At 59.5% G+C, this 230,686-nt stretch carries 193 protein-coding genes, 1 pseudogene and 1 riboswitch (2 of these 195 running past the window's edge); of the genes and pseudogenes, 87 read left to right on the top strand and 107 right to left on the bottom strand.

The window, feature by feature from the left end:
* The 5 genes in view from N2601_RS34165 to N2601_RS26275 are tightly spaced (at most 39 nt apart) and all read right to left on the bottom strand, a layout consistent with a single transcriptional unit that may run on beyond the window.
* On the bottom strand, nucleotides 1–206 hold the 5' portion of the coding sequence (locus N2601_RS34165) for an amino acid ABC transporter permease/ATP-binding protein (protein ID WP_283051874.1). Its footprint begins 1,573 nt before the window's first position; only the first 206 of its 1,779 coding nucleotides appear in the window; the start codon lies at nucleotides 204–206; its stop codon lies off the left edge, out of view.
* A 39-nt stretch (nucleotides 207–245) separates the two neighbouring features.
* The gene (locus tag N2601_RS26260; RefSeq protein ID WP_104827317.1) at nucleotides 246–770 is read right to left on the bottom strand and encodes a GNAT family N-acetyltransferase; all 525 of its coding nucleotides are present in this window, start codon (nucleotides 768–770) and stop codon (nucleotides 246–248) included.
* 25 nt (nucleotides 771–795) lie between these two features.
* Nucleotides 796–1,983: a M20 aminoacylase family protein gene (locus tag N2601_RS26265; protein ID WP_260304277.1), complete on the bottom strand. Its 1,188-nt coding sequence runs from the start codon at nucleotides 1,981–1,983 to the stop codon at nucleotides 796–798.
* An 18-nt stretch (nucleotides 1,984–2,001) separates the two neighbouring features.
* Nucleotides 2,002–3,351 carry an LLM class flavin-dependent oxidoreductase gene (locus N2601_RS26270; protein WP_260304278.1) on the bottom strand — a complete coding sequence of 450 codons (1,350 nt, stop codon included), beginning with the start codon at nucleotides 3,349–3,351 and terminating at the stop codon, nucleotides 2,002–2,004.
* 23 nt (nucleotides 3,352–3,374) lie between these two features.
* Nucleotides 3,375–4,367, bottom strand: a complete 993-nt coding sequence (locus N2601_RS26275) for an MsnO8 family LLM class oxidoreductase (RefSeq protein ID WP_260304279.1) — start codon at nucleotides 4,365–4,367, stop codon at nucleotides 3,375–3,377.
* A gap of 312 nt (nucleotides 4,368–4,679) precedes the next feature.
* Between N2601_RS26275 and N2601_RS26280 the strand changes: the two genes are divergently transcribed.
* A complete protein-coding gene (locus tag N2601_RS26280) occupies nucleotides 4,680–4,826 on the top strand; it encodes a hypothetical protein (RefSeq protein ID WP_260304280.1) in 147 nt (48 codons plus the stop codon).
* Between the two features lie 90 nt (nucleotides 4,827–4,916).
* Here N2601_RS26280 and N2601_RS26285 read toward each other — a convergent pair whose 3' ends face one another.
* The gene (locus N2601_RS26285) at nucleotides 4,917–5,063 is read right to left on the bottom strand and encodes a DUF1127 domain-containing protein (protein ID WP_260304281.1); all 147 of its coding nucleotides are present in this window, start codon (nucleotides 5,061–5,063) and stop codon (nucleotides 4,917–4,919) included.
* 403 nt (nucleotides 5,064–5,466) lie between these two features.
* Here N2601_RS26285 and N2601_RS26290 point away from each other — a divergent pair, with 403 nt between their 5' ends.
* Nucleotides 5,467–5,793, top strand: coding sequence for a DUF6665 family protein (locus N2601_RS26290; protein WP_260304282.1), 327 nt, complete (start codon nucleotides 5,467–5,469; stop codon nucleotides 5,791–5,793).
* An 88-nt stretch (nucleotides 5,794–5,881) separates the two neighbouring features.
* Here N2601_RS26290 and N2601_RS26295 read toward each other — a convergent pair whose 3' ends face one another.
* From N2601_RS26295 to N2601_RS26320, 6 genes are all read right to left on the bottom strand, one after another.
* Complete coding sequence (locus N2601_RS26295) at nucleotides 5,882–6,937, bottom strand: ABC transporter ATP-binding protein (RefSeq protein ID WP_260304283.1); 1,056 nt, start codon at nucleotides 6,935–6,937, stop codon at nucleotides 5,882–5,884.
* Between the two features lie 28 nt (nucleotides 6,938–6,965).
* Nucleotides 6,966–7,820, bottom strand: coding sequence for a sugar phosphate isomerase/epimerase family protein (locus N2601_RS26300; protein WP_260304284.1), 855 nt, complete (start codon nucleotides 7,818–7,820; stop codon nucleotides 6,966–6,968).
* 41 nt (nucleotides 7,821–7,861) lie between these two features.
* On the bottom strand, nucleotides 7,862–9,103 hold the full coding sequence (locus N2601_RS26305) for an ROK family transcriptional regulator (RefSeq protein ID WP_260305254.1): 1,242 nt from the start codon (nucleotides 9,101–9,103) through the stop codon (nucleotides 7,862–7,864).
* 64 nt (nucleotides 9,104–9,167) lie between these two features.
* Nucleotides 9,168–10,010, bottom strand: coding sequence for a carbohydrate ABC transporter permease (locus N2601_RS26310; protein ID WP_260304285.1), 843 nt, complete (start codon nucleotides 10,008–10,010; stop codon nucleotides 9,168–9,170).
* Nucleotides 10,007–10,936, bottom strand: coding sequence for a carbohydrate ABC transporter permease (locus N2601_RS26315; RefSeq protein ID WP_260304286.1), 930 nt, complete (start codon nucleotides 10,934–10,936; stop codon nucleotides 10,007–10,009). Before N2601_RS26315 ends, N2601_RS26310 begins: the two co-directional genes overlap by 4 nt.
* A gap of 182 nt (nucleotides 10,937–11,118) precedes the next feature.
* Complete coding sequence (locus tag N2601_RS26320; protein WP_260304287.1) at nucleotides 11,119–12,417, bottom strand: extracellular solute-binding protein; 1,299 nt, start codon at nucleotides 12,415–12,417, stop codon at nucleotides 11,119–11,121.
* 286 nt (nucleotides 12,418–12,703) lie between these two features.
* Between N2601_RS26320 and N2601_RS26325 the strand changes: the two genes are divergently transcribed.
* Nucleotides 12,704–13,750 (top strand): Gfo/Idh/MocA family protein, encoded by a 1,047-nt coding sequence (locus N2601_RS26325; protein ID WP_260304288.1) that lies wholly within the window; start codon nucleotides 12,704–12,706, stop codon nucleotides 13,748–13,750.
* A 40-nt stretch (nucleotides 13,751–13,790) separates the two neighbouring features.
* Here the strand turns inward: N2601_RS26325 and N2601_RS26330 are convergent, their stop codons facing one another.
* The 5 genes from N2601_RS26330 to N2601_RS26350 all read right to left on the bottom strand — a co-directional run bounded on the left by N2601_RS26330 (nucleotide 13,791) and on the right by N2601_RS26350 (nucleotide 19,087).
* Nucleotides 13,791–14,936, bottom strand: coding sequence for a winged helix-turn-helix transcriptional regulator (locus N2601_RS26330; RefSeq protein WP_445945016.1), 1,146 nt, complete (start codon nucleotides 14,934–14,936; stop codon nucleotides 13,791–13,793).
* A gap of 161 nt (nucleotides 14,937–15,097) precedes the next feature.
* Complete coding sequence (gene yghU / locus N2601_RS26335) at nucleotides 15,098–15,973, bottom strand: glutathione-dependent disulfide-bond oxidoreductase (protein ID WP_260304290.1); 876 nt, start codon at nucleotides 15,971–15,973, stop codon at nucleotides 15,098–15,100.
* Between the two features lie 331 nt (nucleotides 15,974–16,304).
* Nucleotides 16,305–17,366 (bottom strand): porin, encoded by a 1,062-nt coding sequence (locus N2601_RS26340; RefSeq protein ID WP_260304292.1) that lies wholly within the window; start codon nucleotides 17,364–17,366, stop codon nucleotides 16,305–16,307.
* A gap of 685 nt (nucleotides 17,367–18,051) precedes the next feature.
* Nucleotides 18,052–18,450: a DUF1236 domain-containing protein gene (locus N2601_RS26345; RefSeq protein WP_260304293.1), complete on the bottom strand. Its 399-nt coding sequence runs from the start codon at nucleotides 18,448–18,450 to the stop codon at nucleotides 18,052–18,054.
* A 151-nt stretch (nucleotides 18,451–18,601) separates the two neighbouring features.
* Nucleotides 18,602–19,087: an Lrp/AsnC family transcriptional regulator gene (locus N2601_RS26350; RefSeq protein ID WP_260304294.1), complete on the bottom strand. Its 486-nt coding sequence runs from the start codon at nucleotides 19,085–19,087 to the stop codon at nucleotides 18,602–18,604.
* A 170-nt stretch (nucleotides 19,088–19,257) separates the two neighbouring features.
* Between N2601_RS26350 and N2601_RS26355 the strand changes: the two genes are divergently transcribed.
* From N2601_RS26355 to N2601_RS26375, 5 genes are read left to right on the top strand one after another with little or no spacing between them, the layout of a single operon-like run.
* Nucleotides 19,258–20,037: an ABC transporter ATP-binding protein gene (locus tag N2601_RS26355; protein WP_260304295.1), complete on the top strand. Its 780-nt coding sequence runs from the start codon at nucleotides 19,258–19,260 to the stop codon at nucleotides 20,035–20,037.
* A 45-nt stretch (nucleotides 20,038–20,082) separates the two neighbouring features.
* Complete coding sequence (locus N2601_RS26360) at nucleotides 20,083–20,853, top strand: transporter substrate-binding domain-containing protein (protein ID WP_260304296.1); 771 nt, start codon at nucleotides 20,083–20,085, stop codon at nucleotides 20,851–20,853.
* 12 nt (nucleotides 20,854–20,865) lie between these two features.
* On the top strand, nucleotides 20,866–21,591 hold the full coding sequence (locus N2601_RS26365; RefSeq protein ID WP_260304297.1) for an ABC transporter permease: 726 nt from the start codon (nucleotides 20,866–20,868) through the stop codon (nucleotides 21,589–21,591).
* Between the two features lie 12 nt (nucleotides 21,592–21,603).
* Nucleotides 21,604–22,293 (top strand): ABC transporter permease, encoded by a 690-nt coding sequence (locus tag N2601_RS26370; RefSeq protein WP_260304298.1) that lies wholly within the window; start codon nucleotides 21,604–21,606, stop codon nucleotides 22,291–22,293.
* Between the two features lie 57 nt (nucleotides 22,294–22,350).
* Nucleotides 22,351–23,259, top strand: coding sequence for a homocysteine S-methyltransferase family protein (locus N2601_RS26375; RefSeq protein ID WP_260304299.1), 909 nt, complete (start codon nucleotides 22,351–22,353; stop codon nucleotides 23,257–23,259).
* 624 nt (nucleotides 23,260–23,883) lie between these two features.
* On the opposite strand, the gene N2601_RS26380 is transcribed toward N2601_RS26375, so the two are convergent.
* Nucleotides 23,884–26,502, bottom strand: coding sequence for a beta strand repeat-containing protein (locus N2601_RS26380; protein ID WP_260304300.1), 2,619 nt, complete (start codon nucleotides 26,500–26,502; stop codon nucleotides 23,884–23,886).
* 364 nt (nucleotides 26,503–26,866) lie between these two features.
* Entirely contained in the window at nucleotides 26,867–27,559 is a 693-nt protein-coding gene (locus tag N2601_RS26385) for a hypothetical protein (protein ID WP_104827345.1), read from the bottom strand.
* A gap of 443 nt (nucleotides 27,560–28,002) precedes the next feature.
* On the opposite strand from N2601_RS26385, the gene N2601_RS26390 reads away from it, so the two are divergent.
* The 10 genes from N2601_RS26390 (at nucleotide 28,003) to N2601_RS26435 (ending at nucleotide 38,845) form a co-directional block, all read left to right on the top strand.
* Complete coding sequence (locus N2601_RS26390; RefSeq protein WP_260304301.1) at nucleotides 28,003–28,827, top strand: bifunctional allantoicase/(S)-ureidoglycine aminohydrolase; 825 nt, start codon at nucleotides 28,003–28,005, stop codon at nucleotides 28,825–28,827.
* 50 nt (nucleotides 28,828–28,877) lie between these two features.
* A complete protein-coding gene (gabD, locus tag N2601_RS26395) occupies nucleotides 28,878–30,329 on the top strand; it encodes an NADP-dependent succinate-semialdehyde dehydrogenase (protein WP_260304302.1) in 1,452 nt (483 codons plus the stop codon).
* 161 nt (nucleotides 30,330–30,490) lie between these two features.
* The gene (gene gcvA, locus N2601_RS26400) at nucleotides 30,491–31,414 is read left to right on the top strand and encodes a transcriptional regulator GcvA (RefSeq protein ID WP_260304303.1); all 924 of its coding nucleotides are present in this window, start codon (nucleotides 30,491–30,493) and stop codon (nucleotides 31,412–31,414) included.
* 210 nt (nucleotides 31,415–31,624) lie between these two features.
* Nucleotides 31,625–32,764 carry a flavin monoamine oxidase family protein gene (locus N2601_RS26405; RefSeq protein ID WP_260304304.1) on the top strand — a complete coding sequence of 380 codons (1,140 nt, stop codon included), beginning with the start codon at nucleotides 31,625–31,627 and terminating at the stop codon, nucleotides 32,762–32,764.
* A gap of 13 nt (nucleotides 32,765–32,777) precedes the next feature.
* Nucleotides 32,778–33,818, top strand: coding sequence for an alcohol dehydrogenase (locus tag N2601_RS26410; RefSeq protein ID WP_260304305.1), 1,041 nt, complete (start codon nucleotides 32,778–32,780; stop codon nucleotides 33,816–33,818).
* The gene (locus N2601_RS26415; RefSeq protein WP_260304306.1) at nucleotides 33,805–34,485 is read left to right on the top strand and encodes a cupin domain-containing protein; all 681 of its coding nucleotides are present in this window, start codon (nucleotides 33,805–33,807) and stop codon (nucleotides 34,483–34,485) included. The genes N2601_RS26410 and N2601_RS26415 overlap by 14 nt, the downstream gene beginning before the upstream one ends.
* 272 nt (nucleotides 34,486–34,757) lie before the next feature.
* Complete coding sequence (locus N2601_RS26420) at nucleotides 34,758–35,864, top strand: flavin monoamine oxidase family protein (RefSeq protein WP_260304307.1); 1,107 nt, start codon at nucleotides 34,758–34,760, stop codon at nucleotides 35,862–35,864.
* A 14-nt stretch (nucleotides 35,865–35,878) separates the two neighbouring features.
* The gene (locus N2601_RS26425) at nucleotides 35,879–37,111 is read left to right on the top strand and encodes an MFS transporter (RefSeq protein ID WP_260304308.1); all 1,233 of its coding nucleotides are present in this window, start codon (nucleotides 35,879–35,881) and stop codon (nucleotides 37,109–37,111) included.
* 13 nt (nucleotides 37,112–37,124) lie between these two features.
* On the top strand, nucleotides 37,125–37,967 hold the full coding sequence (locus N2601_RS26430; RefSeq protein ID WP_260304309.1) for a VOC family protein: 843 nt from the start codon (nucleotides 37,125–37,127) through the stop codon (nucleotides 37,965–37,967).
* Between the two features lie 122 nt (nucleotides 37,968–38,089).
* Entirely contained in the window at nucleotides 38,090–38,845 is a 756-nt protein-coding gene (locus N2601_RS26435; RefSeq protein ID WP_260304310.1) for an alpha/beta hydrolase, read from the top strand.
* On the opposite strand, the gene N2601_RS26440 is transcribed toward N2601_RS26435, so the two are convergent.
* Nucleotides 38,846–39,745, bottom strand: a complete 900-nt coding sequence (locus N2601_RS26440; RefSeq protein WP_260304311.1) for a LysR family transcriptional regulator — start codon at nucleotides 39,743–39,745, stop codon at nucleotides 38,846–38,848.
* Nucleotides 39,746–39,859: 114 nt separating this feature from the next.
* Between N2601_RS26440 and N2601_RS26445 the strand changes: the two genes are divergently transcribed.
* From N2601_RS26445 to N2601_RS26465, 5 genes are all read left to right on the top strand, one after another.
* Nucleotides 39,860–41,098 (top strand): MalY/PatB family protein, encoded by a 1,239-nt coding sequence (locus tag N2601_RS26445; RefSeq protein ID WP_260304312.1) that lies wholly within the window; start codon nucleotides 39,860–39,862, stop codon nucleotides 41,096–41,098.
* A gap of 147 nt (nucleotides 41,099–41,245) precedes the next feature.
* Nucleotides 41,246–42,262, top strand: coding sequence for an amino acid ABC transporter substrate-binding protein (locus N2601_RS26450; RefSeq protein ID WP_260304313.1), 1,017 nt, complete (start codon nucleotides 41,246–41,248; stop codon nucleotides 42,260–42,262).
* Nucleotides 42,263–42,377: 115 nt separating this feature from the next.
* Entirely contained in the window at nucleotides 42,378–43,631 is a 1,254-nt protein-coding gene (locus N2601_RS26455) for an amino acid ABC transporter permease (RefSeq protein WP_260304314.1), read from the top strand.
* Nucleotide 43,632: 1 nt separating this feature from the next.
* Nucleotides 43,633–44,922, top strand: coding sequence for an amino acid ABC transporter permease (locus N2601_RS26460; RefSeq protein ID WP_260304315.1), 1,290 nt, complete (start codon nucleotides 43,633–43,635; stop codon nucleotides 44,920–44,922).
* An 11-nt stretch (nucleotides 44,923–44,933) separates the two neighbouring features.
* Complete coding sequence (locus tag N2601_RS26465; RefSeq protein WP_285170237.1) at nucleotides 44,934–45,725, top strand: amino acid ABC transporter ATP-binding protein; 792 nt, start codon at nucleotides 44,934–44,936, stop codon at nucleotides 45,723–45,725.
* Nucleotides 45,726–45,842: 117 nt separating this feature from the next.
* Here N2601_RS26465 and N2601_RS26470 read toward each other — a convergent pair whose 3' ends face one another.
* The 4 genes from N2601_RS26470 to N2601_RS26485 all read right to left on the bottom strand — a co-directional run bounded on the left by N2601_RS26470 (nucleotide 45,843) and on the right by N2601_RS26485 (nucleotide 48,611).
* Nucleotides 45,843–46,181: a carboxymuconolactone decarboxylase family protein gene (locus N2601_RS26470; RefSeq protein WP_260304316.1), complete on the bottom strand. Its 339-nt coding sequence runs from the start codon at nucleotides 46,179–46,181 to the stop codon at nucleotides 45,843–45,845.
* A 217-nt stretch (nucleotides 46,182–46,398) separates the two neighbouring features.
* A complete protein-coding gene (locus tag N2601_RS26475) occupies nucleotides 46,399–47,877 on the bottom strand; it encodes a multicopper oxidase family protein (protein ID WP_260304317.1) in 1,479 nt (492 codons plus the stop codon).
* Between the two features lie 113 nt (nucleotides 47,878–47,990).
* Nucleotides 47,991–48,401 carry a CopM family metallochaperone gene (gene copM / locus N2601_RS26480; RefSeq protein WP_260304318.1) on the bottom strand — a complete coding sequence of 137 codons (411 nt, stop codon included), beginning with the start codon at nucleotides 48,399–48,401 and terminating at the stop codon, nucleotides 47,991–47,993.
* A 15-nt stretch (nucleotides 48,402–48,416) separates the two neighbouring features.
* Nucleotides 48,417–48,611 (bottom strand): heavy-metal-associated domain-containing protein, encoded by a 195-nt coding sequence (locus N2601_RS26485; RefSeq protein WP_260304319.1) that lies wholly within the window; start codon nucleotides 48,609–48,611, stop codon nucleotides 48,417–48,419.
* A 161-nt stretch (nucleotides 48,612–48,772) separates the two neighbouring features.
* On the opposite strand from N2601_RS26485, the gene N2601_RS26490 reads away from it, so the two are divergent.
* Together N2601_RS26490 and cueR are read left to right on the top strand one after the other, a co-directional pair.
* Entirely contained in the window at nucleotides 48,773–51,265 is a 2,493-nt protein-coding gene (locus tag N2601_RS26490) for a heavy metal translocating P-type ATPase (RefSeq protein WP_260304320.1), read from the top strand.
* 57 nt (nucleotides 51,266–51,322) lie between these two features.
* Nucleotides 51,323–51,790, top strand: coding sequence for a Cu(I)-responsive transcriptional regulator (gene cueR, locus N2601_RS26495; RefSeq protein WP_104827365.1), 468 nt, complete (start codon nucleotides 51,323–51,325; stop codon nucleotides 51,788–51,790).
* Nucleotides 51,791–51,842: 52 nt separating this feature from the next.
* Here the strand turns inward: cueR and N2601_RS26500 are convergent, their stop codons facing one another.
* The 6 genes from N2601_RS26500 to N2601_RS26525 all read right to left on the bottom strand — a co-directional run bounded on the left by N2601_RS26500 (nucleotide 51,843) and on the right by N2601_RS26525 (nucleotide 58,156).
* Nucleotides 51,843–52,910, bottom strand: a complete 1,068-nt coding sequence (locus tag N2601_RS26500) for an ABC transporter ATP-binding protein (protein WP_260304321.1) — start codon at nucleotides 52,908–52,910, stop codon at nucleotides 51,843–51,845.
* 30 nt (nucleotides 52,911–52,940) lie between these two features.
* Nucleotides 52,941–53,795: a carbohydrate ABC transporter permease gene (locus N2601_RS26505; RefSeq protein ID WP_260304322.1), complete on the bottom strand. Its 855-nt coding sequence runs from the start codon at nucleotides 53,793–53,795 to the stop codon at nucleotides 52,941–52,943.
* Nucleotides 53,785–54,690 (bottom strand): carbohydrate ABC transporter permease, encoded by a 906-nt coding sequence (locus N2601_RS26510; protein ID WP_445945045.1) that lies wholly within the window; start codon nucleotides 54,688–54,690, stop codon nucleotides 53,785–53,787. The genes N2601_RS26505 and N2601_RS26510 overlap by 11 nt, the downstream gene beginning before the upstream one ends.
* Nucleotides 54,691–54,790: 100 nt before the next feature.
* The gene (locus tag N2601_RS26515; RefSeq protein WP_260304323.1) at nucleotides 54,791–56,005 is read right to left on the bottom strand and encodes an ABC transporter substrate-binding protein; all 1,215 of its coding nucleotides are present in this window, start codon (nucleotides 56,003–56,005) and stop codon (nucleotides 54,791–54,793) included.
* 86 nt (nucleotides 56,006–56,091) lie between these two features.
* The gene (locus tag N2601_RS26520; RefSeq protein ID WP_104827371.1) at nucleotides 56,092–56,877 is read right to left on the bottom strand and encodes a DUF4037 domain-containing protein; all 786 of its coding nucleotides are present in this window, start codon (nucleotides 56,875–56,877) and stop codon (nucleotides 56,092–56,094) included.
* Nucleotides 56,878–56,911: 34 nt separating this feature from the next.
* Nucleotides 56,912–58,156 carry an alpha-L-fucosidase gene (locus N2601_RS26525; protein ID WP_260305257.1) on the bottom strand — a complete coding sequence of 415 codons (1,245 nt, stop codon included), beginning with the start codon at nucleotides 58,154–58,156 and terminating at the stop codon, nucleotides 56,912–56,914.
* Nucleotides 58,157–58,434: 278 nt separating this feature from the next.
* Between N2601_RS26525 and N2601_RS26530 the strand changes: the two genes are divergently transcribed.
* Nucleotides 58,435–59,442: a LacI family DNA-binding transcriptional regulator gene (locus tag N2601_RS26530; protein ID WP_260304324.1), complete on the top strand. Its 1,008-nt coding sequence runs from the start codon at nucleotides 58,435–58,437 to the stop codon at nucleotides 59,440–59,442.
* A gap of 141 nt (nucleotides 59,443–59,583) precedes the next feature.
* Here the strand turns inward: N2601_RS26530 and N2601_RS26535 are convergent, their stop codons facing one another.
* From N2601_RS26535 to N2601_RS26545, 3 genes are all read right to left on the bottom strand, one after another.
* A complete protein-coding gene (locus tag N2601_RS26535; protein WP_260304325.1) occupies nucleotides 59,584–60,741 on the bottom strand; it encodes an HlyD family secretion protein in 1,158 nt (385 codons plus the stop codon).
* Entirely contained in the window at nucleotides 60,741–61,085 is a 345-nt protein-coding gene (locus N2601_RS26540) for a DUF3302 domain-containing protein (RefSeq protein WP_260304326.1), read from the bottom strand. The genes N2601_RS26535 and N2601_RS26540 overlap by 1 nt, the downstream gene beginning before the upstream one ends.
* Before the next feature lie 139 nt (nucleotides 61,086–61,224).
* On the bottom strand, nucleotides 61,225–63,018 hold the full coding sequence (locus N2601_RS26545; protein WP_260304327.1) for a hypothetical protein: 1,794 nt from the start codon (nucleotides 63,016–63,018) through the stop codon (nucleotides 61,225–61,227).
* A 129-nt stretch (nucleotides 63,019–63,147) separates the two neighbouring features.
* Here N2601_RS26545 and N2601_RS26550 point away from each other — a divergent pair, with 129 nt between their 5' ends.
* A complete protein-coding gene (locus N2601_RS26550) occupies nucleotides 63,148–63,456 on the top strand; it encodes a hypothetical protein (RefSeq protein ID WP_260305258.1) in 309 nt (102 codons plus the stop codon).
* Nucleotides 63,457–63,554: 98 nt separating this feature from the next.
* On the opposite strand, the gene N2601_RS26555 is transcribed toward N2601_RS26550, so the two are convergent.
* The 4 genes from N2601_RS26555 to N2601_RS26570 form a co-directional block, all read right to left on the bottom strand.
* Nucleotides 63,555–64,769 carry an alpha/beta hydrolase gene (locus tag N2601_RS26555; protein ID WP_260304328.1) on the bottom strand — a complete coding sequence of 405 codons (1,215 nt, stop codon included), beginning with the start codon at nucleotides 64,767–64,769 and terminating at the stop codon, nucleotides 63,555–63,557.
* A gap of 185 nt (nucleotides 64,770–64,954) precedes the next feature.
* Entirely contained in the window at nucleotides 64,955–65,947 is a 993-nt protein-coding gene (locus N2601_RS26560) for an AI-2E family transporter (RefSeq protein ID WP_260304329.1), read from the bottom strand.
* A 190-nt stretch (nucleotides 65,948–66,137) separates the two neighbouring features.
* Entirely contained in the window at nucleotides 66,138–66,971 is an 834-nt protein-coding gene (ppk2, locus tag N2601_RS26565; RefSeq protein ID WP_260304330.1) for a polyphosphate kinase 2, read from the bottom strand.
* A gap of 55 nt (nucleotides 66,972–67,026) precedes the next feature.
* Complete coding sequence (locus N2601_RS26570; RefSeq protein ID WP_260304331.1) at nucleotides 67,027–68,715, bottom strand: SulP family inorganic anion transporter; 1,689 nt, start codon at nucleotides 68,713–68,715, stop codon at nucleotides 67,027–67,029.
* A gap of 827 nt (nucleotides 68,716–69,542) precedes the next feature.
* Between N2601_RS26570 and N2601_RS26575 the strand changes: the two genes are divergently transcribed.
* Both N2601_RS26575 and N2601_RS26580 read left to right on the top strand, forming a co-directional pair.
* Entirely contained in the window at nucleotides 69,543–70,925 is a 1,383-nt protein-coding gene (locus tag N2601_RS26575) for a DUF3300 domain-containing protein (protein ID WP_260305259.1), read from the top strand.
* Between the two features lie 27 nt (nucleotides 70,926–70,952).
* Nucleotides 70,953–71,900, top strand: a complete 948-nt coding sequence (locus N2601_RS26580; RefSeq protein ID WP_260304332.1) for a DUF2950 domain-containing protein — start codon at nucleotides 70,953–70,955, stop codon at nucleotides 71,898–71,900.
* Here N2601_RS26580 and N2601_RS26585 read toward each other — a convergent pair.
* From N2601_RS26585 to N2601_RS26595, 3 genes are all read right to left on the bottom strand, one after another.
* The gene (locus N2601_RS26585; protein WP_260304333.1) at nucleotides 71,863–72,426 is read right to left on the bottom strand and encodes a CYTH domain-containing protein; all 564 of its coding nucleotides are present in this window, start codon (nucleotides 72,424–72,426) and stop codon (nucleotides 71,863–71,865) included. The genes N2601_RS26580 and N2601_RS26585 overlap by 38 nt on opposite strands.
* A 124-nt stretch (nucleotides 72,427–72,550) precedes the next feature.
* Nucleotides 72,551–73,021, bottom strand: a complete 471-nt coding sequence (locus tag N2601_RS26590) for a hypothetical protein (protein ID WP_260304334.1) — start codon at nucleotides 73,019–73,021, stop codon at nucleotides 72,551–72,553.
* Between the two features lie 184 nt (nucleotides 73,022–73,205).
* On the bottom strand, nucleotides 73,206–73,712 hold the full coding sequence (locus tag N2601_RS26595) for an Lrp/AsnC family transcriptional regulator (protein ID WP_260304335.1): 507 nt from the start codon (nucleotides 73,710–73,712) through the stop codon (nucleotides 73,206–73,208).
* Between the two features lie 164 nt (nucleotides 73,713–73,876).
* Here N2601_RS26595 and N2601_RS26600 point away from each other — a divergent pair, with 164 nt between their 5' ends.
* From N2601_RS26600 to N2601_RS26610, 3 genes are read left to right on the top strand one after another with little or no spacing between them, the layout of a single operon-like run.
* Nucleotides 73,877–75,103: a diaminopropionate ammonia-lyase gene (locus N2601_RS26600; RefSeq protein WP_260304336.1), complete on the top strand. Its 1,227-nt coding sequence runs from the start codon at nucleotides 73,877–73,879 to the stop codon at nucleotides 75,101–75,103.
* A complete protein-coding gene (locus tag N2601_RS26605; protein WP_260304337.1) occupies nucleotides 75,103–76,344 on the top strand; it encodes a Zn-dependent hydrolase in 1,242 nt (413 codons plus the stop codon). Before N2601_RS26600 ends, N2601_RS26605 begins: the two co-directional genes overlap by 1 nt.
* Before the next feature lies 1 nt (nucleotide 76,345).
* The gene (locus tag N2601_RS26610; protein ID WP_260304338.1) at nucleotides 76,346–77,503 is read left to right on the top strand and encodes a M20 aminoacylase family protein; all 1,158 of its coding nucleotides are present in this window, start codon (nucleotides 76,346–76,348) and stop codon (nucleotides 77,501–77,503) included.
* 89 nt (nucleotides 77,504–77,592) lie between these two features.
* Here the strand turns inward: N2601_RS26610 and N2601_RS26615 are convergent, their stop codons facing one another.
* The 3 genes from N2601_RS26615 to N2601_RS26625 all read right to left on the bottom strand — a co-directional run bounded on the left by N2601_RS26615 (nucleotide 77,593) and on the right by N2601_RS26625 (nucleotide 84,048).
* Nucleotides 77,593–79,629 (bottom strand): methyl-accepting chemotaxis protein, encoded by a 2,037-nt coding sequence (locus tag N2601_RS26615; RefSeq protein ID WP_260304339.1) that lies wholly within the window; start codon nucleotides 79,627–79,629, stop codon nucleotides 77,593–77,595.
* A 425-nt stretch (nucleotides 79,630–80,054) separates the two neighbouring features.
* Nucleotides 80,055–82,673, bottom strand: a complete 2,619-nt coding sequence (acnA, locus tag N2601_RS26620; protein WP_260305260.1) for an aconitate hydratase AcnA — start codon at nucleotides 82,671–82,673, stop codon at nucleotides 80,055–80,057.
* A 22-nt stretch (nucleotides 82,674–82,695) separates the two neighbouring features.
* Nucleotides 82,696–84,048: an MFS transporter gene (locus N2601_RS26625; RefSeq protein ID WP_260304340.1), complete on the bottom strand. Its 1,353-nt coding sequence runs from the start codon at nucleotides 84,046–84,048 to the stop codon at nucleotides 82,696–82,698.
* Between the two features lie 151 nt (nucleotides 84,049–84,199).
* Here N2601_RS26625 and N2601_RS26630 point away from each other — a divergent pair, with 151 nt between their 5' ends.
* Nucleotides 84,200–85,273 (top strand): lactonase family protein, encoded by a 1,074-nt coding sequence (locus tag N2601_RS26630; RefSeq protein ID WP_260304341.1) that lies wholly within the window; start codon nucleotides 84,200–84,202, stop codon nucleotides 85,271–85,273.
* Here N2601_RS26630 and N2601_RS26635 read toward each other — a convergent pair.
* The 7 genes from N2601_RS26635 to N2601_RS26665 form a co-directional block, all read right to left on the bottom strand.
* On the bottom strand, nucleotides 85,264–86,148 hold the full coding sequence (locus N2601_RS26635) for a GntR family transcriptional regulator (protein ID WP_260304342.1): 885 nt from the start codon (nucleotides 86,146–86,148) through the stop codon (nucleotides 85,264–85,266). The two genes, N2601_RS26630 and N2601_RS26635, sit on opposite strands and share 10 nt — an antisense overlap.
* Nucleotides 86,149–86,234: 86 nt before the next feature.
* A complete protein-coding gene (locus tag N2601_RS26640) occupies nucleotides 86,235–87,245 on the bottom strand; it encodes an ABC transporter substrate-binding protein (protein ID WP_260304343.1) in 1,011 nt (336 codons plus the stop codon).
* Between the two features lie 301 nt (nucleotides 87,246–87,546).
* Nucleotides 87,547–88,779 (bottom strand): ABC transporter substrate-binding protein, encoded by a 1,233-nt coding sequence (locus N2601_RS26645; protein WP_260304344.1) that lies wholly within the window; start codon nucleotides 88,777–88,779, stop codon nucleotides 87,547–87,549.
* Between the two features lie 34 nt (nucleotides 88,780–88,813).
* A complete protein-coding gene (locus N2601_RS26650; RefSeq protein ID WP_260304345.1) occupies nucleotides 88,814–89,773 on the bottom strand; it encodes a branched-chain amino acid ABC transporter permease in 960 nt (319 codons plus the stop codon).
* Complete coding sequence (locus N2601_RS26655) at nucleotides 89,770–90,651, bottom strand: branched-chain amino acid ABC transporter permease (RefSeq protein WP_260304346.1); 882 nt, start codon at nucleotides 90,649–90,651, stop codon at nucleotides 89,770–89,772. Before N2601_RS26655 ends, N2601_RS26650 begins: the two co-directional genes overlap by 4 nt.
* Nucleotides 90,651–91,364 (bottom strand): ABC transporter ATP-binding protein, encoded by a 714-nt coding sequence (locus N2601_RS26660; protein WP_260304347.1) that lies wholly within the window; start codon nucleotides 91,362–91,364, stop codon nucleotides 90,651–90,653. Before N2601_RS26660 ends, N2601_RS26655 begins: the two co-directional genes overlap by 1 nt.
* A complete protein-coding gene (locus tag N2601_RS26665; RefSeq protein ID WP_260304348.1) occupies nucleotides 91,361–92,146 on the bottom strand; it encodes an ABC transporter ATP-binding protein in 786 nt (261 codons plus the stop codon). Before N2601_RS26665 ends, N2601_RS26660 begins: the two co-directional genes overlap by 4 nt.
* A gap of 239 nt (nucleotides 92,147–92,385) precedes the next feature.
* Between N2601_RS26665 and N2601_RS26670 the strand changes: the two genes are divergently transcribed.
* From N2601_RS26670 to N2601_RS26700, 7 genes are all read left to right on the top strand, one after another.
* Nucleotides 92,386–93,576, top strand: coding sequence for a cytochrome P450 (locus tag N2601_RS26670; protein ID WP_260304349.1), 1,191 nt, complete (start codon nucleotides 92,386–92,388; stop codon nucleotides 93,574–93,576).
* Nucleotides 93,576–94,601: an amidohydrolase family protein gene (locus N2601_RS26675; protein ID WP_260304350.1), complete on the top strand. Its 1,026-nt coding sequence runs from the start codon at nucleotides 93,576–93,578 to the stop codon at nucleotides 94,599–94,601. The genes N2601_RS26670 and N2601_RS26675 overlap by 1 nt, the downstream gene beginning before the upstream one ends.
* 29 nt (nucleotides 94,602–94,630) lie before the next feature.
* Nucleotides 94,631–95,545 (top strand): ABC transporter substrate-binding protein, encoded by a 915-nt coding sequence (locus N2601_RS26680; RefSeq protein WP_260304351.1) that lies wholly within the window; start codon nucleotides 94,631–94,633, stop codon nucleotides 95,543–95,545.
* A gap of 89 nt (nucleotides 95,546–95,634) precedes the next feature.
* Entirely contained in the window at nucleotides 95,635–96,342 is a 708-nt protein-coding gene (locus N2601_RS26685; RefSeq protein WP_260304352.1) for a 4-carboxy-4-hydroxy-2-oxoadipate aldolase/oxaloacetate decarboxylase, read from the top strand.
* A complete protein-coding gene (locus N2601_RS26690; RefSeq protein WP_260304353.1) occupies nucleotides 96,335–96,886 on the top strand; it encodes a cupin domain-containing protein in 552 nt (183 codons plus the stop codon). Before N2601_RS26685 ends, N2601_RS26690 begins: the two co-directional genes overlap by 8 nt.
* Nucleotides 96,887–96,890: 4 nt before the next feature.
* The gene (locus N2601_RS26695) at nucleotides 96,891–98,132 is read left to right on the top strand and encodes an NAD(P)/FAD-dependent oxidoreductase (protein ID WP_260304354.1); all 1,242 of its coding nucleotides are present in this window, start codon (nucleotides 96,891–96,893) and stop codon (nucleotides 98,130–98,132) included.
* Nucleotides 98,133–98,169: 37 nt separating this feature from the next.
* Nucleotides 98,170–98,490, top strand: coding sequence for a 2Fe-2S iron-sulfur cluster-binding protein (locus tag N2601_RS26700; RefSeq protein WP_260304355.1), 321 nt, complete (start codon nucleotides 98,170–98,172; stop codon nucleotides 98,488–98,490).
* A gap of 492 nt (nucleotides 98,491–98,982) precedes the next feature.
* Here the strand turns inward: N2601_RS26700 and N2601_RS26705 are convergent.
* From N2601_RS26705 to N2601_RS26735, 7 genes and pseudogenes are all read right to left on the bottom strand, one after another.
* Nucleotides 98,983–100,427, bottom strand: a pseudogene (locus tag N2601_RS26705) (NAD(P)(+) transhydrogenase (Re/Si-specific) subunit beta).
* Between the two features lie 18 nt (nucleotides 100,428–100,445).
* Nucleotides 100,446–102,020, bottom strand: a complete 1,575-nt coding sequence (locus tag N2601_RS26710; protein WP_260305261.1) for a Re/Si-specific NAD(P)(+) transhydrogenase subunit alpha — start codon at nucleotides 102,018–102,020, stop codon at nucleotides 100,446–100,448.
* A gap of 180 nt (nucleotides 102,021–102,200) precedes the next feature.
* A complete protein-coding gene (locus tag N2601_RS26715) occupies nucleotides 102,201–103,328 on the bottom strand; it encodes an S-(hydroxymethyl)glutathione dehydrogenase/class III alcohol dehydrogenase (protein WP_260304356.1) in 1,128 nt (375 codons plus the stop codon).
* A 237-nt stretch (nucleotides 103,329–103,565) separates the two neighbouring features.
* Nucleotides 103,566–104,150 (bottom strand): YceI family protein, encoded by a 585-nt coding sequence (locus tag N2601_RS26720; protein WP_260304357.1) that lies wholly within the window; start codon nucleotides 104,148–104,150, stop codon nucleotides 103,566–103,568.
* 18 nt (nucleotides 104,151–104,168) lie between these two features.
* Nucleotides 104,169–104,996 carry a hypothetical protein gene (locus N2601_RS26725; protein ID WP_260304358.1) on the bottom strand — a complete coding sequence of 276 codons (828 nt, stop codon included), beginning with the start codon at nucleotides 104,994–104,996 and terminating at the stop codon, nucleotides 104,169–104,171.
* Between the two features lie 389 nt (nucleotides 104,997–105,385).
* Nucleotides 105,386–106,000: a TetR/AcrR family transcriptional regulator gene (locus N2601_RS26730; RefSeq protein WP_260304359.1), complete on the bottom strand. Its 615-nt coding sequence runs from the start codon at nucleotides 105,998–106,000 to the stop codon at nucleotides 105,386–105,388.
* A gap of 56 nt (nucleotides 106,001–106,056) precedes the next feature.
* Nucleotides 106,057–106,407 (bottom strand): DoxX family protein, encoded by a 351-nt coding sequence (locus N2601_RS26735; protein ID WP_260304360.1) that lies wholly within the window; start codon nucleotides 106,405–106,407, stop codon nucleotides 106,057–106,059.
* 149 nt (nucleotides 106,408–106,556) lie between these two features.
* Between N2601_RS26735 and N2601_RS26740 the strand changes: the two genes are divergently transcribed.
* Both N2601_RS26740 and gfa read left to right on the top strand, forming a co-directional pair.
* Nucleotides 106,557–107,663, top strand: coding sequence for an alcohol dehydrogenase catalytic domain-containing protein (locus N2601_RS26740; RefSeq protein WP_260304361.1), 1,107 nt, complete (start codon nucleotides 106,557–106,559; stop codon nucleotides 107,661–107,663).
* A 261-nt stretch (nucleotides 107,664–107,924) separates the two neighbouring features.
* A complete protein-coding gene (gene gfa / locus N2601_RS26745; RefSeq protein ID WP_260304362.1) occupies nucleotides 107,925–108,497 on the top strand; it encodes an S-(hydroxymethyl)glutathione synthase in 573 nt (190 codons plus the stop codon).
* A 110-nt stretch (nucleotides 108,498–108,607) separates the two neighbouring features.
* On the opposite strand, the gene N2601_RS26750 is transcribed toward gfa, so the two are convergent.
* Entirely contained in the window at nucleotides 108,608–109,552 is a 945-nt protein-coding gene (locus N2601_RS26750; protein WP_104827410.1) for a LysR substrate-binding domain-containing protein, read from the bottom strand.
* A gap of 88 nt (nucleotides 109,553–109,640) precedes the next feature.
* On the opposite strand from N2601_RS26750, the gene N2601_RS26755 reads away from it, so the two are divergent.
* Together N2601_RS26755 and N2601_RS26760 are read left to right on the top strand one after the other, a co-directional pair.
* Nucleotides 109,641–111,191 carry a trimethylamine methyltransferase family protein gene (locus tag N2601_RS26755; protein WP_260304363.1) on the top strand — a complete coding sequence of 517 codons (1,551 nt, stop codon included), beginning with the start codon at nucleotides 109,641–109,643 and terminating at the stop codon, nucleotides 111,189–111,191.
* A 149-nt stretch (nucleotides 111,192–111,340) separates the two neighbouring features.
* The gene (locus N2601_RS26760) at nucleotides 111,341–112,999 is read left to right on the top strand and encodes a choline dehydrogenase (protein ID WP_260304364.1); all 1,659 of its coding nucleotides are present in this window, start codon (nucleotides 111,341–111,343) and stop codon (nucleotides 112,997–112,999) included.
* 58 nt (nucleotides 113,000–113,057) lie between these two features.
* On the opposite strand, the gene N2601_RS26765 is transcribed toward N2601_RS26760, so the two are convergent.
* Together N2601_RS26765 and N2601_RS26770 are read right to left on the bottom strand one after the other, a co-directional pair.
* A complete protein-coding gene (locus tag N2601_RS26765; protein WP_260304365.1) occupies nucleotides 113,058–113,552 on the bottom strand; it encodes a hypothetical protein in 495 nt (164 codons plus the stop codon).
* A 214-nt stretch (nucleotides 113,553–113,766) separates the two neighbouring features.
* Nucleotides 113,767–114,819, bottom strand: a complete 1,053-nt coding sequence (locus N2601_RS26770; protein WP_445945046.1) for an AraC family transcriptional regulator — start codon at nucleotides 114,817–114,819, stop codon at nucleotides 113,767–113,769.
* A 238-nt stretch (nucleotides 114,820–115,057) separates the two neighbouring features.
* Between N2601_RS26770 and N2601_RS26775 the strand changes: the two genes are divergently transcribed.
* On the top strand, nucleotides 115,058–116,209 hold the full coding sequence (locus N2601_RS26775; RefSeq protein WP_260304367.1) for an ROK family transcriptional regulator: 1,152 nt from the start codon (nucleotides 115,058–115,060) through the stop codon (nucleotides 116,207–116,209).
* Between the two features lie 36 nt (nucleotides 116,210–116,245).
* Here the strand turns inward: N2601_RS26775 and N2601_RS26780 are convergent, their stop codons facing one another.
* The 4 genes from N2601_RS26780 to ssuD form a co-directional block, all read right to left on the bottom strand.
* Nucleotides 116,246–117,493 (bottom strand): ABC transporter substrate-binding protein, encoded by a 1,248-nt coding sequence (locus N2601_RS26780; RefSeq protein WP_445945017.1) that lies wholly within the window; start codon nucleotides 117,491–117,493, stop codon nucleotides 116,246–116,248.
* Between the two features lie 61 nt (nucleotides 117,494–117,554).
* The gene (locus tag N2601_RS26785) at nucleotides 117,555–119,648 is read right to left on the bottom strand and encodes a putative bifunctional diguanylate cyclase/phosphodiesterase (protein WP_260305263.1); all 2,094 of its coding nucleotides are present in this window, start codon (nucleotides 119,646–119,648) and stop codon (nucleotides 117,555–117,557) included.
* Nucleotides 119,649–120,138: 490 nt separating this feature from the next.
* A complete protein-coding gene (locus N2601_RS26790; protein ID WP_260304368.1) occupies nucleotides 120,139–121,194 on the bottom strand; it encodes a hypothetical protein in 1,056 nt (351 codons plus the stop codon).
* Nucleotides 121,195–121,514: 320 nt separating this feature from the next.
* Nucleotides 121,515–122,678, bottom strand: a complete 1,164-nt coding sequence (ssuD, locus tag N2601_RS26795; RefSeq protein WP_260304369.1) for an FMNH2-dependent alkanesulfonate monooxygenase — start codon at nucleotides 122,676–122,678, stop codon at nucleotides 121,515–121,517.
* Between the two features lie 448 nt (nucleotides 122,679–123,126).
* On the opposite strand from ssuD, the gene N2601_RS26800 reads away from it, so the two are divergent.
* The gene (locus N2601_RS26800) at nucleotides 123,127–124,344 is read left to right on the top strand and encodes an SfnB family sulfur acquisition oxidoreductase (RefSeq protein WP_260304370.1); all 1,218 of its coding nucleotides are present in this window, start codon (nucleotides 123,127–123,129) and stop codon (nucleotides 124,342–124,344) included.
* A gap of 73 nt (nucleotides 124,345–124,417) precedes the next feature.
* Here the strand turns inward: N2601_RS26800 and N2601_RS26805 are convergent, their stop codons facing one another.
* The gene (locus N2601_RS26805) at nucleotides 124,418–125,626 is read right to left on the bottom strand and encodes an acyl-CoA dehydrogenase family protein (RefSeq protein WP_260304371.1); all 1,209 of its coding nucleotides are present in this window, start codon (nucleotides 125,624–125,626) and stop codon (nucleotides 124,418–124,420) included.
* 78 nt (nucleotides 125,627–125,704) lie between these two features.
* Nucleotides 125,705–126,751, bottom strand: a complete 1,047-nt coding sequence (locus N2601_RS26810) for a substrate-binding domain-containing protein (protein ID WP_260304372.1) — start codon at nucleotides 126,749–126,751, stop codon at nucleotides 125,705–125,707.
* A 232-nt stretch (nucleotides 126,752–126,983) separates the two neighbouring features.
* Between N2601_RS26810 and N2601_RS26815 the strand changes: the two genes are divergently transcribed.
* The 6 genes from N2601_RS26815 (at nucleotide 126,984) to galE (ending at nucleotide 134,015) form a co-directional block, all read left to right on the top strand.
* Nucleotides 126,984–128,468, top strand: a complete 1,485-nt coding sequence (locus N2601_RS26815) for a sugar ABC transporter ATP-binding protein (protein WP_260304373.1) — start codon at nucleotides 126,984–126,986, stop codon at nucleotides 128,466–128,468.
* Nucleotides 128,465–129,517: an ABC transporter permease gene (locus N2601_RS26820; RefSeq protein ID WP_260304374.1), complete on the top strand. Its 1,053-nt coding sequence runs from the start codon at nucleotides 128,465–128,467 to the stop codon at nucleotides 129,515–129,517. Before N2601_RS26815 ends, N2601_RS26820 begins: the two co-directional genes overlap by 4 nt.
* 17 nt (nucleotides 129,518–129,534) lie before the next feature.
* The gene (locus N2601_RS26825) at nucleotides 129,535–130,926 is read left to right on the top strand and encodes an LLM class flavin-dependent oxidoreductase (RefSeq protein ID WP_260304375.1); all 1,392 of its coding nucleotides are present in this window, start codon (nucleotides 129,535–129,537) and stop codon (nucleotides 130,924–130,926) included.
* Between the two features lie 223 nt (nucleotides 130,927–131,149).
* Nucleotides 131,150–131,770, top strand: a complete 621-nt coding sequence (locus N2601_RS26830) for a DUF2799 domain-containing protein (RefSeq protein WP_260304376.1) — start codon at nucleotides 131,150–131,152, stop codon at nucleotides 131,768–131,770.
* A gap of 302 nt (nucleotides 131,771–132,072) precedes the next feature.
* Complete coding sequence (locus tag N2601_RS26835; protein ID WP_104827424.1) at nucleotides 132,073–133,044, top strand: UDP-glucuronic acid decarboxylase family protein; 972 nt, start codon at nucleotides 132,073–132,075, stop codon at nucleotides 133,042–133,044.
* Nucleotides 133,041–134,015 carry a UDP-glucose 4-epimerase GalE gene (gene galE, locus N2601_RS26840; protein WP_260304377.1) on the top strand — a complete coding sequence of 325 codons (975 nt, stop codon included), beginning with the start codon at nucleotides 133,041–133,043 and terminating at the stop codon, nucleotides 134,013–134,015. The genes N2601_RS26835 and galE overlap by 4 nt, the downstream gene beginning before the upstream one ends.
* A 3-nt stretch (nucleotides 134,016–134,018) precedes the next feature.
* Here the strand turns inward: galE and N2601_RS26845 are convergent, their stop codons facing one another.
* The 10 genes from N2601_RS26845 to N2601_RS26890 all read right to left on the bottom strand — a co-directional run bounded on the left by N2601_RS26845 (nucleotide 134,019) and on the right by N2601_RS26890 (nucleotide 144,473).
* Nucleotides 134,019–135,248 (bottom strand): glycosyltransferase family 4 protein, encoded by a 1,230-nt coding sequence (locus N2601_RS26845; RefSeq protein ID WP_260304378.1) that lies wholly within the window; start codon nucleotides 135,246–135,248, stop codon nucleotides 134,019–134,021.
* Complete coding sequence (locus N2601_RS26850; protein ID WP_260304379.1) at nucleotides 135,245–135,985, bottom strand: class I SAM-dependent methyltransferase; 741 nt, start codon at nucleotides 135,983–135,985, stop codon at nucleotides 135,245–135,247. The genes N2601_RS26845 and N2601_RS26850 overlap by 4 nt, the downstream gene beginning before the upstream one ends.
* Nucleotides 135,982–137,292 (bottom strand): glycosyltransferase family 2 protein, encoded by a 1,311-nt coding sequence (locus N2601_RS26855; RefSeq protein ID WP_260304380.1) that lies wholly within the window; start codon nucleotides 137,290–137,292, stop codon nucleotides 135,982–135,984. Before N2601_RS26855 ends, N2601_RS26850 begins: the two co-directional genes overlap by 4 nt.
* The gene (locus N2601_RS26860) at nucleotides 137,289–138,512 is read right to left on the bottom strand and encodes a glycosyltransferase family 2 protein (protein ID WP_104827429.1); all 1,224 of its coding nucleotides are present in this window, start codon (nucleotides 138,510–138,512) and stop codon (nucleotides 137,289–137,291) included. Before N2601_RS26860 ends, N2601_RS26855 begins: the two co-directional genes overlap by 4 nt.
* Entirely contained in the window at nucleotides 138,509–140,317 is a 1,809-nt protein-coding gene (locus N2601_RS26865; protein WP_104827430.1) for an ABC transporter ATP-binding protein, read from the bottom strand. The genes N2601_RS26860 and N2601_RS26865 overlap by 4 nt, the downstream gene beginning before the upstream one ends.
* Nucleotides 140,314–141,270: a glycosyltransferase family 2 protein gene (locus N2601_RS26870; RefSeq protein WP_260304381.1), complete on the bottom strand. Its 957-nt coding sequence runs from the start codon at nucleotides 141,268–141,270 to the stop codon at nucleotides 140,314–140,316. The genes N2601_RS26865 and N2601_RS26870 overlap by 4 nt, the downstream gene beginning before the upstream one ends.
* Nucleotides 141,271–141,301: 31 nt before the next feature.
* Nucleotides 141,302–141,424: a hypothetical protein gene (locus N2601_RS26875; protein ID WP_260304382.1), complete on the bottom strand. Its 123-nt coding sequence runs from the start codon at nucleotides 141,422–141,424 to the stop codon at nucleotides 141,302–141,304.
* Between the two features lie 128 nt (nucleotides 141,425–141,552).
* On the bottom strand, nucleotides 141,553–142,563 hold the full coding sequence (locus N2601_RS26880) for a GlxA family transcriptional regulator (protein WP_260304383.1): 1,011 nt from the start codon (nucleotides 142,561–142,563) through the stop codon (nucleotides 141,553–141,555).
* 39 nt (nucleotides 142,564–142,602) lie between these two features.
* A complete protein-coding gene (locus tag N2601_RS26885) occupies nucleotides 142,603–143,565 on the bottom strand; it encodes an alpha/beta fold hydrolase (protein WP_260304384.1) in 963 nt (320 codons plus the stop codon).
* 83 nt (nucleotides 143,566–143,648) lie between these two features.
* On the bottom strand, nucleotides 143,649–144,473 hold the full coding sequence (locus N2601_RS26890; RefSeq protein ID WP_260304385.1) for an amidohydrolase family protein: 825 nt from the start codon (nucleotides 144,471–144,473) through the stop codon (nucleotides 143,649–143,651).
* A 324-nt stretch (nucleotides 144,474–144,797) separates the two neighbouring features.
* Between N2601_RS26890 and N2601_RS26895 the strand changes: the two genes are divergently transcribed.
* Together N2601_RS26895 and N2601_RS26900 are read left to right on the top strand one after the other, a co-directional pair.
* Nucleotides 144,798–146,915, top strand: coding sequence for a carboxy terminal-processing peptidase (locus N2601_RS26895; protein ID WP_260304386.1), 2,118 nt, complete (start codon nucleotides 144,798–144,800; stop codon nucleotides 146,913–146,915).
* Between the two features lie 10 nt (nucleotides 146,916–146,925).
* Nucleotides 146,926–147,105 carry a hypothetical protein gene (locus N2601_RS26900; protein ID WP_260305288.1) on the top strand — a complete coding sequence of 60 codons (180 nt, stop codon included), beginning with the start codon at nucleotides 146,926–146,928 and terminating at the stop codon, nucleotides 147,103–147,105.
* A 544-nt stretch (nucleotides 147,106–147,649) separates the two neighbouring features.
* Here the strand turns inward: N2601_RS26900 and N2601_RS26905 are convergent.
* Nucleotides 147,650–147,898 (bottom strand): hypothetical protein, encoded by a 249-nt coding sequence (locus N2601_RS26905; RefSeq protein WP_104827436.1) that lies wholly within the window; start codon nucleotides 147,896–147,898, stop codon nucleotides 147,650–147,652.
* Between the two features lie 650 nt (nucleotides 147,899–148,548).
* On the opposite strand from N2601_RS26905, the gene N2601_RS26915 reads away from it, so the two are divergent.
* Nucleotides 148,549–148,761, top strand: coding sequence for a hypothetical protein (locus tag N2601_RS26915; protein ID WP_104827438.1), 213 nt, complete (start codon nucleotides 148,549–148,551; stop codon nucleotides 148,759–148,761).
* A 35-nt stretch (nucleotides 148,762–148,796) separates the two neighbouring features.
* Here the strand turns inward: N2601_RS26915 and N2601_RS26920 are convergent, their stop codons facing one another.
* The gene (locus N2601_RS26920) at nucleotides 148,797–149,681 is read right to left on the bottom strand and encodes a hypothetical protein (protein WP_104827439.1); all 885 of its coding nucleotides are present in this window, start codon (nucleotides 149,679–149,681) and stop codon (nucleotides 148,797–148,799) included.
* A 142-nt stretch (nucleotides 149,682–149,823) separates the two neighbouring features.
* On the opposite strand from N2601_RS26920, the gene N2601_RS26925 reads away from it, so the two are divergent.
* Together N2601_RS26925 and N2601_RS26930 are read left to right on the top strand one after the other, a co-directional pair.
* On the top strand, nucleotides 149,824–150,327 hold the full coding sequence (locus N2601_RS26925) for a metallophosphoesterase family protein (protein WP_104827440.1): 504 nt from the start codon (nucleotides 149,824–149,826) through the stop codon (nucleotides 150,325–150,327).
* A gap of 84 nt (nucleotides 150,328–150,411) precedes the next feature.
* Nucleotides 150,412–150,561, top strand: a complete 150-nt coding sequence (locus N2601_RS26930; RefSeq protein WP_016553206.1) for a hypothetical protein — start codon at nucleotides 150,412–150,414, stop codon at nucleotides 150,559–150,561.
* A 94-nt stretch (nucleotides 150,562–150,655) separates the two neighbouring features.
* On the opposite strand, the gene N2601_RS26935 is transcribed toward N2601_RS26930, so the two are convergent.
* Nucleotides 150,656–150,889: a DUF2171 domain-containing protein gene (locus N2601_RS26935; protein WP_104827441.1), complete on the bottom strand. Its 234-nt coding sequence runs from the start codon at nucleotides 150,887–150,889 to the stop codon at nucleotides 150,656–150,658.
* Nucleotides 150,890–151,124: 235 nt separating this feature from the next.
* Here N2601_RS26935 and N2601_RS26940 point away from each other — a divergent pair, with 235 nt between their 5' ends.
* Entirely contained in the window at nucleotides 151,125–151,934 is an 810-nt protein-coding gene (locus tag N2601_RS26940; protein WP_311319449.1) for an alpha/beta hydrolase, read from the top strand.
* Nucleotides 151,935–151,968: 34 nt separating this feature from the next.
* Here the strand turns inward: N2601_RS26940 and N2601_RS26945 are convergent, their stop codons facing one another.
* The 3 genes from N2601_RS26945 to N2601_RS26955 all read right to left on the bottom strand — a co-directional run bounded on the left by N2601_RS26945 (nucleotide 151,969) and on the right by N2601_RS26955 (nucleotide 155,643).
* A complete protein-coding gene (locus N2601_RS26945) occupies nucleotides 151,969–152,991 on the bottom strand; it encodes an ABC transporter permease (protein WP_104827443.1) in 1,023 nt (340 codons plus the stop codon).
* Nucleotides 152,975–154,495, bottom strand: coding sequence for a sugar ABC transporter ATP-binding protein (locus N2601_RS26950; RefSeq protein WP_104827962.1), 1,521 nt, complete (start codon nucleotides 154,493–154,495; stop codon nucleotides 152,975–152,977). Before N2601_RS26950 ends, N2601_RS26945 begins: the two co-directional genes overlap by 17 nt.
* 161 nt (nucleotides 154,496–154,656) lie before the next feature.
* Complete coding sequence (locus N2601_RS26955) at nucleotides 154,657–155,643, bottom strand: sugar ABC transporter substrate-binding protein (protein ID WP_104827444.1); 987 nt, start codon at nucleotides 155,641–155,643, stop codon at nucleotides 154,657–154,659.
* Nucleotides 155,644–155,979: 336 nt separating this feature from the next.
* Here N2601_RS26955 and N2601_RS26960 point away from each other — a divergent pair, with 336 nt between their 5' ends.
* Complete coding sequence (locus N2601_RS26960) at nucleotides 155,980–156,990, top strand: LacI family DNA-binding transcriptional regulator (protein WP_104827445.1); 1,011 nt, start codon at nucleotides 155,980–155,982, stop codon at nucleotides 156,988–156,990.
* Between the two features lie 129 nt (nucleotides 156,991–157,119).
* Here N2601_RS26960 and N2601_RS26965 read toward each other — a convergent pair whose 3' ends face one another.
* The 7 genes from N2601_RS26965 to N2601_RS26995 all read right to left on the bottom strand — a co-directional run bounded on the left by N2601_RS26965 (nucleotide 157,120) and on the right by N2601_RS26995 (nucleotide 164,215).
* Nucleotides 157,120–158,019 carry a carbohydrate ABC transporter permease gene (locus N2601_RS26965; RefSeq protein WP_104827446.1) on the bottom strand — a complete coding sequence of 300 codons (900 nt, stop codon included), beginning with the start codon at nucleotides 158,017–158,019 and terminating at the stop codon, nucleotides 157,120–157,122.
* 15 nt (nucleotides 158,020–158,034) lie between these two features.
* A complete protein-coding gene (locus N2601_RS26970) occupies nucleotides 158,035–158,970 on the bottom strand; it encodes a carbohydrate ABC transporter permease (RefSeq protein ID WP_104827447.1) in 936 nt (311 codons plus the stop codon).
* Nucleotides 158,971–159,036: 66 nt separating this feature from the next.
* Nucleotides 159,037–160,350 carry an ABC transporter substrate-binding protein gene (locus N2601_RS26975; RefSeq protein WP_104827448.1) on the bottom strand — a complete coding sequence of 438 codons (1,314 nt, stop codon included), beginning with the start codon at nucleotides 160,348–160,350 and terminating at the stop codon, nucleotides 159,037–159,039.
* A gap of 153 nt (nucleotides 160,351–160,503) precedes the next feature.
* Nucleotides 160,504–161,571, bottom strand: coding sequence for an ABC transporter ATP-binding protein (locus tag N2601_RS26980; protein ID WP_104827449.1), 1,068 nt, complete (start codon nucleotides 161,569–161,571; stop codon nucleotides 160,504–160,506).
* 100 nt (nucleotides 161,572–161,671) lie between these two features.
* The gene (locus tag N2601_RS26985) at nucleotides 161,672–162,448 is read right to left on the bottom strand and encodes an SDR family oxidoreductase (protein WP_104827450.1); all 777 of its coding nucleotides are present in this window, start codon (nucleotides 162,446–162,448) and stop codon (nucleotides 161,672–161,674) included.
* Between the two features lies 1 nt (nucleotide 162,449).
* Nucleotides 162,450–163,433: a D-erythronate dehydrogenase gene (gene denD / locus N2601_RS26990; RefSeq protein WP_104827451.1), complete on the bottom strand. Its 984-nt coding sequence runs from the start codon at nucleotides 163,431–163,433 to the stop codon at nucleotides 162,450–162,452.
* 29 nt (nucleotides 163,434–163,462) lie between these two features.
* Complete coding sequence (locus tag N2601_RS26995; RefSeq protein ID WP_104827452.1) at nucleotides 163,463–164,215, bottom strand: FadR/GntR family transcriptional regulator; 753 nt, start codon at nucleotides 164,213–164,215, stop codon at nucleotides 163,463–163,465.
* Between the two features lie 199 nt (nucleotides 164,216–164,414).
* Nucleotides 164,415–164,547, top strand: a riboswitch (TPP riboswitch).
* 92 nt (nucleotides 164,548–164,639) lie between these two features.
* Here N2601_RS26995 and thiC point away from each other — a divergent pair.
* Genes thiC through N2601_RS27020 form a run of 5 tightly spaced genes read left to right on the top strand, consistent with a single transcriptional unit; the run spans nucleotide 164,640 to nucleotide 169,038 of the window.
* Nucleotides 164,640–166,466, top strand: coding sequence for a phosphomethylpyrimidine synthase ThiC (gene thiC / locus N2601_RS27000; protein ID WP_104827963.1), 1,827 nt, complete (start codon nucleotides 164,640–164,642; stop codon nucleotides 166,464–166,466).
* A gap of 1 nt (nucleotide 166,467) precedes the next feature.
* The gene (gene thiO, locus N2601_RS27005; protein ID WP_104827453.1) at nucleotides 166,468–167,448 is read left to right on the top strand and encodes a glycine oxidase ThiO; all 981 of its coding nucleotides are present in this window, start codon (nucleotides 166,468–166,470) and stop codon (nucleotides 167,446–167,448) included.
* Nucleotides 167,439–167,636, top strand: coding sequence for a sulfur carrier protein ThiS (gene thiS / locus N2601_RS27010; RefSeq protein ID WP_104827454.1), 198 nt, complete (start codon nucleotides 167,439–167,441; stop codon nucleotides 167,634–167,636). Before thiO ends, thiS begins: the two co-directional genes overlap by 10 nt.
* Before the next feature lie 2 nt (nucleotides 167,637–167,638).
* Entirely contained in the window at nucleotides 167,639–168,412 is a 774-nt protein-coding gene (locus N2601_RS27015; protein ID WP_104827455.1) for a thiazole synthase, read from the top strand.
* Nucleotides 168,409–169,038: a thiamine phosphate synthase gene (locus N2601_RS27020; RefSeq protein ID WP_104827456.1), complete on the top strand. Its 630-nt coding sequence runs from the start codon at nucleotides 168,409–168,411 to the stop codon at nucleotides 169,036–169,038. Before N2601_RS27015 ends, N2601_RS27020 begins: the two co-directional genes overlap by 4 nt.
* Before the next feature lie 95 nt (nucleotides 169,039–169,133).
* On the opposite strand, the gene N2601_RS27025 is transcribed toward N2601_RS27020, so the two are convergent.
* Both N2601_RS27025 and N2601_RS27030 read right to left on the bottom strand, forming a co-directional pair.
* A complete protein-coding gene (locus tag N2601_RS27025; protein WP_104827457.1) occupies nucleotides 169,134–170,126 on the bottom strand; it encodes an alpha/beta hydrolase family protein in 993 nt (330 codons plus the stop codon).
* Nucleotides 170,127–170,268: 142 nt separating this feature from the next.
* Nucleotides 170,269–170,940: an ATP-dependent Clp protease proteolytic subunit gene (locus tag N2601_RS27030; protein ID WP_104827458.1), complete on the bottom strand. Its 672-nt coding sequence runs from the start codon at nucleotides 170,938–170,940 to the stop codon at nucleotides 170,269–170,271.
* A 237-nt stretch (nucleotides 170,941–171,177) separates the two neighbouring features.
* Between N2601_RS27030 and N2601_RS27035 the strand changes: the two genes are divergently transcribed.
* The 3 genes from N2601_RS27035 to N2601_RS27045 all read left to right on the top strand — a co-directional run bounded on the left by N2601_RS27035 (nucleotide 171,178) and on the right by N2601_RS27045 (nucleotide 175,697).
* Entirely contained in the window at nucleotides 171,178–173,439 is a 2,262-nt protein-coding gene (locus N2601_RS27035; RefSeq protein ID WP_104827459.1) for a bifunctional diguanylate cyclase/phosphodiesterase, read from the top strand.
* A gap of 224 nt (nucleotides 173,440–173,663) precedes the next feature.
* A complete protein-coding gene (locus tag N2601_RS27040) occupies nucleotides 173,664–174,566 on the top strand; it encodes an alpha/beta hydrolase (RefSeq protein WP_104827460.1) in 903 nt (300 codons plus the stop codon).
* 195 nt (nucleotides 174,567–174,761) lie between these two features.
* On the top strand, nucleotides 174,762–175,697 hold the full coding sequence (locus N2601_RS27045) for a sensor domain-containing diguanylate cyclase (RefSeq protein ID WP_260304389.1): 936 nt from the start codon (nucleotides 174,762–174,764) through the stop codon (nucleotides 175,695–175,697).
* Between the two features lie 29 nt (nucleotides 175,698–175,726).
* Here N2601_RS27045 and N2601_RS27050 read toward each other — a convergent pair whose 3' ends face one another.
* Both N2601_RS27050 and N2601_RS27055 read right to left on the bottom strand, forming a co-directional pair.
* Nucleotides 175,727–176,722: an aldo/keto reductase gene (locus N2601_RS27050; RefSeq protein ID WP_104827462.1), complete on the bottom strand. Its 996-nt coding sequence runs from the start codon at nucleotides 176,720–176,722 to the stop codon at nucleotides 175,727–175,729.
* Between the two features lie 156 nt (nucleotides 176,723–176,878).
* Nucleotides 176,879–177,877 (bottom strand): LysR family transcriptional regulator, encoded by a 999-nt coding sequence (locus N2601_RS27055; RefSeq protein ID WP_260304390.1) that lies wholly within the window; start codon nucleotides 177,875–177,877, stop codon nucleotides 176,879–176,881.
* 78 nt (nucleotides 177,878–177,955) lie between these two features.
* On the opposite strand from N2601_RS27055, the gene N2601_RS27060 reads away from it, so the two are divergent.
* From N2601_RS27060 to N2601_RS27100, 9 genes are all read left to right on the top strand, one after another.
* On the top strand, nucleotides 177,956–178,702 hold the full coding sequence (locus tag N2601_RS27060) for an RraA family protein (protein ID WP_104827464.1): 747 nt from the start codon (nucleotides 177,956–177,958) through the stop codon (nucleotides 178,700–178,702).
* Between the two features lie 5 nt (nucleotides 178,703–178,707).
* Nucleotides 178,708–179,712 carry a D-2-hydroxyacid dehydrogenase family protein gene (locus N2601_RS27065; RefSeq protein ID WP_245464116.1) on the top strand — a complete coding sequence of 335 codons (1,005 nt, stop codon included), beginning with the start codon at nucleotides 178,708–178,710 and terminating at the stop codon, nucleotides 179,710–179,712.
* Complete coding sequence (locus tag N2601_RS27070) at nucleotides 179,709–180,497, top strand: SDR family oxidoreductase (protein WP_104827465.1); 789 nt, start codon at nucleotides 179,709–179,711, stop codon at nucleotides 180,495–180,497. Before N2601_RS27065 ends, N2601_RS27070 begins: the two co-directional genes overlap by 4 nt.
* 39 nt (nucleotides 180,498–180,536) lie before the next feature.
* Nucleotides 180,537–181,844 (top strand): MFS transporter, encoded by a 1,308-nt coding sequence (locus N2601_RS27075; protein WP_104827466.1) that lies wholly within the window; start codon nucleotides 180,537–180,539, stop codon nucleotides 181,842–181,844.
* A 198-nt stretch (nucleotides 181,845–182,042) separates the two neighbouring features.
* Complete coding sequence (locus N2601_RS27080; protein WP_104827467.1) at nucleotides 182,043–182,537, top strand: cupin domain-containing protein; 495 nt, start codon at nucleotides 182,043–182,045, stop codon at nucleotides 182,535–182,537.
* A 76-nt stretch (nucleotides 182,538–182,613) separates the two neighbouring features.
* Nucleotides 182,614–183,060, top strand: coding sequence for a RidA family protein (locus N2601_RS27085; protein ID WP_245464117.1), 447 nt, complete (start codon nucleotides 182,614–182,616; stop codon nucleotides 183,058–183,060).
* Between the two features lie 36 nt (nucleotides 183,061–183,096).
* Nucleotides 183,097–184,671, top strand: coding sequence for a Re/Si-specific NAD(P)(+) transhydrogenase subunit alpha (locus N2601_RS27090; RefSeq protein ID WP_104827469.1), 1,575 nt, complete (start codon nucleotides 183,097–183,099; stop codon nucleotides 184,669–184,671).
* Between the two features lie 18 nt (nucleotides 184,672–184,689).
* Nucleotides 184,690–186,135, top strand: a complete 1,446-nt coding sequence (locus N2601_RS27095; protein ID WP_104827470.1) for an NAD(P)(+) transhydrogenase (Re/Si-specific) subunit beta — start codon at nucleotides 184,690–184,692, stop codon at nucleotides 186,133–186,135.
* A gap of 248 nt (nucleotides 186,136–186,383) precedes the next feature.
* Nucleotides 186,384–187,349, top strand: a complete 966-nt coding sequence (locus tag N2601_RS27100; protein WP_104827471.1) for an MBL fold metallo-hydrolase — start codon at nucleotides 186,384–186,386, stop codon at nucleotides 187,347–187,349.
* 67 nt (nucleotides 187,350–187,416) lie between these two features.
* Here the strand turns inward: N2601_RS27100 and otnC are convergent, their stop codons facing one another.
* The 5 genes from otnC to N2601_RS27125 form a co-directional block, all read right to left on the bottom strand.
* Complete coding sequence (gene otnC / locus N2601_RS27105) at nucleotides 187,417–188,055, bottom strand: 3-oxo-tetronate 4-phosphate decarboxylase (protein WP_104827472.1); 639 nt, start codon at nucleotides 188,053–188,055, stop codon at nucleotides 187,417–187,419.
* Nucleotides 188,052–189,314, bottom strand: coding sequence for a 3-oxo-tetronate kinase (gene otnK, locus N2601_RS27110; RefSeq protein ID WP_260304391.1), 1,263 nt, complete (start codon nucleotides 189,312–189,314; stop codon nucleotides 188,052–188,054). The genes otnC and otnK overlap by 4 nt, the downstream gene beginning before the upstream one ends.
* Nucleotides 189,315–189,317: 3 nt before the next feature.
* Nucleotides 189,318–190,094: a 2-oxo-tetronate isomerase gene (otnI, locus tag N2601_RS27115; protein ID WP_260304392.1), complete on the bottom strand. Its 777-nt coding sequence runs from the start codon at nucleotides 190,092–190,094 to the stop codon at nucleotides 189,318–189,320.
* A gap of 3 nt (nucleotides 190,095–190,097) precedes the next feature.
* Nucleotides 190,098–191,027: an L-threonate dehydrogenase gene (gene ltnD, locus N2601_RS27120; protein ID WP_260304393.1), complete on the bottom strand. Its 930-nt coding sequence runs from the start codon at nucleotides 191,025–191,027 to the stop codon at nucleotides 190,098–190,100.
* Nucleotides 191,028–191,091: 64 nt separating this feature from the next.
* The gene (locus N2601_RS27125; protein ID WP_104827476.1) at nucleotides 191,092–192,408 is read right to left on the bottom strand and encodes an MFS transporter; all 1,317 of its coding nucleotides are present in this window, start codon (nucleotides 192,406–192,408) and stop codon (nucleotides 191,092–191,094) included.
* Between the two features lie 264 nt (nucleotides 192,409–192,672).
* On the opposite strand from N2601_RS27125, the gene N2601_RS27130 reads away from it, so the two are divergent.
* Nucleotides 192,673–193,668, top strand: coding sequence for a LacI family DNA-binding transcriptional regulator (locus N2601_RS27130; RefSeq protein WP_260304394.1), 996 nt, complete (start codon nucleotides 192,673–192,675; stop codon nucleotides 193,666–193,668).
* A gap of 162 nt (nucleotides 193,669–193,830) precedes the next feature.
* On the opposite strand, the gene N2601_RS27135 is transcribed toward N2601_RS27130, so the two are convergent.
* Entirely contained in the window at nucleotides 193,831–194,628 is a 798-nt protein-coding gene (locus N2601_RS27135; protein ID WP_260304395.1) for an SDR family NAD(P)-dependent oxidoreductase, read from the bottom strand.
* A gap of 190 nt (nucleotides 194,629–194,818) precedes the next feature.
* Between N2601_RS27135 and N2601_RS27140 the strand changes: the two genes are divergently transcribed.
* Nucleotides 194,819–195,817, top strand: coding sequence for a 4-hydroxyproline epimerase (locus tag N2601_RS27140; RefSeq protein ID WP_104827479.1), 999 nt, complete (start codon nucleotides 194,819–194,821; stop codon nucleotides 195,815–195,817).
* Between the two features lie 82 nt (nucleotides 195,818–195,899).
* On the opposite strand, the gene N2601_RS27145 is transcribed toward N2601_RS27140, so the two are convergent.
* Nucleotides 195,900–196,817 carry a DMT family transporter gene (locus N2601_RS27145; protein ID WP_260304396.1) on the bottom strand — a complete coding sequence of 306 codons (918 nt, stop codon included), beginning with the start codon at nucleotides 196,815–196,817 and terminating at the stop codon, nucleotides 195,900–195,902.
* A 383-nt stretch (nucleotides 196,818–197,200) separates the two neighbouring features.
* On the opposite strand from N2601_RS27145, the gene N2601_RS27150 reads away from it, so the two are divergent.
* The 4 genes from N2601_RS27150 (at nucleotide 197,201) to N2601_RS27165 (ending at nucleotide 201,416) form a co-directional block, all read left to right on the top strand.
* Nucleotides 197,201–198,955 carry an alkaline phosphatase gene (locus tag N2601_RS27150; RefSeq protein ID WP_260304397.1) on the top strand — a complete coding sequence of 585 codons (1,755 nt, stop codon included), beginning with the start codon at nucleotides 197,201–197,203 and terminating at the stop codon, nucleotides 198,953–198,955.
* Nucleotides 198,956–199,090: 135 nt separating this feature from the next.
* Entirely contained in the window at nucleotides 199,091–199,486 is a 396-nt protein-coding gene (locus N2601_RS27155; protein WP_445945047.1) for a hypothetical protein, read from the top strand.
* A gap of 5 nt (nucleotides 199,487–199,491) precedes the next feature.
* The gene (locus tag N2601_RS27160; protein ID WP_104827965.1) at nucleotides 199,492–200,181 is read left to right on the top strand and encodes an ABC transporter ATP-binding protein; all 690 of its coding nucleotides are present in this window, start codon (nucleotides 199,492–199,494) and stop codon (nucleotides 200,179–200,181) included.
* Nucleotides 200,178–201,416, top strand: a complete 1,239-nt coding sequence (locus N2601_RS27165) for an ABC transporter permease (RefSeq protein WP_260304398.1) — start codon at nucleotides 200,178–200,180, stop codon at nucleotides 201,414–201,416. Before N2601_RS27160 ends, N2601_RS27165 begins: the two co-directional genes overlap by 4 nt.
* A gap of 78 nt (nucleotides 201,417–201,494) precedes the next feature.
* Here the strand turns inward: N2601_RS27165 and N2601_RS27170 are convergent, their stop codons facing one another.
* Together N2601_RS27170 and N2601_RS27175 are read right to left on the bottom strand one after the other, a co-directional pair.
* Nucleotides 201,495–202,154: a DUF3313 domain-containing protein gene (locus tag N2601_RS27170; RefSeq protein ID WP_104827483.1), complete on the bottom strand. Its 660-nt coding sequence runs from the start codon at nucleotides 202,152–202,154 to the stop codon at nucleotides 201,495–201,497.
* Between the two features lie 390 nt (nucleotides 202,155–202,544).
* Nucleotides 202,545–205,106, bottom strand: a complete 2,562-nt coding sequence (locus tag N2601_RS27175; RefSeq protein WP_104827484.1) for a GcvT family protein — start codon at nucleotides 205,104–205,106, stop codon at nucleotides 202,545–202,547.
* Between the two features lie 689 nt (nucleotides 205,107–205,795).
* On the opposite strand from N2601_RS27175, the gene N2601_RS27180 reads away from it, so the two are divergent.
* Nucleotides 205,796–207,841: an SPFH domain-containing protein gene (locus N2601_RS27180; RefSeq protein ID WP_104827485.1), complete on the top strand. Its 2,046-nt coding sequence runs from the start codon at nucleotides 205,796–205,798 to the stop codon at nucleotides 207,839–207,841.
* Between the two features lie 49 nt (nucleotides 207,842–207,890).
* Here the strand turns inward: N2601_RS27180 and N2601_RS27185 are convergent, their stop codons facing one another.
* Entirely contained in the window at nucleotides 207,891–208,268 is a 378-nt protein-coding gene (locus N2601_RS27185; RefSeq protein WP_104827486.1) for a YybH family protein, read from the bottom strand.
* Between the two features lie 122 nt (nucleotides 208,269–208,390).
* On the opposite strand from N2601_RS27185, the gene N2601_RS27190 reads away from it, so the two are divergent.
* Nucleotides 208,391–208,768 (top strand): winged helix-turn-helix transcriptional regulator, encoded by a 378-nt coding sequence (locus tag N2601_RS27190; RefSeq protein ID WP_104827487.1) that lies wholly within the window; start codon nucleotides 208,391–208,393, stop codon nucleotides 208,766–208,768.
* Between the two features lie 83 nt (nucleotides 208,769–208,851).
* Nucleotides 208,852–209,157, top strand: coding sequence for a hypothetical protein (locus N2601_RS27195; protein ID WP_104827488.1), 306 nt, complete (start codon nucleotides 208,852–208,854; stop codon nucleotides 209,155–209,157).
* Between the two features lie 210 nt (nucleotides 209,158–209,367).
* Here N2601_RS27195 and N2601_RS27200 read toward each other — a convergent pair whose 3' ends face one another.
* Nucleotides 209,368–224,892 (bottom strand): T1SS-143 repeat domain-containing protein, encoded by a 15,525-nt coding sequence (locus N2601_RS27200; RefSeq protein ID WP_260304399.1) that lies wholly within the window; start codon nucleotides 224,890–224,892, stop codon nucleotides 209,368–209,370.
* 362 nt (nucleotides 224,893–225,254) lie between these two features.
* Here N2601_RS27200 and N2601_RS27205 point away from each other — a divergent pair, with 362 nt between their 5' ends.
* Both N2601_RS27205 and N2601_RS27210 read left to right on the top strand, forming a co-directional pair.
* A complete protein-coding gene (locus N2601_RS27205) occupies nucleotides 225,255–226,346 on the top strand; it encodes a hypothetical protein (RefSeq protein WP_158704608.1) in 1,092 nt (363 codons plus the stop codon).
* Between the two features lie 249 nt (nucleotides 226,347–226,595).
* The gene (locus N2601_RS27210) at nucleotides 226,596–227,546 is read left to right on the top strand and encodes a transglutaminase-like cysteine peptidase (RefSeq protein WP_104827491.1); all 951 of its coding nucleotides are present in this window, start codon (nucleotides 226,596–226,598) and stop codon (nucleotides 227,544–227,546) included.
* A 60-nt stretch (nucleotides 227,547–227,606) separates the two neighbouring features.
* Here N2601_RS27210 and N2601_RS27215 read toward each other — a convergent pair whose 3' ends face one another.
* The 3 genes in view from N2601_RS27215 to N2601_RS27225 are tightly spaced (at most 8 nt apart) and all read right to left on the bottom strand, a layout consistent with a single transcriptional unit that may run on beyond the window.
* A complete protein-coding gene (locus N2601_RS27215) occupies nucleotides 227,607–228,260 on the bottom strand; it encodes a ribbon-helix-helix domain-containing protein (RefSeq protein ID WP_104827492.1) in 654 nt (217 codons plus the stop codon).
* Nucleotides 228,261–228,268: 8 nt separating this feature from the next.
* The gene (locus N2601_RS27220; RefSeq protein WP_104827493.1) at nucleotides 228,269–229,570 is read right to left on the bottom strand and encodes an HlyD family type I secretion periplasmic adaptor subunit; all 1,302 of its coding nucleotides are present in this window, start codon (nucleotides 229,568–229,570) and stop codon (nucleotides 228,269–228,271) included.
* A protein-coding gene (locus N2601_RS27225) for a type I secretion system permease/ATPase (RefSeq protein WP_104827494.1) crosses the window boundary here: on the bottom strand, nucleotides 229,570–230,686 show its 3' portion. 1,037 nt of this gene lie beyond the right edge of the window; the window shows 1,117 of its 2,154 coding nt (coding positions 1,038–2,154); its start codon lies off the right edge, out of view — the gene reads right to left on this strand; the stop codon is at nucleotides 229,570–229,572. Before N2601_RS27225 ends, N2601_RS27220 begins: the two co-directional genes overlap by 1 nt.

Consider the following 230,686-nt stretch of genomic DNA (forward strand, 5'->3'; position numbering starts at 1 on the left):
AACCATTGCGCGAAGACGCTCCAACCCCAGCGCGGATTGGTGAAGGTGGAATAGAGCACGGCGGCGATGACAAGGGCGGCGAAGATGGTTCCCGCCACACGGCCGGGATGGCGGGCCGGAACGATGCGATAGCGGGAATAATCCTGCTTTTGATCGGCGACCCTGTTGCCGGGAGCAATGCCCGCGAAATCTGTCGTCAGTGCCATGATGTTTCCCTTTTATGGACTATCGGTCCGTGACCGTTTTCACCTGTTGCCGCCGGCCACGCGCAGCTCCGGTTCGGCCAGATGGCTGACATCTTTTTCGAAGGGGAGGGTCCGGTGGATTTCCGGATCGACAGCCTGGTCGAACAGGGCGGTGTAGCCGTAGTTGAGATAGAGGCCGACCGCCTCCGGCTGGCGGAAACCCGTGGTCAGGTAGATGCGGGAATAGCCCTGGCGGGCTGCCTGCGCTTCCAGCTCGATCAGGACCTTGCGCGCCAGCCCTTGCCGGCGCAGATCATGGCGGGTCCAGATGCGCTTGAATTCGGCAGTGCGCTCGTCATAGCGCTTGAAGGCGCCGCCGCCGATGGTCTCGCCATCGCGGATCAAAAGCACGAAATTGCCATCGGGCGGCGCAAAGGCTTCCGGCGGATAGCGGTTGAGCTCCGCCGCCGCACCCTCGGCGCTGAAATAGGTGCCGTAGCGGCTGTCATATTCATGGATCAGCTCATCGATCAGCGGCTTTGCGCGTGGGTCGAGAGGGGTCGTGTAGAGAAAGCTGTCACTCATCTCATCAGCCGTCCTGTTGTCGTCATCATGAAAGGAAGGTCTCGACCAGCCGCACCCAGTAGCGGGCGGCGGGCGCGATGATCGCGTCGTTGAAATCGTAGTGGGCGCTGTGGAGAGGGGCGCTGTCGCCGTTGCCCACGAAGAGATAGCTGCCCGGCTGCGCCTGCAGCATGAAGGCAAAATCCTCGCTTGCCGTGCGCGGCCGGAAATTCTGCACGATCCGCCCCTCACCGAAGGTCTCCAGCGCCACTGCGCGGGCGAAGGCCGTCTCTTCGCGATGATTGATCAGCGCCGGAAAGCCGAGGCGATAGTTCACATGCGCCTGCGCACCGAAACTTTCCGCCTGGGCGCGGGCAAGTGCGGGGATACGCTCTTGCAATTGCTGGCGCACCGCCTCGCTGAAAGCACGCATGGTCAGCTTCAGCTCTACGCTTTCCGGGATCACGTTCGAGGCCGAGCCACCATGAATCGAGCCGACGGTGACGACCGCCATATCCTGAGGGTCGACATTGCGCGCCACGACACTCTGCAAAGCCGTGATGAAGGCGGCAGATGCCAATACCGGATCGACCGCCTTTTGCGGTTCAGCCCCATGACCACCTTTGCCGACGATACGGATCACGGCCTGATCGACCGAGGCCATGGCCGCATCGGCGACGAAACCGAACTGACCCGATGGTACGCCCGGCCAATTGTGCAGGCCGAAAACGGCGTCCACTGGAAATCGTTCGAAAAGCCCGTCGGAAATCATCTTGCGGGCGCCGGCACCGATCTCTTCGGCCGGCTGGAAGATCAGCGTCAGCACACCGGAAAAATCTTTGGATTCAGCGAGGTAACGCGCCGCGGCGAGCAGGATCGACATGTGCCCGTCATGGCCACAGGCATGCATGACGCCGGGATTGTCGCTGGCATAGGGAAGATCAGTGGCCTCTTCGATCGGCAGGGCGTCCATATCGGCTCGAATGCCGATGCGCCTGCCGCCGTCGCCGCCCCGAAGGGTTGCGACGACGCCAGTGCCCCCAACACCGGTCGCCACCTCGTAGCCCCAGGAAGAAAGCAGGGAGGCGACGATCTTGCTGGTCCGCCGCTCCTGGAAGGCAAGCTCCGGATAGCGATGCAGATCATGACGGAGAGCAATGATCTCGTCGATAAAGGAGGCTATCCCCTTCTCGATATCATCAGTCGGTCGATGATGCTGGGTGATGACGTTCATGGCAGCGTCGACCATGCCTCAGGCACGGATCGCCCTTCCTTGTTCGACTTCGTCCTTGGCCTGCGCATAGCGGCTCTCGCGATAGGGCAGCCCCAGATGATCACGCAGCGTCGAGCCCTTCAGCACGGGGTCGAAATAGCCGCGCGCGGTCAGGATCGGCAGGACGTATCGGGCGAAGTCGTCGAAGCCTTCGGCGATCACCGGGAAGCCGAGAATGAAGCCATCGGCCGCCCCCTGGTCCACCCAGCGGATGATCTCGCCGGCGATATGGTCCGCCGTGCCGATGAAAGCGGTGCGAGGCGTTGCGGAATCGAGCGCGACTTCGCGCAGCGTCAGCCCCTTCTCGCGCGCCGTCTTCTTGATGCGGTCCGTGGTCGCGCGGAAATTGTTGCGCCCGATATCGCCGAGATCGGGGAAAGGCTCGTCCAGGGGATAGACGCTGAAATCATGATGATCGAAGAAGCGACCGAGATAGAGCAGCGCCTCTTCGATGGTAACGAGATTGCGGATTGCCTGATATTTCGCTTCCGCCTCTTCCTTCGTCGCGCCGACGATCGGGCCGATGCCGGGATAGATGCCGACCGCCGCAGCCGACCGCCCGTGTGCGATCACGCTGTCCTTGAGCTGGCGATAGAAGGCCTGCGCCTCCTCGATCGGCCCGCCATTGGTGAAGACGGCGTCGGCATGCCTACCGGCGAGCCGGATGCCCGAGTCCGAGGCGCCCGCCTGGAAGACGACCGGCTGGCCCTGCTTGGAACGGCCGATATTCAAAGGTCCTTCGACGCGGAAGAAGCGACCCTTATGGTTCAGCCGCCGCAGCTTGGTCTTGTCCGCAAAGACGCCGTTTTCGCGATTGCGGATGAAGGCGTCGTCATCCCAGGAATCCCACAGGCCCTTGATGACGTCCAGATATTCGTCGGCGATCTCGTAGCGCAGCTCGTGTTCGGGATGCTCGCGACTGTAGTTGCGACCGGAGCCTTCTAGCGGCGAGGTCACCGCATTCCACCCTGCCCTACCGCCGCTGATCAGATCAAGCGAGCCGAATTGCCGCGCGATGGTAAAGGGATCGCTATAGGAGGTCGAAACCGTGCCGACGAGGCCGATCTTCGAGGTGGAGGCGGCAAGCGCCGAGAGGATCGAGATTGGCTCGAAGCGGTTGAGGAAATGCGGGATCGACTGCTCGTTGATGTAGAGACCGTCGGCGACGAAAGCGAAGGCGATGCCGGCCTCTTCCGCTTTGCGTGCTGTATCGACAAAGAAGCCGAAATTGACGCTGGCATCGGCCGGACCGCTCGGATGTTTCCAGGCGTTCATGTGGCCGCCGGGACCCTGTAGCATGATGCCGAACGTGACGTGTTTCTGAGCCATGGGTGCAATCCTCTTCTGTATTATCAAGCGACGAGGGAGAGCCGCTCCTTGGCGAGCAGCTCGATGGAGGAAAGGCGCTCGGCAGCCGTCAGCGCCGGTGTGTCGAGAATGAATTCCTTGACGCCGTAGCGGCGATGCAGTTCGTCCAGCTCATTGCGGATCTGCGCTGCCGTGCCGTGCAGCACGCTCGGCACCTTCTCCTCGGTCCGGTAATCAGTGACGCCAGCCTGGCGGGCGAATTCGGCCGCTTGTTCCTCACTGCCGACATTGATCGTCTGACCATTGGGAAGGAAGATCTTGACGATGCGGAGATCGCCGACACGTGCGCGCGCCTGCTCCTCGCTCTCGGCGGCAAAGGCCGCCAGGGCCAAGATCGGGCTCTTGCCGCCGCTCGCCGCCTCATAGGCTTCGAAGGTCTTGCGAAGATTTTCGGGATCGCCATTCAGATGGCCGGCAAAGACCAGCTCCCAGCCCTTCTCGGCTGCCAGCTTGGCGCTGTCGACGGAGGCACCGAGCAAATAGCGTTCGGGAGCGACCGCAGGAAGCGGCGTGGCAACGGCGGTATCCGCCGAGGATTCGCCTGAGAGATAAGCGTTGATGTCGGCAAGTTGATCGGCAAAGCTCGGCTTGCGCTCTGGATCGACCGCTGCCTGCAGCGCCCGCGTCGATAGCGGAAAGCCGCCCGGCGCTTTTCCGACGCCGAGGTCGACCCGGCCAGGCCCTAGCGAGGAAAGCAGATTAAAGGTCTCCGCCACCTTGTAGGCGCTATAATGCTGCAGCATCACGCCGCCGGAGCCGATGCGGATCTTCGATGTCTTGGCGAGCAAATAGCCAATCAGCGCCTCCGGCGCGGAGCTCGCCAAGTTCGCCATATTATGGTGCTCGGCCACCCAGAAACGATGATAGCCAAGCTCCTCGGCTCGAACCGCCAGTCTGGCGGTCGACCGTAACGCATCCGTGGCATTTTTACCGGCGTCGATAGGGCTTTTGTCGAGAAGACTCAGAAGATAGGACATATGGATCATCCGATTATCGTGCCGGCGTTTTGGCGCGGCTCTATAATCTATAAAATACGTAGATTAAATGTATTATAAGAAACGACTTTCTCTTCGCGCGGCAAAGTGGGGAAATAAGTTGCAAAGCATGCGCACCTGTCCTGTGAGGCGCGACTTTACGCGGAAAGATACGTGCCATCTGACAGGGGGCTGCTACTGCCATCGCGTTCGGTTTCGCAATGGGTTGCTCTTAGGTGCCTTACAGTTCTATCTATGGACCCATGGATTTGGAGCGAAAGAGAAGCTTGGATAATGCCCGATAGCCGAGGTCAAATGAACGACAATGTCATCAAATTTCGAAGACCTAAGCCGCCCAAGACACCGCGCCCCGGTCTACGCAAGTTGCTTGTCATCCTCGTCGTGATTGCGATTTTCGTTGCCGCCTGGGGATATTTCCAACTTTTCGGCCAGCCGGTCTAATGAGAATACGGCCATCCTTATAAAGCAAAACGCCCGCTGTATGAGAGCGGGCGTTCAAACATCGCACTGTCACCGTGCGAGAATTCAATATTACCGTGCGAGTGCTTCGCGAGCGATGCGCTGGATGTCCGAGCGCTCGATACCGAGATCGTTGAGCCTGCGGTTCGACATGCGACCGAGTTCCGATACGGTCCGGCGATACTTGCGCCAGTTGTTGAAGGAATGCGCTACGTTCATGTTCATCCCCTTTCTGCGGGTTTGGAAAAGCGGCTGCCATCCGGGCGCCGCCGTGTTTTCGATGATTGAAATATAAGACTCGCCCTCGCCGGTTAACAGAGCCGTTCGGTCAATGCACCATTGCAATGAGCGCATATCTTTAAGACGACCGCATATTTTTTAGACGATAAAGATGGGGAATCGCGCTTGGCGCGATGGCCGGATCGCGATTATTGATCGAAACGCTTCGCAAATTTGAAACTGCGGGCCAAATTTTGCCTGCACACTTACGACATTTGAATAGTCGATATGCGATTGCGGCATACCTGCCACGACATAGCACCGGTGAACCATACAAGCCTGGCCTATCGATCTCCCGGACATGATCGGTTAACATCATCGCAGAGCAAAAGGATACCCATCCATGAGCCTTCGTCCGCCACAATCTCTGAGGCAGTTCAATTCGAGTGGCGGCTTCAATGTTCTCGAATACGAACTCATGTCCGAACGCGCTGCTTCTCTTGGTCGCAACGGCCTGAAGGTAGAGTCCGCGCTTGCGGAGTTGCGGGCATGGGACGCAACCAGCCACAGCGACGCGGACCGCGAGAACCTTATCAACAAGGCTTCCGACGCCGTGTGGGCCTTCTTCATCCAGCGCGAAATCTGCGGCCTGCGAAACGGTCGCGACATCATACAACGTTACGCGATCCCCAACGAGGTGCTCGCAAAGGTCGGCGTTATCCGCCGATAAAACCGGGCATAATCTTCGACATCAGCGCCATAGGCGCAGCCTCTCGTGCAGGCAGCATTGCTTCAAACTTCCGCCTGCGCAGGTCGGATCATCGGACGCGACTGTAGCCAATGTTGACGCCGGCATCGTCGAAGAGATGGATTGCCGACATGTCGGGCGAAACCCGCAATGTCTCTCCCGGCTTGGCGCGAATGCGTTCGCGGAAGACGCAGGTGATGGTCTGTTCGCCCAGTTTGGCAATGATCAGCGTTTCCGATCCAGTCGGCTCCAGCACGACGATGCTGATGTCGATGCCCTGGGGATCGAGATGGATGTTTTCCGGGCGGATGCCGTAGGTGACGGCATTTTCGGGTTTTTTGAGCGTCGGCAGCAGGATTCCGTCGGCCGTCCGAAAACCCTCCTGCGTCATCGTGCCCTTGATAAAGTTCATCGCCGGGGAGCCGATGAAGCCGGCGACAAAGAGATTGCTCGGCTGATCGTAGAGATCGAGCGGTGAGCCCATCTGCTCGATCTTGCCGTCCTTCATGACGACGATCTTGTCGGCCATGGTCATCGCCTCGATCTGATCGTGCGTCACGTAGATCGTCGTCGTCTTCAGGCGTTGATGCAGTTCCTTGATTTCCGAACGCATCTGGACGCGCAGCTTCGCGTCGAGGTTCGACAATGGCTCGTCGAAGAGGAACACCGCCGGATCGCGCACGATGGCGCGACCCATGGCGACACGCTGGCGCTGGCCGCCGGAGAGCTGTTTCGGATAGCGTTCAAGCAGGCTTTCCAGGCCAAGGATGCGCGCTGCGCGATCGACCCTCGTCTTGATGTCCGGCCGCGGCATGCGCTTCAGCCGCAGGGAAAAGCCCATGTTCTGCGCTACCGTCATGTGCGGATAGAGCGCGTAATTCTGGAAGACCATCGCGATGTCGCGATCCTTTGGCGGTAAGTCGTTGACGACATGCGTCCCGATCTGGATCGCTCCCGACGTGATGCCTTCGAGGCCGGCAATCATTCGAAGCAGCGTGGACTTGCCGCAACCGGATGGGCCGACCAGAACGACGAATTCGCCGTTCTCAATCTCCATCGACACGCCCTTGATGGCTTTGAAGGCGCCGTAATCCTTGCGCGCATTGTTGACCGATACATTCGCCATTGCTTCCTCCCCTTCCCTGGGCGCAGCTTCAGATCGATTTCAGCGCATTGCGCAGGAAGCTCAAGCCAAGCCGCTCGCCTTCCTTGCGAGCGGAAAGATCCTTTCCCGGCCAACCATAAGCAGCATCCTCATGCTCGATCGAGAGCGTGCCGTCGAAGCCATAGGACATAGCCTGGCGCAGGAACTTGTCCCAATCGAGCATGCCCTTGCCGGGCAGCTTATATTGCCACCAGCCCTTGCCATGATAGCCGACGGCCTGCTGCCGCTCGGGGTCGATGGCGGTATCTTTTGCGTGCAGGATGGCAATCCGATCCCTGACGCCGGCAAGGGCTGCGAAAGGATCAACACCGATGCGTAACAGATGCGATGGATCGAATTCCAGGCCGAAGCGCGGGCTCCTGATCCTTTCGAAAAGCTGCTGCCATCCGTAGGGCGTGGTGCCGACGAAATTATCCTTCGGGCCGGGCCAATTCTCGATCGCAAATGTCAGACCGCTCGCCTCCGTCGCCTCAATCAGCGCGTTCGCATGGTCTGCGAAATTGTCGTAGTTCTCCTCCTCGCTCGCATCGTCGTTGCGGCCAGGAAAAATGACGAAGATCGGCACTTTCGCCTCGCCGACCGCATGGGCGAATTCCAGAGTGCTGCGGCGCAATTCGGCCCGGTGGCCTATGTCGGCGTCTAGCTGATTGCCAGTCAAGGTGATCGAGGCGACGAACAGGCCGCGATCCCTGGCGACGGTTACGACGTCGGCGACACGATCAGGCGTCTTGATATGACCGCGGACGTCGATCTCGATCGCGTCGAATCCTGCCTCCTTCGCGAAATCGGCAACCTCCTCAAAAGGGCGATCGTTGAATGTCGATGTGTAAAAGCCGATCTTCACTGAATTCCTCCTCATACAAATCGAATGACATCAGGATCTCTTCATGTGGCGTGCAGGCGGTCCATGATCTGCAGGGGCGAGCGCGTGCGCTGTTGCGGATTGGCCGAACCGAGCATCAAGGCCGCCGCGGTCGGCATCGCCGCGCCGCCGAGGGCAGCGGCATCCTCCGTCAGCGAGGCGCGATGAATGGACGGCAGGTTCGGGTCCGAAGACTGCAGGTGTTCGTTCACATAGCGCAGAAGCTCGTCGGTCATGCGCACCGGCAGGCGGCCGCCGACGATGACCGCATCGGGATCGACGATCAGGCCGATATGGATCACCGCTTCGGCAAGGTGAACGCTCATCTGCTTCAGCCAAGACGAAACCAGCTTGCGTCCGCGTGCATCGAGCGCCAACAAATCCTGCGGCCTGCTCACCTCTATGCCGTGCTTGGCAAGGTGGTCATAAAGGAAGAACAGCGAGAAGATCTCGCCGAGAGGCTGCACTTTCGCCCCCTTCGGATCATTCGGATCGGCGATCGGCAGCCAGCCGATTTCGCCGCTCAATCCCATGGCGCCGCGATGGCCGATCCCGTCGAGCACAAGCCCGCCACCGGGGCAGGCGTTGATGGCGATATAGAAGAAACTGCGGCTTTCGGCGCCAAGTCCGTAGTCCAGCTCCGCCATTGCCGCGGCATTGGCTTCGTTGTCGATGAAGATCGGGTGATCGGTGATGGCTTCGATCGCTTTGCGGACATCGAAAGTCGTCCATTGCGCATAATCGTCCGGTCGGCCCAGCACAGGAATTTCGCCGAGCCAATCGGGAACAGCAAGGCCGATGCCGGCGATGCGGGCGTCATCGACGAGCTTGCTGCGCTGGAAATGCGAGATGGCATCCGCCGTCAGCTCGACAAACTCGGCCGGAAGAATGAAGCGTTTTTCGTGATGCACTCTCCCCCTGACGTTTCCGACCGCATCGACCGCCAATATCGTCAAATGATCGCGGTCGATATTCACGCCGATCGAGAAACAGGCGTCGGGATTGATCTCGAGCTCGATTGCCGGCTGCCCGCGCAGCCCATGGCGGCGGCGTGCCTCTATCACCAGACCTTCATCCAGCAGCCGGTCGACAATGCGCGCGATCGCCGGCTTCGTGAATCCGGTCTGCCGGGCAATCTCAGCCCGGGAGATCGGCGCCTGCCGATGAATGCAGCGCAGGATGACGGCGCGGTTGTGTTCGCCGGCATCCTCGACATTGGCGCCGGTCAGGTCAAAGAAATTATGGGCATCGTCGAATTGTCGCATCGTCAAAGCAGCCTCGCGCTATCTCTCGCCTGCCTCGTACACGCAATTCTCCTTGCCCGTAACATCATCCTTTCACGGCTCCGCTGGTCATCGCGCCGAGGATCAGCCGCTGCAGGGAGAGGAAAGCGACGATGGCGGGAACCACCGAGATCAGGCAGGCGGCCGCCAGCAATTGCACGGAGGAGTCCGTCTGCATGCCTTTGAAGTTGAAGATGCCGACGCCGATCGGCATCAAGTTGTTCTGGGTCAGCAGGAGGAACGGCACCAGGAATTGCGACCAACCGGCAATCACCGTGATGATGAACACCGAAGCGATGCCCGGCCCTGAGAGCGGAAGGATGATGCGCCAGAACACCGAAAAGCGATTGCAGCCGTCGATCATCGCGGCCTCGTCAAGGCTCCTCGGAATGCCATCCACGGCGCTCTTCAGCAGCCACGTCGCCAGCGGCACGCCGAGCGCGATATAGACCATGACCACGGCGAAATGAGTATCGAGCAGCCCAAGCTTGTTCATGTACCGGTAGAGCGGCACCATGATCACCAGCGGTGAAATCATCTGGAACAGCAGAAGCCCCATCATCGAGAGGCCCTTGCCGCGAAAATGAAAGCGCGAAAACGCGTAGGCCGCCGGCAAAGCGACGATCAGGACGCCGAGGCCGCTCAGCGACGCGAGCTTCAGGCCATTCCAAAGATAGATCGGGAAGTAGCTGTTGGTGAGCACCGAGACGAAATTGTCGATGGTCGGGTTCTTCGGGATATAGCGGGCAACGCCGAGATAGATCTCCCGCCGACCGCGCAGGGCAAGCGATAGCAGATAGGATAACGGCCCCGCGAAAAACACGAACATGATCAGCATGAAGATATAGCTGACGACATCGCCCCAGCGGCTGCCTGTTCTCATACTCATGTTTCTTCCTCCTTCGGCAGGAACGAGGCGTAAACGAAGGCGAGCCCGAGGCTGATGAACAGCATCAGCACCGACAGCACACTGCCGCCTGAAAGATCGTAATTGCGGAAGACGATGTTGAAGACGTAGAGCGATATGACCTCGGTCGCCCGGCCAGGCCCGCCACCCGTCAACGTGATGATCGCGTCGAAGGTATTAAGCGTCATGATGGTGATCAGGATCATGTTGACGAGGATCGCGGCACGCAGTTGCGGCAGGGTTATGAAGATCAATTGCTGTGTTGAGGTTGCGCCATCTACTTCTGCCGCCTCGTACAGCGACGGATCGACTGCCTTCAGCGCCGCATACATCACCACCATCGAGAAGGCCGTGCCGCGCCAGACATTGGAGAGCAGCGCCGACCAGGGCGCGATCGCCGGATCGGAGAGCCAGGCCACCGGCGGAATGTGCATCATGCGCAGGATACTGTTGAGGGCGCCATAGGGCGCTTCGCTGAACAGCATCTGCCAGATGATGCCGCCGGCAATACCGGGCACGACCCAGGCGACAAGCGCGGTCGTGCGCAGGATGGTCGTGCCGAACAGCCCGCGTTTTTCGCCGCGAATGACGACAACCGCAACCGCCAGGCCGAGGATCTGCTGACCGACCACGCTGCCGCCGACGAAGATCAACGTCGCCCACAGAATGTCCGGCAGTTGCGGCGAGTTGATTGCGTTCTTGATTGAATCTAGCGTGTAGCTCGAATTCTCGCCGATCAGCGTCGCGTTGGTCAGCGACAGCCGGAAAACGTCGAGCACCGGGTAAAGGTAGAATACGCCGATGACCAGGATGACAGGCATGATCCATGGAAGCGGCGCGCCGGCAAAATCACGCGGAAAGAACCCGCGTTTTCGGCCTGTTGGGGCCTCCATTGCAATTGGGCTCATCTGCTCTCTCTGTCCAAATGTTTCAAATGGACGTTGGCGGCGCTGCCGATGTTGGAGCGCCGCCCCCGATCATCTTTCGGCTGGAGCATCCGGCTTTGTGGTGGTTCACCCGCAGGCTGACTAGGTGCTCCGGAATCAAAAGAGTATGCGATCGTTGCGCACTCAATTGAACATGCGGTGCGCTAGAGGCGCTTGTAAGCCTCCATCGTCGCATTGAACGCAGCGTTCAAGGCATCCTCCGGCGATTTTGTGCCGGACAGGACGTCGCCCATCATGATCTGAATCTGATTGGAGATTTCAGGATAGATCGGTGCGCCCGGTCGGGCCTGGCCGTTGGCGAGCGCAGCCGCGAACGTCTTGTTCGCATTAGTTGCAAAGACCGGATATTTGTCGAACAGAGATTTGCGCGTCGGCAATTGCTGCTGCAAAGCGTTGCCCGGCCCCATATAGACCTCGCGCGCCAGATTGGCGCACATCTCGACCTTTTCCTTGTCCTTGCTGAAGGAGGCGATCGTCCAGCCTCCGGTGCCGGTCGAGCGCTTGTCCGCCGTCGGACCCGGGATCGGCGAGAAGGTCCATTTGTTGAACTCGTCTTCATCGAGCGTCGCCTTCAACTGGGCATATTGCCAGTTGCCACCAATGAACAGGGCAGTGGTGCCGGCTGCAGCGGCGGCGTTCAGGTCGTCATAATTGCCGATCGTCGTAACACGCTTCGGCGCCGCGCCGGTATCGACGAGGTCCTTATAATAGGTCAGCGCTTTCAGGAACTTTTCCTTGTTGTCGCCTTCGCCGAAGACCGGCTTGCCGCTGTCGTCCACCAGCTTGCCGCCAAGCGCCCAGTAGTTCGCCAGCCAGTCGAAAGTAGAACCTTCATAGCGGGAGGCATTGAAGAGAACGCCTTCCATGCCCTGATCCTTGGAGGCAAGGGCGGCTTTCTTCAGATCGTCCCAGGTCTGCGGCGCGTCGGGAACGATCGACTTGTTGCGATAGAGAACGCGCAAGTCCGTATCCCACCACCAGGCACGGATGGTTCCGTCCTTGTCGGTGATGCCATTGCGAATGAAAGGGAAGAGATCGGCAATTTCGTCCTTGCTGAAATAGGGTGAGAAGTCGGCAAGCACATGGTTGATCATGAATTGCGATAGCACGAAGGAGTCGACCGCCGCACAATCCGGCGCATTGCCGGCCTTTGCCTGTTCGAGCATTTTCGCCTGTTCGGTGCCGATATCGGCAGACATGAACTGCATCTGCAGCTTCCAGTCCGGATGTTTCTTGATGAAGTCCACGAACAATTGCTTGTAGCCATCGGCAATCTTCGGATCGGCATTGTTCGGACTGTCATTCGTCAGGCGGACAACCAAAGACTTCGGAGCATTCTCCAACCCGATCCTGTCTTTTGTCGCCAACTCCTGGGCATAGCCGGACTGCACTGCAAATAGCATCGTGCTCAGCGCCAGGGCGCTGACAATTGACTTCATCATGATGGGTCTCCTCCCCCATTTTGGCGAATACAGCAGGTTTGATCTGTTGACCTATCCTCATTTCCGTGCTGCATTGATTAGATTAAGTTACTTTGTTTTGATGTCAAGCCGGAACTAGGAGGAGCGGAAAATGGCGATCTTTGCGAAGACATAGCGCCCGGCGACATTGTTCAAGCGTCACGTCATCAACTTCTGAACGGCGAAGTAGAAATTGTTTTGCCGCAATCCACTGTGGGTTCGAGCTTGAATGCTCGGCCACAGAGAGATGATCTTATGGGAGGGTAATATGCGCTTACTTATTCTCGGCACCGGCGGAATGGCCGATAAACATGCTTCGAGTTTCAAGGCGATCGAGGGCGTGAGCGTTGTCGGCGGCGTCGACATCATGCCCGAGCGGCTGGCGGCCTTCTGCAGCCTGCATGGCATACCCAATCATTTCGGCTCTCTCGAGGAAGCGCTTGCCTGGGGCGACTTTGATGCAGTCGCCAATGTCACTCCGGACCGCGTCCATCATCCCACCACCATGCAGGCGATTGCGGCCGGCAAGCATGTCTTCTGCGAAAAGCCGCTCGCGACCGATGCCATCAAGGCAATGGAGATGGCGGAAGCGATGGAGAAATCAGGCAAGGTCGGCATGGTGAATTTCACCTATCGCAACTCGCCTGCCCTGCAGAAAGGCCGCCAGATGGTGCTTGCCGGCGAGATCGGCGCCGTGCGCCATGTCGAGGCGTCGCATCTGCAGAGTTGGCTGGTCGGCAAGGCCTGGGGCGATTGGAAGACGGAAAGCAAGTGGCTGTGGCGCCTGAGCAAGAAACACGGCTCCAACGGCGCGCTGGGCGACATCGGCATCCACATCGTCGATTTCACCTCTTACGGCTCTGGGCTCGACGTCGCGCATGTCTTCGGCCGGCTGAAGACCTTCACCAAGGCGCCGGGCGACAAGATCGACGAATATGATCTCGATGCCAATGACAGCTTCACCATGAATGTCGACTTCACGTCAGGCGCAATCGGGACGATTCAGGCAACCCGCACGGCGGCGGGCCAGCTCGATCAGTTGAGATTGCGTGTCTATGGCGAGACAGGCTCGATCGAAATGATCTATGACACGGGCAAATCGACCCTCCGCGCCTGCCTCGGCGACGACGTCCATACCGCCACATGGCGCGATATCCCGTTCGACCCGGTGGAAACTAATTATCAGCGCTTTGTCCAGGCCGTGAGGGCTGGCAAGACGCAGGAGCCCTCCTTCCGCCGCGCCGCCAATATCCAAAAGGTGCTCGATAAGGCGCTCGCCTCCGATCTCAGCCATAGGGACGAACAGGTCGCATAACCAGCGACGTGCCCAGTCAAAAACCGGCCGGGCACCCCGTTTATCCCGCCGATGGCGATGGCAACAGAGCGTCGAAGAAGGGCAGCAGCGCAGCGCCGATGGCAATCCCGCCGCCGTCAAAGCTTGCCGGCCTGATGGGCGAGATCCATGGCGTAATGAATGGGCGAATGGTCGTATTGCGGCGCTCGATCGACATCTGATGGATCAGTGCCTCGATAATGCCGCGCGGCAGATCACCGCCGATAAGAATTGCGCCCGGGGCGAGGAACCCTGCCGTCGCGACAATGGCGTCGAGCAGATGACCGGCAGCATTTTTCACCCAATCCAAAACGGAAGTCGACATCGGCAATTCCTTTCCGGCCAGAAGCGCCGCGAACTCCTCCGCCGACAGGCAGGCCTGTAGTGCATGCAGACCAACGATGCTGTCGAGCCGCACATGGTCCGGACCTGTCCGCATCGCACCGATGCTGCCCGCCCGGCCATGCACGCCGGCAAAGGGCACGCCGCGCACGAGAAGCGCCGCCTCCACCGTATGGTCGATGATGATCATCACCAGGCCGCCCTCGGGCATCGGTGCGCCGATGGTGCGCTCGGCAAGCACCGCCGCCACGCAATCGCGCTCGACCAGGACGCGGAGCGGCCGCGAATCAAGCGCTATCTGCTCAAGGCTGACCTCCTCCGCCGATGGGGCGGCAATGCCCATGCCAAGCACGCGAGGCGCCGCCGTTTTGCCGGCAAGAAGATCGCGTGCCGCCTTTTCAAGGCTGGCCGGCAGCTCGATCGTCTGGTCGAGCTGCGTCCGCTCTCGGATCTGGCCGCTGAGGTCGATCAGCACGGCTTCCGGGCAGGCCCCGCCCAGCCGGACGCCGATCGAGAAGGCGCCATCCGGATTGAGTGCAAATTCCGTGGACGAAGCCCCCTTAGCCGCATCCCTGCGCCGCCTGGATGTGATGAGGCCGTCATCGCTCAGCCGGCGCAATATATTGGTGATGCCCGGCCCGCTCAGTCCGGTCCGCTGTCCCAGCTCGAGCCTCGTCAACGGACCGTAGCGGCGAATGGCTTCGAGGATGACGCGGAAATTCCGGTCGGCGATCTCAGTCGAGCGAAGGCCCACCTTCTTAGATGCCGCCGGCACGTTAGGTCCGACGCGCGCGCGCCCTTGCACATCTGACCGGGAGTGCCGCATGAACCCTCTTCTTCGTCACACTTCGACGCATGATATCACCGATGCCTTTTATCATCGGAACATCTCTTGTCGAGGCGGCAGCAAAAGGCTCACCGAAGGCTGATAACCTTAGCGGCTAAGCCGGGCGCAATAGCGCCCAGCTTTGATAGCAAAGGAATTGTTCAGCTCGCGATTGCGAGCTTGTCCTGCGTCTTGGTTTCAAAATCGCTGGCGTCATGGCGCTCATGCAGTTGGCTTGAGGGCTCACCGGATACCCGGTTGACCATCCGCCCGCGTTTGACTGCCGGCCGTTCGAAGATTGCATCGGCCCAACGCTGGACATTCTTGTAGTCCTCGACCTGAAGGAACTCGGCCGCACCGTATTGCCAGCCCTTGACCAGACCGCCATACCAGGGCCAAACGGCCATGTCGGCGATCGTGTATTCCTTACCGCTGAGATATTCGCTTTCGGCAAGGCGGCGATCCAGCACGTCGAGCTGGCGCTTCACCTCCATGGCAAAGCGGTCGATCGCATATTCGATCTTCGTCGGCGCGTAGGCGTAGAAGTGGCCGAAGCCGCCGCCGAGATAGGGTGCGCTTCCCATCTGCCAGAACAGCCATGAAAAACATTCGGCGCGCACGGCGGGGTCGGTCGGCAGGAAGGCGCCGAATTTTTCGGCGAGATAGGTCAGGATGGAACCGGACTCGAAGACGCGAATCGGCGTCGGGCCGCTGCGATCCACCAGGGCCGGAATTTTTGAATTGGGATTGACCCCCACGAAGCCGCTTCCGAATTGATCACCCTCGCCGATCTTGATCAGCCAGGCGTCATATTCCGCGCCGCTGTGGCCGAGCGCCAGCAGCTCTTCCAGCATGATCGTGACTTTCACACCGTTCGGCGTTGCGAGCGAATAAAGCTGAAGAGGATGGCGGCCGACCGGCAGATCCTTGTCGTGGGTCGGTCCAGCGATCGGACGGTTGATATTCGCGAACTGGCCTCCATTCGCCTTGTTCCAAGTCCAGATTTTCGGCGGCGTGTAGTCGGAAGAACCGGTCATGCTCAAACTCCTGATATTTGACAGGGACGTACAATCGATATGGCGTCGATAGGCTGTAGCACCTAGCAGAGGTAACGATGTTTTGTCAGGGGCGAGAATGCCACTTCACGCAACAGTGAGACAATTATCTAACTGAGCGTTGAGATTTTTGGTGGCTGGATTGTCAAGGATGACAATGGGCGCCTGCGCCCTTGAGGACAGCAGACACCATTAAAGCGCATGATCTAGCGCAGTTGCGCGCTGCGGAAGTACTTACGTGCAGAACAGAAAAAGGCCCGGAGGGAAACCGGGCCTTCTCCCTTTTCTGATCGGAGGTCAAATTCAGATCAGATTAGAAGCTACGCTCGAAGCGGAGGATACCAGCCCACTGATCTTCGTTGATCGAATCCCAGTTGGTGTAGGTGACTTCCGGCTCGATGAGCAGGTTCTTAACCGGGTTGAACTTCAGGTTCGTCGTAGCGGAGAAGATCTTCGAGTCGGTATAAGCGACCTGGAAGTTCCACTTCAGCTTTTCGTTGATCGGAACGCTTGCGCCGCCCCAAACTGCCCAGTCGCCCCAGCCGATACCGGAAGCGTCGCCGCCACCGTTCGCGCCAGCGTACTTGTTCAGCTTGTCGCCGTCGGTGTTCCAGCCGCCCATGACGAAGGCAGAGAAGACGCCGAAGTCGGCATCGACACGAGCCTTGATAGCGCCTTCTTCGACGATGGAGTCATAACCACCGACGACCTTGAAGGACCATGCGCCAGCCTTGTAGCCAGCACCGGCAACGACGTCCGGAGCGTAGTGATCCGAGCTGTCTTCGCCGTTGGAGCCGGTTGCGCCAACGCCGGAATTGGTGTCTTCCACCGAGATCACAGCCGTGAAGCCGTTGCCGGCGTCGTAGTTGTAGGTGATCTGGTTGAGTTCGTACGGACCGTCATAGACCACGTCGTCGTTGATGACGTCGCCGGCGTAACCGGTGAATACGTTGAACTGCGAGTCTTCCTTACCGATGGTGAAACCACCGAGGCTGATGCTGCCGTGGAGGAAGTTGGTGCTCGTGGAGCCGCCTTCCTGCCAATCCCAACGCAGTTCCGTGTTGGTCTTCAGCGGACCGTATTCGGTGTCGGTAGCCGTCTGAAGCTGCAGCTCGGCGCGGGTGTGCCAGAGCGTGCCACGAACGTTGTTCGGGTTGTAAGCGTCGTACCATTCACCTTCGGTACGAACCTTGCCGCCGATCTTGAGGCAGGTTTCGGTGCCCGGAATGAAGAAGTAGCCAGCGCCGTATGCGTCGCAGATGCGAACGTATTCGAGCGGCTCCGGTTCAGCAGCGACGACAGCGTCAGCCGCGTGAGCGCCGGAAACTGCTGCAAGCGCAGCAGCGGAGCCGAGAAGAAGGCTCTTGATGTTCATTTTGTCTCCAATCTGTGTGCCTGATCGGAACGACCCGGAGATTATCCGTTACGTTCATTCATCCGGCTGTTCCCTTTGAATCGAAAGTTCGTGAACTTCCGGGCGCACGATAGCCAGAGAAGCTCCGTAGCCAACACAATATTTTGATAAATCCGTGGGAATACGCTGACATAAACCTGTCATAGATGCAGAAATGCACCAGTAAATTAAGAATAACTGAATATATAATGCCAAATATGCCGGTAGAAATATTCAGAAACATACGCACTGTACGTATAATTATAGATATTGTACTTACAATACTTATCAATAGCGCCCATATTGTAAGGCGATATTATCATTTTTCCGTCAAGTTATTGCACAAAATGATTTCTCTGGGCTGCAAAAGCGTCGCCGATACTGCCTCCATGGGTTGTCAGGAATGAATGCTGCCACGACCGGCGCAGGCGCCAAGCGCTGAACTTTTCGGAAAACAAGCGGTAACCAATAAGGGGCGTCACAGCCCTCAGGCATAAGCGCAAGCTTACAAATAGCAGGAGGCACCAACTTTCGCCTGCCCTAGCCGCCGGGACATGGCGGACTAAGCGCCGAGAATCTGGTCGATGAGGGAATTGGGTAAAAGCGTCCGGCATCTATGCGCGAGCCGGCAGAGGAAGGACCTCCGGCAGAGGCCCTTCCGGTAGGATTAATCGAGAATTTTGACAACCTTGCGCGTCTTCGGCTGGATGATGACACGCTGATGGTTGACGACGGCATAGGCGTAAGTCGGGTTATCCGGAACCGGCGTTACGACAACGGTCTCGGGGAGCGGCTGACCGACGACGACTCTTTCTTGTACGACGGCTTCAGCCGGAGGCATCGGCTGCTCTTGCACATAGGTGACAACCTTCTGTGGCGGCGGATCGATGGCGGTACCGACAATAGCGCCCGCAACACCACCGACTGCGGCACCCACCGGGCCACCGACAACTGCTCCGGTAACCGCGCCACCCGCGGCCCCAGTGACCGTCGAGGACTGCGCAAAGGCTGAACCAGCGAGAAGGCCGAAGGCGGCCGCTGCTGAAACGATGAGTTTCGTATTCATAGCATTCTCCTTTCCTTTTCGGCTCATGTGAGCTGGTAGGGGAATGACTACTGCATCCGAAAGTTCCTTTGCGGAATTACCTGCAATTATCACAAGTTGCGCCACGGCGATAGAATTCGTGAGAAGTCCGTCGGTGACGGCATCTGCGACTCTATTTGTTGTCATCATCCCCGGTCGCCAACGGGACGACCAGACCGAGCTTGACGTCTCGCAGAACAACATTGGTATGCATGCGTCGGATCTGCGGGTTTTCCGCCATGATCAGCGCAGCGATGTCGTCATAGTGTTCGACATCCCGAGCCGTGATGATGGCAATGAGATCAACTGCGCCCGTGACATAATAGACCTGTTGGATGTGATCCTGCTTCTCCGCCCAAAGGCGGAACTTCGCAAGCGCATCGTAATTATCCCGCTCGATTTCCATCCCGGTGATGAATACCATGGGGGTGCCGGTCGCCTTGCGGTCAACCACGGCGACTTCCGCTTTGATGATCCCCTCCTCGCGCAGGCGTTTCAGGCGCCGTTGCACGGCCGAGGTCGAAAGCCCCACCCTTTCGGCGATGGTTTCTGCCGTTAGCTGGCAATTGCGCTGGATGATATCGAGAATATCGCGATCAAAGCGATCCAGTTTTTCCATCCTACCCCCAGACCGTGGTCGTGAATTGCCCGGCAATACCGGCATTCTGTCACATTTGATGCATATGAAACAAATTTCTGCATATATTATGCAAATCAATCAGAATTTGCGCGCAAAAACGGCACATATACGCGATATTCTCCGCAAATTATTTTTACTCGGAACCGCGTATGACAGAACCGCCTCTCCAAGCTCTTCATGTGGATGATCTTCACAAGAGCTTTGGTCCCCATGAAGTCCTCAAAGGCGTTTCGACGAAAGCCAAAAAAGGCGATGTGATTTCGATCATCGGTTCGTCAGGCTCCGGAAAAAGCACCTTTCTGCGCTGCATCAATTTGCTGGAAATACCGGATCGCGGGCGTATCGTCGTGAACGGCGAGGAAATCGCCTTAAAGCGCAACCGCGGCGGCCAGATGCAGCCGACGAACTGGCGGCAAGTCGAACGGCTGCGCACCGGTCTCGGCATGGTCTTCCAAAGCTTCAATCTCTGGGCACACCGAACCGTACTCGAAAACATTATCGAAGCGCCGGTTCATGTCATGGGCGTTGCCCGCCGGGAGGCCGTCGAAAAGGCGGAAGCCTTGCTCGAAAAAGTCGGACTTTACGAAAAGCGACATGCTTACCCCGCCTTCCTTTCCGGCGGCCAGCAGCAGCGAGCCGCCATTGCCCGGGCGCTTTGTGTCGATCCCGCTGTCATGCTGTTCGACGAGCCGACGTCGGCACTCGATCCCGAGCTGGTCGGCGAGGTGCTGAAGGTCATCCGCGACCTCGCGGAAGAGGGCCGAACCATGCTGCTCGTTACCCATGAGATGCGCTTTGCCCGTGACGTCTCCAGTCATGTTCTCTTTCTGCATCAAGGACGGGTCGAAGAAGAGGGTCCGCCGCGGCAGATCTTCGATGCCCCCTTGAGTGCCCGCTGCCGGGAATTCACCGGCGCACTCAGCCACTGATCCCTCCCCGCTTTCACAAACAACAACATCAGGAGAATCCAAAGAATGAAACTGCCCCTGCTTCTTGCCGGCGCCATGCTTGCCGTTTCTGCCTTTACGGCTCAGGCCGACGTTCGTTTCGGCATTATGAACGAATCCTATCCGCCCTTCTTCGCCAAGGATGCCTCCGGCCAGTGGCAGGGCTGGGAAATCGACCTGATGAATGCCGTCTGCGATCAGATGAAGGAGAAATGCTCGATCGTCGAACTCTCCTGGGATGGCCTCATTCCAGCTCTGCAGAGCAAGAAGTTCGACGTGATCTGGTCATCGATGTCGAACACCGTGGAACGCTCGAAAATCATCGACTTCACCGACAAATATTACAACACGCCAAGCACGCTGATCGGCCCGAAAGACCAGAAGCCTGGCGCCGCCGCCGATGATGTCAAGGGCAAGACCATCGGCATTCAGGTTTCGACCATTCAGTCCGACTACTTCAATAAGTACTTTGCCAAAGTCGCGGATCAAAAAACCTATCAGACCCTAGACGAGGCATTCCAGGATCTCGCCGCCGGCCGCATCGACTATGTTTTCGGCGATTCGCTGGCTCTTGACGCCTTCCTGAAGAGTGATGCGGGCAAGGATTGCTGCGCCAAGATGGGCGATGTTGCCGACGACAAGGAAATTCTCGGAGCGGGCGTTTCCGGTGGCCTTCGCAAGGAAGATACCGAGCTGAAAGCCAAGCTCAATGCCGCGATCGCCGCGATCCGCACCAGTGGCAAGTATGACGAAATCACCAAGAAGTATTTCGACTTCGACATCTACGGCGCAAAGTAAGCGATCTCGACGATGGCGGCCGCTCCACAAGGTATCTTCGACCTGCTCTCTCCCTATCCGCCCGGGTGGGGTGGTGTGCTGCTCGTGGGTGCGGCCTCCACGATCGCCATCTCCGCCGGCGCGTTTATAATCGGCCTCCTGCTCGGGGTCGGAGGCGCGCTTGGCAAGCTTTCCGGCAACAGGCCGCTCGGCCTGTTGCTCAATCTTTATACGACAGCGGTCCGCGCCATTCCGGAATTGATTCTGATCGTCGGGCTCTATTATGCCGGAATGGATGGCCTGAACCGGCTCTTGGCTGCGCTCAATCTGCCTGCGATCGAAGTGAACGGCTTCGTCGTCGCCGTCGTCGTACTCGGCATCGTGCAGGGCGCCTACATGACGGAAGTGCTGCGCGGCGCGATCCTCGCAATCCCCGCCGGTCAGATCGACGCAGCGAAGGCCTTCGGCATGGGGCCGATGCTGCGTTTCCGCCGCGTCATCCTGCCGGCACTCTTGCCGAATGCCCTCCCAGGCCTTGCCAATCTGTGGATGTCGATCACCAAGGACAGCGCACTGGTCGCCGTCGTCGGCTATCAGGAACTGGCGCTCGCCACGCGCCTCGCCGGCGCGAGCACCAAGCATTATTTCATCTTCTTCCTGGCCTCCGCCTTTCTCTATCTCGCCCTCACGCTCGCCTCCAATGTCGTCTTCAACCTGATCGAGCGCCATGTGCGGCGCGGTCAGCCGAAGCCTGCCTGAGGAGCGAACGGCATGACCTTCTCATGGATCGCCTCCTATTGGCCGCTTCTCTTGACGGGCGCTGCGCAGACGGTGGCGCTGCTGGTGATCTCGGTCGTCTTCGGCTTCATTATCGCTATCGGCCTTGCCTTTGCGCAGGTAAGCGGCGGTCCCCTGACGCAACTTCTCGCCCGAGGCTATTGCACCTTCTTCCGCGGCACGCCTCTGCTCATCCAGCTATGGCTTCTCTATTACGGCGTCGGTTCGCTACTGCCGATGATCCCCGGTATCCGTCAGAGCCTGTTCTGGCCGATCCTACGCGAGGGCTTCTTCTTTGCCGCCCTGAGCTTTACGCTGAACTATGCCGCCTACGAGGCGGAGGTGTTGCGAGGTGCACTGCTCGCAGTGCCGAAGGGGGAGTTGGAAGCAGGCCGTGCATTTGGGATGCGACCCTTCACGCTGACCCGGCGCATCTGGCTGCCGCGCGCCATTCGCATCGCCTTGCCGACGATCGGCGGCGAAATCGTCATGCAGCTCAAGGCGACACCCCTCGCCTTCACCGTCACGGTGATGGATCTCTACGCTGTCGCCAGCAAGGTGCGTCAGGACACGCTGCTGGTCTACGAGCCGCTGATCGTCGTTACCGTCTTCTATCTCATTCTCACCGCCATTATCGCACGAGCCTTCCGCCACTTGGAGGCGCAGGTACCGGTGCGGCGCTAGCACGCAGGACGGGTCATGCCTTTGCGCAGACCCGATGCATTTACGGAGACCCTACCCATGAGCAAACTTCATATTCTCGACGGCGGCATGAGCCGCGAACTCCTGCGCCTCGGGGCTGAACTGAAGCAGCCGGAATGGTCGGCACTGGCGCTGATCAATTCCCCGGATATCGTTCGAAAGGTCCATGAGGAATTCATCGCTGCCGGCTCTGATGTCGTCACCACCAACAGCTATGCCTTGGTACCCTTTCACATCGGCGAGGAACGGTTTCAGAAGGACGGTGCGTCGCTGATCAGGCTCGCGGGCCAATTGGCGCGCGAAGCCGCCGATGCCGTCAGCGACCGGAAAATTCTGGTCGCCGGTTCACTGCCGCCGATCTTTGGCTCCTATGAGCCGCAGAACTTCGATCCTTCGCGGGTGCAGGACTATCTCAAGGTGCTGGTTGAAAAACTAGCGCCCTATGTGGACGTATGGCTTGGCGAGACCCTCAGCCTGATCGCCGAGGGAGAAGCCGTACGCACCGCGGTTGCCCCAACGGGGAAGCCATTCTGGATCTCGTTCACGCTGGCCGATGACGAGGCACAGGTCAAAGGCGGCGAACCGAAGCTGCGCTCCGGCGAACGGGTGGAAGATGCGGCGATCTGGGCGGTCTCGTCCGGCGCGAAGGCTCTCTTGTTCAACTGCAGCAAGCCGGAAGTGATGCAGGCGGCGGTCGAAACAGCGGCTCGCGTGTTCAAAGATAAAGGCTCTGCGCTCGAGATCGGCGTCTATGCCAATGCTTTTGAAGGCGAACAAGGTGATTCGGCCGCCAATGAGGGCCTTCACGATACCCGCGAGGATATGACCAGCGACACCTATTCGCGCTTCGCCTGCTCATGGGCAGAAGCTGGTGCGACCATGATCGGCGGCTGCTGCGGCATCGGAGCAGAGCATATCCACCGGCTGACAAGGGCGCTCCTGCGCTGAAACTCGCTGCGCAATGACCAGAATCAGCTCGTCATGCTCTATGATCCGACCGCAAGCGGCGACAAATTCACGCGTTGATGGAACAATTCACGCCTGCGGATGTTGAACTGTTAGTTGGCAGGCGCGCGCACTGACCAACTGTCTCCAAGCCGAGCCCGTCGTTGGTAGCGCCCCTGCCAGCGGCGGGTTTTCTCCGGGCACCACAGACATTACCCGGAGCTGGAACCTGCGGTGGCCGGACAAAAGCCGTCATTCAAACATCCTAACCGGACGACGTGGATCAGCGTCCTTGAGATATCGGGAACAGTTGCTGTTAAAACCGGTCGGCGCGCTTAGGTTTAGCTGGATATTCAGCCTTGAGTAGTATAAAATTAGCAAGCGGACAAGTTTCCCCGACGCTTGGGCGCGCTCAGTGAGCCGTTATGCGGTCTCCCGGCTCTACCTTGCCCCACAAGGTAGAGCCGCTTCTCTATTCCACGAGCAGGAATGCTGATGGCAATGGGACGCTCAGGTGGCTTTCAGCCGAAATAGCCTTCCAAATTGAAAACTATTCGAGGAAGTGCCGCCGTCCGTCGTCATCATTTCGCGGAAACCGCAACGTTTCAGCAATCACAGACGTCATAGTCAGCTATAAGCAGCATAGGCCGCAATGATCGCCGCAATTTGCTCGGAGTCCAATGCCTGTGCCTGGGTTGTCGTGATAGCGTATAGCTGCTCGCTGGAGAGCACGGAAATATCAGAGGTTGATAGTCCTTTTATGCCTCGGGTGCTGATGGCTTCGATTTGCTCGGTCGACAACGCCTCGATATCCGTCGACGTCAGAGCGCCAATCTCCGCCGAGGTCAGGGCGGCGATCTGCGTGCTCGACAATGCACCGATCTGCGCCGTCGATAGCACCGCGACCTGACTGGTGGTCAGAGCCGCGATCGAGGCTGACGCCAGCGCGGCAATCTGCGTTGTGGAGAGTGCGGCCACGGCGACAGTGCTCAGAGCCGCAACCTGCTTCAGACTTAAGGCGCCCATCTGCGTCGAGCTCAAGACGTCGATCTGCTTGGTCGTGAGTGCAGCGATCTGGCTGGATGTCAGTGCCGCGATCTGCGCCGTCTTCAAGGCGGCGATCGTGCTGGTGGTGAGCAACGCGACATTATCGGTGGAGAGCTTCGACAGAGCGACCGAGCTGAGGGCTCCGATTTGGCTGCTCGACAGCGCCGCGATATCCTCGGTCGAAAGGGCACCAACCTCAGCGGCAGAGAGAGCTGCAATCTGCGTCGTCGTCAACGCACCGATCTGTGTCGTCGATAGCGCGGCAATCTCATCGGTGGTCAGCCCCGCGATCGAGGCGGTCTTCAGCGCGGCAATTTGCGTGGTCGATAGCGCGGCCACAGCCTCGGTGCTCAGAGATGCAACCTGCTTAAGGCTCAAGGCGCCGATCTGTGTCGAACTCAAAACCTCGACCTGACCGGTCGTAAGCGCCGCGATCTGGCTCGATGTCAGCGCAGCGATCTGGGCCGTCTTCAAACCAGCGATCGTGCTGGTGGTGAGCAATGCGACATTACTGGTAGAGAGTTTCGACAGAGCGACGGAGCTGAGGGCTCCGATTTGGCTGCTCGACAGCGCTGCAATATCCGCAGACGAAAGAGCGCTGGCCTCTGTGGCAGAGAGAGCCGCGATCTGCGTCGTCGTCAACGCACCGATCTGTGTTGTCGACAGCGCCGCGATCTGACTGGTGGTCAGGGCCGCGATGGAGGCTGACTTCAGTGAAGCGATTTGCGTGGTCGACAGTGCAGCCACGGCGACAGTGCTCAGAGACGCGACCTGCCTCAGACTCAAGGCCCCCATCTGTGTGGAACTCAAAACGTCGATCTGACTGGTGGTGAGCGCAGCGATCTGGCTGGAGGTCAACGCCGCGATCTGTGCCGTCTTCAAGGCGGCGATCGCGCTGGTGGTGAGCAACGCGACGTTACTCGTCGTGAGCTTCGACAGCGCGGACGAGCTGATTGCCCCGATCTGGCTGCTCGACAGCGCCGCAATATCCGCCGAGGAAAGGGCGCCGACCTCTGTCGCAGAGAGAGCTGCGATCTGCGTGGTGGAGAGTGCAGCGATCTGCGTTGTCGACAGCGCCGCGATCTCACTGGTGGTCAGACCCACGATCGCAGCAGTCTTCAGCGCGGCAATTTGCGTGGTGGAGAGTGCAGCAACGGCGGCGGTGCTCAGAGATGCAACCTGCTTCAAGCTCAAAGCGCCGATCTGCGTCGAACTCAAAACGTCGACCTGATTGGTCGTAAGCGCAGCGATCTGGCTGGACGTCAGGGCGGCGATCTGCGCCGTCTTCAACGCGGCGATCGTGCTGGTGGTGAGCAATGCGACATTATCGGTGGAAAGCTTCGAGAGGGCGACGGAGCTGATGGCGCCGATCTGGCTGCTCGACAGTGTCGCGATATCCTCGGTCGAAAGGGCACTGACCTCAGTGGCAGAGAGAGCCGCGATCTGCGTCGTCGTCAACGCAGCGATCTGCGTCGTCGACAGCGCCGCAATCTCACTGGTGGTCAGACCCGCAATCGAGGCAGACTTCAGTGAAGCGATTTGTTCGGTCGAGAGTGCGGCCACAGCCTCGGTGCTTAAAGCCGCAACCTGCTTCAGACTCAAGGCGCCGATCTGTGTGGAACTCAAAACGTCGATCTGCTTGGTCGTGAGCGCAGCGATCTGGCTGGATGTCAGTGCCGCGATCTGCGCCGTCTTCAAGGCGGCGATCGTGCCGGTGCTGAGCAACGCGACATTATCGGTGGAGAGCTTTGACAAAGAGGACGAGCTGATGGCCCCGATTTGGCTGCTCGACAGCGCTGCGATATCCTCCGTCGAAAGGGCGCCGACCTCTGTCGCAGAGAGAGCGGCGATCTGCGTCGTCGTCAATGAACTGATCTGCGTCGTCGACAGCCCTGCGACCTGAGTGGTGGTCAGCGCCCTCACTTCGACCGTGGAGAGGCCTCCAATTTGGACCGATGAAAGAACCGCCAGTTGATCCAGCCCCAAGCCCACAATGGCGCTCGGCGAGATGGCCTTCATTTGTTTCGTCGAGAGAACAGCAATGTCTTCCGTACTCAACACGGCGATCTGCGTTGAGGTAAGCGCGTTGATTTGGCTAGTACCCATCGCCGCGACGTCGTCTGTGGTCAGAGCAGCGATCGTGGCGGTGGAGAGAGACCGGATTGCACTGGCGGACAGAGAGGAAATGATTGAAGTCATAAACGAGCGTTCCAAATGTTAGCTTGATCACGCCTTGCTTGTCCGCCCATCAAGCCGCCACAGCGGCTTTCGAATAGTAGGCTGCGACACTGGCAGAGGCGCAGGAATAAACGCAACTGCGAACTAGCTGACTGCTTTTAATTTCATAGTGCCCGCGCGACTCGCTAGGATGTTTCTTATAAGTATCCGTAGCAGTGGCACCTGATCCGAAGCTTGCGCGAGGCGCGGTCCATCGATTGCGTGGTTCTCATGGAAAAACGCGGCACCGGGATCGCCAGCCCCGATCGGGGCTAACGCTTAATTTCGCGACGGAGACAGCAGCCCGCGGGGTACGTGGCCAGCCCGTGGGCGCTTTAGCTGCCTGTTACGGCTGCTTGCGAACTGACCCAACGACCAGTCGACCGGCGCTTCCGTCGGACAGTTTCACCTTCCCCCATCCGGACATGAGGTCCGGCGCTCTCGTGACCTCGGCCTGGCCTGTGCGACCGTCCGAGCATTTGACCGGAAGAGTGACTGTCGGGCGCCGATCCTTGGGATCGTAGGTGCCGGAACATTTCACAGAATGGCGCGACGATTGAACCGAGAAACGTCCGCCTTCGCGCGAGGCTATCGTGGAGCCTTTGAACGTCTCGCCAGAGTCCATTTTCGCTGAAACCGGAAGAACTATGTCGCCTTGTCCATGGCTCTGCGGCTTCAGCGGGGCCGAACCGGCGATCCTCAAGGCCTTCATGATGCTTGGAGCCATGAGGTGACCCTGGACAAATTGAACGTAATCCTCGTAGGGGATGGCTCCCTTCGCGTAAGCGGTGAGGACGCGGCGACAGAACTCAAGACGGACATTGGCCTCTGAAACGCCCATCAGTTTCGCAAGTTTCTGTTGCGCGTCCGGGTTGATGCCACCGTGGCTGCATGCCTGGATGTTCCAGTTGAGAACAGTGGCATCGCTCAGTTGATTTCGATCATATTCATACCCGCCCTTGGTGGTGACCGGTCCGGCGCTGGCGGACGCAGAAAGAGTCGCCACAGTGATAGCCACCAGAATCATAAGCTTTTTCATTCCGACCCTTTTTCTCAAAGTATGCCTAGCGCGCGCATCGCTCTCGGATGAGATTTCAACGACGGGCAAAAACAGATATTTTAGAATTCGACGTTCCGGCCCCGACTTTGACCGTGGCCGCCACTATTCCTTTAAGTTGTTTCCATTTCAACTTGTTCCACCCATTTTATCCCCTTATGCGGGCATTAATTTTCGAAGTTAGATCGAGATTTTCGGCTCATCGGAGACCATCCCCCTTCCGGTCCAGTCGCTGCGTCTGAGACGCTTTGAGCATCCAGGAGAGATCGACGCGCCATCATGATAAACGGGTAGGAAAGTTTGCTGCAGAACCATCGGCGACTGGACAAGCCCGCCGGATATAGGCAAACCGATATCATGTTCGCCACATCCTGACGCCCTCGATCAGGCGAAGATCATAGGCGCCACATTTCGCGGAGTGCAAAATGACAAAACCGACCTATTTCGCGCCGAAGGGCGGCTCTCCGGCGCAGACTGACCTTCTGACCGGCCGTGCGGTCTTTACCGAAGCCTATGCCGTGATCCCTAAGGGCGTGATGATGGACATCGTCACCAGCTATCTGCCTTTCTGGAACGGAACACGCCTTTGGGTGCTCTCGCGCCCGCTCTCCGGCTTCGCGGAAACCTTCTCGCAGTACATCATGGAGGTCGCCCCAGGCGGCGGTAGCGAGCAGCCGGAATCGGATCCGCACGCCGAAGGAGTGATCTTCGTTTTGGAAGGAGAGGTGACGATCGAGTTGGGGGGAGACGTTCATGTTCTCCATGCCGGCGGCTACGCCTTCTTGCCACCCTCGAGCGGTTGGCAACTTCGCAATCACGGATCGGTCGCCACGCGATTCCACTGGATTCGCAAGGCCTATGAGACCGTCCCGGGACTGGACGCACCAGAGCCAATTTTCACCAATGAGCAGGAAATTGCACCAACGCCAATGCCTGGGACGGAAGGGAAATGGGCAACCACCCGCTTCGTCGATCCATTAGACCTGCGCCATGACATGCACGTCACGATCGTGACTTTCGAACCCGGTGCCGTCATCCCGTTTGCGGAAACCCATGTGATGGAGCATGGTCTCTATGTACTCGAGGGCAAAGCCGTTTATCGGCTGAATCAGGATTGGGTCGAAGTCGAGGCTGGCGATTTCATGTGGCTACGCGCCTTCTGCCCTCAGGCCTGCTATGCTGGAGGGCCGGGGAAATTCCGCTACCTCCTTTACAAGGACGTCAATCGCCATATGAAGCTGTCCCGATAACAAGGCTGGCATGTGATATCAGGACCTTAAGGATCCGCGAGGAGGCCGTCATGCATTTGAAAGACGCAACATTATTCCGGCAGGCCGCATTGGTCGGTGGCGACTGGATCGAGGCAGGTGACAACGCAATCAAGGTCGACAATCCGGCGACCGGTGAGATCATCGGCAGCGTTCCCAATCTGGGTGCTGCGGAGACCAGGAAGGCGATTGCCGCGGCCGAAGCCGCCCAGAAGGAATGGGCCGCCCGCACCGCCAAGGAACGCTCCGGCATCCTCAAGCGCTGGTTCGAGCTGATGATGGAAAACCAGGATGATCTCGGCCGCATCCTGACGGCCGAACAGGGCAAGCCGCTGCCCGAGGCCAAGGGCGAGATCGCCTATGGCGCCAGCTTCATCGAATGGTTTGCCGAAGAGGCGCGCCGCGTCTATGGCGACATCATCCCCGGCCACCAGAAAGACAAGCGCATTCTGGTGATGAAGCAGCCGATCGGCGTGGTTGCGGCGATCACTCCCTGGAACTTCCCGAATGCGATGATCACCCGCAAGGCCGGTCCTGCCTTTGCCGCCGGCTGCGCCATGGTGCTGAAGCCAGCCTCGCAGACGCCGTTTTCGGCGATTGCGATAGCTGTGCTTGCCGAACGCGCCGGCCTGCCCAAGGGCTTGTTCAGCGTATTGACCGGCTCGGCCCGCGCCATCGGCGGCGAGATGACGGCAAGCCCGGTCGTACGCAAGCTCACCTTCACCGGCTCGACCGAAGTCGGCGCCGAGCTCTACAAGCAGAGCGCGCCGACCATCAAGAAACTCGGACTGGAACTCGGCGGCAATGCGCCCTTCATCGTCTTTGACGATGCCGATCTCGATGCGGCCGTCGAAGGCGCGTTGATCGCCAAGTTCCGCAACAATGGCCAGACCTGCGTCTGCGCCAACCGTCTCTATGTGCAGGACGGTGTCTATGATGCCTTTGCCGAAAAACTCTCTAAGGCGGTCGGCGCACTGAAGACCGGCAATGGTTTCGACGAAGGCATCAATCTCGGCCCGCTGATCGACGAGGCAGCCCTTGCCAAGGTCGAGGAGCATGTCGCCGATGCGCTTTCCAAGGGCGGCCGCGTCGTTGCCGGCGGTCATCGCCATCCGCTCGGCGGACGCTTTTATGAGGCGACGGTGCTTGCCAATGTTACCCCCGCCATGGCTGTCGCCAAGGAAGAGACCTTCGGACCGGTGGCTCCGCTCTTCCGCTTCAAGGACGAGGCCGATGTCATTGCCCAGGCCAACGACACCGAATTCGGTCTTGCCTCCTATTTCTATGCCAAGGATCTCGCCCGCGTCTTCCGCGTCGCAGAAGCGCTCGAATACGGCATGGTCGGCGTCAATACCGGCTTGATCTCGACGGCCGAAGCGCCTTTCGGCGGCGTCAAACTCTCCGGTCTCGGCCGCGAGGGATCGCGCTACGGCATCGAGGAGTTCACCGAAATCAAATATGTCTGCCTCGGCGGCGTCGTCTGAGGCCGACGCTACGCGAGGGTGATCGAGGCTTGTCGCCTCGTTCCCCTCGCCGCGACCGCAACCCGGCGTACAAGGACGGCGAGGCGGATAGCGCAAAACGGAGACGTTGCTTAATATCTTTAGGCGATCGGTCGTCCGCAATCCGCGCAAGAGAAAGTCCCTTGAACAAGAAATCACCGGTTTATCTGAATGCGCTGCGGGCTTTCGAAGCCAGTGCACGTCACGGCAGCTTTTCCGGCGCCGCGGAAGAACTCAACGTGACCGCGGCGGCCGTCGGGCAAATGGTGCGCGGGCTCGAGGACTGGCTGGGAGCTCCGCTGTTTCATCGTAGCGCCACCGGCAAGACCAGATTGACCTTGACCGAAAGCGCCGAGCGCGCGCTTCCGGATATCCGCGCCGGACTCGATCGCCTCGGGATTGGACTGGAACGGCTTCGGGACTCCGCGACCAGCGGCATCCTCAACGTCACAGTCAGTCCGGCCTTCGCCGCCAAGTGGCTGCTTCCGCGCATTGACCGCTTCCAGGCCAGATCGCCGGACACCGATATCCGCCTTGAGACGAGCCTGAAACTCGTCGACTACAAAGCGCATGGCATAGACGTGGGTGTCCGATATGGCGACGGGAACTGGCCAGGATTGGTTGCGGAGAAATTGATGGATGAGGAGGTCTTTCCGGTCTGCTCACCCAGTTTCGGCGACATCGGAAATTTGACCACGCCGCCCGATCTCATGCGAACCACGCTCATCCACGACCTCTCGGTCGATCCGGCGATCGGCTTCGTCACCTGGGACATCTGGCTGCGGGCGGCCGGTGTGCCCGAGAGCCAACCGCAGAGAGGCATGAGGATCGATAATTCCGCCGCCGTCCTTCAGGCCGCGATCGAGGGACATGGTGTCGCGCTGGCGCGCAGTATTCTGGCGTATGACGATCTGGCAGCCGGGCGGCTCCAGCGCCTGTTTCCCGGGGTAAGCGTGCCTTCAAAGCTAGCCTACTACGTGGTCTACCGTTCGGAATACGCTTCGCTGCCGAAGTTGCAGGCGTTTCGTAGTTGGCTGATCGAGGAAGCATCCACGATCCGATCCTGACGGGGATAAGTCTTCTCCCGATCGGTTCCCGCAAGCACGGCAAAGATTTCCTTTGTCGGGCGCAAGAAACTCTCATTTGTCAGGGCGACTTTTCAGGGGCATCAAATGGCTCAAACCGCTTCTGGCCGCCGCGTAGGAGATCCGCTTCTACGCCGTGGCTTGAGCCACCCGTAACAGGAGGGCCGGAACGCCGACCCTTAGGCCGCTCCAATGACATCTTCCCTTTCGCAGAGCATTCTGATCATCGGCGGCGGGCTCGCCGGCCTGACGGCCGCCTACCGCCTCCATCGCGCGGGCATCGGTTTCGGCTTGATCGAGGCGCGGGATCGTATGGGCGGGCGTATTCTGACGACAGATCCCGACAACAAAACTTCGGGCGATGGATTTGATCTTGGCCCATCCTGGTTCTGGCCGGATGTGCATCCCGCCATCAGCCGGTTCGCACACGAATTGGGCCTTGAGTTCTTTGCCCAGCACAGCCATGGCGCGACGGTGTTTCAGCGTTCGCGGGAGACGGCGACCGAGCACTATCGCACGCTCCGGCAAGACCCACAGTCCATGCGGTTGGTGGGCGGCAGTGGTTCGATCATTTCTGCGCTGGCAGCGCGTTTGCCGCCGGACAGCATACGTCTCGGAACCAAAGTGACCCGAGTCCAGCGAACAGACAGGGGCATCACTATGTACTTTGTTGGTGCGAACGATGCGGTCGAGGAGATCACCGCCGGCCATGTCATCTTCGCGCTACCGCCGCGTTTGCTGGCCGAGACGGTCGAATTCGATCCGGCGCCGGGTGCATTGCTTCAGAAGCTTTGGCGCGAGACGCCGACTTGGATGGCGCCACACGCGAAGTTCTTCGCTCTCTATGAGGCCCCCTTCTGGCGAGCGGCCGGACTTTCCGGCGCGGCGCGGAGCATGGCCGGTCCACTCGTCGAGATCCATGACGCCACCACCGCGTCGGGGAAAGCAGCCCTCTTCGGCTTCGTCGGCGTTGCGGCACACTACAGAAGAGAAGTCGGTCGCGACGCCATCATCGAGGCTTCGATCGCCCAGCTCGGGCAATTGTTTGGACCGGATGCATTGAGGCCGACGGCAACGCTCTACAAGGACTGGGCCGAAGATCCTCTGACAGCCACCTCCCTGGACCAGATGGCGACCGGCCATCCCGACGGCCGCCGTCGAGAATGGACCGACAATAATTGGAGCGATCGGATCACCTTGGCGGGCAGCGAAACCGCAGTTCACGACCCCGGCTATCTGGCTGGCGCCGTCGAAGCCGGGGAACGTGCCGCTATCAGCCTGATCAACAGATCGGGTCCGCAAACAGCGATCCCGACAATGTCCAACGCATAAAGGAGCGGAAGTCATGAAGGCAACTTATCGGGCGATGCAGATTACCGCGCAACACGGTCTTGAACTGGTGGAGCGGCAAACCCCTGTACCCAAGGCGGGCGAAGTCCTGATCGCCATCGAAGCCTGCGGCATCTGCGGTGCCGATGCCAGCGACATCGACAATGCTGATCCCACATTGCAGCCGCCCCGTGTTCCCGGCCATGAGGTGATCGGCCGTATTGCCGCTGTTGGTCCGAATACGCCCTCGATCTGGAAGGTGGGACAGCGCGTCGGCGTCGGCCGTCTCGGCGGCCATTGCAACGAGTGCCGCGAGTGCCGTCGTGGCCGCTTCAATCTCTGCCGCAACCAGACCGTGGTCGGCGCTTCCAGCGATGGCGGCTATGCCGAAATGATGATCGTGCGGGCGACCGGGCTTGTCTCCATTCCGGACGAACTGTCGCCCGAGGAGGCCGCTCCCATCCTGTGCGCGGGGCTCGCAACATTCAACGCGCTGAAGAAATCGGGCGCCGAGGCTGGCGATACCGTCGCCATTCTCGGAATTGGCGGCCTCGGGCATATGGCGCTGCAATATGCCCGCAGGATGGGATTTCGGACCGTAGCGGTCGGACGCGGCGACGATATTGCCACAGATGCGATGAACCTTGGTGCCCATCGCTACATTGATACGAATAGGGAAAACGCCGCCGACGCTCTCAACGAGATGGGCGGCGCGAAAGCGATCCTGACGACGACCGGCAATCCGGCGGCGGTCACGGCGCTGATGCCCGCACTTGCACCGGAAGGTCGCCTTGTCGTGCTCGGCGTTGGCAAGGATCCGCTCCCTGTGTCGACGCGATACCTGGTCGGCGGCGAGCGAGGCCTCATCGGCTCGATGACGGGTACGCCGTTCGAGAATGAGAAGACGCTGGATTTCAGCGTCCTGGCGGGAGTGCGCCCGATGATCGAAACCATGCCGCTGGAACAAGCTGCGGAAGCCGTTCAAAGAATGAGATCCGGCGACGTGAAGTTCCGGATCGTCCTGACGATGGGAGACCAGTCCAATGCGCATCAATGAAGACCTGACGAAACCGGTCATCGTCCACGCGGCCGGGCTCGATTGGAAGCCGAGTCCTGCCGCCGGCGTGGATCGGCGGATGCTTTATCGCGTCGGCGGCGAAGTCGCCCGGGCAACCTCGATCGTGCGATACGCGCCGGGTAGCGCCTTTCCGCGCCACGTCCATGCCGGCGGCGAGGAAATACTCGTGCTCGAGGGAACCTTCCAGGACGAACATGGCGACTACCCGGCGGGAAGTTATTTCCGCAATCCGCCCGGCACCTCGCATGTGCCCGCATCGGAAGAGGGCTGCACGATCTTCGTGCGCCTTTGGCAGTTCCGGAAGGGCGACGACGTGCAAATCGTCCGCCAGCCTGGCGAGGGCGAAGCGGCATCGTTGCGCGACGGGGCCGAAGCAGTGCGTGTTCTCTTCGAAGACGAAAAAGAACGGGTTTCGCTTGAGAACTGTCAGCCAGATTTCGCCATAAAGGTTGAAAATCGCCGCGGCCTCGAATTCTTCGTGCTTTCGGGCAGCCTTACAGTTCGGGGCGAGCTACTGGAGCCACAGAGCTGGGGTCGCTTGCCTGCAGGCGAGCCACTTGAAGCAATGACGGGGCCGGAGGGTGCGCAGATTTGGATCAAGGATGCCCCTCTCCAGCACCCCGACGTGTTGCCGATGCCCGACTGAAACCAGCGGGAAGGACTCTTATCCGCGCGTGAGCCAGCGCCATCTGCTTGAGGCACGTCGAATCTCAGCATTATGAGCGCAGTTCATCGATACATGACGCAACGTCATTTCTGATTTGATAGGCCCCATGGTATGGCCGCGCGGATCAACGAATTCGTCCCGCCGGCCGCCTGCCCTTGACCTAGCGGACCACTTGCCACTCCCTTATTGGCATATTCGCCGCCTTGAACGACGCAAGCGCCGCTGGGACCAACTTCCCGGAAAAGAGACAGATGAACACAGAGGTTGCGATTATCGGCGGAGGTTTGGCGGGGCTGAATGCGGCGCGCCTGTTGCATGCGGCAGGGATCGAATTCCTGCTCCTTGAGGCAAGAACAACACTCGGCGGCCGGATCCAGACCGTCAACGAGTCAGGCCAGCCTGACGCAGACGGCTTCGACCTTGGGCCCTCCTGGTTCTGGCCCCGGATGCAGCCTGCGATCGCCACACTCGTCGCGGAGCTCGATCTGCCAACTTTCGTGCAGAATAGTGATGGCGACATCGTCTTCGAACGGATGTCGCGGGAATCGGCAAAGCGCTATCCCGGACTGGATCAAGAACCCGAAACGATGCGGCTTGTCGGAGGGTCTGCCGCGCTGGTCCGGGCACTGGCGCGGGACTTGCCGGAAGAGCGGCTGCGGTGCGGAGCGCAGGTCACCAAGATGCGCCTGACAGATGCCGGGGTGAAGCTGTCGATCCGCTTCGCAGACGGACAGAAGGAGAAATTGCGGGCGTCACAGGTCATAGCGGCCCTGCCGCCGCGTATCCTGGAATCGACCGTTCGGTTCGAGCCGCCCCAGGAAGCGGCGACGATTGAGCTATGGCGACAAACCCCGACCTGGATGGCGCCGCATGCAAAATTTTTTGCCGTCTATGATCGTCCCTTCTGGCGGGAGGCAGGCTTTTCGGGCACGGCGCAGAGCATGGTCGGGCCTCTGGCGGAGATCCATGATGCGACGACGTCCACCGGCAGTGCGGCGCTGTTCGGCTTCGTTGGAATGGGTGCGGAGCAACGCGCGGCGATAGGTGAGGAAGCGCTGACTAGGGCCTGCGTCCAACAGTTCGCTCGCATCTTTGGGCCGGAAGCTGCCCAGCCGCGGGCCACGCTCTACAAGGACTGGGCCGCCGATCCATTGACGGCAACATCCGCCGACTGGTTTTCCGCCGGCCATCCGCACGCCCCGGATGAAGGCTGGATCACCGGCCCGTGGAAGGATCGGCTTGTGCTGGCCGGGAGCGAGGCCAGCTCGGTAGAAGCCGGTTATCTGGCTGGCGCAGTGGAGGCATCCACTCGCGCGGCTACCGACATTATCAATAAGCTCGCGACAAATAGGAATTGAAAGGACCCTTGCCCATGGGAATCGTCGATCGGACGTTCCGCGACACGACCGGTTTGTCGGAACAGCAGAATATCGCTTCCCGGAATGTCTGGGTGCTGACGGCTGCCCAATCTCTCGGAGGGGCGAGTTCCCCCATCATAATCTCCTTGGGCGGACTTGTCGGGCAACAACTAGCATCCAATCCTACCGCTGCCACATTGCCGGTCAGCATGTTCAATCTGGGGCTTGCTCTCGGGACGTTGCCGGCATCCGCCATCATGCGGCGGTTCGGGCGTCGAACCGGCTATCTTCTCGGTGCAACGATCGGCATGACAGCAGGCCTCGTCGCCACTATCGGCATCCTCAACGCGAGCTTTCTCGTCTTCTGCATCGGCATGTTCATGGCTGGCTTCTATTCGGCCTATGTGCAGAGCTACCGCTTCGCAGCGACCGACGGCCTGATTGGCGCAGCGCGCGACAAGGCGATCTCCCGCGTGATGGTCGGCGGATTGATTGCGGCGGTGATCGGACCACAGTTGGTCATCTGGACGCGCGAGGCGCTTCCAGGGCATTCTTTTGCCGGCAGCTTCCTCAGTCAAGCGGCACTGGCAATGCTCGCCCTTCCGATCCTGCTGGCACTCCGCCGCCCTGAGACACCCAAGGCGGGTTCGACAGAAATGGCAGACTGCCGGCCACTGTCTCAAATCCTGTGTTCGCCGCGCTATCTCCTGGCGGTCGCCACGGGCGTCGTATCCTATGCGCTGATGACCTTCGTTATGACGGCCGCACCGATGGCTATGGTTGGCCACGGCCATTCCGTCGACTCTGCAGCACTCGGCATCCAATGGCACGTTCTGTCGATGTTTGGTCCAAGCTTCGTTACCGGCCGGCTGATGGCGCGCTTTGGCAAGGAGCGTGTTGCCGCGGTAGGTCTCCTCCTGATCGGCGCTTCGGCGCTCATCGCACTGAGCGGCCTCGACATCGCGCATTTCTGGGGATCGCTGGTCCTTTTGGGGATCGGCTGGAACTTCGGCTTCATCGGCGCCACCGCCATGGTTGCCGGTTGCCATTCTCCGTCCGAACGCGGCAAGGCGCAGGGCGCAAATGACTTCATGGTCTTCGGCACAGTCGCTTGCGCCTCATTCTTTTCGGGATCACTGCTGCATAGCTCTGGCTGGAGCACTATCAATTGGCTAGTGCTGCCCGCGGTGGCCTTCATCCTTGTTCCGCTGGTTTGGCGTGCGGCGAGGCTGACAAAAAGCAGATGAAAGGTTGAGTGCAATGCCCGCTTCCAGACGCCGTATCGATCACATTGTACTCGCGGTTCATGATCTTGAGGCCGCAGCGGAGTTTTATGCGCGCCTCGGATTCAAGGTTGGAGCCCGCAATCGCCATCCCTGGGGCACCGAAAACCGGCTTGTCCAGTTCGGCTCTTCCTTCATCGAGCTGATTACGGTGGGCGACGACCCCGGACTGATCCCGCCGCATGAACCTCGGCGCTTCAGCTTCGGCGCTTTCATGCGGGATTACCTCAGGAAGCGCGAAGGCTTTGCGATGTTGGTGCTCGACAGCCCGGACGCAAAGGCGGACGCGGCGGCGTTTTCGCAAAGGAAGATTGGCGAATTCGAACCGTTCTTTTTCGAACGCAAGGGGCGCCGTCCAGATGGCAGCGAGACGCATGTCGCCTTCACGCTGGCCTTTGCCATGGACCCTAAGCTTCCAAACGCTTCCTTCTTCGTTTGCCAGCAGCATTTTCCTGAGAACTTCTGGAATTCGGATTTTCAGAAGCACCCGAACGGCGCGACAAACATCCTGGCGGTCACGCTGGCGAGCGCGGACCCTATGGATCATGCCGGCTTCCTGGCAGACTTCACAGATGTCCAGCCGAACAGGCCCGACCACACTCAGGTGGCTTATGAGCTGGCGAAAAATGGCAAACTCGTCGCGGAGAAGAGTGGAAGCGACAGCGGCTTCACGGGCTATACGGTCGCCGTTCCAGATTTGGCGCGACAGCAAGCTCTGCTATCGGAAGCGGGCATCGCATTCAGCATGGTCGGCGCTTGTGTTGTCGTGAAGCCCGAGAACGCCTTCGGTGTAGCCATCAGCTTTGTCTCGGCCGACTGATGCGTATCCGAGCTGCCCTTGTCCTTTTGCTAGTGCTCGTGACGGCAATGCCGGTTTCATTGCCTTCTTCAGCCTCTGAAACCAAATCGCTTTGTTCGAAAAGCGATCATCTGACGGTGCAATTGCCGGATCCTGTTTCGCGCCGCCGTTACGAGATCTACGTCAGCCTGCCTTCGGACTATTCCGAGAGTTCCGGAAAGACCTATCCTCTGGTGATCATCGCCGATGGCGGCCGGGCTTTTCCGACCTTAAGTTGCGACGCCCGAGCGCTCGCAAACAGCAATGCCATTGACCAAGCCGTTATCGTTGGCCTCTCCTACGCCCTTGGCGAGAACCTTGAGGATAGCCGGCGCCGCGATTATACACCGGTCGCCCTTCCGAGCAGCGGAAAGCTCTATGGCGGCGCAGCCGCCTATCAGCGGTATCTTGGCGATGTCGTCCTGCCATATCTCCAAGACCACTACCGGGTCGCATCCAACCGGCGCATTTTCTGGGGGCATTCCTATGGAGGGTTATTGGGTGCGCGCATCCTTCTAACCGAACCCTCGCTGTTTCAGACCTACCTCCTGGGAAGCCCGTCTTTCTGGTTCGCAGACGAAGCGATCTTTGACCTTGAAGCCGGTTACGCTGAAGGGCATCACCAACTCAATGCCGAGGCGCTCCTTTATGTCGGCAGTCTGGAAACCGGTGGTTACGACTCCGCTCATAGAGAAAAAAGCCGCGACATGGTCGCCGGCATGCACAAGTTTGAAGAGCGTCTTCGCTCGCGCGGCTACAGCGGTCTGCGAATATCCTCGACCGTGATCCCTGGCAAGGACCATATCGGCTCCGCCAGGCCGGGCTTTGCATGGGCCATAAAGAAGGCCCTTGGCAACTGATCACGGCAAAGCTGAGCGCCCCATCTCCAGAGCAAGCTTCAGGAAACCGTCGATGTAGGGGATGGTTTCCTCGCCGCGCCGTACGCCCAGATTGATGCTCTTCCGAATGCCGGCGTCTCCCAGACGGAGCGCACGGATGGGCAATCCGGACGCATCCTCATGCAGCAGCCAATCCGGAAGAACCGTCACGCCCCTGCCCGCGCAGACGAGTTGCAGCATCAAGTCGATGGTTTCGGCGGTGCGATGCTGGCGAGGCCGGCAGTGCGCCGGAACAAGAAATTGGGTGTAGATGTCCAGGCGCTCAAGAGTGACGGGAACCGTGATCAGCTCTTCATCCAGCAGGTCTTGCGGCTGCACACAAGTGCGGCTGGCAAGAGGATGCGTCTCATGCACCATCAGGACCAGTTCGTAATCAAACACAGGCGTAAAACGCAACTCCGGCGCTTCCACGGGGTCCGGCGTTATCAGCAGGTCGATCTCATAACCGAGGAGCGCCTCCACGCCATCGAAACGAAAGGCCGTGCGCACGTCGAAATCCACGTCGGGCCACGTCGTCAGATATGGTGTCGCTATTCTCGTGAGCCATCGCTGGCAGGGGTGGCATTCCATGCCGACACGAAGCGCTCCCCTCCTTCCCACCGCGAAATCGGTGAGCACCCGTTCCGCATGCTCCATCTGAGGCAGGATACGTTCGGCGATGCTCAGCAGATATTCGCCCGTCTGCGTCAAGCGCAGGCCCCGGCCAGTCTTCATCCAGATCTTGATGCCGTGCCGTTCTTCGAACTTGGCGATCGTATGGCTCAGAGCCGACTGGGTGACGTTCAGCTTTTCGGCGGCCGCAGTGACGCTACCACGGCGGCTGACTTCTCTCAGAATCGCAAGGTGCTGACGATCGATCATTATGATACCAACTCATGAGTAGATGAAATCATACCATTTCCGCTCATAATGTAATGCGGCTACCTTTTCGTCAATCAGGCCTCAACGAGGCAGCCGAGACGAAAGGAAACCGCTGTGACGAAGCTGGCAACTGCGCAACATCCCCCTGCAGATTATGCGCAGACATCATCGATTTTTGATGAGGTCATTGATCGCAAGAACAGCAACTCCATGAAATGGGCCTATGCAGGCAAGCTGCTGACGCCCGACGAAGCTGCGGCCGATCCCCTGCCGATGTGGGTGGCCGACACAGACTTCAAGGCGCCGCAAGCCGTCATCGACGCGCTTCACGCGGCGGTCGATCATGGCGTCTTCGGCTATCCCGGCGGGGGAACCACTTCCTATGTCGACGCTGTGATCGGTTGGCAGCAGCGGCGTTTCGGTTGGGACGTCGCGAAGGAATGGATCCTCCAGACGTCCGGCATCATCACCACGCTGAAGACGGCCGTTCAGGCTTTTTCGGCGCCAGGAGACAGCATCCTGATCCAACCGCCGGTCTACGCGCATTTTCACAACGACGTCCTTTTGAATGGCCGGCACCTCGCCTATGCACCGCTCGAATTCACCGGCGATGGCTATCGGTTCAACGAGAAGACTTTCGAAGCGGCGATCCGCGGCAATACGAAGATTTTCATCCTCAGCCACCCGCATAACCCGACCGGCAACGTCTGGTCGGAGGACGAGCTGCGGACGATGGGCGAAATCTGCGCTCGCAACGATGTCTTGGTCATCTCCGACGAGATCCACGAGGATCTGATCCTCAACCCGTCCAAGAGACACATCCCGTTCGCCTCGCTCGGCGAAGCGTTCGCGCAAAACAGCATCACCTGCACCGCGCCGAGCAAGACGTTCAACCTGCCGGGTCTCCAGAGCGCCAATGCTTTCGTCCCGAACAAGAGGCTCCGCGACGAACTGTGCCGCCAGTATGAGCGCAATGTCTTCGAACTGGTCAACGTGCTGGGGATGGTTGCGGCCGAGGCCGCCTATGCGCATGGCGAGCCATGGCTTGAGGATATGCTGGCCTATCTCAGGGTAAATCACGCGCATTTTTCTACCGCGATCCACCAAGCGGATCCGCGCCTGAAGGTCCTTCCGACTGACTCCCTCTACTTGGCCTGGATGGATTGCCACGGCCTCGGAATGGATGCCGATGCCCTCAATAAATTCATGCTGACCAAGGCGCGCGTCTGGCTCGACAAGGGCCAGAAGTTCGGCATCGAGGGGCATGGATTCATGCGCGTCAATCTCGGCTGCCCACGCGCAATCGTCGATGAATCGATCCGGCGCATCACCGCCGCCGTCGCCGCACTTTGAGGGCCAAGCCATCATCGGATTCACGCGGAAATGACGATCGTCTTCGGCCATGCCGATGACGACGAAAAAATTGGGAACTCAACCGATCTTAGCAGCGGAGAATCGGCAAAAAGCCAGCTGCCGGATCACAAACTGGGAGAATGCGAAATGAAAATAATGATTGCCCTTGCCGCGATTGCCGCGGCAACGCTGACGGCCGGTACCGCTTCGGCCGGCACGATGGCCGACGTTCAGGCGCGCGGCAAGCTGAACTGCGGCGTGACCGGCGGTCAGGCCGGTTTCTCCGCGCCGGATGCATCCGGCGTTTGGCAAGGCATGGACGTCGCCTATTGCCGTGCCATTGCAGCCGCGGTCCTAAAAGACCCCAAGGCGGTAAACTTCGTTCCGACGACAGGCCAAACGCGCTTTACGGCGCTCGCCTCGGGCGAAATCGATATCTTGTCCCGCACGACGACCTGGACGTTTTCCCGCGACGTGGACCTGAAGTTCACCTTCGCCGGCATAAACTTCTATGACGGTCAGGGCTTCATGGTACCGAAGACGCTCGGCGCCAAGAGCGCCAAGGATCTGAACGGCGCAACGATCTGCATTCAGACCGGCACCACAACCGAGCTTAACCTCGCCGAGTATTTTCGCAAAAATGGCATGACGTACGAGCCGGTGCCGGTCGAGAACAATGCTGATATCGCGCAGAAGTACTTGGCGGGTGCCTGTGACGTCTACACGAGCGATGGTTCAGACCTTGCGTCCACGCGTTCCAGCTTCAGGAATCCGCAGGACCATATCATTCTTCCTGACGTCATCTCGAAAGAGCCTTTGGCCCCGCTGGTGCGCCAGGGCGATGATCAATGGGCCGATGTCGCGCGGTGGACACTGAACGCACTGATCGAAGCCGAAGAACTCGGCGTCACGGCCGAGAATGTCGAGAAGCTCTCCACCGGCACGGATAATCCGGAAATCAATCGCCTGCTGGGCAAGGAAGGCGATCTCGGCCAACAATTGGGCCTGGATGCCGCCTGGGCGAAGCGTGCGATCGCCGCCGAAGGCAATTACGGGGAAATCTTTGCCAAGAACATTGGCGAAAAGACGCCAATCGGTTTGTCCCGCGGCCAGAACGCTCTGTGGAACCAGGGCGGCCTGATGTACCCGCTGCCGTTCCGCTGAAAACGTCTTATGGCGCGGGCTCGGCCCGCGCCATTCGTTTTCGCCGTCCTCGTTTGCCCACACCGCACTCATTGTGCGCCGAAGGTCGCGCAGCGAACCTTCAGGGAGATCACTCATGGCAATGAAAAGCGACGCTAGCCGCGAGCCGTTTCACCTGAGCATGCTCTTTAACGACACCCGCTACCGAGCCCGCACGATCCAGGTTCTCGCATTCATCATGCTTGTCCTTGCGGCTGCCTGGCTGGTCGACAATACGATCCGCAACCTTGCCGCCCTCGGAAAGGACTTTTCCTTCGGGTTCCTGTGGGCCACAGCCGGTTACGACATCTCACCTCACGCCATCGACTATTCGAGCACCAGCACCCATGCCCGCGCCGCCGTGGTCGGACTGCTCAACACGCTGATCGTTGCCGCGCTCGCCTGCGTGACCGCAACGATCCTTGGCGTGTTGGCGGGCGTTCTGAGGCTTTCCGACAACTGGATCGTCGCCCGCTTGACGACCGCCTATGTCGAGAGCTTCCGCAACGTGCCCGCCCTGCTTTGGATCATCGTGGTGGCGGCGGTCATGTCGGAGGCCATGCCGGCGCCGAACGCTTTCCGCGGCGAAAACCCGACGGCCTCCATGATCCTCTGGGACAGCGTCGCTATCACGAACCGCGGCATCTACCTGCCGGTGCCTGATTTCTCTCGCAGCCTGGGCCAGGCCGACATTGGCCTCGGCATGCTCGACCTCAATTCCGTGGCGATCTTCGGCGTGCTCGCATTTTCGCTTCTCGTCCGCCGAGGGCTGATCAAGCACGCGCAACGGCTCCAAAGCGCGACCGGCCGGCGACCGGCGACCTGGTGGAAGAGCTTGATTGTTTGCACAGTGCCGATGATCGCCCTGCTCTATACGCTCGACTTCCATTTCGACTATCCCGCCTTGAAGGGGCTGAACTTCACGGGCGGTCTGCAACTGCGCAATTCCTTCATCGCGCTCTGGATCGGGCTAAGCGTCTATACCGGCGCCTTCATTGCGGAGATCGTCCGCTCCGGCATCCTTGCGATTTCCCGAGGGCAGACGGAGGCCGCTCATGCGCTCGGGCTTTCGTCAGGTCGCACGATGCGTCTGGTGATCCTGCCGCAGGCCTTGCGGGTCATCGTGCCACCGCTGATCTCGCAATATCTCAACATCACCAAGAACACGTCGCTGGGCCTTGCCGTCGGCTACATGGATCTTCGTTCGACGCTCGGCGGCATCACAATCAACCAGACCGGCCGCGAGCTCGAGGGCATGCTGCTGATGATGCTGATCTACGTCAGCATCAGCCTAATCATCTCCGGCGTCATGAACATCTACAACGACCGCGTCAGGCTGAAGGAGCGTTAAGATGAACATGCACAACGTCTCCTGGGTGCGCCAGGACTTGGTTTCCCCCTCGGCCAGACCCGTCGGCCAAAACGGCCCGATGCGATGGGCGAGAAAGAACCTGTTCAACGGCTGGCTCAGTACATTTCTGACTGTCGCGTCGGTGATGACGGTTGTGTGGCTCACCGTGGCCATCGCACCTTGGCTTGGCAATTCCATCTGGAAAGCCAACTCGCTTGCCGAATGTCGGCAACTCCTGGGTGGAGCGCCCGGTGCGTGCTGGGGTGTCATTCGTGACCGCTGGCCGCAGCTTCTGTTCGGCTTCTACCCGTCCAATCTCTATTGGCGGCCGGTTTTGGCTTTCGGGCTGCTATTCGTGGCATTGGCGCCGGTCCTGTTCCGCGCTGTGCCGGCGCGTGCGCTCTGGTTCAGCGCCGTCTATCCAGGCATCGCCTATTGGCTGATCTGGGGCGGAAGCCTATGGTTTCCGGTCTCCGTCTACCTCGGCTTTGCCGTCGCCGCTGGGCTGTTCATGCTGACGGCACGTATCGGTCGAGGGCTTGGTGTCAGCATCGCCATCCTCGCCGCGACCCTTTGGTGGATCTACGCCGTCCAACCCGTCACATCAGACGTAAACGGTCTCGTTCCGGTCGTTCTCGATACTGTCGCATCGCGTGACGTGGGTGGGTTCCTGCTCTCGATCATCATCGGCGTGACGGGAATTGCATTGTCGCTGCCGCTCGGCATTCTGCTCGCGCTTGGCCGTCGTTCCAAGCTGCCGCTCATCCATATGCTGAGCGTCATGTTCATCGAATTCATCCGCGGCGTGCCGCTTATCACGCTGCTGTTCACGGCTTCGCTGCTCCTGAACTACTTCCTGCCGCCCGGCACCGACTTCGACCTCATTCTGCGCGTCGTCATCATGGTGACGCTCTTTGCGAGCGCCTACATGGCCGAGGTCATTCGTGGTGGTTTGGCGGCCCTGCCGCGTGGGCAATACGAAGCCGCGGAAGCACTCGGGCTCGATTACTGGAAGTCTCAACGGCTCATCATCCTGCCGCAAGCGCTCAAGATTTCCATTCCTGGCATCGTGAATTCCTTCATCGGTCTCTTCAAGGACACGACGCTCGTCATGTTCATCGGTCTTCTCGATCCGATCGCCCTTGCCGCAGCCATTCGCGCTAACACGAACTGGCAGGGGATTTACTGGGAACTCTTCATCTTCATCGGCGCCGTGTTTTTCGTCTTCTGCTTCAGCATGTCGCGCTACTCGATGTATCTCGAGCGCCGGCTGAAGACGGACCATCGTTAGGAGAAATGCGCATGACAAGCATTGTTACGCAACGAGCTTTCCCCCAGGACGGCCGGATCGGTCTTGCAGACGTCGCCATCGAAATTACGGCCATGAACAAGTGGTATGGCGAGTTTCACGCCCTGCGCGACATCAATCTCACCGTTCAGCGCGGCGAGCGGATCGTCATTTGCGGCCCGTCCGGCTCCGGCAAATCGACCATGATCCGCTGCATCAACAGGCTTGAGGAGCATCAGGCCGGCAAGATCGTCGTCGACGGCATCGAGTTGACCAACGACCTGAAGAAGATCGAGGAGGTCCGCCGCGAAGTCGGAATGGTATTCCAGCACTTCAATCTCTTTCCGCATCTGACCATTCTTCAGAACTGCACCCTCGCCCCGATCTGGGTCCGCAAGATGCCGCAAAAGGAAGCCAGGGAACTCGCCATGCACTTCCTTGAGAAGGTCAGGATTCCGGATCAGGCGCATAAATATCCCGGCCAGCTCTCAGGCGGTCAGCAGCAGCGTGTTGCGATCGCACGATCGCTCTGCATGAAGCCGCGCGTCATGCTGTTCGATGAACCGACCTCGGCCCTCGATCCCGAAATGATCAAGGAAGTGCTCGATGCGATGATCGCGCTCGCCGAAGAGGGCATGACCATGCTCTGCGTCACCCATGAAATGGGGTTTGCGCAGGCCGTGGCTAACAGGGTGATCTTCATGGATCAGGGTCAGATCGTGGAGCAGAACGAACCGAAAGCATTCTTCAGCGCGCCGCAATCGGAACGCACGCGCGCGTTCCTCAGTCAGATCCTGGGTCATTAGGCATCGTCGGAGCTCACGAGCGCTGCCGCGGCTCTGAATGCGCATTGACCTCCTCGATGGCTGACTTGTGGAGAAGGACAGTATCTTGCCCTCCTCCGCTTTTCCTTCGCACCGTGATCAGCCGCCGACGGTGTCGAAAGCATCCAGAACGCGCGACGAGTAAACCAAAGCCGCGCCTGCGTTCAGGGCAATCGCCACGCCGAGTGCCTCAGCGATTTCCTCGCGCGTTGCGCCCACTTTTGCGGCTTCGGCAGTATGGCTGGCGATGCAGCCATCGCAGCGCGTCGTCACCGCCACGGCAAGCGCGATCAGCTCGCGGGTCTTGGCATCCAGCCGGCCGGTCTTCTGGCCAGCGCCGCCGAGGGTGCGGACACCCTCGAGCGTAGCCGGCGATAGCTGGCCAAGTTCAGCAACGCGCGACGACAGTTCCTGCCGGTATTTTCCCCATCCGAGCATTTGAAGGTTCTCCGTGAATTTGGGTTGATCCGATGTGACGGCAAGCCCGATCCCCTAGTTAAAACAGAGAGGTAGCGCCCACATCGGCCTCAGGAGTAGCGGATAAGCTTCATGAGCAGAAATGGTATGTTTTCACGTTGCCATGAGCATTGCTCATCGAAGGCGAAGGGAAGATAACGTCTCTTTTCCCTCCGCGTTTCGATTGACGAAGGGGTGCTCAGGCCTGAACATCGACCGTGCCCATCATGCCGAGATCCTCGTGCTCGAGGATGTGGCAGTGATACATGCGCGGCCCCGGCAAATTCTGTCGCAACAGGATGCGTACGGTCTCGCCGGCTACGACGTTCACGGTATCCTTCCAGGCCCGGTATGATGGCTTGGTGACCTGGCCGTCCTTTTCGTGCTCGGCAATCTGGAACTGCGTCCCATGCACATGGAATGGGTGATCCATGTCCGCCTGGTTGACGATTTCCCAGAGTTCGACCTGCCCGACCTTCGAGACTTCGTCGACGCGAGTCATGTCGAAGGTAGCGCCGTTGATCAGGAACTCCATCTCCATGCCCTTCATGGATTCCGTCAGCACCAAGCGACGCGTGACCATCGGCTTTGCGAGGGATTCAATAGTGCGCAGCTTCACCGGAACCGGGGGCATGGCGGGCGCCGGTTTCTCCGAAATATTTGCCGTCAGCAAGGTCATGCCGGCCTCCTCGGGCTTACCCGGCCCCATCCAGCCGCGCTCATAGTCGAGCGTGGTGAGCCTTGCCGTTCCCGGCTTGTCAAAGGAGACGATCAGCTCGACACGCTCGGCGGGCGCAAGCAGCAGTTCGTCGACGGCGACGGGAGCCTCGATAAGGCCACCATCCGTTCCGACGAGCACCATGGCGGCATTCTCGAACTTCAGCCGGAAGAACCGCGCGTTTGTCGCGTTAAACAGACGCAGGCGGCGCTTCTCGCCTTTCGCCACGGCCAGGGCTGGGTTTTTCTGGCCATTGACCAGCACATGGTCGCCGACACGCCCGTTCATCAGGTCCATCATGTTGCTCGCCGGCATGCTTCCGTCTTCGGCAATCCGAAGATCGGTGAACATCAGAACCGTATCGCCATATTCGGCAGGGATCGGATCGCTCTTCGGTTTCACGAGGAAGATGCCCGCGAGGCCGCGATAGACCTGAGCGGCGGTAAGGCCGTGCGGATGGGGATGAAACCAATAGGATGCGGCGCTGCCTTCCGGCAGATCGAAAGCATAGATGCGCTCGCTGCCCGAAACGACTGGCTCCATGGGACTGCCATCCTGATCGGCCGGCACCGGCATCCCATGCCAATGAACCGTCGTCGGTTCGCCGGGAATGCCGTTCTTGAAGTTGATCTCGATCCGGTCGCCCTCGTGCGCCTCGATCACGGGATTTCCGCCATTATAGAGCAGCACGGGCGTATCGAGCCCCTCGGCGAAACGAACGAGGCCCGGCTCTGCGGCAAGCCTCGCCTTGAACAGGCCGGCCTCGCTGGCCTGGTTCATCAGGCGCGGCAACTCGCGCAGAGGCTGCCCTTCCGGCAAAACAAGTTTGTTGCCGGCCATAGGCATCATGTTGCGAGCGCCGTGTCCGGTCATGTTGCCCATGTCGTGCATCATCTGGGCCGCGGCAGGCCCGGAAATCGCAAGGCCTGCCAGGCCCGTCAGAAAAGTACGTCGGTACATCGATTGCTTCCTTTTGGTCGTTTGGGAGCGATCCGCCCATAAGGCCGCTCACCGCAATATCGCGTTTCTTGTTTCTGAGCCGAAGGCAGCTTCGATAAGCCGCCCTCCAGTCATCATTTGCCGTGTTCGGCGAGCCATTTCTTCATCGTGGCAATCTCGTCTTCCTGAGCATTGATCACATCTTCGGCGAGTTTGCGGACTTCGGGATCCCTGCCGTATTGCAGCGCAACCTTGGCCATATCGATCGCGCCCTGATGATGCGGGATCATGCCGCGCATGAAGTCGGTGTCGGCATCGCCGCTGTACTCGATCATCATGTCCTTGTGCATGCGGTCGTTTGCGGCCGCATATGCTTGGGTGGACGAGGCACTGGATGAGGTAGTCTCCGCGCCAGACATGTCCATTCCCGGCATGGAATGATCCGCAGATGTTGCGTCGTTCGTCTTCAACTGGCTCTGCGCGATCGCCAGGCCCGCGCTGATAGCGATCGCACCGGCGATGAAGATCGGGGTGAGCTTATTCATGATCTTGCTCCCTGATCAGCTCGCAGTTGCCGGATAGCCGGCCTTTTCGAGAATCTGCTGAAGTGCCGGCTGAGAGGCGGTCGTCTCGATCTTGACCGTGCGTGCATCGGGATTGGTCTCGATCTTGGCGTCGGGATCGACGGACTGGATTGCCTTGGTAACGGACCTTGCGCAGCCGCCGCAGGTCATGTTTTCGATTCTGAGTTCCATGAGAATTCTCCTTGGTTTTGATCTCACGGCACTCAAAGTGGAGTTTCCAACCATGGTAAGGTCAAGTGCCGTCCGACGAAAAAAAATGCTATTGACCTTCCCATGGTTGGAAGCCCCACCTTCCCTTCACATTCAAATTCCGGAGCGTGAAAGGACCTCCCATGAATAGTTCAGTCCGGCCAACGGATTTATCGACGGTCATATCTCTGCCTATCGACGGCATGACGTGCGCATCCTGTGTGGGCAGCGTCGAACGCGCCCTAAAAGAGGTGCCTGGCGTCGATTCCGTATCCGTCAATCTCGCCACCGAAAAGGCGAGCATAATGGCGCACGCAGCCATCGACCGCGCGAAACTCGTCCAGGCTGTCGAAAACGTCGGCTATTCCGTGCCTGGGAATTTCGCGCCTGCGGCCAGTTCCATCGAGCTTTCGATCGAAGGCATGACCTGCACATCCTGCGTGGGCAGCGTCGAACGCGCCTTGAAGGCTGTTCCAGGCGTCAGCGAGGCCGCCGTCAACCTTGCGACCGAGCGTGCTACGGTCAAAGGATCGGCGGATGCGGCAACCCTGATCGCGGTGGTCGAAAACGCCGGCTACGAGGCGAAGCTTATCGGTGCCGACCGAGAGGACGAAAACACCGAGCGCGCCGGGAAGAAGGATGCCGAGCGGCGCGAGCTCAGCCGCGACTTTACCATCGCCGCCGTGCTTACCGCGCCGGTCTTTCTCATGGAGATGGGATCGCATTTCATCCCGGGCGTTCACAGCCTCATCGAATCAACGATCGGCATGCAGTGGAGTTGGTACATCCAATTCGCGTTGACGACGCTCGTCCTTTTTCTCCCCGGCATCCGCTTCTATCATAAGGGACTTCCGGCACTTGGGCGGCTTGCCCCAGACATGAACTCATTGGTCGCCATCGGCTCGCTCGCGGCCTATGGCTATTCGCTGGTCGCAACCTTCGCGCCCGGTTTCCTCCCCCCTGGCACGATCAACGTCTATTTCGAAGCCGCCGGTGTCATCGTAACGCTCATCCTGCTCGGCCGCCTGCTGGAGGCCCGCGCCAAAGGACGCACCTCCGAGGCGATCAAGCGCCTGGTCGACCTTCAGGTCAGAAGCGCCCGTGTTCGCCGGGATGGCAAGGCTGTCGATCTGCCGATCGGCTCGGTTGTCGCCGGTGATATCGTCGAAGTCAGGCCCGGCGAACGTGTTCCCGTCGATGGAGAAGTGGTTGAAGGAAACAGCTATGTCGACGAGTCGATGATTACGGGCGAACCGATCCCGGTATCGAAAACCACAGGCAGCGCGGTTGTCGGCGGCACGGTGAACCAGAAAGGTGTATTTGCGTTCCGGGCGACCGCCGTGGGTGGCGACACCGTGCTATCGCAAATCATTCGCATGGTCGAAGAAGCGCAAGCCTCCAAGCTGCCCATCCAGGCTCTGGTCGATAAGGTAACCATGTGGTTCGTGCCGGCCGTCATGGCTGTGGCCGCAATTACCTTCGTGGCATGGCTCTACTTCGGCCCCTCGCCCGCCCTTACCTTTGCGCTCGTCAACGCCGTGGCGGTTCTGATCATCGCGTGCCCCTGCGCCATGGGTCTGGCGACGCCTACTTCGATCATGGTGGGCACAGGGCGCGGCGCAGAGCTCGGCGTATTGTTCCGCAAGGGCGAGGCGTTGCAATTGCTCAAGGACGCCAAGGTCGTCGCCGTCGACAAGACCGGCACCCTGACCGAGGGCAAGCCGACGCTGACGGACCTGGAACTGGCCACCGGGTTTGACAGGCCGACCGTCCTCAGCCTCATCGCCGCCGTCGAGGCCAAGTCCGAGCACCCGATCGCCCGTGCGATCGTCGACGCCGCCACCGGGGAAGGTCTCTCGCTGTCGTCCGTGTCGGATTTTGAATCAGTTACCGGTTTCGGCGTGCAGGCGAAGGTCGAAGGCAAGCTGGTCCAAATCGGCGCCGATCGCTACATGGTCGAGCTTGGCTACGACGTCGCCGGTTTCGCCTCGGTCGCCGAACGCCTGGGCAACGAGGGCAAGTCACCCCTCTATGCCGCGATTGACGGCAAGCTCGCGGCGATCGTCGCCGTGGCGGACCGGATCAAGGACACGACTCCCGCGGCGATCAAGGCCCTGCACGATCTCGGCCTCAAGGTCGCGATGATTACCGGCGACAATGCCCGCACTGCGAACGCCGTTGCGGCGCGGTTGGGCATCGACGCGGTCGTAGCCGAAGTGCTGCCGGATGGTAAGGTCGACGCGATCAGCGGCCTCAAGAGCCAGTATGGCAAGGTCGCCTTCGTCGGTGACGGCATCAACGACGCCCCGGCGCTTGCCGAAGCGGATGTGGGTCTCGCCATCGGCACGGGCACGGATATCGCCATCGAGGCCGCGGATGTGGTCCTGATGTCGGGCAGCCTGCAGGGCGTGCCAAACGCCATTGCGCTTTCCAAGGCGACGATCGGCAACATCCGCCAGAATCTGTTTTGGGCCTTTGCCTACAATACGGCCCTGATCCCGGTCGCCGCGGGTGCTCTCTACCCGGCCTTCGGCATCCTGCTCTCGCCGGTCTTCGCGGCGGGTGCCATGGCCCTTTCGAGCGTCTTCGTGCTCGGCAATGCGCTGAGGCTCCGCCGGTTCAGGGTCGCCAATTGATAAACCAGGTACAGCCGGTCCCGCACGGGACCGGCTACCCTACGCAGGAGAAAACTCATGAATATCGGACAAGCGGCAAAGGCATCGGGCGTATCGGCCAAGATGATCCGCTATTACGAACAAACCGGCCTCATTCAGGCGGCCGATCGTACGGCTTCAGGTTATCGCGACTATTCGGAGGATGATGTCCACGTGTTGCGCTTCATCCGCCGCGCGCGGGATGTCGGCTTTCCGGTTGCGGAGATTCAGACGCTACTGGATCTCTGGGTCAACCGCGAACGGCAAAGTGCCGATGTCAAACGGATTGCGCTTGCCCACATCGCCGAGCTTCGGCTTAAAATTCAGGAACTGGAGCAGATGGCCGCAACTCTTGAGGAGCTGGCTACGAAGTGCACCGGGGACGACCGTCCGGGCTGCCCTATTCTGGACGATTTGGAGACCCGCGATACGGATGATGCCCGCATCGCCAACCCTAAATATACTTCGAGAATCTCGCCGCGTGACCGGATGAAGCGCAAGTTTTGAGACTTGGGGAATGCCTGGGCGCCTAATTGCTAGTAGTAACCATAGCCATCCTTTAACCGAGCCGTTCGCCACTCGATGGGTCGAACAGGTGCGCCTTTGCGGTGTCGATTTTGAGCTGGATCGCCTGGCCTGTGGCTACGGGAGGGCGATCCCTCACGGCGGCGGCGATGGAGTGGGTCCCGGCTTGTAGTTGCAGATGCGTATCGGAGCCGGTCGGCTCGATAATAATCACTTTGGCTTGCACGCCGTCTGCATCGACGGCGATGTGTTCCGGCCGGATGCCGAGCTGGACGGATCGACCGAGATGGCGGCGGGCGCTTTCCGGCAGCGGCCAATGCAGATTTTCCGCGGCCTGCAATTCCATGGCTCCGCCCCGTTCGACAACGAGGCCGTCTATGAAGTTCATCGATGGCGATCCGATAAAGCCGGCGACGAAGCTGTTGGCCGGTGCATCGTAGATTTCGAGCGGCGAGCCGATCTGCTCGATATGGCCGCCACGCATGACGACGATGCGGTCGGCCATGGTCATGGCCTCCATTTGGTCATGCGTCACGTAGACCATGGTGGTGCCGAGCCGCTGGTGCAGCGTCTTGATCTCCGTGCGCATCTGCACGCGCAGTTTCGCATCGAGATTGGAAAGCGGCTCATCGAAGAGGAAGACCGCCGGGTTGCGGACGATGGCGCGCCCCATTGCCACGCGCTGGCGCTGCCCGCCGGACAATTGCCGGGGATAGCGATCGAGGAGTGCGGCAAGGTCGAGGATCGCGGCGGCATCACTCACCTTCTGCTCGATCTCCTGCCTGCTGCGGCGCGCGAGCTTCAGCGAAAAGGCCATGTTGTCGCGCACGGTCATATGCGGATAGAGCGCGTAGGACTGGAACACCATGGCGATATCGCGCTCATTGGGTTCGAGATCGTTGACGATGCGGTCGCCGATTTCGATCTCACCGTCGCTGATGCTTTCAAGCCCGGCGATCATGCGCAGCAAAGTGGATTTGCCGCAGCCCGAGGGGCCGACCAGAACGACGAATTCCCCGTCCTGCGCGGCGACGGAGACGCCATGCAGCACTTCAAGCGCGCCGTAGCGTTTGATGGCGTTGCGAATGGTCAGTTTTGCCATGGATCTCTCCCGATAATGTCGGCCGGTGCGTCAACGCCCGCCCATGCCCGCATTGAGTGCGATGCTGTTGTAAATGAGCTTCTGCAGGATGATCGCGAGGAAGATCCCGGGAAGCATGGAAAGGGCGGCGCCCGCCATCAGATAGTTCCATTGCGTGCCCTGCTGCGTCTGGAACAGGGTGAGACCGACTGGCAGCGTGGCATTGTCGGCACCGGTCATGACGATCAGGGGCCAGAGGAAATTGTTCCACTGCCCGATGAAGGTGAACAGTGACAGCAGCCCGATCGCCGGCATCGACAGGGGCACGATGATGCTGATGAGGATACGCAGGCGCGACGCGCCGTCGATCCTTGCGGCTTCCTCCAGCTCCATGGGAATGGAGAGGAAGAACTGCCGCATCAGGAATGCGCCGAAGGTGCCGAAGGAGATCGGCAGGATCACGCCGGGGAAAGTGTTGACCAGGCCCAGCTTGTTGACGATCAGAAACAGGGGAATGATGAGCATCAGCGGCGGCACCATCAGCGTGCCGATATAGCCCAGCAGCAAGGTTTCACGCCCTCTGAACTTCAGCCGCGCAAAAGCGTAGCCGGAAAGGCAGGAGACGACGACGGTGATAACAGTCACGCAGACGGCGATGACGGCGCTGTTGAGAAAGAAGCGGCCGAAGGGCAGCCTAGTCCAGGCAGCGGCAAAATTACCCCATTCGAAGACCTCTGGCAGGATGCGCACCGGTATTGCCGTCACTTCGGCATTCGAGCGCACTGCATTCGAGACCATCCAGAAAAAAGGAAATAGGAAGGCGAGCGCCACGAGCGCAAGGGCGGCGTGATTGATGATATCGAGCACCAGCTTCCGGCGCGCTCTGGCCTTGGACTTAAGCGTCATAATGCACCCATTTGCGCTGGAACCAGAATTGCAGGGCGGTCAGCGCCATGATCAGCGCGAACATCACCCAGGCGATTGCCGAGGCATAGCCCATCTGGAAATTCTGAAAGCCGCGCTGGTAGATGGCGTAGCCGAGCGTTGCGGTCGACGATCCCGGCCCGCCTTTCGTCATGACGAAAATCTGGTCGAAGACCTGCAGCGACGTAATCGCCGTCATCACCGTGCCGAAGAACAAGGTCGGAGAGATCAGCGGCAGGCGGATTTTCCAGAAACGGTCCCAGGCCGTGGCGCCGTCGATCCGCGCCGCTTCCAGATAGGTCGCCGGCACCATGTCGAGAGCAGCGTTGAAGAGAACCGTATTGTAGCCGACGCCAGCCCAGATCGATGTGAGCACCACAGCCTGCATGGCGAGCGTGCGATCGTTGAGGACGCCTGAGAACGGCAATGACAACGCAGCCATCAGGCTGTCGAAAAGGCCGCCGCTGGTGAAGATCAGCATCCAGACCATGGCGACCGCGATGAGCGGGGTGAAAGTCGGAAGGAAGAAGATCACCCGGAACCAGCGCTGTCCGATCTTCAGGCTCGAAATCCAGGTCGCCAGCCCCAGCGAAATGACGATATTCAGCACCAGATATTCGACCGTGAAGAAGATGGTGTTACGCATGACCGTCCAGAATTGCGGGTCGGTCGTAAACAGGCGCGTGTAATTGGAAATGCCGACGAAACGCGGCGTACCGAGCAATTGCCAGTTGGTAAAGCTGAGCGCGATCGAAGCAAGGATCGGCAGGACGAGGAATAGCACGATGCCGATCAGGCCCGGCAGCAGAAAGAACAAGGCCGTCCATCCCTCGCCTCTGAACCATTTGCGCGAGCGTGGCCTTGGTCTTGCGATCATGTCGGTGTGTTTGCCCAGCATCATGGGCCTCTCCTTTCCGGCAAGGGCGCTGCGGTCGAGCTGGTAGGCCCGGCCGCAGGCAGGCCAGATCCCTTGGGGGCTAGGGAAGCTGGCTCTGAATGTCGCTCAGCACGCCCTCGGGTTTCGAGTCTCCCGTCAGCGCCAGCGGCACATATTGCATCACCAGATTCTCGAACTGGTTCCATTTCTCGTTGATACGGAACGGCGTGGTGTGGGCGAACATATATTGCAGCGTGTCGCGGGTGCCGCTGACATTTTTGGCCGCGCCGTCATACCAGGCGGTCTGCTGCGCAAGACGGGCCGGCAGCGCGCGCCCGGCCGAGCCGAGGATCTCGGCCGCCTTCGGACCGCTCAGCACCTGCAGCGCCTTGAAAGCCGCATCCTTGTGCTGGCTGGTGGCGGAAATGCCCCAGCCCGAGCCGGCCGTGATGAAGCGCGACGGGCCGCTTCCGCGTGGCAGAGGCGCGATACCGATCTTGAACTTGACGTTGGCCTGCGCGGTAATCAGCGTCCAGGGACCGTCGATATACATGGCGACATTGCCCGAGGCGAAGCGGCCGCTTGCTGCGGAGGCATCGGCTGCCGAGGCAAAGACGGGCGAGAGTTTGTCCTTGGCAGTGAGATCGGCATATTTGCTAAAGGCATCGACAAAGCCGGCATTGGTCAGGTCGAATTCATTATCGGAATTGAAGTATTCCGCACCGAGGGCGACGGGGCCGGCAATAAAATCGAAGCCTTGGGTGCCGTAACCATAGGTTCCGTCCTTCGTCAGCGTCTTGGCATCCGCCTTGAAGTCATCGAAGGTCCAGTCCTTGGCAGGCTCCTTCAAGCCGGCGGCGGCAAACTTGTCGCGATTGTAGAAGACCATCCAGGGGCCGACGTCATAGGGCAGCGCGTAGAGCTTGCCGTCATGAGAGAGCCCGGACATGATCGATGTCTCGAAGTCCGCCACCTTCACGTCGCTGTTCTTCACGTAGTCGTCGAGCGGCGTGAGGATCGAATAGAAATTGGGCATACGCATAGACTGCATCGAGACGATGTCGGCGACCTGGCCCGATGCCGTCAGAACCGGCAGGCGCGTCCAATAATCCGTCCAGCCCGAAAGCTGTAGCTGGACCTTGATGTTGGGATATTGCTGGGTGACGAGATCGGCCAGTTGCTGCCAGAGCTGCGCATCGTTGGGCTCGCCCCACATCTGCCAGGTAAGGGTCACGGGAGCATCCTGCGCCTTAGCGCCGATGCCAGGTAGTGAACTCGCCGCAAGGGCGGCGGCAAAAATCAATGAACGTTTCATGATGGCTCCTCCTCCATAATAGCTTTGGTTGCAGTGACGCTGATCACACTCCGGACGCTCCCCTCCGGCTTGGTCTTGCGGCTCGTTCAGGCCGCGATCATAACCTCCAGGTCGGCGATCAGGCCGATCAGTTCCGTTCGTTGGCGCCGCCAGGGGTCCGAACCTTGTCCCGGCTCCAGAATGGCGGTCATCCGCTGCAGGAAGTCAGGGGGCAGCCGCTCGAGTTCGGCTGCCATGGGCAGATTCCAGCCGTCACCCGGGAAATAGACCCGGTTGAGGGCAAAGACCGTCTGCAGAATGGCGTTGGCAAGCTTGCCCGTCAGCCCCACGAGAAAGACGAGATCGCGGCGAGCGACCTTGCTCTCATAGTGATAATCCCTGGCCCAGTAGCGCAGGATGTCCATGTATTGGCTGAGGACGGAGGCCCTGAGTGCTTCCGGATACTCCGCCAATTGCCGCTTCCAGCCGGTCAACAGACCGCGCGGATCCGCGATGATCTGCTGGCTGGCGAGATCGGTCGGCAGGTGATAGCCCCAGATCGTCCATTCGAAGGTTTTGGGCACGGGCATGCCGGCAAGCCAGGATTCCAGATCGCGCTGCACGCCTGCGTAACGGCGCATCCAGACCCCATCCATGCGGATACCCTCGGCCTGCCAGCTTTGCAGAGCCGCTTCGAAACGCCTCCATGCCTCGGTTTGCCGAACCTCCGGTCCGCGATAGGCATCGGCATAGACCCGGAAGTCGAAATCCGATTGCGCATCCGACCACCCCTTGCCGCGCGACCCGGCGAGCGCGACGGCGCCATTGCCGTCTTCGGCCAGATCGGCGATCAAGGGGGTCATCGCGGCAATGAGTTCGGCTTCGCGGCTCATGACAGCACCGGGCGGCTGGGTTTCGCTATCTCCTTCAGTCCTTGAGGATCAGTTCGATGACCGGCGTGACGACATCCGGCTTGAGCACCGGCAGCTCCAGGCTCAGTACGCCCTCGCCAACCGCGACGCCGATATTGGAATCGACATCGGCATCCGGATCGAGCCAATGGAGTTCGCTGGCGTCATGCAGGAACTGCGCATATTTGACCTTACGCCCCAGCCCTTCGATATGAATGTGGCGGAACGGCCAGGTCTGGATATGCAGATAGAGCCGATTGCCCTTCTGGGTGAAGCGGCAGCCGCTCGGAGCCTTGTAAGTAGAGGGGCCGGCTCCGCAGATCGCACGACCGTTCAGCCGCATCCATTCGCCATAGGTGTCGAGCGCCTTGATGGCGCGGGCGTCGAAAGTGCCGCGGCCGGTCGGGCCAACATTCATCAGCAGGTTGCCGCCGAGCGAAACCGTATCGACCAGGATGTTGATGAGCTGACCTGCATCCTTCCAGCTCGTCTCGTCGCGATAGTAGCCCCAGGAACCGCTGAAGGTGTGGCAGGCCTCCCAGCGCACCGGCAATCCGGCAACCGTCGGAGCGACACGCGGCGTATATTGTTCCGGCGTCACCAGGTCGGGCATGTGATCTGCGTCGCGCGGAAGATCTAGGCGGTCGCCGACGATGATATCGGGCTGTAGTTGGCGCACCAGCTTCATGAGATCTTCGCTCTCCCAATCGGCGCGGCCCTTGCCGGGCAGCCCCTTGTACACGCGGCGGGGATAGCTGAAATCGAACCAGATCACGTCGATCTTGCCGAAGTTCGTCAGAAGTTCGGTCACCTGATCGCGCATGTACTTGGCATAACGCTTGACGTCGCGGCCCTCATTGAGCTTGGCGGCGTCGGGATGGTTGCGCTGCGGGTGATGCCCGTCGATGGGGAAATCCGGATGATGCCAGTCGAGCAGCGAATAATAGAAGCCGACCTTCAGCCCCTCGGCGCGAAGCGCTTCGACATAAGGGCCAATCAGGTCTTTGCCATAGGGCGTGTTGGTGACCTTGTAGTCGGTGACCTTGCTGTCCCACAGGCAAAAACCCTCGTGATGCTTGGCGGTCAGGACGACATATTTCATGCCGGCTTGGCGCGCGCGACGCGCCCATTCGCGGGCGTCGTAGAGGTCGGGATCGAAGTTGTCGAAATACTTCTGATAGGCCTCGGTGGTGAACTCCTCGCGGTTCTTCAGCCATTCATGCCGTGCGCCGAGGGCGTACAGCCCGAAGTGAATGAACATGCCGAAGCGGTCGCGTCCAAACCATGCTTTGCCATCGGCCACATCACGGCCGCTACTGATCGCTGCGTCGGTCACACTATCCTCCCAAGTGTTACGGCTTAATCGAACCGGTTCGATTTAATCATTGACCCTCCTGCCCTGCATGTCAAGCGCGCTGTTGAAATCTCTTTCTGCATATTGCTTCACGGCCTATAAATGTTAGATTTGTGACAGCGATTCATTGAGGGAAGTACCTTCGATCGGAAAGCAAAAGGCGATAGAAACGGTTCGAAAAATTCATGGCCACAATTCGTGATGTCGCCAAACTCGCTGACGTATCCGTCTCGACGGTGTCGCTGGCGCTCAGCAATCCGGCGCGGGTCAGCCAGAAAACGCTGGAAAAAATTCGCCAGGCGATTGCCGCGGTCGGCTTCGTTGCCGACCCGCTTGCCCAAAGCCTTGCGCGCGGACGCAGCCGCATGATCGGTTTCGTCGTCGGCAATGTCGGCAACCCGTTTTTCGGGGATATCCGGCGCGAGCTGGAAAACTATGCGCTCGACCACGAGCATTTCGTCGTCGTCACCGATTCCTCCGGCAAGACGGATCGCGAGAGGGCGATGGTCGAGCACCTGATCGGCCTTAAGACTGCCGGCCTGGCGCTTGCGCCGTCCGGTTATGACCAGAACTATATCGATTTCATCGCAGGCCTGAACGTGCCGATCGTCTGCTTCGACCAGAAGGTTGCCGGGATCGAGCGCGATTTCGTCGGGTCCGACAATTACCTCGCCGGCGCAATGCTGACCGAGCATCTTCTTCAGCTTGGCCACAAGCGCATCGCCTTCATCACCGGCCCGAGCCATATGCACACGGCGACGGAGCGTTATCGCGGCTTTGCCGAGACCATGGCCAATGCCGGCGTTGAGGTGAACCCGAATTTCGCCGTCGACGGGCAGTTCACGCGCACCGCCGGCTACGAAGCGGCCATGCGCCTGCTGATCCAGCCCGAGCGGCCCACCGCAATCCTTGGCGCCAACAACACCGTGGCGCTTTCGGCATTACAGGCCATGCAGGAGCTGGGGTTCCGCTGTCCGGAAGACATTTCGCTCGCGATGATCGACAATGTGCAATGGAGTTCGGTCATCACGCCGCGCATTACCATGGTGGTTCAGGACACACTGGCGCTCGGCGGCATCATCGCCCGCCGCCTCATGCACCGCATCACCAATCCGGAAGGCGCCGTCGAGCCGGCACGGGATTTTGTGCTGACGCCGAAATTCGTTCCGGGCAATTCCTGCCGAAGAATTTAGGGCATCGCACATCGAAGCGCGGCGATCTCATATCAAGGGCGCAGCAAAACCGCTCATGCGGCAGGGCTGCTCATGCGCGCAGCCCTCCATCTCCATCGCCGGTTCTGCCTCTTCCTACGTCCTGCGCGATTGCCTCGCCGTTCAGTGCTCCAGGAAGACGTAGTTCATCCAACTGCTCATGCGCAGAAGGACCTTTCGGAGGACGGCGACGTGATGCCAGTGCTCGGTATAGACCGCAACCTCCGCAACGACGCCTCCCGGCAATTGATATTTGTCCGTATTTTCGAGCAGTTCGATACGCGCCAGCGTCTGTCCCGGTGCGGTACGCTCCGGCGACTGCGGATCGATTAGCGCTCCGCTAGGCTGAAGCTGTCCCTGGGCCATGACGTCGATGACTTCTTCGACGCGTGCCTTGAAAATTTTGCCAGGAACCGCCTTGAAAGCGACTTCGGCGTCGTCGCCGACACTCACGCGCTGTAGCGAATTCTGGATGAACGCTGCGGCGAGCATTCGGTCCTCACTGTTGATGAACACCATCACCGGACGCAATGGCAACGGGTTGGCCATCATGCCGGGGCGAAGGAAGACCTGGGTCACATAGCCATCGCTCGGCGCACGCACCGTCGTCTGGTCAAGCTCGTATTCCGCATTGCCCAGTTCCGCCGTCAACCGGGCGACGGTTGGGTTCGTACCGTTGATCTCGGATTCATAGGCGAGTTTTGCCTGGACAGCCTGGGCACGTGCCGTATCTGCGGCGGCTTCGGCGGTCAGATAGATACCACGCCGGTTTTCGACCTCCAGTTCGGAATAGACGGCACCCCGGCCGCTGGATTTCGCGTTCTCATTTGAGTTCTGGAATTTCTCGAATGCCTGCAACGCACGATCTCGCGAGGCTTCCGCTCCGACGACTCCGGCATTGGCGGCGTCGAGAGCAGCCTTCAATTGAAGGACCGTCTGCTTCGCCTCGGCAAGCGCTGCTTTCTTCTGATCGACGACAAACTGGTAGGGTCGCGGATCAATGCGGAAGAGCACATCGCCCTTCTTCAGCGGCTTGTTCGGCTCGACCGGGACTTCCACGACCTGCCCGCCGACGACGGGAATGACCGGCGCCGAAGTGAAATAGATGCGCCCGTCCCCGGAATAGGGATGATTGTAGCTCATGATGAGCAGCAGGGCCCCGATCAAAAAGATGCCACCCAGGACCGCTGTCGAGAGTGTCCATTGGTTTACCGGAATCCGGAACACCTTAAAGATCGTAAAGCAGATCGCGGCATAAGTGAGTATCAGGAGCAGATCCATCAGGCTTTCTCCCTCTCCGACGACGGTTGCGCTTCGAGCTCAGCGATCCGGGCATGAAGACGTGCGATTTCGGCATTTGCTTCGGCTTCGCGCGAAAGCTTGCCATCGGGCCGAATTCCCCAACCGCGGTCCTCCCGGTAGAGGGTCGCCCAAATGAAGAGAAACGGCCAAATCGCGTGCAGGGTGAACAGGCTCACCCAACCGGCAACATGGATGGCATCCTGGTGAGGGTGGTTGCGAGCCTTGGCGATCAGATGCGGGATGTCATGAATCGCGATCACCGCATAGAAGAGAGTGACCACCATGAAAATCAGCACCCCAAGTGCAAAATAGTCGAGAAACACGGTTCCTCCTTTTCGGCCTGTGACCAAGCCGACCGGCCGTCATCGAGGAGGAGATAGTAACGCCGCCAGACCTCAAACGCCTGTAGCATCACGTATCGTCTATTAGCCAAGCCGCAGAGTTTTCAGCAAAACCTTGATTTCAGGGGGTAACTGTGACGCCGGCCGATCTTAATCCTGAAAGGAAATGCTCTTGGTCCGATGGGCGCTGCAGCCGTATTGCGACTTCCCTACGAATATTGGTCAGGAGTGCGGGCGCATTCGATTTGAGCCAGTCCTGTTCTCGGCTGGCTTCATCGAGCTTGCCCTCCGCGCCAAGGATCGCGAGCAGCACGAGATGGTGCATCGGATTATATTTGAGATCTGCCATACGCGCCCAAAGCTCGGCCGCCTGATAGTCCCGCCGCATATAGGCGCAAAGTGCCATGCCCACTTCATAATATCCGATCGGGCCTGGGTTTCTGCTGATGGCACTCGACATCAGTTCGCAACCCGTTTCCCATTTTCCTGAGAAGGCGAGCCTGAATCCATATTCTCCGGCAACTTCCGTGTCGTTCGGATTGATCGCATAGGCGGCGGCTCCCTCCCTCAACGCGGCGTCAACATCGCCGTTGAAGAAGTTCGCGAGCATCAATGCCTGCAACGCCCGAGCATTCTGAGGGTCGATTTCCACCGCACGTTTGGCGGTTTCAAGAGCAAGCGTCAACGGATGTGGTGATTGCGGCATGTCCAGCCGGTACTGGAAACGAATCTCGTCCAGATAGGTCAGAGAGAGCAATGCCCATGAGGTTGCATAAGCCGGAAGACGCTCGGTCGTGCGCTTGAGACAGTCCTGCACGGCGGCATGGTTTTGCGGATTCAGGTCGATCCGATAATTATAATAGGACAAGGTGCATGCATAGGCATCCCAGTCGTCGGGCGGAGATTGGGCTAAACGTGCGGCGTCGGCCTGGTAGATCAGGCCGTAAGGCTGGGCGACAGCCGTCGCGACGCGCCGTGCGATATCGGCTTCCACCTCAAGTATATCCTGCACTCGAAGGTCCCTGTCGTAATTGTTCGCCCAAGTCACCGATCCATCTGAACGACGGACAAGTCTGGCCGTAAGCCGAAGCTTGTTTCCCTCGACGCGTATACCTCCCTGCAGCGCAAAGCGCGGTTCTTCCACCCGCACGTCCGGGCTGGAAAGCGGCTCCTTTGCAATGACGGCAATTTCCTTGAATTTCGCAAGCTCGCCAATGACTTCGTCCGTAAGCCCCCGGGCGATGTCGGCGGATCCGCCCTCCTTTGAAATTTCCTCGAACGGTTCGACGAGAACTTTGGGAACGCTTCCAGATGCCGGAGCCGGAGCGGCATTTTGAGCCCTATGCGATGAAAAGAAGAACGTGCTCAACGGCGGGATAATGGCGACGAACGTCGTCAGGACTATCGCCGCGGAAATCGCATACCACAGCCACACGGGCGGAGGTGCCTTATCCGTGCGATCGGCCACGATCACCGGCTTCTGCACTTCGGCCGGGGTCTCCAGGACATTGTCGGGATCGGGCCGATCGGCCAGCCTGTCAGCAGCAGTCGCATACCGGAAACAAGGTATATAGGCACCTTTCGGTATGGTGATGATGATCCGGTCTGCCCACCCGGCAACTAGATAGTAGCGTTCGAGGCCGCGACGAATCCGGCCGGCTTCTATTCTGACGACCGGATCGTTCTGAGCATCAAACGACGCATCCCGGGCAAAAACCTCCTGTGCAATCGTGTAAGCCTTGAGATAATCAGCCCGTCCGCCCAGCGTCTCTTCAACGACATATTCCAAAAACCTGCGGCCCCGCTCCGGTGCCAGGAACTCTTCACTTGAGAGGATTCGCTGAAGCTGCTCCCGGATCTCCCACATCTCAGGAGACGACGTGTCGTCTCCGCCGCTTGCCCAAGCGCTCTGCATGGTGTCCCCCTGCGACCGTAGCGGTCGTCTTATCGCCCTTGTATGTTCATGTATATTACGCCTCTAATTAAGGTAGTGGCAATATAATGTCTCAATCTGCTTGACGTGATCATGACGAGCGGGGCGGGGATGATATCGGGAAAAAATAGTTCAACGCATTTGTCCGCGCTTCAAATCGTCGAGGTGCGCTTTCCCCATGAAGTCGCGCGGGTACAACAGCTCTTTAGCGTAGACGAAACTTTTCGCAGCATGTGCGAAGACCTTGCAGCCGCCGTCGAAACGCTGACGCGGGTGGACGATCTCCCCGACAATGTCCGGGAAGCGCGACGCCAGGAATACGCCGGACTCGTCGATGCTCTTTCCGGTGAAATTCGCGATGCAATTCGCAATTCGAAACTTGTGATCTTACGGCCGCAGCCAGGGCGCCCCAAGTCTTAGCGCATCACCAGATTGAACCGATGCAGCCCATGAATTGGTTGGGAAATCATGAGAATTGCTCCGCAGCGGGCATTCAGCCAACGGCATCGGGCGGCGGGTTATTTCACTAGCTGCTGCGGTTGGAGATCACCTTGGAGCGTACCTTCGGGAGCCGGCTGCTTCCTCCTTGGTCGCAACGGCTGCTCGACTATGGTAGCAGGAGCAGCAACAGCCGCGGCGGCAACCGTGCCTATATTCGATACCGTGCCGCCGACGACAGCCGTGATGCCCTGCCCTAGCGTTACGTTCGAATCCGTAAGCGGCTGACCGGTCATCAGCCTTTTGCCGATGAGCTGGACTATTTCCGGACTTTCCGCGAACTTGCCGTGGTTCAGTGCGTCATCGGATTTGACCTTTGTCAGGTCGATTGCCGTAATTCCCGCCTTTTCGAGTTTCGTTCGATAGGGCTCTTCCGTCGGGTTGATCGCACCCAAGCGGGAGACCCTTCCCGTGATAAAGCTCGACACCGCGAGCGCTTTATCGTCTTGAGACACGAAGATGGTGAACTTCGGCCTCGGCGCCCCCATCTCCACATACTGTTTGGCGAAGACTTGGATGTCGATATCCGGCGATGCGAGAATAACATTGTGGATCTTAGGGTTCACATGGCCATCGCGGATGCCCATCTGCCGGAGGGACTCCATGGCGAGCCACGTTCCCATCGAGTGGGCGAGAATGGTGATGTCCTTTACATCCGGATCCGCAGCGAGCGTGTGAAGCGCCTGCTCAAGCGCGGTTCGTGAATAATTGGTGCTTTCCTTGTCATATTGATAGGCGATGAGCTGCGCCCTGGAGGGCCATGTGAAGAGGACCGGCGTCGCTTGCATTCCGCTGTCATGGACGATCTGGGCCAGCCGGAAGACGGAATCCTCGTATTTGTTGTTGAAGCCATGAATGAAAACGAGCGCGTGTCCGCCGACGACGTGCTGACGGAACCATGCTCGACCCTCCGCGACCGTCTCCAATTGCTTCACGCGGATGACGGCGAAGTCGGTTGCTGGATTGGGCGGCAGCCGATGCGGCCACTGCACGGTGCCAGGCTGGCGTTTGGGCGGGATCGAGACCGCTACCTCCGTCAAATAGGGCTTCGGACTGCGCTCGCCATTGAACAGCGTGGCCGGATCGCCGGAGGGCTGGCGGGTGGTTGCGACGAGCATGTCCACCTTCGCAGTGGGCGGCGCCGATGCCGAAAGCGTCACCGGCGTCATTACGCCGCTCGGATGACCGCATCCTGAAAGGACTGAAAGCAGAACAACCAGAGACCTTCTAAGCATGCATTTTTCCAATCGAACGGTGCACCTGATCGCACGCCGGCAGCCTCCGTTCGGACCATCGCTCCGAAGCGGCCATCGGATCATAGGCGGCAGCTCTGGCATTGGTAGTAACTTACGCGATGGTGCTTTTCTTCGCCCGTATGATACGGGTGGGCAACTTGGCGGCAGGAAGGCTCAGCTTACGGTCAGGAAACAGCCACCTCTTGCGAGGTTTCGGGAGAATTGTCACCGGCAGGAAGGATGGGGCTCGTCCAGGCCACGAACAGATCATAGAAAACACCAAGAACCACCGGGCCGAGAAACAAGCCTACCAAACCGTGCGCCAAAGCTCCTCCAATAACGCCAAGCAAGATCAGGGGCATCGGCGTGGATAGACCGCGCGAGATCAAAATCGGCTTTAAAATATTGTCGAGAACGGTGACCGGCACTGCGAGAAGCGTGAACAGCAAAGCATCCGGGAATGGCCAGGTGAACCAGGCCCAAATGACCAGGGGCAGCAGCACGATACCTGGTCCGATCTGGATGATGCAGAATACGAAGACCACGAAGGTCAGCGCGCCTTTTGCCGGAACGTCGAAGAGAAAAAAGATAAGCCCGCAGAGCAGCGTTTGCAGCAATGCGATGCCGATGATACCACGGGAAACATTGCGGACAGTCATACTTGCCAGACGAACGAAATCGGTTCCTCTGTTGCCGGCGATCCGAGCAACGACCAAGTTCACCGACGTTACCAGTTGCTGTCTTGCAACCAGGAAGCAGCCGCACAGCAGTACGGATGCAATGAAACTGAGCACACCGCCCCCAAGAGCCGCCGTTCTCTCCAGAATGACGCCTGCAGCCGCCTTTATCGGCTCCTGGAACTGCTTCAGCATCACCGTAAAGTTGGCGATGGCGTAGTTCCAAATCTCAAAGGCGCGCTCCCCGACATATGGCCAGGCCCTTATGCTCTGAGGCGCCGAAGGCAAGACAACCGTCCCTTCTTTCAGGCCGGTCAGAAGCGCGCGCGTACCGTCGGCGAAGCTGAACAAGATGGCCGCAAGCGGCGCGATCACGATCGCGAGGCACGCGACGACGATCAGGACTGCCGCGGCAATGCCGCGACGGCCAAGCAATCTCCTTAACAGTTCAAAGAGAGGAAAAAGGGCCACCGCCAGGATCGCCGCCCAGGCGAAGATCAAGATGAAGGGAGCGACGATCGTAAAGGACCAATAGGCGAAAAGACCGACGACACCCAGTCGGATAAACTCGCTTATGCGCGCGTCAGCGGAATTCGAGCTCGACCGGACGCTGCCGGTGTCTGCCGCAACTTCCTGTACGGGCGGTGCTGAGATCGATTGCATGGCACAAAGCCCCGGCGGATTCTACAGCTTACCAGACAAGGTCCGGCACGATATGGCGGACGCCGTCGTCCTCGACATAGTCCGAAGGCCGCTTCTGCCGTTTGCCCAGTTCAGGTTTCTCGAACTTCACCCGTTCATAGGGGATCGATTTCAGAATATGCGAGATGCAATTGATGCGCGCCTTCTTCTTGTCGTCCGAAGGCACGATCCACCAGGGCGCATGCTGCGTATCCGTCATTCTGATCATTTCGTCATAGGCCCGTGTGTAGTCCCACCAGCGGCGGTAGGATTCCAAGTCCATCGGACTTAGCTTCCATTGCCGCACCGGATCGTCGATCCGCCTCCTGAAGCGACGCTCCTGCTCATGTTCGCTAACGGTCAGGAAATACTTCAGCAGAATTACGCCGCTTTCGACGATGGCAGCCTCGAAACGCGGAGCGAGTTCAAGGAAACGACGGGCCTTCTTTTCCGTGGAGAAACCCATGACACGATCGACGCCAGGGCGGTTATACCAGCTACGATCGAAGATGACGACTTCGCCCGCGGCCGGGAGATGAGCAATGTAGCGCTGCATATAGATCTGTGATTTTTCACGGTCATTGGGTGCCGGCAGGGCAACCACGCGAAACACCCGCGGACTGACGCGCTCCGTGAGGCGCTTGATCGTGCCGCCCTTGCCGGCGGCATCGCGACCCTCGAAGATGATCACGATGCGAGCGCCAGAATTTTTGACCCAAGCCTGCAGATGCGCCAGTTCGACCTGCAGTTTCGCGATTTCCTTCTCATAATCCTTGGTGCGCTTTTTCTTCTTTCCACCGCTATCCGCTTCCCCTTCGCGATTGGGATCATACATCTTGTTCATGACTTCCCTCCCTGAGTTGCGATATCTGTGATGCCCCGTCTCGCTCTTGCCTGGGTCACACTTCCTGAAGGCGGAACGACCGGATGGCATCCTCTTTGTCATCAAAGAAACTCGTCACACCGATGCGGTCGACAACACCCGCACGTTGCAGCAGCGCCTTGGCCTCGGCGTTCAACTCCGCCACGCAGAAGACGACGCCCTGCTCCTGCAAGGCCGCTTGAACCGCGTCGAGCGCAGCAGCGCCCGTGCTGTCGAGATGGACTATTGCGCCGGCATCGAGCACGAAATGCCGCGTGTCCGGCGTGAGATTCCTGGCGATGTCACGCAATCGCGTACGAACGTAATCCGCATTGTAGAACAAGACGCTGCCCTGGATCCGGCATATCGCCGTGCCCTGGATCCCCGTGGCATCGGGAAACCGCCGCATATCGTAAAAGCCATCCCGGCCGGGGATGCGCCCGAGAAGCGCGTCATGGGGAAACATCGTCTTGCGCAGGAGATAGATCAGCGTCGCAACGATGGCGACGACGACGCCATTCAAGACACCGAAACTGATGGCGCCCCACATGGCGATCAGCGCGAAGACGAACTCCATTCTGCTGATCTGCCAGATCCTCTTCAGCTCATGAACGTCGATAAGACCGATCGCAGCGGTCGCCAGTATTGCCGCAAGAGCAGGGATTGGCAGAATGCGCAATGCGCTGTGCAGGAAGACAAGGGCCGCAATCAGCGTCGCCGCGGACACCAGACCGGCAGCCTGCGAGCGGCCGCCTACCGAAAGATTGATTGCCGTTCTCGAGTCCGAAACGCTGATCGGGAAAGACCCAAACAAGCCAGGAGCGATGTTTGCAGCGCCCAGGCCGATCAATTCCTGATTGGCATCGACCTCTTCGCCCGTGCGCGCTCCGAAACTCCGGGCAGCCACGATGCCTGCGCCGAAACTGACGAGGAAAACCGCAGCCGATCCCAGGGCAATCTTATCAAGCGGCATTTGTAAAATTGACGGAAAGCTGACCGACGGAAGCCCGCGAGGAATGTCGCCGATCACGGCGATTCCTCTCCCCTGAAAATCGAAGATGGCGGACAGGAGACAGGATATCACAACGACGAGCACAGGCCCTGGAATACGGGATTGCGTCGCTTTGACGATCCACAGCAGGCAGAACATCGCGAGCCCGAACAACAGCGAGGGCCAATGGATGGATGCGCTTTTGCGAAGTATCTCGGCAATCGGCGCCAGCAGACCGTCCGATTCGATGCGCACGCCCGTGAATCGATTGATCTGGCCGACAAGGATGGACAGCGACACGCCGGCGAAGAAACCAACGAGGATCGGCCGAGAGAGAAAGCTCGCCAAAACACCAAGGCGCAATAACCGCGCAGCAAAGCAGAAGCACCCAACGCCCAATGCGAGGGCTGCGGCAATCGCCACTCGATCAACCGGAGCGCCTGCGGGCATGGAAGAGACCACCACGCCCATGGCAGCGGCAAGCACCGTCATCGTGGCAGCATCAGGCCCAACCACCAATAATCGCGACGGCCCGAAGAGCGCGTAGGCAATCGGGGCTACAATGCTGGCATAAATTCCAGTTTCAGGCGGGAGCCCGGCAATGGCGGGATAGGCAATGGCGCTGGGCAAGCCGACCGCGGCGATCGACAGGCCGGCGGGAATGTCGCTGCGCAGCCAATCGGATTGAAAGCCGCCCAAGCCTCGCAATATGGGCAGATGAAAACTGACGGCCATCTTACAACTCCCGCCCACAAAGGACGCCAATCGAAAAAGCTGAGCCCGCCTCATATGCGTCCAAACGCTTGATCGATGCTTGGCGAAGGCATAGCTCGGCCAACGGTTCGTCCTCTTCTTGATAAACAGACAGGATTTTAACGCGGCTGCCGTCACAGCGCGTGTAGCATCGCGTAACATCCGCGTGCCGCATCGAAGCCGATACGAACGCCATCCGTCCGAGGCGATCGAAGGATTGATGCCGCTACTGGAAAAGCAAATTCGCGCCGCCGGTTCGAAAGAGGTGCCGTTCAGAAATAACGGGCCGCACTTTGCTCGATGAGATATAGCTGCGGCAGCACGCTCGCACGTGAGCGAGGGCCTTGCGCAACAGCCATTGCCGTAGCGAAAGTAAGTTCATACCTACCGTTATTGGCGCAATGTGACTCAACAACCAATCCGGCCGGCGCCTTCGCCATTGTTCTCTAAAAGGAATGTCGCTCTTCTGACCGCTCAATCTCGTCCAGTGCGGTGCTGTCCGCACTGCGCGACGTGCAACCCTCGATGCCCGGCTGACCCGTGCTGCGTAACTTCTTGTATTATACATACCTAATGTAATCGACTGCAATATTATGGTTGCGACCGAACGTCGGACCGATGGAAGCGGCGTCGAGCGCGATGCAAGCAGTTGCAGGCAGTTGGGCTCTGCAAGGGGCCTTATTTTGGGGGAAAGCCCGCTCCTCTCGATACGGCCTGCAGCGCTGATCGGGACGGAGCTTCAGAGCGAAAAGCAGTATCAGAAAAGCGGCATGTCCCGCAGATCGCTATGGGGAGAGATCGCTATGGGGATGAAACTTCGAGACCTCGTCTTTGGATTGTCAGCGGTGTCGCTTCTAGCGATTCAGGCACAATTTCCCGCCTACTCACAAACATCCGCGAGCAGCGCCCCACCGGCGCAAGCAGCAGAAAATGCGCCCGCGCTACTTTCCGATGACGAGCTGGAAGTGCTCGTCGCACGCATCGCTCTCTATCCGGACGAGCTTGTCGCGGCCATCTCGGCAGCATCGCTTTTCCCGCTTCAGATCGTCGAAGCCCAACGCTTCCTGGAGGCGAAGAAAAAGAATGCGGATCTAAAGCCCAAGAGCGACTGGGACGGCAGCGTCATTTCGCTGCTGAACTATCCGGAGGTCGTCAAGATGATGAGCGATGACCTGGAATGGACGCAGGCGTTCGGAAATGCCCTGACGAACCAGCAAAAGGACGTTCTGGTCGCCATCCAGCAATTGCGCGACGAGGCAGTGGCAAAAAAAATCATCAAGAGCGATGACAAGATTACCGTCGTTACCGAAAACGACAATGTCATTATCCAGCCGACCAATCCGGAGAAGATCTACGTTCCCCAGTATGCGCCGGAAATGCTCTATGAGCCCGGCTACGCTTCCGAACCGATTGGCTATTATTCGGATTCCTATCCCAGCTATTACTACCCGGGAGCAACCTTTTTCGCAGCCGCATTTACGGGTGTTGCATGGGCTGCGGCCGTCAACTGGAACGATTGGGGCATATGGGGCGGCAATTGGCGCGGCGACGTCGATATCGACTGCAACAACTGCTTCAACAACCGCAATTTCAGCGGCAAGGTCAAATGGAATGATGTCGATTGGAAGAATGTTGACCGCAGCAAATTAAACATCGGCAAGGACCAGCTCGCGAAGATGGACCGGTCTGCCATCGGAAACAATCTCCGGTCAGAAGGTGGCAACGATTTGCGCAGCCGGGCGGAGAGCCTCAATCGGGAACGCAGCGGTTCTGCGGCTGATCGCGTCAATCGTGCGGCCGATGTCCGCAGAGATACGGCGCAAGGATTGAAACAGAAGCCGACCGCCCGGACTGCCCAAGGTGCCAACCGGCCCGCGAATGTCGCGCGGGCCGAGCCCCGGTCTCCAAAGGCGGCGACGGGCGCAAATCGAGGTACGAAGGCAGCCGCAGCTCGCTCGGGCCAGCAGAAGCTGGCTTCAAGACCCGACAACAGGGGACGCCAGCCTTCGGCCCTTGGCAACGTCTCCTCTGGCCGCCGGGAGATGATGGCGTCCCAGCGTGGCCGTCAAAGCATGGGAGCGGCACACCGACAGCCTCCCAGATCAATGCATCGTGGCGGTGGACGTCCAATGCCGCATGGCGGCGGCAGAGGCGGTGGCGGCAGAGGCGGCGGCGGTAGAGGCCGGAGATAGACACGATATTTTTTGGGGAGGCAGGCGATGAGAACGACGCGCAGAATGCAGTTGCCCATATTGATGTTTGTGGCCTCGGTCGTTTCCTTATCAAGCTGGCAAGTTGGCGAGGCGCAGGACCGGCAAAGGCTCGCGGGCTTTGCGTCCCATGAGAAGTCGGCCGAATTCGATCAGTCGTCGGAAGCTGTCGATCGCCTCAAGACGGTGCTGACGTCCAACGATGTCGACGGTCTGGCAAAGTTGCTGGGTCTCGATGCGGCCAGGCTGAAGGCGAGCGAAGAAGCCATGGCCGCCCTCGGCCTGATCAAGGAAGGCGCGGCCAGGCAAGTGGCCGTGCAGGACATCTGGGACCGCAAGATCATCGCGATCGGAGACAAGCTCTGGCCGCTGCCGTTTCCTCTGGTGAAACGCGAGGATGGCAAATGGGCATTCGACACGAAAGCGGGCCTGGAAGAAATCCTCAATCGGCGCATCGGCGAAAACGAGTTGCAGACCATCCAGACGATGCATGATTATGTCATGGCCCAGCGCATTTACGCCAGCGAAGACAGGGATGGTGACGGCGTCTACGAATACGCCCAGGTGCTGATCAGCGACCAGGGACGGAAGAACGGCCTTTACTGGGTGGCCGAGACGGACGAGGACGCAAGCCCGGCCAGCGCTTTGATCGAAAATGCGGCATTCGGAAAGGCGCTGAAGGGCGAAGGCTATTTCGGCTACCGCTATCGTATCCTGACCGGCCAAGGCCCGAACGTCTTCGGTGGCCGGCATAGCTACATCGTCAACGGCAACATGACCGACGGCTTTGCGCTCATCGCCTGGCCAGTAAAGTATCGTGAAACGGGCGTGCAGACATTCATGATTAGCGACCAGAGCGTGATCTACGAACGCGACCTCGGCGAGAATACGGCAGAGATTGCCGCCTCCATCAAGGAGTTCAATCCGGACCATAATTGGACGATAGCCGGCGAATAGAGTCTGAAACCTCGTCTGTGATCATGGCACTCTTGGCGCCGAAGAGGCGAAGCTGTGCCGACCGATCCAAAGTCATTGTCGCCAGGGTCCGGTTGGAATATCGGGCATTTCCTGTGATCTCAGGTCCCAGCCAGCGCGGCAGCACCGGCCGATCCGTCTCGCTGAACAACTCGATCTCGGCAATCGTCAGGCCGGAATGCCCACCGTGGAAGACGTCGATTTCCCAGGTGAATCTGCCAACGGGTACCCTATAGCGAGACTTCTCAATCACGGCGCCGATTGCGCGTTCAAGCAATTCTTCCGCTTCCAGGAGCGGAATGGCATATTCGAACTCATCGCGGATGATCCCCTGCCGTTTGAACTTCACGGTCAGGAAAGCCGCCCGGCCGTCCACCAAGCGTATACGGAGCGACTTGTGGGCATCGCACAGAAGATAGCCCTGGCGCAATTCACTTGCAGCCACAGCTTTGCGTCGCCAATCATCGTTTCGGACAAGAAACCTTCGCTCGATCTCTCTTGTCCTCATGCGCCGCCCCCATTGCCGATATTCTCGGCGTTGCGCCTGGAACTTCGTCGGTAAATTCAGCCGTCGCTGCTGCGCTCCAACCACTGCTGGAGCCGGACATGTCGGTCGCCAATTCTATAGGGGATCAGACGACCGGCGCCTCCCAATTCAGGAAAAAGCCGATGTCGCCAGGCACGCCGCCCGGAAAATTGATGACTGCGGCGGTGAGGCCGTAGCCCTGAGGACGAGCAACTTCATTGAAGAGGTCGTAGAGTTCCTTGGCTTTTCCCTGGAGAGTCGAAGGCCAATCGGAGCGGTTGCTGTTGATGGCGCGACCGCTATCGGTGCAGAAGTCGGAAGGGAAGCTATAGATCAATGCTTCGACCTTCCCGTCGGCGACGGCCTTCATCACCACGCGGCGAATGACCTCCCGCTCCTTCTCGCTGACATGTTTCTGAAAGAAGTTCTCGACGAACTCGGCATGTTTTTCGGCCTCACGCGCTCTGATCTTCTCGTCGCGCTGCATCTCCACGAGTTGCAGCTCAAGCGCGCGCTTGCGTAATTCTTCCGCACTGATCATCGAAGGATGGGATTCAGATTTTTCCTCACCAGTCATGACGTGACCCTCCGCTGTTCGAAGGATCATAAGACAGGCGAACCAAGCCTCGTAGTAAGATACGCAGGATTGTTGGTAAATTACGGTAGGCTACCTCGACGCGTTTCATAGCGCCCGTTGCTGCACACCAACTGAAGATCAACGCGGCTTGCCCTAGCCTGCGAAATGCCGAGAGGCGCATCCGCTAGCTCCGGTCGCGTTTGGGATCCAGAGCAATGTTCAATCCGACCTTCACCCTGTCCATGGTGACAAAGCTGCGAAACCGCTTCACGTTCTTGTTGGCGAAGAACAACCGCCTCGTCAGGGCGTCGTAATCGGCCATCGTCCTGACGATCACGAGAAGAATGAAATCCACCTCGCCTGTCACATAGTAGCACTGCTGAACTTCCGGGGCTTCCGCGAAGGATTTCCTCGTTGCGTCATGCGTGGCGGCGAACTCGTTGTGCATCTCCACCTCGACGAAGACTGTAATCTCGTGGCGCACATGCGACGGCTCGACGACAGCGACATTGGCAACGATCGTGCCCATCTCCTCCATACGCTTGATGCGGCGCTGCACGGCCGGAGCCGATAGGCCGATTGCCTCTGCGATCGAGCGCTGCGGCGTTTTGTTGTCCTTCTGAAGAATCTGCAGGATGGCGAGGTCGAAACGGTCGAGCTCCACGGCTTCTGCAGAATGCTTGTCAGTCATCCGTATTTCCTTTGCGAGGAGTACATTTTCCAATCGGCTCGAAATTAGGCCAAATCGACCGACTAAACGAGCGAATGTTTCATAGCAGGCATTAAAATACAGCGCATTTCTCGCCGGCAATGAAGTAATTATCAGGTCAGGATTAATTTCGAAAGGACGTCCCGATGCTGCTCCTGAACAAACACGCCGACTATCGCAAGCCGCTCGAAACCGTCGACGCCGAGATTCTGGGGGTCGAAGCCGCCAAGACGGTCGAGCACTTCCTGCATCATCGCGAAGACTACAAGCCAACTCCTCTGGTCTCGCTGCCGGACCTTGCACACGAGATTGGGATCGGTTCGATCCTGGTAAAGGATGAAGGCCATCGCCTCGGCCTCGGCAGCTTCAAAGCACTCGGCGGTTCCTATGCCGTGATTAAGCTTGTACTGGAGGAAGCTTCGCAGCGTCTCGGCCGCGAAGTCGGTGTGGCGGAGCTTCACAGCGACGATGTGAGATCCATCGCATCGAAAATGACGGTCGCCTGCGCGACGGACGGCAACCATGGGCGTTCCGTCGCCATGGGCGCGCAGCTCGTTGGCGCCAAATGCTCGATCTTCGTTCATTCTGGCGTCAGCAAGGAGCGCATCGACGCAATCGCCCGTTTCGGCGCAGACATGGTCCGCGTCGACGGCAACTATGATGACTCCGTCCGGGAAGCGGCTCGCGTGGCCGAGGAAAACAACTGGATCACGGTCTCCGACACGTCATGGCCCGGCTACGAGCGCATTCCAGGCTTCGTCATGCAGGGCTACACCGCGCTGCTGACCGAGGCGCTCCGCCACATGCCGGAACCGCCGACCCATGTTTTTGTGCAGGCAGGCGTGGGCGGCATCGCCGCTACGGTTGCTGGCCACTTCTCCGTCCTTTTTGGCGACAATCGCCCCTTCTTCGTGGTCGTCGATCCCTCCCGCGCAGCCTGCATCTTCGAGACGGCCCGCGCCGGACATTTGGTCAAGGTCGATCATGGCGAAGCCACCGTGATGGCGATGCTGGAGTGCTACGAGCCGTCGCTGGTGGCATGGCGGATCCTGTCGCATGCTGCGGATGCATTTATGACGGTTGACGACCCCGACGCGATCGATGCGATGAAGCTTTTTGCAAACCCTAGGGGATCAGACCCGGCGGTCGTTGCCGGCGAGAGCGGCGGCGTTGGCCTCGCCGGCCTTTTGAAGCTTGCTGCCGACAAGGAACTGCGGGCGAAGATCGGCCTTGATGCGCAGTCCCGCGTCTTCCTCATCAACACCGAGGGCGCGACCGATCCCGTTCTCTACGAGAAGTTTGTCGGCGCAACGCCGGCAGACATTGCAGCGAAGAACGCCGGCCAAAGCGCAAGAAAGGAAAAGGTGGCCTGATGAGCGAGATTTCCGTCAACTCCGAACGGCTGCTCGACCGAATCATGGAACTCGGCGACATCGGTCGTGGCGGTGACGGCCGGCTCGTCCGTCTCGCAGCTTCGGATACAGAAAAGCTTGGACGCGACAAGTTCGTCTCGTGGATCGAGCAGGCTGGATTGGACGTCGCCGTCGACCGCATCGGCAACATATTCGGTATCTGGAAGCCCGCTGCGGTTTCCGACGAAGCACCGCTCATGCTCGGATCGCACATCGATACCGTCATCAACGCCGGCATCTATGACGGATGTTATGGCGTTCTGTCGGGTCTTGAGGTGATCGAGACGCTTATCGCGGCGGGCTTCCAGCCGTCGCGCCCGATCGTGGTCGCCGCCTTTACCAACGAGGAAGGCGTTCGCTACGCGCCCGACATGATGGGGTCGCTCGTCTATGCGGGCGGCCTCGATGTCGACACGGCTCTTGCGACGGTCGGAACAGACGGCACGAAGCTTGGCGAGGAGCTGCGGCGCATCGGCTACGACGGAGAGCATGAACCAGGCTTCATCCGGCCACATGCCTATATCGAGCTGCATATCGAACAAGGTCCGGTTCTCGAGCGCGAAGGCATCCAGATCGGAGCAGTCGAGAACCTGCAGGGTATTTCCTGGCAGCGGGTGACCATCAGCGGCGACGCGAACCACGCGGGAACGACGCCTATCTCCATGCGCCGCGATGCCGGACATGCCGCCGCGCTGGTCATCACGTTCCTGCGCGAGCGCGCCAAGAATTCGAACACTCCGATGGTAGCGACGGTCGGCTGCATGAGCTTCGAGCCGAATGCGATCAACGTCATCCCGTCCCGCGCGACATTCACGGTGGATCTTCGCGATCCGGACGAGGATCGGCTCAGGGAAGAGGAAGCAGCCCTCGAAGCCTATCTTGCGCAGGTGGCGAGGGAGGAAGGCGTGTCCTTCGAGGTCGAGCGCCTCGCCCGCTTTCAGCCGGTGACGTTCGACGGCAAGATCGTCGAGCTGATCGAGAAAGCAGCAACCGAGCGCGGACACACGGTCCGCCGCATGACTTCGGGCGCAGGCCATGATGCGCAAATGATCGCCCGGATCGCTCCCTCGGCGATGATCTTCGTGCCGAGCCTTGGCGGCATCAGCCATAATCCCAAGGAAAAGACACCGGACGAGGATCTTGTCGCTGGAGCCAACATGCTTCTCGACGTTGTAAAGCAGATTGCGGGCGGAGGGCTCTGAAATGGCTATCGACATCGATGCTTTAAAGAAAGACATGACGGCGTGGCGACGCGACCTGCACGCCCACCCCGAGTTCGGATTCGAGGAGAGGCGCACTTCGGCCTTCGTTGCAGCCAAGCTGCGCGAGTTCGGCCTCGATGATGTGGCGGAACGCGTCGGAGGAACGGGTGTCGTCGGCACGCTGAAGCGCGGATCCGGCAACCGCTCGATCGCGCTGCGCGCCGACATGGATGCGCTGCGAATTCCCGAACAGGGAGATCTTCCCTACAGGTCGTCGAACCCGGGAATCATGCATGCTTGCGGCCATGACGGCCACACCACTATGCTTCTCGGAGCCGCCAAGCTGCTCGCCGAGGACGGTGGCTTCGACGGAACCGTCCGCTTCATCTTTCAGCCCGCCGAGGAATGGGGCCGCGGCGCACTCGCCATGCTCGGAGACGGATTGATGGACCGCTTCCCCTTCGAAGAAATCTACGGAATTCATAATATGCCGGGCCTCCCCGTCGGCACGTTCGAAACCCGGCCTGGCGCAATCATGTCGGCCGAGGACAATTTCGAGATCAAGCTGACCGGGATCGGCGGCCATGCCGCGCGTCCCCACTGGGGTAACGAGGTTCTCGTCGCGGCCTGCGCCATCGTCACGAACCTGCAGACGATCGTCTCGCGCCGCCTCAGCCCTACGGATATCTCCGTGGTTTCCGTCACCGAACTCATCACCGACGGAACCCGAAACGCGCTGCCGGGAGAGGCCATGATCCGGGGTGACGCACGAAGCTTCCGTTCAGAGGTCAGCGCCGAAATCGAGAAGCAGATGCGCATAATCGCGCAGGGAACCGCTCTCGCCTATAACGTCTCGGCCGAAGTGACCTATACCCGGGAATTCGTTCCGCTCCTCAACGATCCCGATCTGGTCGAGGAGACTTTCGCTGCCGCTCACAGTTTTCTACCAGAGAAAAACGTTCGCATAGCACGGGAACCGATGACCGGAAGCGAGGACTTCGCGCACTTTTTGAAGCATGCGCCCGGCGTGTTCGTCTTCCTCGGCAACGGGGATTCTGCACCGCTGCACAATCCTCGCTACGACTTCTGCGACGACGGTCTGATCCATGGGACGAACTTCCACACCGCGATCGTCCGTCGCAGGCTTTCCCTGTCTTGATATAGAAAAGTGGGCCTCGCGGCCCACTCATTCATCCCAGCCAGTTCGGAGGGCTGACCGCTACTTGCGGGCAGCCGCTGGCGCTTCCATCAAAACTCTTCCCACCCGGCAACGGCTGCTGCCGCCGTGGCTTGTCCACGAAAGGCACCTGTCAGCTTCTGCTTGAGCGCACGCGCCGGCGAAGGCACCGGTCGGCTTTCGGCGGTAACGGCACGTGGCGCCGCTTGACCCACGTCGAGCTTGAAGCGAGCAATCAGCCGGGCAAGGCTGGCGGCCTCCTCGGCGAGGCGGCCGGTGGCGGCGGTCGATTCCTCCACCATGGCCGCGTTCTGCTGTGTCACCTGATCCATCGCGTTGACGGCGGTGCTGACCTCATGAAGGCCGGTCGACTGTTCCTTCGCGGCCGTGGCGATCGAGTGCACATGCTCGTTGATCTTGGCGACATGCCCCTGGATCAGGCCAAGGGCATCCCCCGTAGCTGTCACCAATTTGACACCCGAGGTGACCTCATCGCCGGAGCGGTTGATCAGCCCCTTAATGTCCTTTGCCGCATTGGCCGAGCGTTGTGCCAGTTCCCGCACTTCCTGGGCGACGACGGCAAAACCCTTGCCGGCCTCGCCGGCACGCGCGGCTTCAACACCGGCGTTGAGTGCTAGGAGATTCGTCTGGAAAGCGATCTCGTCGATGACGTTGATGATCTGGCTGATCTCGCCCGAGGCCTGCTCAATCCGTCCCATCGCAGAGACTGCTTGCTTGACGACAGCGCTTGACTGCTCGGTGCTCCTGCGCGCCTCGTCCACCATATGACTGGCCTCAACTGCGCGTTCGGTCGAGCTTTTCACGGCGACGGTGATTTCTTCCAGAGCCGAGGAGGTTTCCTCCAGCGCGGCGGCCTGCTGCTCGGTGCGCTTGGAAAGATCCCCCGACGCCAGGCGCATTTCGCCGGCACCGCCATTGATCGTATCGATGGCGGCACGAACCTCGCCGAGTACGGAGCGAAGGTTGTCCATGGTCGCGTTGACGTTGGACTGAAGCTCTCCGAAAGCGCCCTGGAACTCTCCGCGCATGTTCTCCCGGATATCCCCGTCGGCAAGCGCCGCGATGACGCGGCGGGTCTCGGCAACACCACGATCAACGGAGGCGACCAGTTCGTTGACCTGCGCCGCGAAGCGGTTGAGGTCGGCGTTGTCGTAGTCTTTGGTGATGCGCTGCGTGAAGTCACCGGCCACCGCCGCCGATACGACTTCGCCGATGCTCGATTGCAGGTCGGCGCTTTTCGCCTGGAGCGCCGCCTCCTGGGCGTTCATCTCCCGCACCTTGATGCCATTCTGCTTGAATACCTCGACGGCACGGGCCATCTCACCAATTTCGTCGTGCCGGGCGGCGAAGGGGACATTCGTATCAAGATTGCCCTCGGCAAGAACGCTCATGCTTTCGGTAATCTGGCCAATCGGCCTTGCGATCACCCGAGCACCGAACATGACAGCGCCGATCAGCACAACAACAGCCAGCGCCCCGATGCCGAGATTGAGGCGTAGAGCTAAGGCTGCCGTTTCGGTTGCATCCTCCTCGGCCCGTGTCGCCATCGTCTTCGCCGAGTCCACCCCTTCGTCGAGAAGGTTAGACCCCTCGGTCGCTATTGACAGCAGCTTAGCCTGAACTTCCCTTTCCTTAGCCTCAAGCGCGGGGTCGGTCGTTTTGACCTGTAGTTCGGCCGCGATGACCTTTGCCATTTCATTGGTCGTTGAAAACAAAGTATCGACCGCTGCCTTGATTGCCGCAATCCGATCTCTGTTGACCTGCAGCCGCAACCCGCCAAGCGCGTCATCCAAATATTTCACGAGGGACGCCTTGTGGGTGCCGATATGTTCGACGGCGCTGGCAGCTTCATCCGTCGAGGTCGCAAGGCGCAAATCGCGCACATCGACTTGCATTCCACGCAACGATGCCTTTGCGTCAACCAGATCCCGCGAAATGATCAACTGATCCCTTTGATAAGCGGCGCGTTCTTTAACGAGTTGGCCACTTTGCCAAGCCGTGACCAGCATGACCGCGACCAAGAAAATGCCGACGCCGGAAAGCATAGTCAGTTTGGTGCTAATTCGCGAAAAGATACTCGTCGTCATTGTTCCAGTTCCTCCATAGTAGAAACAGGAAAACGTCATATCCCCTGCTGAATTTTAGAAAGCGTGATCGACTTCATTCGACCGCGGTATAGGCGTCCGGCTTTCGAGACTACCTTTCCTTCGAAGGTGGGATTTCGTCGGCCCTGTCCAACTAACGTTCTGTAACAATTAACAAAAAGTTTTGCATTTTATGCAACTTAGAGGTTAGCTGCGCAAATGGGATAAGAGGGGCATGAAATGGATAATGCTAAAAGACCGCGGAGGCTTGGAAAGCTCCCAGCCACCTGCTTTTCGTTGTCCCAGTGACGTTGGCTCTCATCCACGCGAACTGCATGGTAGCCCAAGCTCAAAGCGCCGCATTAACCGCAAGCTGAGAAACTTCTCTCTCAGCCCGGTTTCGGCGTGTTTCCCCGAATGAACGCTTATTAGAGCAATCGCGACATTGCTCCGGTCTGCATCGCATTGCGCAGAATAAGAGGGAGAATGCCCCCCGCCCGGAGAATGTCGACCTCAGCGTTGGTTTCGATCGCGGCGGTTGCCGTGAGGCTTATTTTCTGTCCAGTCGCTCGCTTCACAACAACGCCAACCTTGCAACGTGGCTCAATGCGCGCTGGATCGGCAGAGACCTCCACCAGATCTTCCGCCGCAAACGCCAGGTCGGCAGGGCCAAAAGCCTCTGGCAGTCGAAGCGGCAGAATGCCCATTCCAATCAGGTTCCATCTATGGATCCGCTCGAAGCTCAAGGCGAGAACCGCCCTCACCCCCAGCAGTGAAACACCCTTCGCAGCCCAATCGCGCGACGATCCCATACCGTATCGCTCGCCCGCAACGACCACGACCGATCGATCTTCCGCTGCATAGAGCTGCGCGGCGGCCCAGAGAGACATGATCTCACCCGAAGGGGCATGAATGGTCGATCCGGGCGGAATATCCGCTCCGATCAAGTTGCTGACCGTCTTGTTCGTGAACAGGCCGCGGATCATGGCTTGCCAATTGCCGCGACGCGACGAGAACACGTTGAGGTCCGCCGGGTTCTCTCCCCTCTCGATGAGATAGCGCCCCGCGTCGCTCTTCGCCTCAACAGCGCCGGCGGGGGAGATATGGTCGGTCGTTATGTCGTCGCCGACGACCAGAATAGGATGGGCCTGATAGTTACCCAGCAACGTGCCCTTGCCGAAGCTCGCAAAAGGCGGCCGGCGGATGTAGGTCGATTTCTCATCCCAGGGAAAGATAATCGTGGTCGGCGCATCGAGGTCTCGCCATGCCTTGCTGGCCTCGGCCTTCTCGTAGGCGGGGGCGAAGTCACCGATGTCAGAGGCTTGCGCCACGGCGTCATCGATCTCGGACGCCTTTGGCCACACCATCGAAAGCGTGACCGGTGTCCCTTCACGGGAGTAGCCGATCGGATCCGTCAGTATATTGAGCTCGACGGTGCCGGCCAGCGCAAAGACGACGACCATCGGCGGAGAAGCGAGGAAGCCTGCTTCGAGCTGAGGATGCACGCGGCCGGGGAAATTCCTGTTTCCGGAAAGCACCGCTACGGGCAGAATATCGCGCTCTGCCATCGCCTTTGCGATGGGCTCCGTCAGGGGCCCGGAATTGCCGATGCATGTCGTGCAGCCATAGCCGACGATCCCGAAACCCACGGCTTCGAGATCTTCAAGCAGACCGGCTCTCCTAAGATAGCGCTCGGCGGTCGGGGATCCCGGCGCCAGCGAGGTCTTCACCCAATGCGGCGGACGCAGTCCGTAGGCGCGCGCCTTGCGCGCAAGGAGCCCGGCGGCGGCGAGCAGGCGCGGATCGGAGGTGTTGGTGCAGCTCGTGATCGCGGCAATCGCGACGGCGCCGCTGTTCGGCTGCCCTTCGACATCGGCCGACGGCTTCTTCATGCCGACAATGGCAGGCGCCGTTTCGCTGACGGGAATGCGATCCTGCGGACGCCGGGGACCCGCAAGGCTCGGTTCGACGCTGGAGAGATCGATTTCAAGGGTGGATGTATATCGAGGCTCCGAGGATGGATCGAACCAGAGCCCCACGCGCTTGGCATAGTGCTCGACGAAATCGGCGTGATCCTCACTGCGTCCCGTCGCCCTCAGATATTGGGTCGTATGGCCGTCGATGGGAAAATAACCGCTATTGCCGCCGAATTCCGGCGTCATGTTTGCAACGACTGCGCGGTCGCCCGCCGTCAACGTCGACACACCCGGCCCATAGAACTCGACGAACTTGTCCTGAAGGTCGATCTGACGCAGCAGATGGGTGACGACCAGCGCGAGATCGGTGGCAAGAACCCCCTCCCGCAGGCCGCCGATCAGGCGTACGCCGACGACATCCGGCACACGGAGCGTCACCGGCATGCCGAAGAAGACGCTTTCGGCCTCCAGGCCGCCGACACCCCAGGCAAGCACGCCGATCCCGTTGATCATCGGGGTATGACTGTCCGTTCCGATCAAAGTATCGGGAACGGCCCAACGCCTGTCGTCTTTCTGCTGCTGGGTCACGACCGTTGCCAGTCGTTCCAAATTGAGGGTGTGCATGATACCGGTGCCGGGCGGATGGACCCGGAAGCCGGTCAGCGTGTTGGTCGCCCATTTCATGAAGCTATAGCGCTCGGCATTGCGCTCGTATTCGCGCTGCATGTTGCGCTCGAGCGAAGCAGAGCTTCCGAACGCATCGACGGCAACCGAATGATCGGTCGAGACATCGACTGGCACCACGGGATTGAGCAGGGCCGGATTGCCGCCGGCTTCCGCCAATGCGGACCGCATGCCCGCAATATCCACCAGTGCCGGTCCGCAGGTCGTGTCATGCATGAGGACACGGTTCGGCAAGAACGGGATTTCGACCTCGCTCCTGCCCTCATCGAGCCAGGCAATGATCGCCGATTTGGCGCGCGCGGCGTCATCTCCCCCTGTCCGGAGCACGTTTTCCAGCAGGATGCGATGGATATAGGGCATCCGCTCGAGCTTCGGACCGGCCTCCTTCGGCAGGTCAATGATATCGTACTGGACGCCATCTACGGCGAATTTGCCGACCGTGGTCATGCTCATGCTCTGAAACCCTGCTTCACGATTTGGGCGATCTGGCCCGCGCGATATTGAATTGCCCAGACGGCCCCACGCCCTCTGCGGTCTCCTCATTGGAGACACGCATGAACCAAGTCATCAGGAAGGACAGCAACAGAAGTGCCGCGAGGAACATAAGCCCGCCGAGGGCGCTGCCTGTCCATGTCTTGGCTGCACCCATTGCGTATGGGCCGACGAAGCCGCCGAGATTGCCGATGGAATTGATGGCGGCAATCGAGACCGCGGCGGTCGATCGGGTAAGGAACAGGCCGGGCAGCGACCAGAACGGCGACTTGAAGGCATAGATCCCGGCGAGCGCCACGGAGATCAGCGCGATAGCAATATAGGGATCATGGGTCAGGCCAGTCGCCGCCAATGCGATGCCTGCAATCAGCAGCGGGGCTGCCGTATGCTTCTGGCGCTCGCCGGTGCGATCCGAGCTGCGCGACCACAGCACCATAGCAATGGTGGCGACGGCATAAGGGACCATGGCGACGAGGCCGATCTGGAAATGGCTGAGATCGCCGCCGAAGCTCTGGATGATCTGCGGCATCCACAGGCCAATACCGAGATTGCCGACCTGATAGATGAAATAGATGGCGGACAGGAACAGCACTTTCGGGTTCGAGATCGCCTGCCAGAGACCAAGATGTTTGACGTTCTTGCGATTGGCATGATCGGCGGCAAGCGCTTTCGTCAGCCAGTCCCGCTCCTCCTCGGTCAGCCATTTCGCCTTTTCGGGGCGGTCCGTCATGTAGAAATAGTTGAAGATGCCGGCGGCAACTGCGGGGACGCCCTCGAGGATCAGCATCCATCGCCAACCAGAAAGACCGAAGCCGCTGACATTGTCCATGATCCAGGTGCTAAGCGGCGCGCCCATAAGATAGGAAACGGGAATGGCGGCGGTGAAGAATGCCACAGTCGTCGCCTGCTCTTTCGAACGGAACCAGTAGGTCAGATAGATGATAATGCCGGGGAAGAAGCCGGCTTCGGCAACGCCGAGAAGAAAGCGCAGGATATAAAGCTGCATGGCGCTTTGAGCGAAGCCGGTCAGCACCGCGACCGCACCCCAGGTCAGCAGAATGCGTGAAATCCAGATACGCGATCCGTATCTCTGCAAGGCGATGTTGCTCGGCACTTCGAAGAGGAAATAGCCGATGAAGAAGATACCGCCGGCAAAGCCGAAGGCTTCGGCAGACAGCGCCAGATCCTTGTTCATCTGCAGCGCCGCGTAACCGAGGTTCGCGCGATCCAGATACGAGATGATGTAGAGCAGAAACGTATAGGGGACGATCCTCCAGAAGACCTTTCGCATCGTGGCCTTTTCTAGTCCGCTTGTCGCAGCATCGGTCATTGCTACCTCCCAGAAGCAGTGATGGTGATACCCGGGCATGTCCGAGCACATGCGAGCTTATTTACACAATATGATTATAAAATGCAATTGCCGTGAAGTGTAAATAGCGATATTGATGGTAAACACATCAATTCGCGCGAGGATTTCTGGTATGGACGGGGAAAAGGTGAGGATCGCCTATATCGGTGCACGCACGACGAAGGCCCGCAACGCGCGTGGCAACGGTCTGAACGTCTACCGGCTCGGGCAGGATCTGAGCTGGGAGCATCGGCAATTGGTGGAGATGGAAAACCCCTCCTTCTTCGCCTTCGACCAGACAGGCCAATTCCTCTACACCGTTCACGGCGATTCCAACCGCGTGAGCGCTTTCTCCATCGACCCATCTTCTGGCCACCTGTCCTTCCTGAACGAGCAGTCGACCGAGGGCCGCAATCCCGTCCACCTTTCATTCGATCCCTCGAACCAGTTCCTGATCGTCGCGAACCATGTGACCTCCTCGCTCGCCGTGCTCCGGCGCCTGGATGATGGACGGCTTGGCCCGGTCGAGAGCCTGACCGTGATCGAAGGAAAGCTTGGGCCTCACCGCGTCGAGCAGCCCTTCGCCAAGCCCCATCAGGTCCAGTTCGACCCGTCGGGAAAATGGATCGTGGTGCCGGATAAGGGCCTGGATGCGATATTCGTCTATCGTCTGGACCGCGCCTCCGGCACGTTGATCAAGGTGGCATCCTGCGAGACCCGCGAAGGCGCCGGCCCACGCCATATTGCCTTTCACCCCGAAGGCCGCCTCGCCTATGTCATCAACGAGCTGGACTGCAGCATGGCCGCGTATCGCTTCGATCCGGCGACGGGAGGCATCGCACCATTCCAGATCCTTTCGTCGGTTGCTGACTGCTTCACCGGCAACAGCCGCGGCGCCGAGATTGCGGTTTCTGCCGATGGCCGCTTCGTCTATGCGTCCAATCGCGGCAGCGACACGATTGCGGGTTTTGCGATTGGAGAGGATGGACGGATGACATCCGTCGGCTCATGGGCAACGGCTGGAAAGACGCCGCGCTTCTTCACGCTTCTCTGCGAAGGCGATGTCCTACTTGCCGCTAACGAGGACACCGATACGGTGGTCGCCTTCGGCGTCGACAAAAGATCCGGCGCACTGTCACCGCCGTCGAGCGTCCTTACCGTCGGCAGCCCGGTCTGCATCCTTCTCAAAGATCTAAATCAGACCTGAGGCGTCTTGATGCGGCTCGCACCCATGATGTGGGTATAAAGGAATGCCGCCGCCTCGTTGCGGCGACCGTCTTCGATCAGGTCGAGGATATGCAGATGCTCGGCCGTCTGTCTCGGAAGCCGGCTTCTGTCGATCGTGATATGATATTCGATCAGCCGGCGCAGGCGGTTTATGCGCCTGATCGCATCGAGAAAGAATTCGTTGCGCGAGCAAGCGACGAGCATCTCGTGAAACTCGTTGTTCGCCTTGAAAATCTCAGCGCGCGACCAGGTTTCATACCCACCCTGGCCAAGTTCCGTCTGGATCTGACGCGCGCGTCTGAACCCTTCAGGATCTGGCTCGAAGCTTGGCAGCAGCATGGCCTGCTGCTCGATGACGGCACGGAACGTGTAGCCATCCTGATAGCTCTGCCTCGACGTCAAGGTTTGCCGAAAGGACCAACCGTTGCCGGGCAGGCGCTCGACCCATCCCTCATCGGCAATCCGATGCAGGATCTTAAGCAAACGGCTTCGCGGCAGATCGTAATGGCGCATCATCTCGCTTTCGCTGACACGCTCCTCGAGTTTGCCGGAAAAGCGGTCCTCGGCGATCCGGAAATAGATGGCTTCGTCACCATCGCTGTCTTTGGGGCTCTCCGGCCCGGAAGCATCCAGACTCTCGCCATCAACCGCCAGAAAGTAGCCTCGGTTCGGCTCGGCACGGACGATGCCGCGGCCCTCCAGGCTCCGCAGCGCACTCATGATCGGCGCGCGCGAGACGCGGAATGCATCGGCCAGCATCTGAAGAGGCAGATGCTGGCCCTCGCGCATTCCGTTCGCTTTCACGAACTCGATGATATTGCCGCTGATCTGCGGTGTGAGGCTGCTTCTCGCCATGGCTTCCGATTCATTGCTTCTCTTGCGGTTTTCTATCACCGCATGAAACATCAAGACAGCCCTGTCGATATCCGGACCCAGTCCGCTTATCTGGCGTTTTTGACGAATTCAGTCGTGTAGGTCTTCGAAAGATCGATCTGCTTGCCTTTGACGTTCTTGGAGAATTCCGAGAGAACCGTCAGGACGGTTTCCGGGCCTCCCTTGGGCATCATTCCGTCAGGTGTGAACATGCCCTTGCTTACCTCAAGCGCTTTGACATAGCCGTCCTTGTCGCCGACATAGAAATCCTTCGGCATCTTGTCAGCGATCTCCGCGGCAGAGTGAGTGTCGATGTATCGCATTGTTTTTACAAAGGCGTTGACCAATTTCTGGACTTCCTCCTTGTGCGAGTCGACCCAGGAACTTTCCATGTATAGCGAAGCAAACGGATAAACTCCGCCGAGCGCCGCTCGTGTCGATTCGACGGTGCGAAGGTCCACCAGCACCTTGGCTTCGTTTGTCTTCAGCAGCCGTGATACGGTCGGCTCGGTGGTCATTCCAGCCTGGATCTGGTCCTGCTGCATGGCTGCGATGAAGGTCGAGCCTGCACCGACCGGAACGGTCGTCACATCGCCCGTCTTCAATCCAGCCTTCGATGCCATGTAAAGCGTCAGAAAATTGGTGGATGAGCCGAGCCCGGTTACCCCGAGTGCCTTTCCTTTGAAGTCGGCAGGCGATTTGATTTCCGGATGTTTCGTCGAAACCAGCTCTACTTCGCCGGGAACCTGCTGCAATTGGACGACCGACTCGACGAACTTGCCCTTGGATTGCAAATCCACGCAATGGTCGTAAGAGCCGATAACACCCTGAACGGCGCCCGCAAGTAGCTGATTTTCCGCATCAACTCCAGCCGACTCATTCAGCAGTTCGACATCGAGCCCTTCGTCCTTGAAATAGCCGAGGGCTTCGGTGAGCTTGGCGGGCAGGTAGATCTGCTTTTCATACCCACCCACCATGATTGAAATCTTCTCGGCAGCTTTGGCTGTTGTGCCCATGGCTCCCGTCGCAATTGCCACGCAGATAGCTGCGGTCGAAAAATAGAGACCTGCTGAACGCATGAATTCCTCCTCCTTAGTGCAATAAATCGCTTGAGTGACCGTCTCTGCGCCCCATGACGCGACACAGAAACGGACACCAAACGAGCCTCGGCCTCAGGGTGCCGGCAGGCCTCCACCTCTCCCAAATGGTCTCGGCGCCGACGGTCAGTCCTTCATCCTCCGATGAGAGACTAGCCACGTTTGAAGGAATGCACAATTGCATTTTATAATTATATTATTCTTTTTTTTGGAAACTGCTTCCCGCAGGCTGGATCGGGATTGAGAACGCCAGCGACAGCGGTCCGGCGTCCTCATTGCAGCATCACTCCTTCGTCTTGCCCTCAAAATGCATGACGTCGCCGAGCGGCACGTACTTCTGGCCGTCGAACTGATAGAGCTGCAGCGCTTCGGTCGGGAAAATGTCGCTGCCTTCCTTGGTGGTCATGGTAATGCCGTTCAGAAGAAGCGGATTTTTCCAGCCGTCCATATTCTGCACGACCTTCATCAGTTCCTCGCGCGTCGGGCTCTTGAGCTTCTCAAGCGCCTGGATCAAGGAATCGCCGATGGCGTAGCCGGTCTGACCAATCGTGTTTGCGAAATTGAAGTTTACCTTGGCGGCGGAGATGGCGGAAAGATAACGATCAACGCCCTCGTCGCCCGACGGCTTGTCGCTGATGATGGGCTTGAGATAGTCCGACGTAATGATGCCCTTGGCATTGTCCAGTCCGACCGACTGGAGAACCGGATAAGCCGACGAAAGGTTCGTCACCAGGGTCAAAGGCTTCCAGCCGCTTTCGGATTGAAAGCGGATCGCCTCGCCGCCCTGGCGGGGTGCTGCGATGATGACGAGGGTGTCAGCACCGGACGCTTTCAGCGTCGAGAGCTGAGTTTCAACGGTTGGATCTTGGGAGGTGACAGGCTGTCGGTCCAATACCTTGATGTGGGAGCCCTCGATCGAACGGTCGAACGCCTTCATGAAGGTTTGGCCGGTCTCGGTGTTGAGATAGAGAATGGCGACCTTCGCCTCGGGCTTATGCGCCTTCAGATATTCGGCAAACGAGTCCGCCTCAGTGGAGAAGGACGGGACGAAGCCAACCTCCCACTTCGGAGCATTCAAGGCAATCACCCCTGAATACATGAAGATATTCGGGATTTTCTTCTGGGTGATGTAGCGGCCGATCGCAAGGTTATTTGGCGTTGCGGCGGTGCCCACCAAGGCGAATACCTTTTCCTGTTCGACCATTTTACGGACGTTGGCCAGCGTGCGCTGGGGATCGAGCGAGTCGTCTTCGATAACCAGGTCGATTTTGCGCGTTTTTCCGTCGCCCATCTTAACGCCGCCTTCGGCGTTGGCCTGTTCGATGCGGGCGCGTATGCCTTCCGCGACGCCGCCGACAACGGCAACCGGCCCGGTCAATGGGCCGGTAACGCCGATCTTCACCGAATCGTCGGTTACCCCCGGCGTGGTCTCGGCTGCGCTGGCGTGGGTCGCAGCAAGCAGCGCGGCCACGGCCAACTGCATTGTGCAGCCCTTCAGCTTGGAGATAAATCTCATATCAGTTCCTCCCATTGTTCGGTGGCAGGCCTCCTCAGCCCGCTGTTTTCCGAAAAATCATCGAAAGCCATTTTTCGATGAAGCCAGTAACGCCGTTGCGCGCGACCATCATGATCAGGATTAGCGCGAGGCCATAAATCAGGTTGCCGAGGCTGAGGTTGATGTCGGACGCCCAGGTCGGAACGAAGACCATGAACAGTCCGCCGAGAAATGCCCCGACGATGCTCGTGACGCCGCCGACGATGCTGCCGATCACGATGTTGATAGACAGGATCGCCAGGAACGACTCCGGGCTGACAAAACCGGTGACGATGGCGAACACGCCACCACCCATGCCCGCGAGTGCCGAGCTTCCCGCGAATGCCCACAATCGCGTGCGTGTCAGGTTCACACCGAGGGCTTCCGCGATCTGCGCATTGTCACGCTGGGCCCGCAGCGCCCGTCCGACATCGCCGAAAAGCATCAACGAAACCAGAAGGGCACCGATCCCCGCGCATCCGAGGCAAATAACGTAGAGCCATAGCTCCGGGCTGAGGGGAAGCCATTCCGGCGCTTCCGGAGCGTCGATCGGAAGACCCGAAACCCCGCCGGTGAGGCTCCCCATTTTCAACACGAGCTGGGGGAAAGCAGCGGCAATGCCGAAGGTGACAATTGCCAACTGCAGGCCCTGAAGTCTCAGCGCCGGGAGGCCGATCGCTAGCCCGACCAAAACCGTAACTGCGGCCGAAACAGGAAGAGTGGCAAGCGGAGGTACGCCGTAGGTCGCATTCAGGATCGCGGTCACATACGCGCCGACGCCGAAGAGAGCGCCCTGCGCGAGGCAGATTTGCCCCGCAAATCCCATCAGGAGATTCAGTCCAAGAATTGCGATTGCATAAGCGATCGCAACGCATATCTGCTGGTGCGCGTAGTCCGGGGCGACAAACGGAATCAGTATTGCGAGAAATGCGAACAGACCGAACTTGACCGCGGCCCGGCGGAATCCGTCACTCATAGTTTTGTCACCTTGTAGGAACCGAACAGGCCGACGGGCTTTACAAGCAGGATGGCCAACGTGAGGACGATGGGCACTGCGATGCGCATGTCAGCGCCGATGAAAGGGAGGTAGCTCGCGCCGAGGCTTTCGGCGACGCCGACCGCCAGACCGCCGACAATTGCGCCGAGGGGACTATCCCATCCGCCGAGAGTCGCGGCGGCGAGGCCGTAAAACAAAATCGGCGCCATCATTGTCGGGCTGAGAAAGAGACGCGGCGCAATCAGGATCGCCGCAAAAGCCCCGATGACCGCGGCAAAACCCCATCCCAGCATCAGCATGCGCTCGACGTCGACGCCGACGAGTACGCTGCGCGCCCGGTCGAAAGCCGCCGCACGCATGGACAATCCAAGTCTCGTGAAGCGAAAGATGAAACCGATGGCTGCCGCGATGCAGATCAGGATCGCCAGCGTGCCGACTGCGGACGCGAGCACGCGAACCTCCCCGAGACTGAAGCCGCCATCGGGAAACAGGCTTGGGAACGAGAGTTGTTCGGCTCCCCAGATCCACATGCACATGGCCTGGAAGAGGACGAATATTCCAAGCGTGACCACGACAACCGCCTCCACGGGCGCGCTCATCAATGGCCTGATCACGAGGCGGAATGTCGCGATGCCGATGACGAATGCGATCGCCAGGCTCGCGAGCACGGCCAGCCACAGCGGAACGCCCCACTGCATCAACTGCCACGCGACGTAAGCGGAGAATGTCGCCATTTCGCCTTGGCCGAAATTCACGACATTCGTCGCCCGGAAAATGAGTACGAGCGCGAGCGCCAGCGCCGCGTAGATGGCACCCGTCGTTAGCCCACTGACGACGAGCTGGAAGAAGAGACTCATCAGGCGACCCCCAGATATGATTTCTTGATGTCCTCATTGTTTATGAGGTCGCTCGCCGCCCCGCCGGCGACGATCTGCCCCGCCTCGATGACGAAGGCCTTATCCGCGTATTGCAGGGTGATATCGACGTTTTGCTCAACCACCAGCAACGTCATTCCGTGGTCGCGGTGCAGCGTCTTGAATATCGTCAGGATCTCCTGCGTAATCGACGGCGCCAGGCCGAGCGAAGGTTCGTCACACATCAGGAGTTTCGGACGGGACATGAGCGCACGGGCGACCGCGAGCATCTGCTGCTCGCCACCGCTTAAGTTTCCGGCTAACTGGTCGCGCCTTTCGCGCAGCCGCGGAAAGGTTTCATACCAACGCTCCTTGTCTTGCCTGATCTGAGACCGGCTGGAGATGATGGTGGCGCCGAGCTGAAGGTTTTCGTCCACCGTGAATTCCGAGAAGGTGCCTCGGCCCTGCGGGATCTGGGCGATGCCGAGTCCGAGCCGCTTTTGAGCTGCGATCCACTCCAGCGACCTTCTCGCATAGAATATGGAACCCTTGAACGGCAGGAGGCCGGAAATGGCACGCAATAGAGTAGTCTTTCCAGCTCCGTTCGACCCGAGAAGTGCCACGAACTCGCCTTCTTCGACCGCGAACGAACAGTCGAAGAGCGCTTGCGTTTTTCCGTAGAAAGCCGAGAGGTCCTTAACGTCGAGAAGCGTCATGCCGCCCTCCCCAAGTAAGCGGAGACAACCGCGTCGTTCGACTTGATTTCACCCGGAGTGCCTTCGGCGAGATTACGGCCGAGATGGAAAACAACGATCCTATCGCACAGCCCCATCACCAGGCCCATGTGGTGTTCAATGAGGAGGATCGAGAGATTGCGGCTCTTCCTTACCCCGTCCAGCAGAGTGCCGAACTCGTTGACTTCGCCATGCGTCAACCCTCCCGCCGGTTCGTCGAGAAGCAATATCTTGGGGTCTGATGCGAGGGCGCGGGCAATCTCCATCCGCTTTTGCAACGGATAGGGAAGCGCGCCAGCTTTCCGAGCAGCCATATCGGCCATTCCCATCTCTTCGAGGATGGCCATCGACCTCTCGCGCACCGCCCGCTCATCGGCTCGCGATCGCAAGGGCGTCAGGATCGCCCGTCCGAACTTGCCGCCGAGTTCATGGTGGGCACCGAGCATGACATTTTCCAGAACCGTCATGGAGGCATAGATGCCGAGGTTCTGGAACGTTCGGGCGACACCGAGGCCAATCATGTCCCGAACCCTCGCGCCTTCGATTGGCGTCCCATTCAAAACAATGGTGCCGCTGTCATAGGCCACGAGACGAGTGATCGCGTTGAGAAAGGTGCTTTTGCCCGCGCCATTCGGTCCGATCAGGCCGCAGATCTCGCCCGAACGCACCGAGACCGAAACGTCGGTGAGCGCCTTGATGCCGCCGAAGTGCACTGAAACGCCTCGCGCCTCAAGCACGAGACGAGCGTCTGCAATGCTGCTCATTTCCACTATTTCCTCCCTCCCTGAGCGGTCTCCCAGACGGCCTGTCCATTTCTATGATTGACAGCCATCCCCGCTTTGGATACCAATAAGTATCCGAAGACGTTTCGGTATGTCAAGCATCAATCGCATCTGGATTGGCTTGCCACGGAACGGCCTCAGAGTTGCCTGCCATCGGGTTGGAGTTGGGTGGCGGCAAGATGATCGAATGCCTCGCTGACGGGGCGATGGGGAGGACATCCATGACAGGAAATAACACCGAACTGACGGGCGAGAATCTGTATCGAGATCCGTATCCGGTTTACGCGAGGCTGCGCGCTGAAGAGCCAGTGGCCTTCTTCGAGGGGACGAAGGAATACTTCATCACCCGATTTGACGACTGCCGCACGATCGGCGGTCAGGACAAGATCTTCGGCCCTTCCGGATCGGCGGACCGCCCGGAGGCGCGCGTCATGGGCATGCCGAATGTATTGACCATGTCCGGCGAGGAGCACCAATGCCTTCGTCAGGGCATCGACGAAAACCTCACGCAGGAGCGTGTCCGGTCGTTTGTCGAAGGTCTGACGCGCCCCGTGGTGCAGCGTTACGTCGACGCGATCAAAGCCAAGGGAGAGGCGAACCTGACGGCCGAATTGTTCGAGCCGATCTCCGTGCGGTGCATCGGCGACGTTATCGGCCTTACGGAAACGCCGAACGAAACCCTCGTCGAGTGGTTCCACGCGATGGCTCTTGGCCTGCAGAATGTCAGCAACGACGCGGCGGTGTGGAAGCGACTGGACGATGCTCTTGCCGATATCGACAAGCAAATGGGCGACCTTTACCAAGCCTGCCTGTCCAAGCCCAACAACTCCCTCCTCAGCCATGTGATGTATGGCGGCATGCCGAAGGGCGAAGTGCGCAGTTGGGACGAGATTTCACCGACCATGCGCGTCATTATCCTTGGCGGCCTTCAGGAACCCGGTCATGCGGCGGCGAATGCCTGCGCCGGTCTTCTTTCGAATCCCGAACAGGCGAAAGTCATGGCGGAGCAGCCGCAGGAAAACGCCATGCGCGCCTTCGATGAAGGGCTGCGTTGGATCGCGCCGATCGGCGTGACGCCGCGCGTCGCCCGAGAGGATTTCGAGATCGCAGGAACCGTCATTCCTCAGGGAGCGTCGGTCGCGATCGTTATGGGCTCCGCCAACCGTGACGAGACTCGCTTCGAGCATGCCGACAAGTTCGACATGTTCCGTAAGAAGAAGCAACACCTCTCGTTCGGCTTCCGTCCGCACTTCTGTTCAGGACATTTTCTGTCAAGGGCCATGGGCGAGATCGCACTTGCGGAAGTGTTCCGTCAGTTGCCCGAACTTCGGCTCGACGGATCGCGCGAAATCAAAGGTAAAGGCTGGCGATTCCGCGGTATTTCGGACCTTCCCGCGAAATGGAACGCGTGATGACACTCATCATAGACTGCCACGGCCACTTCACCACAGAGCCGCCAGAGCACCACGCCTTCCGCAAGGCCCAGGTCGCTTTCGCGGAAGGCACATCATCGGATCGCCCGGTCTATCCGGGCATCCCCGACAAACAGCTTCACGACATCATCGAGACCAATCAGCTCAAGATCCAGCGTGAGCGCGGCTCGCATGTCACGCTACTTAGCCCGCGCGCCTCCGGCATGGGGCACCATCTGCCGAACCTGCCGGTGGCGAAAGAATGGGCGCGCGTTTCGAACGACAATATCGGTCGGATCGTCGACATGTTCCCCGATAACTTCGCCGCGGTCTGCCAGCTTCCACAAACCGTAGACGGCGATCTTTCAGCGGTCATCGAGGAACTTGCGCGCTGCGTCGACAATGGCTTCGTCGGCTGCAACCTCAATCCCGATCCCTCGGGGGGGCGCTGGAGCGCGCCGCCAATCTACGATACCTGGTGGGATCCGCTTTGGGACGCGATGGTGGACCTTCAGGTACCCGCCATGATCCACGTCTCCGGGTCCTGCGAACGCTGCCTGCATACGACCGGGGCGCATTATATCAACGCCGACACCGCAGTTTTCATGCAGCTCATCCAGGGAGACCTCTTCGAGCGTCACCCCGACCTCAAGCTGATCATACCGCATGGCGGCGGGGCAGCGCCCTACCATTGGGGCCGGTATCGCGGTCTATCCATCATGCTCGAAAAGCCAGGCTTGGACACGCACCTCATGAACAACCTGTTTTTCGACACCTGCGTCTACCACCAGGCGGGCATCGATACGCTTTTCCGCGTCGTCGACACGAAGAACATCCTTTTCGGCTCGGAGCTGCTCGGTGCGGTCAAGGCAATCGATCCCGAGACCGGTCATCCCTTCGATGACACCAAGCGATACATCGACCAGCTCGACCTTCAGGAAGACGAGAGACGAGCGGTCTTCGAAGCAAATGCGCGGCGTGTGTACCCGCTGCTGGATAAACGACTCCAAGACCGCGGCCTGTGAACAGCCCGAAATCCATAGGGAGATTTCAAATGACCTCAACCCAGAAACTCAGCCTGGCTGGCGGAGCGCAAGGCTTCAACTGGCTACCGGTTTTTGTGGCAGAAGAACACGGTATTTTCGTCAAGCACGGGCTGTCGATCGAGTACATGAAGATGGGGACCGTCGACAAAGCCACCAGTGCCGTGTTGGAGGGCGAGGCCAACCTCGCAATCACGCCTCCAGAAGGGGCCGTTTCAAACTTCGTGCAAGCCGGCGCACTCCGGGTGATCGCCTCGAACTCGAACAGATTGCCGATGTCCCTCGTGGCCCAGCCCTCCATCAACTCTATCCAGGACCTCCGGGGCAAGAAGGTCGGGACGTCTTCGCTGACCGAAGGCACCGCGATCTACACGCAGATGCTCCTGTCCAGGGGAGGACTGCGCTATCCCGGCGACTACGAGTTCGCACTCGCGGGCATTCACACGAAACGCTGGGAGGCGCTTCAATCCGGTGAAATCGACTGTGCCCCGCAACCAGCACCCTGGAATTTCCTCGCCGAAAGAGAAGGCTTCAATCTCATCGGCGAGATCAATGAAATCATCCCACAAATCGTCTTCGCGGCGGTCATCGGACGCACTGCCTGGCTGGAGACAAACCGCGACCTCGTGGTCCGCTTCCTCCGTGCACTGCGCGAAGCCCATGCGATCACCAACGATCCCGGCCGCGAGGACATCACGCTTCCGATTTTCCAGCGGATCACGACCAAGGACGACGCGGGCCTTGCGCTGCAGGGCTTCTGCTACATGCGCGACATGGGAATGTGGCCCGGCGATCTTTCGATACCACGGGAGGCGTGGGACACCACCGTCGACCTCATGATCCGCGCCAACCTGCTTGACGAAACCGCCCGATCGACGTCGGCGACCGCCTTCGATTCCAGCTTCCTGGAAGCATCGGCTTCCTAGCCAAAAGCGGGCCCAAACCCGCGCAGAACTCGCGGGTTCGGATTGACATTCTATTTAGAATTTGCATACTATTTGGTATCTAAAGAGGCATGTCCGCGCCAGCGAGGGACACGCCCGGGAGGATTCTGGTGAGAGTAGTTACAAAGACGCCGCGGACCGACCGCGCGGTTTGCGAGGCCTTGGGCAAACTTGGCGTCGCCACGGTCCATGAAGCGCAAGGCCGGAAGGGCCTCCTGGCTTCGCATCTGCGGCCCGTAATCGAGGGCGCACGCATCGGCGGGACGGCCCTGACATGTGAAGTTCCGCCCGGTGACAACTGGATGATCCACGTCGCCCTCGAAATGGCCCAGCCCGGCGACATCCTAGTGGTCGCGCCGACCTCCCCCTGCACCGACGGATACTTCGGCGATTTGCTCGCCACCTCATGCAAGGCGCGCGGAATCCTCGGCCTGATCATCGATGCCGGCGTGCGCGACGTTGCCGATCTCCGGGCGATGAAGTTTCCAGTCTGGGCTAAGGCGATCTCAGCCCAAGGCACGGTGAAGGAGACCCTGGCGAACGTACAGGTTCCAATCGTGTGTGCCGGCGCAGCGATCGAACCGGGCGACGTGATCATCGCGGACGACGACGGCGTGTGCGTGGTCAAACGCACCGAGGCGGAAGCCGTCCTTCAGAAAGCCCTTAAACGGCAGCAGATGGAGGACGAAAAGCGGGCGCTCTACGAGTCCGGCCAATTGAGCCTCGACATCAACAACATGCGTCCCCAGTTGAAAGCGAAAGGCCTGACCTATGAATAAGGGAGCAGACATCCGCATCCCGCGCCGGGTGGTCACGGGCCTTAAAGACGGCAAGTCGGTTTTCATCAGCGACGGTCCGACACCCAATGCCCATAGATACGACTCCGTACCGGGTCACCTGACATCTGTCGTTTACGCCACGCCGGCAAGGCCGAGCCTGCCGCAGGACCATGCCGAACAGGCGCCTCCGAAAATTCTGATAACGCCCGAACCGGGCGGGACGAAGCTCATGATCGTGGTTTTCCCACCGGATTCGGTCTTCGCTACCGTCGATCCCGTGGCAGCGTTCGAGGAGCAGGCGGTACACATCCCCGGGCTGATCCAGGCGTTCGAGGCGGACGCGCCGGGCATGCACACCACGAACACTATCGACTATGACATCGTTCTCGATGGAGAAGTCTGGCTCGAACTCGATGACGGTGCGGAGACCCTCCTGAAACAAGGCGACATTGTCGTCCAGTGCGGCACGCGCCACGCATGGCGCAACAAAAGCGGCAAGCCCGCAACCATGTGTTTCGTTCTGATCGGTGCGGAAAGAGAGTGACGCCATGACACAGGACGCCCTCACAGGCACCTTCGATTGCATCATTGTCGGCGCGGGACACGGCGGTTGCCAAACCGCGGCCGCGCTTCGTCAAGCCGGGTTCGGAGGAAGCATAGCCCTCATCGGTGCCGAACCGGAGGTGCCGTACGACCGACCGTCATTGTCGAAGGAGTATCTCGCCGGGAAGAAGACATTCGAGAGGATGCATCTGAGACCGCAGGATTTCTGGAGTTCTCGCAATGTGGAACTTCTGCTGAGCGCGCGCGTCGTCGCGGTCGATCCAATCGCAAAGACGGTTATCCTGGAAAATGGCGCACGCTATTCATATGGTAGCCTCGTCTGGGCCGCAGGCGGAGAGCCGCGAAAACTTTCCTGCCCAGGCAGCGAGTTGCCCGGCATCTTCTATATCCGCTCGAAGGCTGATTGCGACGCGCTCCTGAACGTTCTTGCAGATGTCAGAAAGGTCGCAATCATCGGAGGCGGCTATGTGGGCCTCGAAGCGGCGGCTGTGTTTCGGGAGCTCGGCAAGGACGTCGTTCTTGTCGAAGCCCTTGACCGGGTCCTCGCCCGAGTGGCCGGAGAACCCATATCCCGCTTCTATGAGCGCGAACACCGGGACCACGGGGTAGATATCCGCCTGAATAGCGGCGTCAAAGCCATCGTCGGGCATGACAGCCATGTGAGCGGTATGCTTCTGGAGTCCGGCCAAGCAATTGAAGCCGACATCGTCGTGGTGGGCATCGGGATCGTTCCGTCTGCCGCCCCGCTTCTGGCTGCCGGAGCCGAAGGCAGCAACGGAGTGGATGTCGACGAACACTGCCGCACGTCGCTACCCCACATATATTGCGTCGGTGATTGCGCAAAACTCATCAATGGTGCGGGCATTAGGATCGAGTCCGTACAGAACGCCACCGACCAGGCGACGACAGCCGCGAAAGCCATTTGCGGCGACTATAAAGCCTATGATGCGCTGCCTTGGTTCTGGTCGAACCAATATGACCTGAAGCTCCAGACGGTCGGCCTCAATGTCGGCTACGACGCCGTCGTCCTGCGAGGCGAGCCGGCAAGCCGCAGCTTCAGCCTGGTTTATCTAAAGAACGGAGCGGTGATCGCATTGGATTGCGTGAATTCGCCGCGAGATTACGTCCAGGGGCGGAAACTCGTCGAACACGCGGCCAAGCTCAGCAGCGACCGATTGGCTGATACCTCTAAACAACTCAAGGAATTGACCCTCGAGACCAACTGACGGTCCGAGGTTTCTCAATCGGAACACGGGAAAATCAATGGCTACGATCTCACTGCGCACACGCGATGGCGAACTCCATCACTTCGAGGGGCGCATCGGCATGTCTCTCATGGAAAACATCCGGAACGCGGGTTTTGACGAACTTCTCGCGATGTGCGGTGGCTGCCTGTCCTGCGCCACCTGTCATGTCTATGTGGAGGGCCTCCCCGTCGAGGGACAACTCCCGGATGCCTCGATCGATGAAAGCGAATTGCTGGAGGGGTCGGATTATCGCGAGCACAATTCCCGTCTCTCCTGTCAAATTCCTTTTGACCAGGCTCTGGATGGCATCGTCGTGAGGATTGCTCCGGAGGAATAGTCGCCGCAAGGATGCGCCCTGTCGGGGCGACCCGGCTCCCTTCCTACAGGCTTATCTCAAAGGCCGACAGATCCGAACTCGGCCAGCGGGAGAAGTAATGTTGGCGGCTTGACGCGATCGTTGTTGCGATCTCGTCAAGCCGCATTGCTATTATCTCTGCCATGGCTGAGCACTGAAACTAACCCTCGATTTCGGCTGACCGCGTCGACATTATTGCCGCATAGTCTTCCACCCAGAGAGTACCACGGACCCGCGTTGCAGGCTTAGGATTGCGGTCTTTCCATTACAGCAATTGTTGCGCTGCAGCCGCCCTCTACACAGGGCTCTTGGGTGACGGTTCTTCATAGGTTCGCCGGGAGAACACGACCGCAAATAGTGGCCGTGTAAATCCCGACGCATCTTGTTGCCGTAAGGCTGGTGCAGGCAGAGCCGCTTTCGCCGTGGGAGGCCCGCAACAACTACGCTCGTCGCAGGGCTGCGCGCGTATCCTGCCTAGCCGATCATCGGCAAGAGCTCGCTGACCGACTTCTTGGCATCGCCGTAGAACATGCGGGTGTTCTCCTTGAAGAACAGCGGGTTCTCGATGCCGGAATAACCGGTGCCCTGACCGCGCTTGGAGACGAAGACCTGCTTGGCCTTCCAGACTTCGAGCACCGGCATGCCGGATATCGGCGAGTTCGGATCTTCCTGCGCCGCCGGGTTGACGATGTCGTTCGAGCCGATGACGATGACGACGTCGGTATTGGGGAAGTCGTCGTTGATCTCGTCCATTTCCAGCACGATGTCATAGGGAACCTTCGCTTCGGCAAGCAGCACGTTCATGTGGCCGGGCAGACGGCCGGCCACCGGATGGATGGCGAAGCGGACGGTCTTGCCGGCAGCACGCAGCTTGCGGGTCAGTTCCGAGACCGACTGCTGCGCCTGGGCCACCGCCATGCCGTAGCCCGGCACGATCACGATGCTGTCGGCCTCGTCCAAGGCGCCGCGACGCCCTCGGCACTAATGGCGATCTGCTCGCCGATGATCTCCATCTGCGCGCCGGTGCTCGCGCCGAAGCCGCCGAGGATCACCGAGACGAAGGAGCGGTTCATCGCCTTGCACATGATGTAGGAGAGGATCGCACCCGAGGAGCCGACTAGGGCGCCGGTGACGATCAGGAGATCGTTGCCGAGCGTGAAGCCGATCGCCGCGGCCGCCCAGCCGGAATAGCTGTTCAGCATCGAGACGACGACCGGCATGTCGGCGCCGCCAATGCCCATGATCAGGTGATAGCCGATGAAGAAGGCAAGTGCCGTCATCAGGACGAGCGTCCAGACCCCGGCGCCATTGAAGTACATCAACAGCAGGATCAGCGACAGGATCGCGGCGCTCGCGTTGAGAACGTGCCCGCCCGGCAGCTTCCTGGCCTTGCCGTCCAATTTGCCGGCAAGCTTGCCGAAGGCGACGACCGAGCCGGTGAAGGTGACGGCGCCGATGAAGATGCCAAGGAAGACCTCGACCTTCATGATCGACAGTTCCACCATGTCCTTGTGGGCCAATATGCCGGCAAATCCGGTGAGCGCTGCGCGGGAAGCATCGTCGAGAGAAGCGACATGGGCCGCTTCGAGATGGGCATTGAAGCCGATGAACACCGCGGCAAGGCCGACGAAGGAATGCAGCGCCGCAACGAGCTGCGGCATTTCCGTCATCTGCACCCGGCTCGCCACATAATGGCCGAGCACCGCGCCGCCTGCGATCATCAGCGCGATGATGAACCAATTGCCGACGGTCTTGTCGATCATGGGGCCGAAGATCGTGGCAACTACGGCAAGGGCCATGCCGACAATGCCGTACCAGACGGCGCGCTTGGCGCTTTCCTGGCCGGACAGGCCGCCGAGCGAGAGGATGAAGAGAACCGCTGCCGCAACATAGGCGGCCGATACAATACCGATGGTCATTGTGAAGATCCCTGCCGCTTAAGACTTCTGGAACATGGCGAGCATGCGCCGGGTGACGAGGAAGCCGCCGACGATGTTGATGGTGGCGATCAGCACTGACAGCGCCGCCAGCGTCACCACCAGCCCGTTGCCCGAGCCGATCTGCAACAGCGCGCCGAGGATGACGATGCCGGAGACGGCGTTGGTCACCGCCATCAGCGGCGTGTGCAGCGAATGGCTGACGTTCCAGATCACCTGGAAGCCGACGAAACAGGCGAGCACGAAGACGACAAAATGGCTCATGAAGCTCGACGGCGCATAGGCGCCGACCAGCAGCAGCAGTGCGGTGCCGATGACGAGCAGGATGCCTTGGTTCCTGGTCTGCGCCTTGAAGGCGGCCAGTTCCCGGGCCCGCTTTTCCTCCGGCGTCGGCTCCTTCACCTTTTCCTTCGGCTTGGCGGCGGCGATCGCCTGCACCTTCGGCGGTGGCGGCGGATAGGTGATTGCGCCATCCTTGGTGACGGTCGCACCGCGGATGACGTCATCGTCCATGTTGTGGACGATCACCCCGTCTTTGCCCGGCGTCAGATCCGTCAGCATGTGGCGGATATTGGTGGCATAAAGCGTCGAGGCCTGCGCCGCCATGCGGCTCGGGAAATCGGTGTAGCCGATGACGATCACGCCATTGTCGGAGACGGTTCTCTGGTCGGGGACCGTCAAATCGCAATTGCCGCCACGTTCGGCGGCCAAGTCGATCACGACCGAGCCCGGCTTCATCGCTGCCACCATATCGGCAAGCCACAGCTTCGGCGCATCGCGGCCGGGGATCAGGGCGGTGGTGATGACGATGTCGATCTGAGGCGCCAGTTCCCGGAACTTGGCAAGCTGCTTTTCGCGGAACTCCGGCGAGGACGGCGCGGCATAGCCGCCGGTCGCAGCACCATCCTGCTGTTCTTCGCCGAAGTCGAGGAAGACGAATTCCGCCCCCATGGATTCGATCTGCTCGGCCACTTCCGGGCGCACGTCGAAGGCATAGGTGATGGCGCCGAGCGATGTTGCCGTGCCGATCGCCGCAAGCCCTGCGACACCGGCGCCGATGACCAAGACCTTGGCCGGCGGCACCTTGCCGGCGGCCGTCACCTGACCGGTGAAGAAGCGGCCAAAATTATTGCCGGCCTCGATCACCGCACGATAGCCGGCAATATTGGCCATCGACGACAGGGCATCCATCTTCTGGGCTCGGCTGATGCGCGGCACCATGTCCATGGCGATGACATTCGCTCCGCTGGACCTGGCCTGATCGAGAAGCTCCTTGTTCTGCGCCGGGTAGAAGAAGGAGATCAGCGTCTTGCCAGGCTCCAGCCGATCAACCTCTGCGGCTTCAGGGGGCCGGACCTTGGCAATGACGTCGGATGTCTCGTAGAGCAAAGCCGCGCTGTCGACCACCGTGACACCCACGCCACGATACGCCTCGTCCGAAAACCCGGCCTGCCTCCCAGCGCCGGTTTCGATCACGCACTCATAGCCCAGTTTCTGCAACTGAAGAGCGGCCTCTGGTGTCAGAGCTACCCTCAACTCTCCAGGGGCCGTTTCCCTGGGAGATCCAAATTTCATCATTGCTGAACTTCCGGCGTAGCCGGCTCCTCTATCCCAATCCCCGTCGATGGTGAAAAGACCAAATGGGTGGCGAAAACGAGCAAACCGAACCCATTTTGTCTAGTGCACGGAGGCGTAAATTTGCAGGTTTTTGTCGCACTCAGGACTTCTTAAATCGATTTTTACTTTGCAATCGTTTTAATAGACCACGACGCCGCGGATGCTTTCGCCCTTGTGCATCATGTCGAAGCCCTTGTTGATGTCCTCGAGCGGCATGGTGTGGGTGATCATCGGGTCGATCTGGATCTTGCCCTGCATGTACCAGTCGACGATCTTCGGAACGTCGGTGCGGCCACGGGCGCCGCCGAAGGCCGTGCCCATCCAGTTGCGGCCGGTCACAAGCTGGAAGGGACGGGTCGAGATTTCCTGGCCGGCGCCGGCAACGCCGATGATGACCGACTTGCCCCAGCCGCGATGCGACGATTCCAGCGCCTGGCGCATCACCTTGGTGTTGCCGGTGCAGTCGAAGGTATAGTCGGCCCCGCCGATGAGGTCGCCATTGCGCTTCGTCAGGTTGACGAGATAAGGCACGATGTCGTCGCCGACCTCCTTCGGATTGACGAAATGCGTCATGCCGAATTTCTCGCCCCAGGCCTTGCGGTCGTTGTTGATGTCGACACCGATGATCATGTCGGCGCCGGCAAGCTTCAGGCCCTGCAGGACATTGAGGCCGATGCCGCCGAGACCGAAGACGATCGCCGTCGAGCCGATCTCCACCTTGGCGGTGTTGATGACCGCACCGATGCCGGTGGTGACGCCGCAGCCGATATAGCAGATCTTGTCGAAGGGAGCGTCGGGATTGACCTTGGCAACGGCAATCTCCGGCAGCACGGTGAAATTGGCGAAGGTCGAGCAGCCCATATAGTGATGGATCTTGTCCTTGCCGATCGAAAAACGCGAGGTGCCGTCCGGCATCAGGCCTTGGCCTTGCGTCGAACGGATCGCGGTGCAGAGGTTGGTCTTGCGGCTGAGGCAGGAATAACATTCGCGGCATTCGGGCGTATAAAGCGGAATGACGTGGTCGCCCTTCTTGACCGAGGTGACGCCCGGGCCGACATCGACGACGATGCCGGCGCCCTCATGACCGAGGATTGCCGGAAACAGGCCCTCCGGATCGGCGCCCGACAGGGTGAAATCGTCGGTATGGCAGATGCCGGTCGCCTTGACCTCGATCAACACCTCGCCGGCCTTCGGGCCATCGAGCTGAACGGTCATGACTTCCAGCGGCTTACCGGCGGCAACGGCTACGGCGGCGCGTACGTCCATGATTAATATCCTCCTCGTTTGTTCTGAAGGCAGCTATAGGGCGCGTTGCTGCGGTCCCAGACAAATCGCATTTAACATACCAAAAAGAATTTGCATACTAAAAAGTATCTGGAATTCGACGGTTGGTCGGCTCATTTTGCGGGCTGATCACGGCTTTCTCCATGTCATGAAAAAGCACCGTCGATTTCAGCCGACGGTGCCCTGCATGTCTGAATAATCTGAGATCTCGGAGCTTACTTAGCCCTGATGCTCGCGGCCTTCGACTTGGATCACCAGATCGACCTCGTCGCCGATCATGCCAAGTGCAGCCTTCATACCGAAATCGCTTCGCTTCACTTTCGTCGTTGCGCTGAAGCCTACGACATGGCTCTTGTCCCAAGGATTCTGGCCTTCCTTGTTGAACGTCACATCCAGGGTTGTGGGCTTCGTCACACCCGCGATGGTGAGATCTCCGACAATTTGGCCTGTTGTGTCGGTCGTTTTCTTGAATTCTTTGCCAACGAATGTGATTTCCGGAAACTCCGTGGCGTTGAACCAATCGGCTCCCTGAATGTCGCCGTCGCGCTGCTTGTTGTTGGTTGATATTCCCGCAACGCTTACCTTGACGGCGAGACTGCTGGCATCCGGTTTCGCGGAATCGAAATCGAAGGCTCCGGAAAACTCCTTTGCCACGCCGATAACGCGGGAAAAGCCCAGATGGTCGATATAGAATGCTATCCCGGAATGTACGGGATCAATGTCGAACTTCGTTGCCCATGCGGGGTTTCCCGCCAGCGTCAGCAGCGGCGCTGAAAGCAAGAGTGCTGCAAGTCGTTTTTTCATTTCCATCTTCCTCCTCAGTTAAACAGGGAAATCCGTGCCGTAGTTCAGGAACGCCACCAGTGCCGCCAATACGGCCGGCGCGACGGCGAACGTGATGTAGACAACGAGACGGGCAAAGGGCTTTGAAATGCCGATCCGACGGCATACGCGTTCCGAAACGAGCGGCGGGAGCACGACAGACAAGGCAAGCACAGCAAGAGCAACCAAATCGGTCTTGCGGGTAACCAGGACGACGGTGTCTGCGACCGATAGCAGCCCTCCAAGACCTCCCAGATAGGATGCAGGCCCGAAGCGAAAGGCGGGCTTGGTCACATGCAGAACCAGAACTCCGAAGGAGGCGGCTGCATAAAGGAGGCAAAGCTGAAAAGTGGAAGACGACGCGCCAAGCAAGGCGATGGGGGCAAAGCCCAATGCAAGCACCGCAACACCGCCACCCCGCCTGACATCGTCATCGCTAGCTTCTCCATTCCCGAAGAGAACGAACGCCATGACGGCTAAGCCCGCAATCGCCGCGAACAGAACCTCCAACGGCGCTGCGCCCAGGATCGGCTGGCCGATATAGAGGGCTGCCGCGATAGGTTGGAGCAATACGAGCATCTTTCCGAGACGCCGCAGCCCGCTGAATTCCAGGACAATGCCGACAAAGGTGCCCAATAGGGCGATATAGAAAATCTTGTTGACCGCACCGACCGGAGGGAATGCGGGTATCTTGTTGTAGACGAACCAATAGGCAGCCAGAAACGAAACCGGCATCAGAAGGTCGGTGGCCAGTATGGCTTTCCGCCATCGCATGAATGCCGAAACCACCGCCGTACCTGCAATGAAGGCAAGCACAGACGCGGCCATGATCTCCTGCGGGGAGTTGCTGAACCCTAGCATTTGAGCTTTTCCGATTATTACCGAGTGAAACGAAGATCGCGCGCGATCTAGCGCGCGTTGCGACGTCCGCGAATGCCCTTAGGCCATGGTGGATGCAGGTTGATTCATTTTCCCCTCCCTTGACCGCCGCTCCTCAACGGCGTGGTCATTCTGACCAAGATACCATATAGACTTCACATACCATACAGTTTTCGAATTCAAAATAGTCTTCGAAATAATTTTTGCTGTCAAGCCGGAGAATTGGTTGGCCGTCCAGGGGAAGTGTAAGAGCACACCGCGTCCTGCCCGAATGCCTTGAGGGCGTTCGGACGGGACGCGCGATGGAACCGCCTAAAACTGAGAAGAGGCCGCGTGGCTTAGTTTACGCCGGAGATCGATTTCGCTTCTTGCGAAGAGCGGTACATCGCCCCGAGGACGATCCGCACCATGTCACCCGGCGCGCCGTCCTTCAGGAAGCTCGAAATACCGCCATAGGTCAGCTCAAGGACGATACCGCCGACGTAGAATGGGGTTGCAGGCGACCGCATCGTGAGACCGAGTTTCCGTATCAGGATTTCACCCACACCTTCCCACTGATCGCGGAAAAGCTTGATGTGACGATCGCCAAGCGTCTTGTCGTGCTGGGCCATTCTCAAAAGCTCGATTGCGAGCATACCCCACTTGCGATCATCTCCGCGGTTGTTGGCCCAATTTGCCAACACGTCGATCAATTGCATCGGATCGTCGTATTTCCCCAGAAGATCGGTGAGTTCGACCACGTCCCCGCCTGCATTTCCGGCGAGGAGCTGGAGGAAGATGTCTTCCTTGTTGGTGAAGTTCGAATAGAAAGCGCCCTTCGAATATCCCGCCTCTTCCGCGATGCGCTCAATCGACGCTCCCGCGTAGCCATACCGGGCCATAACTTCGTAAGCAGACTCGAGGAGCTTTTCCTTCGTCCTAGCCTGACTCTGTTCACGTGTCAGCCGTGCCATCGCGATTCCTGTTCCTACAGTATCTAGAAACTGAGGCGTACCTCAAAATGCAATGATCATACAATAGCCAATAGCAAACAAATGAGCGCCCAGAAGATCGGATATTCCGGCCCCATCTTCTGCCAGCGCCAATTCGGGCCATTGATTTTCACAACTGCATAGGCAGCGCCCAGCATAACGACTGCGCCCACTGCCGCAGCCATGCGCGGGTAGATCGAAAAAACGAGACCGATCGCGGCGACGGCTTCCATCACCATCGTGATGCCAACGAACAGCTTGGCGGGACGGAAACCGGCATTCTCGAAAGTCCCGGACGCCTTCTCGTAATGCAGTCCCTTTCCGATCAGGTGAGGCAAGAACCAGATGCCGCAAAGGAGGCGGAGCCACTCAACTAGATCGATATGCATTTGCTCCTCCTTGGACGCCCTGACGTCTCCGTTTTCCGTGACCGAGAAAAATAGTGGCTTTCTTCGCTTGCCTTTTCGGATACCAAACGGTATTCACAATCTATATCGAATGTCAATACGATGCATTTTTTGAGAATGGGAGGATGGTTATGAATACGATGCGTGCTGCGCGGCTGCATGCGGTAGGCCAACCGATGAGCATCGACGAGGTCGAGCGCCCCGTCGCGATCGGAAGCGATGTTGTTGTCCGGGTAAAGGCTTGCGGAATGGTGCCGAACCTTGGGAACGTCCTGGCGAATTGGGAGACGTGGTATCCGCAAATGCCGCTGCCGCCGCGCCCCGCAATTCACGGCCTCGATCCCAGCGGGATCGTCCATGAGGTAGGTCCGCAGGTCGTCAGCGTTAAGCCAGGCGATCGCGTATATGTTAATCCGGGGCGCTTCTGCGGGGCTTGCCATCATTGCTCGTCGGGAAAGCCGCAAGCTTGCGAATATTGGACGCTCGGCGGCTATTTTGGCTATAATCCCAAGAGCTTGGAAATGTTCGCACGCTATCCGTATGGCGGCTTCGGCGAATATATGCTCGCTCCCCAGGCGCAGATCATCAAAATTCCCGACAATATGAGTTTCGTGCAGGGGTCCCGTATGGGCTACCTCGGAACGTCCTACGCAGCGTTGAAAAAGTGCGGCCCTCTGATGGGCAAAACGCTGATCATCAACGGCGCAACCGGAACCTTGGGCCTCGGCGCAACACTGTTCGCTCTGGCGATGGGAGTTGCCAAAATCTATGCCGTCGCCAGAGGCGAGAAGCTGCTCGAGAGGCTGAAGGCGATCGCACCAGACAGGATCGTGACGTTTTCCAATGCCAATGGATCCTCCGGAGCCTTCGTCAAGAAACAGATCAACGGCAGCGGCGCCGATCTGATGCTCGACACGCTTGGGGCGAAAGCGCCGCTCGAATCCATGTTGGATGCGATGGGTGGCGTCAAGCGCGGGGGTCGCATCGTGAACATCGGCGGCACCTCCGGCGAGCTCCCCGTGGACGTCAAATGGTGGATGGACGAGCAAATGGAATTGATTGGCTCGGTCTGGTTCACGGCGGCCGAAGGGATGGAGATCGCCGCCATGGTCGAAGCGGGGATCATCGATCTGTCGGTCATGTCGCCGATGGTTTGGCCAATCGAGAAAATCAACGAGGCGATTTCCGGCGTCGGCAAGGACGAGGGCGGCTTCACCTACTACGCCGTCGAATTGTAGTCGGGAGATCGGCACATTCCCATCGGTAACGGTCGAGCGGTTGGGGGCAAATCCCTGACCGCGACTGGAGCGATCGCGCGCCGGCGCGGGTTGTCGGGCCGACCCTGTGCACGCAGGAGGGTTATGGCCACTCCTGCGGCTTCATCTCGACATTCATGAAAGACCATTTGAAGTGGCCCGCGGATCGGCTCATTCCTTGATCCGCCGCCTCGATGTTCAGGAAGCCGGGCATGGGGTCCGGCAATTTAGGAGGAAGCACTGATGGCAAGCATCGGAATACATCCCCATGTGGATGGCGGTCTTCGCAAAAGCGGCTCATCGTTTTCGGGAGGCACATTGGTCTGCGAGTGCACCACAAATCCCGTCCGCATCAGGATAAAGGGTGATATCGCCCACAATCATGCCTGTGGGTGCACGAAATGCTGGAAACCAACTGGCGCGAATTTTTCGATCGTTGCGGTGGCTCCTACCGAGACCGTTGAGATTCAGGAAAATGGCGACAAACTCGCTGTCGTCGACCCGAACGCCCTTATCCAGCGACATGCATGCCAGAAGTGCGGTGTCCACATGTATGGTCCCGTGGAACGCGACCATCCCTTCAAAGGCCTTTCGTTCATCCATCCGGAGCGCTTCGAGGAGAGCGGCTGGTCGGAGCCCGGCTTCGCCGCCTTCGTGTCCTCGATCATCGAAAGTGGTTTCGATCCCAGCAAAATGGATGAGGTCCGCACGAGCCTCAAAGACCTTGGGCTCGAACCTTACGATTGCCTGTCACCCGCATTGATGGACTATATCGCGACCTGGGCTGCCAAGAAGAATGGAGTCCTGGCAGCGTAAGATGAGGTAAGCCTCCAAGACTGCTGACGCCTTTGGCTTGCCTCGATCATTCGACCGAGGCGAGCGCCACACTTCTTAGCGAAGGTCAGCTTTTGCGCCAACGGCGGCCGCTATTGCGGACCGGGACGCGCCTTGCTTTCCTCGCGACTGCGTCTTCCTTCCTCCACCAGCCAGTCACGTACGCGCCGCGCTTGCGTGTTCAGTTCCCGCGATTTTGGCCAGACGACATGGAACGCCAGATTGGTGTTCAGGACATGTCCGCCAACAGCGACCAATGCTCCTGAGGCAAGCTGCTCTTCGATCAGGTGCTGCCATCCAAGCGCTACGCCTTCGCCAGCTAGAACAGCCTGCATGACGAGCACGTAGTCGTTGATTGCCAGTCGCCGAGGCTGGGCAGAGTATCGCACGCCCGCGCTCGCGAACCATTCGGACCAGTCGCAGGCGGCTCTGACCGGCTCTTCGAGATGAATCAATGGCAGCGACAAGAGGTCTTCTGGACGCTCCGGACGTCCACGTTTTTCGACGAAGCCGGGACTGGCAACGGGAAAGACGATCTCCGCGGCGAGCATGGCGGAGTGATAACGCGGCCAGTTTGCCGGGTCACCACCGCGCACGCCGAGCGGGATCGGCTCCTCATCCAGATCGAGATCACGCATGCTGGTCTGGATACGGAGATCGATATCCGGAAGGTCGGCCCGCAGACGCGCCAGGCGCGGCAGCATCCACATGGAACCGAAGGCGGTCGACGCCGCCAGCGTGACGTTCGATTCACGTCCTTTCGTTCGAATGTCTTCCGCCGACTTCTGTATGCGCGATAGTCCGACGGTCACATCCGCGTGGAAGCGCTCGCCTATGTCGGTCAGTTCGACATTGCGATGCCCGCGATGGAAAAGAGGCACGCCAAGCTGATCCTCAAGTTTCCTGACGGCAAAGGATACCGCCGCCTGGGTCATGCCGAGTTCTGCGGCGGCCCGGCTGAAATTCTGGTGCCGCCCGGCAGCTTCGAAGATGATCAGCGCCGAGGCTGATGGCAAAAGCCTTCTAAAGGTTTCCATAAGCTCAGTTTATACAAAGGCCAAGTTTTTTCCAGCGTTACAGAACATCGAAGTCGACCTAGCCTCTATTCGGATTATGGAGGCGGATATGACCGAGGCAGCAATCGACGAAAAGGCGGGCAGACGCGGACGCAGCGGTCGATCCGCGCGGCGCGATGGCGGCTCGAAGCCGCACGGCGTTCCCTATGTCGTTCGCAATATTCCGACCTACGACATCCTTTCGGAGGAAAATCTCCAGAAGATCGAACGGACGGCCGATCGCATCCTCGCGGAGATCGGCATCGAATTCCGTGACGATCCGGCAGCAATCGATCACTGGAAGCGGGCCGGAGCTGATGTCGACGGCGTCCGCGTCAAATTCGAACCCGGCATGCTGCGCGAGATCGTCGCTTCGGCTCCGCATGAATTCACGCAGCACGCCCGCAATCCCGCCAACAGCGTCCAGATCGGAAGCGACAAGGTCGTTTTCTCGCCCGCCTACGGCTCGCCCTTCGTCATGGATCTCGACAAGGGCCGCCGCTACGGCACGATCGAGGACTTCCGCAACTTCATCAAGCTCGCCCAGGCGAGCCCCTGGCTGCACCATTCCGGCGGAACGATCTGCGAGCCGGTCGACGTGCCTGTCAACAAGCGCCATCTCGACATGGTCTATAGCCACATCAAATATTCCGACCGCGCCTTCATGGGCTCGGTCACGGCAGAAGAGCGAGCCGAAGATTCGATCGAGATGACGCGCATTCTCTTCGGTGCCGACTTTGTCGACCAGAACTGCGTCATCCTCGGCAATGTCAACGTCAACTCTCCGCTGGTCTGGGACGGCACGATGACGAAATCGCTGCGGGCCTATGCCCGCGCCAATCAGGCAGCCGTCATCGTGCCCTTCATCCTTGGCGGCGCGATGGGCCCCGTCACCAATGCGGGAGCGATTGCCCAATCCTATGCCGAGACGCTGGCGGGCTGCGCGCTCACACAGCTTGAACGCAAGGGCGCTCCGGTCATCTTCGGAAACTTCCTTTCCTCCATGTCGCTGCGCTCAGGATCTCCCACCTTCGGCACGCCGGAACCCGCGATCGGCTCCATGGTAGTCGGTCAGCTTGCAAGACGACTGAAACTGCCCCTGCGCTGCGCAGGCAATTTCACCAATTCCAAATTGCCTGATGGCCAAGCCATGCAGGAAGGCCTGATGTCCATGCTGTCCGCCATCCATTGCGGGGCGAACTTCATCCTGCATTCGGCCGGTTTCCTGGACGGGCTTCTCGCCATGTCCTACGAGAAGTTCGTGATGGACGCTGACCTGTGCGGCGCGCTGCATTCCTATCTCGCAGGCGTCACGGTCGACGACAATACGCTCGCCTTCGATGCCTTCGAAGAGGTCGGCCCCGGCAGCCATTTCCTGGGTTCGGCCCATACGATGCGGAACTACCAGACCGCCTTCTGGGATTCGACGCTTTCGGACAACGAACCCTTCGAGAAATGGAGCGAGGAAGGCGGATCGACTGATATCGCTACCCGCGCCAATCGCCAATGGAAACGAACGCTCGAAGCCTACGAAGCGCCGCCGCTCGACGTCGCCGTCGACGAAGCCCTTTGCGACTTCATGGCCAGACGCAAAGCGTCAGTGGCTGACGGCTGGTACTGACGGGAATTCCCGAAGAATGACGGTTTCGAAAGACCTGCTGCAGCCGCTTCGGCTGAGGCATCTACGATGCTGACCCTGATGAGGCGGCACAGAGCAAGGGCAAACACGCCGGAAGACGGCATAGCTGATAAAGGGAAGGAAGATTGGCCGTGGGAACATCGTCGTCCAAGGGATACGACTATATCATCATCGGCGCGGGAACTGCCGGATGCGTGCTTGCCAATCGCCTCAGCGAAGACGGAACCGCATCGGTTCTTCTGCTGGAAGCCGGCCCGACAGACCGCAACTGGATCATCCGGATGCCCGCAGGACTGCGCTCGGCGTTCAAGCCGACGAGCAAATATAATTACTGGTTCAAGACCGTTCCGCAGCCACACCTGAACAACCGCGAAATCGATCAGCCGCGAGGCCGCGTTCTGGGTGGTTCGTCTTCGATCAACGGCATGGTTTTTCTGCGCGGCAATCCCAAGGACTTCGACGACTGGGCTGAACACGACGGCTGCGATGGCTGGTCCTTTGCCGATTGCCTTCCTTACTTCAAGCGCGTGGAGCGCCTGGACGCGGGAACGGAACCGTTCCGGTCCTCGCAAGGCAACGTCAAGATCAAGCAGCAGAAGGAACTCGGCGAGCTCAACAAAGCGTTTCTGGATGCTGGCCGTCAGGCGGGCTACGAGGAGGTCTCGGACTTCAACGGATTCCGACAGGAAGGTGTGGGCCGGTTCGACATCAGCGTCAACCAGGGCGTCCGGTCCAGCTCGTCAGAATCCTACCTTCATTCGCAGCCCTCCAGAAAGAACCTGCACGTCCGGACGGATTGCCAGGTTCTGCAAATTCTTTTCCAAGGGTCGCGGGCAATTGGCGTCCGGATCAGACGCAACGGTCAGATCTCGGATGTGCATGTTTCACAGGAGGTGATCGTCAGCGCAGGGACATTCGGAAGCCCGCAAATCCTGATGCTGTCAGGAGTCGGTCCCGCCGACGATTTGAGGCGACTCGGCATCGACGTTCGCCTGGACTCTCCGAGCCTCGGACAAAATCTGCATGATCATATCGAAACCCACATTCAGGTCGAATGCGACCTCAAATACAGCCTTAACCAGTACCTCCGGCTCGACAAGATGGTGACAGTAGGTATGCAGTGGTTCGCATTGAAGAAGGGCGTCGCCTCGGTCAATCAGTGCCATGTCGGAGCGTTCCTTCGCAGCGAGCCGACGGTCACGCATCCGAACCTCCAGATTCACTTTTTCCCTGTCTTCTTCGGGCCGAACTGGATTCCCGATTCCCGGAAAGGCGGATATCGGCTCGGCGTCGGTCCCATGCGTCCGGAAAGCCGGGGATCGCTGCGTCTGCGTTCGTCCAATCCGGCAGATTCGCCGCTCATCGATCCGAACTATCTCGCAACCGATCGCGATCGCCTCGAGATGCTGCAAGGCCTCAAGCTCAGTCGCGAAATTCTGGCGCAGCCCGCATTCGCTCCCTTCCGCATTCGCGAAGACGCGCCTGGCGAGGCCTGCCGAAGCGATGAGGAATTGCAAGCGTTCATCCGGGCCGACGCGTCAAGTTCCTATCACCCCTGCGGAACCGCGCGCATGGGACGGGCGGACGACCCACGATCGGTGGTCGATCTCGATCTGCGTCTCATCGGAACCGACAACGTCCGGCTCGTCGATGCGTCGATCATTCCCTCGATCCCGAGCGCAAACATCAACGCGACGACCTTCATGATCGCCGAGAAGGCGGCCGACATCATCAGACGCCGGCCCCGTCTCTCACCGACCAAGGTCGACTATTTCAAGGCACTAGCGTAAGGGCAGCCAGTTGCGAGCGAGCGGCGCGACCGCCTCCCGCGACTTCAGAAGAACCACGTCATTCGATCTGAAGGTCGAGCGTCTTTGCAATGGCTTCGTAGTGTTTCGCGGAAGCGGAATTCTTCTCCGCGGCGTATTTGGAGCTGACCCGCCGCGCGGCGTCAGCCGCGATCCGAAATGCGTCGATCCTCACCTGAGGCTCAAGATCGGTTTGGTCGCCGATGTCATCACCGCTGAACTTTCCGGCCCGATATCCGTCACCGAGGTCGACAACTCCGAGCTCGGGAACGCCGTCTCGCATCTGCCCGAAGAATGCCGGTCCAATACGATCACCGTCCCGACGCCGCAACATGCCGGCCCCGGAGGCCTTGCCGTCAAGGCAGGCGCCCGTCCAAAAGGTAGGCCCGATCGTCAAGGAGGTTGGGATCACGAATTTGCAGTGACTGGCGGGATCCTGTGACCAATGCCAATTTTCCGATCCGGCAATGGCGCGGTCATGGGTGAACAGCAGTGCTGCCACTGCAATGCAAGTAGTCAGGGATGTTGCATTCATTCAGACAAACTCAGGTTGTTTCTTTCGCCATCTACTCGTCAGAAATTCTCGAATATCGGATTCTCCCACCGGTGGCGAATAGAAATAACCTCGTAGTATGTGACCACCCAGATCCTTAAGTGCGGCCAATTCTTCCGTTGTCTCAACACCCTCGATGACGCCTCACAAGGCTCGAACAGCCTGTATCGAAATCGTCGAGCGGCAGCCATAGCCTTCACGTCTGCGCACCTAAAACCTGTGCGGCCTCAGAGAAGTTAACCGCGGCTCGTAAGCGTGTATCTCTCGGGCTTTCCCCAAAAACGCTGCGGTAAACCGCGGAAAACCTGCCCGGATGGAAGAAGCCCCATGTCGTACAAACCTCGTGAACCGACTGCTCGTTTAGGGGATCTTGTAGCTGGTTGCGAGCGGCTTGCAGTCTGATTGTGCGCAGATAGTTGCCCGGCGAGGTTCCCCGGAAGGCCTTGAAGCCCATTTGCAGCGTGCGAAGTGAAACGCCGACCTCATCCGCCACCGTCGACATGGTGAAGGGCTCGGCGATATTGGCGTGCATATAGTCGATAGCGCGTCGGACATGCCAAGGTGCGATCCCATGCACTTTCTTGTTTTCCAAATGCCCGGAAAGACGATGCTGGGCAAATCGGATCACAAGAAGCGCGAGCGTTTCGCTTATCGTCGACACGGCAAGGGGCGAGGACAGAAGCGGGCCGCCATTGCGCATGCCCTGCACGATTGTTTGCGCCGTGTTGCCAATAAGCCTGCCCGCCGGCGTTGTGAGGTCCAGAACGGGGTCGAGGTCGAGCGACTCGAGCATCGGCGCTTCGACAAGCGATGCAAGCGTTCGGCTCACCACTTTCCAATCCAGGAAAAGAACGTCCGAGCAGTGCGGATCGCCTTGGACGACACGCTCACCAGCCTCATGGTTGTTGATCATGAGAATACGACCGGGTCCACCTTCGACCGTCCTCTTTCCGACGTTCACTCGAAAGGATCCGGTGTGCGGAATGTTGAAGGCAAGATGTTGGGGAGTTTCATCGAGCGTTCGAACTTCCCAGGGAGTCCGGTAGATCGAATGAAGCGCTGTCAGCGTTCCACTTCTTCTTAGATCCGCCGCCCAGGAAAAGGCCCGATCATTGCCCAGCGGCTTCGCGTCAAAGACTCCATAACCTGTCGTAAAGGCTTGCACCATCGATTCGAAGTCACTGCCTTCATGCGTCGGCGTAAAGCCGTAATTACGCTCGCGGGGGCGCGCTGGATTTTCAGATCTCAACCATACCATGCAGCTCGATTCTTTCTCCTTTCCACAACCCACCGGCCAGGCGCCCTTTCCTGCTACACCCGGAAATAGTCCCCCTCGTCCCGCAAAATGCCCTCATCTCGGCTGGTTTGGCCGACCTTGATGAGGTAAGCAGGACCTACAAATACGGGGTCAATCCTCGGTTTGGCAGAAGCAGAGCATTTCCCTCGGCAGGTTTCACACTTGCAGTGTAAATCAAAATGATGCGAAAATGAAGTACGTTCCTCTAAACCATGTGGCTGCACATTTTTTGCGGGATGCTCAACCAGCACGTGTTGCGTCACGCAACGAACGAGATCTGTTGCGACTAATCTGGAAGTCTCCCGGGATAGAGCGTTCCGATCTGACCGAGCCGCTCGATCTGACCCAGCAATCGTTGCATAGGATTGTTTCGCGGCTTCACGATCGAGGGATGATTGTCTTTTCTCCATCGGAGACTCGGCGTCCCGGACCGCCGAGCCCGGAGCTCACTCTTTGCAGGGACTGGTGCTTGACCCTCGGCATCTCGGTGAATGTCGGCACGATCGGCCTCTGCCTCATGGGTTTCGGAGAGCCCCTGGAACACATGGAGATTGCGCAGGCCGGATCGTCGCTGTCCGCGGAGATGGGGCGGATCGAAGCGGCGGTCGAAGAGCTTCTTGCCCGCCGTGGTGCCAAACGGCGGAACGTCCTCGGTGTCGGTCTGGCGGTCGCAGGCCATCGTATGCTGGACACGGCCTTCAATTGTCCTTTACCGCTTGCTCACTGGTCATTGATCGACCTGGCGCCTGTGCTTGGAGAGCAACTCGGCTTGCCAGTCTGGGCCGACAATGTCGCCAGAACCGCCGCTTTAGCCGAAGCAATTTTCGGAGTCGGCCGCAACACCGCCGATTTCGCTTATATTGCCCACCTGCATGGCTACGGCGGTGGCCTCGTTTCCGGCGGCATGCCGTTTCGCGGCAGTTTCGGTAACGCCGGCGAATTTTCCGTTCTCTTCAACCGTCCGGACTATGAGGAACGCCCCGCACTCAGCCTGTTGCTTGAACATCTGCGCGCTAAAGGGCGGGTTGATTTGACGCTGAAGGACCTGAAAAACGAGCGCTTGATGGATTGGGACGGCGTTGCGGAATGGGTCGACCGCGTCGCCCCGGCCCACAATCGCGCCATCAACGCGATCTGCGCGGTCTTCGACCCAGCCTTGATCGTCCTTGGCGGTGAGCTTCCGCATTCGCTGGCAAGAATGCTTATCGAACGGACGGAATTCAACAATCTGCCTCGGCATGGCGTATTGCGCGACGTCCCCAGGCTTGCCGTGGCGCAGGTCATCGATGCCCCCGGCGCAATCGGTGCGGCCTTGATCCCGCTATTCGAGACCGTTTTGTGAGATCATAGAAGCCAGGCGCTTCCGTATCCTCCCGGCTTATCGCTGCATCATGATATCATACAGCCGCTTCTGCGCCTCGTTGGGAGACATGTTCTTGTTGTTAAAGAAGTCGCCGACCACGCCGATCCAGCCTTCCGACATCTGGCTCGGCATTGCCTGCGACTGGGCGCTGACCTCGCCCTTCTTCGCCCGGATCATTTGCAATCCAAGCTGACCGCAGCGATCGAGACCTGTCGGATCGACATCGGTGCGAACCGGAAGAGATCCCTTGATCCGGCTGAAAGCAACTTGATTGTCTCGATCAAGGATCATGCGCGCAAACGCCTTTTGCGCATCTGCCGTGCCATCGCGGTTCGTCAGCGGAAAGGCGAAGGCATCAATGACCATGAAATACGCAATTGAGGTGCCGGGAACGAGCGTGCAGTCGAAGTCATTATCGACCGCATAGCCCCGTGCGATAAGTTCGCCTTTCGCCCAGTCGCCCATGAACTGCATGCCAGCTTGACCGGCGCCAACCGCTGCCGTGGCATCTGCCCAGGTCTTATCTTTTCGCGTGGCGAACGGCTCCACATACTGCGACAACCGCGCAAGCATTTCCAGTGCCTCGATCATACGCGGATCCTGGACCAAGGCCGCGTCACCACTCATAAGGCGTGCATATCCCTCCGGTCCGAACTTCTGATAGATCATGTCATTGAAAATGAGGGACACTTCCCACCGTGAACCGCCGAGTGCAATCGCAACATGTCCGGCGGCTTCGATCTTTTCGGCGATGGCGAAAATATCATCCCAGGACGCCGGCACGCTCAAGCCGGCGTCATTGAATATCTTTCTGCTTGTCCATAGCCAGTTTTCCGCATGAATATTGGTCGGCGCGAAGTACACTTTTCCTTGGTACGATATCCGCTCAAGGACCGTCGCGGGAATGATGTCCCGCCAGTGATCTGCCTGCGCAACGTCGTCGATATCCTGCACGATTCCCATCTCGGGCAGTTCGCGCGATCCGATATTCGCGTTCCATTGCATCACCGCCGGCGGATACCCATTGGCGATCCGGTCGCTGACAACGCGCTGCACGGCGACCTTGTTCTGGGCAGGCATGTCAGCCCACTGATTGCCAGACGCCGTCCAGGCTTTTCGAAACACATCGAGCGCTGCAGATTCACTTTTCGATATCCAGAAATGCACGACGTCCACCGACATTCCCTCGCCGGCAAACGCTGGCATCGAAGTGCCTGTGACCATCAAAGCAACCGCAAGCCATGCCCGCATCGTTCTATTCATCTGCAGTTCCGTCATCGATAAGTGTCGTTCGATCCGCCAAATGCGGAAGTCCTTTTGAAAGTTACGCTACGATCCGCCGCTTGCGCAGCGGTGCGATGGGCGTGCCCCGGTCAGCGGCAGTCAGGCGGTCAACCGCCGCCGAGGCGGGTTCGGGCTTGGCAAACAGATAGCCCTGACCGACCTCGCAGCCGGCGCGCAAAAGGAAATCGCGCTGCGTTTCGGTTTCGATGCCTTCCGCGACACAGCGCTTGCCGAGACTGCGGGCAAGATCGATCATCGCCCGCACGATCTGCTCCGATCGGACATCGCTGCCGAGATGGGCAACGAAACTGCGGTCGATTTTCAGTTCATCAAATGGAAAGTCACGTAAATGCACGAGTGACGCGAAGCCGGTGCCGAAATCATCCAGAGACACCGACATGCCTCGTTTTCGAAAGCGAGTGATCGTCTCCAATATCTGGCTGGAGCCACGATTGAGGAACACATCCTCCGTCACTTCGACGGCAAAATCGGCCCATTCGAGCTCGTTGGCTTTGATCGCTGCAGCAATGAGATCATAGCCGTCGCCACCGACCAGCAGGACCTCCGGAAGGTTGACGGCCACTGATCCAGGACGCAGCCCGGCAATCTTCCATGCCTTGAGGTCCTGTGCGACTATATTGACCACGCAACGCGTCATGCTGCTGATGAAATGGGATCCCTCCATGAGCGGCAGAAAGCGCCCTGGCGGGAGGATGCCGAGCCGAGGATGATGCCAGCGCACCAGCGCCTCGAAGCCCAGGTGTTCTCCGGATTCGAGATTCACTTTCTGCTGATAATGGACCACGAATTCGTTGCGGTCAGCCGCGAAGGCCAGGGCGGCTGCTAGTTGGTTCTCCTCAAGACGTTGCGCAAGGGATGCTTCGTCGAAGATCACTGCGGTATTGCGCTTGGCTTTGGCGGCATAAAGCGCCAGATCGGCAACGCGCATCAGCGTTGCTTCCTCTGCGGCATGCGTCGGTACAACCGCTCCGCCTATGCTGGCTGAGACCGGTAGAACCCGACCGTCGAAACGAAATTCCGTTGCAATCGCTGCGACCGCGCGCTTGGCGAGCGCTTCCAGCGGCGTAAGATCGGAAAGCCCGGGGAGCAGAATGGCAAACTCGTCGCCACCAAGCCGCGCCACGATATCGGTGGAACGAAAGGTTCCTTTAAGCGTGTGAGCGACATGGCGCAGCACCGCATCGCCCGCCGGATGTCCCGAACTGTCGTTGACTCCCTTGAAATGATCGAGGTCGACCAGCAGCATCGAAAAGCCCGTACCGGTTTGGGCGAGCGACACAAAAGACTGGTTCAGCGCTTCATTGAAGGAAGAGCGGTTGTTGAGACTGGTAAGCGCATCGGTGTGGGCTTGATGGGTTAACCTGGTCTCGAAATCCATGGTTCGCCGGTGCTCGTTGCGAAGCTTCTTCAGAAGCGGCATAAAGAGGACAGCAGTCGCCAGAATGAGCGCCGTGGCTGTCAGGGCAAGGAGCACCGCGCTGATCAGGCGCGCATGATCTATGCTTCCATCGCTGCGATCATGCGAACTGTCGATCAACTCGCTGAACCGACGCATGAGGAAGCTATCTGAAGACGCCGCAAAGTCGATCGGCCCCCAGAAGGAATAGCGCTGACGCCTGTCTTCCAATTTTGTCGACACGACCCTGTCGGCCCGTTCGAGAAAATCCTCCAGTCGCCCGGCAAGTTCGACCCGCATCTTTTCCGCTGCGACATCGCGCGGATTGAGCTTCTCAAGCAGATTCCGTTCCAACCTGTCATGCAACTCGTTTAGCTGTCCGCTCATGGCGCGGATGTCGCCGATTGCCTTTCGAACGTCCTCAACCATCGGCTCGATAATGTATTCAGGCATGTCCGGGTTGATCGAGGCGCTCATAACGGCGCGCGTCTGATTGGCAAGCTGCTGAAAGCGGATGAACTGGCGCCCCGTAAGATAGCTGATGTCCTGCTGCAGCGAATGGCGATCGAGAGCGATCTCGACGGTCTGATACGTCGCACCGATCAGCATCGTCATGACAATCACAGCGGCAACATAGTGCCGGCCGATGGAGCGGATATATCCCTCCAACGAGGAGTGGCGTTTGTCGCGCGGGGCGGTCTCGGCGAGTTTCGGCATGTCGATCGGATTGGCGCTCGTGGAAACCACCGACTTGGCTGCCGTGAGGGCGCCCTCCGGCTGCCACTCGACATGGGAGGCATTGCGCGAAAGTAAGGGCAGCTTCATGGAGATCCTCGTGGCTGCAACGAGAACTGCCATCCATCCGGTCAGTTCTCATTGGGAGAGCCGCGCGACTCATTCGAGCGGAGACTACAGCGCTCAGCGTCCGGATATCCGAGGGTCGGTGCTGCAGGTGCATTAACCCTTGAAAAGTTTAATAGAATGCTGTGCATGCCATCCCGCACCGCCCTTGTTGCGCAATATGGATATGGCACGAAAAAAATGGATAATTCTGACTAGGCGTCGACCCACAAACCTCATTTGCCAAGTAGACGGCTAGAGCCGCCCTTTGGATATTCGTTTGTCGTGCTCGACTGGCGGCGAATGGACATCATGCCGAGATAAACGCGAGCTCTTAGGGAGCCCGCGTCAGGTAGAATTCAATCCATCACTTCCAGCTCGTGTAGTCTGAAGCGGTGCATCCGAAAGGCGCCCGTTGATCACCGAAACGCTTCTTGAGCTGATCGCACCCCCATCGGTTAAGGGGAGCCGGCATCATATTGTTGAGATCCATGGCAGGCGAAGTGAACTGCGAATCCGCACTGGTCACATACCAGAGCCAATAGCCAAAAACGCAGCCGACGATCAGCAGCACGACGAGGAAGAATCTGGCGAACCGCACCCAGATGGTCGGCCCTTTCTTTCTCTGCGCGAGGAGCTGCGGTGGACGCCCGCCGAGTTCGGCAACCAGCGGCGCAAGGGCTTTTACTCGCTCTTCCGCCGCCATATCAATCCGCTCCAGACGCTCATCGAGAAGCACCGGTAGAGCCGTGCCTCCATGCCACACGGCGAGTGCCACGGCCTTGCCGCCCTTTTCGCCGATGAGCAGAGGTTCCTGCCCGGGCTCGAATTGTGTCTGCGCCGTTCGTCCGGTCTTTCGGCCGGCTATCTTATCCGCATAAGTCACCGCCAATCGCTCGCGCCGCCGATCGAATGCCGTGATTTCCACCGGGACCGGCACGAGTTGAGCGGGATGGCGCAGTTGCCCGCGGACACGCATGGCGCGCAAGATCTGAAAAATTATGGTGATGGAGGCACCGCCGAGAACAGCAACGAAAACGACAAGCGTTATGATTCGGTTCCAGAGCATATCAATGCCGAGGCTAAGGGTCGCCAAATCCGGGTGGTCCCCGGAAATGACGAGATTCGTTTCATAATCACCGACATGGAGGTCGACAAACATGATCTCGACATCCTTGTCATAGGTCTGAGCATTGTACGTATAGTTGAGATGAGCCGAGCAGGTGGTGAAGAAGCCCTTTTGGGTCGAGCATTTTCCGTCGCGAATATCCCCGCTATCAAGCATGACGGGATTTTGATTGATCACCCAATCCCTCAGGATGCCCGGCACTTCATAAACCGCCATGAAAACGGTCAGGCCGATCACTATCAGCAACGAGAAGTAGCTGATTTTCGGCGTTGAAATCACGCCCTGAGCAAGCATGAGAGCTCTCTGGGGAAGCTGTATCGTCGGGGATGTGATCATTGTCAGCCTGAAACTCCGAGTGGTTGCGTAGGCATCCGCAAAGCAAGGGCGAAGCGGAAGCCTCGCAAAATCCTGGGGTTCGACTTTGCGCCCACATTTTTCAGCACGGAAAAATAGACATTTTTCCTCGAAGCTCAATATTCGGTTGTGTGACATCCACTGACTTCATGGGCGACCACAAGCATTTTGGCGGCCGCCGGCGAGCGAGGTCCGATGCAGTTTCGGACTCGGCCGGCGGTTCGTCCAACCGCAGTTCTACGACCTCTTCCCGTCCCGCCTTACTGCCTTTTGAATGCCGGCTTGTGATCACCGGCGATGGTCTCGCCAAATGGACCGGTATTGACCAATGAACTTGCGGCCTTGACGGGATGGGCAAGTGGCAGATGAGGCAGAACCAGTTCGCCGAAGCGATAGGCCTCCTCCAGATGCGGATAGCCCGACATGATGAAGGTATCGATGCCGATCTCGCGGTATTCTTCCATCCGCTGCTTTATCTGATCCGGGTCGCCGACGAGCGCGGTGCCTGCGCCGCCTCTGACCAGGCCGACACCTGCCCATAGATTTGGACTGACCTCGAGCTTGTCTCGCTGACCGCCATGCAAGCGGCTCATGCGGTTTTGGCCGACGGAATCCATTCGCTCGAACACTTTCTGTGCCTTGGCGATCGTCTCGTCGTCCAGAAATTGAATGAGGTCTTCAGCCGCCTGCCATGCCGCTGCGGCCGTCTCACGCACGATAACGTGCAGCCGGATACCGAAAGTAACCTCTCGGCCCTCCCTGTCCGCCAGCGCTCGCACCTCGGCGATTTTCTTCGCCACCTCTTCCGGCGGCTCTCCCCATGTCAGGTACTTGTCGATAGTGCGGGCGGCGATTTCCTGCCCGATGCCGGAAGAGCCACCGAAATAAAGCGGCGGGTGCGGCGTCTGATACGAAGGATAGAGCACCGAACCGTTTTCAATGTCGAAATGCTTTCCCTTATGGTTCACCGTCTCGCCACGCAGCAGCGCCTTGTAGATGTGGAGAAATTCCTCCGTGATCTCGTAACGCTCGCTATGCGCATAGTGGATGCCATCGCCTTTGTTCTCGACGGGATCGCCACCTGTGACGACATTGATCAGAAGCCGGCCCTCCGAGATGCGGTCGAGCGTCGCCGTCATACGCGCGGCGAGCGTCGGCGAAAGCAGACCTGGCCTCACGGCAATCAGATAGCGCAGCTTCTCCGTCAGCGGCGCCAGCGCTGAGGCAACCACCCAACTATCCTCGCAGCTTTTGCCGGTCGGGATCAGCACACCGTAATATCCAAGCGAATCCGCTGCTTGGGCCACCTGCTTCAAATAGGCGAGATCCACGTTGCGCCCGCCGAACGAGGTGCCGAGATAGCGGCTATCGCCATGGGTCGGCAAAAACCACAGAACGTTGACCTTTTCGGGAGCAGAACTCATCGGAATGTCTCCAGAATAAGCGAGTGCGCGCCCAGCAGCCTTGCGACCCCAAACCTTTTCGTAATGCTCATGTCAGACCCTCTATGCAAGATTTGCCGAGGGTATGAAGCTTCACGCTTAATACATAGAATTAGTGTTCTATTTTATCTGCAAATCGCGGAAGAAGATGGTTCAGGTGAGTACAATCGAAGCAACGGCATGCCGCGAGCGGAACCAGGCGCGCGAAGCTTGATGCTTTCTCAACGTCCTACCAAGGGATGCACGGATCGCAAGAAGGTCCGCGCAATCTCGATGGCCTGCCCCATCGTGCTCCATTGCGCCGCTCAACGTGTCGAGCACGGGCCGCCGGAGCAAGACTTTCCAAATTGCATTAAAACTATAGAAATTACCGCCTTAAGAAATGCGCCGACTTCGCGCACCTATTACCCGTTGTTTCAAGGAGGCCCCCATGACCGTAATAACGGGACGCATAGCGCCTACCCGTCTTGTGCCCACTCGATTGGAAAGCGACGAAGAGGCGATTGCGGCGGCCCGCACACTCGCCGATCGGTTCGCAGCGAGCGCCGCCCGGCGGGATGCTGATCGCATTCTGCCTTTCGACGAGCTCGATCAACTGTCACAGTCGGGGCTTCTCGCAATTGCCGTGCCCGCCGAATATGGGGGGCTGGACGTGTCGAATTCGGTGCTCGCCGAAGTGACGGCGATCATCGCTGAGGCCGACGGCTCCATCGGCCAGATCCCTCAAAACCATTTCTACATTCTGGAGGCGCTGCGAACGGACGGTAGCGACGAGCAGAAGCGCTTTTTCTTTGGCCGCGCGCTCGCCGGCGACCGCTTCGGTAATGCGTTGTCGGAGCGCGGAACGAAAACAGTCGGTCACTACAATACCCGGATAGTGTGTGACGGCTCCGGCTACCGCTTGAACGGGAGAAAATATTATTCGACCGGCGTGCTTTTTGCCGATTGGATCACAGTTTTCGCGCTTGATGCGGATGACAGGTTAGTCATGGCTTTCGTGCCGAAGGGGACGGAAGGCATAGAAATCATCGATGACTGGGACGGCTTCGGTCAACGCACGACGGGCAGCGGCACGACTGTTCTCAATAATGTTTACGTCAGTGCCGACGCGGTCGTGCGCCATCACAAGGGGTTCGAACGTCCGACGACGATCGGCTCGGTCGGCCAGATCATTCATGCCGGCGTCGATCTCGGTCTTGCGCGGGCCGCCTTCGCCGAGACGATCAGCTTCGTGCGCACCAAGTCCCGCCCCTGGATGGATAGCGGCGTGGACAAAGCGTCGGACGATCCACTGACGATCGCGAAGGTCGGCCAGATCGCGATCAAGCTCGAGGCCGCCGCCGCACAGGTCGAACGCGCCGGCACCAAGGTCGATGCTGCCCAGATCGAAACGACGGAAGAAAGGGTCGTCGAGGCGACGATCGCTGTTGCCGCCGCAAAGGTGTTGACGACGGAGATCGCCATCGAGGCTTCCAACACCCTCTTTGAACTCGCCGGCACCTCATCCGTGCAATCGGGCCTCAATCTCGATCGCCACTGGCGCAATGCCCGCACGCATACGCTCCACGACCCCGTGCGCTGGAAATACCATGTGGTCGGCAACTATTATCTGAACGGCGTCCTGCCGCCCAAGAACGGTGCTCTCTAATTCCTCCCCGGGCAAACGAAAGCCCCATGCCTGCCTTCAGGCATGGGGCTTTCGTTGAGGGCTGAGCCGCCGATCAGCTATAGAGGCTGACGTCCGGAATCTTGTCGTTCAAGACGAATTCGCCGACTTCCTTGGCTTTGTAGAAGACCGGGTCATGAAGCGTATGGGTGCGCACATTGCGCCAAAAGCGGTCGAACCGGTATTTGTCGGCAGTGGAGCGCGCGCCCGTCAGCTCAAAGACGCGAGACGTGATGTCGAGCGAGACATTGGTCGCGTGGACCTTGGCTGCATAGGCTTCGGCCGCCGCCGCGCCGCGTTCGCGGGCGGTGACGGAATGCCCCTTTGCAAGCTCCGTTTGAACGGCTGCGGCAGCACTGTCCGCCAAGGCCGTTGCAGCCTTTAGCGAAGCTGTGAATTCTCCGACACGTTCGAGAATATAGGGATCGTCGGCGGCGCGCTCGACGCCTGACGTGACCCAGGGCCGCGTCGTCGCGCGCACATAGTCGAGCGCTGCCTGCAATGCCCCTTCGGCTGTACCGAGATAGAAATTGACGAAGACCAACTGGATCAGAGGCGTATTGAAGGTCGAAAGCACCGGGGGTGCCGCATCCGGCGCGACTGGCTGGCCGACAAAATCCTCGGTATAGACAGGGAAGTCGCGGAAATCGACGCTGCCGCTATCCGACAGGCGCTGGCCGAAATTGTCCCAGTCGTCATTGGCGACATAGCCCGGCCGGTTCGTACGGATGGTGAAGCCGACGACCTTGTCGTCCAATGCGGCGTTTGCATTGATGTAATCGGAGACGTGGGCGGCCGTCGAAAAAGTTTTCCGCCCGTTCAGGACATAGCCATTACCGCGCCGTGTTAGAACCAGCCCCGGATCGCGCGGATTGACGGCGGCTCCCCAATAAAGGTTTTCCGCGACCGTCTCTTCGCCGAGTGCATTGGCGCGCGCGGGATCAAGCGCCCAATAGACGTACTGGCTGTTGACGAAATGATAGCCCAGGAGCTGCCCGATGGAGCTTTCGCCCCTGGCAAGTATGCGGACTAACCGCAGGCCATCGACCCAGTCCAGCCCGCCGCCGCCGATCTCCCGCGAATGCAGCGCGTTCAGCAACCCGGCCTTCTTGAGTTTGATGATCTCGGCAAGAGGAGGTCGGCCCTCGCGATCGAGTGCAGCGGCGCGCTTGGAAAGATCCGCAGATATCTCAATGGCACTGGCGAAAAGGTCCTTGCGTGTCGTGCCCGGATTGGTCGCGAAAAGGACGTTGGACTGGCTCATGGATAGAGAACTCCCGTTCTATGAAACAAGACCGGTGACGGTCGTGCGATCGTCACCGGAAGATCGATCTGGCCGAGCCTAGAAAAGCTTGGCCGGGATCCAGCTTGCGGTTGCCGCGTCGCTGGTGCTGAAAGCCGGAATTTTCTGCGCGAGCTCCTCGATCGTCTTGACGCCGGCTGCCCGCAGTGACTCCTGAGTCAGGAGCGCCGGCTTGACCGAGATCTGGTGAGGAACACCCTGCCCGGCGATCTGCAGCGCCGCGGCACGGACTGAGACCGCTCCGACCACGGCCGGATTGGTCGCGACCGTCGCCACCCAGGGGCTGCCATCCGCGGTGATCTCCTGGATATCGGCGGTCGATACATCAGCCGAATAAATCTTCAATTTGCCGGCAATGCCGAGGTCGGAAGCGGCAAGCTTTACCCCGCGGGCAAATTCATCGTAGGGCGCAAAGACGACGCTGATATCCGGATTGGCCGTCAGCGCGGCCTTTGCCTGGTCGGCCGTGGACGTTGCGGTCGTATCGCTGACATTGCCGAAACGGGCCTTTTCAACGACGCCCGCATTCTCGGCCTTGAACTTGTCCCAGATCTCGTTGCGGCGATCGAGCGGTGCAAAGCCCGCGACATAGACATAACCGGCATTGAACTTGGTGCCGTTGTCCTTGACGGCCTGTTTCAGGGCGAGGTCGGCAATCTCGTGGTCGCTCTGCTCGACCTGCGGGATTTTCGGATTGTTGAGATTGACGTCGAATGCGACAACCTTGATGCCCTTGTCGAGCGCCTGCTGCACGACGTCGCCAAGCGATTCCGGCAAACCATGGTCGATGACGATGCCGGACACACCGAGATTGATGGCCTGCAAAATCTGCTCACGCTGTTCGGCAGCATCCTGCCGTCCCGGGAAGACACGCAGGTCGATGTCGAGAGACTTTGCCTGCGCTTCGGCACCGGCCTGATAGGCCTGGAAAAAGTCGCCTGCCGATATGTAGCTGATCAGCGCAACCTTGACGCCGCCCTTGTCGAAGGGAGCAGGCGCGCCGGCAATGCCTCCGGCAACAGCAGCTTGCGTAAACAGGAATGGAATGGCAGCGGCAGACAGAGCGAGCTGTGCGAGGGGTTTCATTGTCGCGATCCTCTTGATCAATCAAATGCGTCGTCTCACGGGTCGGCAGCTCCAGCGGCGCAAATTTATTAGATATAAAGCCTATAAATTTAGTAGATTAAATCATCTGATTTTGGCGAAATTGCTAGATTCTTTGTTTCCTTCGGCTGACCGCGGCAGCAAAGCCTTGCCTGGAGATTCGAGGCTCGGCTGAGCAGTATCAAGGCTTCCAAACTCACCGGAATGCCGTCTGATGCCCCTGCTGACAATCGAAAATCTAACGCATAGCTTCGGCGCAACGCGTGCTCTTGCCGGCGCCGGATTGGCGATCGAACGCGGCGAGATCGTCGCACTGATGGGCGCAAATGGCGCGGGCAAATCAACGCTGGTGAAGATCCTCTCCGGCGTGATCGCAGCCGATGGCGGGGCGATCAATTTCAGCGGTCAGGCCTTCAAGCCGCGCAGCCCGTCGGATGCCGCGCGCGCCGGCATCGTCACGGTGCATCAATCCACGGATCTGATCGGAGCGCCGGGGTTGACCGTCGCCGACGCGCTCATGCTCAACCGATTTGCCGATCGAGGCACCCGCTTCTTCGTCTCGCGGCGCAGCGTTCGTCGCGATGCCCAGGCGATGCTCGACGCCGCCGACATCTCTCTTCCCCTCGATCGCGACTTCGGCGATCTCTCGGCTGCAGACCGCCAGCTCGTGGCGATCGCGCGCGCACTCGCCCACCGCGCCGAACTGCTGATCCTGGACGAACCGACGGCGAGCCTCTCTCTCCAGGAAAGCCGGCGGCTCTTCGATGTCCTCTTGCGGCTCCGCAGCGAAGGGCTCGCCATCCTCTACATTTCGCACCGCACCGCGGATATCGAAGCCATAGCCGATCGCGCAGTGGTCATGCGGGGCGGTCGCGTGGTCGGTGCCTTCGCTCGACCCATCGATTTTTCTGCCGCAATCGAAACCATGATCGGCCGGAAGCTGGATGTCGCTCAGGCGGATGCCAGGGAGATGACGGGCCCAATCGTCTTCGGGCTACGTGACGCGCAGCTCCTTCCGACGAGCGAACCCTTCGATCTGACGCTTCGCCAAGGTGAAGTCGTTGCAATCACCGGCGTGCTCGGCGCCGGAAAGAGCCGGTTGCTCTCTGCAATCTTTGGCGTTGGACGATTGGCGGGCGGTGAAATGTTTCTCGACGGCAAGCCGCACCTTCCAAGGTCGCCGGCGGATGCGATCGCTGCCGGCATAGCCATGGCCGCAGAAGATCGTCACCGTTCTTCGCTCATGCCTCCGGCCTGGCCCGGCAACTCGCTGGCCGCGACCATCAGCCTGCCGCATCTCGCCAGATGGTATCCGCACGGTCTCCTTCTCGGTGGCCGCGAGGAATATGAGGCCGAGCAGGCAATCCGTCGCCTCGGCGTCAAGGCGTCTGGCCCCCTCGCCTCTGTCTGGACGCTTTCCGGCGGAAATCAGCAAAAGACGGTGATCGCACGATGGGAAGCCGAGCCCAGCCGATTGCTTCTGCTCGACGAACCTTTCCAAGGCGTCGATGTCGGCGCCCGCCGCGACATCATCGCCGCAATACGATCCCGCACGGATCGTGCAACGCTAATCGCTACATCCGATCCCGAGGAGGCTTACGAAGTGGCCGACAGGATCCTCGTTATGGACCGCCACACGTTGCGGCCAGCTTCCGGCAGCGCGGCCGCCAATACCGTCATTCAAGGAATTTCAGCATGACGACGATCGACAATGACACACCAGCCAAGGCCACGATGCGCCAGCCGGGAAACGACAGCTATAGCTTCAGCGCCATCGGCGCGTTCCTGCGGGCCGGCGCCGTTTTCATCCTTCTTGCGGCGATGCTGGTCGGCTTTACCGCCGTCCAACCGGCCTTTATCAATATCAGCAATCTGATGAGCATCTTGCAGGCGGTCTCCGTGGTTGCAATCCTCGGCGCCGGCGTGACCGTGACGCTTGCCGTCGGCGGTTTCGATCTGTCGATCGGCGCTGTCGCCGCGTCGAGCGTGATGGCGGCGAGCTACGCAATGATCGTCTGGCATCTCAATGCCTTCGCAACGGTGCCGCTGGTGCTTGCCTTCGGCGCCATCATCGGTCTCCTCAACGCCATTCTCATCGTTCGCCTTCGCGTTCCGGATCTGCTGGCGACGCTTGCGATGATGTTTCTGTTGTCGGGTCTGCAACTCGTACCGACGGCCGGCCGATCGATCTCCGCCGGGCTCATTCTACCGGATGGCTCCAAAGCGACGGGCGCCTATGATCCCGCCTTCCTAACGATCGGCCGGTACAGCATTGCGGGCACAGTGCCCGTGTCCGTCGTACTGACGCTCGCCGTCGCGATCGGCCTCTTCGTCCTCACCGAGCGCACCCGCATCGGCCGGCTATTGTTTGCGACCGGCGGCAACGAGATCGCGACCCGGCTGGCAGGCGCCTCGACCGTGAGGCTGAAGACCCTTGCCTATGTCATCTCCAGCACGCTGGCGTCCCTCGGCGGCATCATCATTGCCGCCCGCGTCGGCCGCGGTGACGTCTCCTCCGGCGGATCGTTGCTGATGGATTCGGTTGCGGCAGCCTTGATCGGCTTTGCCGTCCTCAATCTGCGCCGTCCCAACGTACTCGGGACGATCGTCGGCGCCGTCTTCGTCGGCGTGCTTCTGAACGGCCTCACCATGCTGAACGCACCCTATTACACGCAGGATTTCATCAAAGGTGCCGTGCTCGTAGGAGCCTTGGCGCTGACTTACGGCCTCGGCCGCAGCAATCCTTAAATCCGAGGAGAATCAATATGACCCGAGAAATCAGGCTGAACGCCTTCGATATGAATTGCGTCGGACATCAGTCGCCAGGGCTTTGGAGGCACCCGCGGGACAGGTCCTGGACATACAAGGATCTCGATTACTGGGTACATCTGGCAAAGACGCTGGAACGCGGCAAATTCGATGGCCTGTTCATAGCCGATGTGCTCGGCGTCTATGACGTGCTGAATGGAAACGTCGATGCCGCGCTTCGCCATTCGGCGCAGGTGCCGGTCAACGATCCGCTGCAGCTCATTCCAACCATGGCTTACGAGACTGAACATCTCGGCTTCGGGCTGACCGCCTCGCTCTCCTTCGAGCATCCCTACACGTTCGCTCGCCGGATCTCGACGCTCGACCACCTGACCAAGGGACGCGTCGGCTGGAATATTGTGACCTCCTATTTGAACAGCGGCGCGCTCAACATCGGACAGCCGGCACAGACGAACCACGACGATCGCTATGATCTCGCCGAAGAATATCTCGAGGTCTGCTACAAGCTCTGGGAAGGGAGCTGGGAAGACGATGCAGTCGTGCGCGACCGCGAAAAGGGCATCTTCACCCATCCGGAAAAAGTGCATCCGATCCGCCATTCCGGAAAGTATTTCAACGTTCCCGGCATTCACCTGAGCGAGCCGTCGCCGCAGAAAACGCCGGTGCTCTATCAGGCTGGCGCCTCCAGCCGCGGCAAGGATTTCGCCGGGGCGCATGCCGAATGCATTTTCGTCGCCGCTCCCTCCAAGGCCGTGCTGAAGCGCTATGTCGCAAATGTCCGTCAGGCGGCAGAACGACTTGGCCGAAATCCGAGGGACATACTTGCCTTCAATCTGCAGACCGTCGTCCTCGGCGAGACGGATGCGGAAGCCCAGCGCAAATTCAACGAATATCGAAACTATGCGTCTTTCGAAGGCGCGCTGACGCTGATCTCGGGTTGGACCGGCATCGATTTCGGCCAGTTCGGCCCGGACGAAGTGCTGCGTCACCGCCATACCAATGCTGTCCAATCGGCCGTAGAGACCTTCACGACGATCGATCCGAGCAAGGAATGGACGGTCCGAGAAATGGCCGATTGGGTCGGTGTCGGCGGCTTCGGGCCGGTGTTCGTCGGCTCGCCTTCGACGGTCGCGGATCTCATGCAGGAATGGATCGAGGATACCGACGTTGACGGTTTCAACCTCGCCTATGCCGTAACGCCGGAAAGCTTCGAGGACGCCGTGGATCTGCTGGTGCCGGAGCTGCAAAGGCGCGGCGTCTACAAGACCGATTATCGGCAGGGAACGTTGCGCGAAAAACTCGGCGGTAGCGGGCCACGGCTCGTTGCGCCGCATCCGGGAGCGAGCTACCGCAATCTTCGTCCGACCTTTGCTCAATCGGCCGAATAGTCCCCTCGCAACACGGCAAGATCGCCATTCAGATCGCGCTGCGCAGGCTGATTCAGAAAGGCGGCGACCTCCTCCTATTCGACCTGACTATCTGCAGGAGATGGCCGCTGTAGTTTTGACACGTAAAAACCACAGAATTGCCAGATTCCAGCCATGGCTGCGGTGACAGGTGGGATTTTCGCAGTTACGGTGTGCTCCATTATTTTAGCCCTAATGGATCACTATGTTTCGCTTATTACTTTTACTTGCAGCCATCGGCTGCAGCCTTTTTCTGGTTTCCTGCAATACTCTTTCCAAGGAGGAATGTATTGCCGCCGACTGGCGGGTCATCGGTGAGACCGATGGGGCGGCGGGATATGATCCGCAACAGCGCTTCGCCGCCCACGCCAAATCCTGCGAGAGGGCCAAGATCGTGCCCGACCAGACGATCTGGTATCAGGGTTATCAGACAGGCCTCGTCCGTTACTGCACGCCGATGAGCGGGCTTGCGAGCGGACAGGCCGGCAGCGCCTATGCCAATGTCTGCCCGCCGGCGACTGCGGCAGGATTCCTGCGGGGCTATGGGCTGGGCAACCGGCAGCACTCGCTGCAATCGCAACTGAGCTCCATGCAGGACGACCAAAGATTCAAGGAATCCAACATAGACGCCCTTTCAAGGAAACTCAGGGAGGCAAAGGATCAGGACAGATCGGATTTGCGTCGACAGATCGAGGACCTGGAAGACCAGCTTCACGATATCCGCCGCAATCAGCGCGATGTCCAGGATCAGCTTGACCAGGTGGCCCGCGATATCGAGTGGTTCCAGCGCAATCCGGACGCGCCGCTGCCGGTACAGGGATATTGAGCCGACCAAAACGGCAACGCCACGGCTTGAGAAACTTCGCTCTGCCTCAGACTAACGTCCGGTTCATTATAGGACCTTCGTCCAAAGACAACAATCTTTGGTCCTAACGCCATAGATTATACCTACCGCTGCGCCACGTCTCCCCGGCGATGGAAGCGGCGGGCAATCCGACCGCCTTCGTAAAGCGTTGGAGAAGGGTCGAGAACATGAACGACGTCCTCAAGAACAGCATCGTCGCCCTGGTGCTTGCCATGGTTTCCGCCGGCGGCAACGTCACCGAACGAGCTGCGAGATAATCGGCCATGCAAACGAAGCGAATCCTAGTTACTGGTGGTGCAGGTTTCCTCGGATCGTTCCTGTGTGAACGGCTTTTGCAGGAAAAACATGAAGTTATTTGCGTCGATAATTTCTTTACGGGACGCAAAAGTACCGTCGCGCACCTGCTTGACGACAGGTCTTTCGAGATCATCCGCCACGACGTTACCTTTCCCCTCTACATAGAGGTCGATGAGATTTACAACCTCGCCTGCCCGGCAAGTCCGGTTCACTACCAGTTCGATCCGGTGCAGACGACGAAGACCAGCGTCCATGGCGCGATCAACATGCTGGGCCTCGCCAAGCGGGTCGGCGCAAAGATCCTCCAGGCCTCCACCTCCGAAGTCTACGGCGATCCCGAGATCCATCCGCAACAGGAGGATTATTGGGGCCGGGTGAACCCGATAGGACCGCGCTCTTGCTACGACGAGGGCAAACGCTGCGCCGAGACCCTGTTTTTCGATTACTGGCGACAGCACCGGCTCCGGATCAAGGTGGCGCGCATCTTCAACACATATGGCCCAAGGATGCACCCCGATGACGGTCGCGTCGTTTCCAACTTCGTCGTGCAGGCGCTGCAGAACAAGCCGATAACCGTTTATGGCAATGGCCAGCAGACACGCTCGTTCTGCTACGTCGACGACCTCATTGACGGCCTGGTTCGTTTGATGGGGACGAAGGACGAGATCACAGGCCCGATCAATCTTGGCAATCCGGCGGAATTTACGATGCTGGAGCTTGCCAATCTCGTCATAGAACTGACTGGAAGCCGATCGACGATAAAATACTTGCCCTTGCCTGCCGACGATCCCAGGCAGCGGCAGCCGGACATTGGCTTCGCCATGCGCGAGCTTGGCTGGAAGCCGAAGGTCCGGTTGCGGGGCGGGCTTGCCAAAACGATCGCCTATTTTGACGACCTGCTTTCGTCGGACCGCTCGCAGCAGGTCGCCGCGGAATGAGCACTGTCCTCGTCACAGGCGGAGCCGGTTATATCGGATCGCATTGCTGCAAGGCTTTCGCCGAGGCGGGCTGGTCGGTGGTAACCTACGACAATCTCTCCCGCGGCTGGCGTGAAGCGGTCAAATGGGGACCGCTCGTTGAGGGCGATATAGCAGACGCCGAGACAATGGCGGCAGCGCTGCGCCAGTACCGACCGGATGTGGTGGCGCATTTCGCTGCCTATGCTTACGTCGGCGAATCCGTCGAATTGCCTGAACTCTACTACCGGAACAACACATTCGGGACGTTGGTGCTCATCGAGGAGATGCTCAAGGCCGGGATCGACAGGCTGATCTTTTCAAGTACCTGCGCTTCCTACGGCATTCCGGTGCGCACCCCGATCGACGAAGAGCATCCGCAGTGGCCGATCAATCCGTATGGGTGGTCGAAATTCATGATCGAGCGGATGGTGGAGGATTTTTCGCGTGCCCGCGGCCTCAATGCGGTGATGCTGCGATATTTCAATGCAGCCGGCTGCGACCCTGATGGCGAGATCGGCGAACGGCACGAACCTGAGACACATGTCGTTCCGCTCGCCATAGAGGCGGCGATCAAACCAAGCCGGACCTTTACCATCAACGGCACCGATTTCGACACACGGGACGGCACCGCCATCCGCGACTACATCCACGTCAGCGATCTGGCGCATGCCCATGTCCTTGGGGGTGAAAAGCTATTGCGGGACCGAGGCGTGCATGTCTACAACCTCGGTACGGGCACCGGAACGACTGTCAAAGAATTGGTCGACGCCGTCGGCCGCGTTTCCGGACATCAACTTCCCGTTGCCTATGGTCCCCGCAGACCCGGTGACCCGCCAGCGCTCGTCGCAGCGGCCGGCAAGGCAGAGCGGGAGCTTGGATGGGTGCCCAGGCATTCCGATATCGACACCATCATAGAGACGGCGCTCGCCTGGTATCGCAGCCGGGTGTGACCCTTACCTTCGGGGCTTTGTCAGAAAATCATCGAGAGCGGCACCGACCGCCTCGATCGAGAATTTTTCTGTAACCCGTTTCCTGGCCGCCGTACCGAGTTGTGCTCGAAGCGCTCTATCATCTTTCAATCTCGCCAGGGCCTGCGCAATTTCCTCCGGCCGCTCCTGCCCCACCATCAGGCCGCCGGAGGCCTCTCCATCAGCCAGAATGTCCGGCAAACCCTGCGCGTCCGTGGCGACGACAGGAAGGCCGCAGGCCATTGCCTCCAATGGCGCGACCGGCATGCCTTCGATGCGGGAAGCCGTGACATAGGCATCCGCGGCCGAAAGCCAGCGCCGGATCAGAGGCCGGTCGGTCGTGTAACTGGAAAGCCATTGCACATTCGACAGGCCGCTTTCGCCAAGGAGCTTTGCAAACGCCTCGCTGTCCTGGCCCGAACCGATGATCACCAGCTCGCCGGTTGAATTGTCGGTAAAGCGCGCCCAAGCCTTCAGGAGAATATCGAGCCCCTTGCGGCGGATATCAATGCGCCCGTGATTGAAGACGATGAAACCATCCTGCGGCAAGCCAAAGCTTGCTCGCGCCTCCATGCGGTTCATCGCCCGCCATTCCCCGGTATCCAGCGGATTCGGGATATTCGCGATGTCGAGCGCAATGCGCGGATAGGCCTTGGCGAGGCGGTCGCGTTCCTCGGAGGAAGCGACGATGAGGCCGGAGCACGCGCGTAGGGAAAGCTGCCGCGCATCGGCCTCGATCCAGGACAGCGTACGATCTCCGCCCTGGAAGCTGGCGTAGAAAGGGACCTTCATGCGGCGCGCCAGCCATGCAAGCGCATCAAAGCGAATATATTCATATTCCTGGGCAAGCAGCACATTGCATCGGGAGCGGATGAGTATCTCGCGGAAGGCTGCGAGCGGCGTCGCGGCCCAGCGCCGCAGGCTATAGGCGGCGGGAGAATGGCCCTGCCGGGACCGCCTTGCCGGGGCGACCCAGATAGGCGTGCCTGTGCCGGAATGCACGTAGCATTCAATTCTGCTCACCCGCTCGGATGCGCAGACAATGATGGGCTTGTGGCCCACCGAGCTCAGCGCGGCGGCATAGCCGAACAGCCAACCTCCCGTCATCCGCTCGACGAAATCCTGGAGTTCGAGCCCAATCGGCTCGAGAAATTCCTCGATCACGTCACCCCAAGGAAAGAGGGCGATCACCCGCGGCGTCCGATGACCGGTCATTTGCGCCAGGCGAATGCTGTCTCGGTACCCCGCGTGGAGGGCCGGTGCATCAGATAACCAATGGCCGTTACAGGAGCCGCGAGCGCATAAAGAACTTTGCGGCGGCGGCGTCCGAGGTGCGAAAACGAGACGTCATGGAAGAACGCCGTCGCGGGATTGATGAACGTGGCACGCCGTTCCGGCGGCCTGTCGAAAAGAGCTGTGAGTTCCGGGTCCTTATACCCACGCCTGACATGTCCCCACTCGCGCATCAACTCGCTCTCATGCGGGCAATGGCGTTTCATGGCTCCGAAATAGGGATAGTGCCATTTGGATTCAGGGGTGGAGATGAGGACATATCCGCCCGGCCGCACTACCCGCAACGCCTCATGTGCGGCGAGGCGATCGTCCCTGATATGCTCCAGCACGTCGAACAAGGTGACGATATCAAAGCTGCCGTCGGCGAAGGGCAGCGAACAGGCATTGCCGCAAATGAAGGTCGATCTCGCCCACGAGGGCTGGTGCTCGCCCAGTTCCGGGTCGATGTCGAGCGTGACGATCTCTGCTTCCGGGTAGAGGATGCTGGCAAGGCCGCTGCGACCTCCGCCGATTTCCAACACGCGTCCGAAGCCGCCGGTTTCGGTCGGGGCGACACGATGGATGGCGCGCATCTTCTCACGATAGAAGAGGCCATCCGTCAGACCATTCGGATAAGGGTTCCCAGACAGGAACCGGCCAAGCGGCGCCTTCTTGATCATTTTGCTATTCCCTTCGCATCACCAGCGGCTACGCGCATTGGTATCCGCCGCTTTCTCCAACCGAAGCGTAGAAGAAACGGCAGCCCGGCCAACCATCCCCGCATTTCTGAGGCCAAAATTCCGAGCCTGCCCGGTTGACCCTCGAAAAGCGTTTTGACGAACGTCTTCAGGAAGTAGACCGGCAGTTGCTTGCAGATGCGCACGATGTTTCCACGATCGCCGAAATTGTCGTATTGCACGACAAGCGCCGCCACATGGCCTTTCATGTAGGCGCTCATCTGCCGCTTGAGGCCCGGCCAGTCGCTTCGATGGTGATGGAAGACGACGGCCCGCGGTTCGTAGAGGCACGCCCCGCCGGTCGCCAGAAGCCGGTACCAGAGTTCTGAGTCTTCGGAGCACCCCGCAGCTCCTGCGCCGAGGCGTTCGTCGAACAGACCGACCCGCTCGAATACGGATCGTTGAAAGGCCATGTTGGCGCCTGCGCCCATCTTCCACACATGCGCCCCGCTCGGCCGCGTCTCTTCAAAGAAGCGACTGTCGAAGGTGAGCGGCACGAAAGTGGTCCCGAAGCCGCCCATGGTGAACTGAAAGCAGCGTTGCGCTGGTGTGTCGAGGCGCGCCGGCAGCACCAGACCAGTGAGCGCATCCACATCCCGGTCCGCAAAGGCGCGCGCGATCTCTGCGGTCCAGCCGGGATGGACTTCGACATCGTCGTCGGTGAAGGCGACGATATTCAGCCGGCTTGCACGAATTCCCGCGTTTCTGGCACGGCTCAAGCCGGCCTGCGGCTCATGGACATAACGAACGCCAGGGAACTCTCCGCACACGCCCTTGGCATTTCCGTTGCTGGAATTGTCGACGACGATAATTTCCCCTGGGGCACTGCGCTGTGCTGCCACGCTGCGAAGGCAGTCAGCCAGCGCCGGATCGCGATCGCGCGTGCAGATCACCACGGAGATGTCATGCGCCGAAGCGGAAGACGCGGTTGCGAACTCATCGAGGCTTTCGATCAGATCTTCCGCTTTCAGCGCGGCCTCAAGCGAGAGTGCGCGTTTGGGCCATCCTTCGTAGGTGGCGCGTAGTGGCGCACCAAGGTTGATGCTGCGCGCTTCCAGTTGCGCGGCTGCATATTCGGCAGTGAGTTGGCGCAACTGGGGGATTCCGTAAGGCAGTTCGTCTTGCAGGGATGCCCGTGTTCCAAGTGGCAGGTCCTTCCACCAGAAGATGGACAATGCTGGCCCATTCTCTACGGGCGCATTGGCGACAGCAAGATCGATATGCCGAACCTCAAAGCGCTCTTTCATCATGGGTTGCGCTCCCGGATCGCCTGGATGCGCGCGCGCGAGCGGTCGTATTCGCCCGCAAGGCCGTAGATTCCGCCCCACAGCTCTGCCATGCCGAAACGCAGCTCGTGGCCGCGAAATCGTCTTGCGGCGCGAGCAAGCGCCTTCAACTGATCGTAGAACCACCAACAGACTAGGGCGCGATGCTGCGCGCGCATTTCATCGTCGGTGCGATAGCTTTTGACGAGAAATGCCATCATGCCGAGGCCCCACGTCCAGTATTGTCGCCTGAGCTGCGGAATGGTTTCGCGATGCTCGTGATAGACTGCGTATTGCGGCTCATAGATCATGGGGCGGCCCGAACGCAGCACGCGGTAAAAAATGTCGAGATCGCCGCCGCCAGGCAGCGGCGCTCCCGTATCAAGCGCTTCATCGAAGCTGCCAAGCTGGATCAGCAGCGCGCGATTGAAGGCCATATTGCAGCCGGCACCGAGAGTGCCGGACCCGACGGGATGGAGTGGATTGTCGAAACGGGTTCTGTGAAACTCCCTTCGAGCAAAACCGCGGCCAAACCCTCCTCGTCGTTCGAAAAAGATCTGCGCCTCGGTGTCGAGGCGATATGGGAGCACCAGGCCTGTGAAACCACCGACGCCAGGATTCTCACGACAGGCCTTGGCAAGACCTGCGAGCCAGTTGCGGTCCACCACGACGTCGTCATCCAGATAGGCGATGATATCGCCGCTGGCCGCATGAAGGGCCGCGTTACGGGCAAAATCCAGTCCCGCCTTCGGTTCGAAAACATAACGGATATCCCTGAAACCCGCGACGGCCTCGCGTGTAGCCGCATCCACCGAAGCATTGTCGACCACGACGATTTCGACGAATTGGAAGGAATGGTCGCCTCGAACCCGATCGAGCGAGCCTAGCAGCCGGGAAAGACGCTGCGCGCGATCCTTGGTACAGATCGCAATGCTGAGGCTCGGCAGCGCCGCTTCCTCCACCGGCTGCCGTTCTCTCAGCTCCTCTTCCAGCTTTGCAACGACGATGCGCCCGGCAAAGCGCTCGTCGGCAAGCGCTTTCAGCCTTTCGACCGTCATCACCGATCCGGCCGATAGTTCGATCATTTCGAACCCAATCAATCGTCCCTGCCATCGGGCGATGAGGCCGACCCCGTTCTGCTCGGTCGAGAGCTCGATCGGCGCCAAGGGTTCCGACAGTTCGATGTCAGTAAGCTTGTAGCTCATCGATTAATTTCCATTGTGGCGGCACGGCCATGTTGAAACTCGTGGAGCCGGGAAAAATGGCCGCCTCGTTTGAAGAGCTCTGCCGGCGAGCCAGTCTCGATTACGCGACCCTTCGACATCACGATGATCTGGTCGGCGGCCTGAATGGTCGAAAGCCGGTGAGCGATCACGACAACGGTGCGGTTATGCGAGTATTCGTCGAGCGCGAGCTGAAATGCCTGTTCGGTCTCGACATCGAGCGCGTTCGTGGCCTCGTCCAGCAGCAGAATATCGGGATTGCGAAGCATGGTCCGGGCGAGCGCTATGCGCTGCCTTTGTCCGCCCGACAGACGCATCCCCTGGTCGCCGATGCGCGTCTCATAGCCATCTGGAAGCAATCGGATGAAATCGTCCGCCTTGGCGATCTCGGCCGCCTTGCGTATCTCCGCCCTGCCGGCCTCAAGGTCGCCATAGGCAATATTGGCCGCGATCGTGTCGTTGAAGAGATGGACTTCCTGCGACATGAGCGACAGGCGCCTTCGCCAACTGCGGAGTTCGAATTCTGGAAGGCGCACCCCATCTGCGACGACCTCACCGGACGTGGGATCCATGAAACGAAAAAGCAGAGCCATGACCGTCGATTTGCCTGCACCCGACTCTCCGACGATCGCCGTGGTTTTGCCTGCGGGAACGCTGAAGGAGATGCCCTGCAGGGCCAGCGGCTGGTCGGGATCGTAGCGGAAGGAGACGTTCCGGAACTCGACGGCCTTGTTGAGCGCTGCTGCCGGTAGAAGCCCGTGGGCGAGAAAGGGTTTCTCCGTCCTGCGCAGAAAATCGTCGACGTCGTCGATGCTGCCGGCAAGACCATCCAATGCGATCTTCGACTGCAACAATTCCCGGGTCGGACCTTGAAGACGGTAGAGCAGCGAGAGAAAGGCGGCCAAGGCGGCAATGCCGACGTCTGTCGACTGAGCTATAAGAACGAGCGCGCCGATCAGCATCGTGATCGATATTTCCGAGACCGGTGCAGGAGTAGCCCATAGCATGTCGAGTTTCAGGAGACGTCGCCGCACCGTGTCTGACGTCTGCAGGAAGCGATTGCGTTCATAGTCTTCCTGGGCGAAAGCGCGGATCAATTGCAGCGCGTTGATGCTTTCCCACATCCTGAGGCCGAACTGCTTGTTCTCTTCGACAACGGCCTTGCCGGTCTCGTCGGCGCGGCGCGTCGCCAGGCGAATGGCCATCGCGCCGAAAAGCAGAAACATCATCGAGAAAAACGTCAGCCGGACGGAAATCAGGAGCATCAGCAGAACAAAAACGACGAACGTGCAGAAACAGATCATCAATCGATAGGCAAGGCTCAGCCCCTGGCTGACCTTCCAGGTGTTGTTGGCAATCGTCGTGATGATGTCCGAACGCTTGTTCTCGACCCTGTAGTCGATGCACGAGCTTATTGTCTGATCGAAGACCTTCGCCCGCAATTGATGTGCGACCAGACCGTCCACATACCGGGTCACCCAGGTGTTGATGAAATGGACCACATTTTTGAGGAGAATGGTGACGCACAGAACTGCGACCAGGAACGCCGTCAAATGGTGTTCGGGAATGGACGCCAGCAGTTGGCCGAAAATCGCCTGCCATCTGCCCGGCTGCGGCGCCAAAGCGCCGAGGCTCTGAATGAGAGGAATGAAAAGGAAAAGACCGGCACCCTCGAGGACCGCCGCGGCCAGCCCGAGCCCCACGATGGTCGGCCCAGCCCAGGCAGGTGCCGCTGCCAGACGGAAAAGCCGTCGCAAGCTCGTGAAGAATGGCGCGACGACCATCATCGGATCGTTTCCATATAGAGAGGGCGAAACTTCCCGTTCTGGCTTCGCAAGCGCTTCAGCCGAGCCTTGATCCAGTGGGGAACCAGCCTAGCTCGACAATACACATTCAGCATGTTCGGCATGCTCGAAATCGCCAGGCGTGGTTCTAACACCAAGAATTTCTTCAACAGATCACAGCCGTCGAAAAATCGTCCGCCGACGAACCCCCTCACTGCGAGCCAATGGATCATGTCGGCCAGATGAGCGTCTAGGTCGGTGCCATACCCAGGATATTTCTCGCGAAATTCATCCAAAACGATTTCGCACGAACGAAGCATCTGCATGACATCGCTGGACATATTCGTGTTAGTCATGCGGTAGCCCACAAGATGTTGCGGCACCACGCGAAATTCGTAATTCTCCGCAACTCTGAGGCACATCAGCAGGTCCTCGCAGCCTTGAGCCTTGCGCGCCCTCAGCGAGGGGTCGAACCCGCCTGCCTTTTCGAACGCGGAACGACGCATGAGCATCGAGCTGCCATTGCCGACGAAATTCTTTCTGCACATGCGCTGGAGTACATCTCCTTCGGCGGTCGGCCGATTGTAGAGCGAGAACACGCGGCTATCCTCGTCGATGAGCGCAAACCAGCAATAGGCCAATCCGGCCGACGAGCCGCCCTTCTCAAGCGCCTCCCGCTGAAGCGCGATCTTCGACGGCGCCCATAGATCGTCCGCATCGACAAAGGCCAGAAACTCTGCGTCGGTCGCAGCCGCTCCGTTGTTGCGTGCTGCCGCGACGCCGCTGTTGGACTGATGGATGATCCGGATCCGCCGATCCTGCTTCGCATAAGCGGCCGCGATCGACGCCGACCTATCCGACGAACCGTCATCGACAATGATGATATCCAGCGCCTCATGGGTCTGCCGACAGATACTGGCCAAGGTCGCGCCGATCGTTCGTTCGGCATTGAACATTGGCACTACCACCGCAACGATGGCACTTCGCTCACTTGCCACAATCAATGCTGCCCCTGACAACGGTGTCGGCAAACCCAGTGACGCCGCCGACGGAACCTGTAGCAAGCACCGGGGCGAGGACGCCGTTTTTGAGGACGCCGTTCATGTTCATCCAGCTTCTCCATGCCTGACGAAGGCGGTGGGATACCCCCGCCGCTTCCATCGCCGGAAAAAGCTGGCGCAGCACCAGGCATAATCTATGGCATTCGGACTAAAGATTTTCGGCTTCAGACATAAGTCCTATAAGGAACCAAGACCTTGGTCTGAGGAAAAACGAATATCTGCCATCGATTTCCGACGCTCTTCGCTGGGGCTATGTCCGAACAGGCGACGGTAGGCGCTGCCGAGGTGCGATGCCGACACGAAACCACAGCGAAGGGCAATTGCCGCAATGGTCTCGGAACTCTCTTTGATCAGTCGGCGAGCCGCGTTCAGCCGGACATTGAGATAGAAGCGCTGCGGCGTCATTTCGAAATGCTGATGCCACAAGCGCTCCAACTGCCGACCGGAAAGATTGCTCCTTTTCGCGATGTCATTGATCGGAACGATATATTCGAGGTTCTGCTCCATGATGCCGATCGCGGCTGCGAGGCGGGCGTCGTGTATATCGTAGCGCCATTGGATCGCCATCCTCTGTTGCTCTTCCGGCCCTCGGATACGGGTGTGCAGAAACTGCTCGGCCGTGTCGGCGGCGAGCTGAGCTCCGTGGTCACCCGATATCTGCGCTAGCATCAGATCGATTGCGGCGGTACCGCCCGCGCAGGTCCAGCGGTTCCCGTCCCGGACATAAAGCTCGCGGGTGACTTCGATGTCTGGAAACTCTTCGGCAAACTGCGGAAGGGATTCCCAATGAAGGGTACACCGCTTGCCGGTCAGCAACCCCGCCCGCGCGAGAATGAATGTGCCCGTACTCAACGCTCCGATAGGCATCCCGCTTACCGCAAGTTTCCGCAGGAATTGCAGGATCGGTTTTGGTCGCTTGCTTTCGATATCGAGGCTGGCGACAACGAACAATCTATCGAGCTGCGGGGTCTCGCTGATCGAGATAGTGCGCGTTTCAAAGCCGCTGCTCGACGTAATTATACCGCCTTCCTCCGAGAGGAGGCACCAGTCATATAGCTTGCGACTGGCTAACCTGTTCGCTGCGCGGAGTGGTTCGCTCGCCGATGCGAGCGCCATCATGGAAAACTGCGGAAGAAGTAGCAATCCGACGCGTATCGGACGTCCTTCATCGATACCCTGCTGCATCATTCCCGCCGGACGCCTTCTCCCCCGCCAATTCATCCAGTGTCAGGCAGAACGGATCGCCTGGTCAATGTCCTTGATGAGCTGGTGGAAGATGGGATTGTCGGTCTGGTTCTGCTGGCCGTGCATCATGCCCTCGATGATAAGCGGCTCGTCACCTGCGCGGCCGGGATAGAGCTTCTGTAGGCGGCTCGACTCTTCAGGCATGTGTAGAGTGTTCTGAGCGCCATGCACGATGAGTGCCGGCGGAAAGCCGCTGGCGCCATTGAGGCTTTTCTCAGGGTCGAAGCCTACATACTCCTTATAGGACTTCGCCGTCACATGACTGCAACCCGGCCAACGATCGACGCCGCCAATCTCGGTGTATCCGCCGAGCTGGCGATCGACATATTCCTGCGTGTCGGTATCGAGCGGGTAATAGCCGAGTTTGGTCGCCTCGGTTCCGGTGTCGAACGGCAGGATCGCCGCATCGTCCGCCAGCCTCTTGATCGCAGCGTCCGCACCCGACTTGTCCGCCCGAAGATCCTGAAGGGCCGCAATGCTGGTGTAGTTCATCGGCACCCAAAACGCGATCTGCTCCTTGCCCTGCTTGGCCAGTTCAACGACTGCCGCAAGGCTGACGACCGAACCCATCGCCCAAGACGCGACGACGGGCATTGAACCGAAGTTTTCCCTCGCCCACCGCACGGCAGCCAGGACCTCGGCCGTCTGATCGACAAGGCTGACATTCGTTACGGTGATACCGTCTTTCTTCGCAGTGTTCCGCACATCCCTGTTGGTGAAGAACCCCGCGACATCATAGGTCATCACCCGATAGCCGCGCTCGGCCAAGGCCCGGCCAAAAAGCTGGCCATACATCGAAACGCCGCCCGTAAAACCGGAGTTGAAAACCACCGACGGCAGGCTCCTGTCCGGTGAAGCCGGCTGAAACACGCTGCCGGCCAGATTGATCGTCGCGTCATTGTACGCAACGGGAAATGTGATGTTTTCGACGATGATGTCCGTCATGGTTTCACTTTCTTCTGGACAAGGGAAAAGGTCGTTCGCCGCAGCGTTCAGCAGCCGAAAGACAGGTATGTCAGTGGCGGCACTCACCGCCGAAGCGAGCGTCTCCGAGAATTTGAGCGCCGACACAGAATCGAAGTGGCTTGTAAAACTGTGGCCTTGGCTGCCCGCCCCAACGTGCGGAGCGTCGCTGGCCGAGAGCAGAACGCGGTTCGCTCCGACGGTCGCGATGATTGCCGACACGAAAGGAACGACATCATCGATATGGTCGAAGTCCGGTATCCAGGCCCCTTGAACCACACGTTTCCCCTGCGCTTGGCCTCCTCAAGCAAGGCGTGATAGCTGGGCTCGTCAGCACCGCGCTCGGCATGGCATGAGCCGAGGTGATCGATGACGACGCGGATTGTCTCCGGCATTTGGCGCAGCACTCGCAGGTTCGTCTCCGCCTCTTTGGCGTAGATGTGGACGTGTTGTTGCACCCGGAGCCTGCCAATGAGCGCGACCCAATCATCGCTGCGATAGGCGCGATCCGATATGCTTTCCGGCGGAGCATCGTGAAGAACGATCCTGATCCCAAAAACATCGGGATGGGATAGCCGTTCGACGGTCGCGTAGGCCGGGTCGGCCTTGATCGTTCCGACTAGCCGGACGTCTCCGTATCGTTCCGGCCACTTCGCCTTGAGCGCCGCCAGCTCATCGAACGACGCGAAGACATTAGACGAATCCGGCAAAATGCTGAGATGCACGTTGTTCAGAAGTTTCGGGAAAATACCGGCGCTCGCCAAGTCGGCAAGATAGTCGGATAGCGAATGGGGTGACGGCAGCAAATAAGGGAGCTGCCCCTCCACAGCCGCAAGATCGGAGGCTGTGAAGAAATGAACGTGCCCGTCGATGGATAGATTTTCTGTCACGACGATCTTTCTCCCCTGTTGGGAGCAAGATATCGCGACAACACCAAGGTGATGCCCTGACTACCCGACAGCTTATATCAAAACTTCGCCATTGGTGTTTGCTCGTCGACACATGTCAAATGCGAACGCTTCAATGAAGAGGCGCAAATTGTCAGATCGGCGCCCACAAAAATCGATCTAGATCCGCACTGCCGGAATCTGTGGTCGGGACTTGTAAAACCCACATTCAGATAGAACGCGTTCGTTTAGTTGCCAAAAGACCATAATTGTTCCACGAACATCGCACATTAAAGACTCAAACGATGTGAATTGGATCGAAGCTTGATGCGTCTACAATGCGGTTTCTTCTGTGCGTTCCTGGCAATTGCTCCCTCGGCATATGCTCTGGAAACCGGCTCACCACCAGTTTTGACGCCGCTACAGCAACAAGCGCAAGCCGCTCATCTGAGCGCGCAATTTCTCACGCGCTTCCACTATAGGCCCGTTCCGCTGGATGACGCCTTATCGGGCACGATCATGAATCGGTTTATCAAATCCCTGGACCCGGATCGTGTCCTTTTCCTGCAGTCAGATATCGACAGGTTCATGGCTGACGGCGCCAAGATTGACGATGCCATCAACCATGAAGACTTGAAGATCCCATTTTCGATCTTCAACACTTATGAGCAGCGGGTGGTCGATCGCATGAGTTATGCGCGCAGTCTGCTCAACCAGAAGCTCGACTTCACCGTGCAGGAAGACTATCCGCTGGTCCGTGACAAGGAGCCCTGGCCGCAATCCGAAGCGGAAAGCAATGACTTGTGGCGCAAACGCGTCAAGAGCGACTGGCTACGCTTGAAACTGGCGGGCAAAGACGATGCCAGCATTCGCGACACGCTCGATAAACGCTATGAAAACTCCCTCGAACGCGCCTACAAGTACAAGAGCGACGATGTTTTCCAGACGTTCATGGACGCCTATACGACATCGATCGACCCGCATACCGACTATTTCGGTGCGAGCGCTTCGGCTGAATTCGATATTTCAATGAAGCTTTCGCTGGTTGGTATCGGGGCGGTCTTGCAGGAAAGGGACGACTACACGACGATCCGCGAGTTAGTGGCTGGAGGCCCGGCACAATTGTCCGGCAAGCTTGCCGTCGGGGACCGCATCATCGGCGTCGGTCAAGGCGAGGACGGCCCGATAAAGGAAGTGGTCGGTACACGCCTCGACGAAATCGTGCAGATGATCCGCGGCGCAAAGGGTTCCACTGTGCGCCTGGACATCTTGCCGGCGGAGGCAGGCCCGGATGCCAAGCACCATGTCATCAGCCTGGTGCGCGATAAGATCAGCCTCGACAAACAGGCCGCCAAGAAGACGATCCTTTCGGTAAAGGATGGCGATGCCACTCGCAAGATCGGGGTGATTACCCTGCCCGCCTTCTACGAAGACTTCGAAGCGCGGCGAAAAGGCGACAAGGATTACAGAAGCGCAAGCCGCGACGTCGCCAAGCTTCTCGCTGAACTGAAGCAAGACAACGTCGACGGTGTGCTCGTTGACTTGCGGAATAACGGTGGTGGTTCGCTGTCCGAGGCCATCGATTTGACGGGCCTGTTTGTCGGCAAAGGCCCGGTCGTTCAGCAACGCGATGCCGGCGGTGACGTGAACGTGGAAAGCGATGATTTTCCCGCACCCGCATGGACAGGTCCGGTTGGCGTGTTGATCAACCGTGGCTCGGCCTCGGCCTCCGAAATTTTTGCCGCAGCGATACAGGATTATGGTCGCGGCGTGATTGTCGGAGAACCGAGTTTTGGTAAGGGCACGGTGCAAACTGTGGTCAATCTTGATCAGGTGGCGCACACCAGCAAGCCGAAATTCGGTGAGTTGAAATTGACGGTTGCCCAGTTTTTCCGTGTCAATGGCGGCACGACACAGCTACGCGGCGTGGTGCCCGACATCAGCTTGCCGGGCCTTTCGGACCCCAAGACCTTTGGTGAGGCGAGTTTTGACAATGCCCTGCCCTGGACGCAGGTCAAGCCAGCGAAATATGCGCCTGCCGGCGATATAAAGGCATTGCTGCCGCAACTGCAAAGCCGCCACGATGCTCGGGTGCAGAACGATCCGGATTTCCAACGCTTCGTAACAGATGTTACAGAACTGAAGGCGCAGCGTGAGAAACAGGTTGTCTCCCTCAATGAATCCGAACGTCGCAAAGAGCTGGCTGCTCAGGCAAGTCGTCGCAAGGCGAGCGAGCAAATCAATGATGGCGTGGATACCGGTAACGACGATGGCCTGGAAGCCAACGAGCGCAGCCTGAGCGCTGATCTTGCCATTGAAAATGCCCGCAGGAACGCCAAAGACGTTTTGCTCAGCGAAGCCGCCGCCATTCTTGCCGACGAAGCGGATTTGCAGAATGACGGGCTGAAGGCTGCCGAACGATCTGGAAATATCGGCAAAAAGTAATTTGCCGGGGATGGCGCGCCCGATCAGCTTCCATGAGCCGCAGCTTCCCATATTTCTTGATGAAGTCATTCTGCGGCACCTGCAGATCGGTTCCGGCTCGGCGGATGTCGCCTTACGCCGCTCCGGTCGCCATGTCGTGGTCGACGTTATTGATCGCAAAGGCGATGTCCGGATTCTCACGACCGTATAGGCGCCGAGGCAATTCCAGAGACGGGATGATCCGCCGCCATTTCGAGGCGATTTGACGCCTACGACTGCGGATTCAACAAGCTGAGATAGACGTGGACTTCTTTCTCCAGATCGTCGCAGATTTCCTCATATTGTCCCAATTGATGGGCATCGGCCCGAGCTAGCCGCAGACGATCGCGATGCATCACCGCTTTGCTATAGCTCCTGCATAAATCCCTGAACCATGGAGCATTGCTGGGGTGCGAACGAAGGCCAGGGCATCTCAACGCGAGCGAAGCCCAGCCATGTCTGAAAAGATTGATACGTACGCTTTCCATAACTGGTGATAGTAGATCAGCACAGACTAATCTTGCACTTGACCGATTGGCTTCGTCCATATGGCTATGGAACAAGCCGCGCCAGCTCGGGACATTATAGTTTGGATCGATCAAGAACCCGTCGCCGGCGGGGACACTACCAGCGACGGGCTGGCTTTGGAGGCCAGTTGGAAAGTGGGGGAACTTCCCAACCAATTCCTCAAATAGAGCTGCGCTCAATTTGTTCCATCAAGGCGCGAATTTATCGCCACTGAGCGGACGATGGCTGTCGTTAATACCGACGAGAGCGACGAGCTGATCTTCGTCATGGATCCCTTCTCGGAAGAGCTCGATAATCATCGCTGCCACTTCCTCGCCTTCTTCACTTTCGCGCGTAATATTCCTTTTGAGCAGAATGGCATCAAAAGCGCGCTGACAAATGTCCAAGTCTATTGAATCGAGAGCCAAATCACGCTTGCTGAGATACCTGCTGATCATTCCTTTCCTCCCATCCAACGCATGTTACCAACTGGAAATGATGTATTTTCGGCCCATCCCAATTTCAAGAATTGGCGTGGAACCGGAAACCGGGAGTGACGTTTTCTGATCAAGTACGCTAAGCCCCTGTCATTAGACTGAACGTCGCTCTTTTCGGCTTAGTTCTCGGAGCGACCTGCTGGAAAAGTTGCCCGCCACCCACATGGGTGGCGGGCTTTGTTTGACAGACGCCCATAACCGAGGGAAACCGCCTGCCGCTCACGCCTCCGCAAATCAACGCCATTTCGGCCTGCGCGTTGTGTTGTATCGCAATTCGCTAGCCGTCGCGAACTGCCCAAAAAGCTGGAGAAGTCGAGTTTCCTCTTTGCTGCACAGCCTGTGCCGTTTGCAAAAATCCTTGACTGACCATACGCGCGTCGCGGTGTTGTGACTTACCTTCTTTGGCTCGACGTATTGCATCCAACTCCTCCTATGGAATTGCCGAACGATAGCGAAACCTACATTAGTTAGAAATAAAATAAGACATGTGGGGAGGAATTGTCCGACCCTCAACGATCTGCCGCACGGCGTCGACCAGGACGCCTTGCCCTGCCTCTCGACATCTTCGAGTTTTCGATGCAAGCTTGAAAGCTGTCCGGGGGGACAGTGGAATGTACGCGCATTATTTGAAGCCAGCACTCTTTGGTCTGGCAATCCTCATCGCAACCGGAGTTCCGACTTATTGGTTGGCGAAGAAAACGTTCGAAGCCGCGATCTTCGAGAACGGGCTTTATCTGGCATTGCTGCCAGTCTATCCGGTCGTATGGATCGCCGTCTTTCTGATTTTATCCCATCGCGCCGTGAAGACTTTCAGGCGTCGCTAGAAGCAACGGCGTTCTGCGCCAAGCTTTGAAACCCTTCAAAAGGAATTGTCCTTGTTCCGGCGCTGTCTGGCTCGCCATCGGGATTTGGCATCGCGTCGCGCGACTCGCAATTCCTCCAGCGTCGGCAACCACCAGCCCCGGTCGAGGTCGTCTTGACCCGGTGCCACTCGTGCCGGCCAGGTTGTCACCAATTCTTCCAGCCCGCCTTGCCGCCAGGAGACCCAGACGTATTCCCTGCCTTCGGCGGGAAAATAGTGCGCGCTGATTGTCGCCGGGTCCGCCAGTTCTCCGTCCGTGCCGGTGAAGAAGACGACCCCGACATGCGTGCCGACTGCGTTTTCGAAGGGCGGGCAATCATCGGAGGGGACGGGATATCGCTTCCTGCGACGCTCCCTTGTTCGTGCCTTGGATGCCTCGTCCTCCTCGGTTCCCCTGATTGTCTCCCGCCGCGCTCGCCTTACGTCCGGCTCACTGCGCTCGGCTGCCGCCTTGATCGCCGGCCAGTGCTGCCGGAGTTCGCCGAATGAGCGGTACGGCACGGTCCAGAGGCGCCGATCCGCGTCCCAGCGGGCATAGGGGATTTCGCGGATCTCGTTGATGACGGTCCGCGAATACGGCGTTCGGATTTGGAAGGATACTGGCGCTGCTTCGAGATAGCGGCTTTCGATCGGATCGAATGCGAAGGCGTCCCTGCCCTTTTCGTCCGCGAATGTGTCGGCTTCCGCCTCCATCTCGGCCAACCAGCGGCTGATGCGCCTCTGAGCCGTACGGCCAGGCACGAACCACGCATTGAGACTGTCGCTCCAGCGCGCACGAGGGAACGCCTCCCGAAATCGCTGCACCGTCATTCGATCGTGCGGCAAGTCAGTCGTTGCACCCACGCGTGGGGTCGCGGATTTGTCGTTCGTTTCTTCGTCCATGTGCATGATCCAAGAACTACCCTTTGGAAGTCCTCGCCGAGATGGCGCGACGGTCTGCCTGAAGAACTGCTCAATCCCGCCTCGAATATACAAATCACGAAAGAGCTCTTGGTTTCCTCTCGAACTCCGCCATTTTGGCCGAATGATCTATTTCACAAGCGATACCCATTTTGCCGATCCGCGCGTCCTAAGGATCGACCGGCGCCCCTTCCCCGATATGGCATTCCATGACGTCGCCCTGATCGACAACTGGAACGAGATCGTCGGAACCGGGGACGATGTCTGGCACCTTGGCGACTTCATGTCATCACGCGGCGGGGATTGTGATCAGCTTCTCTCAATGCTGAATGGCCGCAAGCATCTCGTCATCGGGAACAACGACCAGGACGCTACGACTAAAGCAAGCGGTTGGGAGAGCGTTCAGCACTACAGCGAGATCACCCTGGACGACCACCTGCTGATCCTCTGTCACTATCCTTTTCGAACCTGGAATAAGATGAGCAAGAAATCGATCAATCTCCACGGTCACTCTCACGGAAAGCTCAGACCGCTTCCCCGACAGTACGACGTCGGCGTGGACGCGCAAGGTCTGCGGCCGGTGTCGCTCGAGATTCTCCTGAATCCGGCTGGCGGTGCGAAGGCATAGGTGTCGAGAGCTGCGACGATATTCGGATCAATCGGGGAACCGACATTGGCCGGTAGCGGTTATGACCTCACATAGGAGGCTGTCATGATCCGCAAGCTGAAGTCCGGCGAGTATCGTCTCTACTCGCGCAAGGTCGATCCGAAGACCCACAAACGCAAAAATCTCGGCACGTTCAAGTCACGCGAGGCAGCCGAGAAGCACGAGCGCGAAGTTCAGTACTTTAAGCACCACTAGCCGCATTCATTGATGCACGAAATGGCGGGAGCGCTGGTGTAGCCTGCTTGACTTCTGCAGGAATGCCGCGCCCTCGGGACGCGGCAGATCGCCTTCAATTGAGCGTCGACCACTCACTGCGGACGTCGTCTGCATTCTTCGAGAGATGAACGTGAGCGTCGACGTGATCGACCCAATTCAGCGGAATGAGGTGGTGCTTGCCATCATCGGAGTCGCTCTTGGTCAACTTGATACCGGTGTCGCCATCAAGTTCGTCGACGGTCCCGACATGCACACCGTCGGCAGCCAGTACTTCCATATGCTCGCGAATATTGTCTGCGGAAAACATTGTTTCCTCCTATTGCTTCCTACAGGACGGGAACGAGGCGACAGGGACTTGGTTCCCACTGTGGCGGCTCCACCGTCTTGCGTCGATCGCGCGGCAATGCTGGCGCGTCTTGTCTTTGGAACTTTGCGCAAGCAGGCGCGTTTCTTTGGCCATGTCAGGGAAGCAGCCCATCCCGCCCAAGGTCGGCACAATATGGTCCATCGGCGATGGACGGGTTCATTTTCTCGAAAAGGGCGTGCGCGACAAGGAACCGGTGATCCTTCTTCACGGCTGCGGCAGCATTGCCGAAGAATTGCTATTGCCTTTCGAGGATAGCGAGTTTCGCGTGATAGCCCCTGACCGCCCGGGATATGGTCTCAGTACACCCATACCAGCGGCTGAATGCGGTCCGATCGGCCAATCATTCTGGCTTGAGCGTTTCCTCGATTGCGCTGGTTTTACCGGCCTGACGATCGTTGCTCATTCGATTGGCAGCGCGCCTGCGCTGCACTTGGCTGCGCGAAGGCCCGATCTCATAAGCAAGCTTTTCCTGATATCACCCTGTTGCAGCCCGGTACCGCCGAAAGCGATGCTCATCTTAAGGGCCGCCTCAGCTCCCTTGGTGGGCGGCCTGGTGCGTCAGCACGTCATCAGCCGTTGTGCAACCTTCTTCGTCGGCCAAGGCTTGAGGGCATCTTCGTTTCCGAACACCGTCCCAGCTTGCCTCGGCGGCTTACCCGCCAGCCACCTTGTCAATCCACTCGCTGTACAAACCATGGCCGACGAATTGCGGGCATTCAACCGCGATATGCAGCTCTTGCCGAGCCTGCCGCCCCATCTCATCATCCACGTGCTCTTCGGCCTGTCGGACGCGATCATCCACCCGGCATTGCACATAGACTGGTTACGCCGCAAGCACCCTGCGGCGTTCATCAAAGTGCTGGAAGGCGTGGGGCACTTGCCTCACCATGTTGCGCCGGACGAGGCGCGAAACATGCTCGCAAATCTCATCTGCCCGCAAATGCCACAAGGATCCGAACGGCTACCCCTCGACCATGTCGCCTAACAATTGCTTTAGATCATCTGAGCGTTGCGATTGATTATCGCGTTTCCAGTATCCGCATCAAACGGCCGCGATAGCTATCCAGAATGACGGCCAGGACAATGACGGCACCGATGACGATCGGCTTGATGTTGTCGTCAGCGCCCAATAGCTGCAATCCCGTCGACAGCACCTGCAGAATGCACGCACCAACCAGCGTTCCGACGATCGATCCCTTGCCGCCCGAAAGGCTGGTGCCGCCGATGATGACTGCGGCGATGGCATTCAATTCATAGCCGATGCCCGCAACCGGGCTGCCGACGTTGAGGCGCAGCAGATAGACCATGGCCGCAATGCCCGCGGTGAACCCCGAAATCGTGAACACTGCGATCTTGTATCTTTTCGGCTCATGCCCCGACAGTCGGACGGCCTCTTCGTTGGTGCCGATCGCAAAGACGAAGCGTCCGAAGACCGTATAGCGCAGCACGAACCAGCCAATGAGGACGACAACGATCGCAATCAGGAAGATCGACGGGAAGATGCCCCAGAAGATCAGATTTCCGAAATCGACGAAAGGCTGCGGGAGGCCGGTGATGGTGGAGTTATCACTGACAACGCGCGCCAAGCCGCTGGCGACATTGAGCATGCCGAGCGTCACGATGAAGGACGGAAGCTTCCACTTCTCGCATACCCAGCCGTTGATCGCGCCAAGGACGGCTCCGGTTCCCATGGATGCGATCGAAGCCAGAACAATCGCCTGCCATGGGGAAAACCGTGGATCGATCATGATCGTCGCGCCGATGACCGTGCAAAGGGCAAGCAACGAGCCGACGGAAAGATCGATGCCGCCAACGAGGATGACGAAGGTCATGCCCGAGGCAAGCACGGTGTTGATGGCGATCTGAACGAAGATCTTGAGGAAGTTTTCCGGGGTCGCGAAATAGGGTGCCGTCGCCGAGAAAAACGCCAGGATCAGAACAAGGGCGATCGCAACGCCGGCTTCCTTCATCGAAATCCGAATGAGGCTGTCCCAAAAACGGCTCTCTTTCATATCGGTCTTGTTTTCAACGTTCCCGGACACGGCTGTACTCCTTGTAAGCGAGTGAGAGGATGCTGCTCTCTTCAAATTGTTCCCGCGCTATTTCCCCGGCTATCTTCCCGTTCGACAAAACGATGATGCGGTGGCAGATACCCATGAGTTCCGGCAAATCGGAGGAGACCACCAGAATACCCTTGCCCTCGGCGGCGAGTTTCCAAAGAAGCTCATATATTTCGACTTTCGCGCCCACATCGATCCCCCGGGTCGGCTCATCGAAAATCAGTACCTTGGGGCCACGGAAAAGCCATTTGGCAATGACCACCTTCTGCTGATTGCCGCCGGAAAACGTCCTGACCGCCTGGCGGATCGATGGGGTCTTGATGCGAAGCTCGCGCACGAGACGCTGCGAATGCTCGTCCTCGACCTTGCGCAGGATCAATCCCTTGCGGGAGATCTTGGCTGGGTCCGTTATGGTGGTGTTTTGCGCGCAGCTCATGTCGAGCATCAAGCCTTGCATCTTGCGGTCTTCAGTCGCCAGGCACAGGCCCGCGGCAACCGCTTGCCTGGGCGAATGGATCGAGACCAGTTCGCCATCGATGCGGATCTCGCCGGCGGCTTTGACGTCGGCGCCGAATAGCGCCCGGACGGCTTCGGTGCGCCCGCTGCCGACAAGGCCGGCTATGCCGACGATTTCGCCCTTGCCGACGGAGAAGGACAGTTCCGGACTATGTCGCGTCACTTTCAGACCGGAAACGCCAAGCGCCTCGCCGGACACCACGCTGTCCTTGCGAAAGACGCCATGATCCGCAATCGTGCGGCCGACCATGAGTTCGACAATATTCGGGATGGTCAATCCTGCAAGCGGACGGGTTATCACATGCTGGCCGTCGCGCAGCACCGTCACGTCGTCGCCGACCTCGAAGATCTCCTCGAGCCTGTGGGAGATGTAAAGCGTCGTAACGCCGCGACCTCTCAGCCGCTTCAGAATTTCGAACAGGCGATCGACCTCCTTGGAGGTCAGGGTTGCCGTCGGTTCGTCAAGGACCAGAAGCTTGCTTTCGTAGCAAAGCGCCTTGGCGATCTCGAGAAGCTGGAGCTGCGCAACGCTGAGACGGTTGGCCAGGGTCGTAGGGGCGACATCGAGGCCGACGTCGGCCAGGAGCTCGGCGGCCCTACGATTCATTTCCTTGTAATTGACCAGACCGTATCGGCGGGGAAGATGCTCGAAAAGCAGATTTTCGGCGACGGTGAGATTGGAAAGGGGGTGCAGTTCCTGGTGGATGACCCGGATGCCCGCTTTGAATGCCTCCAGCGGAGAGGCCGGGTGATAGGGTTTACCGTCAAAGGAGATGTGGCCATCGTCCGGCCTGAAGACGCCCCCGAGCAGATTGATCAGGGTGGATTTGCCGGCGCCATTCTCGCCAAGAAGAACGTGGCCCTTGCCGCGGCCAACCCGCAGGGAAACATCCTTGAGCGCCACGACGCCCGGGAAACGCTTGCCGATCCCTTCCAGCTTCAGGATGTAGTCATCTGGTGCGTCTGACACGTCCACCTCATGGTCTATTTCGAATTCGAGATGGCCAGCCTCTGCGCGACGCACTCAGAGGTGCGGAAGCGTCACCCTCGGCGATCGACGCGCAAATCGGCTGGTAGCGGTCAGCGCCGGCCAGTGGCCGGCGCTTCTTTTAGCCCCGCGGGCAATCTCAATTACTTGAGATCCTTGGCGGTAATAAGCTTGACGTCCGTCTTGACCCAGCCGGTGAATTTTTCGCCGGCAAGTTCACGCAGGCCATAGTCGATGCCCATGACGGCCATCTGCGCACCATACTGCTCGACAGTGGCAAGCATCTTGCCGTCCTTGATCAGCGGCTGCACCGGCGGAATGTTGTCGAAGCCGACAACCTTGATCTTGCCGCTCTGACCGGTCGCATCGAGAGCCTTGACGACGCCGAGAGCCATGGAGTCATTGGCCGCCATGACGCCCTGAATATCCTTATACTTCGTCAGGAAGTTCGTCATGACGGTATTGGCTTCTTCCGTCTCCCAATGGGCAGTCTTGCTGTCGAGAAGCTGAAGCTTGCCGCCATTGACGGAGTCCATGAAGCCTTCCTTGCGCTCCTTGGCGTTGTCGGCCTCGGGGTTACCCTCGAGGATAACGACCTTCGCACCGGGCCCGAGGTCCTTGGCGAGCGCATCCCCAGCAAGCTTGGCACCTTCGCGGTTATCCGGACCGAAGAACGCGAGGTCGATACCGGCTGCCTTCTTGGCGTCGGCGTCGAGCGGCACGTCGATGTTGATGACCTTCACGCCGGCCTTCACGGCCTTCGCAATGGGGGTAGCCATCGCCTTTGAATCGGCCGGCGCGACGACGATGATGTCGTATTTCTGCGTCACGAAGTTTTCGACGGCATCGACCTGCGCGGCGAAATCACGCTCGTCCTTCATGCCCACGGCCTTGAAGTCAAACTTGTCTTTGTTCTCCGCGGCATATTTGTCGGCGCCGGCCTTCATCTGCTTGAAGAACTCATTGGACAGAGACTTCATGATCAGGCCCACCTTGGGCTTGCTGGCCGCAAAAGCAGGCGACACGCCGCACGACAGCGCGAGCATCAAGGTGCCGGCCAGGCCGAGCTTCAATGCTGCACGCCGCGACGCACTCATCATGACGGAATCACGCTTAATAGAATTGGACATTTTCTTTCCTCCCCACCTTCTGGGCTCAGCTCCATCTGAGTTGCCAGCGGCAATGAACCGTTTCCAACATCTATTGGGTAGCAATGGCCATAAGTGTTGTCAAGACGGCGACATAGAGCCTAAACCGGTTGAAATTTGAAATAATTGTTGCTTGCGTACATGCGCCTCAATGAACCGTTTCCATTGAGTGCATATCAACCTTATGCTATGGAGCTTAAGCGGCACAAAATTGAGATGTGCCCTTTGACTGAGACGATAGAGACCATTAGCTGGAAGCCCGGATCGGGCGCCTTTCGGTGTTCGGAAGGCGAAGATGAAGGAACATGTGCTTCTGTTATGTCAAAGGTCGGAATTCGAGACGTTGCCAAGCTCGCGGGAGTTTCCACCGGAACCGTTTCAAGGGTTTTGAACGATCACCCCTCCGTGACGGATGAATTGAGAGCGCGTGTCAGGCGCATCATCGAAGAACTCGGCTATATGCCCGACCCGTCTGCAAGAAGCATGCGCAGCAAGGTCAGCCGCCTCATCGGCATCGTCATTCCGGACCTGACCAACCCCTTCTTCTCGGAACTTGTGCAATCCGCGGAACAAGCGGCGGCAGGTCATGGCTATAACATCATTGTCATGACCTCCTTTGACCACGCGGCCAAGGAGGCAGACCGCATCGGGCAACTGATGAGCCGGAAGGTGGATGGCATCATCCTCGTTCCCAGCATCGATTTCCACACGATCAAGCTGCCGAAGGGATTGCCGATCGTCGTCGTCGACCGCCTTATGCCAGGATATTCCGGCATCGCCTCCGATCACCGCCATGGAGTCCGTCTCGGCGTCGAACATCTTCTGAAGCTCGGTCATCGCCGCATCGGCTTCATTTCGGGACCTAAACACTCCGTACCAGCCAATGATCGCCTCAAGGGCTACCTCGACGCAATGGGGCAGTCCGATGATGGCAAGCAAATACAAGGATCATCGCTCATAGCCGAGGCGGCTTTCGACTATGAAAGCGGTCGATCAGCAGGAAACTACCTGCTTGCACGAGCGCGGTACGAGCGCCCGACCGCCATCTTTGCAAGCTCGGATCAGCAGGCGATCGGCTGCATGAGAGCGGCACATGATTTGGGAATCCCGATACCTGCAGCCCTTTCCATCGTAGGCTTCGACGGCATCCCTCTCTCCAGCATGACAACGCCGCGCCTGACAACGGTCAAGCAGCCGATTCAGAAGATGGCGGCAGCGGCGGTCGCGGTCCTGTTGAACAAGCAGCCTACGCCTGGCCTCGACCATCCAATCCTGCTCGCTTGCGAGCTGTCGGAGGGAGAAACGACCTCTCCACCCCAACCCGATTAAAACGGCGTACACGTAGCCCGACGCGCTCTATCGGGACGGCGCCCGGTCAGTGCCGCCCTCTATCTCTTGCCGGCTTCGTGCAGGCCCAATCCAAATTGGCTATCGCGGAGGAGACAGCCCTCTCGCTCATCATTCTTTCACGGCGCCAGTCATGGACGAAACGTAGTAGTCGACGAAGAAGGAGTAGAGAATGACGACCGGCAATGAACCGAATAGAGCGCCGGCCATGAGCGAGCCCCACTCGAAGACATCGCCGCGCACCAATTCCGTCAGAACACCCACGGGGATTGTCTTGTTTTCCGAGGATTGGATGAAGGTGAGCGCGTAGATGAATTCGTTCCAGGAGAGGGTGAAGGCGAAGATTCCGGCCGATATCAGCCCAGGCACCGCCAGCGGGAGGATAATTTTGACAAGGATCTGCCAGCGGCTGGCGCCATCGACCAGCGCACTTTCTTCCAGTTCGAAAGGTATCGATCTGAAATAGCCCATCAAGAGCCAGGTGCAGAACGGGATAAGAAACGTCGGGTAGGTGAAGATGAGCGCCAGCCTGGAATCGTAGATCCCGAGCTTGAAGACAATAAAGGCCAAAGGAATGAAGAGGATCGAAGGCGGGACGAGGTAGGCCAGGAAGATCAGCAAGCCGATCGAACGCGAGCCGGTAAAGCGCACGCGCTCGATTGCATAGGCGCCGAAGATTGAGGCCAATAGCGACAGCGCAGTCGATCCGACCGCCACCAATATCGTGTTCCATAGCCAGCCCGGATACGACGTTTCAAAGAACAGGTACTTGATGTGATCGAGTGTCGGCCCCACCACCCAGAAGGGGCTGTAGTTATTGTAGTCGGTCAACTGTGCGTTCGGCTTGATGGCCGTGATCGCCATCCAGTAGAAGGGAAACAGAAGCACGAAGACGAAGACCGCCATCGGCAGATAAAGCATGACGATGCGTCGAGGCAGGCGGTTGAGATAGCCCATGCCTTCGACATTATCGGTGAGTACCGGATTGGCGGTGTTGGCTTTGGTGTTCATGAGGTTCTCCCGATCTCAGTCCTGTCCGCCTTGCTGCCATTTGCGGCGCTGCAGACCAAAGAAGCTGAACATGATGGCGGCAAGCAGGAAGGGAATCATGGCAACCGCGATTGCCGCCCCCTCGCCGAGCTGCCCTCCGGGGATGCCGCGCTGGAAGGAAAGCGTCGCCATCAGATGCGTCGCGTTGACCGGCCCGCCCTTGGTCAGCACATAGATGAGCTGGAAATCCGTGAAGGTGAACAGTACCGAAAACGTCATCACCACCGCGATGATCGGCGTCAGCATCGGTAGCGTTACGTAACGGAAGCGCTGCCAACTCGTGGCCCCATCCAGGGATGCCGCCTCCTGAAGCGAAGCGGGAATGGTCTGCAGACCGGCGAGCAGGGAAATCGCCACGAAAGGAATGCCGCGCCAGACATTGGCGATGATGACCGAGATGCGCGCATTGGTCGGATCGCCGAGGAAATTGATCGGGCCATGGATCAGGCCGATCTTCATCAAAGACCATGAGATAATGGAAAATTGAGAATCGTAGATCCACCAGAATGCCAATCCTGACAGCACCGTTGGAACGACCCAGGGCAGCAGCACGATCGCCCGGAAAAACGACTTGAATGGCAGATGCTGATTGAGAAGCAGCGCCAGCCAAAGGCCGAGCACGAATTTCAGGACGGAAGCTACGAAGGTGTAAAGCAAGGTATTGAAGACCGTCAGCCAGAAGACGGAGTCATGGGCCAGGAATTGATAATTCTCCAGTCCGATGAAACTCCCGGCACGCCCGATACGTGTGTCCGTGAAACCGAGCCAGACGCCGAGCCCCAGCGGATAGGTGAGAAAACAAATCAGAAAGATGGCCGCCGGCAACATGAAGAGGAAGCCGAGCATATTGTTGTTTTGCATGAGCGATCTGATCGGGCTGCGCGTGATATCCCCGGATGGCACAGTCGACATGATATTATCTCCTGATGGACAGTCGCAGCATGCCGTTGCCGGCACGCTGCAGATCTTCGCGAAGGATCAAACCTTGTAGTAGCGGTTCGCCCGGCGCTCGGCCTCTTTCATCGCATCCTCCGGCGACATCTGGCCGGTTACGGCGGCGGCGAACATGTCGACGAGCACGTAATCGGCCATCACGCCTGCCGAAGCATAGCCCAGGGGACCGGCATAGCCATTCGGGCGCAGCGTTTCCGAGGCGCGGGCATAGGGTGCGTGCACCGGATCAGCAGTCCAGACAGGGTTGTTGGCAAAGGCCTTCAAGGGTTGGCAGCAATAGGCGCTCGACCCTTGGATCCAGGCATTCATCTGGTCGCCTTCCATCATGAACTTGATATAGGCCTTGGCGGCCTCCGGGTATTTGGTATGGCTGAAAAGAACCAACGAGCTTGTTTGGTGCAGTTCGACGCTCTTGCCGACGGGGCCGATCGGGAAGTTTGTGGTTCTGATATCGGCCGCGATCTCGGCGAGCTTCGGATCCTTCTTCGCCGCATAATAGACCGATACGCCGTTTGCGATCAGCGATACCTGCCCGGCAAGGAAGGCCCGGTTGTTGTTGATGTCCTGCCAGCTTTCCGTGCCGGGGATGAAGGTCGCGTAGAGATCCATCGCATAGTGGATGGCCGCCAGCGTTTCAGGGCTGTTGATCGTCACCTTGCCGCCTTCGTCCACCATCTTGCCGCCATGGCTCCAAAGCAGCCAATGGGCATAATTGTTGCCATCGCCCACGGCCTTGCCGTGCGGGAAGCCGGCCGGCGTGCCTTTCGCCTTCATTGCCTTGCAAAGCTCCAGGAACCCTGCGGTATCCTTGGGGAATTCGCTGAAGCCCGCCGCCTTTACATGGCTGTCGCGATAAACGACGGCATTGCCGATCGCCGTCAACGGCATGGCGATGAACTTGTCGCCGCGGGTTGCGTAACCGCGCACGCCGTCATACCAGCCGCCGTATTTATTGCCGAGATAGTTACCGAGTTCAGTCAGGTCGACGAGCTTATCGGGATACTGATGAGCATCGTCGAACCAGCACATCACCATGTCGGGACCGGAACCGACATTGGCGGCGACAGCGGCCTTCGGTCGGATGTCTTCCCAGCTTTCCTTGTCGACACGAACCTCGACGCCGGTCGCCTCCGTGAACTTCTTGGTATTGGCAAGCCAGGCATCCTCGTCGCCCTTGACGAAGGGGGTCCAGCGAAGAAGCCTGAGACTTGCGCCCTTTTCGGGCGTGTAGCCGGGTTCGGTTTGGGCGAAAGATGGGCGTATGCCGAGCGGCGCAAGGCCAGCGATACCGGCCGCCGCCGCGGATGCGGCAAGAAAGTCACGTCTCTTGAATGTCATGATACTCCTCCTTTGAAAACGGGAGCAAATCCCCCCGGCGCCCACCTTCCCGTGTGGTGGACGACGACCATCGCATCCGACCTTGCCGGATATTTCCGCACCGACGGGCGAGCAGGAAAACTCCTCTTTTTCCTGCTTCCCACCGAAGCGGTATCAGATCGTCAATCTCCGACCGCTTTCGGCGTCGAATAGATGGACATGCGGCGCGTCGATGGAAACGCGCAGCGTATCGCCGGGTCGGGCATTGATTCGTTCCCGGAAGATGCAGTTGACATCACTGCCGCCAAACCTGACGGTCATCTGCGTTTCATACCCGGTCGGCTCGATCACGATGATTTCCGCCGGTAGACCGTTGGCGTCGAGCGCGATGTATTCCGGACGCAGCCCATAGACGAGATCCCGGCCCTTTGCGCCAGCGGGCGGATTTGCCACCGGCAGGACAGTTCCGTCCGACGCGATGAACCGGCTGCCATTCTCCGCATCGAGGCGGCCTTTGATCATGTTCATCGCCGGCGAACCGATGAAGCCCGCGACGAAAAGATTGGCAGGCGTGTCGTAGAGATCCAGCGGCTTTCCCACCTGCTCGACGACGCCGTCATGCATGACGACGATCTTGTCGGCCATCGTCATGGCCTCGATCTGATCATGCGTGACGTAAACGGTCGTGGTGCCGAGACGTTGATGAAGCTCCTTGATCTCCGCGCGCATGGCGACCCGGAGCTTGGCATCGAGGTTGGAAAGCGGCTCATCGAAGAGGAAAACCTGCGGATCGCGCACGATCGCCCGGCCCATGGCGACACGCTGGCGCTGGCCGCCGGAAAGCTGGCGGGGATAGCGGTCGAGGAGCTTTGTGAGGCCCAGGATTTCCGCAGCCTTCTTGACACGCATATCCATGTCGGCTTTCGGCGCACGCTTGAGCATCAGCGAGAAAGCCATGTTCTGCGCCACCGACATGTGTGGATAGAGCGCGTAATTCTGAAAGACCATGGCTATGTCACGGTCGCCCGGCGCTACGCCGTTGACGGCACGATTGCCGATACGGATCTCGCCGGCGGAAATGTTTTCGAGGCCGGCAAGCATTCTCAGAAGCGTGGATTTTCCGCATCCGGACGGTCCGACCAGGATCACGAACTCCCCGTCGGCAATCTCGATATTCACGCCCTTGATAACCGGGAACGCCCCGAATGATTTCCTGACATCGACAAACTCGACACCTGCCATAAAAGTCCCTCCCAGAACTTGTCACTTCCTTGGCCCTGCCGGTCATCTCCTCCTCCGAGACATTCACCGCCAGAACGCCAGCCAATTCAATTTCGACGTCCTATCCCCTTCCGACGAGCGGCATCTTTGTCGCCATCACGGTCATGGTCAGGACGTTCGCCTCCAGCGGAAGGCTTGCCATGTAGACGACCGCGCGAGCGACGTGCTCAGCGGAAATCGTCGGTTCGGTGGCAATTTCTCCATTCGCCTGCAGCACACCGGAACTCATCCTCGCGGTCATGTCCGTTGCGGCATTGCCGATATCGATCTGGCCGCAAGCGATATCGAATGGGCGTCCGTCGAGCGCGGTCGATTTCGTAAGGCCGGTGATCGCATGCTTGGTCGCGGTATAGGGGGCGGAATTTGGCCGGGGCGTTGTCGCCGAAATCGACCCGTTGTTGATGATGCGGCCGCCGTGAGGCACCTGCGACTTCATCAGTTTGAAAGCCTGCTGCGTGCAAAGAAACGCGCCGGTGAGGTTGGCCGCGACCACGCCGTTCCACTGGTCGAAGGTGAGCTCTTCGAGCGGTATCGCAGGCGCACCGCTGCCGGCATTGTTGACGAGAAGATCGAGCCGGCCGAATTCGGATTTGATCTTGCCGAAGAGGTCAGCGACCTGTTCAGGAGCCCCGATATCGCAGACAATCGCCCGCATCGTGCCGCCAGTCTCGGCGGCGAGTTCGCTGGCTGCCTTTTCCAGCACATCATGACGGCGCCCGGTGAGGACAACGGTGTAACCTTCAGCGCTCAGCGCTTTGGCGATGCTGCGGCCGATGCCGGTACCTCCGCCGGTGACAAGGGCGATCTGGGTTTTTGGTGCGATTGCGGGCTGCGCCATCTCAGATTTTCCCTCCAAGTTCATCATCGATGTGGATCCTTATGATCTCATCGAAATTGGTTTCCGCCCTGAAGCCGAGCGCCGTTGCGCGCCGCGCATCGAAATCCGTCGCCCATCCGGAAACAATCGAGCGGATTGTGGGGTCGATCTCACGGCGGATGAGTTTGACAGCCTTTTCGCCGGCTACGCGGCGCAGAGCCTCGATCTCCTCGCCGACAAGTGCGGACAGCCCGGGCATGGTGAGATTTCGGCGCGGTCCGATCTCGCTGCTGTCGATGCGTGCGGCATGGATGAAGAAGCCGACCGCGGAGCGTGGGCTGGCAAACCAGTGTCGGACGTTCTCGTCCACCGGCAGCACGGCTTCCTGATTGACAAGAGGCTCGCGCAGAATGTTCGAGAAGAAGCCGGAGGCGGCCTTGTTGGGCTTGCCGGGGCGGATGCAGATTGTCGGAAGGCGAATGCCGATGCCGTCGAAGATGCCGCGCCTCGAATAATCGGCAAGCAGCAGTTCGCAGATCGCCTTCTGCGTACCGTAGCTCGTCAGAGGGGTCGTGAAGAAATCATCGCCGATCTTCTCCGGAAAGGGTTGGCCGAAAACAGCGATCGACGAGGCAAAGATGACGCGGGGGTTATAGGGCTCCTTCAGCCCCTCGTGCCGGATGGCCTCGAAGAGCGAGCGCGTGCCATCGAGATTGGTATGGTAGCCCTTATCGAAATCCGCCTCGGCCTCGCCCGATACGATCGCCGCCAGATGGAAGATCATATCCGGCCGCAAGCTGGAAAGCTTGGTCGCACTACTGGCATCGGCAAGATCGGCCGTCATCGCCGTGGAAACGGATGCAAGCGCGGCCGGGACCGGCGGCGGAACAACGTCGACAAGCGTCAACCTGTCGATCCCGCGGCCAAGCACATCTGCCTGCAGACCAATCTTCTCCACCAGCTTGCGACCGATCATGCCAGCCGCCCCGATAACCATCACATGCATGTCAGCCAAACCTCCTCATGCTCAGCGGCTCAAACCGTATTGCCGGTATTGCCGGTCGCCAGCAGAACCTTGGTCGTTTCGTAAATACGCGTCAGATGATGCCGGAACGCGTCGACGACGGCATCGCGGTCATGCCGTGCGAGAGCCTCGTAGATCGATAGATGATCGTCGTAGCTCGCTTCGATAGCGCCCGGCTTGGACATGGCGTTGCGGCGGTAATTCATCATGTAGGTGTATAGGTCAGTGACAAAGTCGGCGAGCAGCGGGTTTCCACCGGCGCGATAGATCGCAACGTGGAATTCGCGGTCGCAAATGAGGAAACGCATCACATCGTCTCCGCCAAGCCGCTGCGCCTCCAGAAGAGCCTGCAACTTTGCCAGCGTCGCATCGTCGATCCGTTCGGCAGCGTCGCCGACGACCTTGAGCTCGACATGGAGACGGGCCGCGTGAACCGACTCCAGATCGTAGCTGTCGATTGCATTGGGGGAGGCGATTGTCACCGTGATGTGGCTGAGGTCGACCTTGCAAACGCGGCTGCGGCTGCCATGCGAAACCGCGATGATACCTTGCGCGGCCAGGGTCTGGATGGCGCCGCGCACCGTTTCGCGGCTGACATGGAGAACGCTTGCCAGTTCGCGCTCGCCCGGCAACTCGTCGCCCGGCCGCAACATGTTGGTTGCTATCAGGACCATCAGCTTCTGAGCGATAACGTCACGCGCCGTCCGGCGGGCGAGACCACGCGCGATATTCGGCACCTCGGTTAAGATCGGACTTTCGTCCATCACACCCTCCGGTCCACTGGTTGGTCCAGCAGATCAGTTTATTAAGAATGGTTGAGCAAATCAGTCAAGCCAATTTCCTCCTGTAACCGCCAATAGGGACATCTTTCATCAGCCAGGCTCGGGACAGAGATATCGCTCGACGTCTGAGCCGCAACGAGAGCAAGCTTGACATCATTAGCGAGCGCCCTTTACCATCACCGACATTCACCAGGGGGGTCCCGGCAAGGGGCTGAGATACTGCTGAACAATACGGCTTTGCCGATTGTGGGCGCAGTGACCCGTTGAACCTGATCCAGTTCATACTGGCGTAGGGACGGTGCAAGCGCTCGAAGGCTTTGGATTCATGCGTGGAATCCGTGTCGGCGTCTTTCCATCATTCCGGCTGATTGACTGGGTCTCCAACTGCAATTTGGAGCCTCAAACCATGACCATTGCCGCAAAGAATCTTACCCCGACCGTCACGACCGGCCCGATGCCGGCATCGCGGAAGATCCATATTTCTGGAGATATCCATAGCGATATCCGCGTACCGATGCGCGAGATCAGCGTCCATCCGACCGCAGGCGAGCCGCCTGTCGTCGTCTATGATTCCTCCGGTCCCTACACGATAGAGGGCGCCGAGATCCGCATCGAGCAGGGCCTGCCCCAACTGCGCCGTGACTGGGTGCTCGCCCGCGGCGATGTCGAATCCTATGTGGGCCGCCATGTCCGCCCCGAGGACAACGGCTTTGTCAGCGGCGAACGGCTCACACCGGAATTCCCAGGGCGACGCCGGCCGCTACGTGCCACGGACGGTAAAGCCGTCACCCAGCTCGCTTATGCACGGGCCGGCATCATTACGCCGGAGATGGAGTTCATCGCCATTCGCGAAAACCTCGGCCGCAAGGCCAACGCCGAAGCACTGATTCGCGACGGCGAGAGCTTCGGCGCTCATATTCCGGATCATGTCACGCCGGAATTCGTCCGCCAGGAAGTTGCCGCCGGCCGGGCGATTATCCCGGCCAACATCAATCACCCCGAAAGCGAACCGATGATCATCGGCCGGAATTTTCTGGTGAAGATCAACGCCAATATCGGCAACTCCGCCGTCACGTCATCGATGGCGGAGGAAGTCGAGAAGATGGTCTGGGCTGCCCGATGGGGCGCCGATACCGTCATGGACCTTTCGACCGGCCGCAACATCCACAATATCCGAGAATGGATCATCCGCAATTCGCCGCTGCCGATCGGCACGGTGCCGCTGTATCAGGCGCTGGAAAAGGTCGGCGGCATCGCCGAAGACCTCACCTGGGAAATCTATCGCGATACGCTGATCGAGCAGGCCGAACAGGGCGTCGACTATTTCACCATCCATGCCGGCGTACGGCTGCATTACATCCCGCTCACCGTCAATCGCGTGACCGGCATCGTCTCGCGCGGCGGCTCGATCATGGCCAAGTGGTGTCTTCACCATCATCGCGAGAGCTTCCTCTACGAACATTTCGAGGAAATCTGCGATATCTGCCGCGCCTATGACGTCTCCTTCTCGCTCGGCGACGGCCTGCGCCCCGGCTCGATCGCCGATGCCAACGACGCGGCGCAATTTGCCGAACTCGAAACGCTCGGTGAGCTAACGAAGATCGCCTGGGCGAAGGATTGCCAGGTGATGATCGAGGGCCCCGGCCACGTGCCGATGCACAAGATCAAGGAAAACATGGACAAGCAGCTCGCCGTTTGTGGCGAGGCGCCTTTCTATACGCTCGGGCCGCTGACGACCGATATCGCGCCGGGCTATGACCACATCACCTCGGGCATCGGCGCTGCCATGATCGGCTGGTTCGGCACGGCGATGCTCTGCTACGTCACGCCGAAGGAACATCTTGGCCTGCCCGATCGCAATGACGTCAAAACAGGTGTCATCACCTACAAGATCGCCGCCCATGCTGCCGATCTTGCCAAGGGGCACCCGGCCGCGCAGGTGCGCGACGATGCATTGTCGCGCGCCCGCTTCGAGTTCCGTTGGGAAGACCAGTTCAACCTGTCGCTCGATCCCGACACCGCCCGCAGCTTCCATGACGAAACCTTGCCAAAGGAAGCCCACAAGGTTGCGCATTTCTGCTCGATGTGCGGCCCGAAATTCTGCTCCATGCGGATTTCGCACGACATCCGCGCCGAAGCGCAGAAGGAAGGGCTGGACGCGATGGCGGCGAAATACCGTGAGGGCGGCGATCTCTATATGCCGATCGACACCCCAACCCATAAGGCAGACTGACATGCGTGTCCTTGTGAAGGGGGCCGGCGTCGCCGGCCTCACGGTCGCACGCGAATTGCAAGCCCGTGGTGCGGAAGTGATCGTCTTCGACCCGCACCCAAACTTCGCTCGCGCTGCTTCCTGGCTCGCCGGCGGCATGCTCGCGCCTTGGTGCGAGCGCGAAAGCGCCGCTGAGACTGTGCTTAAACGCGGCCTCGATGCCGCCGATCGGTGGGAAGCGATCCTGCCGGGCAAGGTCGTCCGCAACGGAACGCTGGTCGTCGCATCGACGCGCGATCATGGTGAACTGAAGCGATTTGCCAGCCGCACGACCTGCTATCAATGGGTGGGAGAGGACGACATTGCTGCACTCGAACCCACTCTCGCCACTCGCTTCAGACATGGCCTGTTCTTCCAGCGTGAGGCTCATCTGGATCCTCGTCTCGCGCTGCGCGAGTTGAAAGAGCTGTTGTCGGCAGAGGGCGTCGTCTTTACCGACGAAGATGTGAGCGAAGACGATTTCTCCGATATCGTTGATTGCACAGGTGCTGCCCGCATCGGGCAAAGTCGCGATCTGCGCGGCGTGCGTGGCGAAATGCTCTATCTGCATACTGAGGAGGTCACGCTCGCCCGGCCCGTTCGCCTGCTACATCCGCGCTTTCCCGTCTATATCGTCCCCCGCGGCGAGGGCCTGTTTATGGTCGGCGCGACGATGATCGAGACCGAATTCGACGGCCCGATCACTGCGCGCTCGATGATGGAACTGCTGAATGCAGCCTATGCGCTGCATCCAGCCTTTGCGGATGCCACTATCGTCGAAACCGGCGCCGGCATCCGCCCTGCCCTCCCCGACAATTTTCCGCGAGTAATGCGGGAAGGCAAGGTCACCTTCCTCAACGGTCTTTATCGCCACGGCTTTCTGCTGGCGCCAACAATGGCGGCGGAAGCCGCCGATCTCGTCTTTTCCGAACGGACGACGCAAAGGAGTTTCCAATGCACCTGATCATTAATGGCGAAGCACAGACGATCGCCGCCACGACGCTTTCGCAGCTTTTGGCCGCCCTCGACTACGAAGGCGAATGGCTGGCAACCGCCGTCAACGGCGAACTCGTTCATCGCGAGGATCGCGACGGACATATTCTGGCCGACAACGACAGGATCGAGATCCTGACACCCATGCAAGGAGGCTGACCATGCTCGATCTCTACGGAAGCCAAATCGGGTCGCGACTTCTTCTCGGCACCGCGCGCTATCCCTCGCCAGCAGTCCTCGCCGAAGCGGTCAAGCGATCAGGGACCGAGATCGTCACCGTATCGTTGCGCCGCGAAGCGGTCGGCGGTCGCAACGGTGGCGCATTCTTCGACATGATCCGCGCGCTCGGCGTTCGCGTTCTTCCCAACACGGCCGGCTGCCATGGCGTATCGGAGGCGGTGCTGACCGCCAAGATGGCCCGCGAAGTGTTTCGAACCAACTGGATCAAGCTGGAGGTGATCGGCAACCACGATACGCTGCAGCCGGATGTCTTCGCACTCGTCGAGGCGGCGCGCATTCTGATCGGTGAGGGTTTCGAGGTCTTTCCCTATACGACGGACGATCTGGTCGTCGCCGAACGTCTGCTCGAAGCCGGATGCCGGGTGCTGATGCCCTGGTGCGCGCCGATCGGTTCTGCGGCAGGACCGCTCAATCTTTCCGCACTTCGATCTCTGCGGGCACATTTTCCCGACGTGCCGTTGATCGTGGACGCCGGTATCGGCCGACCTTCGCATGCTGCTGTTGTCATGGAGCTCGGCTTCGATGCCGTACTGCTGAACACCGCGGTTGCCGGCGCCGGCGACCCTGCCGCAATGGCGGAAGCCTTCGCCAAGGCGATCGACGCCGGCAGGCAGGCCTTCGGCGCCGGTATGCTGGAGCCGCGCGACATGGCAGTGCCTTCGACACCCGTAATCGGAAAGGCGGTTTTCGCATGAAGCTCGATCCATTCTACCTGATCGTTGACAGTGCCGCATGGATCGAAAGGCTGGTGCCACTGGGTGTCAAACTGGTGCAACTGCGCATCAAGGATCGCACTCTGGCCGAGATACGGGCAGACATCCGCCAGGCAAAGGCGGTCTGCGCTGCCCACGCATGCCAGTTGATCATCAATGACTACTGGCAACTTGCCATCGAGGAAGGCTGCGATTTCATCCATCTCGGCCAGGAGGATCTGGCGGTGGCCGATCTTGGCGCCATCCGCGAGGCAGGCTTGAAACTGGGACTTTCGACGCATGACGAGGCGGAGCTGGCGATCGCGCTGGCGGCGCGTCCGGACTATATCGCGCTCGGTCCGATCTACCCCACCATTCTCAAGGCCATGGCCTGGGCGCCGCAGGGTCTCGACCGCATCGGCGAATGGAAGGCGCGCATCGGCAGCATACCGCTGGTGGCGATCGGCGGGCTGACCGTGGAACGCATTGCCGGCGTCTTCGAGAACGGGGCGGACAGTGCTGCGGTGGTCACGGATATCACCTTGAACAAAGCACCCGAAACGAGAACCATGCAGTGGCTGGGGATGACCGACATCTACCGCTCCAATGTCAGCGCGGACCCGATTTAGATACGAAGGGGCGTCTTTGCTGCAGCGGACGCCCCACTTCTGGCCAGAACTGCTTCAAGAGCATCAACGACCAATTCGGCCGTCAGATCGGCCGGTTAGTGCTCCAAGTGCTTCCGGAAGAACGCCAACACCGCGGAATTGAACTCCTTGTGAAAGGCCACCCGGTCGAACCCGGGTCTGTCGCCGCATATGTCCGGACGTTTCTTAGCCAAATCCGGCGTGCAGGGCGTAAGGAAGGCAAAATGACCGGCACCTTGTACGATATGGTAGTCGGGCTTGGCCGGCAGATCGCGATCGATAGCCGAAACAAAGTCAAACGACACTTCACCGCCAGTCCTGTCTTCTCCGCTGTGTTCCGACGCCCAAAGTTGAATCGGAGTTTTCACGTTCTCTAAGCCGTCTGGGCCGAACAATGGACCGAAAGCCGGATCGGCAATGACAAGGGCCTTCACGCGAGGGTCATGCGCGAATGATTGTGCCGGCATCTCGTTTTTCTGCATTTGTGCGCAACTGGGCTTCGGAAAATTCTCCGGGCAGAGCGCAAGAGCCTTTCGAAGATCGGGAGTGCCGCCTGCAACAACCAAGCCTGTATAGCCACCTCTCGAGAAGCCAAAGAACCCTATATTTTCGGGGTCGAGTTTCGAATGATCGGGCCATGCGGTGAGCATGTAGTCGATCAATCGCGTGATGTCGGCCGGACGCTCCGTGAACGGGGCAAGAGTATCGGCACGGCTCAAATCGCCGCCGGCTCCGGCGTCGACCGGATGGTTGAGCGCAACGACAACGAACCCACCATCTGCGAGCATCTCGGCTGTGTCATGGTGGCTGACGAAGGATCCTCCATAGCCATGCGAGATCACGATCAATGGCAGTTTTTCGCCGGACACGGCACAGTTCTCCGTGGCCGGCAGCGTCGTCATGCGAAATTTCACCTCGCCCGCCTCTTCGGCGCAAGGAGACCAGACGGCTGCTTGTAGCATTGGAAGGCCGGGCTCAGCCGGCACGCTGATGAAGCGAAGACCGGCAGCCTGGGCGAACGTTGCCATCAAGCAGAACGTGGCCAGGAGCGTGGACTTGAAAAGGCGCATGCATTGCTCCGATCAAGAGATTTGAACTTGCCGTAGACGGTTTCCAGGATGCTGAGAATTCGCCTCTGTTTATGCGGAGCATTGTCTCGCTCAGGTAGCTCCCATACGAACGCCACCCGGCCAAAGAGGCATTTCACCAAGACTACTTGCCGCCGGAGGATTGAACAAAAAACAGCCCATCATGCGGTTGTATGCTCACCTCGCCGATCCGTGTTGCCAGGCCCATATTTAATGCCTCAGGTGCCCTTACAAATCGAAGTTTCGGGCTCAGGAGGTCGGCATATTGCTTGTCGCTGATTGAAAGCCGCCCCTCGAATATTTCCTTCATTCGATCATCATCGATTGCAAGGGCGTTATATCCCTCATTGATTTGATCGGCGGTCAGTTTTTCGCTGCTGAAGGTTTCTTGGCCGGAGTGAAATGCAAAAAGAGATTCTTTATTTGCAATTCTTTCTTTCCCAGCCAGGAATAAAAGAACTGCCGCCGATTCAACATTGGCAATTGCATAGGTATTAATTTGAACGTCCATGGAAGACAGCATGTGGTATAGGGCGATGCCCGAGGCGATATTTCCACCCATGGAATTTATCATCAGGTATATTGTGCCATAACCCTTTGATCTGAGATTTATGATCCCGCTCGTAAGATCGAGCGTAGACTTTTCATCAATCGGCTGCGAGAAATACAAATAGGCGGAGGAACCGCTATTCACATTTTCCTTCTCTTGAGCAAAGACGACGCTGGATTTGAAGGTACCGATCGCTAAGGCAGATAGACCTAAGCAGACATTCCGGCGATTCAACATTACCGACATATCAGACAGCCCTCGAATGGATTAATCACTTCGGTAAGATACGCGGCACTTGCGAGCCTCGGCAACTTCAAGCGAACGATCTTACTTCAAAGTCACGTGATCTCATGCGCTGCAGGATGCCGTCATCACTGGCAAAAGACCTCGTGTGGAGGATAAAATTCTTTGCCTCAGCCGGTTTAGTGTTGCTTTAAAGAAACTGTGTCAGGGTACAGGCGTGTCCTCTATACCGGCAACCTGATGAAGTTTCGAAGAAATCCAAAGATACTGCGCGGCTTCGCGAGCTCTGTAATAGGCCATACTGGCGCATTTGCTCCGGCAATATTTGCGGCAACTATTGCAGTCATCGTCGTCTGTGTTGCAACGAACTGGCGGCGGGAACGATCGCTGGCCGATGAACGCTCCATTGTTGCCGGCGAGATTGCCACCATTTCATCCCGGCTTCAGACGAACCTCAATAGCAATGTGAAGCTGCTGCAAGGCCTGGCGGCTGGTGTCGCAGTCAATCCAACGATGGACCAAACCGCCTTTTCCAAACTTGCTGCCGAAATCTTGCAGCCCGATTCACAATTGCGAAGCTTCGCCGCGGCGCCTGGCATGGTGGTGAAGTGGGTTTATCCGGAAAAAGGAAACGAAAAGGCCATCGGACTCGACTACCGAAAGAATGAAAAGCAACGCGATGGCGCGATGCTGGCGCGCAACACCCACAATATCGTTCTGACCGGGCCTGTTGAGCTCGTCCAGGGCGGGACTGCTTTCATAGTCAGGTGCCCAGTTTATATCAATGACGGAACAAGCCAGATCTTTTGGGGTCTTCTTTCTGGAATCGTAGATATTCCGAGGCTTTACCAAGATAGCGGCCTTGAATCGACCGACCTTGAGATTGCCATCAGCACCGTACCGGAGCCGAACTCGCCCAAACAAGTTTTTCTCGGTAGCCTGGACACTTTTTCGAAGCAACCGGTCGTGACATTCGTTGATATGACGTATGGCCGATGGACCCTCGCCGCGGTGCCCAAGCACGGATGGGGTCAAAATAGCGGGATTGCCACTTTTGAGCTCTATGCGAGCCTGTTGGCATTCTGTGTCGTTGCGCCGATCATCTGGGTCGGCTTTCTGACCAAATCACGCCAAAAAACCATTGAAAAGCTTCGCCTTCACAAGAAAAAGCTCGTTCGAGCACGGCAAAGGCTGGAATACCTGTCGTTGCATGACGCCCTCACAGGGCTTCCTAACAGGCGATTTATCGACCAGATGATCTCGCAACCGACGAGACCCGGTCCGGAAGATTGTCTGATCCTCATTCATATCGACCTGGATCGATTTAAGGAGATCAACGACACGAAAGGTCATGCCGGAGGTGACACGGTGCTGCAGGCAACGGCTTCGCGCCTTGCCAATTTGGCCGGCCCGAACGACGTCGCGGCTCGGATCGGCGGAGATGAGTTCATCTTCGCTAGCTGGAGCACCGATGCCGAGCCTAAGGCAAACGCATTGGCGCAACAGATTGTCGATACGCTCGAGCAGCCCCTCTCCATTGATGGGGCGGAGTGTGTGGTCGGTGCAAGCGTTGGCGTCGCCTGGGAGACTGAACCTGCGGTGCGCCGGCGGGACCTCAGTCAATTGCTTCTCAATGCCGATTTGGCTCTGTACGAGGCGAAGAAGACCGGCCGCGGCCGGGCCGCCATTTTCACCGAAGAGCTTCGTAGCGCCACAATCCATTCGAAAGAACTGGCGAACGAATTCAATCATGCGCTCGATCGCGATGAACTGGTCGCATTCTTCCAACCGCAGTTTAACGCAGACACATTGGATATCGTCGGCGTCGAGACACTCGCCCGCTGGGATCACCCGCGAAAAGGTCTACTCACCCCGGACAAATTTCTTGACGTCGCGGAAAGGCTGGGGCGCAGCGGCGACATGGACAGGCTGATCCTGCAAAAGGCCCTGTTCGAGCTTACAAGATGGGACAGCCTTGGGATGTACATCCCGCGTGTCTCAGTCAATATTTCAGCGCGTCGACTGGCGCAACCAAATCTGCTTGCCGAGCTTTCCGCACTTCCCTTGGCGAGAGGTCGCCTGTGTTTCGAGCTGCTTGAGACAATCTCCTTCGATGATCTTCAACCTGTTCTCAATGAGATCATTCCCGCTGTCAAAGAGCTTGGGATCGAAATCGAGATCGACGATTTCGGCACCGGACATGCCAGCATCGTCAGCCTGCTTAGATTTGAACCACGAAGGCTTAAGATCGATCGGGAAATTATCAAGCCGATTGTTACGTCTCCATCCCAACGCCGTCTGGTCTCCTCAATTATCGAAATCGGCCGATCGCAAAACATCGACATCGTTGCCGAAGGCGTGGAGACCATGGAGCATGCGAAGATCCTGAAAGATCTTGGTTGCCATCTGCTGCAAGGTTACGCGCTAGCACGACCAATGACCTCGCAGCAGTTGATCGAATTTTGCCGTACGAAGAGTAAAGGACTTACAGAGGCGGGATAATAACGTCGCGACAACACAATCGGCGATTACTGCCCGCGACGTTCTTGCAACGGCGCAAACGCGAATCTATTCTGTGACTGGGACCAACCAAGCTTAGACGGCATTCTCGAAGAACGTCCCAAAGGGACAGAACGGCCCGACGAAATAGCGTCCGGCTGCCGCAATCATATCTGCATCGACTGAAATCCAGCAATGATCCGATCCGGGCCCATACGGAGATCAAGATGACGGACCACCGCGAAATCGATGCTATTCGAGCCCTATTAAATTCCAGGCCCCGCCCCGTCGGATGGGCGGAGCGCCGGCATAGAATCGAGGAAGTCGGTGCCGCCTGGCCGATTGCCGACGATATCGAACTGGAAGAGGTCGAACTGAACGGCTTCTCCGCGGAATGGTCATTGGCGCCGGGCAGCAATGCCGCTCATGTGCTCATGTTCTTCCACGGGGGCGGCTATTGCTCGGGCTCGATCGTCAGCCATCGCCGTTTGGTGACCGAAGCTGGGCGCGCCGCGGGCGCGCGGACGCTCGCCGTCGGCTATCGCCTTGCGCCGGAAAATACGTTTCCCGCGGCTCTCGACGATGCCATCGCCGCCTGGCGCTTTCTGCGCGGACAGGGCATAAATGCCGAACATATCGCCGTTGGCGGCGATAGCGCCGGCGGCGGCCTGACCGTCTCGCTGATCAATACACTGCGCGCTGCCGGTGAAGCCTTGCCGGCATGTGGCTGGCTGACTTCGCCTTGGACTGATCTGACCATGTCCGGCACGACGCTTGCCACGAAGGATGCGATCGATCCGCTCATTCACAAAGACTATTTGCTTGAGCTCGCCGAGGCCTACGTGCCCCCGCATGTGGATCGCAAGGATCCTCGCGTTTCCCCGCTCTATGCCGATCTGAAGGGAATGCCGCCGCTCCTAATCCAGGTCGGATCGGATGAAACCCTGCTCGCCGATGCCACAAGATTTGCAGCGGCTGCCGGCGAAGCCGACGTCGAGGTCACACTCGAGATCTGGCCGCGCATGATCCACGCATGGCCGCTATGGAACGCACAGCTCGAAGCAGGACGGCAGGCAATCATACATGCCGGAAACTTCATCCGGCGATGCATCAGCGGAGAGCCAAGATAGCGGGCCGCGGATGCCGCCGATGCTTCATCACGCCTGGCGCCGGTCGTGATGGTCATTGTAACAATGAGCGTTCTGACCCCCGTCGATGTTACTTAAGCTTGACCTGATCATCGTTCGGCGACAAATAGACCGTTGAGGCGCTTCCAACCGTCCGGCTTCATGAGAACACGCACGAGGATTGTCAAAGTCGATCCCATGGATAATGACATCAGCCGACTGTTTGAACTATTCGAGAGCGCCCCTGTTCTCGTAGCTGCCTATGATGAATTTGACCGATTGCGCTACGCGAACAAGGCGTTTCGGATGACCTTTTTCATCGAGCCCGATGAGACCCCTTTCTGGCCAGATCTGATGCGGCGGAATTTCCATGCGAAACGGGGCACTGTCATCCACGCTGCAGACTTTGAAGAATGGTTGATTTCCACCCAATCCCGCCGCGGGAAGATCGGCTACCGAGCTTTTGAAACCGATCTCGTCGACGGTCGTTGGCTTTGGATGACGGAGATGGTTCAAAAAGATGGGTGGATGCTGTGTGTCGCCAGCGATGTGACGGGTTTGAAGGCAAAGACACGCACGGTCCGGCAGGACCGGGATCTGGCAATAAAGGCCTCCTATACCGATGAACTGACCGGTATTGCCAATCGCCGCTTCATCACCGCCCGTGTCGAAGACATGTTGCTGCCACGAAAGGACGCCGAGCCATCGTCCGGCTGCCTCTGCGTCCTCGATATCGACCGCTTCAAAAGCATCAACGACCAATTCGGCCATCAGATTGGCGACTTGGTGCTCAGAGACTTCGCAAAGCGGGTTCATAGCCTCGTTCGGCGCACCGATTGCTTCGGACGCATCGGCGGGGAGGAATTCGTGCTCACGCTTCCAGCCACTCCCATCGGCCAGGCACATTTGATCGTCGAACGGATGCTCGTTTCCGTTCGCAAAGCCAGACCGCTGCCGGAGCATCCAGAATTTCAATACACATTTTCGGCAGGCATAGCGTGCGCGCAGCCGGGTGACACAGCCCTCAGCCTATATGCCCGCGCGGACCGGGCACTTTATATGGCAAAGCTCGGCGGCCGTGATCGAATTCACGCAGATGGTTCAGCGGACGATCGATCCGCGAGCGCGAGATGAAAGCAGGACCTTGTCGCGGCATGACCAGGCTAGAGGCCAGCCAGCGCTTTATCGATTTTCGCCATTACATCTGGCTGCAGCGGTCCCTTCGCGAGGGCACCGGCATTTTCCTCGACCTGGGCCACCGTGCGGAAGCCGGGAATTGGCAGCGTGCGCGACGAGCGCGCCCATAGCCATGCAAGCGCACCCTGCGTCAGCGTGCGACCGTCTTCGGTCAGCAGATCGCGGACCGCTTCCAGACGGGCGGCAAATTCAGGAGCGATCTTGCCCTCCTTGAAGTAGATCATCCAGCCGAGGCTTGCGCCACGCACATCCTTCTCGCCGACCGTTTTGTCAGGCGTGAACTTGCCGCTGAGCAACCCCATGGCGAGCGGACCGCGATTGATGGAAATCAGGCCATTGCGCTCGATGATATCGATCATCGCCGAAGCCGGCTCGAAGACATTCATCGTATGCTGGATCGACACGAATCCCGCGCGATGCAGATGACGTGCGGCACGATCCGGATGGTCCGTGCTCCAGCCGAAAGCGTCGATCTTGCCTTCGTCCTTTAGCCTTTCCAGCGTTTCAAATACCTCGTCCGACGCTTCGAGCGGAAAATCGTTGAGATGGAACTGCAACAGGTCCAAACGATCGCGGCGCAGCCGGCGCAAGGACGTCTCGGCGGACTGCCGGATGAAGGCCGGGTCGGCGAAAGCGCCGATCGCTTGTTTGGTCTTCTCGTCCGTCGCGGAGCCGAATTTGGTGGCGATGACGATGTCGCCTCGATTGCCAATCGCCCGACCTAACACCTCTTCGGAATGCCCAGCCCCATAATTCGAGGCGGTATCGAAGAAGCGAATGCCGAGATCCACCGCCCGCTCGATAGCACGGATCGATTCATCGTCATCGACATCGCCCCAGCCAAGTGGAACGTCGCCGGCATAAAACGGCCCGCCGATCGCCCAGCATCCCATGCCGAGGCGCGGAATCTCGCGGCCATTCCAGAGAACCATTGTGGTAGCATTGTCGGGTTCAGTCAGCATGTCATCCTCCGCGATCGTTTGCCGTTGCGGGGAGAGATAGGGGCAGCTGCCCGAGTGGCAAACAGCCAAATCTGCAGGGTATTTTTCACGGATGAAAAACGGTCGTTGGCGGCTACCCGATGGGAAAACTCCGCATTGAATGTATGACCACAGCACTCAGCCGGCATTATCCGCTCCGACGTTTCCGCAAATACCGGCAACAAGCGAGCGGAACCATTGGTGAGCGGGATGGGTGTGAACGCGTTCATGCCACACGAGCTTATAGACCAGCTTCTCGGCCTCGAAAGGAAGATGACGAACGACCAATCCATGCTGGGAGACGAGCGATCGGCCATGTCCGTTGATGAATCCGCTGGGCACACAGGTCATCAGGTCGCTTCCCGCGACAATGCGCAGCGCATCGACAAAATGGTTGACGACGACGGCGATTGTCCTTGTGCGACCATGCAGGCTCAACCAGCCATCGATCACGCCCAAATCCATCCCCGATGGCGTCACCAGCACATGCGAAGCTGCGACGAACTGATCAAGGTCCATCTCTCCCTCTAATGCATGTCCTCGCCGCATCACGCACATGTAGTGATCTGTCCGAAGCCCCTGAACATGGATGTCTCGTGGGAGCGACGGAAACATACCGACGGCGCAGTCAAGCGTGCCACGCTCTATCCCCTCAAGAGAGCTCGCATTGGTATGGAAAGAAAATGCCAAGCGGGCATAGGGTGACATCGCGCGCAGCTTCAGCGCAATGCCGCAGACCGCTTCCTCGGCAAGGCTATCCGTAACGGCAATTCGGAAGCTGGTCGGGTCCGAGCGCGGGTCGAATTGCTCCGGTGCGATTGAGGCTCTGATGACCGCGAGCGAACGGTGAAGCTCGGGCCAAATGGCGAGCATCCGTGAGGTTGGCTGAACGCCGTCCGCAACTTTTAGGAAAAGTTGGTCGTGCGTCAATTTTCGGGCGCGCCGAAGCGCGTTGCTGACTGCTGGCTGGCTCATCGACAGACTGGCTGCGGCTCGCGTCACGTTCCGCTCCAGCATAATCGCTTCAATGACCACCAGCAGGTTGAGATCAAGCCGCATGTTATTCACCACGATGATAATCGTGCCCTCTAAATCTAAATTGGACGATTCAAACCTTTTGGGCAACTGTATCGACAAGAGCCAGAACGATGATGTCCTGCATCGGAGATAAGGCTGCGACAGACAACTGCGCAATATACTGCGAGGATTTATCTCATGAATGATGCTCCTGCCGGAGACCTGTTGCCGAAGCTGACCGGTAAGATCAGCCCCGATCGTATTCGTCTGATGCGGGCGCCACGTCCGCCGCATGGCCTCATCGAGAAGTTCAAACGCATCCCCGATGCGACGAGCGTGGTCGCCGACGTCATGGACGAGCTGGGCATCACCGGCGCTATCGGAGCATCGGTTCTCAAGCCGACCCTGCCGAACGCAAGCATCGTCGGGCCGGCCCTGACCGTGCGCAATATCATGCAACGCGACCATGTCTACGAAACTGCCCGCAACCATGTGAACCGCATGGCGGAGTTCGAGGCTCACAATCTGGCGCTGCCTGGTGACGTCGTCGTCATCGATGGTGTTGCCGGCATATCCAACATGGGCGGCATTTCGGCGCAGACCGGCAAACGGCAGGGCGAAGCCGGCGCCATCGTCTTCGGTGGCATCCGTGACGTCGGCCATTCCCGTCGTGTGGAATATCCACTCTGGGCCACCGAGATCACCCCGGTTACGGGCAAATGGCGCATCGAGACGGTGGAAATCAATGGCGATATCCAGATCGCCGGCATTCGCGTCGCGCCCGGCGATATCGTCGTCGCCGATGAGACCGGCGTCTGCTTCATCCCGATTGCGCGCGCGGCCGAGGTGCTGGAGCGGGCGCTGGCGAAGGCTGCCTTCGAGCACGAAAAATGCGGTGCAATCGATGCAGGGACCGCAGTTGCCGACTTGCCGAGCAAAGAGTGACTATAATGGCTAATCTCACCCCCAGACTGCGTGTGGCTATCCTCGACGACTATCAGGATGTCGTTCGTACGCTCGACTGCTTCAGCAAACTTCAAGGCCATGAGGTGACGATTTGGAACGATGCGGTAGCCGACGTGAACATGTTGGCAGAGCGACTTGCCAATGCCGACGTACTCGTGCTGCTGCGCGAGCGGACCAAGGTGGACGAAGTGCTGGTCAGCCGACTGCCGAACCTCAGGCTGATCAGCCAGAATGGCCATGTGCCGCACATCGATCTCGCCGCATGCACGCGGCACGGCGTTCTGGTCTCCTCGGCTCTGACGCAACGGCCTTCATATCCAACGGTGGAGTTCACCTGGGGCCTGATCCTCTCGGCGATGCGCAACATTCCGCTTGAAAGCGCCGCGCTTCGGGAAGGGTCATGGCAGACGACCGTCGGACTCGGACTGCGAGGCCGCACACTCGGAATCTATGGCTTTGGCCGGCTTGGCGCGATGGTGGCGCGGATCGGCGTCGCCTTCGGCATGGAGTTGCTGATCTGGGGGCGCCAGGGGTCTCTGGACCGGGCGCGGCAAGAGGGCCTTCCAGTTGCCGCGAGCAAGCAGGCCCTGTTCGAGCAATCGGACGTGCTCAGCCTGCACCTGCGCCTGAATGCCGAGACTGCCGGCTTGATCGACGCCGACGACCTTGCCCTGATGAAGCCGACGGCCCTGCTGGTGAACACGAGCCGAGCGGAGCTGATCAAGCCTGGGGCGCTGGTCGCAGCCTTGCGCAACGGCCGCCCCGGCAAAGCGGCAGTCGACGTGTTTGAGCACGAACCTTTGACCGACCCGAGCGACCCCTTGCTGATGCTGCCAAACGCCTTGTGCACGCCACATCTCGGCTATGTCGAGCGCGACAACTACGAATATGCCTATGGCAATGCCTTTGACCAGATCGTCGCCTTTGCCCAGGGCGCGCCGATCAACATCCACAATCCGGATGTGCTGAAACAGGAGAATGCGCAATGAACCTTGAGCTGGACGGCAAAGTCGTTTTGATCACGGGCGGCAGCAAAGGCATCGGTCTTGCCTGCGCCCGGGCCTTCGCCAGGGAAGGCGCCCGCGTGGCTATCGTATCGCGCGGCGCCGATAATCTGGCCGCCGCCCGGGCAGCACTTGCGGCCGACGGCATCGACGTCACACCCTTCGCCGCGGACCTGTCGGATGGCACCGCAGCCGAGCGTGCAGTCATTGCGGTTGAGGAGCAGGTCGGACCGATTGCTGTGCTGGTCAATTCCGCCGGTGGCGCCGTGCGCGTACCCCCGAGCGAACTAACGCCGGACAAGTGGCGCATCGCGATGGACGCGAAGTTCTTCACCTACATGAACGTCATGGACTATGTCTTGCCGCGCATGGTGTCGCGGCGCGCGGGTGCGATCGTCAACATTATCGGCACTGGCGGCAAGATCGCCTCGCCGATCCATATTCCTGGCGGCGCTGCGAACGCGGCGCTGATGCTGGCCTCGGCCGGTCTGGCTGCAGCTTGGGGACACGCGGGCATACGCGTCAACGTCATCAATCCCGGGGCCACGATGACCGATCGGGTGCAAATGTCGCTGGACGCGGAATCGCGCGCCACCGGAAAGCCGCCGGAGGAGCTGCTGCGTCAAAACCAGCAGCGCATACCGCTTGGGCGCTATGCCACCCCAGAGGAGGTGGCCGATGCCGCGCTTTATCTCGCCAGCGTTCGAGCATCCTACGTGACCGGCGCGTCGTTGACGATGGACGGAGGCCTGACGCCGCTCGTTGTGTGACCGGCTGAGTGCGAAAAATCAACATTGGGAGGAGACCAAATGTTTGGCTGGTATCGCGAGCTAACAAATAGAGAGCGAAATACGTTCTGGGGATGCTTTGCGGGGTGGGCAGTGGACGCGATGGATGCGCAACTGTTCAGCTTTGTGCTTCCGGTGCTGATCGCAGCATGGGGATTGACGACGGCGCAAGCGGGCTATCTCGCCACAGCGACACTCCTCTCGGCCGCCGTGGGTGGCTGGGCATGCGGTTATCTGGCAGACCGCTTCGGCCGCGTCCGCGTCATGCAGTTCACCATTTTATGGTTCTCGGTGTTCACTCTCATCGCCGGCTTCACGCAGAACTTCGAACAGCTCATCGTCGTGCGGGTGCTGCAAGGGCTGGGCTTCGGCGGTGAGTGGGCCGCTGGTGCCGTGCTGATGGGCGAGATCATCCGGCCTATCCACCGCGGCAAGGCGGTGGGCAGCGTTCAAAGTGGTTTTGGCGTCGGCTGGAGTGCCGCGGCCATATTGGCCAGCATCGTTCTGGCCTACGTACCGGCGGAATATGCATGGCGGACCCTGCTGATGATTGGCGTGCTGCCCGGACTTCTGGTTCTGCATCTGCGCCGAACGATCGAGGAGCCGGAACTCTATCAGCAGACCCGAGCTGCGATAAAGGCCACCGGCCGCGACCCGAGCCTCAGCGCGATCTTCCACCCTGGCATGCTGCAGGTGACGATCCTTGCTTCACTGCTGGCTTTCGGCGTCGTCGGCGTGGGCGGAGCAATTGTCAACTGGCTGCCGACGTTCATGAAGACGGTCCGTCACCTCTCGCCAAGCGCCTCAGGCTACTACGTATTTCTGGTTACCGGCGGTTCGTTCTTCGGTTTCCTGGCAAGCGCATACCTGTCCGACGTGCTCGGACGGCGACGGACATTCCAGTTGTTTCTGGTCTGCTCATGGGTGGTGACCATTGCCTATATGTTCCTGCCGCTATCGGGCTGGGGACTCATTCTGATGGGTGTGCCATTCGGCTTCTTCACGATCGGCAACTACGCAGCGCTGGGTCCCTTCTTTACCGAACTCTTCCCGACAGCGATACGTGGCAGCGGCCAAAGCTTCGCCTATAACTTCGGCAAGGCGGCCGGTGCTATCGCAGTCTCCTGCATCGGCATTCTGGCGCAGTGGATCACCTTGGCAGAGGCCATCGGGCTGATTGCGTTGCTCGGCTACAGCATCGCGATCGTGGCAACGCTGCTGCTTCCTGAAACGAAAGGCATCAATCTTATGCCAGGCCTCGGTCCAACGGCGGATGAGGACGACCAGTCCGCCGCAACGAGGGAACAAACCGCTGCGGGTAGCCCCTGACCCCACAGGGACCGTTGGAACCCGACGGCACGCGATATGCGATCCACAGAGATGACATAGGACCTCGGGCCCGCGCCCCGAGAGACGAAATGACCAACCACCGGTTTGCCGAGCGCATGCGCTTGGGACAAATCGCAACCCTCCACGACGCAACCTGGATGCTTCCGTGGAGCTTCTTTCTGGACCAAGGAGAGACCAATGAAATCAACTTTCCCGTACCTGGTTCTTGCCATGACTTTGGCGACACAAGGGAGCATCGCCCAAGCGCAAGCCGCAGGCGGACCAATGCAAATCATGGTTGCGACACCCCAGCAACTTTCGATCACTCAGAGCGCCTCGAAGACGGTCGGCGTGTCCCAGGTTTCGGGTCAGAGCGCTGAAATGCTTTATGGCGATCCGACGAAAGCAGGACTTTACACGGTTCTGCTGCGCCTCGAACCACACAAGCGCATCATGCCGCTATCGCATCCCGATTCCCGCTTCGTGACCGTCTTGTCGGGCACCTTCTACGTTGGGTTTGGCAATACCTACGATGAAACCAAGCTCAATGCGCTTCCGGCGGGAGGCATCTACACCGAACCCGCCAATGCCAACCATTTCGGGGAAACGCGAGACGAGCCAGCCCTCGTCGCGATTACCGGATATGGGCCGAGCGGCACAAACTATGCGAACCCCGCGGATGCGCCAAAGTAACTAAATGCACTGCCAGAAACCATGCGCTTTCAGCGGCGCCCGATGGAGCGCTGAAGTGAGATGACAGGAGAAACACATGTCTCAATCGCCAATGACCAATCCGACCGATGTGGTGCAGGCAAGCTCCGCCACAAGCCGCCGCAAGAGCGTCACCGTCGAACGCTTAGCCCACAAGTTCCCGGTCCCCAACGCGTGTCGAATCGGGAACCTGGTCGTCTCGGGTGCGATCCACGGCGTAGATCCCGAAACGCAAGTCATGCCGGAGGACCTCACATCCCAGTGCGCCCATGTGTTCGCAAATATGAAGACGATCGTCGAGGCCGCCGGCGGCAGCACCGATGACATCATCAAGATGACGGTCTATCTGCGCGACCGCAACAATCGAGAGCCGCTCAATGAGGAATGGGTGCGCATGTTCCCGGACCCCGAAACCCGACCGGCTCGACACTCGCAGCCCTTGTTGGTGGAAGGACCTTCGCTGGTTCAATGCGATTTCATGGCAGTGATTGGACGAGCAGGCTGACGGCGGCGCGGCGCGATCGTCGGGGGATAAGATACGATGAAGATCGGAGCAGTTAAGGAAAGAGCCGCAGGAGAAGCGCGCGTTGCGATGACGCCAGAGGCCGCTCTTCAGCTCCAGAAACTGGGTTACGAGTGCGTGATCGAAACCGGTGCTGGAAAAGCGGCCGGATTTTCGGACGAGGCCTATCGTGGCGTGGGTGTCACGGTGGTCGACAGCGCGGCTTTGCTCTACGAGACATCCGACGTCATTGCCAAGGTCCGGCCCCCTGAAGCCGCAGAGGTTGATCGGCTGGAGCCTGGCAAGACGCTGATCTCCTTCTTCTACCCGGCGCAGAACAAGGAGCTTCTCGATCAGGCCAGCTCCAGCGGAGCGAATGTCATCGCCATGGACATGGTGCCGCGCATCAGCCGAGCCCAGAAGATGGATGCCCTGTCGTCGATGGCCAATATTGCCGGCTATCGCGCGGTGATCGAGGCCGGCAATAATTTTGGCCGCTTCTTCACCGGTCAGGTGACGGCCGCCGGCAAGGTGCCGCCGGCCAAGGTCTTGGTGATCGGCGCGGGTGTCGCAGGGCTTGCGGCGATCGGCACGGCAACCTCGCTCGGCGCCATCACCTATGCCTTCGACGTGCGCCCTGAGGTGGCCGAGCAGATCGAATCCATGGGGGCGGAATTCGTCTTCCTCGACTTCGGCGAAGAACAGCAGGATGGCGCCGCGACCGGCGGTTATGCCGCGCCGTCCTCGCCGGAGTTCCGCGAGAAGCAGCTTGCCAAGTTCCGGGAACTGGCGCCTCAGATCGACATCGTCATCACCACCGCCCTGATCCCCGGCCGCGATGCGCCGAAGCTGTGGCTTGCCGATATGGTGGCAGCGATGAAGCCGGGCTCGGTCGTGATCGACTTGGCCGCCGAACGTGGCGGCAATTGCGACCTGACGGTCCCCGACGAGCGCATCGTCTCCGACAATGGCGTGATCGTCATCGGCTATACGGATTTCCCGAGCCGCATGGCGGCGCAGGCCTCGACGCTTTATGCCACCAATATCCGCCACATGCTGACGGATCTGACGCCGGGCAAAGACGGGGTGATCGTCCACAACATGGACGATGACGTCATCCGCGGTGCGACCGTCACCAAGGATGGCGCAATCACCTATCCGCCGCCACCGCCGAAGGTGCAGGCGATCGCCGCCGCCAAGCCGAAGGAAAAGGTGAAGGAGCCGACGCCGGAGGAAAAGCGGGCCCGGGAACTGGCCGCCTTCAAGGCGCAGACCAGGAACCAAGGCATCCTGCTCGTCATCGGCACCGCACTTCTGCTGCTGGTCGGCGCCTATGCGCCGTCGAGCTTCATGAGCCATTTTGTCGTCTTCGTGCTCGCCTGTTTCGTCGGCTTCCAGGTGATCTGGAACGTCAGCCATTCGCTGCACACGCCGCTGATGGCGGTGACCAACGCCGTCTCCGGCATCGTCATCCTCGGCGCGCTGTTGCAGATCGGCTCGGGCAACGGGCTGGTGGTGACGCTGGCGGCGCTGTCAGTGCTGATCGCCACCATCAACATCGTCGGCGGCTTCCTCGTCACCCGGCGCATGCTCGCCATGTTCCAGAAGTCTTAAGCGGCAGGGATCTTCACAATGACCATCGGTATTGTATCGGCCGCCTATGTTGCGGCAGCGGTTCTCTTCATCCTCTCGCTCGGCGGCCTGTCCGGCCAGGAAAGCGCCAAGCGCGCCGTCTGGTACGGCATTGTCGGCATGGCCCTTGCCGTAGTTGCCACGATCTTCGGCCCCATGATCGACAAGACCGTCGGCAATTGGTTCATCATCGCGCTGATGATCGCAGGCGGCGCGGTGCTCGGCCATTATGTGGCGAGCCGGGTGCAGATGACGGAAATGCCGCAGCTCGTTGCGGCGCTGCATTCCTTCGTCGGCCTTGCCGCGGTGTTCATCGGCTTCAATGCCCATCTCGAAGCGGCCCATGTCGCTTCTCTCGACGATGCTTCCCGCGCAGCGCTCACCGGATTTGCCGGCATATTGGCCCACAAGGACATGGTGGAACTGTCGATCATGAAGGTCGAGGTCTTCCTTGGCATCTTCATCGGCGCCGTCACCTTCACCGGCTCGGTCGTCGCCTTCGGCAAGCTTGCCGGCAAATTGGACGGCAAGGCCAGGAAGCTGCCGGGCGGGCACGTTCTCAACGCGAGCGCCGCGATCCTGTCGCTGATCCTGCTGTTGATGTACTTCAATGGCGCCGGGGTCTGGACGCTCGTCCTGATGACGGCACTTGCCTTCTTCATCGGCTATCACCTGATCATGGGCATTGGCGGCGCCGACATGCCGGTCGTCGTCTCGATGCTGAACAGCTATTCCGGCTGGGCGGCCGCGGCGATCGGCTTCACGCTCGGCAACGATCTCCTGATCGTCACCGGCGCCCTAGTCGGCTCCTCGGGTGCGATCCTCTCCTACATCATGTGCAAGGCGATGAACCGCTCCTTCGTCTCGGTGATCCTCGGCGGCTTCGGCGCGAGCACCGGCGCGCAGATGGAGATCATCGGCGAGCAGATCGCCATTAGTGCCGAGGGCGTCGCGGCCGCCTTGGACGAGGCCGACAGCATCGTGATCGTGCCGGGCTACGGCATGGCGGTGGCCCAGGCGCAGCAGTCGGTCTCGGAACTGACCCGCAAGCTGCGTGCTGCCGGCAAGACCGTCCGCTTCGCCATCCATCCGGTGGCCGGCCGTCTGCCCGGCCACATGAACGTGCTGCTTGCCGAAGCGAAGGTTCCCTATGACATCGTGCTGGAAATGGACGAGATCAACGACGACTTCCCCAATACCGACGTCGTCATCGTCATCGGCTCGAACGACATCGTCAACCCGGCGGCGCAGGAAGATCCGAACTCGCCGATATCCGGCATGCCGGTGCTCGAAGTCTGGAAGGCCAAGCAGGTCTTCGTCTCCAAGCGCGGTCAGGGCACCGGTTATTCCGGCATCGAGAACCCGCTGTTCTTCAAGGAGAACACCCGCATGTTCTACGGCGATGCCAAGAAGTCGGTCAGCGAGCTCTTGCCGATGATCGGCTAGGCAGGATACGCGCGCAGCCCTGCGACGAGCGTAGTTGTTGCGGGCCAGATCAAACCCGGCTTCGTCGACCCCGACTATCATTCATCCCAATGATGATGGTCCCGTCAAACTCTGAATTGGACCGAAATAAAAGCGCCGTGCAAACCTTCATCCGGTGCAGCGCCGCGCGGGAGCAATGAAGGTTTGACTTCGTCGTGCACCCGCATCCCGCCGCCCGATCCGCAATCGACAGCCCAAGGAAGCCAGCGATGACTGAGAACAGACAGATCAATCTTACCCGCCGTTCCCTTCTTATCGCGTCATGCATGTGCATTGGGTGCGCCGTGCCCGGCCCCCTGTTTGCTGCCGCACCGATAGCCACGAGCGAAGCACCCGGCTTCTATCGCTTGATGGTTGGTGACTACGAGGTAATGGCGCTGTCCGACGGCAAGCTCCCTCTTGCAGCGATGAAATTGCTGCAAGGGAACTCGGCGCGGATAGCCGAAGCCTTGAAAAGCGACTTTCTCGGCGAGCAGGTCGAGACCTCCCACAATTCCTTTCTTGTGAATACCGGCGATAAACTGGTTTTGGTCGATGCAGGCGCGGGCACTCTATTGGGTCCGCATACCGGCAAATTGCTCGGCAATCTACGCTCTGCTGGCTATCGGCCAGAACAGGTGGATGAGGTCTATCTCACCCACATGCATACAGATCACATCGGCGGGCTGATGTCGGGTGAGGAACGCGCTTTCCCGAATGCGATTATCCGCGCCGATAAGCGCGACGCAGATTACTGGCTGAGCGAAGAAGAAATGCGCGCCGCTCCCGCCGAGGCGAAGCGCTTCTTCCAGGCCACCATGGCTTCGCTGTCCCCTTATATGAAAGCTGGCAAGCTGAAGACTTTCGAGGGCAGTACCGACCTGATTCCGGGGATTCGAGCGCAACCGGCCTATGGGCATACCCCCGGACACACGATGTTCGAGATAGAAAGTAAGGGGGAGAAGCTGCTCCTGTGGGGCGATATCGTCCATGTCGCCACAGTTCAGTTCGCCGATCCGACCGTCACGATCGGATATGATGTCGACCGGACCCAGGCCGAACAGGAGCACTGGCGCGTCTTCGACGACGCAGCGCGGAGCCGGTGCATGATCGGGGGCGCGCACCTCCCCTTTCCTGGGCTTGGCCATGTTCGCGATAACGGCGACAAGACTTACGCCTATGTGCCGTTGAGTTAGCGATCGGCATAAGCCAGCCAGGAGACGATCCGCTAAGCCTCTGCCGATCCCGAGTTCTCGCCGAGCATCAGCACTTGGCGGGGAAGCGCCGTTGCAGTTCGGTCGTCTCGTCACAACTCAACGGTCTGGTTTTCTCGCCGCGTAGCAGCAGGAACAGTTTGGCGGTTTCCTCAAGTTCCTCGGCGGAATAGACCGCCTCGGAAAGATCGACGCCGGCAACAACCGGGCCGTGGTTGGCGAGCAGCACTGCATGGCTATCGGAAATCCGCTCCGCAACCGCCTTGGCCAGGGCCTCGTCGCCGGGCGGATAATACGGGACGAGAGGCAGACGTCCGACGCGCATGACGTAATAGGCCGTAAGCGGCGGAAGCACATCGTCATGGTCAATCCCGCAGAGACAGCTAACCGCGACAGAATGGGTCGAATGCAGATGGACGACAGCTCTCGCACGTGGCCGCTTGTCGTACATGACGCGATGGAGAAACGCTTCCTTGGTGGGTGCGTCGCCCGAAACGTGCCGCCCCGCCTCATCCAACTTGGCGATGCGCGATGGATCAATCGTTCCCATGGACGATCCGGTTGGGGTCATCAGCCATCCATCGTCAATGCGGACGCTGATGTTTCCGGTCGATCCAGCGGTCAGGCCGCGATCGAAAAGCGATTTTGCATAACCGGCGATCTGGTCGCGAATTTTTGTTTCGCTCATGCGATAATATCCAAGGCGCGTTCAAAAAAATCCGGGCCGCCGAAATTGCCGCTTTTGAGCGCCACCTGCAAGGGCCGATCGGAAAGCGTCGTCGTCCATGGCACTCCGGGGGCGATCTCGACACCGATGGAAAGTCCTTGTATTTTGAGCGCCGAAATCACCGCTCCGGAAGTTTCTCCCCCTGCCACCAGCAACCGGCTGACGCCATCCGCCACCAGCCCTTCCGCGATGGCGGCCAGTGTATGCTCCATCATGGCGCCGGCCTGCTCGCGCCCGTATTTCGCCTGGTTTTCCTCAACCTCATCGGGATCGGCAGATCCGTAGATCACGACCGGCCGGTCGACAGGCTGGCTTTTCGCCCAGGAAATGGCCTCCTCCACGACGGGATGCTTTTCGGCTATGGCGTCCAGGTCGATCCTGCGGCTCGGCCAAAGTGCCCTAGCCCTGGCAAGCTGCTGGCGCGTGGCGGCGGAGCAACTGCCGGCGAGGATTGCCGCTCGTGGCGGCGTCGAGGATCCATAGGCGCGTTCGACCGGCTTGCGCGGCGAAATGCCGAAATTGGCTGGCAGGCCCATGGCGAGCGCCGAGCCGCCGGTTACGAGCTTGTGACCGCGCACGGCGCGTCCGATGGACCGGAGATGCTCGTCATGGATCGCGTCCGTAACGGCGTAGCGTTGTCCGGTCTCTGTGAGACCGGCAAAAGCTTCCGCAATCGCGGCATCGCCCGCAGAGACGACCTCATGAGGAACGAGACCAACATCGTGGGCCGACTGTTCCGCCATCAGCGAGACGAGGTCGGAACGGAGCATCGGCGTCAACGGATGGTCCTTCATCGGCGAATCCTGCAATAGCTGGCGGCCGACGAAAAGATGCCCGTTGAACACCGTCCGCCCGTTCTTCGGGAAGGCAGGACAGACTACCGCGATCTTCGCATCAAGCGCGTCGCTCAAGGCATCCGCGACGGGACCGATATTGCCCTGGGCGGTAGAGTCGAATGTCGAGCAGTATTTAAAGAAAATCTGCTCGGCGCCGTGTGTCCGCAGCCACTGAAGGGCACCGAGCGATTGCGCGACAGCTTCCGAGACGGGAGCGGTCCGGGATTTTAGCGCAACGACGACAGCATCGGCGTCGTGAACGTCGAATGCCGGCGCGGGAACGCCGATCGACATCACCGTCCGCATTCCCTCGCGTACGAGAATGCTGGCGATATCGGTTGCCCCGGTGAAGTCGTCGGCTATGACGCCAAGAAGAATACCCATCGATCATCCCCGCTTATAAGGTTCAAACCAGCCCAAACCGTCAGTCGTTCGACCGCGAGGATGATACTCGCAGCCGACATAGCCCGTGTAGCCGAGCTGATCGAGCTCGGAAAACAGGAATGGATAGTTAAGCTCTTCGCCGTCCGGCTCCTGACGCGACGGCACGCTGGCGATCTGCACGTGCCCGCTGATTGGCATCAGCTTGCGCAGGCGTGTCGTCACGTCGCCATGAATGATCTGGCAATGGTAGATATCAAACTGCAGCTTCACATTGGTGAGGCCGAATTCATCGATCATCTGCGCAGCCGCATGGAAATCATTGAGGAAATAGCCGGGCATATTGCGCCCATTGATGGGTTCCAGCAGAAGATCGATGCCTTTTTCGGCCAGTCGATGAGCGGCATGCTCCACCGCACGACGATAGCTGGCTTGCGCTTGCGGATCGCTGCGGTCGGCGAGGCCGGCCATCAGGTGAATCTTCTTGACGCCAGTGGCTTCGGCATAGACGAGCGCGCGGGTCACGCCCTCGTCCACATCGCCGAAGCGGTCCGGCAGCGATGCCAGCCCTCGCGCGCCGGCGGCCCAATCGCCCGGAGGCATGTTGAAAAGTGCCTGGGTTAGGCCGTTGCGGACAAGCCGTTCCTGAATATCTTCCGGCTTGAAGTCATAGGGAAAGAGGTATTCGACAGCCGAAAATCCGGCCTCAGCGGCAGCGTCGAAACGGTCAAGAAACGACCATTCGTTGAACATCATCGTCAGATTGGCGGCGAAGGTTGGCATGGCTCACCTTGTCTTTTCCGGAAGCGAGGCGCCGGACAGTTGCGCATAAAGGCGTGCGAGCGACGAATCGTCGTCGCGTCCCATGCCGGCGCCGGAAGCCGCAAGGTACATTTGCAACGCCGCGGCACTGAGCGGCACCGGATAGCGTTCGGACCGCGCCATGTCCTGGATGATGCCGAGATCCTTCACGAAAATATCGATGGCGCTGAGGGGCGTGTAGTCGCCGGCGAGCACATGGGGGATGCGGTTTTCGAACATCCACGAATTGCCGGCGGATGCGGTAATCACTTCGTAGACCTTGTCGAGATCTAGTCCCAGTTTCGCGGCGAGCGAGATCGCCTCACAGGCGGCGGCGATGTGAACGCCGGCGAGCAACTGGTTGATCATCTTGAAGGCAGCGCCAGCGCCGGCGGTATCGCCGAGCTCATAGACTTTGGCGGCCATGGCATCGAGCGCGCGGCGCGCAGCGCTGAAGGCAGCCTTTGTCCCCGAAGCCATGACCGTCAGCTCACCACTGGCGGCACGCGCCGATCCACCCGAAATGGGGGCATCAAGATAATGAACGGCCCTTGCCTCGAGCTGCGCGGCAAGCTTGCCGGCCACGGCAGGATCCATGGTTGCGGACGAGATAAATACGGAACCGGGACGCATGACACCGGCAATGCCGCCCGCACCGAACAAGACGCTTTCCGTCTGCGCCGCGTTGACGACCACCGAAACGACGATGTCGGCCTCTTTCGCGGCTTCCGCGATGCTGGAAGCGGAGCGGCCTCCTGCCTGCACGAAGCGGGAAACAGCATCCGCGGAAATATCGATGCCGATCACATCGAAGCCGGCCTTCCTGAGCGAGAGAGCCATGCCCATGCCCATGGCGCCAAGACCAATGACGGCCGCCACCTGGGGCGTTTCCGCGTTTTCCTGAAGGGTTGTCATATGATGATCCTTAAATGATACAGCGGTTGGCCTCCCCGGCGCCTGATGTCGGGGAGGCACTCATTCAGCGGTTTACCGTCTTTGCCGGCACGGAAAGTGTTGCGATGCAACCGACGATCAATGCCGCCGCCAGAAAATACATACCAATGGAGTTACTGCCTGTGGCGTCCTTGAGATAACCGATTATGAACGGTCCCAGGAAGCCCGCAAGATTGCCGACCGAATTGATCCACGCGATGCCGGCTGCGGCACCCGTGCCGGCCAGAAAGGCCGTCGGCAGGGACCAGAATAGCGGTGCGCAGGTGATCGCGCCGGCAGCAGCCAGCGAGAGCGCCGCGATGGCGACCCCGGTACTCGATGCGGCGGTTGCGGCGATGAAGCCGATGCTGGCGATCATGGCAGGGACGACGAGATGCCAACGGCGTTCGCGGAAGTGATCGGACGAGCGTCCGAGAACAAGCATAGTGATGAATGTGCAGATGTAGGGGATTGCCGAGACCAGGCCGACGTTGAAATTGCCGACAACCCCGGAAGCCTTGACGAGCGTCGGCATCCAAAAGTTCAGGCCGTATTGACCGAGCACGAAGCAGAAATAGATGAGGCTCATCAGCCATACCCGACCGTCGCGCAAGGTCGCACCGAGGCTGCTGGGACTCGCTGTCTTGATCCGGTTCTCAGCCTCCATGTTGGCGAACAGAACATCTTTCTCCTTTTGATCCAGCCATTTCGCATCTTCAATACGGTTGTCGAGATAGCAAAGGACGACAAAGCCGAGCAGCACAGCGGGGATGGCCTCAATCATGAACATCCATTGCCATCCGGACATGCCGTTGAAGGTGTGAAGGCTGTCCATGATCCAGCCCGAAAGCGGGTTTCCGAAAATGGCGGAAACTGGGATGGCAGACATGAACGTCGCAATGATCTTGGCGCGCCGATGGGACGGATACCAGGATGCCAGATAAAGAATGATCCCCGGAAAAAAGCCGGCTTCCGCAAGACCAAGCAGGAAACGCAGAATGTAGAACATTCTTTCCGAGGACGTGAATGCGAAGGCGGCGGAAATGATACCCCAGGTGATCATGACGCGGGCGATCCATATCCGCGCGCCGACCCTGTTCATCAGCAGATTGCTGGGCACTTCGAAAAGGAAGTAGCCAATGAAGAAAATGCCGGCACCGGCACCATAGGCCGCTTCCGAAAGACCCAGCTCGCTGGACATCTGCAATTTGGCGAAGCCGACATTGACGCGGTCGAGATAAGCGACCACGTAGCAGAACATCAGCAAGGGCATAATTCTCCAGAAAACTTTCTTGTAAGCGATATTTTCCACCGCTTCGGACGCGCCCGCACGGGCGGCCGATGCCTGATCCAGCACCGTCATTGCTCTCCTCCTCCGATAAAATACGGGTAGTCCCGCCTCCCGCGCCCCAAATTGGCAGCGCTGCCATTTCCTATAAACAATTTTGGCAGCGCTGCCAAGCAGTTTTTGGCAGCGCTGCCATTGAACAAAGGAGTGCTTTTCTAATATGCTTGCAAAGGCCGCTTTTCAGAGTGCGACGCGCTTTCCAAAGTCTTGATGGACAAGCCGAAACCCGCGAGGCACTCGAAGGAACATTTCGCGAGAATCTCGAGCTGGGGGAAGGAAATGGATCTGAAAAACACGCCGATCACACTGGCCGAGGTTGCTGACGCGGCCGGCGTCGGCGAAAGCACGGTCTCGCGTGTGCTGCGCAATCATGGGTCCTTTTCCGAGAAAACGCGCGCCCGCGTCATGGCGGCGGTCGACAAACTTGGCTATGTCCCCAATAGAATCGCAGGAGCCTTGGCATCGACGGGCACTCCCCTGGTGGCGATCATCGTGCCCTCTCTCTCGAATATCGTCTTCGCCGACGTCTTGAGCGGCGTTACCCGGGCGCTTGAGACGCGGCAGAAGCAGGCCGTGTTCGCCGTTACCGAATATGATCCGCTACGGGAAGAGGCGCTTGTCGCGGCCGTTCTGGCGTGGCGGCCGGAAGCGGTCATGCTTGTCGGCCTGGAGCATACCGAGGGAACGCGAAAGCTGCTTCGCGCCGCGGGCTGCCGCGTTCTGGAGCTGCTGGATATCGATGGAGAACCGCTAGATATCGCTGTCGGATTCTCGCATCGATCGGCCGGCAGGGCGACTGCCACCCATCTCATTGAAAAAGGCTATACACGCATCGCTTATGTCGGACACGACATGGAACGCGACACCCGCAGCGCAAAACGCTTCGCAGGGTTTGTCGATCAACTCAACCAGGCGGGGCTCGCGCTGAGAGATCGGGAAATCCGGAACGCTCCCTCCTCCGTCAGCCTGGGAAAAGCGGGATTGGCGAGTGTTTTAAGCCGATCCCCGGACGTTGAGGCCGTGTATTTCTCCAATGACGACATGGCGCTTGGGGGCTACTTCCATTGCTTTTCCGCGGGAATTTCCGTGCCCGACCGGCTCGCGATCATCGGCTTCAACGCTCTCGATATCTGCCGCCACACCCCGCAGCCCATCGCCAGCATTCTCACGCGGCGTGTGGATATAGGAAGGCGGGCCGCGGAACTCCTTCTGGAGGATGCTCCTCCCCAAACGGTCGATGTCGGATTCGATCTCGTGCCGGGCGGGACGGCCTGACAAAACTTCGCGGTACGGCGGGCACAGCCCGAGGCGGTGGTCGCGTCGTGTCGACGCGCGCTCCCGAGAGTCTCAGGGCGAGCGCCGCATCCGAACCCGCCCTCGTTTCAGCAATGCGTGCCTGGACCCGAATGAAACCATCTGAGGCTCCCGACATACAACCTATTGCGGCTGCGCGGCCGCGCTGCTGTAGACGGAGTAAACTAGCCAGCCACAGTCTACCGGTAACACCACGCCGGTGATCGCGGCTGCAGCGGGTGAACACAGGAAATAAATTACTTCGCCTATTTCGCTTGGCTCCACGAATCTCCGAAGCGCAGACTTGGACACGACCTTTGACGGATCGCGCTCTCCTTTCTCGATGCGATCCTGCATCGCCGGCGTCAAAGTATAACCGGGCGCTACGGCATTCACCCGAACCCCTTGAGGTCCCAATTCGGCAGCCATCACTTCCGTCAATGTCCTTAGCGCAGCCTTGCTCATCGCATATGCAGGTTGCGGATGAGCCTGAAAGGTTGTCAGCGAACACATGTTGATAATCACGCCGCGTCCAGCCTCAGCCATTCTCTTTCCGAAGGCTCTGCCGGTCAAAACGCTTCCGCGAAGGTTGACGCCGATTATCTTGTCAAAATCTTCGACGCGCATGGACGTCAATCGGGTCGCATTTTGCAAGATGCCACCTGAGTTGATGAGTGCCTCCACAGCACCGTCTTGGGAAAATACCGATTCTGAAAAATTTTCGACGGCCATTTCATCCGTAACATCGAGATAGACGAACCGAGAATCGCAGTTTTGCAACGTTAATTCGTCCGCGATTTTCCTGCCGCGATCAGCATTGATGTCAGCGATAATTGTTCTCCAGCCGGCCGCGGCAAATTTCCGAACCGTCGCCTCTCCAATCCCGCTTGCTCCGCCCGTTACCACCGCGAGTGGTGCTCTGGCGCCGGTTTTCTCATTCATGCGTGGGCTCCTGAACCACTTATCAAATCTAGAATCCGTCGATCTAATGTCGACAATAACAAAATGTCAATCGACATTTCACGAAGAGGCAGGTCACATTTGAAGCAATATTTATGTCGACATTTGACCGACAATCTGCAAAATATGCTATCAGAGGCGTAACTGAACGCCCTAAACTGAAGTGACCAACATGACCATTTACACGTTCGATTGCATTGAAGGTCACACGGCTGGCATGCCCGTGCGGCTAATAACTTCTGGACAGCCAAATCTTGTAGGCGCGACGCAAAGCGAGAGACGACTGGATTTCATCGCCCGCCACGATTGGATTCGCACTGGCCTGATGTGTGAGCCCAGGGGCCACGAAATGATGTCGGGAGCGATGCTGGTTCCGTCCACCCGAAGCGATTGCGACGCCGGCGTGCTCTACCTGGAGACCTCAGGGTGCCTGCCAATGTGCGGTCACGCGACGATCGGGTTGGTTACTTTCATCATCGAAAAGGGATTGATTGAACCGGCGACACCCGGCCTTGTCCGCCTGGACACGCCTGCCGGAGTCGTTGAGGCCAGATATGAAAAGACGGGTGAGAAAGTCAGCGGGGTTCGTTTCAGCAACGTACCCTCCTTCGTTCTTGCCGAAGGCGTCGAATTGAACCATCCGGATCTCGGCCTCATCGTCTTTGACATCGCCTATGGTGGAAATTTTTATCCCATAGTCGAGAGCCAGCGGAATTTTGGAGATTGTGCGGATTATTCCCCCGAAGAGTTGCGAAGAATGGCGCAGGTCCTTGTCAAGCTACTTCCCAGCGTCATCGATGTCGTCCACCCAGACAATCCGAGCATACGGGGGGCGCATCACACGATGTGGTGCGGCGCGCCTATGAAGGGCGCCGACGCGCGCGCAGTTGTCATCGCGACCCCCAAAATCATTGATCGCTCACCGTGCGGCACCGGCACATCGGCACGCGTGGCGCTCCGGGCAGCACGCGGAGAGCAGCAGATCGGCGATGTTTTCAGCCACGAGAGCTTGATCGGTTCCATATTCAAAGGACGGATCGAGCGTCATGTAACCCTGGACGCCGGCATACCCGCAGTCATTCCAAGCGTTGAAGGCCGTGCCTATATTACGGGGGTCTCAACTCACGTTATCGATGACCAGGAACCATACGCTGCAGGCTATTTGACCTGAATCAGCAGCGCCCAATCATGCGGTCTCATAGTCGAGCGGCATCAAACCGATGGCCTCACGCTAATATGAGCCGGCATAACCTTCAATGGCCGTCGGGCGGGACTGCCTCGGCCGGGACCGTTTCCTTCAGGTTCTTCCGGTGGAAGATGAAGAGACCGGCAAAGACGATGATCGCGGCGCCGATGATGATCTGCATATCGGGAATATCGTTGAAGAAGATGTAGCCCAGCACAATCGCCCAGAGCAGCAGCGTATATTGCAGCGGCGCGAGCAGCGATGCCGGTGCGAGCTTCAACGAGCGCGTGATGAGCAAATGCGCGCAAGAGGCTACGATACCGAGCAGCAGCATGCCGAGCCAATCGATGGGCGTCGCCGGCCGCCAATGGCCGATGCTCAAGACGATGCCGGTGGCAAGGGCGGCGATCGTCTGCCATGTCACGAGTGTCGTGTCGCTGGTCGAGCGCAGATAGCGGCTCATCACCAGCGTCAGTGCAAAGGCTAAGCTGCCCGCGAGACCGAAAAGCGACGGAAGCGACAGCATCGCCGTGGACGGACGCAGCGCGATGACGACGCCGGCGAAGCCGACCAGAACGGCTAGCCAACGGCGCCAGCCGATCTTTTCCCCAAGAAAGAAATGCGAAAGCGCCGCAACATAGATCGGCCCGGCCATGTAGAAGGTCATAACATCTGCGAGCGGCAGATAGGCGACGGCAGCGTAGAACAGGCCGACATCGCCAGTCGCCATGGCCACCCGCATGAACTGGAGGCCTTTCTGCTCGACGCGGAACAAGGCCATCGGCCCTTGTCTCACGATCATCGGTCCGAGCACGACAAAAGCTCCGAACGAGCGGATCACCAGCACCTGACCGACGGCAAAACTCGAGACCAGCCACTTGCCCATCGCATCGTTCAACGCAAAGAGCAGATCGCCGAGCAGCATCAGCACGACACCGGTCATGATCAGGTTTCCGGCATTGGCCACTGCTGTCTTGGTCTTCATTCCCCGAATCCTCGCAAAAACGGCCGCGCATGCGCGGCCAAATGCGGCTTCGACCTTAACGCTGCCGATGTCAAGTGCTGGCTTAAATACGACGGCTACAAGCGATCGGAGCGATGAATGAACCGGTCAGACAAGCCGACGGACAACCGCTACTACCGACCCGGCAACGTCGGAGACATGACTACTTCGCTGAAATAGTTGACGATTTCTGGAAAGTATCCTGGAATGGCGGTTTTCCATGCAGATGCTTCAGGCGACACCGATGCGGTGAGACTGATATCGCTGCAAGTCCAACCACTTACCTTCTGCCTGTCATTCGTGTGTCACGATCGCCCGCTAATCACGGCACTGTAACGTGACTTCACAAACGCGCGAGGATTCCCATGCGTAAAACCCTAATCGCTCTTGCCGCCGCCACCATGCTGGCCGGCGTTTCCCACGCAGCCACCGTCTATCCGCTCGATCGTGCAACGATCCTGGTCGGCTCGCCTTTCGACTTCAAGGTCGAGTTCGACGGCGCCATCAAGAAGGAAGACGTGAAGATCACCATCAACGGCCAGGACGCCAAGTCCGTTCTCGGCGCCGATTTCAATTTCGTGGCCGACGAGAAAGGCAAGGACGACAAGAGCCTCGGCTCTGCCGTTATTCTGCGCTCCGCCAAGATCGGCAAGGCAGGCACCTATAAGGTAGAAGTCAGCGCCGGCGGCCAGACGAAAGCCGTCACCTGGGACGTGTTCGGCACATCCGCGACCCCGAAGGCCAAGAACGTCATCTTCCTGCTCGGCGACGGCCTCTCCGTTGGCCATCGCACCGCTGCCCGCCTGATGTCCAGAGGCATGACCGAGGGCAAGGCGAATGGACGTCTCTTCATGGACGACCTCGATCACATGGCATTCATCGGCACATCGTCCACCAATGCGATCGCCACCGACAGCGCCAACACCATGTCGGCTTACATGACCGGCCACAAGACCGCGATCAATGCGCTTGGCGTCTATGCCGACCGCACGCCGGACTCGCTGGACGACCCGCGTGTCGAAAACATCGCTGAAGCGGTGCGCCGCCTGACCAAGAAATCGATCGGCGTCGTTTCCACTGCCGAAATCGAAGATGCCACACCGGCCGCCGTCATTTCCCATACGCGCAAGCGCGGCGACAAGGCTGAAATTGCCGCCATGTTCCTCAACACCAAGCCGGATGTTATCCTCGGTGGCGGCTCGGCCTATTTCCTGCCGAAGGACGTCCCGGGCTCCAAGCGCAAGGACGACAAGGACCTGGTCAAGACCTTCAAGGACGATGGCTACGCGCTGGCGACCGATAAGTCCGAGCTGACAGCCGCCGCCGGCACCAATACCGGCAAAATCCTGGGCCTCTTCCACACCGGCAACATGGACGTGACGCTGGATCGGGAATTCCTCAAGAAGGGCACGGTCGGCAAATTCCCGAACCAGCCCGGCCTCAAGGACATGGCCAAGGTCGCGCTTGATCAGCTTTCCAAGAATCCGGACGGCTTCTTCCTGATGATCGAGGGCGCCTCGATCGACAAGCAGGCTCACACGATGGACTGGGAGCGCTCGGTCTTCGAAACCATCGAATTCGACCAGGTTGTCGGCATGGCGCGCGAATTCGCCAAGACGCATCCCGATACGCTGATCGTCGTCACCGGCGACCATACGCATGGCGTTTCGGTCATCGGCACGGTCGATGACGAAAAGCCGGGCACGGACATGCGTGAGAAGGTGGGCGTCTACGCCGATGCCGGCTTCCCGAACTATGAGGACAAGGACGGCGACGGTTTCCCTGACAAGGTCGACGTGAGCCGCCGCCTCGCCATCTTCGCCAACAATTATCCGGACTATTACGAAACCTTCCGCCCGAAGATGGACGGTCCGTTTGAGCCGGCAATTCAAAACGAGAAGAAGGAATACGTCGCCAACAGCGCGTATAAGGATGTTCCCGGCGCCGTGCTTCGCGAAGGCAATCTGCCGCGCAATGCCGATACGGCCGTTCATGCCGTCGACGACGTCGTGCTGCAGGCAACAGGTCCGGGTTCGGAAGAGTTCAAGGGCTACATGGAAGAGAGCGACGTCTACCGCGTTCTCGCCGATACCTTTGCGCTCGGTGCAGAGACTATGTAATTTGCCAGAAACCTCCGGGCGGCATTGGCCGCCGGGAGGCCATTTCCGAGGAGGTGCGCGGTGGGCAACATTCTTTACGGTTCCGTTGTCAGTCGCCGCAGCCTGCTTGCGATGATCGGCCTGTCGCCATGGGTCATGACCGCAGGCCCCAGCCACGCCTCGCCCAGCGAACTCTCCTTCGGCGATCTCTACGGCAAGGTCAGCGCGCTCGGCCTCGAATTTTCCGACAAGGTTAAGTCCCTGAACGGACAACAGATCCAGATGCGCGGCTTCATGGCGCCGCCGCTGAAGGCAGAAGCGAAATTTTTCGTGCTGACCGAAATCCCGATGTCGATCTGCCCCTTCTGCTCGACCGATGCCGACTGGCCGGACAATATTGTCGTCATCTATCTCTCAGAAGCGCAGACCTTCGTGCAACCCGGCACGCTGATAGCCGTCGCCGGCACGCTCGAAGTCGGCTCCTGGACGGACCCGGAAACCGGATTCTTAAGCCGGCTTAGATTGCGCGAAGCGAACTATTGGATTGCCTGAACAAGATGCTATCGCTCGAACTCGCCGATATCTCCATCACTTTTCCTGGGCTCGCCGCGCCGGTGCTGACGATCGAGCGACTGCAGATTCCGGCCGGCGGTCGCGTGGCCGTCACTGGCGCCTCCGGGTCCGGCAAGAGCACCTTCGTCAACGTTATCACCGGGCTCGAACGGGCACGCCAGGGCCGCATCGACTGGAGCGGCACGAACATAGCCAAGCTCTCCGAAGGCGGCCGGGACCGTTGGCGTGGCGCCAATGTCGGTCTGGTGATGCAGGATTTTCATCTGTTTGCCGGCCTGTCGGCGATCGAAAACATCTTGCTGCCGGCAAGGCTTGCCCGCGCGGCATCCGTCGAGATTGTCGAACGGGCACATGATTTGTTGAAGCGGGCAGGTCTGAAGCAGCCCAAGCAAAGGATCGAGACCATGTCGCGCGGCGAGATGCAGCGCGTTGCCGTTGCCCGGGCGCTGCTGCAAAAACCCGGCGTTATTGTCGCCGACGAGCCTACCGCCAGCCTCGATGTCGACAGCGGCGAAGCCGTCGGCAGCCTGCTGCTGGAACTCGCCGATCAGGAAAAGAGCACACTGATCGTCGTCTCACACGATGAGCGGCTGACCAACCGGCTCCAACGCAAGATCACCTTCAACCTCGGGCGCATCGCCAGCGATACCCGGTCGATGGAAGATGCAGCATGATCCGTTTCATCCTGGCCGATCTCCGCAGATTCTGGCTCGGCTCGGCCGTGCTCGTTCTGATCGTAGCCCTTGCCGTGGCGCTCGGGGTGACGGTCACGCTGCAGGAACGGGCGCTCAGGCTCGGCAGCGCACGGGCCGCCGACAAATTCGATCTGGTGATCGGCGCAGCCGGCAGCGAGAATCAGCTCGTGCTTTCCTCGGTCTTCCTGCAGGCCGCGCCGCTGCCATTAATGGATGGCGGGCTACTGCCAAAGCTTGCCGCCGATCCCCGCGTCGCCTGGGCGGCCCCGATCGGCTTCGGAGATTCGTTCATGGGCAATCCGATCGTCGGCACGACGACGGCGCTGGTGCACAATCTCGCCGGGGAACTGGCGGAGGGAAAAATTTTCGCAAAGGAAGGCGAGGCGGTGATTGGCGCAGGCGTTGCCCTCAAACAGGGCGATGAAATCAAGCCGATGCACGGCTCGGCGCAGGAAGGGGGACATACCCACTCCGAACTCGCCTACCATGTAACCGGCCGCCTGAAACCTACCGGAACGGCCTGGGATCGAGCCATACTGGTCCCGATCCAGGCGGTCTGGCATATCCACGGCATGGGCCATCACGACGATCACGAAGACCCCGCCGAAGCGCATGATGAGCACGAGCATCATGCCATCGATCCGGATGCGCCGTTGAATGAAACGTGGGATGATGAGGTTCCCGGCCTGCCGGCAATTCTGGTGAAGCCGAAGACCATAGCCGATGCCTATAAGCTCAGGCAGCAATACCGCGCCGGTGCAACGCTGGCGGTGTTCCCCGCCGAGGTCCTGACCCGGCTCTATGCGACGCTTGGCGATGCGAAACGGGTGCTGTTTGCGATCGCTGTGGGGTCGCAAGTCCTAGTGGCGGCGGCGCTGCTGCTGGTGACGGTCATGCATGTCGGGCAGAGGCGGCGCCAGATCGGCGCGCTTAGGGCTTTCGGCGCCCCGCGCGGCGCGCTGTTTGCGATCGTCTGGTTGGAGCTGTTCGCGCTGGTGGCCATTGGTGTCGCCGTGGGCTTCGGCATCGGCTATGCAGCGGCAGCGGTAATTTCTGAGGTCGTGGCGGGGGATAGCGGCGTCGTCATGCCGGTCGGATTCCTTCGCGAAGATATCGGCTTCGCGGCGGCGCTGCTGACGTTTGCGGCATCGATCGCGTCCGTACCCGCTATCCTCGCTTACCGTCAGCCGCCCGCCGCCGCACTCCGCGGCTGATCGGAACGATCTCGGGGGCACGCTTGCCCTTAAGACGTGTTCCGACCGGGCATTGAACGGCAGATAAGGGATTTGGCTCTATTGAAACTGCGCCAAAAGTGCCTCAGCCCCCTTGTCGATCGCGACTTTCGAGGCCTTGAGGGCGCCGAAGCTCGCGCCCACGTTCATCGCGCCGGGAAACTGCTTGGCGACAAAGGCGGAAAGCAAACGATTGCTCGGGGCGTCGTAAATCTCGACGGCATATGAAACCGAGCCGGTCATCGATCCTTCCTTGTCACGGGCGGCTTGGACCGCGTTGTAGACGTTACCTCCGACATCAAGATGCGAGAACGGTCCAAGGACGGGCGTCGTCTTCTTCGCGCCGGTAAGCGTCAGGTGAATCCGCAGGGTTCCCGGCATCGGCGTATTGACGATGCCGAAGCGGGTTCTGAGCTGTTCGGTGAAGCGGGTCTGCATGTAGTTGGCCAACTCGCCTTTGTCCTGCTCGCTCGTGTCGATGAACTGGTTGTCCTGGGCTCGATAGACTGTCACCGGATCGATAATTGCCTTGTCATACTGCTTCCAATCGGCATTGCCCCGATAGCGGAAGGGAACGCGCCCACTCGGGTCGCTGGGGTTGGGCTGCAAATTCGGCGCTGACGCCAATCCGGAATAAACCAGCGGATCCGCCGTCGTGCAGCCGGCAAGCGCCGACCCAATAAGGATGAATGCGAGCGAAGCTTTGGAAGCAAGTTTCAAGATTATCTCTCTCGTGAAAAAATGGGCAGGCGAAAGATGTCACTTGAACCAGCGATAGCGCCTGATCGCGTTGCTGTGTGTTCAGATATGTTTAGAAATGTTGACGCCGGTCATTGAGCTCCGTCGGATGCTGGCAGGCCGGATATGGCTCCACTACCAGCGGTGGATGCAGTCCATCTTGAAGGGATAGGAGCGGAATTGGGTATCTGCGATTACCTGGGGCAGTTCGCTGGTGTCGCGATCGGGCACCGATGTCACGGTGCAGCACCGCCCGAGCCGGACAATCGGGGCGAGCCCGGCCCGGCACAAAGGCATTCTTTGCCCGGCGCCGCCGAAATGTGGGAGCGCCAGGCAATTGCTTCAATGACCTCTTAGATCAAGCACTTCGACTTAGCTTTTTGGCTTGAGGCTTTCAGGGTCGTAGATCGGCTTGTAACCGATGCCAACCACCTCCACCGGATAGGTCTCGGCAAAATATTCGATATTAAGCTTGCGACCTTCCTGGCAATGGCTCCATGGCAGGTAGGCGAGCGCGATATTCTTGCCGATGGTCGGGCCAAAGGCGATCGAGGTCGTGTAGGAGCGGCGGCCGAGTTCGTCCACCAGCACCTCGCCGGTTTCCGGATCCATGACCGGGAGGTTGCCGAGCGGATAGCGGGCAACACCCTTGCTGTCGACATTGTCGGTCATGACGAGGGTGCAGAGCATGGCCGGCTGATGGTCGCGTGCCTTGTACTCCAGATGTTTCGCCTTGCCGCGGAAGTCAGCTTCCTTAACCTTCGGGCGCGCGAGGTCGCATTCGAGCAGGTTGTACTGGGTCAGCAGGTCTGCGTTCTGCAGGCGCAGGCTTTTCTCCATGCGGCGCGAGTTGGCATATGTTTCGACGCCGAAGGCCATGACGCCCGTTGCCCGCAGCGCATCCCAGACCGCAAGGCCGTCCTCGTACGCCATGTGCAGTTCCCAGCCCTGCTCGCCGACATAAGAGATACGGAAGGCAGTGACCGACTTGCCGGCGATCACGATCGGCTTGATCGCTGCAAAGGCGAAGTTTTCGGGATCGAGTCCTGCCGGATCGGCAACGACCTTCTTCAGTGTGGCGCGGGCGTTCGGACCCCAGAGACCGATGGTGACGAATTTCTCGGAAACGTCGGTGACGGTGACGTTGAAGCCCTTATCCTCGGCAATGCGCTTTATGTAGTGGAAATCGCGCGGGCCGGCGTCCGCTCCGTCGATCACTCTGCAGCGATCGGCCATGCGAATGACCGTCAAGTCGGCGCGCACCATGCCCTCGTCGTCGAGGAAGTGGGTATAGATGCCCTTGCCGATATTGGCATCGCCGCCGATCTTTGCGGCACAGACCCATTCCATGAGTTCGACATGGTCAGGCCCCTCGACATCGAACATGTAGAAGTGGCTGAGGTTGACGATGCCGCAATCCTCGCTCATCGCCAGATGTTCCGCATTGGAGACGCGCCAGAAGTGGCGATTGTCCCATTCGTTTTCGCGAACCGGAACGCGGTCGCCGTATTTCTCCAGCAGGTGTTCGTTGGCGGCATAGCCGTGAGCACGCTCCCAGCCACCCAGCTCCATGAAATAGCCGCCGAGCTGCTTTTCGCGCTCGTAGAAAGGCGAGCGCTTGACGTTGCGGCCCGAAGCATAGGGTTCGCGCGTATGGACCGCTGGGAAATAGATCTTCTGCGCGGCCTCGTAGCAGCGGCCTTCGATAAATTTCTCTTCGAGCTGGTGCGGGTAGAAGCGCGAATAGTCGATGCTGGCGTGGTCGATCTCGGTGCGACCATCGGTCATCCAGTCGGCAATCAACTTGCCATATCCGGGACCGTCTTTGACCCAGATGGCAACGCAGTACCAGAGGCCGCGCACCTTCTGGCTCTCGCCACACGACGGGCCGCCGGCGGCGGACACCTGCAGGAGACCGTTGAAGGAGTGGCCTTCATTATAGCCGAGCTCGCCGAGGATCGGTGTCAGTTCCATCGCGCGCTCGAGCGGCTCGAGAATCTGTTCCATGTCCAGGTCGCGCTGCGAGGGCGATAGGCGTGCCTCGTGCTTTTCGAGCAATTCGCGCGGATGGCACATGCGCGGATTGTCCTTCTCGTAGTAGCCCCACTCGATCTGACCGCCCTCGGTGGTCTTCGGGTCGCCGGTGTCGCGCATATAGGCGGAGTTGCCCTGGTCGCGCAGCAGCGGATAGCCGATTTCCTTGCCCGTGCCTTCAAATTCATTGTAGGGGCCGAAGAACGTCAGCGGGTGGTCGACGGGCATGACCGGCAGATCTTCGCCAACCATTTCGGCGATCAGGCGACCCCATAGGCCAGCGCAGACAACGACATGGTCAGCCATGATAGTGCCGCGATGGGTTACGACGCCCTTGATGCGGCCACCTTCGACAATCAGTGACTTGGCCGGCGTATTGCCGAACACCTGAAGCTTACCGGATTTCTCCGCGGCATCAACCAACTTGCCGGCTACGGTTTGCGAGCGTGGAACGACGAGGCCCGCATCCGGATCGAACATGCCGCCCATGACCTGATCTTCCTCGATCAGCGGGAACATCTTCTTAATCTCGAAGGGAGTCACGAGATGGGCGCGCGTGCCAAAAGACTTGGCCGACGTCACCTTGCGCTTAATTTCTTCCATCCAAACGTCATCGCCGGTGCGAGCGACTTCGAGACCGCCGATGCGAGCATAGTGGCCGAGCTTTTCGAAGAAATCGATGGAGTACTGGGTTGTCCAGACCGAGAGATAGTCATGGCTGGTGGTGTAGCAAAAATCCGAGGCATGCGCCGTGGATCCGATGTCAGTAGGAATGCCCGACTTATCGATGCCGACGATGTTGTCCCAACCGCGTTCGATCAGATGATGCGCGATCGACGCACCAACGATACCTCCGAGACCAACGATGACTACCCTCGCTTTTTCGGGAAACGCTGACATTTTCACCCCTCTTCGTTTCTAACGACATTGAAATTGACTGTATCAGGCCGGGTCTAGCAATGTTTTCGATGTGCCGTGCGACAGACTCCGACAGTAGATGTTCAAAGCGGGCCATCCGAAGCTTGCGGGTCATCCCGGTCGCGCCTGGCAGACATCCGCTGAAATGATCGCTTCTGACGGGACTGCAGCAAGGCTCGCCAGGTGCTAGGTATCCCTCTCACCGCAGGGATGCCATCGATTTTCCGTGCATCCGGACCTTCGGCATGAGATTTCCCGTCGATTTTTATATGTTCCTCACCGTCGCCTAGCCGGGACAGAGGAAACGTCTGCCGAAACGATCAACCGAAATGGTCTAATTCAGTAGAATTGAATGCTCGAAATACCGAAATCCTTGAAAGTACTTATCCGATTTCCGTATCGATCGTCTTTAAACCTATAGGCGCAATCCTTACGTCCTCTATCGTTATGTCTATCAAGGCAACACCGATGTGAGATCACTCACGACCACGCCGTCCCTCAGTGGGGACTCGGGACGCGCGGTCATTTTCCCAGACAAATGAGCAGCCCAAGCGTTCGACACGCCCTTAATGCGTCGAGCGTAAAGCCGCGCGCAATCTCCCCGTCTTACAACCAACACCAACCGGGCGGCCGTCGGATGGACGAACCCGTGCGCCCATAGGAGAGAAGAGATGGAATCCTTACAATATCTCAGCCCGATGGAATGGATGGCGATCGAAATCGCCGTCGCGGTCATCGTGCTGGCAATCCTGTTCCGGTGGAGCGGCCTGGTCCGTTATATCCCCAACGACAGGCTCGGCATCCTCGAAAAGCTGTGGAGTTTTCGGGGCTCCGTCAAGAATGGCTTCATTGCACTCAACGGCGAAGCCGGGTTCCAGCCGGAAGTCGTGCGCGGCGGCCTGCATTTTTTCATGCCGTTCCAGTATTCGATGCATCGCGCCAATCTCGTGACCATTCCACAAGGCCAGATCGGCTACGTCTTCGCGCGTGACGGCAAGTCGTTGCCGCCGACCCAGACGCTCGCCTCGAATATCGAAGCCGATGACTTCCAGGACGTGCGCGGCTTTCTCCTCAAGGGCGGCCAGAAGGGTCCGCAGCGCAAGATCCTGCGCGAAGGCACCTATGCCATCAATCTCGCGCAGTTCATCGTGCTGACGGCACAATCGACCCACGCCGTAAACCTGAGCTCGTCGGAACAAAAGCTGTTTGCGGATATGTCCACGCTGATCACCGAACGGGATGGATTTGTGCCCGTCGTCATCCACGACGCCGAGGACCTGATCGGCATCGTCACTATTCACGACGGTCCGGCGCTGCCGGATGGCGAGATCATCGCGCCGACCGTTGCCAACGACCCGAAGGATCCGAATTTTCACAATAATTTCCAGGACCCGGAGAAGTTTCTCGATGCCGGCGGTTATCGCGGCCGCCAATTGCAGGTGCTTGCCGACGGCAGTTACTTCCTCAACCGCATCTTCGCAACGGTCGAACTCGTCGAGAAGACGATCATCGATGTTGGCACAGTGGGTGTCGTCGTCTCCTATACCGGCCGGCGAGGCGCGGATATTTCCGGCCAGTCCTATCGCCATGGCGAACTGGTCGAGACGGGCGCACGCGGCGTCTGGTCAACGCCGCTTCTGCCGGGCAAATATGCATTCAACACCTATGCCGGCAATATCGTCATCGTGCCGACCACCAACTTCGTGCTCAAATGGTCCAGGGAACAGTTCGGCGAGCACAGGCTGGACGAGAATCTCTCCGAAGTGTCGCTGATCACCAAGGATGCGTTCGAACCCGTGCTGCCGCTCTCGGTCGTCGTGCATATCGACTATATGAAGGCGCCCCTCGTCGTGCAGCGTTTCGGGGACATCAAACGGCTGGTCGAACAGACGCTCGACCCGATGGTTTCGGCTTATTTTAAGAATATCGCCCAGACCAAGACGTTGATCCAACTGCTGCAGGAACGCAGCGAAATCCAGCGCAAATCCGGTGATGAAATGCGCGAGAAGTTTGCCTCCTACAGCCTCGAACTGCAGGAAGTGCTGATCGGTACGCCGCGCGCCAACAATGGCCAGAACAGCATAGAGCAGATCCTGATCCAACTGCGCGAGCGCCAGATCGCCGTTGAAAAGGTCGAGACCTATAAATTGCAGGAAGCGGCTGCGATCCAGGAGCGCACATTGCGCGAGAAGGAAGCGCTCGCCGAACAGCAGGCCAAGATCACGACATCAGCACTCACCATCGAGATCAGCGAGAACGAGGGTAAAGCGCAGCTCGCCCGCACCCGCCAGCAGGCAGAAACCATTCAGGTCACGGCCAAGGCAGAGGCCGAGAAGGTGCGCCTCGCCGGTCTCGGTGAGGCCGACCGGATCAAGGCCATTGCGCTTGCCGATGCCGAACGTATCAAGGCGACCGGTTTTGCCGATGCAGAGAAGGTGCGCGCCGTCGGCCTGGCGGAAGCCGAAGCCACCGAGAAAAAGGTCGCGGCCTTCGGCGGGCCGGACTATCAGCTCAACTCGCAGGTGCTCATGCGCTTCGCCGAGGCGATCGAGAACGGCAAGCTGCCGCTCGTGCCGCAGATCCAGGTCGGCGGTGGCTCCGGCGAGAAGGGTGCCACCAATGGTCTGGTGGAAATGATGCTGTCAATGTTGGTCGCCGACCGGCTTGGACGACAGGCTTCGCCGACCGCGGTGCCGGCGCCGCTCGAGCAGGACTGATTGTGGACGGGCCGGTCATGCCGGCCCGTTTTGCATCCTGCCCACAGGCTCATTGCGGCCCCTGAAACGACCAATGCGTCTGAATGATTTTCCACCCCTGCGGCTCGTGCCGGAAGACCTCAGTGCAGTTCCAGCGCATCGCCCCTTCCGTGCCGGCCCACGAGTGGAAATGATAGGTCAAAATCGCAACGTCGCCGACCGCCTCTACGCGCACATCGAGGAATTCGTACCGCGAGGCAAATATCTTGCCTCGAATGGTATCATAATGGGCATGCAGATTATCGAGCCCGTCGATGCGGCGTGGAATAAAGGGATCGAAATAGGTGACATTGCGGGATGACAGTTCAAGGAACCCATCGGGATCCCCATTGCACCACCGCGCCATTGCGGCTTTTTCCAACTCGACGACGGCATGAGACTGTGACATCTGCTCTCCTTTAAAATTTTCCCGGTTGCGGAAGAGCCGTCCATTAATAGGATTTCCGTGTCCTTGGACAGTACGCACAAATAGCGCAGCTACTGTCCCAAATCGCCAAATTGTGGAACATCATGCGCAAGCAACGTCATCAGGTCTATGCCAACTGCCCGGTAGAAGCAGCACTCGACATCATTGGCGGCAAATGGAAGGCCATTCTGATTTTTCATGTCCTGGACGGGCCGAAACGATTCGGTGAACTCGGACGCCTGCTGCCGGGACTGACGCAGCGGATGCTCACGACGCAGTTGCGCGAGCTTGAGGCCGATCACATCATCACGCGCACGATTTATCCGCAGGTGCCGCCCAAAGTCGAATATTCGATCACGCCCTTCGGCCAAACCTTGGTCCCGGTCCTGCGTGAACTGGCGCTGTGGGCTGAAGACCATGTGAAGCCCCTTATAGAGCAGGCACGACACGCAGATGCGGAGGCACGGACGATCAATCGATAGAGGATGGCTTGTGCAAAGTTTGGGTTGACCGTTTTCGATGGCGAAGCGACACTTGTAGCCGGCAGCAAGGCAGGAGGAAAAAGATGGATGAGCCAGACCGCTGGCGCCACATGGCAAGCGCACCGAAAGACGGCAGCCGGATCCTCGTCACGATCCGCCCGTCCGAACAGGGGCCGGCAGAAGTTGATCTCGCATATTGGTCGAATGGCGATCAGTTCGGTGCAGAAGGCTGGCGCGCCTCTGATTCCTCGCCCGGCCGCATCGTTGAATATGCCGAGCCGGAATTGAAGTGCTGGATGCCGATGCCCTCGGCCAATCTCCAGCGCACCTCGATGCCCTCCCCCTGGGAAGGTGACGACGTTGAGCAGCTCGACGGGTCAGGGATTTAAGACCTCGCGCCGCCATGTGGCGAAGTTTCGATACATGGCGGGTGACAAAATCCGGTTGAGCTATCCACAACCATCCTTCGCCCGCGCGGTATCATTCCAATCGGTACCGACCGTTAGGACACACTTCACGATCGACACATCGCTGTGGCTTTCATAAAAACGGCGCGTCCGAGACGCGCCGCTTGAGATTTCTATGCCGACGGAAAGGCGTCAGGCGCCGGCGGTTTGCGTATGCGTTGCAAGCTGCTCTTCGTGGTTGTTGAACAGCACGTGGACGGCATCGTGGCCTGTCGGCGCGTAGTTCTGCAACGTGGCGACCACATGGGTTTCCGAGCCGGTGTTGATGCTGATCTTCGTCGAATTGGTTGCGGTGTCGACCGCTGCCGTCATCGACGCGACAGCACTTGCCTCGGTCATGCCCGGATGTTCGCCGACCAGCGCGTTCAGCAGGTTCGAAACATCCAGCTTATCGCCCTCTCCCTTCGGGCTGAAGTCGGTGATGACGTCAGCCATGTTGAGGTTGTGCAGAGCCTGGGCATCGAGCACGAAAGTATCCGCACCGGCGCCGCCGGTCATGGTGTAACCGCCACCGCTCGTCAGCGTGTCGTTGCCGTCGGTGCCGTAGAGGTGGCCGAAGTCGATCTCGGCATAGTCGCCATCATGACCGAGCGAGAAGTCGCCGGCCGAGTAGTCGCCGGTGAGACCGATGCTGGCGGTGTGGGTGCCGTCGGTGACGGTCAGCACACCACCGGTTTTCGCCGCGTTTTCCGCATAGGAGAAGCTGGCGGTCGCGGCGGAGATGTCGCCGAACCGCAGCGTGTCATTGCCGTCGAGGCCGGCGATCGTGCCGGTGAAGGCGGCCGCGTGGTCGATGGTGATCGTAGCCTGGGCATCCGTGCTCAACGTAATCGCCTGGCTGAACGAGCCGCCGATTTCGAGGCCAGCGTGGCCCGACAACAGCGCCGTGCCGCTGCCGCTGACATTGCTCTCGAGATTAATGTTGCCGCCATTCGCCCACAACACGCCATCATTGATGACGCTGCTGTGTATGTCGAGGCCGCCGGTCCCGGTCGCCTCCAGCGTGCCGGTGTTGCTCACAGCGTTGACACCCGTGTCGATGACGAGCGCGTGGCTGCCGTCGGCAATGATCGTGCCTTCGTTGACCAGCGTCAGGTGACCGTCGCCAAGTTGGCCTGCACCGGAGATGGTGTTGTCAACGTTGGTCAGCGTGACCGCGTCACCGCTGCCGAAGATGACGTTGGCCGCATCGTCGGACAGCGTCACCGTGCCGCCGCCGGTCAGCGTGAGGCCGTGCTGCACGATTTCGAAGGCCGTTTCGCTGCCGGTCGAAGAGAGATGGATGCTGCCGGTGTTGTCGAGCGTGCCGCTGAATGGCATCAGCGCACCGTCGCTAAGCACCATGTCGCCAGTATTGTGCGTCACCACGGTCTCGTTGAAGAGGAAGTCGTCTGCCGTAAGAGCCGCGGCGCTGACGCCTGCCAAGGTAATGGTCTCGCCATCGCCGAGCGTGATGACGGCATTGCCCGACGCGTCGGTCGACAGATGGGCCTGAACGTCCGCAAAGCTTGAGAAGCCCGCAAAGCCGACCAGATCGATCTTATCATGCGCCGTATCGAAGTTGTGCACGACGTCGGTGCCGATGGTGTTCGCAAAGACCAGCGTGTCGTTGCCGCTCGATGCGGTGAGCGTATCGTCGCCCGACCAGGCAAAAATCGGCGCACCCTTGGCATAGGCTTCGATGTTGTCGGACACATAGGCCGTGCCGGTCGAGCCATCGGCATTGATCCAGGTCTCGGTGACCTGAAGAACCAGTGCGCCGGTGACGCCATCGGGCGAGGTGACCGTCAGCGACGACGGATCGTTCGTCACCACGGACCAGGTGCCATCGGCATTATGCGTGCCTTCGCTGAGCACCCAGCCGGCGGGAAGGCCAGCAACGGTCAACGTGACCGCGCCGACATGATCCGACGGCGCAGAGAGCGCGAGGTTCATGGCCTCGCCGGAGGTGCCGGCGGGCTTGAAAGCGGTTAAGAAGCCGTCCGCTCCGGAATTGCCGGCCAGGTCCGTATAGCTACTTCCTGCAACCCACACAGACTTCCAACCGTTATTGCCGGCGGTGTAATTCACCGTGTAGACGTCCTGTCCGGAACCGTTCAGGCCAACATGCATGAAGTTGTAGAGCGTATAATTGCCACTGCCCACGATGTCTGACACGTTAAACCCTGACACCGCCTCACTAAAGGTGAAGGTGAGGACGTTCGTTCCGCCGGAGCTACTTTGCGTTATGGCGACTGTCGGCGCCGTCGTATCGATCTTGATATCATAGGCGCCGCTCGTCGACAGCGGGCTGGTGGTGCCCGCATCCGTGAGCGAGGCACGGAAGTTATAAGTCGATCCGTTCGTCAGCGTCGGCGTGGTAATGTCGACATATCCATTGCTGATGTTGGTCGCCGTCAGCGTGACCGCCGAGCCGAGTGCGGTCGTGCCGTTATATAGCTGCACCGTATCACCGCTGACAGCACCGGTTCCGGTCAGGCTGACGCGGATCCCAAGATTGGTGTCATCCGTAACCGCACCATCAGCCAGGTTGCCTTGGATCGACCCGACATTGTCGGCGACACGGCTGATGCTCGGTGCCGATACCGACTCGTTGGTGCCGTGGATGGTCACCACGATATCCTGTGAAGCCGTCCCGTCTGCGGACGTTACAGTCAACTTATCCGTAACTGCCTGCCCGCCGTTCAATGCCTGAACATTCGATGCAGAATTGTTGAGCGTGTAGCCCCAAACACCGGTCGTCGCATTGAAGGTGAACGTGCCGTAGGTGCCGGTCAGCGATGTCGGCGTCTGGAAATGGTTCTGGCCATTGTCGACATCGGCAGTGGTCAGCACACCGTTTGCCGTCAACTGGCCGTCCTCGGTGACCGAACCGGTCGCCGTGCCAGAGATCGAGGCTGCGTCGTTGGTACCATTGACCGTCACAACGACCGTCTGCGTCGTGACGCCACCTTGGCCATCGCTCAACTGAACCGTGAAGCTTTCCTGCGGATGATCCGAAGCCGTCAACGGATCTGCCTTCGACTGATCCAGGGCATAGGTCCAGGTGCCATTCACACCGACGCTCAGCGTGCCGTAAGCGCCAGTGACCGACCCACCATTGACGGTCTGGCCGCTGCCCGCGACTATCGACCACGTCAGCGACGTGCTGTCGACATCAGCCCCGGTCAGATGGCCGGAAACCGAATTGTGAGCGCTGTCGTCGGCAACGCCAACACCAGCCTCTGTCACGGCACCGCTGGCGCTGTCGCCATTGGCGATCGAGATCGTCGGCGCATCGTTTGTGCCGTTAACCGTCACCACGACGGTCTGTGTCGTGACGCCGCCTTGGCCGTCGCTCAACTGAACCGTGAAGCTTTCCTGCGGATGATCCGAAGCCGTTAGCGAATTGGCCTTCGATTGATCCAAAGTGTAAGTCCAGGTACCGTCCGTACCGACACTCAGCGTGCCGTAAGTGCCAGTGACCGACCCACCATTGACAGTCTGGCCGCTGCCGGCAACCACCGACCACGTCAGGGACGTGTTGTCGACATCAGCCCCGGTCAGATGGCCGAAAACCGTGTTGTGAGCACTATCGTCAGCAACACCAACACCGGCTTCAGTCACGGCACCGCTGGCGCTGTCGCCGCTGCCGATCGAGATCGTCGGCGCGTCGTTCGTGCCGTTGACCGTCACCACGACCGTCTGCGTCGTGATGCCGCCTTGGTTGTCGCTCAATTGAACCGTGAAGCTCTCCTGCGGATGATCTGAAGTATTCAGCGAATCGGCCTTCGACTGATCCAGGGCATAGGTCCAGGTGCCGTCCGCGCCGACGCTCAGCGTACCGTAAGTGCCGGTGACCGACTCACTCCCATTGGCAGTCTGGCCGCTGTCCGCAACCACCGACCACGTCAGTGTCGGGCTGTCGATATCCGCCCCGGTCAGATGGCCGGAAACCGTGTTATGAGTGCTGTCGTCAGCAATGCCAATGCCGGCCTCTGTCACGGCACCGCTGGCGCTGTCGCCGCCGGCGATCGAGATCGTCGGCGCGTCATTGGTGCCGTTGATCGTCACGACGATGTCATGGGTCGTTCCGTCAACCGAGGAGACCGTGAACCTGTCGGTCGTGCTCTGGTTCACACCCAGATTCTGCACGGCTGACAGGCTGTTATCGACCTTGTAGGTCCAGCTACCGTCCTCACCGATCGTCAGCGTACCAAGATGCGTGCCGTCAGCGTTTATGGTCGCCGCCTGGATTTTGCTTTCGCCCCGATCCGCATCGTCGATCGTCAGCGTGCCGCTTGCCTGCAGATAGCCGTCGGCGGAAACGCTGAGGTCTTCCGTGACGGCGCCGCTATCGGCGCCGCCGATCTCTGCCGCGTGATTGACATGGTCCACAGCGATGGTGAAGGCGCCTGTACCCAACGTCACCGAGTCACCATCGGAATCCGTGGCCTTCAGGTATTGCGAGAAGTCGAGCGTCTGGTCCTTGGCACCGTCGATCGTCTGGTCAAGCACGAACGTGGCGTGGCCGCTGCTGTCGACGGTCAAAGTGAAGACCGTGACGCCTCCCGCCGAGCCGGTGATCGTATGCCCATCCGTGCTGTCGAGCGTGATAGCCGCACCGTTGTACGTCAACTCGGTGCCGCCTGTCAGAGTGCTGGAGGAGGTACCGGCTGCGACGGCGTTCGCCGACCAGGTCAACGGGCTGTCGGCACCAGAGTTAACCAGTGAGGTCAGTTCCGCCGTCGTCGTTGCGGAGTGTTCGGCGGCCGTCACCACGCCATTGTCGGAGACGGTTGCGGAAATCCCTGTACCGGTCAGCGTCGGCGCGTCGTCGGCGATATTGAACGTCAGGGTCTCCTGAGCCGTTTTGCCGTTCATGTCCGTCACCGTATAGGTGAACTGATCCGTATCTCCCGATGCGTTCGAGCCAGCATGTAGCAGCGTGTAGGTATATGCGCCGTTCGCGTCGATTACGAGATCACCGTAGGAACCGTGGATCGTCGTCGTCTGGCTGTCCGGAGCCGTTTGATCGACGCTTACCGGCGCGCCGTCGGCACCCGCGACGCTGGTGATGTGCGGATTATCCAGGGTGCCCAGCGCAATGCTGCCCGTGGCTGTCAGTTCAGAAGGCTGCGGGTTGGAGCCGCCCGAAAGATTGGCCTCCGACAGTGGCGTTGCATCGATCGTCGGAGTGAAGACCGTCGGAGCGATGACAGCGGACGTCGTCTGCGTCGCGACATCGCTGAAGCCCTGGCCATCCGTATAGCTCACCGTCAAGATCAACGAATGCCCGACATCGGCACTCGTCACCGTGTAGGACGATGCGGTTCCGAGAACCGTATGGGACTGATCGTCCGCCCAGCTCCACGCATAGGTCAGACCGGACTGCCCGTGATCCGGGTCGTCTGTTGCGATCGCCGCGTTCAGCGTATCGCCTGCGACGACCGCATTGCCGGTATGCGTCGTCTGATCGGCAATCGAGACCTTCGCCGTGCCATCGTCAACGGCAGTCACGGTAACTGTCATCGTATGGGCGGTTGACGTATCCGCACCGCCATTGGCCGTGCCGCCATTATCCTGCACCGTGAAGCCGAAGTTCGCGGTTTCGGTCGCGCCGGCAAAGTCTGACGAAGGCGTGAAGTGAAGTGTTGTCAGCGCGCTCGCGGCGATGTGCTGACCGACCGTGACGGCCGTCCCGTCGAGATAAAGCGTCCCACCCGTCGGAAGGCTGGTGATGGTGACGGATTTCAGGGTATTGCCGTCGATGCTATCGCTGAAGGCGAAATCCTTCGACGAGAAATAGTAGGCCGCATGTTCGCCGGTGGAGACGCTTCCGTCCGCCGTGGTCGGGGCATGGTTGACGCCGTCGACCCTGATGGTGAAGGTGCCGTTGGTTTTGCTGCCGTCGCCGTCGGTGACGGTATAACCGATCGAGAGTATCGAAGAGTGGCCAAGCGGCAGGGCATCCAGTGCGCTGCCCGGCGCAACGGTCACATGACCGGCGTCAATCGTGACCATGGACGTGCTCAGCGTCGACCCGGCGAGATCTCCATTGGCGCTGACGCTGTCGACATGGATTGCCCCGCTCTGGGCCGCTCCGTCGGCGCCGAAGGCGATGGTTCCGGAAGCCAGTGCGAAGGTCGCGCTGCTGTCGTTCTCATGCATCGATCCGACCAGAATGGTGCTTGCTATCGGCTTATCATCGGTAATGTTGAAGGTCAGAGTGGCAGTCTGGCTTTCACCGTCAATCGGCGCGTCGCTGACTGTGACGGAGAAGGCGTCGTGGTTGCTCGCCCCGCTCGTGGTGCTGGTCAGCGTATAGGTATAGTTGATGGCCGTCGTAGTGACGCTGAGGATGTGCAGCGTTCCGTAGGCACCATGAATGGTGGCATTGGTATCGCCATTGGCGATTGTGGCGCCGACGTTGAACGTATGGCCTGCGATTGTCACCGTCGAAGGTGCATCGCCTGCAGTGATTGCGATGCTACCGGAATGGACGTTGGCGACGCCAGCCGCCCCCGTACCACCCGGCAAGCCGCTTTCGCTGACGCTTGATACCAGGCCGGCCGAATTGATTGTCGGAAGGCTGTCCGTGGCCGACTGCACGACGATGGTGACGGAGCCGCTGCCCAGGGTGACAGCATCGCCGTCGAAATCCGTCGCCGTAACGTATTTCGAGAAGTCGAGCGGCAGCGTTTTGCCGCCGTCGATCGCATGGTAAAGGCCGAATGTGGCGTGGCCGCTCGCAGGATCGACAGTCAACGTGAAGACCGTGACGCCCCCGGCCGAGCCGGTGATCGTGTGTCCATCCGTGCTGGCGAGCGTGATGGCCGTGCCGTTGTAGGTCAGCCCGGTACCGCCCGTCAGGTTCCCGGAAGACGTTCCAGCGGCAACCGTGTTCACCGACCAGGTCAACGGGCTGTCGGCGCTGGCGTGAACGAGCGAGGTCAGATCTAGCGTTGTCTCAGCAGGATTGCTTGTGGGCGTCGTGGTCGTGTCGGTGACATGGATGTTGTCGACCGTGACTGTCAGCGAGTTGTCATGCGGATCGATCTCGAGCGACGTCAGTTGCTTGCCTTCGAGCGCCGTGCCGGCGGCCGAGAAGGTCGTACCGGTAGTCGTCACCGAATAGGTGTTGCCATTGGCATCGGTGCCGATGATCGTGACGGTCTTGGACGACGCGCCTTTGTGGTCAAACACACCTATATCCATCTGGGCGAGGACAAAGGTCGTCCCCGTGTTGGATACGAGCACGATATCGCCCCCCTTGGACGACGATTCCACATGGCCGTCGCTGACACTGCCCTCGCTGACCGTCAGTTTGGCAGCCGAAGGGTTCACCGTGTCGAAATCGACGGTGTAAGATCCCGTCGTCACCAAGGGAGCATTGATCGCCGTCTCCGAGACGGTCGCGGAAACCGAGGCATGATCAACCAGCGTCGGCACATCGTCGATCAAATCGACCGAGAAGCTCTGCGTGCCGCTCGTGGTGTCGCCGTCGCCGTCATGTCCGGCAACCTGGAAGGTCAGCTTGATATCCGAGAGGTTGCTTTGACCGTTGACGTCGTCGAGCGACTTGTAAAGCGTGAAGTCGTAGGCGCCGCTGGCGTGGCCGCTGTCCTGAGACAGGACAACCTTGAAGACCCAGCTCGACTGGTCGGCGGCATTGCTGCCGGTGTAGGCGATGAGCGTCATGCCGTCGCCGCTGAGCGAGTAGGACAGCGCATGGCCGCCGGAGCTGAGCTTGGTCGCATCAAGCGTCTGATTATTGCTGTAGCTTGCGGTGAAATAGCTGCCGTTCGAACCCGCTACGAAGGTAGCAGCATGGGCGGCCGGGCCGTCAGCGCCGAAGGCGAGATTGAGCGCAACCGCACCAGTGCTGATGCCGGAGGGCGACAGCGAACCCGAATTCGTCAGAAGGTCATGCTCGGCAAGTGTCTTTGCCGATACGGCACCGCCGATCGACGGGCCGTCATCATCGAAACGAATGCTGCTGCCGATGGAAACGGACTTGGCGACGGTGTCACCGTCGCTATCGGTCGCGCTCAGCACCGCCGAGAGCTTGCCGGTGAGATCGACCGTATCACCGTCCGACTTCGACGTATTCGGGTTGGCGAGCGACATGTACTGGGCGATGCTGACCTTGCCGCTGTTGTCGAGGCGGATCGCAAAGGCGATCTCGCCGTCGGCGATCTTGCCAACAACCGTGCCGTTGGCGAGCTGCGAGAGCATGATCGCCTGACCAGCAGTCGTCGTCAAGCCGGAGTCGGCATTGTCGATATGAAGCGTCAGGCTGCTCGTCGTACCCGACGCATCGTCGGCACCCATCGAGACCGCCGGCGAGACGACGTTGTGCTGAGCGTAGACCGTCGACATATCGGGATCGTTGCCGCCGGTGATGCCCGCAAACAGGCTCTTGACCGCATTGCTGGCGTTGACGTCGTTGTCGCCACTGCCGCTCTCGTCGATCGTAATCGAGCCCGTGAGGGCCAGATCGACCTTCGGCGTGTCATCGACGATGGTGACCTTCAAAGCGCCGGTCAGCGTCACGCTGTCGCCGTCGCCGTCGGTCGCCTGGATGACGGAACCGAAGTCGATGGCCGAGATCGAGCTATTGCCTGAGCGCAGGTCGTTGCCGGGACCAGCGACGTTGTCGAGCTGATCGTACTGCTGGAAGGTGAAGCTGCCGTTGCCAGACAGCGACAATGACAGGACCGGGCGGTCGAGGACCGGGTTGTAGCCGCTGTGGTGGTCATTATCGACATAGCCGATGATCACGTTGTTGACGACCGCATAGGAGAGCGCTTCGCCACCCGAAGTCAGATGCAGAGCGGTAAGCGTCGACGCCGCATTGGCGGTGAAGCTGAAGCCGCCACCGACCGCTGCGCCGTCGGCACCGAAGGAAACGGTGGAAGCAACGGAGCCGGATACCGTGGCCGCAAAGCCGAAACCGAACAGTGCCGGCTGCGAAGACGATCCGTCATGCGTGCCATCGAGCGCGCTGTTGCCATGCGACAGGAGATTGTAAATGTCGCCCTCGTCGGCCTTGACAGCAACGGTCGTGCCGGAAGCAACCAGGACGTCGTCCGTGATGGCAATCGCCAGCGAGCCCTTCGCTGTATCGCCGTCGCCATCCGTGACCGTGAAGCCGAAATTCAGCGTCAGGCTGTCTTCGGTCGTCGACGACGTCGAATGAACAAGCGGCGCATCCGCGGTGAAGCTGTAGGAACCGTCCGAATTGATCGTCAGAACTGCAACGGTGGCATGGCTGGAGGCGCCGGTTGCCGTCCAGGTCGTCACACCGTTCGCCGCAGACGACGTCCAGGAAACGGCTTCCTGGTGGCCGATGCCGTGGCTGTCGAGGTAGATCGCCTTCAGTGTCGGCAGGCTGTCCATCGACACGCCCTTGACGCCATCGGCACCGGCGGAGAACAGAGCTCCTGCGTCGCCATTGATCGTCTTCGCGTCGGCGGCGCCGTCCAGGTTGCCATGTGCCTGCGCGTCGTCGTTGAGCGGCGTCGAGGTGGCATCGACCTTATAGGCGATTGGTGCGTCGTCCTTGACTGTGACCGTCAGCGAGCCGCTGGCCGTATCGCTGTCACCATCGGTGACGGTGAAGTTGAAGGTCAGATCCTGCGTATTTTCCGCGGCCGCATGGACGACCGGCGCACTGAGCGTGAAGCTGTAGGAACCATCCGTGCCGATCGTGAGGGTCGCGACCGTCTGGCCGCTGTCCTTGCCCGTCGCGATCCAGATCGTCTCGCCGCCCGCCGCCGTCGTCGGGCTGTCCCAAACGACCGACTCGACATGGGCAAAGCCGTCCTTGCCGGTATAGATGGCGCTGAAATCCGTCGTCGCTCCGAGCGTCACCTGATGGACGCCATCGGCGCCGCCCGAAAAAAGCGTGCCGCACGTGCCGCTGACCGTGTCGGTATCGGTTACGCCAACCGTGTCGGGATTTCCGCCCTTCAGCGCGTCGTCGTTCAGCGTCACGCTGGTCACAGTGACGGTATTTGCCAGCGGTACGTCATCCGTAACATGCAGAGTCAGCGAGCCGGTCGATGTATCATTGTCGCCATCGGTCACCGTGAAGGTGAAGGTCAGCGACAAGCTTTCTTCCGTCGTGCCGGAGGTCGGGTGGACGAGCGGCGCGCTGGTGCTGAACGTGTAGGAGCCATCGGCATTGATGGTCAGCGTGGCGACGGTGTCGTGATTGGCGCTGGAAGCAACCCAGGTTGTCGCACCGCCGGAAACCGTCGGCTTGCCCCAGGTAACGTCTTCCTGCTGTGCGAACCCGTTGGCGTCGACATAGATCGTCTTCAGAGCCGGAAGGCTGGACTGATCGATCGAGACGCTTGCAGAACCGTCGGCGCCAGCGCTGAACAGGGCGCCGGCAGCGCCCGAGACGCTATGCGCGTTGGCGTCGTTGGCATCCAGGTTTCCGCCGATCTGAGCATCGTCATTCAGCGGCGAAACAGTGTTGTCAATCGTCTGAGCAATAGGCTTGTCGTCGGCGACGGTGATGGTGAAGCTGTTCGTGGCGGTGTCGCCGTCGGAATCGGTTGCCGTGTAGCCGAAGGTCAGCGTGATGGCGTCCGAACCCTTGGCGTCATCGAGCGACTGGACCAGCGTAAAGTTATAGTGGCCGTTGTCGGTATCCGAGACCGTCGCATAGAAGACGATGTTCGAGCCAACCCCACCCTCGCCATTCATCACGGCCGTTGGAGCAGTCTCGCCGGTGTAGCCAACCAGCGTGCCATCGGCCAGCAGTACTGTATGTACGGCCAGACCATGCGAGCTCAGCGCTTCGCCGTCCTGGCCCGTCGCCGCAACCGAGGCATCGGTGAAGGCGACCGAGCGGTCGCCGGCGCCGCCATTGTTGGTGTTGGCGTTATCGGCACCCCAGGAGATGTTGAGCGAGCCGGTGGTGATGGCATCGGTCTCGACATGCGGGGTCTCGTTGCCGCTCGCCAGCGCGCCTTCGGTGACCGAGCCTGCATCGCCGGTCGCAGCGACAGGCTTGTCGTCGGCGACGGTGATGGTGAAGGTGTTTGCGGCGGTGTCGCCATCGGAATCGGTTGCCGTATAGCCGAAGGTCAGCGTGATGGCATCCGAACCCTTGGCGTCGTCGAGCGACTGCACCAGGGTGAAGTTGTAGTGGCCGTTGTCGGTGTCCGAGACCGTCGCATAGAAGACGATGTTCGAGCCAACCCCGCCCTTGGCATCCACGACCGCCGTCGGAGCGGCCTCGCCGGTATAGCCGACCAGCGTGCCGTCAGCCAGCAGTACCGTATGAACGGCCAGACCATGCGAGCTCAGCGCTTCGCCGTCCTGGCCCTGCGTCGTGACCGAGGCATCGGTGAAGGCGACCGAGCGGTCGCCGGCGCCGCCATTGTTGGTGTTGGCGTTATCGGCACCCCAGGAGATGTTGAGCGAGCCGGTGGTGATGGCATCGGTCTCGACATGCGGGGTCTCGTTGCCGCTCGCCAGCGCGCCTTCGGTAACCGAGCCTGCGTCGCCGGTGGAGGCGACAGGCTTGTCGTCGGCAACGGTGATGGTGAAGGTGTTTGCGGCGGTATCGCCGTCGGAATCGGTTGCCGTATAGCCGAAGGTCAGCGTGATGGCGTCCGAACCCTTCGCATCATCGAGCGACTGCACCAGCGTGAAGTTGTAGTGGCCGTTGTCGGTATCCGATACCGTAGCATAGAAGACGACGTTGGTTGCGGAGGTTGCCGTCGGAGCGGTCTCACCGGTGTAGCCGACCAGCGTGCCATCGGCCAAAATCGCCGTATGAACCGCAAGACCATGCGAGCTCAGTGCCTCGCCATCCTGGCCCTGTGTCGTGACCGAGGCATCGGTGAAGGCGACAGACCGGTCGCCGGCGCCGCCGTTGTTCGTGTTGGCGTTATCGGCACCCCAGGAGATGTTGAGCGAGCCGGTGGTGATGGCATCGGTCTCGACATGCGGGGTCTCGTTGCCGCTCGCCAGCGCGCCTTCGGTGACCGAGCCTGCATCGCCGGTCGCAGCGACAGGCTTGTCGTCGGCGACGGTGATGGTGAAGGTGTTTGCGGCGGTGTCGCCATCGGAATCGGTTGCCGTGTAGCCGAAGGTCAGCGTGATGGCGTCCGAGCCCTTCGCATCATCAAGCGACTGCACCAGCGTGAAGTTGTAGTGGCCGTTGTCGGTGTCCGAGACCGTCGCGTAGAAGACGATGTTCGAGCCGACCGCGCCCTTGGCATCCATGACCGCCGTCGGAGCGGCCTCACCGGTATAGCCAACCAGCGTGCCATCGGCCAAGAGCGCCGTATGAACGGCCAGACCATGCGAGCTCAGCGCTTCGCCATCCTGGCCCTGTGTCGTGACCGAGGCATCGGTGAAGGCGACAGACCGGTCGCCGGCGCCGCCGTTGTTCGTGTTGGCGTTATCGGCACCCCAGGAGATGTTGAGCGAGCCGGTGGTGATGGCATCGGTCTCGACATGCGGGTTCTCGTTGCCGCTCGCCAGCGCGCCTTCGATAACCGAGCCTGCATCGCCGGTCGCAGCGACAGGCTTATCGTCAGCAACGGTGATGGTGAAGGTGTTCGTGGCGGTATCGCCATCGGAATCGGTTGCCGTGTAGCCGAAGGTCAGCGTGATGGCATCCGAACCCTTGGCGTCATCGAGCGACTGCACCAGGGTGAAGTTATAGTGGCCGTTGTCGGTGTCCGAGACCGTCGCATAGAAGACGATGTTCGAGCCAACCCCGCCCTCGCCATTCGTCACGGCCGTTGGAGCAGTCTCGCCGGTGTAGCCAACCAGCGTGCCATCGGCCAGCAGTACTGTATGTACGGCCAGACCATGCGAGCTCAGCGCTTCGCCGTCCTGGCCCGTCGCCGCAACCGAGGCATCGGTGAAGGCGACCGACCGGTCGCCGGCGACGCCGTTGTTGGTGTTGGCGTTATCAGCACCCCAGGAGATATTGAGCGAGCCGGTGGTGATGGCATCGGTCTCGACATGCGGGGTCTCGTTGCCGCTCGCCAGCGCGCCTTCGGTGACCGAGCCTGCATCGCCGGTCGCAGCGACAGGCTTGTCGTCGGCGACGGTGATGGTGAAGCTGTTCGTGGCGGTGTCGCCATCGGAATCGGTTGCCGTGTAGCCGAAGGTCAGCGTGATGGCATCCGAACCCTTGGCGTCATCGAGCGACTGCACCAGGGTGAAGTTATAGTGGCCGTTGTCAGTGTCCGAGACCGTCGCGTAGAAGACGATGTTCGAGCCAACCCCGCCCTCGCCATTCGTCACGGCCGTCGGAGCGGTCTCGCCGGTGTAACCGACCAGCGTGCCGTCAGCCAGCAGTACCGTATGAACGGCCAGACCATGCGAGCTCAGCGCTTCGCCGTCCTGGCCCTGTGTCGTGACCGAGGCATCGGTGAAGGCAACCGAGCGGTCACCGGCGCCGCCATTGTTGGTGTTGGCGTTGTCAGCACCCCAGGAGATGTTGAGCGAGCCGGTGGTGATGGCGTCAGTCTCGACATGCGGGGTCTCGTTGCCGCTCGCCAGCGCGCCTTCGGTGACCGAGCCTGCATCGCCGGTCGCAGCGACAGGCTTGTCGTCGGCGACGGTGATGGTGAAGCTGTTTGCGGCGGTGTCGCCATCGGAATCGGTTGCCGTGTAGCCGAAGGTCAGCGTGATGGCATCCGAACCCTTGGCGTCATCGAGCGACTGCACCAGGGTGAAGTTATAGTGGCCGTTGTCGGTGTCCGAGACCGTCGCATAGAAGACGATGTTCGAGCCAACCCCGCCCTCGCCATTCGTCACGGCCGTTGGAGCAGTCTCGCCGGTGTAGCCAACCAGCGTGCCATCGGCCAGCAGTACTGTATGTACGGCCAGACCATGCGAGCTCAGCGCTTCGCCGTCCTGGCCCGTCGCCGCAACCGAGGCATCGGTGAAGGCGACCGACCGGTCGCCGGCGACGCCGTTGTTGGTGTTGGCGTTATCAGCACCCCAGGAGATATTGAGCGAGCCGGTGGTGATGGCATCGGTCTCGACATGCGGGGTCTCGTTGCCGCTCGCCAGCGCGCCTTCGGTGACCGAGCCTGCATCGCCGGTCGCAGCGACAGGCTTGTCGTCAGCGACGGTGATGGTGAAGGTGTTCGCGGCTGTATCGCCGTCGGAATCAGTTGCCGTATAGCCGAAGGTCAGCGTGATCGCGTCCGAACCCTTGGCATCATCGAGCGACTGCACCAGCGTGAAGTTGTAGTGACCGTTGTCGGTATCCGATACCGTAGCATAGAAGACGACGTTGGTTGCGGAGGTTGCCGTCGGAGCAGTCTCGCCGGTGTAGCCGACCAGCGTACCATCAGCCAGCAGCGCCGTATGAACGGCCAGACCATGCGAGCTCAGCGCGCCATTGTCCTCACCCGTCGCCGAAACCGTGGCATTGGTGAAAGCGACCGAGCGATCGCCGAGGCCGCCCTTGTCGGTGTTGCCGCCGTCAGCGCCCCAGGAGATGTTAAGTGAACCAGTGGCGGTCGCGGCGCCGGTGTCATGGGTCAGGGCTGCATTACCAGCAGACAGAGCTGCTTCGGTAACCGAACCCGCCGTACCAACGGCCGCAACCGGCACGCTGTCCGTGATATCGACGGTTGCGACAGCCGAAACCGTATGGCCGCTCGTGTCGGAGACCGTATACCGAAATTGAAGTTCAAGCACATCGCTGGCCGAATTGGCGCCGCGGGGATGGTCGAGGGCAGCGAGCTGGGTGAAGGTGTACGCGCCAGTCGAGGCGTTGAATACCAGCGTGAAGACAGTGACGCCATTCGCGACGCCGGTGACGGTCTGGCCGCTCTGGGTGACGACAACGGGAACGCCGCCGGAGGTCAGGCCCGATAGCTGCTGCGTACCGCTGCTGGTGATTTCTGCCTCGCCGACCAGCGTGACAGTGGTGATCGAGGCATTATTGCCGCCGAAGCCGAAGCGGCCGGTGCTGCTTGTCGTGAGGAAGGCGCCAGTGCTGCTGCCGCGTTCGATCAGCGAAGCTGTTTCGGTCGCCTGCTGAAGGATAAAGGGAACGCGAGTCTGGGTGCCAGACAGATTGCCGCCGTTCCCGTTGCCACCTATGTCGCCAGGACCGAGCAGACCAATCAGATTAAGCGGCGTGCGGGCATTCGGGGCCTGGCTGTCAGTGAACTGGTGGCCGGAATCCGTGCTATTGCCGGCGTGAACCGAACCGTCAGGACCTTCGGCGACGTTGATGCCCTGCTGCTGCAGGGCAGCGACGATGGCCTGCTGCGGCAGCGTGACTTCGCCGATCAGGAAGGTCGGGACGTGCAGCGCGCCGTTGATGATGACGATGCGCGTGCCGTCGGCCTGGATGAGAACGAGGTTGCGCCCCTCGACGTGAATGTCGTCGATCGAGGTGTTCGGCGGCAGGTGGACGACGTTGCCATTGTCGGGCACGATTTGGATTGGCTGACGGGCATCGGCGTTTTGCGGCTCGTTGGCGGCAAGGCGCTCGGTCTTGCCGTTCGCCTGCTGCTCGGCGGCCTGTGCCACCTCAAACGCGGCGACATCAGCATTCTGCGACAACGGCCGAGACGCATTGATGTCGGCTGCAAGGCCTTCGTTCCGGTCGCCCGATACGAGATCGTTCGAAACCGCTTCGTGGTCTACCGTCGAAATGCGCGAATCTTCCATAAGTCTAACTCCCGGTGTCTCGTAATTTGACGGCAATCAATTACGAGAGCGGGGTGATTGCAATACTTCGTTAACCTCACAGATATAGCCGGTTATGCACGACCGCAGATATATTTACCCATGGTTAACTCAACAACCAAACAACTCCTTAAGTATACCGCTTGACTTTCCGTCAGCCGCTGTGTGCAAATGCGCCGCCATAGGCTGTCGCAGCCTGCGTTCGGGAATCGGGGGAGTGAGTTGTGCCGTTTGCGATCAGCCTTTCGTTGAGCCTTTTGACTGATTGGCTGCGGCGCAGACAGCACCGGCGCCCAACAGGCGGTGCCGTTCTTGTCCTCTGCGCCAGCCTCGCCGGATGCCAGATGAACGGTGCTGGCCTGAGCAGCAACAGCAAGAACGACGACGTAAAAATGCCGTCCACCGCCATCGATGAAACCTACGGCGGCGACAGCGGCACGGAAATTACGTTGCTGATGCGCAAGGGCGCAGCAGGTCTCTACGAAGGTCCGGCTCGCGACGTGCGTGACGGGGCAGTGCTTGGCGTCGGCGAGCTCGGCAGCAATCAGGTTCGGCTGCGTGTAAAAGATGTCGGCCAGGGCCCTGCAGGAATCGCGGCGCAGGTCGCCGCGGCCAAGAGCCGCAATGCCGCGCTGATCGTCAGCTATCTGCCGCCGGCCGAGACCGCTGCCATTGCCGCCATTTCCCCCGCCCAACGCCCGCCACTGCTTAACCTTGCGAGTGCTATGGCCTCGACCGGTGGCGATGTCTTCAACCTCGCTTCGGACGAAATCGATAGCGCGACCGAGGGCGTCAAGGCGGCCGGTCCCGGAGGTCACAAGAAGGTGTCGGCGCTGGTGCCTGCGGATTTTTCTCCATCCGACAGCACCAGGTTGAGCAACGCCATCTGGAACAGCGGCAACACTTTCATGGGCCTTGGCCGTTACAACACAAGCGATCAGGCCGCGGATATCCTTACCAAGAACCGGCCGCTTATCCAGTCGGCCGAGATCGTGGTCATTCTCGGTAACACGCCGGAAATCGGCGCAGTAGCGAGTGCCGTGCGCAGTGCTGCCATTCCCGCTCAGGCGGTGGTGGGCACCAACAGATGGCCCCAATCAATCTATGCCGTGTCGGCTGTGGCTGGTGCATTTGTCGCGACGGACGACACGCAAAGCAGCGGGCTAATTGCCGAGCGCTACCAGCGCCACTTCAACCATCCGCTGACAACCTCCGGCGCCTATGGCTACGACGCTATGGCGATCGCCTCCGGCCTCATCCGTTCCCAGGGCCCGCAAGCCATCACCACCGCCAACCTGATGAACAAGGTCGGCTTCCGCGGCACGACCGGGCTGTTCCGCTTCAATGCCGCCGGCATGGTAGAGCGCAAAATGGTGATCAATACGATCGACGGCGGCAAGCTGAAGGTCGCCGCGCAGCCCTCGCAGTCGTTCTGAAGCTGAGCAATCGCATCGAGCGCAGTGCACATAGCGCGCACTGTCGCGCCGCGCTGTGTTATCAGTTGCAGCGCCATGCTGGATCATTTTGTGCGCCTGACGGCATCATCCTTAATGGTTTCCCACCAAACCCGGTTGAATTTTATACTTATTTGATCGCTTAATTTATACTTAGATTATCTACGCTTCCGAACGCCGTATTCAGAGGTATGGCGCATTATTCTCTCAACCAGGGAGAATAATGCACCAATGGAACGCAAGAACAATAAAGTTATACTTGCAGCGATTGCTGCAGCTTCCCTTGCCTTTGGTCTGTCGTCATCAACCACCTGCCTGGCGGCGACCAGCGATACCGTCCGCCCGGTCGTCAACCTGCTTTCGGATCCGCTGTTCGACACGGTCATCAATCTCTTTGCGCCGACCGCCGCAAACACAGCAAAGGCGATTGAGGGCCTCGACCTTGCCGCGCTGAGCCAGAGCCTCGCCGTCGAGCCCGCAGGTCTTCCGCATAATGATGAAGCTGTGCTCGAGCCGGCACGTCCCGCACAGCCGACCAACACCCCAATGGGCGACTCGGTGTTCGGAACAGTCGCCATCCCCTTCAAGCATCTTGCGGCGCTCGACAAGTTTGCCGGCCCGCTCGCCGAGATCCGTTCCGGCAAAGCGCTCGGTTGCAGCGCTGGTGGATGCGATACAGCCGCAGCTGCCGTCGCGGCTGCCGAGACAAAGGCTGCCGGCGCCTCGATCCGCGACAAGATCAACACCATCAATTTCACCGTCAACCATGCCATCCGCTACGCCAGCGACATGGATACCTATCATGTGACGGACTACTGGGCGAAGCCGAGCGAGGCCCTGTCGCACCAGCAGGGCGACTGCGAGGACTTTGCCATATTAAAGATGGCCGCCCTCTACAATGCAGGCGTCGATCTCGACCAAATGGCGCTGGTCATCCTCTTTGACCAGCAGCGGCATTTCTACCACGCCGTCCTCTCGGTCTCGGTCAACGGCAATTATTTCATCCTCGACAACATGCGCGATGAGGTTTTGTCCGACAGGCGCATTGCAGAATATCTGCCGCTCTATTCGATCGTCGCCGGCCGCGGCTATCTGCACGGCTCCCGCGATCCTCATGCGAAAGCGGTTGTCGCCGCAATGCCGCTCGCCAAGGTGGCCCCTGGCGAAGGCGAGATCCACTAATCGGGCTCGCCTTTTCGACGTTCCGCGGCGAATGCCGCGCTCAACGAACGTGACGACTTCTCAATAAACGGAAATATAGCCCATCAGCATCGGGGCCTCGTGCGTCGGTGCCAGTGCCAGATTGATCTGGCCCGTCAGCGATTGCGAGCCGAGGCCGATCTTGAAGCCTGTATTCAGCGTCTTGCCGCGATTGCTCGATAGGACGGAGAATACTTCCTCGACCTGGGTGTCGATGGAAAAGCGCAGGGTGCGCGCCGTCTGCTGGACGTCATCAATCAAAGGCAGGCGGTGGCGCAGCATTTTCAGGAAGGCATCGTTGAAGAGCTTGATCCCGCGCTCCCGCGTCAACACCACCGCCGGCGTCGGCGACGCCTGAAGGACTGCGTTGAGATTGGTCAGCGACGCAACATCTTCGATGGCGTCCAGACGGCTCAGCGCCCATTTGAAGCTCAGAACGCGCAGCAGCGAGGCGAGATTGCCCGTTTCCGGCATATCGGTCGCCGTATGGTAAACGAGGTCGCCGATGCTGATGCCGCCGGCTTCGGACATCCGTCCGAGGCCGTCCCAATAGATCCGCTCCAAGCGGATGCCGCGACGCTCACCGCCGCCAGTCACGGCGCGGAAACGCGGCTCCAGTTCGTCACCATCGACGGATGGCAAGGCTTCGCTGCGGGCCATCGTCGTGACTTCGTCCTTTCCGGCTCCTTTGCGCATCGCCGCCCTCACCGTTCTGTCAGCGCTTCGGAGCGCGCCTTGTTGATCGGCTTCATCAAATAGGCAAGGATCGCCTTGCGGCCGGTCATGATCTCGGCCGAAGCCACCATGCCGGGGATGATCGGATAGCGCTTGCCGTCGCGCTCCAGCTCCGACTTGTCGGTCTTGATGCGCACGAGGTAATAGGTTTCGTTCTTGTCCTTATCGACCAGGCTGTCGGCGGAGACGTTGACGACCGCGCCATCCAGCGCGCCGAAGATCGAGAAATCGTAGGCCGAGATCTTGATGACCGCCGGCTGGCCGAGGCGCACGAAGGCAACGTCGCGCGGTGAAATCTTCGCCTCGATTAGCAGATTGTCGGCTGTCGGCACGACGCCGGCGATGACTTTGCCGGCGTCGACATAGGCGCCGATCGTGTTGACCTCCAGCGTATTGACGATGCCGTCGACCGGGGAACGGATATCGGTATGCTTGACCCGGTCGGAAGCCCCACGGATCGTCTCGTCGACGACGGACAGCTCCGACAATGCCTGCCCCTTGTCGGTCAATGCCTGCTGGCGCAGCTGCAACCCGAGGTCGTTGACCTGCAGATTCGCTTCCTTGATGGCTGCCTGCAGGCGATCCAGGCTTTCGACATAGACTTTAAGCTGACCCTGCAGGTCGACCAGGTCTCGCTGGACTTTCAGGATTTCAGTTTCGGCGACGAGCTTTTTCTCGCCGAGCGGCTTCAGAAGATCATACTGCTTCTGAGCCCCGGCGATATTCTGCGTCAAACGGTCTATGTTGGCGTGGGCCTCGTCCAGCTCGTTCTGATGCTGCTTCAAACGCTGATCGAGAACATTAAGCTTGTTCTGATAGGCGGCGCGATCCGCCTCGAAAAGCTTTTCCTCGTTATCGCAGACGTCCTTGGCGGTGGCCAGAATATCGGCCGGACAGATAAATTGCGCGTCGTAGGTGCCGGCCTCCTCCAAGGCGAGGCGCTCGACCTTGGCACCGAGAGCGCGGGCCTTGGCCACCGACTCACCAAGCGTCGATTGTGTCGTGGTGTTGTCGAGCTGGACCAGAAGATCGCCCTTATGGACGACCTGGCCAAGATTGACATTGATCTGCTGGACGATGCCGGGCTCGGACGACTGTACAATCTGCGTCTTCGATACCGGTATCACCTTCCCCTCGCCCCGTGCGATCTCGTCGATGTCGGCCAAGGCCGCCCAGGCAATGAAAGCGGCAATCATCAAGGCACAGATACCGAGGATCAGCCGGGCGAAAAGCGGAGGATTGTCGTGGATATTGTGGCGATGACTACGCATCAGGACACCGCCTTGCGCTGCATCGCCTCGATGACGGCGTGCTTTGGTCCATCGGCAATGATGCGGCCCTTGTCGATGACGATCAGCCGGTCGACCAGCTCCAACATGCTGTGGCGATGGGTTGCCACCATCACCGTCGTTTCCGGGCCGAACGCATTTGTCAGCTTGTTGATCAGGTGCCGTTCGCTCGCCAGATCCATGGCCCCCGAGGGCTCGTCGAGGAAAACGATCTTCGGCCGGGTCAGGAGCAGGCGGGCGATGGTCAATGCCTGCTTCTGGCCATTCGAAAGGTTCGCGCCGCGCTCGCCGACGGGCATGTCGAAACCGCGCGGGTGAACGGCGACGAACTCCTCGACACCGGTCATCCGCGAGACGGCCAGCAACTCCTCGTCGCTGGCATCGGCCCTGCCGAGCAGCAGGTTTTCTTTCACTGTGCCGGAGAACAGGTCAGACGACTGGCCGGCGACAGCCACGGCGGCGCGCACCTCTGCCATGTGATACTGGCGGATATCGACGCCATCGATCAGCACGCGGCCGCTGGTAGGCTGGAAAAGCCCGTCAAGCAACCGGCCGAGCGTCGTCTTGCCCGAACCGATGCGGCCGATAATCCCGATCTTCTCCCCGGGCGTGACCGTGAAGGACAACTGATTGATGACCGCCTGATCGGAACCCGGATATTGGAAAGAGACGTTCTGGAAGCTGAATCCGCCGCTGCGGATCTGCCGGTTGACGAAGCCGACAGTCGACGGTCGATCATCAGGCTGTTCCATGATCTTGTCGAGAATGCGCAGCGACATGGTGGCCTGGCGGAAACGCGCCAGTGTCATGGCGATCTGTCCGAAAGGCGCGCCGGCACGGCTCGCCAGCATGACGGTGGCGACGATCGCGCCCATGGCAATTTTTCCATCGGCGAATTCATAGGTGCCCGCCACGACGATGAACACGCTAACCATCTGTTGCAGCAACATCGTCAAGTTGATGGCGTTCGACGAGATGTGCTTGATGTCCTCGCTGGTGCGGCTCGAATATTTCGTCAGCTCCTGCCAGCGGCGTAGCATGGTCGCTTCGGCTCGAAGGCTCTTCAATGTCTCGATCGTCGAAATCGTCTCGACAAGC

Source organism: Rhizobium sp. CB3060 (genome assembly GCF_025200735.1).
GTDB lineage: Bacteria > Pseudomonadota > Alphaproteobacteria > Rhizobiales > Rhizobiaceae > Rhizobium.

Bases quoted from the DNA above. Each gene is read 5' to 3' on its own strand.
- N2601_RS26570 (WP_260304331.1), bottom strand. From the start codon at position 68,715: ATGGCCGTCAGTTTTCATCTGCCCATATTGCGAGGCTTGGGCGGCTTT.
- N2601_RS26970 (WP_104827447.1), bottom strand. From the start codon at position 158,970: ATGTCGACTGTGCCATCCGGGGATATCACGCGCAGCCCGATCAGATCG.
- otnI (WP_260304392.1), bottom strand. From the start codon at position 190,094: ATGCCAACCTTCGCCGCCAATCTGACGATGATGTTCAACGAATGGTCG.
- N2601_RS26815 (WP_260304373.1), top strand. From the start codon at position 126,984: ATGCCCCTGCTGACAATCGAAAATCTAACGCATAGCTTCGGCGCAACG.
- N2601_RS26730 (WP_260304359.1), bottom strand. From the start codon at position 106,000: ATGGCACGGCTGACACGTGAACAGAGTCAGGCTAGGACGAAGGAAAAG.
- N2601_RS27085 (WP_245464117.1), top strand. From the start codon at position 182,614: ATGTCTCAATCGCCAATGACCAATCCGACCGATGTGGTGCAGGCAAGC.
- copM (WP_260304318.1), bottom strand. From the start codon at position 48,401: ATGAATAAGCTCACCCCGATCTTCATCGCCGGTGCGATCGCTATCAGC.
- N2601_RS26925 (WP_104827440.1), top strand. From the start codon at position 149,824: ATGATCTATTTCACAAGCGATACCCATTTTGCCGATCCGCGCGTCCTA.
- N2601_RS27015 (WP_104827455.1), top strand. From the start codon at position 167,639: ATGCTCGATCTCTACGGAAGCCAAATCGGGTCGCGACTTCTTCTCGGC.
- N2601_RS26490 (WP_260304320.1), top strand. From the start codon at position 48,773: ATGAATAGTTCAGTCCGGCCAACGGATTTATCGACGGTCATATCTCTG.
- N2601_RS26610 (WP_260304338.1), top strand. From the start codon at position 76,346: ATGGCTATCGACATCGATGCTTTAAAGAAAGACATGACGGCGTGGCGA.
- N2601_RS26885 (WP_260304384.1), bottom strand. From the start codon at position 143,565: ATGACGGACATCATCGTCGAAAACATCACATTTCCCGTTGCGTACAAT.
- N2601_RS27045 (WP_260304389.1), top strand. From the start codon at position 174,762: ATGGATAATGACATCAGCCGACTGTTTGAACTATTCGAGAGCGCCCCT.
- N2601_RS26380 (WP_260304300.1), bottom strand. From the start codon at position 26,502: ATGACTTCAATCATTTCCTCTCTGTCCGCCAGTGCAATCCGGTCTCTC.
- N2601_RS27195 (WP_104827488.1), top strand. From the start codon at position 208,852: ATGGATGAGCCAGACCGCTGGCGCCACATGGCAAGCGCACCGAAAGAC.
- N2601_RS26280 (WP_260304280.1), top strand. From the start codon at position 4,680: ATGAACGACAATGTCATCAAATTTCGAAGACCTAAGCCGCCCAAGACA.
- N2601_RS27160 (WP_104827965.1), top strand. From the start codon at position 199,492: ATGCTATCGCTCGAACTCGCCGATATCTCCATCACTTTTCCTGGGCTC.
- N2601_RS27165 (WP_260304398.1), top strand. From the start codon at position 200,178: ATGATCCGTTTCATCCTGGCCGATCTCCGCAGATTCTGGCTCGGCTCG.
- N2601_RS26350 (WP_260304294.1), bottom strand. From the start codon at position 19,087: ATGGAAAAACTGGATCGCTTTGATCGCGATATTCTCGATATCATCCAG.
- denD (WP_104827451.1), bottom strand. From the start codon at position 163,433: ATGCATGTGATGGTTATCGGGGCGGCTGGCATGATCGGTCGCAAGCTG.
- N2601_RS27070 (WP_104827465.1), top strand. From the start codon at position 179,709: ATGAACCTTGAGCTGGACGGCAAAGTCGTTTTGATCACGGGCGGCAGC.
- N2601_RS26345 (WP_260304293.1), bottom strand. From the start codon at position 18,450: ATGAATACGAAACTCATCGTTTCAGCAGCGGCCGCCTTCGGCCTTCTC.
- N2601_RS26735 (WP_260304360.1), bottom strand. From the start codon at position 106,407: ATGCATATCGATCTAGTTGAGTGGCTCCGCCTCCTTTGCGGCATCTGG.
- cueR (WP_104827365.1), top strand. From the start codon at position 51,323: ATGAATATCGGACAAGCGGCAAAGGCATCGGGCGTATCGGCCAAGATG.
- acnA (WP_260305260.1), bottom strand. From the start codon at position 82,673: ATGACCACGGTCGGCAAATTCGCCGTAGATGGCGTCCAGTACGATATC.
- N2601_RS26320 (WP_260304287.1), bottom strand. From the start codon at position 12,417: ATGATGAAGTCAATTGTCAGCGCCCTGGCGCTGAGCACGATGCTATTT.
- N2601_RS26830 (WP_260304376.1), top strand. From the start codon at position 131,150: ATGTTTCGCTTATTACTTTTACTTGCAGCCATCGGCTGCAGCCTTTTT.
- N2601_RS27075 (WP_104827466.1), top strand. From the start codon at position 180,537: ATGTTTGGCTGGTATCGCGAGCTAACAAATAGAGAGCGAAATACGTTC.
- N2601_RS26515 (WP_260304323.1), bottom strand. From the start codon at position 56,005: ATGAAACGTTCATTGATTTTTGCCGCCGCCCTTGCGGCGAGTTCACTA.
- N2601_RS26900 (WP_260305288.1), top strand. From the start codon at position 146,926: ATGGCGCGCCCGATCAGCTTCCATGAGCCGCAGCTTCCCATATTTCTT.
- N2601_RS26600 (WP_260304336.1), top strand. From the start codon at position 73,877: ATGCTGCTCCTGAACAAACACGCCGACTATCGCAAGCCGCTCGAAACC.
- N2601_RS26800 (WP_260304370.1), top strand. From the start codon at position 123,127: ATGACCGTAATAACGGGACGCATAGCGCCTACCCGTCTTGTGCCCACT.
- N2601_RS27125 (WP_104827476.1), bottom strand. From the start codon at position 192,408: ATGACGGTGCTGGATCAGGCATCGGCCGCCCGTGCGGGCGCGTCCGAA.
- N2601_RS27030 (WP_104827458.1), bottom strand. From the start codon at position 170,940: ATGTCGGTAATGTTGAATCGCCGGAATGTCTGCTTAGGTCTATCTGCC.
- N2601_RS26685 (WP_260304352.1), top strand. From the start codon at position 95,635: ATGTCCGCGCCAGCGAGGGACACGCCCGGGAGGATTCTGGTGAGAGTA.
- N2601_RS26420 (WP_260304307.1), top strand. From the start codon at position 34,758: ATGAACACAGAGGTTGCGATTATCGGCGGAGGTTTGGCGGGGCTGAAT.
- N2601_RS26520 (WP_104827371.1), bottom strand. From the start codon at position 56,877: ATGAGCCGCGAAGCCGAACTCATTGCCGCGATGACCCCCTTGATCGCC.
- N2601_RS26310 (WP_260304285.1), bottom strand. From the start codon at position 10,010: ATGAGTATGAGAACAGGCAGCCGCTGGGGCGATGTCGTCAGCTATATC.
- N2601_RS27095 (WP_104827470.1), top strand. From the start codon at position 184,690: ATGACCATCGGTATTGTATCGGCCGCCTATGTTGCGGCAGCGGTTCTC.
- N2601_RS26625 (WP_260304340.1), bottom strand. From the start codon at position 84,048: ATGACCGATGCTGCGACAAGCGGACTAGAAAAGGCCACGATGCGAAAG.
- N2601_RS26905 (WP_104827436.1), bottom strand. From the start codon at position 147,898: ATGATCAGCAGGTATCTCAGCAAGCGTGATTTGGCTCTCGATTCAATA.
- ltnD (WP_260304393.1), bottom strand. From the start codon at position 191,027: ATGACAACCCTTCAGGAAAACGCGGAAACGCCCCAGGTGGCGGCCGTC.
- N2601_RS26365 (WP_260304297.1), top strand. From the start codon at position 20,866: ATGGCGGCCGCTCCACAAGGTATCTTCGACCTGCTCTCTCCCTATCCG.
- N2601_RS26475 (WP_260304317.1), bottom strand. From the start codon at position 47,877: ATGTACCGACGTACTTTTCTGACGGGCCTGGCAGGCCTTGCGATTTCC.
- N2601_RS27035 (WP_104827459.1), top strand. From the start codon at position 171,178: ATGAAGTTTCGAAGAAATCCAAAGATACTGCGCGGCTTCGCGAGCTCT.
- N2601_RS26410 (WP_260304305.1), top strand. From the start codon at position 32,778: ATGAAGGCAACTTATCGGGCGATGCAGATTACCGCGCAACACGGTCTT.
- N2601_RS26590 (WP_260304334.1), bottom strand. From the start codon at position 73,021: ATGACTGGTGAGGAAAAATCTGAATCCCATCCTTCGATGATCAGTGCG.
- N2601_RS26330 (WP_445945016.1), bottom strand. From the start codon at position 14,936: ATGCGGCACTCCCGGTCAGATGTGCAAGGGCGCGCGCGCGTCGGACCT.
- N2601_RS26325 (WP_260304288.1), top strand. From the start codon at position 12,704: ATGCGCTTACTTATTCTCGGCACCGGCGGAATGGCCGATAAACATGCT.
- N2601_RS26875 (WP_260304382.1), bottom strand. From the start codon at position 141,424: ATGAACATGAACGGCGTCCTCAAAAACGGCGTCCTCGCCCCGGTGCTT.
- N2601_RS26575 (WP_260305259.1), top strand. From the start codon at position 69,543: ATGAAACTTCGAGACCTCGTCTTTGGATTGTCAGCGGTGTCGCTTCTA.
- N2601_RS27200 (WP_260304399.1), bottom strand. From the start codon at position 224,892: ATGGAAGATTCGCGCATTTCGACGGTAGACCACGAAGCGGTTTCGAAC.
- N2601_RS26650 (WP_260304345.1), bottom strand. From the start codon at position 89,773: ATGAGTGACGGATTCCGCCGGGCCGCGGTCAAGTTCGGTCTGTTCGCA.
- N2601_RS26780 (WP_445945017.1), bottom strand. From the start codon at position 117,493: ATGAATAGAACGATGCGGGCATGGCTTGCGGTTGCTTTGATGGTCACA.
- N2601_RS26725 (WP_260304358.1), bottom strand. From the start codon at position 104,996: ATGGCCGCGTCTGTGCTTGCCTTCATTGCAGGTACGGCGGTGGTTTCG.
- N2601_RS26915 (WP_104827438.1), top strand. From the start codon at position 148,549: ATGTACGCGCATTATTTGAAGCCAGCACTCTTTGGTCTGGCAATCCTC.
- N2601_RS26920 (WP_104827439.1), bottom strand. From the start codon at position 149,681: ATGGACGAAGAAACGAACGACAAATCCGCGACCCCACGCGTGGGTGCA.
- N2601_RS26405 (WP_260304304.1), top strand. From the start codon at position 31,625: ATGACATCTTCCCTTTCGCAGAGCATTCTGATCATCGGCGGCGGGCTC.
- N2601_RS26355 (WP_260304295.1), top strand. From the start codon at position 19,258: ATGACAGAACCGCCTCTCCAAGCTCTTCATGTGGATGATCTTCACAAG.
- N2601_RS26960 (WP_104827445.1), top strand. From the start codon at position 155,980: ATGTCAAAGGTCGGAATTCGAGACGTTGCCAAGCTCGCGGGAGTTTCC.
- N2601_RS26740 (WP_260304361.1), top strand. From the start codon at position 106,557: ATGAATACGATGCGTGCTGCGCGGCTGCATGCGGTAGGCCAACCGATG.
- N2601_RS26340 (WP_260304292.1), bottom strand. From the start codon at position 17,366: ATGAACATCAAGAGCCTTCTTCTCGGCTCCGCTGCTGCGCTTGCAGCA.
- N2601_RS26955 (WP_104827444.1), bottom strand. From the start codon at position 155,643: ATGTCCAATTCTATTAAGCGTGATTCCGTCATGATGAGTGCGTCGCGG.
- N2601_RS26305 (WP_260305254.1), bottom strand. From the start codon at position 9,103: ATGCGACAATTCGACGATGCCCATAATTTCTTTGACCTGACCGGCGCC.
- N2601_RS27060 (WP_104827464.1), top strand. From the start codon at position 177,956: ATGAATGATGCTCCTGCCGGAGACCTGTTGCCGAAGCTGACCGGTAAG.
- N2601_RS27205 (WP_158704608.1), top strand. From the start codon at position 225,255: ATGAACGGTGCTGGCCTGAGCAGCAACAGCAAGAACGACGACGTAAAA.
- N2601_RS27020 (WP_104827456.1), top strand. From the start codon at position 168,409: ATGAAGCTCGATCCATTCTACCTGATCGTTGACAGTGCCGCATGGATC.
- N2601_RS26765 (WP_260304365.1), bottom strand. From the start codon at position 113,552: ATGAATGCAACATCCCTGACTACTTGCATTGCAGTGGCAGCACTGCTG.
- N2601_RS26605 (WP_260304337.1), top strand. From the start codon at position 75,103: ATGAGCGAGATTTCCGTCAACTCCGAACGGCTGCTCGACCGAATCATG.
- thiO (WP_104827453.1), top strand. From the start codon at position 166,468: ATGCGTGTCCTTGTGAAGGGGGCCGGCGTCGCCGGCCTCACGGTCGCA.
- N2601_RS26825 (WP_260304375.1), top strand. From the start codon at position 129,535: ATGACCCGAGAAATCAGGCTGAACGCCTTCGATATGAATTGCGTCGGA.
- N2601_RS26665 (WP_260304348.1), bottom strand. From the start codon at position 92,146: ATGAGCAGCATTGCAGACGCTCGTCTCGTGCTTGAGGCGCGAGGCGTT.
- N2601_RS27130 (WP_260304394.1), top strand. From the start codon at position 192,673: ATGGATCTGAAAAACACGCCGATCACACTGGCCGAGGTTGCTGACGCG.
- N2601_RS26895 (WP_260304386.1), top strand. From the start codon at position 144,798: ATGCGTCTACAATGCGGTTTCTTCTGTGCGTTCCTGGCAATTGCTCCC.
- N2601_RS26595 (WP_260304335.1), bottom strand. From the start codon at position 73,712: ATGACTGACAAGCATTCTGCAGAAGCCGTGGAGCTCGACCGTTTCGAC.
- N2601_RS27040 (WP_104827460.1), top strand. From the start codon at position 173,664: ATGACGGACCACCGCGAAATCGATGCTATTCGAGCCCTATTAAATTCC.
- N2601_RS27150 (WP_260304397.1), top strand. From the start codon at position 197,201: ATGCGTAAAACCCTAATCGCTCTTGCCGCCGCCACCATGCTGGCCGGC.
- N2601_RS26425 (WP_260304308.1), top strand. From the start codon at position 35,879: ATGGGAATCGTCGATCGGACGTTCCGCGACACGACCGGTTTGTCGGAA.
- N2601_RS26530 (WP_260304324.1), top strand. From the start codon at position 58,435: ATGGCCACAATTCGTGATGTCGCCAAACTCGCTGACGTATCCGTCTCG.
- N2601_RS27025 (WP_104827457.1), bottom strand. From the start codon at position 170,126: ATGCGCCTTTTCAAGTCCACGCTCCTGGCCACGTTCTGCTTGATGGCA.
- N2601_RS26995 (WP_104827452.1), bottom strand. From the start codon at position 164,215: ATGGACGAAAGTCCGATCTTAACCGAGGTGCCGAATATCGCGCGTGGT.
- N2601_RS27175 (WP_104827484.1), bottom strand. From the start codon at position 205,106: ATGTCAGCGTTTCCCGAAAAAGCGAGGGTAGTCATCGTTGGTCTCGGA.
- N2601_RS27140 (WP_104827479.1), top strand. From the start codon at position 194,819: ATGACCATTTACACGTTCGATTGCATTGAAGGTCACACGGCTGGCATG.
- N2601_RS26790 (WP_260304368.1), bottom strand. From the start codon at position 121,194: ATGCTTGCTCAGGGCGTGATTTCAACGCCGAAAATCAGCTACTTCTCG.
- N2601_RS26535 (WP_260304325.1), bottom strand. From the start codon at position 60,741: ATGGATCTGCTCCTGATACTCACTTATGCCGCGATCTGCTTTACGATC.
- N2601_RS26615 (WP_260304339.1), bottom strand. From the start codon at position 79,629: ATGACGACGAGTATCTTTTCGCGAATTAGCACCAAACTGACTATGCTT.
- N2601_RS26550 (WP_260305258.1), top strand. From the start codon at position 63,148: ATGATATCGGGAAAAAATAGTTCAACGCATTTGTCCGCGCTTCAAATC.
- N2601_RS26805 (WP_260304371.1), bottom strand. From the start codon at position 125,626: ATGAGCCAGTCCAACGTCCTTTTCGCGACCAATCCGGGCACGACACGC.
- N2601_RS26930 (WP_016553206.1), top strand. From the start codon at position 150,412: ATGATCCGCAAGCTGAAGTCCGGCGAGTATCGTCTCTACTCGCGCAAG.
- N2601_RS26645 (WP_260304344.1), bottom strand. From the start codon at position 88,779: ATGAGATTTATCTCCAAGCTGAAGGGCTGCACAATGCAGTTGGCCGTG.
- N2601_RS26850 (WP_260304379.1), bottom strand. From the start codon at position 135,985: ATGATCAAGAAGGCGCCGCTTGGCCGGTTCCTGTCTGGGAACCCTTAT.
- N2601_RS27180 (WP_104827485.1), top strand. From the start codon at position 205,796: ATGGAATCCTTACAATATCTCAGCCCGATGGAATGGATGGCGATCGAA.
- N2601_RS26285 (WP_260304281.1), bottom strand. From the start codon at position 5,063: ATGAACGTAGCGCATTCCTTCAACAACTGGCGCAAGTATCGCCGGACC.
- N2601_RS26750 (WP_104827410.1), bottom strand. From the start codon at position 109,552: ATGGAAACCTTTAGAAGGCTTTTGCCATCAGCCTCGGCGCTGATCATC.
- N2601_RS26390 (WP_260304301.1), top strand. From the start codon at position 28,003: ATGACAAAACCGACCTATTTCGCGCCGAAGGGCGGCTCTCCGGCGCAG.
- N2601_RS26315 (WP_260304286.1), bottom strand. From the start codon at position 10,936: ATGAGCCCAATTGCAATGGAGGCCCCAACAGGCCGAAAACGCGGGTTC.
- N2601_RS26360 (WP_260304296.1), top strand. From the start codon at position 20,083: ATGAAACTGCCCCTGCTTCTTGCCGGCGCCATGCTTGCCGTTTCTGCC.
- N2601_RS26470 (WP_260304316.1), bottom strand. From the start codon at position 46,181: ATGCTCGGATGGGGAAAATACCGGCAGGAACTGTCGTCGCGCGTTGCT.
- N2601_RS26455 (WP_260304314.1), top strand. From the start codon at position 42,378: ATGGCAATGAAAAGCGACGCTAGCCGCGAGCCGTTTCACCTGAGCATG.
- N2601_RS26870 (WP_260304381.1), bottom strand. From the start codon at position 141,270: ATGTTCAATGCCGAACGAACGATCGGCGCGACCTTGGCCAGTATCTGT.
- N2601_RS26855 (WP_260304380.1), bottom strand. From the start codon at position 137,292: ATGATGAAAGAGCGCTTTGAGGTTCGGCATATCGATCTTGCTGTCGCC.
- N2601_RS26860 (WP_104827429.1), bottom strand. From the start codon at position 138,512: ATGAGCTACAAGCTTACTGACATCGAACTGTCGGAACCCTTGGCGCCG.
- N2601_RS26680 (WP_260304351.1), top strand. From the start codon at position 94,631: ATGACCTCAACCCAGAAACTCAGCCTGGCTGGCGGAGCGCAAGGCTTC.
- N2601_RS26695 (WP_260304354.1), top strand. From the start codon at position 96,891: ATGACACAGGACGCCCTCACAGGCACCTTCGATTGCATCATTGTCGGC.
- N2601_RS26555 (WP_260304328.1), bottom strand. From the start codon at position 64,769: ATGCTTAGAAGGTCTCTGGTTGTTCTGCTTTCAGTCCTTTCAGGATGC.
- N2601_RS26880 (WP_260304383.1), bottom strand. From the start codon at position 142,563: ATGATGCAGCAGGGTATCGATGAAGGACGTCCGATACGCGTCGGATTG.
- N2601_RS27100 (WP_104827471.1), top strand. From the start codon at position 186,384: ATGACTGAGAACAGACAGATCAATCTTACCCGCCGTTCCCTTCTTATC.
- N2601_RS26500 (WP_260304321.1), bottom strand. From the start codon at position 52,910: ATGGCAAAACTGACCATTCGCAACGCCATCAAACGCTACGGCGCGCTT.
- N2601_RS27145 (WP_260304396.1), bottom strand. From the start codon at position 196,817: ATGAAGACCAAGACAGCAGTGGCCAATGCCGGAAACCTGATCATGACC.
- N2601_RS26385 (WP_104827345.1), bottom strand. From the start codon at position 27,559: ATGAAAAAGCTTATGATTCTGGTGGCTATCACTGTGGCGACTCTTTCT.
- N2601_RS26980 (WP_104827449.1), bottom strand. From the start codon at position 161,571: ATGGCAGGTGTCGAGTTTGTCGATGTCAGGAAATCATTCGGGGCGTTC.
- N2601_RS27050 (WP_104827462.1), bottom strand. From the start codon at position 176,722: ATGCTGACTGAACCCGACAATGCTACCACAATGGTTCTCTGGAATGGC.
- N2601_RS27135 (WP_260304395.1), bottom strand. From the start codon at position 194,628: ATGAATGAGAAAACCGGCGCCAGAGCACCACTCGCGGTGGTAACGGGC.
- N2601_RS26640 (WP_260304343.1), bottom strand. From the start codon at position 87,245: ATGCGTTCAGCAGGTCTCTATTTTTCGACCGCAGCTATCTGCGTGGCA.
- N2601_RS26545 (WP_260304327.1), bottom strand. From the start codon at position 63,018: ATGCAGAGCGCTTGGGCAAGCGGCGGAGACGACACGTCGTCTCCTGAG.
- N2601_RS27155 (WP_445945047.1), top strand. From the start codon at position 199,091: ATGACCGCAGGCCCCAGCCACGCCTCGCCCAGCGAACTCTCCTTCGGC.
- N2601_RS26660 (WP_260304347.1), bottom strand. From the start codon at position 91,364: ATGACGCTTCTCGACGTTAAGGACCTCTCGGCTTTCTACGGAAAAACG.
- N2601_RS26810 (WP_260304372.1), bottom strand. From the start codon at position 126,751: ATGAAACCCCTCGCACAGCTCGCTCTGTCTGCCGCTGCCATTCCATTC.
- N2601_RS26785 (WP_260305263.1), bottom strand. From the start codon at position 119,648: ATGCCGAAACTCGCCGAGACCGCCCCGCGCGACAAACGCCACTCCTCG.
- N2601_RS26720 (WP_260304357.1), bottom strand. From the start codon at position 104,150: ATGAAAAAACGACTTGCAGCACTCTTGCTTTCAGCGCCGCTGCTGACG.
- N2601_RS26675 (WP_260304350.1), top strand. From the start codon at position 93,576: ATGACACTCATCATAGACTGCCACGGCCACTTCACCACAGAGCCGCCA.
- N2601_RS26630 (WP_260304341.1), top strand. From the start codon at position 84,200: ATGGACGGGGAAAAGGTGAGGATCGCCTATATCGGTGCACGCACGACG.
- ssuD (WP_260304369.1), bottom strand. From the start codon at position 122,678: ATGAGTTCTGCTCCCGAAAAGGTCAACGTTCTGTGGTTTTTGCCGACC.
- N2601_RS26525 (WP_260305257.1), bottom strand. From the start codon at position 58,156: ATGTTCATTCACTTCGGGCTGTACGCCCTCGGCGCACGGCATGAATGG.
- N2601_RS27185 (WP_104827486.1), bottom strand. From the start codon at position 208,268: ATGTCACAGTCTCATGCCGTCGTCGAGTTGGAAAAAGCCGCAATGGCG.
- N2601_RS26655 (WP_260304346.1), bottom strand. From the start codon at position 90,651: ATGAGTCTCTTCTTCCAGCTCGTCGTCAGTGGGCTAACGACGGGTGCC.
- N2601_RS26820 (WP_260304374.1), top strand. From the start codon at position 128,465: ATGACGACGATCGACAATGACACACCAGCCAAGGCCACGATGCGCCAG.
- N2601_RS27215 (WP_104827492.1), bottom strand. From the start codon at position 228,260: ATGCGCAAAGGAGCCGGAAAGGACGAAGTCACGACGATGGCCCGCAGC.
- N2601_RS26985 (WP_104827450.1), bottom strand. From the start codon at position 162,448: ATGGCGCAGCCCGCAATCGCACCAAAAACCCAGATCGCCCTTGTCACC.
- N2601_RS26260 (WP_104827317.1), bottom strand. From the start codon at position 770: ATGAGTGACAGCTTTCTCTACACGACCCCTCTCGACCCACGCGCAAAG.
- N2601_RS26440 (WP_260304311.1), bottom strand. From the start codon at position 39,745: ATGATCGATCGTCAGCACCTTGCGATTCTGAGAGAAGTCAGCCGCCGT.
- N2601_RS27080 (WP_104827467.1), top strand. From the start codon at position 182,043: ATGAAATCAACTTTCCCGTACCTGGTTCTTGCCATGACTTTGGCGACA.
- thiS (WP_104827454.1), top strand. From the start codon at position 167,439: ATGCACCTGATCATTAATGGCGAAGCACAGACGATCGCCGCCACGACG.
- gabD (WP_260304302.1), top strand. From the start codon at position 28,878: ATGCATTTGAAAGACGCAACATTATTCCGGCAGGCCGCATTGGTCGGT.
- N2601_RS26275 (WP_260304279.1), bottom strand. From the start codon at position 4,367: ATGTCCTATCTTCTGAGTCTTCTCGACAAAAGCCCTATCGACGCCGGT.
- N2601_RS26485 (WP_260304319.1), bottom strand. From the start codon at position 48,611: ATGGAACTCAGAATCGAAAACATGACCTGCGGCGGCTGCGCAAGGTCC.
- N2601_RS26430 (WP_260304309.1), top strand. From the start codon at position 37,125: ATGCCCGCTTCCAGACGCCGTATCGATCACATTGTACTCGCGGTTCAT.
- N2601_RS26700 (WP_260304355.1), top strand. From the start codon at position 98,170: ATGGCTACGATCTCACTGCGCACACGCGATGGCGAACTCCATCACTTC.
- ppk2 (WP_260304330.1), bottom strand. From the start codon at position 66,971: ATGAACAAGATGTATGATCCCAATCGCGAAGGGGAAGCGGATAGCGGT.
- N2601_RS26585 (WP_260304333.1), bottom strand. From the start codon at position 72,426: ATGAGGACAAGAGAGATCGAGCGAAGGTTTCTTGTCCGAAACGATGAT.
- N2601_RS26580 (WP_260304332.1), top strand. From the start codon at position 70,953: ATGAGAACGACGCGCAGAATGCAGTTGCCCATATTGATGTTTGTGGCC.
- N2601_RS26845 (WP_260304378.1), bottom strand. From the start codon at position 135,248: ATGACCGGTCATCGGACGCCGCGGGTGATCGCCCTCTTTCCTTGGGGT.
- N2601_RS26635 (WP_260304342.1), bottom strand. From the start codon at position 86,148: ATGGCGAGAAGCAGCCTCACACCGCAGATCAGCGGCAATATCATCGAG.
- otnC (WP_104827472.1), bottom strand. From the start codon at position 188,055: ATGAGCGAAACAAAAATTCGCGACCAGATCGCCGGTTATGCAAAATCG.
- N2601_RS27065 (WP_245464116.1), top strand. From the start codon at position 178,708: ATGGCTAATCTCACCCCCAGACTGCGTGTGGCTATCCTCGACGACTAT.
- N2601_RS26460 (WP_260304315.1), top strand. From the start codon at position 43,633: ATGAACATGCACAACGTCTCCTGGGTGCGCCAGGACTTGGTTTCCCCC.
- N2601_RS26690 (WP_260304353.1), top strand. From the start codon at position 96,335: ATGAATAAGGGAGCAGACATCCGCATCCCGCGCCGGGTGGTCACGGGC.
- N2601_RS26505 (WP_260304322.1), bottom strand. From the start codon at position 53,795: ATGACGCTTAAGTCCAAGGCCAGAGCGCGCCGGAAGCTGGTGCTCGAT.
- N2601_RS26935 (WP_104827441.1), bottom strand. From the start codon at position 150,889: ATGTTTTCCGCAGACAATATTCGCGAGCATATGGAAGTACTGGCTGCC.
- thiC (WP_104827963.1), top strand. From the start codon at position 164,640: ATGACCATTGCCGCAAAGAATCTTACCCCGACCGTCACGACCGGCCCG.
- N2601_RS26965 (WP_104827446.1), bottom strand. From the start codon at position 158,019: ATGAACACCAAAGCCAACACCGCCAATCCGGTACTCACCGATAATGTC.
- N2601_RS27090 (WP_104827469.1), top strand. From the start codon at position 183,097: ATGAAGATCGGAGCAGTTAAGGAAAGAGCCGCAGGAGAAGCGCGCGTT.
- N2601_RS26295 (WP_260304283.1), bottom strand. From the start codon at position 6,937: ATGGCGAATGTATCGGTCAACAATGCGCGCAAGGATTACGGCGCCTTC.
- yghU (WP_260304290.1), bottom strand. From the start codon at position 15,973: ATGACCGGTTCTTCCGACTACACGCCGCCGAAAATCTGGACTTGGAAC.
- N2601_RS26370 (WP_260304298.1), top strand. From the start codon at position 21,604: ATGACCTTCTCATGGATCGCCTCCTATTGGCCGCTTCTCTTGACGGGC.
- gfa (WP_260304362.1), top strand. From the start codon at position 107,925: ATGGCAAGCATCGGAATACATCCCCATGTGGATGGCGGTCTTCGCAAA.
- N2601_RS26290 (WP_260304282.1), top strand. From the start codon at position 5,467: ATGAGCCTTCGTCCGCCACAATCTCTGAGGCAGTTCAATTCGAGTGGC.
- N2601_RS26415 (WP_260304306.1), top strand. From the start codon at position 33,805: ATGCGCATCAATGAAGACCTGACGAAACCGGTCATCGTCCACGCGGCC.
- galE (WP_260304377.1), top strand. From the start codon at position 133,041: ATGAGCACTGTCCTCGTCACAGGCGGAGCCGGTTATATCGGATCGCAT.
- N2601_RS26670 (WP_260304349.1), top strand. From the start codon at position 92,386: ATGACAGGAAATAACACCGAACTGACGGGCGAGAATCTGTATCGAGAT.
- N2601_RS26450 (WP_260304313.1), top strand. From the start codon at position 41,246: ATGAAAATAATGATTGCCCTTGCCGCGATTGCCGCGGCAACGCTGACG.
- N2601_RS26375 (WP_260304299.1), top strand. From the start codon at position 22,351: ATGAGCAAACTTCATATTCTCGACGGCGGCATGAGCCGCGAACTCCTG.
- N2601_RS27190 (WP_104827487.1), top strand. From the start codon at position 208,391: ATGCGCAAGCAACGTCATCAGGTCTATGCCAACTGCCCGGTAGAAGCA.
- N2601_RS26270 (WP_260304278.1), bottom strand. From the start codon at position 3,351: ATGGCTCAGAAACACGTCACGTTCGGCATCATGCTACAGGGTCCCGGC.
- N2601_RS26775 (WP_260304367.1), top strand. From the start codon at position 115,058: ATGAAGTACGTTCCTCTAAACCATGTGGCTGCACATTTTTTGCGGGAT.
- N2601_RS26510 (WP_445945045.1), bottom strand. From the start codon at position 54,690: ATGATCGCAAGACCAAGGCCACGCTCGCGCAAATGGTTCAGAGGCGAG.
- N2601_RS26265 (WP_260304277.1), bottom strand. From the start codon at position 1,983: ATGAACGTCATCACCCAGCATCATCGACCGACTGATGATATCGAGAAG.
- N2601_RS26975 (WP_104827448.1), bottom strand. From the start codon at position 160,350: ATGACATTCAAGAGACGTGACTTTCTTGCCGCATCCGCGGCGGCGGCC.
- N2601_RS26755 (WP_260304363.1), top strand. From the start codon at position 109,641: ATGACCGAGGCAGCAATCGACGAAAAGGCGGGCAGACGCGGACGCAGC.
- N2601_RS26865 (WP_104827430.1), bottom strand. From the start codon at position 140,317: ATGATGGTCGTCGCGCCATTCTTCACGAGCTTGCGACGGCTTTTCCGT.
- N2601_RS26835 (WP_104827424.1), top strand. From the start codon at position 132,073: ATGCAAACGAAGCGAATCCTAGTTACTGGTGGTGCAGGTTTCCTCGGA.
- N2601_RS26710 (WP_260305261.1), bottom strand. From the start codon at position 102,020: ATGAAATTTGGATCTCCCAGGGAAACGGCCCCTGGAGAGTTGAGGGTA.
- N2601_RS26465 (WP_285170237.1), top strand. From the start codon at position 44,934: ATGACAAGCATTGTTACGCAACGAGCTTTCCCCCAGGACGGCCGGATC.
- otnK (WP_260304391.1), bottom strand. From the start codon at position 189,314: ATGGGTATTCTTCTTGGCGTCATAGCCGACGACTTCACCGGGGCAACC.
- N2601_RS27220 (WP_104827493.1), bottom strand. From the start codon at position 229,570: ATGCGTAGTCATCGCCACAATATCCACGACAATCCTCCGCTTTTCGCC.
- N2601_RS27210 (WP_104827491.1), top strand. From the start codon at position 226,596: ATGGAACGCAAGAACAATAAAGTTATACTTGCAGCGATTGCTGCAGCT.
- N2601_RS26715 (WP_260304356.1), bottom strand. From the start codon at position 103,328: ATGGACGTACGCGCCGCCGTAGCCGTTGCCGCCGGTAAGCCGCTGGAA.